General features: G+C 67.5%; 226 protein-coding genes, 4 tRNA genes and 1 pseudogene (1 of these 231 only partly in view). 99 read left to right on the forward strand and 132 right to left on the reverse strand.

The genetic code is table 11. The features are described 5' to 3' along the window. The first annotated feature begins 258 nt into the window (after nt 1-258). On the forward strand, nt 259-828 hold the full coding sequence (locus Q5H94_RS03005) for a methylated-DNA--[protein]-cysteine S-methyltransferase (RefSeq protein ID WP_304559752.1): 570 nt from the start codon (nt 259-261) through the stop codon (nt 826-828). On the opposite strand, the gene ppc is transcribed toward Q5H94_RS03005, so the two are convergent. From ppc to Q5H94_RS03025, 4 genes are read right to left on the reverse strand one after another with little or no spacing between them, the layout of a single operon-like run. Next, nucleotides 825-3491 carry a phosphoenolpyruvate carboxylase gene (ppc, locus tag Q5H94_RS03010; RefSeq protein WP_304559753.1) on the reverse strand — a complete coding sequence of 889 codons (2667 nt, stop codon included), beginning with the start codon at nt 3489-3491 and terminating at the stop codon, nt 825-827. The genes Q5H94_RS03005 and ppc overlap by 4 nt on opposite strands. 39 nt (nt 3492-3530) lie before the next feature. Continuing rightward, the gene (locus tag Q5H94_RS03015; RefSeq protein ID WP_304559754.1) at nt 3531-4028 is read right to left on the reverse strand and encodes an RES family NAD+ phosphorylase; all 498 of its coding nucleotides are present in this window, start codon (nt 4026-4028) and stop codon (nt 3531-3533) included. A 45-nt stretch (nt 4029-4073) separates the two neighbouring features. After that, entirely contained in the window at nt 4074-4427 is a 354-nt protein-coding gene (locus Q5H94_RS03020) for an antitoxin Xre/MbcA/ParS toxin-binding domain-containing protein (protein ID WP_304559755.1), read from the reverse strand. A gap of 58 nt (nt 4428-4485) precedes the next feature. After that, nucleotides 4486-5052, reverse strand: coding sequence for an HNH endonuclease (locus tag Q5H94_RS03025; RefSeq protein WP_304559756.1), 567 nt, complete (start codon nt 5050-5052; stop codon nt 4486-4488). An 81-nt stretch (nt 5053-5133) separates the two neighbouring features. Here Q5H94_RS03025 and gluQRS point away from each other — a divergent pair, with 81 nt between their 5' ends. The 5 genes from gluQRS to egtD are packed head-to-tail and all read left to right on the forward strand — an operon-like array spanning nt 5134 to nt 9128. Then, nucleotides 5134-5991 (forward strand): tRNA glutamyl-Q(34) synthetase GluQRS, encoded by an 858-nt coding sequence (gluQRS, locus tag Q5H94_RS03030; RefSeq protein WP_304559757.1) that lies wholly within the window; start codon nt 5134-5136, stop codon nt 5989-5991. 9 nt (nt 5992-6000) lie between these two features. After that, entirely contained in the window at nt 6001-6237 is a 237-nt protein-coding gene (locus Q5H94_RS03035) for a twin transmembrane helix small protein (RefSeq protein WP_304559758.1), read from the forward strand. Between the two features lie 24 nt (nt 6238-6261). Beyond that, complete coding sequence (locus Q5H94_RS03040) at nt 6262-6831, forward strand: cob(I)yrinic acid a,c-diamide adenosyltransferase (RefSeq protein ID WP_304559759.1); 570 nt, start codon at nt 6262-6264, stop codon at nt 6829-6831. Nucleotides 6832-6886: 55 nt separating this feature from the next. Then, nucleotides 6887-8146: an ergothioneine biosynthesis protein EgtB gene (gene egtB, locus Q5H94_RS03045; protein ID WP_304559760.1), complete on the forward strand. Its 1260-nt coding sequence runs from the start codon at nt 6887-6889 to the stop codon at nt 8144-8146. Nucleotides 8147-8150: 4 nt separating this feature from the next. Continuing rightward, a complete protein-coding gene (gene egtD / locus Q5H94_RS03050) occupies nt 8151-9128 on the forward strand; it encodes an L-histidine N(alpha)-methyltransferase (protein ID WP_304559761.1) in 978 nt (325 codons plus the stop codon). 98 nt (nt 9129-9226) lie between these two features. Here egtD and Q5H94_RS03055 read toward each other — a convergent pair whose 3' ends face one another. Beyond that, a complete protein-coding gene (locus Q5H94_RS03055; protein WP_304559762.1) occupies nt 9227-10222 on the reverse strand; it encodes a DUF1176 domain-containing protein in 996 nt (331 codons plus the stop codon). Between the two features lie 177 nt (nt 10223-10399). Between Q5H94_RS03055 and Q5H94_RS03060 the strand changes: the two genes are divergently transcribed. The 3 genes from Q5H94_RS03060 to Q5H94_RS03070 all read left to right on the forward strand — a co-directional run bounded on the left by Q5H94_RS03060 (nt 10400) and on the right by Q5H94_RS03070 (nt 14540). Beyond that, nucleotides 10400-12478, forward strand: a complete 2079-nt coding sequence (locus Q5H94_RS03060; RefSeq protein WP_304559763.1) for a transglycosylase domain-containing protein — start codon at nt 10400-10402, stop codon at nt 12476-12478. 72 nt (nt 12479-12550) lie between these two features. Then, nucleotides 12551-13555, forward strand: coding sequence for a threonine aldolase family protein (locus Q5H94_RS03065; protein WP_304559764.1), 1005 nt, complete (start codon nt 12551-12553; stop codon nt 13553-13555). A gap of 25 nt (nt 13556-13580) precedes the next feature. Then, nucleotides 13581-14540 (forward strand): DMT family transporter, encoded by a 960-nt coding sequence (locus Q5H94_RS03070; protein ID WP_304559765.1) that lies wholly within the window; start codon nt 13581-13583, stop codon nt 14538-14540. Here the strand turns inward: Q5H94_RS03070 and Q5H94_RS03075 are convergent. Together Q5H94_RS03075 and Q5H94_RS03080 are read right to left on the reverse strand one after the other, a co-directional pair. Beyond that, the gene (locus tag Q5H94_RS03075; RefSeq protein WP_304559766.1) at nt 14453-15268 is read right to left on the reverse strand and encodes a Rossmann-fold NAD(P)-binding domain-containing protein; all 816 of its coding nucleotides are present in this window, start codon (nt 15266-15268) and stop codon (nt 14453-14455) included. The two genes, Q5H94_RS03070 and Q5H94_RS03075, sit on opposite strands and share 88 nt — an antisense overlap. Beyond that, nucleotides 15269-16867, reverse strand: a complete 1599-nt coding sequence (locus tag Q5H94_RS03080) for a M28 family peptidase (RefSeq protein ID WP_341850078.1) — start codon at nt 16865-16867, stop codon at nt 15269-15271. It abuts the gene before it with no gap. A 193-nt stretch (nt 16868-17060) separates the two neighbouring features. Here Q5H94_RS03080 and pepN point away from each other — a divergent pair, with 193 nt between their 5' ends. Beyond that, on the forward strand, nt 17061-19661 hold the full coding sequence (gene pepN, locus Q5H94_RS03085; RefSeq protein ID WP_304559768.1) for an aminopeptidase N: 2601 nt from the start codon (nt 17061-17063) through the stop codon (nt 19659-19661). A 504-nt stretch (nt 19662-20165) separates the two neighbouring features. Here pepN and Q5H94_RS03090 read toward each other — a convergent pair. The 7 genes from Q5H94_RS03090 to Q5H94_RS03120 all read right to left on the reverse strand — a co-directional run bounded on the left by Q5H94_RS03090 (nt 20166) and on the right by Q5H94_RS03120 (nt 29917). After that, nucleotides 20166-20537, reverse strand: a complete 372-nt coding sequence (locus tag Q5H94_RS03090) for a tRNA-binding protein (RefSeq protein WP_304559769.1) — start codon at nt 20535-20537, stop codon at nt 20166-20168. Nucleotides 20538-20644: 107 nt separating this feature from the next. After that, nucleotides 20645-21319 (reverse strand): glutathione S-transferase family protein, encoded by a 675-nt coding sequence (locus Q5H94_RS03095; protein WP_304559770.1) that lies wholly within the window; start codon nt 21317-21319, stop codon nt 20645-20647. 40 nt (nt 21320-21359) lie between these two features. Continuing rightward, on the reverse strand, nt 21360-25877 hold the full coding sequence (gltB, locus tag Q5H94_RS03100) for a glutamate synthase large subunit (protein WP_304559771.1): 4518 nt from the start codon (nt 25875-25877) through the stop codon (nt 21360-21362). 41 nt (nt 25878-25918) lie between these two features. Continuing rightward, nucleotides 25919-26554 (reverse strand): DUF2059 domain-containing protein, encoded by a 636-nt coding sequence (locus Q5H94_RS03105; RefSeq protein ID WP_304559772.1) that lies wholly within the window; start codon nt 26552-26554, stop codon nt 25919-25921. Next, on the reverse strand, nt 26512-27954 hold the full coding sequence (locus Q5H94_RS03110) for an NAD(P)-dependent oxidoreductase (protein ID WP_304559773.1): 1443 nt from the start codon (nt 27952-27954) through the stop codon (nt 26512-26514). The genes Q5H94_RS03105 and Q5H94_RS03110 overlap by 43 nt, the downstream gene beginning before the upstream one ends. A gap of 160 nt (nt 27955-28114) precedes the next feature. Continuing rightward, complete coding sequence (locus Q5H94_RS03115) at nt 28115-28921, reverse strand: undecaprenyl-diphosphate phosphatase (RefSeq protein WP_304559774.1); 807 nt, start codon at nt 28919-28921, stop codon at nt 28115-28117. A gap of 60 nt (nt 28922-28981) precedes the next feature. Further along, nucleotides 28982-29917 carry a complex I NDUFA9 subunit family protein gene (locus tag Q5H94_RS03120; protein WP_304559775.1) on the reverse strand — a complete coding sequence of 312 codons (936 nt, stop codon included), beginning with the start codon at nt 29915-29917 and terminating at the stop codon, nt 28982-28984. A gap of 105 nt (nt 29918-30022) precedes the next feature. On the opposite strand from Q5H94_RS03120, the gene Q5H94_RS03125 reads away from it, so the two are divergent. Both Q5H94_RS03125 and Q5H94_RS03130 read left to right on the forward strand, forming a co-directional pair. Beyond that, nucleotides 30023-30109, forward strand: a tRNA-Leu gene (locus Q5H94_RS03125). 421 nt (nt 30110-30530) lie between these two features. Continuing rightward, entirely contained in the window at nt 30531-31343 is an 813-nt protein-coding gene (locus Q5H94_RS03130) for a hypothetical protein (protein ID WP_304559776.1), read from the forward strand. 4 nt (nt 31344-31347) lie between these two features. Here the strand turns inward: Q5H94_RS03130 and Q5H94_RS03135 are convergent, their stop codons facing one another. The 4 genes from Q5H94_RS03135 to Q5H94_RS03150 all read right to left on the reverse strand — a co-directional run bounded on the left by Q5H94_RS03135 (nt 31348) and on the right by Q5H94_RS03150 (nt 35171). Beyond that, a complete protein-coding gene (locus tag Q5H94_RS03135; RefSeq protein ID WP_304559777.1) occupies nt 31348-31536 on the reverse strand; it encodes a hypothetical protein in 189 nt (62 codons plus the stop codon). 114 nt (nt 31537-31650) lie between these two features. Next, a complete protein-coding gene (locus tag Q5H94_RS03140; protein ID WP_304559778.1) occupies nt 31651-32034 on the reverse strand; it encodes a response regulator in 384 nt (127 codons plus the stop codon). Between the two features lies 1 nt (nt 32035). Further along, the gene (locus Q5H94_RS03145) at nt 32036-34519 is read right to left on the reverse strand and encodes an ATP-binding protein (RefSeq protein ID WP_304559779.1); all 2484 of its coding nucleotides are present in this window, start codon (nt 34517-34519) and stop codon (nt 32036-32038) included. Nucleotides 34520-34526: 7 nt separating this feature from the next. Next, nucleotides 34527-35171, reverse strand: coding sequence for a LuxR C-terminal-related transcriptional regulator (locus tag Q5H94_RS03150; protein WP_304559780.1), 645 nt, complete (start codon nt 35169-35171; stop codon nt 34527-34529). 126 nt (nt 35172-35297) lie between these two features. Here Q5H94_RS03150 and Q5H94_RS03155 point away from each other — a divergent pair, with 126 nt between their 5' ends. The 7 genes from Q5H94_RS03155 (at nt 35298) to Q5H94_RS03185 (ending at nt 45004) form a co-directional block, all read left to right on the forward strand. Then, entirely contained in the window at nt 35298-35963 is a 666-nt protein-coding gene (locus Q5H94_RS03155) for a response regulator (RefSeq protein WP_304559781.1), read from the forward strand. Between the two features lie 239 nt (nt 35964-36202). After that, nucleotides 36203-37108, forward strand: a complete 906-nt coding sequence (locus Q5H94_RS03160; RefSeq protein WP_304559782.1) for a hypothetical protein — start codon at nt 36203-36205, stop codon at nt 37106-37108. Nucleotides 37109-37119: 11 nt separating this feature from the next. After that, on the forward strand, nt 37120-37599 hold the full coding sequence (locus Q5H94_RS03165) for a hypothetical protein (protein ID WP_304559783.1): 480 nt from the start codon (nt 37120-37122) through the stop codon (nt 37597-37599). Nucleotides 37600-37656: 57 nt separating this feature from the next. Next, the gene (locus Q5H94_RS03170) at nt 37657-38763 is read left to right on the forward strand and encodes a hypothetical protein (RefSeq protein WP_304559784.1); all 1107 of its coding nucleotides are present in this window, start codon (nt 37657-37659) and stop codon (nt 38761-38763) included. 82 nt (nt 38764-38845) lie between these two features. Further along, nucleotides 38846-43837 carry a DUF11 domain-containing protein gene (locus Q5H94_RS03175; protein WP_304559785.1) on the forward strand — a complete coding sequence of 1664 codons (4992 nt, stop codon included), beginning with the start codon at nt 38846-38848 and terminating at the stop codon, nt 43835-43837. Further along, nucleotides 43834-44385: a hypothetical protein gene (locus Q5H94_RS03180; RefSeq protein WP_304559786.1), complete on the forward strand. Its 552-nt coding sequence runs from the start codon at nt 43834-43836 to the stop codon at nt 44383-44385. The genes Q5H94_RS03175 and Q5H94_RS03180 overlap by 4 nt, the downstream gene beginning before the upstream one ends. 10 nt (nt 44386-44395) lie before the next feature. Next, complete coding sequence (locus tag Q5H94_RS03185; RefSeq protein ID WP_304559787.1) at nt 44396-45004, forward strand: PilZ domain-containing protein; 609 nt, start codon at nt 44396-44398, stop codon at nt 45002-45004. 30 nt (nt 45005-45034) lie between these two features. Here Q5H94_RS03185 and Q5H94_RS03190 read toward each other — a convergent pair whose 3' ends face one another. From Q5H94_RS03190 to Q5H94_RS03200, 3 genes are all read right to left on the reverse strand, one after another. Continuing rightward, nucleotides 45035-45436 (reverse strand): hypothetical protein, encoded by a 402-nt coding sequence (locus Q5H94_RS03190; RefSeq protein WP_304559788.1) that lies wholly within the window; start codon nt 45434-45436, stop codon nt 45035-45037. Nucleotides 45437-45569: 133 nt separating this feature from the next. After that, nucleotides 45570-46304 (reverse strand): isocitrate lyase/PEP mutase family protein, encoded by a 735-nt coding sequence (locus Q5H94_RS03195; protein ID WP_304559789.1) that lies wholly within the window; start codon nt 46302-46304, stop codon nt 45570-45572. A gap of 76 nt (nt 46305-46380) precedes the next feature. Then, nucleotides 46381-46695, reverse strand: coding sequence for a UrcA family protein (locus Q5H94_RS03200; RefSeq protein ID WP_304559790.1), 315 nt, complete (start codon nt 46693-46695; stop codon nt 46381-46383). A 126-nt stretch (nt 46696-46821) separates the two neighbouring features. Between Q5H94_RS03200 and Q5H94_RS03205 the strand changes: the two genes are divergently transcribed. Then, a complete protein-coding gene (locus tag Q5H94_RS03205) occupies nt 46822-47739 on the forward strand; it encodes a LysR substrate-binding domain-containing protein (RefSeq protein ID WP_304559791.1) in 918 nt (305 codons plus the stop codon). Nucleotides 47740-47746: 7 nt separating this feature from the next. On the opposite strand, the gene Q5H94_RS03210 is transcribed toward Q5H94_RS03205, so the two are convergent. After that, nucleotides 47747-48595, reverse strand: coding sequence for an alpha/beta fold hydrolase (locus Q5H94_RS03210; protein WP_304559792.1), 849 nt, complete (start codon nt 48593-48595; stop codon nt 47747-47749). A gap of 89 nt (nt 48596-48684) precedes the next feature. Next, nucleotides 48685-48758, reverse strand: a tRNA-Gln gene (locus tag Q5H94_RS03215). Nucleotides 48759-48917: 159 nt separating this feature from the next. On the opposite strand from Q5H94_RS03215, the gene Q5H94_RS03220 reads away from it, so the two are divergent. After that, nucleotides 48918-49952 (forward strand): Ppx/GppA phosphatase family protein, encoded by a 1035-nt coding sequence (locus Q5H94_RS03220; RefSeq protein ID WP_431312137.1) that lies wholly within the window; start codon nt 48918-48920, stop codon nt 49950-49952. Then, nucleotides 49949-50635, forward strand: a complete 687-nt coding sequence (locus Q5H94_RS03225; protein ID WP_304559793.1) for an RlmE family RNA methyltransferase — start codon at nt 49949-49951, stop codon at nt 50633-50635. Before Q5H94_RS03220 ends, Q5H94_RS03225 begins: the two co-directional genes overlap by 4 nt. 202 nt (nt 50636-50837) lie before the next feature. Here Q5H94_RS03225 and rpoZ read toward each other — a convergent pair whose 3' ends face one another. Next, on the reverse strand, nt 50838-51182 hold the full coding sequence (gene rpoZ / locus Q5H94_RS03230) for a DNA-directed RNA polymerase subunit omega (RefSeq protein ID WP_304559794.1): 345 nt from the start codon (nt 51180-51182) through the stop codon (nt 50838-50840). Between the two features lie 115 nt (nt 51183-51297). On the opposite strand from rpoZ, the gene Q5H94_RS03235 reads away from it, so the two are divergent. Further along, on the forward strand, nt 51298-52464 hold the full coding sequence (locus Q5H94_RS03235; RefSeq protein ID WP_304559795.1) for a phospholipase D-like domain-containing protein: 1167 nt from the start codon (nt 51298-51300) through the stop codon (nt 52462-52464). A 1-nt stretch (nt 52465) separates the two neighbouring features. Here Q5H94_RS03235 and Q5H94_RS03240 read toward each other — a convergent pair whose 3' ends face one another. Further along, complete coding sequence (locus Q5H94_RS03240) at nt 52466-53080, reverse strand: class I SAM-dependent methyltransferase (protein WP_304559796.1); 615 nt, start codon at nt 53078-53080, stop codon at nt 52466-52468. A 244-nt stretch (nt 53081-53324) separates the two neighbouring features. Further along, nucleotides 53325-55619 (reverse strand): CDC48 family AAA ATPase, encoded by a 2295-nt coding sequence (locus Q5H94_RS03245; protein ID WP_304559797.1) that lies wholly within the window; start codon nt 55617-55619, stop codon nt 53325-53327. Between the two features lie 311 nt (nt 55620-55930). Here Q5H94_RS03245 and Q5H94_RS03250 point away from each other — a divergent pair, with 311 nt between their 5' ends. Then, nucleotides 55931-56824, forward strand: coding sequence for a LysR substrate-binding domain-containing protein (locus Q5H94_RS03250; protein WP_304559798.1), 894 nt, complete (start codon nt 55931-55933; stop codon nt 56822-56824). Between the two features lie 133 nt (nt 56825-56957). On the opposite strand, the gene Q5H94_RS03255 is transcribed toward Q5H94_RS03250, so the two are convergent. Continuing rightward, nucleotides 56958-57416 carry a peptidylprolyl isomerase gene (locus Q5H94_RS03255; RefSeq protein ID WP_304559799.1) on the reverse strand — a complete coding sequence of 153 codons (459 nt, stop codon included), beginning with the start codon at nt 57414-57416 and terminating at the stop codon, nt 56958-56960. Nucleotides 57417-57557: 141 nt separating this feature from the next. Here Q5H94_RS03255 and mgtE point away from each other — a divergent pair, with 141 nt between their 5' ends. Then, complete coding sequence (mgtE, locus tag Q5H94_RS03260; RefSeq protein ID WP_304559800.1) at nt 57558-58958, forward strand: magnesium transporter; 1401 nt, start codon at nt 57558-57560, stop codon at nt 58956-58958. A 14-nt stretch (nt 58959-58972) separates the two neighbouring features. Continuing rightward, a complete protein-coding gene (locus Q5H94_RS03265; RefSeq protein WP_304559801.1) occupies nt 58973-59380 on the forward strand; it encodes a DUF1489 domain-containing protein in 408 nt (135 codons plus the stop codon). Between the two features lie 7 nt (nt 59381-59387). Here the strand turns inward: Q5H94_RS03265 and Q5H94_RS03270 are convergent, their stop codons facing one another. The 6 genes from Q5H94_RS03270 to Q5H94_RS03295 form a co-directional block, all read right to left on the reverse strand. After that, nucleotides 59388-60104, reverse strand: a complete 717-nt coding sequence (locus Q5H94_RS03270; protein WP_304559802.1) for a head GIN domain-containing protein — start codon at nt 60102-60104, stop codon at nt 59388-59390. A gap of 45 nt (nt 60105-60149) precedes the next feature. After that, a complete protein-coding gene (locus Q5H94_RS03275) occupies nt 60150-60881 on the reverse strand; it encodes a head GIN domain-containing protein (RefSeq protein WP_304559803.1) in 732 nt (243 codons plus the stop codon). A 109-nt stretch (nt 60882-60990) separates the two neighbouring features. Then, nucleotides 60991-61524 (reverse strand): CarD family transcriptional regulator, encoded by a 534-nt coding sequence (locus Q5H94_RS03280; protein WP_304559804.1) that lies wholly within the window; start codon nt 61522-61524, stop codon nt 60991-60993. Nucleotides 61525-61775: 251 nt separating this feature from the next. Beyond that, complete coding sequence (fdxA, locus tag Q5H94_RS03285; RefSeq protein ID WP_304559805.1) at nt 61776-62117, reverse strand: ferredoxin FdxA; 342 nt, start codon at nt 62115-62117, stop codon at nt 61776-61778. 55 nt (nt 62118-62172) lie between these two features. Then, on the reverse strand, nt 62173-62466 hold the full coding sequence (locus Q5H94_RS03290) for an RNA-binding S4 domain-containing protein (protein WP_304559806.1): 294 nt from the start codon (nt 62464-62466) through the stop codon (nt 62173-62175). Then, nucleotides 62459-64957, reverse strand: a complete 2499-nt coding sequence (locus Q5H94_RS03295; protein WP_304559807.1) for a helicase-related protein — start codon at nt 64955-64957, stop codon at nt 62459-62461. Before Q5H94_RS03295 ends, Q5H94_RS03290 begins: the two co-directional genes overlap by 8 nt. Nucleotides 64958-65214: 257 nt before the next feature. Between Q5H94_RS03295 and Q5H94_RS03300 the strand changes: the two genes are divergently transcribed. Then, a complete protein-coding gene (locus Q5H94_RS03300; RefSeq protein ID WP_341850079.1) occupies nt 65215-66687 on the forward strand; it encodes a M23 family metallopeptidase in 1473 nt (490 codons plus the stop codon). Between the two features lie 158 nt (nt 66688-66845). Here the strand turns inward: Q5H94_RS03300 and Q5H94_RS03305 are convergent, their stop codons facing one another. From Q5H94_RS03305 to Q5H94_RS03325, 5 genes are all read right to left on the reverse strand, one after another. Then, a complete protein-coding gene (locus tag Q5H94_RS03305) occupies nt 66846-68510 on the reverse strand; it encodes an ATP-binding protein (protein ID WP_304559809.1) in 1665 nt (554 codons plus the stop codon). 193 nt (nt 68511-68703) lie between these two features. After that, a complete protein-coding gene (locus Q5H94_RS03310; protein WP_304559810.1) occupies nt 68704-69471 on the reverse strand; it encodes a TIGR02186 family protein in 768 nt (255 codons plus the stop codon). Further along, complete coding sequence (locus Q5H94_RS03315; RefSeq protein ID WP_304559811.1) at nt 69468-70385, reverse strand: sulfite exporter TauE/SafE family protein; 918 nt, start codon at nt 70383-70385, stop codon at nt 69468-69470. The genes Q5H94_RS03310 and Q5H94_RS03315 overlap by 4 nt, the downstream gene beginning before the upstream one ends. 154 nt (nt 70386-70539) lie before the next feature. Further along, the gene (locus Q5H94_RS03320; RefSeq protein WP_304559812.1) at nt 70540-71577 is read right to left on the reverse strand and encodes a hypothetical protein; all 1038 of its coding nucleotides are present in this window, start codon (nt 71575-71577) and stop codon (nt 70540-70542) included. 32 nt (nt 71578-71609) lie between these two features. Next, nucleotides 71610-73025 (reverse strand): glycosyl transferase family protein, encoded by a 1416-nt coding sequence (locus Q5H94_RS03325; protein WP_304560147.1) that lies wholly within the window; start codon nt 73023-73025, stop codon nt 71610-71612. 153 nt (nt 73026-73178) lie between these two features. Here Q5H94_RS03325 and Q5H94_RS03330 point away from each other — a divergent pair, with 153 nt between their 5' ends. Together Q5H94_RS03330 and pbpC are read left to right on the forward strand one after the other, a co-directional pair. Beyond that, on the forward strand, nt 73179-78992 hold the full coding sequence (locus Q5H94_RS03330) for an alpha-2-macroglobulin family protein (protein ID WP_304559813.1): 5814 nt from the start codon (nt 73179-73181) through the stop codon (nt 78990-78992). Nucleotides 78993-79098: 106 nt separating this feature from the next. Beyond that, nucleotides 79099-81219 carry a penicillin-binding protein 1C gene (pbpC, locus tag Q5H94_RS03335; protein WP_431312138.1) on the forward strand — a complete coding sequence of 707 codons (2121 nt, stop codon included), beginning with the start codon at nt 79099-79101 and terminating at the stop codon, nt 81217-81219. A 181-nt stretch (nt 81220-81400) separates the two neighbouring features. Here pbpC and Q5H94_RS03340 read toward each other — a convergent pair whose 3' ends face one another. Both Q5H94_RS03340 and Q5H94_RS03345 read right to left on the reverse strand, forming a co-directional pair. Continuing rightward, entirely contained in the window at nt 81401-81907 is a 507-nt protein-coding gene (locus Q5H94_RS03340) for an RcnB family protein (protein WP_304559814.1), read from the reverse strand. Between the two features lie 273 nt (nt 81908-82180). After that, entirely contained in the window at nt 82181-82669 is a 489-nt protein-coding gene (locus Q5H94_RS03345; RefSeq protein WP_304559815.1) for an outer membrane protein assembly factor BamE, read from the reverse strand. A 110-nt stretch (nt 82670-82779) separates the two neighbouring features. Here Q5H94_RS03345 and Q5H94_RS03350 point away from each other — a divergent pair, with 110 nt between their 5' ends. Then, on the forward strand, nt 82780-83286 hold the full coding sequence (locus Q5H94_RS03350) for a ubiquinol-cytochrome C chaperone family protein (protein WP_431312132.1): 507 nt from the start codon (nt 82780-82782) through the stop codon (nt 83284-83286). Continuing rightward, nucleotides 83283-83810, forward strand: coding sequence for a YceD family protein (locus Q5H94_RS03355; protein ID WP_304559817.1), 528 nt, complete (start codon nt 83283-83285; stop codon nt 83808-83810). The genes Q5H94_RS03350 and Q5H94_RS03355 overlap by 4 nt, the downstream gene beginning before the upstream one ends. Here Q5H94_RS03355 and Q5H94_RS03360 read toward each other — a convergent pair. From Q5H94_RS03360 to Q5H94_RS03370, 3 genes are read right to left on the reverse strand one after another with little or no spacing between them, the layout of a single operon-like run. Then, nucleotides 83807-84349 carry a SixA phosphatase family protein gene (locus Q5H94_RS03360; RefSeq protein WP_304559818.1) on the reverse strand — a complete coding sequence of 181 codons (543 nt, stop codon included), beginning with the start codon at nt 84347-84349 and terminating at the stop codon, nt 83807-83809. The two genes, Q5H94_RS03355 and Q5H94_RS03360, sit on opposite strands and share 4 nt — an antisense overlap. A 12-nt stretch (nt 84350-84361) precedes the next feature. Continuing rightward, on the reverse strand, nt 84362-87076 hold the full coding sequence (locus tag Q5H94_RS03365) for an ATP-dependent DNA helicase (RefSeq protein WP_304559819.1): 2715 nt from the start codon (nt 87074-87076) through the stop codon (nt 84362-84364). Between the two features lie 21 nt (nt 87077-87097). Beyond that, on the reverse strand, nt 87098-88261 hold the full coding sequence (locus Q5H94_RS03370) for a glycosyltransferase family 4 protein (RefSeq protein WP_304559820.1): 1164 nt from the start codon (nt 88259-88261) through the stop codon (nt 87098-87100). A gap of 130 nt (nt 88262-88391) precedes the next feature. On the opposite strand from Q5H94_RS03370, the gene Q5H94_RS03375 reads away from it, so the two are divergent. Beyond that, complete coding sequence (locus Q5H94_RS03375) at nt 88392-89972, forward strand: lysine--tRNA ligase (RefSeq protein ID WP_304559821.1); 1581 nt, start codon at nt 88392-88394, stop codon at nt 89970-89972. A 138-nt stretch (nt 89973-90110) separates the two neighbouring features. Here Q5H94_RS03375 and Q5H94_RS03380 read toward each other — a convergent pair whose 3' ends face one another. The 7 genes from Q5H94_RS03380 to Q5H94_RS03410 form a co-directional block, all read right to left on the reverse strand. Further along, nucleotides 90111-91295: an MFS transporter gene (locus tag Q5H94_RS03380; RefSeq protein ID WP_304560149.1), complete on the reverse strand. Its 1185-nt coding sequence runs from the start codon at nt 91293-91295 to the stop codon at nt 90111-90113. A 130-nt stretch (nt 91296-91425) separates the two neighbouring features. Continuing rightward, entirely contained in the window at nt 91426-91704 is a 279-nt protein-coding gene (locus Q5H94_RS03385) for an acylphosphatase (protein ID WP_304559822.1), read from the reverse strand. 4 nt (nt 91705-91708) lie between these two features. Beyond that, entirely contained in the window at nt 91709-92386 is a 678-nt protein-coding gene (locus Q5H94_RS03390) for a phytanoyl-CoA dioxygenase family protein (protein WP_304559823.1), read from the reverse strand. Beyond that, entirely contained in the window at nt 92386-93315 is a 930-nt protein-coding gene (locus Q5H94_RS03395) for an electron transfer flavoprotein subunit alpha/FixB family protein (protein WP_304559824.1), read from the reverse strand. Before Q5H94_RS03395 ends, Q5H94_RS03390 begins: the two co-directional genes overlap by 1 nt. Continuing rightward, entirely contained in the window at nt 93312-94061 is a 750-nt protein-coding gene (locus Q5H94_RS03400; RefSeq protein WP_304559825.1) for an electron transfer flavoprotein subunit beta/FixA family protein, read from the reverse strand. Before Q5H94_RS03400 ends, Q5H94_RS03395 begins: the two co-directional genes overlap by 4 nt. 112 nt (nt 94062-94173) lie before the next feature. Next, complete coding sequence (gene sucC / locus Q5H94_RS03405) at nt 94174-95373, reverse strand: ADP-forming succinate--CoA ligase subunit beta (protein WP_304559826.1); 1200 nt, start codon at nt 95371-95373, stop codon at nt 94174-94176. 91 nt (nt 95374-95464) lie between these two features. Further along, nucleotides 95465-95776: a hypothetical protein gene (locus tag Q5H94_RS03410; RefSeq protein WP_304559827.1), complete on the reverse strand. Its 312-nt coding sequence runs from the start codon at nt 95774-95776 to the stop codon at nt 95465-95467. A 21-nt stretch (nt 95777-95797) separates the two neighbouring features. Here Q5H94_RS03410 and Q5H94_RS03415 point away from each other — a divergent pair, with 21 nt between their 5' ends. Beyond that, nucleotides 95798-96295 (forward strand): sterol desaturase family protein, encoded by a 498-nt coding sequence (locus Q5H94_RS03415; RefSeq protein ID WP_304559828.1) that lies wholly within the window; start codon nt 95798-95800, stop codon nt 96293-96295. Between the two features lie 146 nt (nt 96296-96441). Here Q5H94_RS03415 and Q5H94_RS03420 read toward each other — a convergent pair whose 3' ends face one another. Continuing rightward, complete coding sequence (locus Q5H94_RS03420; protein ID WP_304559829.1) at nt 96442-97377, reverse strand: ribose-phosphate pyrophosphokinase; 936 nt, start codon at nt 97375-97377, stop codon at nt 96442-96444. Between the two features lie 119 nt (nt 97378-97496). Between Q5H94_RS03420 and Q5H94_RS03425 the strand changes: the two genes are divergently transcribed. The 8 genes from Q5H94_RS03425 to ribH all read left to right on the forward strand — a co-directional run bounded on the left by Q5H94_RS03425 (nt 97497) and on the right by ribH (nt 103707). Further along, on the forward strand, nt 97497-97994 hold the full coding sequence (locus tag Q5H94_RS03425; RefSeq protein ID WP_304559830.1) for a YcxB family protein: 498 nt from the start codon (nt 97497-97499) through the stop codon (nt 97992-97994). Nucleotides 97995-98000: 6 nt separating this feature from the next. After that, nucleotides 98001-99335, forward strand: a complete 1335-nt coding sequence (gene gltX / locus Q5H94_RS03430) for a glutamate--tRNA ligase (RefSeq protein ID WP_304559831.1) — start codon at nt 98001-98003, stop codon at nt 99333-99335. A gap of 85 nt (nt 99336-99420) precedes the next feature. Further along, nucleotides 99421-100086: an energy transducer TonB gene (locus Q5H94_RS03435; protein ID WP_304559832.1), complete on the forward strand. Its 666-nt coding sequence runs from the start codon at nt 99421-99423 to the stop codon at nt 100084-100086. Continuing rightward, complete coding sequence (locus tag Q5H94_RS03440; protein ID WP_304559833.1) at nt 100083-100517, forward strand: hypothetical protein; 435 nt, start codon at nt 100083-100085, stop codon at nt 100515-100517. The genes Q5H94_RS03435 and Q5H94_RS03440 overlap by 4 nt, the downstream gene beginning before the upstream one ends. A 23-nt stretch (nt 100518-100540) precedes the next feature. Beyond that, nucleotides 100541-101536: a bifunctional diaminohydroxyphosphoribosylaminopyrimidine deaminase/5-amino-6-(5-phosphoribosylamino)uracil reductase RibD gene (gene ribD, locus Q5H94_RS03445; protein ID WP_431312133.1), complete on the forward strand. Its 996-nt coding sequence runs from the start codon at nt 100541-100543 to the stop codon at nt 101534-101536. Beyond that, the gene (locus Q5H94_RS03450; RefSeq protein ID WP_304559834.1) at nt 101536-102144 is read left to right on the forward strand and encodes a riboflavin synthase; all 609 of its coding nucleotides are present in this window, start codon (nt 101536-101538) and stop codon (nt 102142-102144) included. Before ribD ends, Q5H94_RS03450 begins: the two co-directional genes overlap by 1 nt. Further along, the gene (ribB, locus tag Q5H94_RS03455) at nt 102131-103285 is read left to right on the forward strand and encodes a 3,4-dihydroxy-2-butanone-4-phosphate synthase (RefSeq protein WP_304559835.1); all 1155 of its coding nucleotides are present in this window, start codon (nt 102131-102133) and stop codon (nt 103283-103285) included. The genes Q5H94_RS03450 and ribB overlap by 14 nt, the downstream gene beginning before the upstream one ends. Further along, nucleotides 103285-103707: a 6,7-dimethyl-8-ribityllumazine synthase gene (ribH, locus tag Q5H94_RS03460; protein ID WP_304559836.1), complete on the forward strand. Its 423-nt coding sequence runs from the start codon at nt 103285-103287 to the stop codon at nt 103705-103707. The genes ribB and ribH overlap by 1 nt, the downstream gene beginning before the upstream one ends. 32 nt (nt 103708-103739) lie before the next feature. Here the strand turns inward: ribH and Q5H94_RS03465 are convergent, their stop codons facing one another. Then, nucleotides 103740-104828: an alkene reductase gene (locus Q5H94_RS03465; protein ID WP_304559837.1), complete on the reverse strand. Its 1089-nt coding sequence runs from the start codon at nt 104826-104828 to the stop codon at nt 103740-103742. Nucleotides 104829-104878: 50 nt separating this feature from the next. Between Q5H94_RS03465 and Q5H94_RS03470 the strand changes: the two genes are divergently transcribed. The 5 genes from Q5H94_RS03470 to ssb are packed head-to-tail and all read left to right on the forward strand — an operon-like array spanning nt 104879 to nt 109240. After that, on the forward strand, nt 104879-105844 hold the full coding sequence (locus Q5H94_RS03470; RefSeq protein ID WP_304559838.1) for a DMT family transporter: 966 nt from the start codon (nt 104879-104881) through the stop codon (nt 105842-105844). Then, the gene (locus Q5H94_RS03475; protein WP_304559839.1) at nt 105828-106487 is read left to right on the forward strand and encodes a COQ9 family protein; all 660 of its coding nucleotides are present in this window, start codon (nt 105828-105830) and stop codon (nt 106485-106487) included. The genes Q5H94_RS03470 and Q5H94_RS03475 overlap by 17 nt, the downstream gene beginning before the upstream one ends. A gap of 59 nt (nt 106488-106546) precedes the next feature. Then, nucleotides 106547-106816, forward strand: coding sequence for a FeoA family protein (locus tag Q5H94_RS03480; RefSeq protein ID WP_304559840.1), 270 nt, complete (start codon nt 106547-106549; stop codon nt 106814-106816). Between the two features lie 4 nt (nt 106817-106820). Then, entirely contained in the window at nt 106821-108683 is a 1863-nt protein-coding gene (gene feoB, locus Q5H94_RS03485; RefSeq protein ID WP_304559841.1) for a ferrous iron transporter B, read from the forward strand. 11 nt (nt 108684-108694) lie between these two features. After that, nucleotides 108695-109240: a single-stranded DNA-binding protein gene (ssb, locus tag Q5H94_RS03490; protein WP_304559842.1), complete on the forward strand. Its 546-nt coding sequence runs from the start codon at nt 108695-108697 to the stop codon at nt 109238-109240. A 103-nt stretch (nt 109241-109343) separates the two neighbouring features. Here the strand turns inward: ssb and metW are convergent, their stop codons facing one another. The 4 genes from metW to Q5H94_RS03510 form a co-directional block, all read right to left on the reverse strand. Then, nucleotides 109344-109931, reverse strand: a complete 588-nt coding sequence (gene metW / locus Q5H94_RS03495) for a methionine biosynthesis protein MetW (protein ID WP_304559843.1) — start codon at nt 109929-109931, stop codon at nt 109344-109346. After that, nucleotides 109928-110359: a GNAT family N-acetyltransferase gene (locus tag Q5H94_RS03500; protein ID WP_304559844.1), complete on the reverse strand. Its 432-nt coding sequence runs from the start codon at nt 110357-110359 to the stop codon at nt 109928-109930. Before Q5H94_RS03500 ends, metW begins: the two co-directional genes overlap by 4 nt. Then, nucleotides 110356-111474, reverse strand: a complete 1119-nt coding sequence (gene metX / locus Q5H94_RS03505) for a homoserine O-acetyltransferase MetX (protein ID WP_304559845.1) — start codon at nt 111472-111474, stop codon at nt 110356-110358. The genes Q5H94_RS03500 and metX overlap by 4 nt, the downstream gene beginning before the upstream one ends. Nucleotides 111475-111645: 171 nt before the next feature. Continuing rightward, complete coding sequence (locus tag Q5H94_RS03510) at nt 111646-113211, reverse strand: flavin monoamine oxidase family protein (protein ID WP_304559846.1); 1566 nt, start codon at nt 113209-113211, stop codon at nt 111646-111648. Between the two features lie 97 nt (nt 113212-113308). On the opposite strand from Q5H94_RS03510, the gene Q5H94_RS03515 reads away from it, so the two are divergent. After that, complete coding sequence (locus Q5H94_RS03515) at nt 113309-114217, forward strand: prephenate/arogenate dehydrogenase family protein (RefSeq protein WP_304559847.1); 909 nt, start codon at nt 113309-113311, stop codon at nt 114215-114217. A gap of 3 nt (nt 114218-114220) precedes the next feature. On the opposite strand, the gene Q5H94_RS03520 is transcribed toward Q5H94_RS03515, so the two are convergent. The 4 genes from Q5H94_RS03520 to ftsE are packed head-to-tail and all read right to left on the reverse strand — an operon-like array spanning nt 114221 to nt 117034. Continuing rightward, nucleotides 114221-114907, reverse strand: a complete 687-nt coding sequence (locus Q5H94_RS03520; RefSeq protein ID WP_304559848.1) for a lysophospholipid acyltransferase family protein — start codon at nt 114905-114907, stop codon at nt 114221-114223. Next, complete coding sequence (locus Q5H94_RS03525) at nt 114904-115446, reverse strand: YdcF family protein (protein ID WP_304559849.1); 543 nt, start codon at nt 115444-115446, stop codon at nt 114904-114906. The genes Q5H94_RS03520 and Q5H94_RS03525 overlap by 4 nt, the downstream gene beginning before the upstream one ends. Then, on the reverse strand, nt 115443-116336 hold the full coding sequence (locus Q5H94_RS03530; RefSeq protein WP_304559850.1) for a cell division protein FtsX: 894 nt from the start codon (nt 116334-116336) through the stop codon (nt 115443-115445). Before Q5H94_RS03530 ends, Q5H94_RS03525 begins: the two co-directional genes overlap by 4 nt. Then, nucleotides 116333-117034 carry a cell division ATP-binding protein FtsE gene (ftsE, locus tag Q5H94_RS03535; RefSeq protein WP_304559851.1) on the reverse strand — a complete coding sequence of 234 codons (702 nt, stop codon included), beginning with the start codon at nt 117032-117034 and terminating at the stop codon, nt 116333-116335. Before ftsE ends, Q5H94_RS03530 begins: the two co-directional genes overlap by 4 nt. 192 nt (nt 117035-117226) lie before the next feature. Between ftsE and Q5H94_RS03540 the strand changes: the two genes are divergently transcribed. The 4 genes from Q5H94_RS03540 to Q5H94_RS03555 all read left to right on the forward strand — a co-directional run bounded on the left by Q5H94_RS03540 (nt 117227) and on the right by Q5H94_RS03555 (nt 120959). Beyond that, nucleotides 117227-117931, forward strand: coding sequence for an MJ0042-type zinc finger domain-containing protein (locus Q5H94_RS03540; protein ID WP_304560151.1), 705 nt, complete (start codon nt 117227-117229; stop codon nt 117929-117931). A gap of 97 nt (nt 117932-118028) precedes the next feature. Then, a tRNA-Leu gene (locus Q5H94_RS03545) sits at nt 118029-118115 on the forward strand. Nucleotides 118116-118297: 182 nt separating this feature from the next. After that, a complete protein-coding gene (msrB, locus tag Q5H94_RS03550) occupies nt 118298-118693 on the forward strand; it encodes a peptide-methionine (R)-S-oxide reductase MsrB (RefSeq protein ID WP_304559852.1) in 396 nt (131 codons plus the stop codon). A gap of 73 nt (nt 118694-118766) precedes the next feature. Continuing rightward, nucleotides 118767-120959, forward strand: a complete 2193-nt coding sequence (locus tag Q5H94_RS03555) for a transglycosylase domain-containing protein (RefSeq protein WP_304559853.1) — start codon at nt 118767-118769, stop codon at nt 120957-120959. A 208-nt stretch (nt 120960-121167) separates the two neighbouring features. Here Q5H94_RS03555 and Q5H94_RS03560 read toward each other — a convergent pair whose 3' ends face one another. From Q5H94_RS03560 to Q5H94_RS03570, 3 genes are read right to left on the reverse strand one after another with little or no spacing between them, the layout of a single operon-like run. Next, nucleotides 121168-121872, reverse strand: coding sequence for a M48 family metallopeptidase (locus tag Q5H94_RS03560; protein WP_304559854.1), 705 nt, complete (start codon nt 121870-121872; stop codon nt 121168-121170). Further along, nucleotides 121869-122303 carry a YcgN family cysteine cluster protein gene (locus Q5H94_RS03565; protein WP_304559855.1) on the reverse strand — a complete coding sequence of 145 codons (435 nt, stop codon included), beginning with the start codon at nt 122301-122303 and terminating at the stop codon, nt 121869-121871. Before Q5H94_RS03565 ends, Q5H94_RS03560 begins: the two co-directional genes overlap by 4 nt. After that, nucleotides 122300-122920: an SCO family protein gene (locus Q5H94_RS03570; protein WP_304559856.1), complete on the reverse strand. Its 621-nt coding sequence runs from the start codon at nt 122918-122920 to the stop codon at nt 122300-122302. The genes Q5H94_RS03565 and Q5H94_RS03570 overlap by 4 nt, the downstream gene beginning before the upstream one ends. Nucleotides 122921-122976: 56 nt before the next feature. On the opposite strand from Q5H94_RS03570, the gene Q5H94_RS03575 reads away from it, so the two are divergent. After that, nucleotides 122977-123582 carry an ankyrin repeat domain-containing protein gene (locus Q5H94_RS03575; protein WP_304559857.1) on the forward strand — a complete coding sequence of 202 codons (606 nt, stop codon included), beginning with the start codon at nt 122977-122979 and terminating at the stop codon, nt 123580-123582. Here the strand turns inward: Q5H94_RS03575 and Q5H94_RS03580 are convergent. The 11 genes from Q5H94_RS03580 to Q5H94_RS03630 all read right to left on the reverse strand — a co-directional run bounded on the left by Q5H94_RS03580 (nt 123579) and on the right by Q5H94_RS03630 (nt 130453). After that, nucleotides 123579-124073 carry an MmcB family DNA repair protein gene (locus Q5H94_RS03580; protein WP_304559858.1) on the reverse strand — a complete coding sequence of 165 codons (495 nt, stop codon included), beginning with the start codon at nt 124071-124073 and terminating at the stop codon, nt 123579-123581. The genes Q5H94_RS03575 and Q5H94_RS03580 overlap by 4 nt on opposite strands. A gap of 53 nt (nt 124074-124126) precedes the next feature. Then, the gene (locus tag Q5H94_RS20455) at nt 124127-124528 is read right to left on the reverse strand and encodes a cell wall hydrolase (protein WP_341850080.1); all 402 of its coding nucleotides are present in this window, start codon (nt 124526-124528) and stop codon (nt 124127-124129) included. Nucleotides 124529-124909: 381 nt separating this feature from the next. After that, nucleotides 124910-125251 (reverse strand): DUF1491 family protein, encoded by a 342-nt coding sequence (locus tag Q5H94_RS03590; RefSeq protein ID WP_304559860.1) that lies wholly within the window; start codon nt 125249-125251, stop codon nt 124910-124912. Next, the gene (locus tag Q5H94_RS03595; RefSeq protein ID WP_431312134.1) at nt 125248-125721 is read right to left on the reverse strand and encodes a PaaI family thioesterase; all 474 of its coding nucleotides are present in this window, start codon (nt 125719-125721) and stop codon (nt 125248-125250) included. Before Q5H94_RS03595 ends, Q5H94_RS03590 begins: the two co-directional genes overlap by 4 nt. After that, nucleotides 125708-126175, reverse strand: coding sequence for a PTS sugar transporter subunit IIA (locus tag Q5H94_RS03600; protein WP_304560153.1), 468 nt, complete (start codon nt 126173-126175; stop codon nt 125708-125710). The genes Q5H94_RS03595 and Q5H94_RS03600 overlap by 14 nt, the downstream gene beginning before the upstream one ends. An 81-nt stretch (nt 126176-126256) precedes the next feature. Beyond that, nucleotides 126257-126844, reverse strand: coding sequence for a ribosome hibernation-promoting factor, HPF/YfiA family (gene hpf, locus Q5H94_RS03605; protein WP_304559861.1), 588 nt, complete (start codon nt 126842-126844; stop codon nt 126257-126259). Between the two features lie 56 nt (nt 126845-126900). After that, nucleotides 126901-127593 (reverse strand): DNA polymerase III subunit epsilon, encoded by a 693-nt coding sequence (dnaQ, locus tag Q5H94_RS03610; RefSeq protein WP_304559862.1) that lies wholly within the window; start codon nt 127591-127593, stop codon nt 126901-126903. A gap of 7 nt (nt 127594-127600) precedes the next feature. Beyond that, nucleotides 127601-128194, reverse strand: coding sequence for a dephospho-CoA kinase (coaE, locus tag Q5H94_RS03615; protein WP_304559863.1), 594 nt, complete (start codon nt 128192-128194; stop codon nt 127601-127603). After that, nucleotides 128191-129000 carry a shikimate dehydrogenase gene (aroE, locus tag Q5H94_RS03620; RefSeq protein ID WP_304559864.1) on the reverse strand — a complete coding sequence of 270 codons (810 nt, stop codon included), beginning with the start codon at nt 128998-129000 and terminating at the stop codon, nt 128191-128193. Before aroE ends, coaE begins: the two co-directional genes overlap by 4 nt. A 50-nt stretch (nt 129001-129050) precedes the next feature. Next, complete coding sequence (locus Q5H94_RS03625) at nt 129051-129647, reverse strand: Maf family protein (protein WP_304559865.1); 597 nt, start codon at nt 129645-129647, stop codon at nt 129051-129053. Beyond that, complete coding sequence (locus Q5H94_RS03630) at nt 129644-130453, reverse strand: pyruvate, water dikinase regulatory protein (RefSeq protein ID WP_304559866.1); 810 nt, start codon at nt 130451-130453, stop codon at nt 129644-129646. The genes Q5H94_RS03625 and Q5H94_RS03630 overlap by 4 nt, the downstream gene beginning before the upstream one ends. Nucleotides 130454-130750: 297 nt before the next feature. On the opposite strand from Q5H94_RS03630, the gene hemE reads away from it, so the two are divergent. The 10 genes from hemE to Q5H94_RS03680 all read left to right on the forward strand — a co-directional run bounded on the left by hemE (nt 130751) and on the right by Q5H94_RS03680 (nt 140257). After that, nucleotides 130751-131788: a uroporphyrinogen decarboxylase gene (gene hemE / locus Q5H94_RS03635; RefSeq protein ID WP_304560154.1), complete on the forward strand. Its 1038-nt coding sequence runs from the start codon at nt 130751-130753 to the stop codon at nt 131786-131788. Beyond that, nucleotides 131788-132240, forward strand: a complete 453-nt coding sequence (locus tag Q5H94_RS03640) for a CopD family protein (protein ID WP_304559867.1) — start codon at nt 131788-131790, stop codon at nt 132238-132240. The genes hemE and Q5H94_RS03640 overlap by 1 nt, the downstream gene beginning before the upstream one ends. A gap of 165 nt (nt 132241-132405) precedes the next feature. Continuing rightward, nucleotides 132406-133662, forward strand: coding sequence for a transcription termination factor Rho (rho, locus tag Q5H94_RS03645; RefSeq protein WP_304559868.1), 1257 nt, complete (start codon nt 132406-132408; stop codon nt 133660-133662). A gap of 225 nt (nt 133663-133887) precedes the next feature. After that, on the forward strand, nt 133888-134517 hold the full coding sequence (locus tag Q5H94_RS03650; RefSeq protein ID WP_304559869.1) for a TerC family protein: 630 nt from the start codon (nt 133888-133890) through the stop codon (nt 134515-134517). Between the two features lie 53 nt (nt 134518-134570). After that, on the forward strand, nt 134571-134795 hold the full coding sequence (locus Q5H94_RS03655) for a DUF6489 family protein (RefSeq protein ID WP_304559870.1): 225 nt from the start codon (nt 134571-134573) through the stop codon (nt 134793-134795). After that, complete coding sequence (gene mnmE, locus Q5H94_RS03660; protein WP_304560155.1) at nt 134792-136072, forward strand: tRNA uridine-5-carboxymethylaminomethyl(34) synthesis GTPase MnmE; 1281 nt, start codon at nt 134792-134794, stop codon at nt 136070-136072. The genes Q5H94_RS03655 and mnmE overlap by 4 nt, the downstream gene beginning before the upstream one ends. A 54-nt stretch (nt 136073-136126) precedes the next feature. After that, on the forward strand, nt 136127-137962 hold the full coding sequence (gene mnmG, locus Q5H94_RS03665; RefSeq protein ID WP_304559871.1) for a tRNA uridine-5-carboxymethylaminomethyl(34) synthesis enzyme MnmG: 1836 nt from the start codon (nt 136127-136129) through the stop codon (nt 137960-137962). Continuing rightward, nucleotides 137959-138579 (forward strand): 16S rRNA (guanine(527)-N(7))-methyltransferase RsmG, encoded by a 621-nt coding sequence (gene rsmG, locus Q5H94_RS03670; RefSeq protein ID WP_304559872.1) that lies wholly within the window; start codon nt 137959-137961, stop codon nt 138577-138579. Before mnmG ends, rsmG begins: the two co-directional genes overlap by 4 nt. Further along, nucleotides 138570-139355: a ParA family protein gene (locus Q5H94_RS03675; protein WP_304559873.1), complete on the forward strand. Its 786-nt coding sequence runs from the start codon at nt 138570-138572 to the stop codon at nt 139353-139355. The genes rsmG and Q5H94_RS03675 overlap by 10 nt, the downstream gene beginning before the upstream one ends. Continuing rightward, nucleotides 139352-140257 carry a ParB/RepB/Spo0J family partition protein gene (locus tag Q5H94_RS03680; RefSeq protein ID WP_304559874.1) on the forward strand — a complete coding sequence of 302 codons (906 nt, stop codon included), beginning with the start codon at nt 139352-139354 and terminating at the stop codon, nt 140255-140257. Before Q5H94_RS03675 ends, Q5H94_RS03680 begins: the two co-directional genes overlap by 4 nt. Nucleotides 140258-140265: 8 nt before the next feature. Here the strand turns inward: Q5H94_RS03680 and Q5H94_RS03685 are convergent, their stop codons facing one another. Genes Q5H94_RS03685 through Q5H94_RS03700 form a run of 4 tightly spaced genes read right to left on the reverse strand, consistent with a single transcriptional unit; the run spans nt 140266 to nt 144820 of the window. Next, nucleotides 140266-141279, reverse strand: a complete 1014-nt coding sequence (locus tag Q5H94_RS03685) for a DNA polymerase III subunit delta (protein WP_304559875.1) — start codon at nt 141277-141279, stop codon at nt 140266-140268. A gap of 7 nt (nt 141280-141286) precedes the next feature. After that, entirely contained in the window at nt 141287-141793 is a 507-nt protein-coding gene (gene lptE / locus Q5H94_RS03690; RefSeq protein WP_304559876.1) for an LPS assembly lipoprotein LptE, read from the reverse strand. Then, the gene (gene leuS, locus Q5H94_RS03695; RefSeq protein ID WP_304559877.1) at nt 141790-144372 is read right to left on the reverse strand and encodes a leucine--tRNA ligase; all 2583 of its coding nucleotides are present in this window, start codon (nt 144370-144372) and stop codon (nt 141790-141792) included. The genes lptE and leuS overlap by 4 nt, the downstream gene beginning before the upstream one ends. Nucleotides 144373-144382: 10 nt before the next feature. Beyond that, on the reverse strand, nt 144383-144820 hold the full coding sequence (locus tag Q5H94_RS03700) for a DUF3576 domain-containing protein (protein ID WP_304559878.1): 438 nt from the start codon (nt 144818-144820) through the stop codon (nt 144383-144385). Nucleotides 144821-145062: 242 nt separating this feature from the next. Here Q5H94_RS03700 and Q5H94_RS03705 point away from each other — a divergent pair, with 242 nt between their 5' ends. Next, nucleotides 145063-145767 (forward strand): hypothetical protein, encoded by a 705-nt coding sequence (locus Q5H94_RS03705; RefSeq protein ID WP_304560156.1) that lies wholly within the window; start codon nt 145063-145065, stop codon nt 145765-145767. 12 nt (nt 145768-145779) lie between these two features. Here Q5H94_RS03705 and Q5H94_RS03710 read toward each other — a convergent pair whose 3' ends face one another. Further along, on the reverse strand, nt 145780-146301 hold the full coding sequence (locus tag Q5H94_RS03710; protein WP_304559879.1) for a thiamine phosphate synthase: 522 nt from the start codon (nt 146299-146301) through the stop codon (nt 145780-145782). A gap of 22 nt (nt 146302-146323) precedes the next feature. Here Q5H94_RS03710 and Q5H94_RS03715 point away from each other — a divergent pair, with 22 nt between their 5' ends. The 4 genes from Q5H94_RS03715 to Q5H94_RS03730 are packed head-to-tail and all read left to right on the forward strand — an operon-like array spanning nt 146324 to nt 151052. Next, nucleotides 146324-147001 (forward strand): YggS family pyridoxal phosphate-dependent enzyme, encoded by a 678-nt coding sequence (locus Q5H94_RS03715; protein WP_304559880.1) that lies wholly within the window; start codon nt 146324-146326, stop codon nt 146999-147001. Then, nucleotides 146998-147666: an HAD family hydrolase gene (locus tag Q5H94_RS03720; RefSeq protein WP_304559881.1), complete on the forward strand. Its 669-nt coding sequence runs from the start codon at nt 146998-147000 to the stop codon at nt 147664-147666. The genes Q5H94_RS03715 and Q5H94_RS03720 overlap by 4 nt, the downstream gene beginning before the upstream one ends. Nucleotides 147667-147713: 47 nt before the next feature. Then, entirely contained in the window at nt 147714-150251 is a 2538-nt protein-coding gene (gene gyrB / locus Q5H94_RS03725; protein ID WP_304559882.1) for a DNA topoisomerase (ATP-hydrolyzing) subunit B, read from the forward strand. Nucleotides 150252-150311: 60 nt separating this feature from the next. Further along, nucleotides 150312-151052, forward strand: a complete 741-nt coding sequence (locus Q5H94_RS03730; RefSeq protein ID WP_304559883.1) for a class I SAM-dependent methyltransferase — start codon at nt 150312-150314, stop codon at nt 151050-151052. 91 nt (nt 151053-151143) lie between these two features. Here Q5H94_RS03730 and Q5H94_RS03735 read toward each other — a convergent pair whose 3' ends face one another. The 7 genes from Q5H94_RS03735 to Q5H94_RS03765 form a co-directional block, all read right to left on the reverse strand. Then, on the reverse strand, nt 151144-152187 hold the full coding sequence (locus Q5H94_RS03735) for a sensor histidine kinase (protein WP_304559884.1): 1044 nt from the start codon (nt 152185-152187) through the stop codon (nt 151144-151146). Further along, the gene (locus Q5H94_RS03740) at nt 152187-152630 is read right to left on the reverse strand and encodes a response regulator (protein ID WP_304559885.1); all 444 of its coding nucleotides are present in this window, start codon (nt 152628-152630) and stop codon (nt 152187-152189) included. The genes Q5H94_RS03735 and Q5H94_RS03740 overlap by 1 nt, the downstream gene beginning before the upstream one ends. Then, nucleotides 152627-154165 (reverse strand): sensor histidine kinase, encoded by a 1539-nt coding sequence (locus tag Q5H94_RS03745; RefSeq protein ID WP_304559886.1) that lies wholly within the window; start codon nt 154163-154165, stop codon nt 152627-152629. Before Q5H94_RS03745 ends, Q5H94_RS03740 begins: the two co-directional genes overlap by 4 nt. A gap of 66 nt (nt 154166-154231) precedes the next feature. After that, nucleotides 154232-154993 carry a 3'-5' exonuclease gene (locus tag Q5H94_RS03750; protein WP_304559887.1) on the reverse strand — a complete coding sequence of 254 codons (762 nt, stop codon included), beginning with the start codon at nt 154991-154993 and terminating at the stop codon, nt 154232-154234. Nucleotides 154994-155177: 184 nt separating this feature from the next. Further along, nucleotides 155178-156560 (reverse strand): phosphoglucomutase/phosphomannomutase PgmG, encoded by a 1383-nt coding sequence (gene pgmG, locus Q5H94_RS03755; protein ID WP_304559888.1) that lies wholly within the window; start codon nt 156558-156560, stop codon nt 155178-155180. 49 nt (nt 156561-156609) lie between these two features. Continuing rightward, complete coding sequence (locus Q5H94_RS03760; protein WP_304559889.1) at nt 156610-156864, reverse strand: J domain-containing protein; 255 nt, start codon at nt 156862-156864, stop codon at nt 156610-156612. Nucleotides 156865-156868: 4 nt separating this feature from the next. Next, entirely contained in the window at nt 156869-157663 is a 795-nt protein-coding gene (locus tag Q5H94_RS03765; RefSeq protein ID WP_304559890.1) for a division plane positioning ATPase MipZ, read from the reverse strand. A gap of 78 nt (nt 157664-157741) precedes the next feature. Between Q5H94_RS03765 and panC the strand changes: the two genes are divergently transcribed. Together panC and Q5H94_RS03775 are read left to right on the forward strand one after the other, a co-directional pair. Beyond that, nucleotides 157742-158593 (forward strand): pantoate--beta-alanine ligase, encoded by an 852-nt coding sequence (panC, locus tag Q5H94_RS03770; protein WP_304559891.1) that lies wholly within the window; start codon nt 157742-157744, stop codon nt 158591-158593. Nucleotides 158594-158669: 76 nt separating this feature from the next. Continuing rightward, a complete protein-coding gene (locus Q5H94_RS03775) occupies nt 158670-158966 on the forward strand; it encodes an SEL1-like repeat protein (protein WP_304559892.1) in 297 nt (98 codons plus the stop codon). 15 nt (nt 158967-158981) lie between these two features. Here the strand turns inward: Q5H94_RS03775 and topA are convergent, their stop codons facing one another. Continuing rightward, nucleotides 158982-161540, reverse strand: coding sequence for a type I DNA topoisomerase (gene topA, locus Q5H94_RS03780; RefSeq protein ID WP_304559893.1), 2559 nt, complete (start codon nt 161538-161540; stop codon nt 158982-158984). Nucleotides 161541-161779: 239 nt separating this feature from the next. Between topA and rpsD the strand changes: the two genes are divergently transcribed. Next, nucleotides 161780-162394: a 30S ribosomal protein S4 gene (gene rpsD / locus Q5H94_RS03785; protein WP_304559894.1), complete on the forward strand. Its 615-nt coding sequence runs from the start codon at nt 161780-161782 to the stop codon at nt 162392-162394. Between the two features lie 56 nt (nt 162395-162450). On the opposite strand, the gene Q5H94_RS03790 is transcribed toward rpsD, so the two are convergent. Beyond that, nucleotides 162451-164436 (reverse strand): alpha/beta hydrolase family protein, encoded by a 1986-nt coding sequence (locus Q5H94_RS03790; protein ID WP_304559895.1) that lies wholly within the window; start codon nt 164434-164436, stop codon nt 162451-162453. 140 nt (nt 164437-164576) lie between these two features. Between Q5H94_RS03790 and Q5H94_RS03795 the strand changes: the two genes are divergently transcribed. After that, nucleotides 164577-166205, forward strand: coding sequence for a M28 family metallopeptidase (locus Q5H94_RS03795; protein WP_304559896.1), 1629 nt, complete (start codon nt 164577-164579; stop codon nt 166203-166205). Nucleotides 166206-166207: 2 nt separating this feature from the next. Beyond that, nucleotides 166208-167176 carry an agmatine deiminase family protein gene (locus Q5H94_RS03800; protein ID WP_304559897.1) on the forward strand — a complete coding sequence of 323 codons (969 nt, stop codon included), beginning with the start codon at nt 166208-166210 and terminating at the stop codon, nt 167174-167176. A 103-nt stretch (nt 167177-167279) separates the two neighbouring features. Here Q5H94_RS03800 and Q5H94_RS03805 read toward each other — a convergent pair whose 3' ends face one another. Beyond that, a complete protein-coding gene (locus Q5H94_RS03805) occupies nt 167280-167675 on the reverse strand; it encodes a low affinity iron permease family protein (RefSeq protein ID WP_304559898.1) in 396 nt (131 codons plus the stop codon). Nucleotides 167676-167731: 56 nt separating this feature from the next. Here Q5H94_RS03805 and aguB point away from each other — a divergent pair, with 56 nt between their 5' ends. Next, on the forward strand, nt 167732-168580 hold the full coding sequence (gene aguB / locus Q5H94_RS03810) for an N-carbamoylputrescine amidase (protein WP_304559899.1): 849 nt from the start codon (nt 167732-167734) through the stop codon (nt 168578-168580). Between the two features lie 359 nt (nt 168581-168939). Here aguB and Q5H94_RS03815 read toward each other — a convergent pair whose 3' ends face one another. Beyond that, the gene (locus tag Q5H94_RS03815; protein WP_304559900.1) at nt 168940-169611 is read right to left on the reverse strand and encodes a uracil-DNA glycosylase; all 672 of its coding nucleotides are present in this window, start codon (nt 169609-169611) and stop codon (nt 168940-168942) included. Nucleotides 169612-169633: 22 nt separating this feature from the next. On the opposite strand from Q5H94_RS03815, the gene folK reads away from it, so the two are divergent. Both folK and Q5H94_RS03825 read left to right on the forward strand, forming a co-directional pair. Beyond that, a complete protein-coding gene (folK, locus tag Q5H94_RS03820) occupies nt 169634-170140 on the forward strand; it encodes a 2-amino-4-hydroxy-6-hydroxymethyldihydropteridine diphosphokinase (protein WP_304559901.1) in 507 nt (168 codons plus the stop codon). Between the two features lie 16 nt (nt 170141-170156). Continuing rightward, nucleotides 170157-170232: transfer RNA gene (locus Q5H94_RS03825), tRNA-Lys, on the forward strand. A 108-nt stretch (nt 170233-170340) separates the two neighbouring features. Here Q5H94_RS03825 and Q5H94_RS03830 read toward each other — a convergent pair. After that, nucleotides 170341-171288 carry an aspartyl protease family protein gene (locus Q5H94_RS03830; protein ID WP_304559902.1) on the reverse strand — a complete coding sequence of 316 codons (948 nt, stop codon included), beginning with the start codon at nt 171286-171288 and terminating at the stop codon, nt 170341-170343. A gap of 158 nt (nt 171289-171446) precedes the next feature. Next, nucleotides 171447-173852, reverse strand: coding sequence for a ligase-associated DNA damage response DEXH box helicase (locus Q5H94_RS03835; RefSeq protein ID WP_304559903.1), 2406 nt, complete (start codon nt 173850-173852; stop codon nt 171447-171449). A 191-nt stretch (nt 173853-174043) separates the two neighbouring features. Between Q5H94_RS03835 and Q5H94_RS03840 the strand changes: the two genes are divergently transcribed. Both Q5H94_RS03840 and Q5H94_RS03845 read left to right on the forward strand, forming a co-directional pair. Beyond that, nucleotides 174044-175042 (forward strand): ligase-associated DNA damage response exonuclease, encoded by a 999-nt coding sequence (locus tag Q5H94_RS03840; RefSeq protein ID WP_304559904.1) that lies wholly within the window; start codon nt 174044-174046, stop codon nt 175040-175042. Between the two features lies 1 nt (nt 175043). Then, a complete protein-coding gene (locus Q5H94_RS03845) occupies nt 175044-175736 on the forward strand; it encodes a DUF899 family protein (protein WP_304559905.1) in 693 nt (230 codons plus the stop codon). Here Q5H94_RS03845 and Q5H94_RS03850 read toward each other — a convergent pair. The 7 genes from Q5H94_RS03850 to Q5H94_RS03880 all read right to left on the reverse strand — a co-directional run bounded on the left by Q5H94_RS03850 (nt 175733) and on the right by Q5H94_RS03880 (nt 181536). After that, the gene (locus tag Q5H94_RS03850; protein WP_304559906.1) at nt 175733-176392 is read right to left on the reverse strand and encodes a hypothetical protein; all 660 of its coding nucleotides are present in this window, start codon (nt 176390-176392) and stop codon (nt 175733-175735) included. The genes Q5H94_RS03845 and Q5H94_RS03850 overlap by 4 nt on opposite strands. Further along, nucleotides 176389-177891: an RNA polymerase factor sigma-54 gene (rpoN, locus tag Q5H94_RS03855; RefSeq protein ID WP_304559907.1), complete on the reverse strand. Its 1503-nt coding sequence runs from the start codon at nt 177889-177891 to the stop codon at nt 176389-176391. Before rpoN ends, Q5H94_RS03850 begins: the two co-directional genes overlap by 4 nt. 114 nt (nt 177892-178005) lie before the next feature. Beyond that, a complete protein-coding gene (lptB, locus tag Q5H94_RS03860; protein WP_304559908.1) occupies nt 178006-178782 on the reverse strand; it encodes an LPS export ABC transporter ATP-binding protein in 777 nt (258 codons plus the stop codon). 147 nt (nt 178783-178929) lie between these two features. Continuing rightward, on the reverse strand, nt 178930-179451 hold the full coding sequence (locus Q5H94_RS03865; protein WP_304559909.1) for an LptA/OstA family protein: 522 nt from the start codon (nt 179449-179451) through the stop codon (nt 178930-178932). Nucleotides 179452-179458: 7 nt separating this feature from the next. Further along, the gene (lptC, locus tag Q5H94_RS03870) at nt 179459-180097 is read right to left on the reverse strand and encodes an LPS export ABC transporter periplasmic protein LptC (RefSeq protein ID WP_304559910.1); all 639 of its coding nucleotides are present in this window, start codon (nt 180095-180097) and stop codon (nt 179459-179461) included. Beyond that, a complete protein-coding gene (locus Q5H94_RS03875) occupies nt 180090-180710 on the reverse strand; it encodes a ribonuclease D (protein ID WP_304559911.1) in 621 nt (206 codons plus the stop codon). Before Q5H94_RS03875 ends, lptC begins: the two co-directional genes overlap by 8 nt. A 31-nt stretch (nt 180711-180741) precedes the next feature. Beyond that, complete coding sequence (locus tag Q5H94_RS03880; RefSeq protein ID WP_304559912.1) at nt 180742-181536, reverse strand: TerC family protein; 795 nt, start codon at nt 181534-181536, stop codon at nt 180742-180744. Between the two features lie 207 nt (nt 181537-181743). On the opposite strand from Q5H94_RS03880, the gene Q5H94_RS03885 reads away from it, so the two are divergent. Further along, the gene (locus Q5H94_RS03885; RefSeq protein ID WP_304559913.1) at nt 181744-182541 is read left to right on the forward strand and encodes a cold-shock protein; all 798 of its coding nucleotides are present in this window, start codon (nt 181744-181746) and stop codon (nt 182539-182541) included. Between the two features lie 152 nt (nt 182542-182693). Beyond that, nucleotides 182694-183212 carry a thioredoxin family protein gene (locus Q5H94_RS03890; protein ID WP_304559914.1) on the forward strand — a complete coding sequence of 173 codons (519 nt, stop codon included), beginning with the start codon at nt 182694-182696 and terminating at the stop codon, nt 183210-183212. Between the two features lie 6 nt (nt 183213-183218). Here Q5H94_RS03890 and Q5H94_RS03895 read toward each other — a convergent pair whose 3' ends face one another. Next, nucleotides 183219-184805, reverse strand: coding sequence for a cisplatin damage response ATP-dependent DNA ligase (locus Q5H94_RS03895; protein ID WP_304559915.1), 1587 nt, complete (start codon nt 184803-184805; stop codon nt 183219-183221). A gap of 65 nt (nt 184806-184870) precedes the next feature. Here Q5H94_RS03895 and Q5H94_RS03900 point away from each other — a divergent pair, with 65 nt between their 5' ends. Beyond that, entirely contained in the window at nt 184871-185695 is an 825-nt protein-coding gene (locus Q5H94_RS03900; protein WP_304559916.1) for a metallophosphoesterase, read from the forward strand. 3 nt (nt 185696-185698) lie between these two features. On the opposite strand, the gene Q5H94_RS03905 is transcribed toward Q5H94_RS03900, so the two are convergent. The 3 genes from Q5H94_RS03905 to Q5H94_RS03915 all read right to left on the reverse strand — a co-directional run bounded on the left by Q5H94_RS03905 (nt 185699) and on the right by Q5H94_RS03915 (nt 187182). Continuing rightward, on the reverse strand, nt 185699-186190 hold the full coding sequence (locus Q5H94_RS03905) for a Dps family protein (RefSeq protein ID WP_304559917.1): 492 nt from the start codon (nt 186188-186190) through the stop codon (nt 185699-185701). Nucleotides 186191-186291: 101 nt separating this feature from the next. After that, nucleotides 186292-186858, reverse strand: coding sequence for a TMEM165/GDT1 family protein (locus Q5H94_RS03910; protein ID WP_304559918.1), 567 nt, complete (start codon nt 186856-186858; stop codon nt 186292-186294). A gap of 12 nt (nt 186859-186870) precedes the next feature. Beyond that, complete coding sequence (locus tag Q5H94_RS03915) at nt 186871-187182, reverse strand: hypothetical protein (RefSeq protein WP_304559919.1); 312 nt, start codon at nt 187180-187182, stop codon at nt 186871-186873. A gap of 177 nt (nt 187183-187359) precedes the next feature. On the opposite strand from Q5H94_RS03915, the gene rpmG reads away from it, so the two are divergent. Beyond that, nucleotides 187360-187527, forward strand: coding sequence for a 50S ribosomal protein L33 (rpmG, locus tag Q5H94_RS03920; protein WP_069203621.1), 168 nt, complete (start codon nt 187360-187362; stop codon nt 187525-187527). Nucleotides 187528-187892: 365 nt separating this feature from the next. Here the strand turns inward: rpmG and Q5H94_RS03925 are convergent. Then, nucleotides 187893-188252, reverse strand: a pseudogene (locus tag Q5H94_RS03925) (response regulator); the annotation flags it as partial. Nucleotides 188253-188294: 42 nt separating this feature from the next. On the opposite strand from Q5H94_RS03925, the gene Q5H94_RS03930 reads away from it, so the two are divergent. The 3 genes from Q5H94_RS03930 to Q5H94_RS03940 are packed head-to-tail and all read left to right on the forward strand — an operon-like array spanning nt 188295 to nt 189674. Continuing rightward, nucleotides 188295-188564 carry a DUF3572 family protein gene (locus tag Q5H94_RS03930; protein ID WP_304559920.1) on the forward strand — a complete coding sequence of 90 codons (270 nt, stop codon included), beginning with the start codon at nt 188295-188297 and terminating at the stop codon, nt 188562-188564. Continuing rightward, a complete protein-coding gene (locus tag Q5H94_RS03935; RefSeq protein WP_304559921.1) occupies nt 188561-189187 on the forward strand; it encodes an HAD family hydrolase in 627 nt (208 codons plus the stop codon). Before Q5H94_RS03930 ends, Q5H94_RS03935 begins: the two co-directional genes overlap by 4 nt. Before the next feature lie 22 nt (nt 189188-189209). Continuing rightward, complete coding sequence (locus Q5H94_RS03940) at nt 189210-189674, forward strand: RidA family protein (protein WP_304559922.1); 465 nt, start codon at nt 189210-189212, stop codon at nt 189672-189674. Nucleotides 189675-189822: 148 nt separating this feature from the next. Here the strand turns inward: Q5H94_RS03940 and Q5H94_RS03945 are convergent, their stop codons facing one another. Continuing rightward, nucleotides 189823-190314, reverse strand: a complete 492-nt coding sequence (locus Q5H94_RS03945; protein WP_341850081.1) for a TlpA family protein disulfide reductase — start codon at nt 190312-190314, stop codon at nt 189823-189825. Between the two features lie 124 nt (nt 190315-190438). Here Q5H94_RS03945 and argH point away from each other — a divergent pair, with 124 nt between their 5' ends. Genes argH through Q5H94_RS03965 form a run of 4 tightly spaced genes read left to right on the forward strand, consistent with a single transcriptional unit; the run spans nt 190439 to nt 194085 of the window. Further along, the gene (argH, locus tag Q5H94_RS03950) at nt 190439-191806 is read left to right on the forward strand and encodes an argininosuccinate lyase (RefSeq protein WP_304560157.1); all 1368 of its coding nucleotides are present in this window, start codon (nt 190439-190441) and stop codon (nt 191804-191806) included. After that, nucleotides 191803-192045 (forward strand): hypothetical protein, encoded by a 243-nt coding sequence (locus tag Q5H94_RS03955; protein ID WP_304559924.1) that lies wholly within the window; start codon nt 191803-191805, stop codon nt 192043-192045. Before argH ends, Q5H94_RS03955 begins: the two co-directional genes overlap by 4 nt. 13 nt (nt 192046-192058) lie before the next feature. Then, entirely contained in the window at nt 192059-193321 is a 1263-nt protein-coding gene (gene lysA / locus Q5H94_RS03960; RefSeq protein ID WP_304559925.1) for a diaminopimelate decarboxylase, read from the forward strand. Beyond that, nucleotides 193318-194085: a precorrin-2 dehydrogenase/sirohydrochlorin ferrochelatase family protein gene (locus Q5H94_RS03965; RefSeq protein WP_304559926.1), complete on the forward strand. Its 768-nt coding sequence runs from the start codon at nt 193318-193320 to the stop codon at nt 194083-194085. Before lysA ends, Q5H94_RS03965 begins: the two co-directional genes overlap by 4 nt. 142 nt (nt 194086-194227) lie before the next feature. Here the strand turns inward: Q5H94_RS03965 and Q5H94_RS03970 are convergent, their stop codons facing one another. The 19 genes from Q5H94_RS03970 to Q5H94_RS04060 form a co-directional block, all read right to left on the reverse strand. Beyond that, nucleotides 194228-194809 carry a response regulator gene (locus Q5H94_RS03970; protein ID WP_304559927.1) on the reverse strand — a complete coding sequence of 194 codons (582 nt, stop codon included), beginning with the start codon at nt 194807-194809 and terminating at the stop codon, nt 194228-194230. Nucleotides 194810-194895: 86 nt separating this feature from the next. Next, nucleotides 194896-195291 (reverse strand): flagellar export chaperone FliS, encoded by a 396-nt coding sequence (gene fliS / locus Q5H94_RS03975; RefSeq protein WP_341850082.1) that lies wholly within the window; start codon nt 195289-195291, stop codon nt 194896-194898. Between the two features lie 8 nt (nt 195292-195299). Beyond that, nucleotides 195300-196793 (reverse strand): flagellar filament capping protein FliD, encoded by a 1494-nt coding sequence (gene fliD, locus Q5H94_RS03980; protein ID WP_304559928.1) that lies wholly within the window; start codon nt 196791-196793, stop codon nt 195300-195302. Nucleotides 196794-196854: 61 nt separating this feature from the next. Next, nucleotides 196855-197982 carry a flagellar type III secretion system protein FlhB gene (gene flhB, locus Q5H94_RS03985; RefSeq protein WP_304559929.1) on the reverse strand — a complete coding sequence of 376 codons (1128 nt, stop codon included), beginning with the start codon at nt 197980-197982 and terminating at the stop codon, nt 196855-196857. Next, nucleotides 197982-198761: a flagellar biosynthetic protein FliR gene (gene fliR, locus Q5H94_RS03990; protein ID WP_304559930.1), complete on the reverse strand. Its 780-nt coding sequence runs from the start codon at nt 198759-198761 to the stop codon at nt 197982-197984. Before fliR ends, flhB begins: the two co-directional genes overlap by 1 nt. Further along, nucleotides 198758-199027, reverse strand: coding sequence for a flagellar biosynthetic protein FliQ (locus Q5H94_RS03995; RefSeq protein ID WP_304559931.1), 270 nt, complete (start codon nt 199025-199027; stop codon nt 198758-198760). The genes fliR and Q5H94_RS03995 overlap by 4 nt, the downstream gene beginning before the upstream one ends. A 4-nt stretch (nt 199028-199031) precedes the next feature. Further along, entirely contained in the window at nt 199032-199907 is an 876-nt protein-coding gene (gene fliP / locus Q5H94_RS04000) for a flagellar type III secretion system pore protein FliP (RefSeq protein ID WP_304559932.1), read from the reverse strand. Further along, nucleotides 199904-200176, reverse strand: a complete 273-nt coding sequence (locus Q5H94_RS04005) for a flagellar biosynthetic protein FliO (RefSeq protein ID WP_431312135.1) — start codon at nt 200174-200176, stop codon at nt 199904-199906. The genes fliP and Q5H94_RS04005 overlap by 4 nt, the downstream gene beginning before the upstream one ends. A 9-nt stretch (nt 200177-200185) precedes the next feature. Then, nucleotides 200186-200476: a flagellar motor switch protein FliN gene (gene fliN, locus Q5H94_RS04010; protein WP_304559934.1), complete on the reverse strand. Its 291-nt coding sequence runs from the start codon at nt 200474-200476 to the stop codon at nt 200186-200188. Beyond that, a complete protein-coding gene (locus Q5H94_RS04015) occupies nt 200473-201441 on the reverse strand; it encodes a FliM/FliN family flagellar motor switch protein (protein WP_304559935.1) in 969 nt (322 codons plus the stop codon). The genes fliN and Q5H94_RS04015 overlap by 4 nt, the downstream gene beginning before the upstream one ends. Nucleotides 201442-201447: 6 nt before the next feature. Next, nucleotides 201448-202068, reverse strand: a complete 621-nt coding sequence (locus Q5H94_RS04020; protein WP_304559936.1) for a flagellar basal body-associated FliL family protein — start codon at nt 202066-202068, stop codon at nt 201448-201450. A 17-nt stretch (nt 202069-202085) separates the two neighbouring features. Further along, nucleotides 202086-203153, reverse strand: coding sequence for a flagellar hook-length control protein FliK (locus tag Q5H94_RS04025; RefSeq protein WP_304559937.1), 1068 nt, complete (start codon nt 203151-203153; stop codon nt 202086-202088). A 42-nt stretch (nt 203154-203195) separates the two neighbouring features. Further along, entirely contained in the window at nt 203196-203612 is a 417-nt protein-coding gene (locus Q5H94_RS04030; protein WP_304559938.1) for a hypothetical protein, read from the reverse strand. Beyond that, nucleotides 203605-204933: a FliI/YscN family ATPase gene (locus Q5H94_RS04035; protein WP_304559939.1), complete on the reverse strand. Its 1329-nt coding sequence runs from the start codon at nt 204931-204933 to the stop codon at nt 203605-203607. Before Q5H94_RS04035 ends, Q5H94_RS04030 begins: the two co-directional genes overlap by 8 nt. Then, a complete protein-coding gene (locus Q5H94_RS04040; RefSeq protein WP_304559940.1) occupies nt 204933-205709 on the reverse strand; it encodes a FliH/SctL family protein in 777 nt (258 codons plus the stop codon). Before Q5H94_RS04040 ends, Q5H94_RS04035 begins: the two co-directional genes overlap by 1 nt. Continuing rightward, entirely contained in the window at nt 205702-206709 is a 1008-nt protein-coding gene (gene fliG / locus Q5H94_RS04045) for a flagellar motor switch protein FliG (protein WP_304559941.1), read from the reverse strand. Before fliG ends, Q5H94_RS04040 begins: the two co-directional genes overlap by 8 nt. After that, on the reverse strand, nt 206706-208493 hold the full coding sequence (gene fliF, locus Q5H94_RS04050; protein WP_304559942.1) for a flagellar basal-body MS-ring/collar protein FliF: 1788 nt from the start codon (nt 208491-208493) through the stop codon (nt 206706-206708). The genes fliG and fliF overlap by 4 nt, the downstream gene beginning before the upstream one ends. A gap of 5 nt (nt 208494-208498) precedes the next feature. Next, complete coding sequence (gene fliE, locus Q5H94_RS04055) at nt 208499-208852, reverse strand: flagellar hook-basal body complex protein FliE (protein WP_304559943.1); 354 nt, start codon at nt 208850-208852, stop codon at nt 208499-208501. Further along, nucleotides 208849-210171, reverse strand: a complete 1323-nt coding sequence (locus Q5H94_RS04060; protein ID WP_304559944.1) for a sigma-54 interaction domain-containing protein — start codon at nt 210169-210171, stop codon at nt 208849-208851. Before Q5H94_RS04060 ends, fliE begins: the two co-directional genes overlap by 4 nt. Here Q5H94_RS04060 and Q5H94_RS04065 point away from each other — a divergent pair. The 4 genes from Q5H94_RS04065 (at nt 210170) to Q5H94_RS04080 (ending at nt 213001) form a co-directional block, all read left to right on the forward strand. Beyond that, nucleotides 210170-210352 (forward strand): hypothetical protein, encoded by a 183-nt coding sequence (locus tag Q5H94_RS04065; RefSeq protein ID WP_304559945.1) that lies wholly within the window; start codon nt 210170-210172, stop codon nt 210350-210352. The genes Q5H94_RS04060 and Q5H94_RS04065 overlap by 2 nt on opposite strands. 91 nt (nt 210353-210443) lie before the next feature. After that, on the forward strand, nt 210444-211265 hold the full coding sequence (locus Q5H94_RS04070; RefSeq protein ID WP_304559946.1) for a flagellin N-terminal helical domain-containing protein: 822 nt from the start codon (nt 210444-210446) through the stop codon (nt 211263-211265). Nucleotides 211266-211513: 248 nt separating this feature from the next. Beyond that, nucleotides 211514-212344, forward strand: coding sequence for a flagellin N-terminal helical domain-containing protein (locus tag Q5H94_RS04075; protein ID WP_304559947.1), 831 nt, complete (start codon nt 211514-211516; stop codon nt 212342-212344). 336 nt (nt 212345-212680) lie between these two features. Next, a complete protein-coding gene (locus Q5H94_RS04080) occupies nt 212681-213001 on the forward strand; it encodes a UrcA family protein (RefSeq protein WP_304559948.1) in 321 nt (106 codons plus the stop codon). Nucleotides 213002-213165: 164 nt separating this feature from the next. On the opposite strand, the gene Q5H94_RS04085 is transcribed toward Q5H94_RS04080, so the two are convergent. From Q5H94_RS04085 to Q5H94_RS04120, 8 genes are all read right to left on the reverse strand, one after another. After that, nucleotides 213166-213909: a sigma-70 family RNA polymerase sigma factor gene (locus Q5H94_RS04085; protein ID WP_304560159.1), complete on the reverse strand. Its 744-nt coding sequence runs from the start codon at nt 213907-213909 to the stop codon at nt 213166-213168. A gap of 2 nt (nt 213910-213911) precedes the next feature. After that, nucleotides 213912-215900 (reverse strand): flagellar biosynthesis protein FlhA, encoded by a 1989-nt coding sequence (gene flhA / locus Q5H94_RS04090; RefSeq protein ID WP_431312139.1) that lies wholly within the window; start codon nt 215898-215900, stop codon nt 213912-213914. A 90-nt stretch (nt 215901-215990) separates the two neighbouring features. Continuing rightward, on the reverse strand, nt 215991-216881 hold the full coding sequence (locus tag Q5H94_RS04095; protein ID WP_304559949.1) for a lytic transglycosylase domain-containing protein: 891 nt from the start codon (nt 216879-216881) through the stop codon (nt 215991-215993). A gap of 189 nt (nt 216882-217070) precedes the next feature. Beyond that, nucleotides 217071-217388 (reverse strand): flagellar protein FlgN, encoded by a 318-nt coding sequence (locus Q5H94_RS04100; RefSeq protein WP_304559950.1) that lies wholly within the window; start codon nt 217386-217388, stop codon nt 217071-217073. After that, on the reverse strand, nt 217385-217666 hold the full coding sequence (flgM, locus tag Q5H94_RS04105; protein ID WP_304559951.1) for a flagellar biosynthesis anti-sigma factor FlgM: 282 nt from the start codon (nt 217664-217666) through the stop codon (nt 217385-217387). Before flgM ends, Q5H94_RS04100 begins: the two co-directional genes overlap by 4 nt. Nucleotides 217667-217727: 61 nt before the next feature. Then, a complete protein-coding gene (locus Q5H94_RS04110) occupies nt 217728-218258 on the reverse strand; it encodes a flagella basal body P-ring formation protein FlgA (RefSeq protein ID WP_304559952.1) in 531 nt (176 codons plus the stop codon). Beyond that, a complete protein-coding gene (locus Q5H94_RS04115; protein ID WP_304559953.1) occupies nt 218255-218848 on the reverse strand; it encodes a flagellar motor protein MotB in 594 nt (197 codons plus the stop codon). Before Q5H94_RS04115 ends, Q5H94_RS04110 begins: the two co-directional genes overlap by 4 nt. Continuing rightward, nucleotides 218845-219525 carry a motility protein A gene (locus Q5H94_RS04120; RefSeq protein ID WP_304559954.1) on the reverse strand — a complete coding sequence of 227 codons (681 nt, stop codon included), beginning with the start codon at nt 219523-219525 and terminating at the stop codon, nt 218845-218847. The genes Q5H94_RS04115 and Q5H94_RS04120 overlap by 4 nt, the downstream gene beginning before the upstream one ends. 206 nt (nt 219526-219731) lie before the next feature. On the opposite strand from Q5H94_RS04120, the gene flgB reads away from it, so the two are divergent. The 7 genes in view from flgB to Q5H94_RS04155 are tightly spaced (at most 37 nt apart) and all read left to right on the forward strand, a layout consistent with a single transcriptional unit that may run on beyond the window. Continuing rightward, nucleotides 219732-220082, forward strand: coding sequence for a flagellar basal body rod protein FlgB (gene flgB / locus Q5H94_RS04125; RefSeq protein ID WP_304559955.1), 351 nt, complete (start codon nt 219732-219734; stop codon nt 220080-220082). Nucleotides 220083-220084: 2 nt separating this feature from the next. Continuing rightward, the gene (gene flgC, locus Q5H94_RS04130) at nt 220085-220492 is read left to right on the forward strand and encodes a flagellar basal body rod protein FlgC (RefSeq protein WP_304559956.1); all 408 of its coding nucleotides are present in this window, start codon (nt 220085-220087) and stop codon (nt 220490-220492) included. 3 nt (nt 220493-220495) lie between these two features. Continuing rightward, on the forward strand, nt 220496-221176 hold the full coding sequence (locus Q5H94_RS04135; RefSeq protein ID WP_341850084.1) for a flagellar hook assembly protein FlgD: 681 nt from the start codon (nt 220496-220498) through the stop codon (nt 221174-221176). A gap of 37 nt (nt 221177-221213) precedes the next feature. Then, nucleotides 221214-222473, forward strand: coding sequence for a flagellar hook protein FlgE (locus Q5H94_RS04140; protein ID WP_304559957.1), 1260 nt, complete (start codon nt 221214-221216; stop codon nt 222471-222473). 26 nt (nt 222474-222499) lie between these two features. Beyond that, complete coding sequence (locus Q5H94_RS04145) at nt 222500-223246, forward strand: flagellar basal body rod protein FlgF (RefSeq protein ID WP_304559958.1); 747 nt, start codon at nt 222500-222502, stop codon at nt 223244-223246. Nucleotides 223247-223264: 18 nt separating this feature from the next. Next, a complete protein-coding gene (gene flgG / locus Q5H94_RS04150) occupies nt 223265-224053 on the forward strand; it encodes a flagellar basal-body rod protein FlgG (RefSeq protein WP_304559959.1) in 789 nt (262 codons plus the stop codon). Nucleotides 224054-224069: 16 nt separating this feature from the next. Then, nucleotides 224070-224553, forward strand: the 5' portion of a protein-coding gene (locus Q5H94_RS04155; protein WP_304560162.1) for a flagellar basal body L-ring protein FlgH. Its footprint extends 212 nt past the window's final position; 484 of the gene's 696 nt are visible here — the first part of the coding sequence; it begins with the start codon at nt 224070-224072; the stop codon falls past the right edge of the window.

Raw genomic sequence — 224553 nt, forward strand, 5'->3', positions numbered from 1 at the left:
GCGACGGACCGCGCGGCGGGGGCCGGCCGAGCCCCAAACCGCCGACCGTCGAGACGCGCCGGCGGCGCGGGCCTCCGCCCGGGGGTGGCGCTCCCAAGCCGCCCAAGCCGCGCAGCGGTTAAAATCCCGGTTCGTCCTGAGCGAAGTCGAAGGGCGTGTTGCGGGGCACGTGCTTCGACTTCGCTCAGCACGAACGGAAAAGGTGTTGAGCGCAAGCGACGGGATGCGCGCGCGGCGTGGCGAAGCTAAATCCAGACGATGACCATTCGCTTCAAGACCATGCCCTCGCCCGTCGGCACGCTCACGCTGGTCGCGCGCGGCGATGCGCTCGCCGCGATCCTGTGGGAAGGTGACGATCCCGCGCGTGTGCCTCTCGGCGCGATGACGGAGGTGCCCGACCATCCCGTGCTGGCCGAGACCGCGCGCCAGCTCCGCGCCTATTTCGACGGCACGCTGGAGGCGTTCGACGTGCCGCTCGATTTCGCCGGCACCGATTTCCAGAAGAGCGTGTGGGCGGCGCTGCTTGCCATCCCGTTCGGCGAGACGCGCAGCTACGGCGAGATCGCGCGCGCCATCGGCAGGCCCGCCGCCGTGCGCGCCGTGGGCGCCGCGAACGGGCGCAACCCGATCTCGATCATCGCGCCCTGCCACCGCGTGATCGGCAGCGACGGCAAGCTCACCGGCTTCGCGGGCGGGCTCGAGGCGAAGGCGTTTCTGCTGCGGCTCGAAGGCGTCGTCGCCCCGGCGCAGGCCGGGGCCGCTGGGTTTGGGGCACCCGATCTCTTCGACTACGCGGCGGCCCCGGCCTCCGCCGGGGCGACGAACTAACCGCTGTTTCTCAGCGCCGTCGCGATCGCGTTGATCGACAGCAGGATACCCTCGCCAACGCGCGCGTCTTCCTCGCCCGCTCGCCTGCGCTTGATGAGTTCGATCTGCAGCAGGTTGAGCGGCTCGATATAGGGCAGCCGCAACCGGATCGATGCGTCGAGCGCCGGGTGCTTCTCCAGCAGGTGCGCCTGCCCCGTCGCCGCCAGCAGCGCGTCGTGCGTCTTGTGCCAGCCGTCGCGGATGCGCGGGAAGATCGCGTCGGCTAGCGCGCGGTCCTCGACCAGCCCGGCATACCGCTCAGCGATGCCCATGTCGGACTTGGCGATCACCTGCTCCATGTTCGCCAGCATCGCCGCGAAGAACGGCCAGCCGCCGGCCATCTCCTTGAGCAGCCCCTTGTCGACGAAGGCATCGAGCGCATGGCCCACGCCGTACCAGCCCGGCAGCATCACGCGCGCCTGCGCCCAGGAGAACACCCAGGGGATGGCGCGCAGATCCTCGATCGCGTCCGATTTCTTGCGGCTGGCCGGACGCGAGCCGATCTTGAGGTTCGAGATTTCGGTGAGCGGCGTCATCTGCCGGAAGAAGGTGCGGAAGCCTTCGGTCCCGTAGACGAGATCGCGATAGGCCGTGAAGGCATGATCGGAAATCTCGTCCATCGCCGCGGCGAAGCGGGCGTGGTCCGCCGCCGGGATCGGATCGGGTTCGAGGCTGGCGAGCAGTGTCGCCGCCGTCATCGCCTCGAGGTTGATCGCGGCGCTTTCGCGCGTGCCGAATTTGCCGGCGATCACCTCGCCCTGTTCGGTGATGCGGATGCGGCCCTGCACCGTGCCCGCCGGCTGCGCGCGGATCGCCGCAAAGGCCGATCCGCCGCCGCGCCCGACGGCACCGCCGCGCCCGTGGAAGAGCTGGATGCCGATCCCGGCACCCTCGAACACCGATTTCAGCGCGGTCGACGCCTTGGACAGCGACCAGGTCGAGGTGAGATAGCCGCCGTCCTTGTTCGAATCCGAATAGCCGATCATCACTTCCTGATGGCCGCGCGCGCGGGTGATCGCCCCGGCTTCGGGCAGCGCGAACCATTCGGTCATGATCTCGGGCGCGGCCTCGAGATCGCCGATCGTCTCGAACAGCGGCACCGCCATGATCGCGGCGGTGGGCTCGGGGCCGGGGCGGTAGAGGCCGACCTCCTTCAGCAGCACGTTGATCTCGAGCAGGTCGGACACCGACTGCGCCATCGAGACGATATAGTTGGTGATGCAGCCGGGGCCGTATTTCGCGTGCGCCTCCGCCGCCGCCGCGACGATGGCGAGCTCGGATTTGGTCTCGTCCGAATAGTCGGCGAACGGGCTGGTCAGCGGCCGCGCGTTGGAGAGTTCGTGGCGCAGCAGCGAGACGCGCTGGCTTTCGCTGAGCGCGAGGTAGTCGCCCTCGACGCCCGCGACCTTGAGCAGTTCCGCCACGACGCGCTCATGCACCGCGCTGTTCTGCCGCATGTCGAGCGTGGCGAGGTGGAAGCCGAACGTCTCTACCGCGCGGATCAGCCGGCCGAGCTTGCCGCCCGTCGCCAGCGGCCCGGTGGCGAGCGCGCGCGCGATCGCGACGAGATCGGCGCGCAGGTCCTGCGGGCCCGCATACGGCGCGCCGTCGTGCAGCGCCGTGCGCGGCGCGGGCTGGCCGGTGAGCGCCAGGTGCGTCGCCGCGAGCCGCCCATAGACTCCGGTCAGCGCGCGGCGGTACGGCTCGTCGGCGCGGCTCGCGGCATCGTCGCCGCTCGCCTCGGCCAGCGCCAGCACGGCATCGTCCACAGTCGTCAGCCCGGTCGAGATCGACAGTTCCGCGCCCAGCGCCTGCACCGCATCGAGATAATAGACCAGCACCGCCGCGCACGACCGGCCGAGCGCGGTGCGCAAAGACTCGGCGGTGACGAAGGGATTGCCGTCGCGGTCGCCGCCGATCCAGCTTCCGGGACGCAGGAAACTCGGCACGCGCTCGCCCATCGCCCGGTCCCAGCGCTGGTAGAGCGCGGGGAGCGCGGGCAGGAACACGTCACGCAGATAGGACAGCGCGGTCTCGACCTCGTCCGTCACGAACAGCCGCTCGCGCCGCAGCACGCGCGTCTGCCACAGCAGCGCGATCTGGCGGAAGATCGCCTCCTCCACGTCGTCGCCATCGGGCGTTTCGGTGGCACCGGCATCCTTCAGCGCCATCAGCTCGGCGATGCGGTTGCGGTGGTCGATCATCGACTTGCGCCGCACCTCGGTCGGGTGCGCGGTCAGCACCGGCACGACCAGCGCATGCCCGAGCAGCGCCATCACCGCCTCGCGGCCGATCCCCTCGCCCTCCAGCCGCGCCAGCGCCGAGGCGACGTCCGCGCCCGCTTCCGCCGTCACGCCGTGGCGATCCTCGGCGAGGTTGGCGAGCATCGAGAACAGCATGAAGCCGCGCGTGAAATCGAGCGTCTCGTCGAGGCTGAGGCTGTCGAGCCCGAGATCGGTCTCCGCCCCCTCGCCGACGCCGCGATGCCGATCGACCGAGGCCGCGCGGATATATTCGGTACGCTTGTAGAGCGTCTCGCCCCCGTAGGCGCGGATCACGTCGCCGAGCAATTTGCCCAGGAAACGGACGTCGGGATTGTTCGCGATCGAGGGGAGGTCGGCCATGCCGCCTTGCTGCACTGCGGGAGGTGAGTCGGTCAAACGCTAAGGCGCGAGCGCCTGTTGCGGATCGAGCAGGGTCAGGGCGGCGCCGTCGCCGGGTTTGCGCGCATCGTGCCAGCGCCACAGGACGAGGTTGCGCCCACCGCGATATTGCGCAGACGGCACGATCGCCCCTTCCGCACCCCCGGCGATCAGATCCTGCGCGAGTTTCCAGCTTGGCGGCACCTCACCGTCGCGGCGCGCGATCTGATCCCAATCGCACGACAGCGCAGCTTCGATATGGGCGTCCGTGGCGGTCAGATCGGCCACGCTGGCGGCCGCCACCCGATACGGCACGAGCATGCCGGGTTGGATCATGCTTTGGTGATATTCGGCAATGGCGGTGCCGTGATCGGTCGACAGATAGAGGGCGGGCCAGCCTTTCATGTTCCACCGCCCGCCATACAGGCGCGCACCTTCGCCGGAGAACGGTTCGCGCTGATGTCGCGGGTGGATCATCCGCCAGAGCGGCGCGGTGCAGGGACCGATCGGATAGGGCATGGCTTACGCCTTAGTCGTCGCATCGCCCCGTGATTACGGCGGGTGTCACGAATACACGCCCGCCGCCATCCGCTCGAGTGCATCCATCACCGCATCCGGATAGCCCTCTTCCACCACGTCCTCGGGCGTCTTGTTGCCCCAGCCGGGCAGCGGCTGATATTTGAACCAGATGATCGCGCGGCCCTCGTCCTCGGCCAGTTCGGCCGCGCGCGCGATGATGCGCGCGATCTCGCCGAGCTTGGCCTGGATGGCGGGGCTCGCCGGTTTCGCCGTCATGGTGTTGCGATTGACGCGCGCGAGCTTGGCAAGCTGCGACATCGGCAGACGGAGCCGTTCGGCCATCAAACGCGGCGCGATGATGTCGTGATCGCGAATATCGTCGAGAAAAGCGGCAAGCATGAGAGCACTCCCTGCACTCTATATGCACTCATCCATGCCTATATTCAATGAACGCGCCTTACGCCTCCAGTTCCACGTCCCAGTAGAGCCAGTCGCGCCAGGTATCGTGCAGGAAATTGGGCGGGAAGCGGCGGCCGTGTTCCTGCAGCTGCCAGCTCGTCGGGCGGATCGCCTCGATGTGGAGCGGCATGTGCGCCTGCTTCGGCGTCCGGCCGCCCTTGCGGAGGTTGCACGGCGCGCAGGCCGTCGCGACATTCTCCCACGTCGTCCGGCCACCCTGCGCGCGCGGGATGATATGGTCGAAGGTCAGATCATGCCCCGATCCGCAATATTGGCATTCGAACTTGTCGCGCAGGAACAGGTTGAAGCGCGTGAAGGCGGGAAACGCGCTCGGTCGCACATATTGCTTCAGCGCGATGACCGAGGGCAGCTTCAGCTTGGCGGTCGGGCTGCGCACCTCGCGCTCATATTCGGCGACGATATCGACGCGGTCGAGGAACACCGCCTTGATCGCGGTCTGCCACGGCCAGATGCTCAGGGGATAATAGCTCAGCGGCGTATAGTCGGCGTTCAACACTAGCGCCGGGCAACTGTCCGGGTGCCGGATCAGATCGGGATGATACACTCACGCGCCCCCTTCGCTTCCTGGCGCGGCAATCGCCGACTAGGATGACGCCATGATGACATTACGCGCGACTCGCGGTCAATGCTTGCTTTTCCACAGGTGACCGTCACGCGGTTCGCCCCGAGCCCGACGGGCAAGCTGCACCTTGGCCATGCCTATTCGGCGATCCTGTCGCATGACCGGGCGCGCGCCGACGGCGGGCGCTTTCTGCTGCGCATCGAGGATATCGACGGCACGCGCAGCCGCGAAGAGCATGTCGCGGGCATCGCCGAGGATCTCGCCTGGCTCGGGCTGCGCTGGGACGGGGACGTGGTGCGGCAATCTTCGCGGCTGGATGCCTATGCCGGTGCGCTGGAGCGGCTGCGGGGGATGGGGCTGCTCTATCCCTGCTTCTGCACCCGCGCGGAAATCGCCGCGAGCCTGAGCGCGCCGCATGGCTCGGAGGGGCCGGTCTACCCGGGCACCTGCCGCCACGCGCCGCCGCGCGACCTCGACGCGCCGCATTGCTGGCGGATCGACATGGCGGCGGCGGTCGCGCGCACCGGGCCGCTCGTCTGGCATGACGAGATCGCGGGCGAGATCGCCGCCGATCCGCGCCAGCACGGCGACGTCGTGCTGGCGCGCAAGGATGCTCCGGCGAGCTATCACCTCGCAGTAACGCTCGACGATGCGTGGCAGGGCGTCACGCATGTCGTGCGCGGTAGCGATCTGTTCGCGGCGACGCACGTCCACCGCCTGCTGCAGGCGCTGCTCGATCTGACGGTGCCGAAATACCGCCACCATGCGCTGCTCACCGATGCGGACGGCAAACGCCTCGCCAAGCGCGACGGCGCACCGACGCTGGCGGGCTTGCGGGAGCGCGGCGAGGACGGCGCGGCTATCGCGGCGGCATTGCGCGCCGGGCGGCTGCCCATTGGCTTTGCCACCACGAGCGCCTAAATACCGGCCATGACAATCTTCCTCACCCTGCTCCTGATCGCGGCGTTGATCGCGGTGGTCGTGACCCTCGTGCGCGGGCTCGCGACCTTCCTGCTCAACGCGAGCGCGGACGCGCGCGAGGGCAGCGAGGGGCCGAGCCCGTCGGCGGTCAAATCGAACAAGATGATGCAATACCGCATCTTCTTTCAGGCGATCGCGATCTTCATCATCGTGCTGATCCTCTTCATCGGCGGCGCGCGCAGCTGATTTCACGGCTGGGGGGCCGCTCCGATGGTCAAGCTCAACAAGATCTACACGCGCACCGGTGACGCCGGCACGACCGGGCTGGTCGATGGCTCGCGCGTCGCCAAATACGATCCGCGCATGGCGGCGATGGGCGACGTCGACGAGGCGAACAGCGCGATCGGCCTCGCGGTCGTGGCGCTGGCGGGCGACCCGCTCGCGGCGCAGCTTGCGCGCATCCAGAACGACCTGTTCGATCTCGGCGCAGATTTCGCGACACCGGGCGAGAATTTCGCCCCCACCGAAATGGCGCTGCGCATCGTCCCCGCGCAGGTGACGCGGCTGGAGGCGGAGATCGACGCGATGAACGACACGCTGTCGCCGCTCACCAGCTTCATCCTGCCCGGCGGCACGCCCGCCGCCGCCGCCATCCACCTCGCCCGCGCCGTCACGCGCCGGGCCGAGCGCACCGCCGTCGCGGCGTCGCAATCGGTCGCTTTAAATCCGCAAGCGCTGGCCTATCTCAATCGCCTGTCGGATTTTTTGTTCGTCGCCAGTCGCTTCGTGAACAAATCCGCGGGTGGCGACGTTTTGTGGGTGCCTGGGGCGTCCCGCTAGCTTCGCAACGCTCGCGCGATTGACTCCTGACGGCCGCTGGCCGAGAAGGAACATTGTGAGAACACGCCTCGGCCTTTCCCCGTCTTCCGAAGCGCTGGCGCGGCGCTTCGCCGAGGTGCGCGCGTTGAGCGTCGCGCTGGCGGGGCCGCTCTCCGATGCCGACGCCACGGTGCAGTCGATGGAGGATGCCTCCCCCGCCAAATGGCACCTCGCACACATCACCTGGTTCTTCGAGACGTTCGTGCTGCGCGATTTCGTGCCCGGCTACCGGCTGTACGACGATCGCTTCCCGTTCCTGTTCAACAGCTATTACGAGGCGGAGGGGCGCCGCCATGCGCGCGGGCGGCGCGGCATGCTGACGCGGCCGACGCTCGACGAGGTGCTCGGCTACCGCGCCTATGTCGATGCCGCGGTCGAGGCGGCGCTGCCCGATCTGCCGCACGAAGCGCGCGAGCTGGTGCGGCTCGGCTGTCATCACGAGGAGCAGCATCAGGAATTGCTGCTCACCGACATCCTGCACCTGATGTCCGAAAACCCGATAGAGCCCGCCTTGTGGCCCGGCGCGCGGAAAGTGCCGGTCGAGATGCCGGGGCCGCTCGGCTGGATCGAGAGCGCGGGCGGCCTGTTCGAGATCGGCCATGACGACCCGCATTTCGCCTTCGATTGCGAAGGGCCGCGCCATCAGGCGCTGCTGACACCGCACGCGCTGGCCGACCGCACGATCACCAACGGCGAATGGGCGGCCTTCATCGCCGACGGCGGTTACAAGGATCCGCGCCACTGGCTGTCGGACGGCTGGGCGTGGGTGAAGGCGGAAGGCGTCGCCGCGCCGCTCTACTGGGAACAGCGCGAGGGCGTGTGGACGCGCTTCGGGCTCGACGGACGGCGGCCGATCGATCCCGCCGCCCCGGTCACGCACGTCAGCCTGTTCGAAGCCGACGCCTATGCGAGCTGGGCGGGGCTGCGCCTGCCGACCGAGATCGAATGGGAAGCCGCCGCCGCGCTGCACGACGACATGACCGGCAACCAGCTCGACGGCGCCGGCCCGGTCGAACCGCGCCCCTCCTCCGCCGGCCCCGCCTTCTACGGCGACGTATGGGAATGGACCGGCAGCGCCTATCGTCCCTACCCCGGCTTCCGTGCGGCGGACGGCGCCGTCGGAGAATATAACGGCAAGTTCATGAGCGGCCAGTTCGTGCTGCGCGGCGGATCGTGCGCCACGCCGCGCGGGCATGTCCGCGCCAGCTACCGCAATTTCTTCTATCCGCACCAGCGCTGGCAATTCACCGGCGTGCGCCTGGCGAAGGATCTGTAAGCCGATGCTGAAGCAAGAGATCGAGGACGGCCAGGCCAGCCTCGCCGACCCCGCCTTCCGCGCCGACGTGCTGCGCGGCTTCGAAAGCCGCCCGCGTGCGATCCCCGCGCGCTGGTTTTACGACCGGCGCGGCTCGGAGCTGTTCGAGGCGATCACCGACCTACCCGAATATTACCCCACCCGCACCGAGACCGCGATTCTCCGCGCCTGCGCGGGCGAGGTTGCGGATCTGGCGGGGCAGGGCCGCGCGGTGGTGGAGTTCGGCTCGGGCTCGTCGACCAAGACGCCGATCCTGCTCGGCGCGGTCTCGCCCAGCGCCTATGTGCCGATCGATATTTCGGGCGATTTCCTGCGCGAGAGTTCGGCTGACCTCGCGAGCGCCTTTCCCGGCCTGCCGGTGCTGCCGCTGGAGGGCGATTTCCTGAAACCGCTCGCGCTGCCGGTGCAGGTCGCGGGCCTGCCCAAGCTCGGCTTCTTCCCGGGCTCGACGATCGGCAACATGATCCCGCACAGCTCGGTCGATCTGCTGCGTGCGATGAAGGCGTCGCTCGGCGAAGGCGCGATGCTGCTGATCGGCATGGACCGGATCAAGGACAAGGCCGTGCTGGAGACCGCTTATGACGACGCGGCGGGCGTGACGGCGGCGTTCAACCTCAACCTGCTCGAACGCATCAACCGCGAACTGGGCGCGACGATCCCGGTCGAGGCCTTCCGCCACCGCGCGATCTGGAACGACGATCGCGCCCGGATCGAGATGCACCTCGAAGCAAGCGAGGACGTAGCGTTCGAGATCGAGGGCCGCCCGTTCAGCATGGCCGCCGGCGAAACGATCCACACCGAGAACAGCCACAAATACGGCCCCCGCGACGCCCGCACATTGCTGCTCGCGGGCGACTGGACGCCGGTCAAGGAATGGACCGACCCGGAAGGCCTGTTCGCGGTGATCCTGGCGGAGGCACAGCCGCCGCGCTCGGCGCCGTAGTACAAGTCCGTTCGGGCTGAGCCTGTCGAAGCCCTGCCCTTTCTTCGTGCCAGGAAAAGCAGCCCTTCGACAAGCTCAGGGCGAACGGATTAGAGTGTTTACGGAAACCGCAGCCGCACGCGCCACGTGCTGATGAAAGCGGTATTCCCCCGGCACACGTCCATCTGCGTCTGTTCGATCAGGCGGAACTTCGTGCCGTCCCACAGGAAATGCTGCGACAGGCCGCAATCGCCGTCCTCGCTGCCGCGCGCATAGCTGTAGAGCGAGCCGTTCGAATAGCTGCCGTTGGTGATGCGCGGCACGCGCGTCCAGCCGTCGAGGCCCGGCACCGCATCGAGCCGGCCGAGCTTCGCCACGCCCTTGTCAAGGATATAGACCGCCGAGGTCGGGTTGTTGCCCGTCGTCCGGCACGGCACCAGCGCCACGTTGCGGGTGTGATCGAGCGAATAGAGCCGCGCCTTCACGGTGCCGCGCCCGACCCGGCATTTCGCGCGGCGCTGCAACGCCTTGACCTTCGCCGACGAGAGGATGGGCGGGCTGCCGACCGGTTTCACGACCGACACGATCGGCAGCGTCGGCACGGCGGGCACCGCGCTTTCCGGGCGGCGGCCTGTGACGATCGCGGCGGTGACGGTGCCGACGCGCCCCTGCACCTCGTCGAGGCGGCGCAGCGCCGCGTCGAGCCCGGCGGTCGAGATTTTCGCCAGCGTTCGCCCGACGCCGTCGACGACCTCTATCCGCCGCGCCTTCGGCAGGGCGGCGGCAATGGCGCGTGCGGTCGCGCCCTCGATGGTCGCGCCGTCGGGCGTCGCGCGAAACGGGCCGCCGACCTGCTCGCCGTCGATCTCGACCGCGAAGGGATCCTCGTCGCTGCGCGCGGTCAGCCACATCTTCCAGCGGCCGGGCTGACCCGCCTCGCGCATGATCGTGAACACCTCGCTCGGTGCCGGGCCCTCTTCCGGGTCGAGCGTCGTCAGCGTGCAGCGATTGGCATTGTCGCAGCCGATCGCCCAGTCGTCGAACGTCGCGAACGGCCCCGGCTTGACCGGAGCGGCCGGCACGGCGGCCGCGAGGAGGAGGGCTGCACCAAGCATTTGACCACGATTCTCTAGGCAAACCGCCCGGCGATGGGAAGCCACGGCAAGCACTCGCTCCCCGCGCGGTGCGGTGATACATTGCGGCCATGACTGCCCCGGCGCCCCGATCTTGCTAATCGTGTTATATTGTAGTAATACACTTGCCGGCCGCATCGCGAGCCCGGTGGAGTGAGCATGCGGCCCTTCTTTCCCAAGCATGTCGAGCATGAAGAGGCACCTTTCGAGCTGACCGGCGGCCTGCCGCCGCCCCGTCGTGACGGCGGCGGAGAACCGCCCGATGATTTCGAGAGCGAGTTCGACGACGAGATGCCGGAGGAGCGCCGCCCGCGCACCAATCGCCTGCGCTGGGCGATGCGGGGCCTGGGCGTGGTGATCGTCCTGTTCGTGCTCGCGGTCGGCTGGCTGGCGGTGACGGCGCCGCTCTCCAAGTCGCTGCAGCCGCCGACGCCACCGAGCGTCACTCTGCTCGCCGAGGACGGCACGCCGATCGCGCGGCGCGGCGCGATCATCGACAAGCCGGTCGACGCGGCGAAGCTGCCCAAGCATGTCACCGACGCCTTCCTCGCGATCGAGGACCGCCGCTTCCGCTCGCATTGGGGCGTCGATCCGCGCGGCATCCTCCGCGCGATGGTCCACAATGTCGGGCGCGGCGGCGTGCGCGAGGGCGGCAGCACCATCACGCAGCAGCTCGCCAAGAATGCCTTCCTCGATTCGGATCGCACCGCGGCGCGGAAAATCCGCGAGGTAATGATCGCCTTCTGGCTGGAGGCGTGGCTGTCGAAGGACCAGATTCTCTCGCGCTACCTGTCGAACGTCTATTTCGGCGACAACGTCTACGGCCTGCGCGCCGCGTCGAAACATTATTTCAACCGCGAACCGGAGAACATGACGACCGGCCAGGCGGCGATGCTGGCGGGCCTCGTCAAGGCACCCTCGCGGCTCGCGCCGACCGGGAACCTGAAGGGCGCGCGCGACCGGCAGAAGCTGGTGGTGGCGGCGATGGCCGATGCCGGCTTCATCACCAAGGCCGAAGCCGCCGATGTCGCCCCCGCCAGGCTCGTCACCAACAGCATCAAGCCGCTGCCCGACGGCACCTATTTCGCCGATTGGGTGCTGCCCGACGCGCGCGATCGCGCCGGCGAGATCGTCACCGAGACGACGGTGCGCACCACGCTCGACCGCCGCCTGCAACGCGCCGCCGAAAAGGCCGTGAAGCGCGCCGGCCTAAGGACCGCGCAGGTTGCGATCGTCGCGATGCGACCGGACGGGCGCGTCGTCGCGATGGTCGGCGGCAAGGATTATGCCGCCAGCTCGTTCAACCGCGCGACGCAGGCCCGCCGCCAGCCCGGCTCCGCTTTCAAGCTGTTCGTCTATCTCGCCGCGCTCCGCAGCGGCATGACGCCCGATTCGACGATCGAGGACGAGCCCGCCACGATCGGCAACTGGAGCCCGAAGAACAGCGACGGCCGCTATGCCGGCACGATCACGCTGCGCCAGGCCTTCGCCAAATCGAGCAACGTCGCCGCCGCCCGGCTGATCTACAAGGTCGGCCCGGCCGCCGTGATCAAGGCTGCGCGCGACCTCGGCATCTCCACGCCTATTCCCAACGAGGCGACGATCGCGCTCGGCACATCGACCGTCTCGCTGCTCGAACTGACCGCGGCTTATGCGGCGATCGCGGGGGAACATTATCCGGTCCACCCGCACGGGCTGGAGGAGGAACCGGCAGAGCGCCACTGGTACGACGCGCTCGCCTCACGCGAGAAGTCGCTGTCCGACAGCGAGCGCGACCAGATGCGCGATCTGCTCGCCGCCTCGGCCGAAACCGGCACCGGGCGGAGCGCGGCCTTGTCGATCAAGACCTATGGCAAGACCGGCACCACGCAGGACAGTCGCGACGCGCTGTTCGTCGGCTTTGCGCAGGATCTCGTCGTCGGCGTGTGGATCGGCAACGACGACAACACGCCCAACCCCGGCCTGTCGGGCGGCGGCATCCCGGCGCGGGTGTGGCGCGATTTCATGATGCAGGCGCTGGGCGTCGGCGCGGCCGAAGTGCCCGAGGCCGAGCCCGAGGCGGTCGATCCCGACGCGATCGACACCGGCGACAACAGCGTCCTGCCGATCGGCGGCGACCTCGAAGGGCTCGGCATGCGCCTGCACATCGGCCGCGACGGCAGCATCTCGCTCGACGGCGAACCCCGCGAAGACCGCCGCCGCCCCCCGCCCGAGGATCCGCCGCCGGACGAGCAATAGGTATTATCCTCCCCCCGCCAGGGGGAGGATTCCGTGTTGACGCTGACAACGCCTCCATCGCAAGGCGCGAGGATGCGCTTCTTCTCAGACAATGCCGCCCCGGTTCACCCTGCCGTGTTCGCCGCGATGGCAGCGAGCAACACGCTCGACACCGCCTATGACGGCGACGCGCAGAGTCGCAGCCTCGACGCGCGCTTCTCGGACCTGTTCGAAACCGCGGTGAAGGCTTTCTGGCTGCCCTCGGGCACGTCGGCGAACAGCCTCGCGCTCGCGGCCTTGTGCCCGCCCTATGGCAGCATCGTCTGCCACCGCGACGCGCATATCCAGAACGACGAATGCGGCGCGCCCGAATTCTACACCCACGGCGCCAAGCTGCTGCTGGCCGACGGCGCGGGCGCGAAGCTGACGCCCGAAACGATCCGCGCCGTGACGGACGCGATCGCCGACGACGTCCACCGCGTCCAGCCGCACGCCGTCTCGATCACCAACGCCACCGAATACGGCCTCGTCTACACGCCGTCCGAAGTCGCCGCGATCGGCGATCTTGCCCGCACGAAGGGCTGGAGCCTGCATATGGACGGCGCGCGCTTCGCCAATGCCGTCGCGCACCTCGGCTGCACGCCTGCCGATCTCACCTGGCGCGCCGGCGTCGACGTGCTCAGCTTCGGTTTCATCAAGAACGGCGGGATGAGCGCGGAGGCGCTGATCTTCTTCCGGCCCGAGCTGGCGGCGGGTTTCCCCGAGCGCCGCAAGCGCGCCGGGCTGCTCGCCTCCAAGGGCCGCTACCTCGCCGCGCAGATCATCGCGCTGCTCGACGACGGACTGTGGATCGAGAACGGCCGCGCCGCCAACGCCGGCGCACGGATGCTGGCCGATGCCGCGGGCGACCGGCTCGTCCACCCGGTCGAGGCGAACGAGGTGTTCCTGCGCGTGACGCCCGACGAGGCCGCGAGCCTGCGCGCGCTCGGCTTCGATTTCTACGATTGGGCGCCCGGCGAGGTGCGGCTGGTCGTGGCGTGGGATCGCAGCGCGGCCGACATCCGCCCGCTGGCGGAGGCGATTGCCGCGCTTTCATAAGGCCCGCTTATCACGCGATAAGAAAATGGCCCTTGCCGCGCCGCAGCATCGCCTTACCAATCGTTACGTGTCCGATTCCCCCGCCCCGCCCGCGACACGCCTCGCCGTCCTGATCCCCTTCGCGATCGTCACGCTGATCTGGGGATCGACCTGGCTCGTCATCCGCGGCCAGCTGGGCGTGGTGCCGCCAAGCTGGTCGGTCTGCTATCGCTTCCTCGTCGCCGGCATTGCCATGCTCGCCTATGCGACCGCGCGCGGCGAGCGGATCAGGCTCGACCGGCAAGGCCTGGGCTTCGCGACGGTGCTAGGAGTGTGCCTGTTCTGCGGCAATTTCAACCTGATCTACCGCGCGGAGCAATATGTTACCTCGGGCCTGGTGGCGGTGGTGTTCGCGCTGCTGCTGCTGCCCAATGCGGTATTCGGCGCGATCTTCCTCAAGCAGCGGCTGGGAAAGCAATTGCTGCTCGGCTCGGCGGTGGCGCTGGCGGGGATCACGTTGCTGTTCATCCGCGAGGCGCGAATCGATCCGCATGGGCCGGTGCAGGCGATCACCGGCATCGCGATGACGCTGGCGGGTACGCTGGCGGCGTCGGTCGGCAACGTGATGCAGGGCACGGCGCGCGCGAAACGCTATCCGATGATCTCGACGATCGGCGTCGCGATGCTGATCGGCTCGGGCTTCGACGCGGTGCTCGCGTTCGCCATATCCGGCCCGCCGGTGATCGATACGTCGCCGGCCTATATCTTCGGCACGCTCTATCTCGGCCTCATCGCCTCCGCGCTCGCCTTCCCGCTCTATTTCGGCGTGATCCGCGCGATCGGGCCGGCCAAGGCGGCCTATTCGGGCGTGATCGTGCCGGTGATCGCGATGGCGCTATCGACGGTGTTCGAACACTATCACTGGTCGACACTGTCGGCCTTCGGCGCTCTCCTGGCGCTGATCGGGCTCGTCATCGCGCTGATGGAGCGCAAGCCCGCGCGGTAATCCGTGTAGCGCGGCGTCCAGCCGAGCATACGCTTGGCCTTCAGGTTCGAGACGCGGCGGTTCTCCGCATAGAAGCCGCGCCCCGCCGGGGACAGGTCGTCCAGCGTCACCAGCGGCGGCGGGTCCATCCCGATCAGCCGCGCGGCGAACGCGGCGACATCGTCCTGGCTGGCGGGCGCGTCGTCGGCGAGGTTGTAGGCGCCCGGCGGCCCGCCGAACCCCGCGATCACGCCCGATACGATATCATCGACATGCACCCGGCTGAACACCTGTCCCGCGATCCCGAGCCGGTGCGCCTTGCCCTCGCGAACGCGGTCGAGCGCCGAACGGCCGGGGCCGTATATGCCCGGCAGCCGGAACACCCGCGCCCCGCGCGCCAGCCACGCCGCATCCGCTTCGCTCCGCGCGCTACGCCGCCCGCCGCCGGTCGGCGCGCTCTCATCCACCCACGCCCCGCGCGCGTCGCCATAGACGCCGGTCGAGGAGAGATAGCCGAGCCACGCGCACGTCAGCGTGTCGCCGTAGCGTGCCAGCACCGGATCGCGCCCCTCGGCAGGCGGCACCGAAGACAGGATATGCGTCGCGCCCGCAATCGCATCCCGCACCGCCGCCTCGTCCTCGAACGCGATCTCCCCGCCGCCCGTCCCCGCCACGCGCCAGCCCTCGCTGCGCAGCCGCCGCGCCAGCCGTTGCGCGGTATAGCCGAGTCCGAAGACGAACAGCTTCACTTACTTCGCTCCGGGTCCGCCATAGAGCAGGCCGAAGAAATCGCCCTTGTTCCAGCGCGGCCGCTCGGGCGCGTCGGCGATCGCGCGGGTGATCGCGGTGTTGGCCGCCACGAAGCGCAGCCCCTGCGCCCAGTCGATCGGCTGCGTCAGGTCGTCGCTCGGCAGGTGGTAGCGTTCCTTCAGGAAGGTCTCGAACGCCGCCTTGCCCGGCCCCGCCTGCCCCGGCCACAGGAACACCGAGGGGATGCCCTGCTGCACGAAGCGGTAATGGTCGCTGCGCACGAAGAAGCCCTGCTCCGGGTTCGGGTCGGGCGAGGTCGTCACGCCGAGCGCCGCCACCGCCTGCGACACGATCGGCCCCAGCGTCGATCGATCCGCGCCGAACACCGTCATGTCGGTAAAGGCATAGGACAGCACCGGCATGTCGAAATTGACGTCCGCCACGATCCGCGCCGAGGGCAGCGGCGGGTGCGTCGCGAAATAGTCGGAGCCGATCAGCCCCTCCTCCTCCGCCGTCACCGCGAGGAACAGGATCGATCGCCGTGTCGGCATGTCGCTGGTGCGGAAGCGCCGCGCCGCCTCGATCAGCGCGGCGATGCCGACGGCATTGTCCTCCGCCCCGTTGTAGATCGCGTCGCCGTTCACCGGCGGCCCCACGCCGAGCCCGTCGAGGTGCGCCGACAGCACCACCACCTCGCGCCCCAGCGCCGGATCGGTGCCCGGCAGCAGCCCGGCGACATTGGCGCTGACGAGCTGTTCCGACTGCGTCTTCAGCGCGACCGTCATCATGCCCGGCAATTGCTCGGCCTTGAAGCTCGCCTCCGGGTCGTCGACGCGCGGCGCGATCTTCTCCCACGAGGTGCGTGCGCCGACGAACAGCTTGGTCGCGCCCGATCCGCTGATGACGGCGAGGATCGGCGTGGCGGTCATGCCGTCGGTGCCGTCGGCCTTGGCCCAGCTCATCTGCGGGCGGTCCCACCCCGCTTCGGTGATGCTGCCCGGCTCGATCGCGATCACGCCGACCGCCCCGCGGTCCCCCGCGATCGCCGCGCGCGTGGCGGGTGCCGCGAAGTGCGCGCGCTCCTCGCTCGGCAGCGTCACCGGCGTGCGCGCGATATACGCGACGATCTTGCCGCGCACGTCGACCCCGGCATAATCGTTGCGCTTGTATTTGGGCGCGACGATGCCCTGACCGACGAACACCACCGGCGCATCGAGCGCGAACTGCGCCTTGCCGGCGATCGCGCCGGGCACGAAATCACGCCCGAACACGAGCGGCAGCGGCGCGGCGCCCTTGCGCGTCAGCACCAGATCGCCCTGCGCCGCCGCGCGGAAGCGGACCAGCGGCACCCGCTGCAGATAGGTGCCGTCGTCGCCCGCCGGCTTCAGCCCCGCCGCGAAGAATCGCGACGCGACATATTCGGCGGCGATCATGTAATCGGGCGTCCCCGCCTCGCGCCCGCGCAGCGCATCGGCGGCGAGGAACATGACATGCGCCTTCAGCGCCGCCTGATCTGGGGTGAGCGCGGGCGCTTCGGCCGGCGCACGCGCGAACGCGGCGCCCGACAGCGCCAGCATCGCCGCGATCCCCCCTGCCAAGCCCCTGCGTATCCCCATGAATTCGTGGCTATCACAGGTGGCCACGCGCGCAAGGACTCCGTCGCCCCGGCGAAGGCCGGGGCCGCTGAATTATTGGTGGAAGCTTTGCCCCGAACGCGGCGGCCCCGGCCTCCGCCGGGGCGACGCATCTTGGGGGTGGCCCTCTCCGCCCCCCGAGCCTACATCCCGAGGGATGCTCGATATCCAGACCGCCGCCGCTCACCCGCACGTCACCCGCCGCGCGGACTATACCCCGCCCGACTGGCAGGTGCCCGACATCGCGCTCGATTTCGATCTCGCGCCCGAGCGGACGCGGGTGCGCGCGACGCTCAATGTCGTGCGCGGCGGCGCGCACGATCGCCCGCTCAGGCTCGACGGCGGCGGCCAGACCTTGCTGTCGGTGAGCGTCGACGGCGTGGCGGTCAACGACTGGACGCTCGAGGACGGCGCGCTCGTCCTGCCGCTTGCGGGCAGCGAGCATGTGATCGAGACCGAGGTCGAGATCGCACCCGACCGCAACACGCAATTGATGGGCCTCTACGCCTCGGGCGGGAACCTCTGCACCCAGTGCGAGGCGGAAGGCTTCCGCCGCATCACCTTCTTCCCCGACCGGCCCGACGTGCTCAGCCGCTACCGCGTGAAGATGACCGCCGACAAGGCGCGCTTTCCGGTGCTGCTCGCCAATGGCGATCCCATCGCGCAGGGCGATCTGGAGGGCGGCAAGCATTGGGCCGAGTGGCACGATCCCTTCCTCAAGCCCTGTTACCTGTTCGCGATGGTCGCGGGCGACCTGCACGCCAACAAAGGCCAGTTCGTCACCATGTCGGGCCGCACGGTCGATCTCGGCATCTGGGTCCGCGCCGCCGACGTGCCGCGCACGCAGCATGCGCTCGAAGCGCTCAAGACGTCGATGGCGTGGGACGAGAAGGTCTACGGCCGCGAGTACGATCTCGACGTGTTCAACATCGTCGCGGTCGACGATTTCAACTTCGGCGCGATGGAGAACAAGGGGCTCAACGTCTTCAACAGCCGTTACATCCTCGCCGATCCCGACACCGCGACCGATTACGATTACGACGCCATCGCCGCCGTCGTCGCGCATGAATATTTCCACAACTGGTCGGGCAACCGCGTCACCTGCCGCGACTGGTTCCAGCTCAGCCTCAAGGAGGGCTTCACCGTCTACCGCGACCAGAGCTTCTCCGCCGATCAGGGCTCGGCGGCGGTCAAGCGGATCGAGGACGTGCGCGGCCTGCGCGCCGCGCAGTTCCCGGAGGATGCCGGCCCGCTCGCGCACCCGATCCGGCCCGACGAATATCAGGAGATCAGCAACTTCTACACGGCGACGATCTACAACAAGGGTGCCGAGGTCATCCGCATGCTGGCGACGATGCTGGGAGCGGCGGATTTCCGCAAAGGCAGCGATCTCTATTTCGACCGCTTCGACGGCACCGCCGCCACCTGCGAGGATTTCGTCCATTCGATGGAGGAGGCGAGCGGCGCCGACCTCTCGCAATTCCGCCTCTGGTATTCGCAGGCCGGCACGCCGCGCGTGAAGGCGCAGATCGCGCATACGCCCGGCAGCGGCCGCGCCGTCCTCACGCTCGAACAGACCGTGCCGCCGACGCCGGGCCAGCCCGACAAGCAGCCGATGGTGCTGCCGATCAAGCTCAAGCTGTTCGGTGCCGAGACCGCGAAGCCGCTGTCGGAGGAAAAGCTCGCCATCCTCAGCGACGGCCGCGCCGAAATCGCGTTCGAGGAAGTGACCGAGCGCCCGGTCCTTTCGATCAACCGCGGCTTCTCCGCGCCCGTCGTCGTCGAGACCGACCGGACTCCCGAGGACCTCGCCTTCCTCTCGGCGCACGACGACGATCCCTTCGCCCGCTACGAGGCGATGCAGCAGCTCATGCTCGACACGCTCGTCGCCGACGCGAGTGGGATGCAGAGCGATCACGACGCCGTGATCGCGGCAGTCGCGCTCACGCTCGATGATCCCGCGCTCGACCGCGCCTTCGTGGCGGAGGCGGTGCTGCTGCCGTCGGAAAGCTTCATCGGCGATCAGATGGCGGTCGTCGATCCCGACGCGATCTACGCCGCACGCGAGGCGCTACGCCATGCGATCGGCAAGACGCTGGAGGCGAAATGGCGCGGCATCTATGCGCTCGCCGCGGCGCAGGGCCCCTATGCCTATTCGCCCGCGGCCAAGGGCCTCAGGCGGATGAAGACCGTCGCGCTCGGCTATATCGCGGCCAGCGGCGCGGCCGATGCGGCCACCCTCGCCTTCGCGCAGTTCGAGGCGGCCGACAACATGACCGACCGCCAGGGCGCGCTCACCAGCCTCGTCAACAGCGACGGGAAGGAGCGCGTCGCGGCGCTCGACATCTTCTACAATCGCTATTCGGACAATGCGCTGGTGCTCGACAAATGGTTCCAGACGCAGGCGCTGTCACAGCGCGACGATACGCTAGCGGCGGTGCAGGATCTGGTGCGCCACAGCGACTTCACGCTCGCCAACCCCAATCGCGCGCGTGCGCTGGTGGGGGCGTTCGCCGTCAACCAGCGCGCCTTCAACGCCGCCAGCGGCGCGGGCTACCGCTTCGTCGCCGACCAGCTCATCGCGCTCGACAAGCTCAACCCGCAGACGGCGGCCAAGCTGCTGCCGCCACTGGGGCGCTGGCGCCGGTTCGATGCGGGCCGCGCGGCGCTGATGAAGGCCGAACTCGAACGCATCGTGAGCACGCCCGGCCTGTCCAAGGATATGTTCGAACAGGCCTCGAAGAGTCTCGCAGGATAAGGTTCACGCGGAGGCGCGGAGGCGCGGAGATATTTCGCGCAGAGGACGCAGAGAGAAAAAATCGCGCGTCAGCGCGCTCCTTTCCATCTCTCGCGTCGAAATGTCTCCCGGCCGCGCCCGTAGCGCAACTCTCGGCGCCCTCTGCGCCCTCTGCGCGAACCCCTTTTTTAGCTCCGCGCCTCCGCGCCTCCGCGTGAAAATCTAAAACAACCGCCCCCGTTCGGCACCCCCGCATCCGGCGCGAACAGCACCACTTCCCCCAAGGATATGTTCGAGCAGGCTTCGAAGCGGGATAAGGTTCACGAGGAGGCGCGGAGGCGCGGAGATATTTCGCGCAGAGCGCGCAGAGGACGCAGAGAGAAATCGCGCGTCAGCGCGCTCCTTTCCATCTCTCGCGTCGAAATGTCTCCCGACCGCGCCCGTAGCGCAACTCTCAGCGTCCTCTGCGCCCTCTGCGCGAACCCCCTTTTCTCTCCGCGCCTCCGCGCCTCCGCGTGAAAAATTCTAAAACAACCGCCCCCCGTTCGGCACCCCCGCATCCGGCGCGAACAGCACCACTTTCCCGTCCGCATCGGGAAAACCGAGCGTCAGCACCTCGGACATGAACTTGCCGATCTGGCGCGGCGGGAAGTTGACCACCGCCGCCACCTGCCGCCCGGGCAGATCCTCGATGCGGTAATGTTCGGTGATCTGCGCCGACGATGTCTTCACGCCGATCGCCGAGCCGAAATCGATCACCAGCTTGAACGCGGGCTTGCGCGCCTCCGGGAAGGGCAGCGCCTCGATCACGGTGCCGACGCGAATATCGACCTTCAGGAAATCGTCGAAGCCGATCGCGGGCGCGGCGGCGGCCCCTGCTTCATGCGTGACGTGCATCTCCAACCTCCGTTCGCCCTGAGCGAAGTCGAAGGGCAAGTTGCAACCTCAGGGCTTGTGCTTCGACTTCGCTCAGCACGAACGGCTTTGGGGTCGTCGCGGCAACCTCAGAAATCCACGTCGTCATAATGTTTGGGCGGCGCGATGCCTTCCATCCGCTCGCTCAGCAGCGGGCGGAAGCTCGGGCGGCTCTTGAGGCCACGATACCATTTCGCGGTCTGCTCGTGGTTCTTCCAGTCGATCCCGCCGAGATAATCGGCGACCGAGATCTGCGCGGCGGCGGCCAGATCGGCCATGCTCATTGTCGATCCCGCCATCCAGTTGCTGTGATCGAGCAGATAATCGGTATAGTCGAGATGGCGTACTGCGGCCTTCATCGCCTCGCGCAAGGCCTTGGAATCGGGCGTTTCCTTGGTGAAGATGCGTTTGATCATGCGCTCGTGCAGCAGCGGCGCGGTGATATCGTGGAAGAAATGCGTATCGAACCACACGACCAGCCGCCGCGTCTCGGCGCGGTACGCGGCCGATCCGTTGAGCATCGCCGCCTTCTCGACCGTCTCCTCGAGATATTCGCAGATCGCGGTCGAATCCATCAGCGGCTTCAGGCCGCGCTCCGGGTCCGTCATCACCGGCGTCTGCCCGGCGGGGTTCATGTCGATGAACTCGTCGCGTCGCAGCCACGGCGATTCGCGCACGAGATCATAGCCCACGCCCTTCTCGCCGAGCAGGAGCCGGACTTTCCGCGAGAACGGGCAAAGCGGGAATTGGTAGAGCTGCCACATGCCGCCCATCTAGACGGGCGGCACGTGGCAAGGGAAGGCTCTATTCCGCCGCCTCGAGCGCCTCGCGGTCGTCGAGCGGGTGCGAGAGGCGGCTCAGCATCTCCTTGGGCACCACCTGCCAGAAATGGTCGATCACGCGGCCCCAGTCGTCGAGCAGCGCGCCCGACCATTTGCTGTCAGTCGCGGCATGATGCGCACGAACATGCGCGAGCAGCACCGATTCCCAGTGCGAGGACGACAGCCGGTTCCAGGTGATGTTTTCCGGGTTGGCGCGCCGCGCGAAAGTGCCGTCGGGATCGTAGACGAAGGCCATGCCGCCCGTCATGCCCGCGCCGAAATTCGCGCCGGTATTGCCGAGCACCACCGCCACGCCACCGGTCATATATTCGCAGCCGTTCGCGCCGCAGCCCTCGACCACCACGGTCGCGCCCGAATTGCGCACCGCGAACCGCTCGCCCGCCTGCCCCGCCGCGTACAGCCGGCCCGAAGTCGCACCGTAGAGCACGGTGTTGCCGATGATCGTGTTCTCGTTCGACTTGAGCGGCGACGAAACTACGGGCCGCACCGCGATGATGCCGCCCGACAGGCCCTTGCCGACATAGTCGTTGGCATCGCCGAACACTTCGAGCGTGATGCCCTTGCACAGGAACGCGCCGAGGCTCTGCCCCGCCGAGCCGCGCAGGCGGACATGCACATGCCCGTCCGCCAGCGTGTCCATGCCGTATTTCCGCGTCACCTCGCTCGACAGCCGCGTGCCGACCGCACGGTGCGTGTTGCGCACCGAATAGGTGAGCTGCATCTTCTCGCGCCGGCTGAACACCGCCGCCGCATCCTTGATGATCTGCGCATCGAGGCTGTCGGGCACCTCGTTGCGCCACGTATCGAGGCTGAAGCGGCGCTGGTCCTCGTCGGCATCGACCTTGGCGAGGATCGGGTTGAGATCGAGATCGTCGAGATGCTCGGCACCGCGGCTGACCTGGCGGAGCAGTTCGGTGCGGCCGATCACCTCGTCGAGGCTCTTCACGCCGAGCCTTGCCAGGATGTCGCGTACTTCCTCGGCGATGAAGGTCATCAGGTTGATGACCTTCTCCGGCGTACCGGTGAACTTGGCGCGCAGCCTTTCGTCCTGCACGCAGACGCCTACGGGGCAGGTGTTCGAATGGCATTGCCGCACCATGATGCAGCCCATCGCCACGAGGCTGAGCGTGCCGATGCCGAACTCCTCCGCGCCCAGGATCGCGGCGACGACGATGTCGCGCCCGGTCTTGAGCCCGCCGTCCGCGCGCAGCTTGATGCGGCCGCGCAGGCCGTTGAGGGTGAGCGTCTGGTTGACCTCCGATAGCCCCATTTCCCACGGCGTGCCGGCATATTTGATGCTGGTCTGCGGGCTCGCGCCGGTGCCGCCGACATGGCCGGAGACGAGGATGACGTCCGCGTGCGCCTTCGCCACGCCCGCCGCGACCGTGCCGATGCCCGCCGAGGAGACGAGCTTCACGCACACCCGCGCTACGGGATTGATCTGCTTGAGATCGTAGATGAGCTGCGCGAGATCCTCGATCGAATAGATGTCGTGGTGCGGCGGCGGCGAGATCAGCATCACGCCCGGCGTCGCATGGCGCAGCTTGGCGATGAACTCGGTCACCTTGAAGCCGGGCAGCTGCCCGCCCTCGCCGGGCTTGGCGCCCTGCGCGACCTTGATCTCGATCTCGTCGCAGGCGTTGAGATATTCCGCCGTCACGCCGAACCGCCCGGAGGCGATCTGCTTGACGCCCGAATTGGCGTTGTCGCCGTTCGCATAGGGTGAGTAGCGCGACTTGTCCTCGCCGCCCTCGCCCGACACCGCCTTCGCGCCGATGCGGTTCATCGCGATGGCGAGCGTCTCGTGCGCCTCGGGGCTGAGCGCGCCCAGCGACATGCCCGGCGTCACGAAGCGCTTGCGGATCTCGGTGATCGCCTCGACCTGGTCGATCGGCACGCCCTCGCCCGGATAATTGAACTGCAGCAGATCGCGCAGATAGACGGGCGGCAACGCCTCCACCCCGCGCGAGAATTGCAGGTAATGCGAATAGCTGTCAGTCGCGACCGCCGACTGCAGCAGGTGCATCAGCTGCGCCGAATAGGCGTGCGTCTCGCCGGTATGGCGCTGGCGGTAGAAGCCGCCGATCGGCAGCGTCACCACCGCCGCATCGAACGCCGCCTCGTGCCGCAGCATCGCGCTCAGGTGCAGCGAGTTATAGCCTTCGCCCGAGATCTTCGCCGGCATGCCCGGGAAGAAATCGTTGACGAGGCTGCGGCTCAGCCCGACCGCCTCGAAATTGTATCCGCCGCGGTAGCTGGAGATCACCGCGATCCCCATCTTCGACATGATCTTGAGAAGGCCCTCGTCGATCGCGTGGCGATGATTGGCGAGGCACGTCTCCAGCGTCATGTCGCCGAACAGGCCGCGCGCATGGCGATCGACGATCGACGCTTCGGCCAGATAGGCGTGAACCGTGGTGGCCCCCACACCGATCAGCACCGCATAATAATGCGTGTCGAGACATTCCGCCGTCTGGACGTTGATGCTGGCGTAGGACCGCAGCCCGCGCCGCACGAGATGCGTATGCACCGCCGCCGCCGCCAGCACGCCGGCGATGGCGATCCGCTCCGGCCCGATATTGACGTCCGTCAGGAACAGCTCGCTCTTGCCCTCGCGCACCGCCTGCTCGGCTTCGCTGCGGATGCGTGCGATCGCGGCGCGCAGCGTTTCCGGCCCGCCGCCCGTCTCGAACGTGCAGTCGATCTCGGCGGTCTGGCTGCCGAAATGCGCCTTCAGCCGTGCCCAGTCGTCGCCCGTCAGCACCGGCGATTCGAGCACCAGCACGCCGTCGCTGCGCCCCTCGGTGTCGAGGATGTTCGACAGGTTCGAGAAGCGCGTCTTGAGCGACATGACGTGCCGCTCGCGCAGCGAATCGATCGGCGGGTTCGTCACCTGGCTGAAATTCTGCCGGAAGAACTGGCTGATCAGGCGCGGCTTGTCGGAGATGACGGCGAGCGGCGTGTCGTCGCCCATCGATCCGATCGCCTCCTTGCCGCCCTCGACCATCGGCGACAGGATCAGCTCCATATCCTCCAGCGTCTGCCCGGCCGCAACCTGGCGGCGCGTCAGCTCGCCGCGCTCGAAGCGCGTCGTCGCGCCTTCCGGCGGCGGCGGCAGATCGCCGATCGCGATGAAATTGCCGATCATCGCGGCATAATCGGCCTCGCCGGCGATCTTGTCCTTGATCGCGCGGTCTGCGTAGAGCTTGCCCGCGTCGAGATCGACCGCGATCATCTGCCCCGGCCCCATCCGGCCCTTCTCGACGATGGTCGATTCCGGCACCACGACCATGCCGCTTTCGGAACCGACGATCAGCAGCCCGTCCGATGTCCGCGTATAGCGCAGCGGGCGCAGCGCGTTGCGATCGACACCCGCCACCGCCCAGCGCCCATCGGTCATCGCAAGGGCTGCGGGGCCGTCCCACGGCTCCATCACGGAGGCCAGATACTTGTACATATCGAGATGCGGCTTGGGCATCTCGCCCTTCGGGCCCCAGGCTTCGGGCACCAGCATCAGCTTGGCGGTGGGCGCGTCGCGGCCCGACCGGCAGATCGCCTCGAAGGTCGCATCGAGCGCGGCGGTGTCGGAAGCGCCCGCCGGGATCACCGGCTTGATATCCTCCGAATGTTCGCCGAACGCATTGGCGGCCATCTTGATCTCGTGGCTCTTCATCCAGTTCTTGTTGCCGCGGATCGTGTTGATCTCGCCGTTATGCGCGAGGCAGCGGAACGGCTGCGCCAGCCACCATTGCGGGAACGTGTTGGTCGAATAGCGCTGGTGGAAGATCGCGACGCGGCTTTCGAAGCGCTGGTCCTGCAGGTCGGGATAGAAGACCGACAGGCTCTCCGCGAGGAACAGCCCTTTGTAGATGATCGAGCGGCACGACAACGAGCAGATGTAGAAGCCCTGGATCTGCGCGGCGATCACCGCCTTCTCGATCCGCCGGCGCACGAGATAGAGGTTCTTCTCGAACTCCGCCGCGCTCTGTTCCTCGGGTTCGGGCCCGGCGATCATGATCTGCTCGATCTCCGGGCGGGTCTCCTGCGCCTTGCGGCCGATCACCGAGACATCGACCGGCACCTGCCGCCAGCCGTAGATCGTATAGCCTTCGGCGATGATCGCGCTCTCGACGATGCCGCGGCAATCCTCCTGCGCGCCGAGATCGGTGCGCGGCAGGAAGATCATGCCGACCGCCAGCCGGTTCGGGCGCATCTTGTGCCCCGACGCGGTGACGGCATCGTCGAAGAACTTGGCCGGCAGATCGACATGGATGCCGGCACCGTCGCCGGTCTTGCCATCGGCATCGACCGCGCCGCGGTGCCACACTGCCTTCAGCGCATCGATCGCCGACTGCACGACGCGGCGGCTGGGCGTGCCGTCGGTCGCGGCGACGAGGCCGACGCCGCAGGCATCGGATTCGAGATCCGGGCGGTACATGCCGTGCTCGGCGAGATAGGCGCGCTGGTCGGTCTGGGTCATCGGCGTGGTTCCGTCGAAGGAGCGTGTCGTGGTCATGCCCGTCAGGGCTTCGCGGCGGGTGCGGGAGCCGGGACAGCGGGCGCCGTCCCCATGATCCGCTTGATCGCGATCGGGATCGCCTCGCGACCAGCCTCGGCGCCGATCGCCCGGCCCTGCTCGCCCAGTTCCGCCTGCAGTGTGGATTGCGCTGCGATGAAGCGTTGGCCGACCGGGGTCTGATAGAAAGCGAGCGCCGCCTTCAGATCGGCCTCGCTGAACGTCGCAGCATAACGCTTGGCGGTCGCGTCGATGATCTGCGCATAGCGCGCGCGATAGGATTTCATGATTTCCTCGCCCAGGATCTTCTCGACCTGCTGCCGGCTCGCCGGATTCTCGATCTTCGCCTTGAGATCGGCCGGCGCATCGGATGCGCGCTGGATCGAGGCGATCACGCCGTTGCTGATGAGCGGCGTGAGCTGCTGGAACGTCCGGTCGAACGTCCCCCGCAACTGCAGCGCGGCGATCAGCTTGGTCGCGGTTTCGACCGACCCGCCTGCGGCCGCGGTGACGATCGGCACCGGATTGGCCGTCTGCGCCGCGACCGGGGTCACCGACAAGACGGCCATCGCCGCCGCCGCGATCGTCATCCGCCGCATCACGCCGCCACCTTCCCGGCCTTCGCCTTCGCCTTGAGCCACTGGTGCATCGTCGCGGCGACATCGCGGCCGTCACGGATCGCCCACACGACGAGGCTCGCGCCGCGCACGATGTCGCCGGCGGCGAACACACCGTCGAGGCTGGACATCAGCGTCTTGTTGTCGACCAGCACCGTGCCCCAGCGCGTCACGCCGAGCTCGGGCGCGCCGAACAGATGCGGCAAGTCCTCGGCGTCGAAACCCAACGCCTTGATGACGAGATCGGCGGGCACGTCGAAGCCGCCCTGCGGGTCGACCTCGGGCGCGCGGCGGCCGCTCGCGTCGGGCTGGCCGAGGCGCATGCGGCTCGCCTTCACGCCCGAAACCTTGTCGGCGGAGAGGAACGCTTCCGGCGCGGAGAGCCAGACGAACTCGACACCCTCTTCCTCGGCATTCGCCACTTCGCGCTGCGAGCCCGGCATGTTGGCACGGTCGCGGCGGTAGAGGCATTTCACCGAAGCAGCACCCTGGCGGACGGCGGTGCGCACGCAGTCCATCGCCGTGTCGCCGCCGCCGATCACGACGACGTGCTTCCCTTCCGCATCGAGGCTGCCGTCGTCGAACGCCGGCACGGCATCGCCGAAGCCCTTGCGGTTGGAGGCGGTGAGGTAGTCGAGCGCATCGACCACGCCCTGGCTGTCGACACCCGGCGCCTTGATCGCGCGCGGCTTGTAGACGCCCGTCGCGATCAGGATCGCATCGTGCTTCGCGCGTAGCTCGTCGAGGCTCGCATCGCGGCCGACATCGAAGCCGTTGTGAAAGACGATGCCGCCAGCCGCCAGCCGCTCGACGCGGCGCATGACGACATGCTTCTCCAGCTTGAAGCCGGGGATACCATAGGTCAGCAATCCGCCCGACCGGTCATAGCGATCGTAGACATGGACGTCATAGCCGAGCACGCGCAGATATTCCGCCGCGCTCAGCCCCGCCGGTCCCGCGCCGATCACCGCGACCGATTGCCCGCGCGGCGCACCCGGTACGATCGGTTCGACCCAGCCCTCATCCCACGCCTTGTCAGTGATGAACTTCTCGACGGAGCCGATCGTCACCGCGCCGTGGCCGGAGAATTCGACTACGCAATTGCCCTCGCACAGGCGGTCCTGCGGGCAGATGCGGCCGCAGATCTCGGGCATGGTCGAGGTACTGTTCGACAGCTCGTACGCCTCGCGCAGCCGCCCCTCGGCGGTCAGGCGCAGCCAGTCGGGAATGTGGTTGTGCAGCGGGCAATGCACCGAGCAATAGGGCACGCCGCACTGCGAGCAACGCCCCGCCTGCTCCTCGGCGGCGGGGACGTTGTACTTGTCCGAAATTTCGCGAAAGTCCTCGGCGCGCAGCTCGGGCTCGCGCTTCGAGGGGTAGTTTTGCGCGCGGTCGACGAACCGCAGGAGGAGATCGGATGCCATGTCGCTTAACCCTTGTTGCGGGCGCGACATAGCCGAGATGACTCAGTTTGTCATCTTGAATCAGCAATTTAGGACAGAACTGCTTACCTATATATCCACGAGTTGTGAATCAATCGTGACAGACCGCTATTTGCGAGCGATTATCATGGCCGGGTCGGACTTATTTGGTCAGCAGCCAGATCAGCGCCGCTGCTCCGGCGATGATCCGGTAATAGGCGAAAGGCGAGAAGCCATGCTTGGTGACGATCCCCACGAACCAGCGCACCACCAACAATGCGACGATGAAGGCGACGACGAAGCCGATCGCGATCGCGCCGAAACCGACGCCCCCGCCGTGCGCTATCGCATCCTTGTTTTTCAGCAATTCCAACGCGGTAGCCCCAAGCATCGTCGGGATCGCAAGGAAAAAGCTGAACTCTGCCGCCGTCCGCCGCTCGACCCCCAGCGCCAGCGCGCCGAGGATCGTCGCACCCGAACGGCTCACGCCCGGCACCATCGCCAGGCACTGGATGAAGCCGATGCCGACCACCTTCGCCAGCGGAATATCGGCGACGCCCTTGATGTCGCCTTCCTTCACCGTACGCTCGATAACGAGGATCGCGATGCCGCCGACGATCAGCGCGACCGCAACGGTGATGGGCGATCCGAGCAGCGCCTCGATATATTTATGCAGTGCAAGACCGATCACCGCCGCCGGAATGAACGCCACCAGCAGGTTGCGCACGAATCGGATCGACACCGGATCGAATCGCGCCAGACCCATCAGCACTGCCCAGAACGTCCGCCAATACAGCACCACGATCGCCAGGATCGCGCCGAGCTGGATGACGATGTTGAACACCGCCCAATATTCCGAATCATAGCCGAGCAATGCCGAGGCGAGGATCAGGTGCCCGGTCGAGGAGACGGGCAGGAATTCGGTCACGCCCTCGACGATCCCGAGCAGAATGATGGTCAGCAGATCCACGCAAGTCCCCTTTCGGCGGCGATGCCGCGCGTTACGCTCCCGGGTTTCTTATTTTCTCGCTCAGGCGGCGGCGCGTGCGCCGAACCGGCCATTGCGACGATAGCGCACCAGCCACGCCGGCGCGACCGCATCGAGCGGGGTTGGGGAAATTTCAAGATCGGCGAGGCCGTGCGCGCCGCCCGCGACGACATTGTCGTGACCGAGCATCTTCCACTGGTCGAGCGTGATCGGCGCACCGGGCAGCACGCCGCCCAGCGCGATCAGCCCGCCGATCGCGTCGGGCAGCTCCAGGATCGTCGGATCGCGGCCGATCGCTTCTGCGATCCAGCGGATCAACGCGCCCATCGTCAGAACATCGGGTCCGCCGAGTTCATAGGTCTTGCCAGCCGTCTCCGCACCGCCGCTCAGCGCCGCGACGATCGCCTCGGCAACGTCGCCGACGAACACCGGCTGGAACTTCGTCTGCGCGCGCAGCACGGGCACCACCGGTGCGCTCGTGATCATGCCGGCGAAGCGGTTGATGAAATTGTCCTCGCGCCCGAACACGATCGACGGCCGCAGGATCGTCGCGGCCGGGAACGCCGCGCGCACCGCCGCCTCGCCCTGCCCCTTGCTGCGCCCATAAGCCGAATCGCTCTCGGGATCCGCCCCGATCGCCGAGACATGCGCCAGCGCAGGCACCCCCGCCGCCGCTGCGGCCTCCGCCACCGCCTTGGCGCCGGCGACATGCACGCCCGCAAAATCGCCCGACAGCACGCCGACGAGGTTCACCACCGCATCCGCCCCCGCGACCGCCGCCGCCAGCGTTTCCGGCCGCCGCACGTCCGCGCCGATGAACTGCGTCTGCCCGAGCCCGCCGAGCGGCTTGATGAACCATGCCTGCCGCGGGTCGCGCTGCGCGATCCGCACCCGCGCGCCTTTCGCGAACAACGCCTGCGCGACATACCGCCCCAGGAAACCGCCGCCGCCGATCACCGTCACCAGCTTGTTGTTCATGGGTAAGCGCTCCTGCTGCCGGGACTCGTCGCATCCGCCCTTGCCCGGAGACCATCATGTTGACAAGACCGCAACACCTCCCCTAAGGCGCGCCCCCTACCCCGTGCCCAGATGGCGGAATTGGTAGACGCACCAGCTTCAGGTGCTGGCGCTCGCAAGGGCGTGGAGGTTCGAGTCCTCTTCTGGGCACCATTTTCCGGGCGACGGTATTCGCCGGGTCGGCTTTGTCGCAAAAAATCCCGCCCGGACCTTCATACGCGCGCAACATTATGCGTGTTGGGATTTGCGCTGGCACTTTTTCCGTTTCGCTTCGGCCCTCTGGCCGGTGGCGCGGAGCCGGGTTCGAGCTTCGTGATCTGTCGGAACTGGGGGGAAGCGCGTGAAATCGTCCGCTATGACGTCCGTCGCCGCCGTTGCGGCGATGCTGTTGGCCGCCGCGTGTTCGGAGGGTAGCGGCGTGCTGACGCCGCCTGCCGTAACGCCGTCACCCTCGCCTTCGCCCAGCCCCAGCCCCAGCCCCAGCCCGTCGCCATCCCCCTCGCCGGGCCCGAGTCCCAGCCCGTCCCCGTCGCCGTCCCCAAGCCCCACGCCCAGCCCGACGCCGGCCGGCTATATGCGGTTCACCGACGTCTACATCCTGCGGCTCGGCGCGGGCATCACCCTGCCGAGCGCCTGTGGCGGGTTCGCGCTGACGACCCAGCCGCCCGCCGTCCTTCCCGTCACCGCATTCGAACAAGGCCCGACGTTCCGCTTCGTGCTGACGCCGCAGGTCTGGGCGATCGGCGGCGAGATCGGCATCGGTTTCGACGGCCGCGACGGCGATCCCTCGGTCACGGGCGTGGAGGTGGCGCTGGCCAAGACCACCGGTGCCGGAGCCTATCGTTTCACGATCACGCAACCCAACGCGGCAGGCACAGGGCTTGACTATGCGCGGCTGGCCTCAGTCGCTGCGCCCGTCGGGGGCGTCAACCGCCAGTACGCCTGCCTGCTCGGCATTCCCACGACCGCGGCGGACCTCGCCGCCGCCCAGGCGGGGGCGTTCCCGCGCACCGTCCTGATGGCGACCGCATACCTTCGCGACGGTGCCACGTCGCGGACGTACACGCTGGAGCACAGCATCGTATCCGCCACGCTCGATCAGACGACGCGGCGGGTGGCGATCACGATCCGGCTTGTCGGCACGCCATCGGGCGGAGGCACCGACACGGATCTCGGCAGGCTCGCGGCGACCGCACCGCTCGATCCGGCAACCGGGAACTTCACCGCCGCTCTGGCCAGCAGCGACCGCGTCGTCACGGGCACGATCAGCGGCCGTTTCTTCGGGCCGGGCGCGGTCGAAATCGGCGCGGTGCTCGACGGCGCCGTCGCCGATGCGCCGGGTGTGGCGGGCTACAGCTTCGCGGGCGTGGCGTTCGGGATTCGCTAGCCGCTCAGTTGATGCGCGGCCGCACTGTCGCGAGCGCGGCCAGCAGCCCTTCGGGGTCCGCGCCGGTGCCGCTCAGGCAGATCAGCGCCGCATCGAGGCGCGCTGCAACGTCATACAGGCGCAGATCGTCGGCGAGTTTCAGCGCTGCGCGGATGCGCGCCTGCAGCAGGTCGATATCTGGTCCTTCGCGCATCGCTCTTTTCCGCTCTCGTGGCGGAAGCGAGGCTGCGGGAAACGGCTTAACGGATTCTTCGCAGGACCACGCCGCACGCGGCATTTGCTACCAATGTCTAAACATGCGCGCCGTTCACCGTGCCGCCAGCGTGCGAATCTCGGTAGCGAGCTGCAGCGGATCGAACGGCTTCAGGATCACGCCCGCAGCCCCCTCGGCATGATACCGGACGATGTCGTCCTGGCGGCCCTTGGCGGTCATGAAAATCGCAGGCGTAGCTTCGAAACCTGGCAGGGTGCGCAGCGCGCGCAGCGTCTCGATGCCGTCCATGCCGGGCATCATTACATCGAGCACCAGAATATCAGGGCGCCATTCCGGGTCGGCGGCCATCCGCAGCGCGTCGGCGCCCGACGGCGCCGTGCGCGCCGCGATCGTCGGATCGAGCGCCAGCGACATCTGCACGATCGTGCGGATGTCGGGATCGTCGTCGACATACAGCAAGTTGAGCGGCGCGTTCATGTCAGGGCCGCACGCGGTGCCGCAACAGCCGGCGCACCGTCGCCTTGAGGTCGGGCAGCGAGCCGCGAGACTTGACCAGCACCGCATCGACCTGGGCGGCATATTCGGGCCGCACGTCGTGCGCGGAGAAAATGATCGTCGGGATGGCAATGCCACGCGCGTCCCGCAACTCCGGGAGCAACTCGGTGCCGGAGCCTTGCGCCAGGTCGAGATCCAGAATCGCAACATCTGGCAACCCGGTCTCGAGGATCAGGCGCGCGTCGGTAAGATTTCGCGCGCGCAGCACGCGCGCTTCACTGCCCAGCACCGAAGCGACGATATCGAGCATATCGGGATCGTCGTCGAGGTGGATGACGGTCGGCAACGCCGTCTCCGACCGCGCGACCGCCGCTGCCACCGCCTTCGACAGTCGCGCAGGGTTCGCCGGCTTCTCGATCCAATCGATGATGTCGAACGGCACGTCCTCGCGCCGCATTGCCGATACGACAATGATCGGCAACGTGGCTTGGCCCTTCGAGGCGCGAACCCATTTGGCAATCTCGAACCCGCTCTCATCGGGCAGCCGAAGGTCGAGCAGCAGCGCCGAATAGATGCCACCCGACAGCGCTGCGCGCGCCGCCGCCGCGGTGCCGACGACGTGTGCGCGGTGTCCGGCCGCGACGACCTGCTTGCGCAGCGTTTCGGCCATGAGCGCGTCGTCCTCGCAGATCAGCACGCGCGGCGCGTCGGTATCGTCCTCGATCTCTTTGGCCCGCACGAGATCGAGGACAAACGCGAAACGCGACCCGCCGCCGGGCCGGTCCTCGAACCAGATAGTCCCGTCGTGCCGCTTGACGATCTCACGCGAGATGGCAAGGCCGAGGCCGGTCCCCTGGCTCTGATCGTCGCTCGCGCGTTCAAAACGGCCGAAGATGCGGCGGCGGAATTCCGCGGGGACGCCCGGACCGTCGTCATCGACCGTGACGATCACGCGCCCGTTAGTGCTCAGCGTGTCGAGCCCGATCGTCACCACGCCGTCCGGAGGCGACACGCGGATCGCGTTCGAGGCGAGGTTAGTGACGACCTGTAACAAGCGGTCAGCATCGCCCGCCACGATCACGGGCGCTTCGGGTGGCGCGCAGTCGATGCGCACCCCCGCCGCTCCGGCGAGGCCGTGGCTCCCCTCGCATGCCTTTTCGAGCACCTCGCGCAGGTCGATCGGCTCGCGTGCCAGATGCAGCGCGCCTGACTGGATACGATCGATGTCGAGCATGTCATTGATCAGGCGGATCAGTCGCCGGGAATTGTTCTCGGCGATCTCGATCAACCGCGCGGCAGCACCCGGCAGTTCACCGGCCGCGCCATTGCGCAACAGCCCCAGCGCCCCAACCACCGAGGTTAATGGTGTGCGCAACTCATGGCTGACGGTCGACATCAAATCGTCCTTGGCGCGCTCGACCCGCTTGCGTTCGGAAATGTCGCGCACGGAGGCGACGATATGGTCGCCGTCGGGCAGTCGCATCACGCCGAGCGCGATGTCGACGGGGATCTCATGCCCATCACGGTGCAGCACCGTGCGGTCGGACAGATAGGGATCGACCAGTGCGCCGTTGCGCAGGCCGATACGCTCATGGAAGGTGACGGGCCGGTCCTCGAGCTTGATCAGCGTCGAGACATAGCGCCGCTCGAGTTCCTCCGGCCGGTAGCCGAGCATCTTCTGCGCCGCGGCGTTTATCGTCTCGATCGTGCCGCTCGGGTTGAGGATGGCAATCGCGTCGATCGTACTGTCGAGGATCGCGCGGTTGCGTTCGGCAATGCTGTAGGCCGCTAGGCGGGCGCGGTAGCGCGCATTGCTCTGCCGCCACAGCATCAGCGCCGCGATCAGCAACAGTATCCCGCCGCCGGCAATCCCCATCCAGGTTCCGAACTGATCCTCGCCCACCCGATTGCGATAACTCTCGGCGCGCGCGTCGCGATCGGCGTCGGCCTTCTCGACAATCTGCGCCGAAAGGCCGCGAATCTCGTCCATAAGCTGGAAGCCGGAACCGGAGCGCATGGCGGCGGCGGCGGCATCGAGGCCCCGGTCCTGGCGGACCTCGATAATTCTGTCCATTTCGGTGAACTTTTTCAGCGTCTTGTCACGCATCTGCCCGAGCAGTTGCGCCTCATCGGGCACATCCGCGACTTCGCCGCCGAGCTGACCGAAGGTCGCGAATACGTCGGCACGCGCCGGGGCATATCCTGCTAGAAACTTCTCCTCCCCGGTAATGATGTAGCCCCGCTGGCTGCTTTCGGCGTCTGCGATCCGCGTGATCAGGCTGCTTGCCTCGACCCGGCGATCATAGGCCGCCCGCGCCCGCATCCGCAGCGCCTCGGTCTCTGCATTTTCTCGGCCGAGCCATGCGAACAAAATTGCCACCACCACCGGCACCGCCACTGCGATCAACACATAGAGCGGCATGCTCGGGCGTCGCGGGGCGATGGCGTGGAGGGCTGGGGTGGTCATGATCCAATCAGGAAGGCGCGGCAGCGTCGCCTAATAATGGCTGCATGGCAAGCAACGCCTGCGCACGGTTATTGACCCCGAGCTTGCGGAAAATCGCGGTGAGATGCGCTTTTACCGTGGCCTCGGTGATGTCGAGGTCGCCGGCGATCTGTTTGTTCATGCGCCCGTCGGCGAGCGCGAGCATCACCTTCAGTTGCGCCCCTGACAAAGTCGAGATCAGATCCCGCGCGCTCTGGGCATCGGCAGAGGAGGTGTCCGAAGGCGGAAAGATCGTCTCGCCTTCCGCGATGCGGCGCAGCGCCGCAGACATCTCGTCAAGCGGCAGACTCTTCGACAGGAACCCCGCCGCACCAAGCGCCTTTGCCGCCTCGATGATGACACGGTCGCGGTGGGCCGACACCATCACGATCGGCGTATTGCCGAGCACGTGCTGCAATTGCAGGAAGCCGGAAAAGCCGCGCGCATCGGGCAGGACGAAATCGAGAAGGACGAGTTTGTATCCGGTATTGCGCTGCGCGATCACGCGCTCGGCCTCCCCGATCGACGCGGCGCTATCGACCGCGATCCCCGGCAGGGCGGCCCGCGCCGCCAGCGCCAGGCCAACAAGAGTCAGCGGATGATCATCCGCAATCAATACATGCCGGCCAGTCACTGGCCTTCTCCCCCATAACAAAAGCGCGTGAACGCGACCGGTATCTCTGGTATTTCGACCGTGTCCGCTGTGCGGCTATTGTCCATGTAATCTAGCGCCAATTCGGTTGAGACGGGAAACCCTTTTTTGCAAAGACCTAGCGTCCTTGTCGTCGATGACGAACCGGCCAATCGAATGTTCGCCGCAAAGGTGCTTGCGGCGGCGGGCTGGAGCGTGGCCGAAGCGATGGACGGCACCGAAGCTATCACCGCAGCGGTTCGCAACATCCCCGATCTTGTGGTTATGGATCTCGACATGCCAGGCCTCGACGGGTGGCAGGCGACCGCCGCAATCCGCGCTGCGGAGCCGCCGCTGTCGAGCGTGCCGATCCTCGCCTACACCTCGTTGCGGGTGACGGATGCCGAACTGCTCGCGCGCGGACTCGATGGCCGCCTGCCGAAGCCGAGCAGCCCCGACGACTTTACTGAAGCCGCGGCGGGCTGGCGGATCGACGGCCAGGTCGATGTCGCCAGACGGCTCGTCGCGGTGTTCGGCGAAGACGAGATGACGCAGCTCGTCACCCGCTTTCGCGCGCAACTCGCCGAGGCGCTGGCGGGGCTCGCCGGCGGTGCGGACGATCTGCACGCGCACCGTATCGCCGGCGTGTCCGGCACATTGGGCTTCGCCGCGGTGAGCGAGGCATGGCTGCGTCTGTCGGAGGGCGATGCTTCCGCCACCGATGCCGCGCGGCGCTCTGCCCGGTTGGCGGTCGCGGCGATCGATCGCGACTGGCCTGTTCCTGCCGCATCCTGAGCACCGCCGACTCGCGCTCCGCAAGGTCGCCGGAAAGATCACCGTAAGATCAGCGCGCTTCTCCGATTAGACCCGATCATTAGACCTTGGTCGCAAACCGGGTTTCCCCAAGGCGTCCGGTAGTAACCGCTTAACCCAACTCGCGCTTCGCATCGTCGTACGCAATCCAGCGACGAGTGTAGGCAGTGACGGCAGCACGCAAAACGGCAGCAAAATGGGCACGGGGCGCAACGGCCCCGGTGGCCGCTTGCCTTTGCCTTTTCGCCGCTCCGGCCGTCGCCGCGACGCAGGCGGGCACGAGCATCGTCAACATCGCGACGCTGAACTGGAACCAGGACGGTCAGCCCAAGACCATCCCATCGAACACCGCCACGCTCGTCACCGCCGAGACGCTCGACGTGACGATCACCGCCGATCGCGCCGCCGCATCCGCGCCCACGGGTACGACGACGGCGGTCGGTTTCCTCGTTATCAACACCGGTAACGGCAGTGAGGATTTCAACTTCGGTGTCACTGCCGATCAGAGCGGCGTCGCGGTGAGTCGCCTCGCGATCGATAGCGACAATGACGGCGTCTACGATGCCGCGAAGGACCGCACGCTCGCCCCCGGCACCGCACTGTCGCTGACGGCGGGACAGCAGGTCCGCGTGTTCGTGCTGATCGACGGCACGCAGGTGACCGCGGGAACGACGATTTCGGCCACCGTCACCGCCAAGACCGGCAGCGGCGCGCCCGGCACCGTCTTTGCGGGCGCCGGCGACAACGGCAGCGACGCCGTCGTCGGCCAGACCCACGCCACCGCGACCGCCGCGACGATCCTGTCGCCCGCCGCGGCCCAGCCCAGCCTCGTCAAGTCGCAGAGCGTGTTCGCCCCCGACGGCAGCGCCAGGGCCATGCGCGGCGCGATCGTCACCTACACGCTCGCCGCCACTTTCCCCGGCGCGACCGCGAACGTCAGCATCGACGATCCGATCCCCGCCGGCACCGCCTACGTCCCCGGCAGCCTGACGCTCGACCAGCGCGCGCTGAGCGACGGTGCCGATACCGACGCCGGCGCGGCCGACACCAGCGGCATCCACGTCGCGCTCGGCAATGTCGCCGCCGCGGGCAGCCACACCATCCAGTTCAGCGTGAAGATCCAGTGAGGAACCAAGCCATGTTCAACCGTATCGCCCGCACCGCCGCCGCCGTTTCGGCCGTCGCGCTGTCCACCGCCGCCGTCGCCGGCGGTCCGCTCCAGATCACCTCGAAAGTGCTGTCCGAAACCAAGGTCCGCGCCGCCGACGGCAGCACCAGCCCCGTGCTCGGTCCCGTCAAGAAGGTCGGCCCCGGCGACGGCGTCGTCTTCGTGCTCGCCTATCAGAACACCGGCAAGCAGACGATCGGCAACATCGTCCTCGACAATCCCGTGCCGCAGGGGATCGCCTATCGCGGCCCGTCGGCCAACACGCCCGCGCCCGAGGTTTCGGTCGACGGCAAGACTTATGGGCCGCTCGCCAGCCTGAACGTCCGCACACCGACGGGTGCGCGGCGCGCGGCGGCGCCCGACGATGTCACCCACGTTCGGTGGCGCCTTGCGGCCCCTTTGACGGCCGGCGCGCAGGGGCAACTCGCCTTCAAGGCCGTCCTCAAATGACCGCGCGATCAACCGCACGGACCCCCCAGTAAGCGTTTAGTTCAGGAGTAAAAAGCAATGATCGGTAACAGGGTACGGTTGCTGCTGCTGTCGGGTACGGCGGCAATGGCAACTTTCAGCGGCGCCGCCCACGCGCAGACGGCTGCACAGTCGACTGTCGCGGGCACGCAGATCAACAACCAGGCCTCGGTGACCTACACGGTCAACGGCGGCTCCACGCAGAGTGCGACGTCGAACACGGCGAGCTTCGTCGTTGATCGCAAGGTCAACTTCACGGTCATCAACGACCAGGCGAACGCATCGACCAAGGTCAACCTCGGCCAGACCGGCGCGATCACCTCGTTCAAGGTGACGAACACCACCAACGGCATCCAGGACTTCCTGCTCAGCCCGACGCAGGGCACGATCCTGCCGCAGCTGCTCGGCCTCGTCACCGGCACCGACGATTTCGATCTCAGCAACCTGAAGGTCTATGTCGATAAGAACGGCAACGGCGTCTACGATCCGGGCACCGACGTCGCGACCTATATCGACGAGCTTGCGCCCGACCAGTCGGTCGAGGTGTTCATCGTCGGCGACGTGCCGACCACGGCCGGCATCAGCCTCGCCAACGTCGCGCTGCAGGTCACCGTCGCCGCCGGCGGCGCGACCGGCACGCAGGGTGCCGCGCTGGTCGATACCTCGCTCAGCCTCGGCAATGCCGACATGACGACCGACGTGATCTTCGTCGACAACGACAACGACGCTCTCGGCCCGGATATCGCCCGCAACGGCCAGGGCTGGGCCTATGCCAGCTACGAGATCGGCGCGCGCAACGTGGCGATGTCGGTCACCAAGACCGCGCTCGTGGTCTCGGACGGCTACAATCCGCTGACGCCGAAGGCGCTGCCGGGCGCGATCGTCCAATACTGCCTGCTCGCCAACAACGGCACGCTGACGGCGGCGGCGAACGGCGTCGTGCTGACCGACACGATCCCTGCCAACACCACCTATATCGCGGGTTCGGTGCTGGTCGGCCTGCCGGGCGGCACCTGCACGCTCGCCGGCGCGCCGCAGGACGATGCGACCGTCTACAACAGCACCACAAACAAGCTGACCGTGCCCGTCGGCACGCTCACCGGCGGTGCTTCGACTGCGGTCTCCTTCCGGGTGACGATCAAGTAACGATCGTCCTCCTCCCAAACCCGAAAGGAACCAAGCGCTCCGGCGCGCGCATCCCCCGCGCGCCGGAGACCGCTCCAGCCATATGATCCTGAAACGCGCCTTCCTCCCTCTTGCCGCCCTTGTCGGGCTGGCGACCGTCGTGCCCGCGACGGCGCAGGAGAGCACGCGCGTCGCGAACACGGCCACGCTGAGCTTCGACGGCTCGAACGGCCGCTCCACGATTTCCTCGAACACCGTCGCGCTCGATGTCGATCGCGCGAAACTGCCCACCCGGTTGAGCGCCCGCCTGCTCCCGGTGGGATACGAGCTGACCGGAATGAAGTGCGTGCCCAACGTATCCTTCACGCCGGCCCCGATCGACGCGGAAACGCTTGCCCAGGCGCCGATGGTCGATAGCGTGGATTCGCTGACACCCCTGATCTGGGTGCTCGAATCCGTCGGCAGCAACCGCGACCCCAACGTCCGCGAGACGGCGTCGATCGACGTCACGTCGAACCTCGGGGCCGTCGGCAAGCTGCTGCTCCTCGAAACCGGCCCGAACACCGGCGTCTTCGCCGGCGGCGTGCCGCAGTTGCAGGGCGGTTCCGACGATCCCGCGATCGCGGCCTGCAACCCGCTCAACGACCGCGAGATCACGTCGATCAAACTGAGCTTCACCGAAGACGATTACAGCTACGCCTCGGATTTCTCGCTGCTGATCGATCCGGCCGGCTATGTCTTCGATTCCTCCACCGGCGCGCTGGTCGACGGTGCCATCGTCACGCTGCTCGATGCCAACGATCAGCCCGCCGCCGTCTACGGCGACGACGGCGTAAGCCGCTATCCCTCGACGGTGGTGAGCGGCGCGGGCGTGACCGATGCCAGCGGCCGCGTCTACGACTTCCCGCAAGGAAACTTCCGCTTTCCGCTGGTCGCGCCCGGCAGCTATCACCTCAAGGTCGTGCCCCCCGGCAACTACACCGCGCCCAGCATCAAGACCCCCGACGAGCTCGCCAAGCTGCGCGATCCCAAGAATACGCCGTTCCTGATCAACGACGCCTCGTACGGCAGGCCCTTCACGCTCGCGACGGTCGATCCCTTCTACACCGACATTCCGCTCGACCGTCAGGGTTCGACGCAATTGTTGCTGACGAAGGTGGCATCGGTTCGCGAGGCTTCGCCGGGCGACTTCGTCCAGTACAAGGTGACGATCGCCAACCGCGGCACCGCGCCTGCGACCAACATCCACCTCACCGATATCTTGCCGACGGGCCTGCGCTACGAGATCGGATCGGCACGCGGCGCACCCGAGCCTGTCGTGTCGAAGGACGGCCGCACGCTCGACTTCGCGGCGCCTACGGTCGCGGCCGGTGCGGCGCAGGACGTAACCTATGTGGTTAGCATCACTCCCGGTGCGCCGGTCGGCGAGGCGCTGAACCGCGTGCTCGCCTCGGGCACCGGCGGCGCGACCTCGAACGAGGCCGCTGCCTCCGTCCGCATCACCTCGCTGCTGTTCACCGACGGCTTCACGCTGATCGGCCGCGTCACCGAGGGCGATTGCGGCGATCCGAACCGTGGCCGCAAGGGCATAGCCGGAATCCGTCTGCTGCTGGAGGACGGCACTTTCGTCGTCACCGACAAGGACGGTTACTATCACGTCGAGGGCGTGCGCCCCGGCCGCCATGTCGTCCAGATCGACACCGGCAGCATCTCCCCCGCGTTCGAGCCGGTCGCCTGCGACAGCGACACGCGCACCGCCGGCAGCAGCATCTCGCGCTTCGTCGAGGGCGTCGGCGGCATCCTGAAGCGCGTCGACTTCCAGCTCCGCCCGACCGGCCGCAAACTGGGCGCTGCCGACGCGCTGCCGATCGCCGTCGCCTCCGCCAAGGATGCCGCCGGCGACCGCGACTGGTTCGCGAACCAGGTGCCGGGCGCGGAGCTGCTGTTCCCGACCCCCGATTACAATCCGCGCGCGCCGGTCACTCGCGTCATCGTCAAGCATGCCGCCGGCCAGCATGTCGCGCTGTTCGTCAACGGCACCGCGGTCGATCCGATCAACTTCGACACGATCGAGATGAACGACGACAAGTCCATCGCGCTCTCGCGCTGGACGGGCATCGCGCTGAATGACGGCGACAACACGCTCGAGGCGCGCGTCATCAACGCGGACGGCAGCGTCGCCAAGGTGCTGACGCGCACGATCCATTCGTCGGGCGCGGGCGTCAACGCGGTGTTCGCGCCCGCCGCCAGCCGCCTGATCGCCGACGGCCTCACCCGCCCGCTGATCGCGGTGCGCGTCACCGATCGCACCGGCCGCCCGGTCCGCGACGGCACGCTCGTCCCCTTCAAGGTCGACCAGCCTTATGGTGCCGCGATCGACGCCGAGCTCGCGCAGGGCAACCAGATCGCGGGCCGCGACAAGGCGCAGACCATCGCGCGCGTCACCGGCGACGACGGCCTGGCGTTCATCGCGCTGCAGCCGACGACGCAGGCCGGCAACGTCCATGTCGTCGTCAGCCTCGCCGACGACAAGCAGGTCCGCACCAGCGACATCCGCGCCTGGCTGCAGGGCAGCGCCAAGGACTGGATCGTCGTCGGCTTCGGTGCCGGTACGATCGGCTACGACACGCTGACCAGCCGCACCAAGACGCTGCCGAACGACATGAAGGGCGGCGTGTTCACCGACGGCCAGATCGCCTTCTACGCCAAGGGCCGCATCAAGGGCTCGTGGCTGGCGACCATCGCCTATGACAGCGACCGCAAGATCGACCGGTCGCGCGGGCTGCTCGGCACGATCGATCCCGATCGCTATTACACCGTCTATGGCGACGGTTCGCGCCAGGGCTATGACGCGCCGACCTCGCAGAAGCTGTATCTCCGCCTCGAGCGCCGCAATTTCTACGCGCTGTTCGGCGATTTCGAGACCGGGCTGACCGAAGGCCAGCTCACCCGCTACAGCCGCACGCTGAACGGCGTGAAGACCGAGTTCGACAACGGCCGCGTCACCTTCACGGGCTTCGCCGCCAATACCGACCAGCTCTACGGCCGCGACGAGATCCAGGGCAACGGCCTTTCCGGCCCGTACCGCCTGTCGGGCCGCGACATCGTGCCGAACAGCGACAAGATCCGCCTCGAAACGCGCGACCGCCTGCGCCCCGAGCAGATCAAGGCGACGACGCTGCTGACGCGCCACCTCGACTATGACATCGATCCGGTCGCCGGCACGCTGCGCTTCCGCCAGCCGGTGCTCGGCCGCGACGCCGACCTCAACCCGGTCTTCATCGTCGCCGATTACGAGACTTACGGCAGCACCAAGCATCTCGTCACCGGCGGCCGGGCGACCGTCAAGCTGGCCAAGGGCAAGGTCCAGCTCGGCGCGTCGGTCCTCCATGACGAGAGCGCGGGCAACGCCACCGTCGCGGGCGCCGACATTCGCGCCAAGGTGACGCGCAACACCGAGGTCCGCGCCGAGTTCGCAACCGGCGGCCGCCTTGGCCTCAGCAGCGGCCAGGCATGGCTGGCCGAGGTCGAGCATCACGACAGGAAGCTCGATCTGCTCGCCTATGGCCGCAGCCAGGATACCGCCTTCGGTCTCGGTCAGCAGAACGTGGTGGAAGCCGGCACGCGCAAATTCGGCATCGACGGCCGCTATGCGATCACCGAAAAGCTGTCGGTCACGGCGACCGCCTGGCACTCGCAGCAGCTCGACGGGCCGGGGATGCGCGACGCCGCCGACGTGCGCCTCGAATATCGCCGCCCGACCGGCACCTTCTTCGTCGGCGGCCAGTTCGCCAACGATACCGGCGTCGATGGCGGTGGCCGCCAGTCGCGCCTGCTCACCGTCGGCGGCAGCCAGTATTTCTTCAAGGGCAAGCTCGAGATCTCCGGCCAGGCGCAGGTCGCGCCGGGCGGCGACAAGGCGAGCGTCGATTTCCCGACGCGCCAGCAGATCAACGCCGCGCTGAAGATCACCGACGGCATTCGCCTCCTCGGCGGCTACGAGATCGCCGGCGGCAAGGATTACACCGTCGGCACCGCGCGCGTCGGCTTCGATGTCTCGCCGTGGAAGGGCGCCAAGCTGATGTCGACGTTGAACCAGCAGGACATCGGCGAGAACGGCCAGCGCACCTATGCGCAATACGGGCTCAACCAGTCGTTCGCGATCAGCAAGGCATGGTCGGCCGACGTCACGCTCGACGCCAGCCAGACGCTGCGCGGGAGCATCCCGACCGGCGGCTTCGTGACGGCTTTCCAGAGCACGGCGCAGGGCAGCACGGCGGGCCAGTATCAGAATGATGGAGACTATGTCGCAGTGACCGGTGGGCTCGGTTACAGGGCGAACAAGTGGGCGTGGAACGGCCGCCTCGAATATCGCCGTTCGGATGCCAGCACGCGCTGGGGCATCACCACCGATGTGCTGCGGTCCCTTGGGCAGGGTCGCACGCTGGCGGGGAGCTTCAAATACTACGACCTCACCGACAAGAAGGGCGCGCGGGCGTCGACGATGAATGCCGACCTTGCGCTCGCATGGCGGCCTGCGGACAGCCGGTGGTCGGTTCTCGACCGGCTGCAGTTCCGCAACGACAGTGCGGATGCGGGCTTCACCGACACCAACGTGCTCGGCGTTCCCGCTTACGGCAACGGCTTCCAGGCGACCCTGCGTTTCATCAACAACCTGGCGGTCAACTACCGGACCGGCGACGAGGGCCGTGGGCACGGCTTCGAAGCGACGGTATATTATGGGTCGAAATGGGTGAAGGGCAGCTTCGGCAGCGACGATTACGAGGGCTATATCGACGCCACCGGGTTCGAGCTGCGCAAGGATATCGGCCCGAAGATCGACATCGGCATCCAGGGATCGGTGCAGCATGCTTGGGAACGTGGAATCTGGGCATTTTCCGGCGGTCCCAACATCGGCATCTCGCCGGCGAAGAACCTCTGGCTGTCGGCGGGCTACAATGTGTCGGGCTACCGCGATCGCGATTTCGAGGACGATCGCTACACCCGGCAGGGGCCGTACGTGACGCTGCGGATGAAGTTCGACCAGCTTTCGGTCAAGGGCTTCGGCCGCAACGTGCTGGGGATCGGGCGATGAAACGTCTCCCTCTCCTCCTCGGCATCCTGGCCGCACTGATCCCGACCGCGGCGCTCGCCGCGGGCGAGATCACGGCGACCAAGACGGCGACGGTGATCTCCGACACGCTCGGCCTGCTGCTGGTGCCGCCGAAGGCACTGACCGGGTCGGTGGTCGATTACAAGATCGTGTTCGCCAACACCGCCGGCACGTTCAGCGGCAAGCTGGTGCGCAACGTGGCGATGGAAGACCCGCTGCCGGCGAACGTCATCCTGCGCGTTGCCGATATCAACAGCAGCGGCACGACGGCGACGGCCAACAACGGGCCGATCGAGTTCAGTGACGGCGGCCTGCTCGGGCTCGGCGGCAGTGGAATGACGTGCAATTTCGTGTCCTGGGCAGACACGACCGATTGCATCGAATTCTACGACACCAACGGCAATTTGATCACGCCGGTCGCCGACGCCAACGGCTATGACGCGCGGGTGCGGAAGATCCGCATCAAGCCGGTCACCACCTTCAACAACGGCGGATCCTTCCAGATCCGATATCGGGTGAAGATCACATGAGGAGGGCATTATGGCGACGATGATGGATTCCGCCCTCGGTTACGCGGCGGATGGTTTCCCCCCCGAACGGCGCAGCGACGTCCGTCACAAGGCGGTGCTCGCAGTCGGCAAGCTGATCGTCGGCGGGCACGAACGCTTCTGCCTGGTGCGCGACATCTCGTCGGGCGGCATGAAGGTGGAGACGACGCACGCGCCCGAGCGCGGCACGCTCGTCACCGTCGAGATGCGCGGCCTGGCACCGTGCCGCGCGCGCGTCGCATGGCGCGACGGCGAGCTCGCCGGGCTGATGTTCGAGGAGCAGCAGGATGTCGAGGTGATCGGCAACCGCCGCGCCGATGCGTCCGGCTGGCACGCCCGCGCGCCGCGCTTCGAGGTAGACCGCGTCGCCGAGCTGCGCGTCGATTGCCGCCCGAAGATCGTCGAGGTCGTCAACGTGAGCGTCGGCGGTGCGCGACTGCGCGGCGTCAGCGGGTTCGACGTCAATACGGCGGGTCAGTTGCTGCTCGGCAACGGCCTCGCGCCGCTCGCCGGCTTCGTGCGCTGGAATGCCGAGGACGATATCGGCTTCAAGTTCGCAACGGCGATCGATCGCAAGTCGCTGATGGCGCTGATCGGATAAGGCCGGCCGCGCAGAGCGGCAGCGACGATATCAGGCGACGGCAGCGTCCGGCATGCGCGGCGCATAGGCGGTGAGCCAGGTCAGCGCCGCATTGTACGACAGGAACAGTTCGAAATCGCGCCGCGCGGCGCAGCGGCGCATGTGCATCTTGGCGAGGCTCGACGACACGACGAGGGCGACACGGTCACCCTCGCGATAGCTGCTGGCAGCATTGGCGGCGATCCGTTCGGAGGTGCCCTGCGGCTGGATGTCGGCATCGCGCAGATCGACCACGACCTGCACGGCGATGCCGAGCAGGCGTTGCGCCTCGATCTGGCGGCGCAGTTCCGCGAAATGCGCGTCGACATAGGCCGGCGTCCAGCTGCCGATGCCGGTGACCACGGTGATCCCGGAGGCCCGGTCGAAATCGATCGTCAGCAAATCTCGCGCCATTCCCGGTCTCCCTCGCGCGTACGTCGCGCTTGTGGTTTTGCGGATACCGGGGTCACAAATCCTGATGAACGAGGGGTAAATTCGCGGGGGCGGGGCCGCGAAGTCCGACCAACGTCTAAGCCCCACGCCTCATCTATGCGTAGCTTTTGAGCGAGGCCGCGGCCGTGTCGAATGCATTCCACACCGTCTTGGCGAGCGCGCCGCCGACGCTGCACCGGCGCGTACCGAGCGCTGCATAAGCCGGGATCGTATCGAAGCTCGCCACCAGCACGTTGACTGGCTTGGGCGCGACCGCCGCGATCAGTTCCGCGACCGCGCCCTCGTCGAGCATGAAGGGCACGAACAGCACGTCCGCCCCGGCCTCCGAATAGGCCACCGCGCGGGCGATGAAGGCGGCGGCACCGAGATCGGGCGCGCGGAAATATTCGGCGCGGCCGACCAGCAATACATCGGGATCGAGCGCTTCGCGCGCCGCCCGGATGCGCTCGGCCGCGAGGCTCGCATCGTAGAGCACGCTGCCCGACCAATCCTCGATCGACAGGCCGGCGATGCCCGTTTCGGCCGCCAGCACCGCATTGGCCGCGACGTCCGCAGGCGCATCGGCGAAACCGTTCTCGAAATCGGCGTTCACCGGCAGGTCGGTCGCGGCGACGAGCATTTTGAGATGCGCGAGGATCGCGTCGCGGCTCATCTCGCCATCGTCCTTGCCGGCCGCCCAGGCCGCGCCCGCGCTGGTCGAGGCGATCGCCCTGAAGCCCTGCGCCGCCAGCCGCGTCGCGCTGCCGCCGTCCCAGGCATTGGGAAGGATGAAGAAGCCGTCGGCATGGAGCGTACGGAAGGCCGCTCGCTTGTCCGCAATCGTCGCCATCGACCGTTCCCCCGATATCAGTGAGCCTTGTGCCGGCGGAGCGGACTCCGCCGGCCCTCGGTCGTCTTTACACATCTCAGCGCGCGGCCGCCACCGATGTGCCGCGCGTCGCCGCCGCAATCACCGCGTCGCGCTGCTGCGCGACTTCGGCGCGCTTGTTCGCGTGGCAGCGGCGGATCGCGCGCCGCTGGCTGAAATCGACCGTGGTATCGTCTCCGCACATCGTCGTGATGGCGTAGGACAGACGGCGATCGAGGATCTTCACCCCCTTTGCGCTGCGCAGATCGAGATCGTGCGTGGCGACGCGAACATCGGGGCGAACATCGGGATAGGTCTGCGCCTGGGCCGCGACAGGCAGCAGCAGGAGCGCGGGAAGCAGATATTTCAACATGGTGCGGGTTCCTTTGCGTAGCGTCGATCCCGTCATGATCGACGCCGCCGCATTTCGGCTTTCACGCATACGAACACCAACAAAGCGATGGACGGTAATAACAAGCTGGACTTATACTTGCGCGTCATGCCGCAACTGCCCCCGCTCACCGCGATTCGCGCTTTCGAGGCCGCTGCCCGGCACGAGAATTTCAGCCGCGCCGCCGAGGAACTGGGCATGACGCAGGCCGGCGTCAGCTATCAGATGAAGCTGCTCGAGGAACGACTCGGCGCCCCGCTGTTCGTGCGCAAGGGGCGGGGCATGGAGCTGACCGATCTCGGCCGCCGTATCGCCCCGCGCGTGAGCCAGGCCTTCGCCACGCTGGGTGAGGCGTTCGCGATCGCGCGGACCGAAAGCGATACGGTGCTGAGCATCACCGCGCCGCGCACCTTCGCGACCAACTGGCTCGCCGGGCGGCTCGGCGGCTTCCACGCGCTGCGGCCCGATCTCGCGGTGCGATTGGAAGTTTCCGACACTCTGGTCGATCTCAATGCGAGCGAATTCGACGTCGCCATTCGCGGCGCGGCCGCGCCGACACCGGGGCTGATCGGGCATTTCCTCATGCGCATGCCGGTGACGCCGCTCGCCAGCCCGGACTTCCTCAGACGCCACCCGCTAAACGATCCCGCCGACCTGCTCGAGGTGCCGCGGCTTTCGCCCGACGACGACTGGTGGGATCTGTGGTTCGGCTCGCTCGACCACAACAACCGCGCGCAGCCGGGGCTACGGCTCGAATCGCAGGTGCTGGAGGGCCATGCCGCCATCGCCGGGCACGGCGTCGCCATCCTCAGCCCGCCGATGTTCCAGTCCGCGCTCGACGCCGGGCTGCTGGTGCAGCCGTTCGCGCACATGGCGACCTACCGCCATGCCTTCTGGCTCGTCTATGCCGAGCACAAGCGCAACCTGCCCAAGGTCCGCGCCTTGCGCGACTGGTTGCTGGCCGAGGTGAAGCGTGCGGCGGGCGACGATCCGTTCGGCATCCTGAAGCCGCTGCCGCCGGCGTGACCCCGGTCTAGGTCTCACTGGGCGCGATGCGGTCCCGGATCGTCTCGTAGAGCTGGCGCGGCACCGTCAGGTGGGGCAGGTGGCCGTCCGCCTCGATCCAGACCAGATCGCTGTGCCGGATATGCGAGCGCAGATAGTCCGCGACCGCGCGCGGCACCGCCACGTCGCCCCGCGAATGAACGAGCAGCGTCGGCACCGTCAGCTGCGGCAACAGGTCGCGATAATCCGATTCGAAGATCGTGCGCGCGACGTGCAGCGTCACGTCGGGCCGCATCGCCAGCAGGCCCGCGGAGAACGTGTCGACCGCACGCGGCACGTCGGCACCCACGACCATCGGCGCGAAGCCCGCGACCCACGCCTCGTAATTCGTCGCCATCGCGCCGAACAGTCCGTTGAGGTCGTCGCGGTCGAAGCCGCCGTGATAGCCCTCGTCGTTGAGATAGCGCGGCGATCCATTGATGAGGACGAACTGCCGGAAGCGAGCGGGCGCGGCGACGCCGGCGATTACGCCGATCATCCCCGAGACCGAATGGCCAACATAGATGCACCGATCCACGCCGATCTCGTCGAGAAGGGCGAGCAGATCGTCCGCATAATCGTTCAACGCGGCATAGGCACCGGGATCGAAATGGTCGGGCAGCAGGGGCCCCGCGCCCGGCAGATCGTAGGAAATGGCGGTGAAACGCGCCGGCAACTGATCGATCAGCGCCCGCCAGGCGCTCTGGTCCGATCCGAAGCCGTGCGAGAACACGATCAGCTCCTCGCCGCTCCCCTGCAACCGCGCGCGGTGCCGCCGCGCCAGCGGGCCGTGCAGCTTCAACCGCCTGCTCGGCGAACCCGGTATATCTTGCCCCATATTGGGGAATCATATCCACGCCGCAAAGCGTCTGTCCAGACACGGACGACGAAAATTCAGCGCAATGGCAATGAGATGGAATGTGCGGCTGGATGCCCCGTGAGGATTCGAACCTCAATTAACGGAGTCAGAGTCCGTAGTCTTACCTTTAGACGACAGGGCAATGCCGGGCCGGTTCCTTAGGGGCGGGGGGCAAAGCTGTCAACCAAAGTGGCGCCACCTTGCGGTCGCCTGTGCAACGCGATAGCTTGAGCGCCAAGCAGCCGAGCGCCCGCCTTTCGCGGGGTCGCCGACGGCAGAACATAAGAGAGTGACGACGGCAATGGCGGACAAGGCGCCCATGCCGCACCGGCGGGACGCTATTCCCCCCCGGCCGGCTCAACCCCAGGCACGCGGCCAATGGCCGCAGGCGCGCCATTATGCCGCGCTCGATCTCGGTACCAACAATTGCCGCCTGCTGATCGTCCGGCCGCAGGGCGCCGGCTTCACCGTCGTCGATGCCTTTTCGCGCATCGTGCGGCTCGGCGAAGGGCTGGCGGCGAGCGGGCGGCTGAGCGACGCGGCGATCGAACGCACGGTCGCCGCGCTGAAGATCTGTTCGGAGAAGCTGCGCCGCCGCAATGTCGCGCTTTCGCGCGCGGTCGCGACCGAGGCCTGCCGCCGCGCCAGCAACGGTGCCGACTTCATCGCGCGCGCCTATGCCGAGACCGGCATCCATCTCGACATCATCAGTGCCGAGGAAGAGGCGCGGCTCGCCGTGCTCGGCTGCCACGCGCTGATCGAGCCGGGCGAGGGCCCGGCGCTGGTATTCGACATCGGCGGCGGATCGACCGAGCTCGTGCTGGTCGACACGCGCGGGCCCGCGCCGGTGGTGCTCGACTGGCACAGCGCGCCGTGGGGCGTCGTCTCGCTGACCGAGAGTACCGGCCACGGCGAGGGCCCCGACGGCCGCGCCGCCAGTTATGCGCGGATGCGCGAGGTCGTCGCCGAGAGTTTCGCCGCCTTCGCCCGCCGCCTGCCGCGCGGGATCGAACGGCCGCGCCTGCTCGGCACCAGCGGCACCGTCACCACGCTCGCCAGCGTCCACCTCGGCCTGTCGCATTACGACCGTGCCGCCGTCGACGGGCTGATCGTGCCGGCCGCATCGATGCGCCGGATCAGCAGCGATCTCGCCGCGATGGACCTCGCCGAGCGGTCCGCGCTGCCGTGCATCGGCACCGAACGCGCCGATCTCGTCGTCGCGGGCTGCGCGATCCTCGAGACCATCCTCGACCTGTGGCCCGCCGAACGGCTCGGCGTCGCCGATCGCGGCATCCGCGAAGGCATCCTGCGCCGATTGATCGAGAACGGCGCATGAGCAGGGATGGGGGCGGGCTTCGGACCCGCGTGAAGACGGCGCGCAAGCGCACGGCGCAATCGACGCGCTGGCTCGAACGCCAGCTCAACGATCCGTATGTCAAGCGCGCCAAGGCGGAGGGGTTTCGCAGCCGTGCTGCGTACAAACTGACCGAGCTCGACGAGCGTTTCGGCTTCCTGAAGGGCTCGCGCCGCGTGGTCGATCTCGGCGTCGCACCGGGGGGCTGGGCGCAGGTGCTGCGGCGTCAGGTGCCCAAGGCGGCGGTGGTCGGCATCGATCTGCTGCCGGTCGATCCGATCGACGGCGTCGTCCTGCTGCAGATGGATTTCATGGACGATGCAGCACCCGATCGCCTGATCGCCGAGCTCGGCGGTGCGCCCGATCTCGTCCTGTCGGACATGGCGGCCAACACCGTCGGCCACCCGCAGACCGACGCGCTGCGCACGATGGGGCTGGTCGAGGCGGCGGTCGCCTTCGCGGTCGATGTGCTGCAACCGGGCGGCGCGTTCGTCGGAAAGGTCTTTGCCGGCGGCGCGGATTCAACCCTGGTCGCCGAGTTGAAGCGGAATTTCACCAGTGTGAAGCACGCCAAGCCCGCTGCCAGCCGTAAGGCTTCGAGCGAATGGTATGTGGTGGCTCAGAATTTCAAAGGCCGGGCCCCGCGCGATTCCGGCGAGGATTGAAACCCGGCACCCGAACCGTTCGGGCTGAGCTTGTCGAAGCCCTGCCCTTTCTTCGTCGCCCAGAAAGGCAGCCCTTCGACAGGCTCAGGGCGAACGGTGGGGGGAGCGGCGCGGCAAAGCCGCGCCGTCGGCCGGTGCCGGGGCACCGCCGGCCGGGCTAACGCTTATCCGCGATTAGCGGCTTTGCCGCTAATCTTGGGCGTTAGCCGTCGTAGTCGGCGCCCAGATTCTGGTTGCGCGGAGGAGCCGCCGCCGTCAGGCGCAGCGCCTCGGCCGATGCGGCCAGCGAGCCGACCTCGTCCGGCGCGTCGTCGTCATCGACCTGGACCTTCTGCAGGCCCGAGACGACCGATTCCTCGAGATGATCGGGACGCACCGTCTCGTCGGCGATCTCGCGCAGCGCCACGACGGGGTTCTTGTCGCGATCGCGGTCGATCGTCAGTTCCGCGCCGCCCGAGATCTGCCGCGCGCGCTGCGCCGCGAACAGCACGAGGTCGAAACGGTTCGGAATCTTGTCGACGCAATCTTCGACGGTGACGCGCGCCATGAATGGCTTCCTTCGCACATAACGATTGGAGAGAAGCGCGCCATCTAGGCCGCACGGGGCCAAGAGTCAATAAAACGCGCTTGCGCCGCGCCGCCGCGCGCGCCACGTCCGCCCCATGCCCGCACCCGAAGCCGAACCGGATTTCACGATAGCGGGCAACCGCCTGCGGCTGCTGACATCGGGGCCGGAACGGCTCGACACGCTGATCGCGCTGATCGACGCGGCGCGGTCCACGCTGCGGGTGATCTACTACATCTATGTCGACGACCGCGCGGGAGCGGCGGTGCGCGCGGCGCTGACCCGCGCGGCGGCACGCGGCGTGCGCGTGTCGCTGATCGTCGACGGGCTCGGCAGCGAACATGCCGAGGCGCATCATTTCTTCGATCCGATGAAGGAAGCGGGCGTCGACGTCTGCCGCTTCGTGCCGCGCTGGGGCCGGCGTTACCTGCTGCGCAATCACCAGAAGCTGGCGCTGGCGGACGGCGAGAGCGCGGAGACCGCGCGCGCGATCATCGGCGGCTTCAATGTCGAGGATGCCTATTTCGGCACGCCGGCCGAGCAGGCGTGGCGCGACCTAGGCCTGTGCGTCGATGGGCCCGCTGCGCACCGCATCACCGGCTATTTCGATGCGCTCTCCGATTGGGCCAAGCATCCGCGCCCGCCCTTGCGCGCGCTGCGCAAGGCGCTGCGCCGGTTCAGCGAGCCCGACGGCCCGGTGCGGTGGGTGTTCGGTGGCCCGACGCGGCACCTGTCGCCCTGGGCCCGCGCGGTGAAGCAGGACATGGAGCGCGCGCAGGCGATCGACCTGATCGCCGCCTATTTCGCCCCCAGCCCCGGCATGCTCAAGCGGCTCGACAAGGTCGGGATGCGCGGGCGGGTGCGGATCGTGCTGGCATCGAAGAACGATCACGGCGCCGCCATCTGGGCCTCGCGCTTCACCTATGCGGGGCTGCTGCGCAAGCGCGTGCAGATCTACGAATACCAGCCGACCAAGCTCCACACGAAGCTCTTCGTCATCGACGACACCGTCTATATCGGGTCATCGAACTACGACGTGCGCAGCCTGTTCCTCAATCTCGAGATGATGCTGCGGATCGAGGATGCCGCCTTTACCGCCCACGTTCGCGCCTATGTCGACGGCGAGGTGGCCGACTCGGAGGCGATCACGCCGGAACTCTACGCATCGCGCACCGACTGGTGGATGCGCGTGAAGCAGGCGGCGGCGTTCTTCGTGATGACGGTGCTGGACTACAACGTGACGAAGCGGCTGAACTTCGAGTGAGTCAGTCCTTCCACGCCCAGTAGAGCTGCGCCGGCGGCACGTTCCACCATTCCATCGCATGGTCGATCCGCGTGAAGGCGCGCTTCATGCAATCGCCGACGCGCGTCGTGTAGTTATAGGCGAGGAAGCCGCCGCCCTTGCGCAGCACCGAATGCGTGGCGGCCGTGATCGTGTCGCCGACACCCGGCGGCAGCGTCGAGAAGGGCAGGCCCGACACGACGTAGTCGGCCTTCTCAAACCCCTGCCGCCCGATGATCGCGCGCACGTCGGCGGCCGATCCGCATACCGCGAGGAAACGGCGATCCTGGATCGTGCGGCGCAGATGGCGGACGAAATCGTAGTTGGTGTCGATCGCGATCAGCGTCGCGCCCTCTGGCAATTTGTCGAGGATGGTCTGCGTGAAGGTGCCGACGCCGGGGCCATATTCCACGATCAGCTTGGTCGCCGACCAGTCGATGGGCGCAAGCATCCTCGCCACCAGCCGCCGCGACGATTGCGTCACCGCGCCGACCATCACCGGATTGCGCAGGAACCCCTGCAGGAAGGCCCAGCCCTGCGACGGCTGGGCATAGGGTGTCTGGAAGGGGGCGCGAACGGCGGAGGTCGAAGACGGCATCGGCGGAACCCTTGTTTTGTGGTTACCGCCTTCAACGTGACTCTTTGATTTAGGTTGCGTTGCTGTTTCGTGTCCCGCCGGCGGCCGAGAGTTACACTCCGGTTGACAGATTGACACCTAAACGGAAAATGTCGCCCTTGATCGTTTCCAAAAATGACATGATCTCGCGCCGACGATGAGAAAGAACCGGCGTACAGCCTGACATCCGCCAAGCGTGTAGGACAGCGATTTCGGCGCGCGCGCCTCAGTCGCTGCCCTTCGGCCCATGCGGACGCAATTGCCCCGGCGCGATGAAGCCGATCGGCTGGATCGCCGAGGCGTCCTGCTTCAGCCGCGTCGCCATCTGCGCATAGTCGCGCTCCATGTCGGGCGTGACAGAGGCGCGCGATTCCTTGAGCGCCTCGTCGAAATCGTCCTGCGTCACCTGGCTGACCGACAGCGACTTGCGCAAGGCGATGAGGCCCGCACGCCGCACCAGATCGCCGAGATCGGCGCCGGTGAAGCGATCGGTGCGCGCCGCGAGATCGCCGAGATCGACGTCGCCGGCGAGCGGCATCTTGCCCGTCTGGATCTTGAGGATGCGCTCGCGGCCCGGCGTGTCGGGCACGCCGACGTAGATCAGTTCGTCGAACCGCCCCGGCCGCAGCAGCGCCGGGTCGATCAGGTTGGGCCGGTTGGTCGCGCCGATGACGACGACCGCCTGCAACTCTTCCAGCCCGTCCATCTCGGCGAGGATGGTGTTGACGACACGCTCGGTCACCTGCGGCTCGCCCATGCCGCCGCCGCGGGCGGGCACGAGGCTGTCGAGCTCGTCGATGAAGATCACGCAGGGCGCGACCTGGCGCGCGCGCGCGAACAGCTTGGCGATCTGCTGCTCGCTCTCGCCATACCATTTCGACAGGAGATCGCTCGACTTGGTAGCGATGAAATTCGCCTCCGCCTCGCGCGCGACCGCCTTCGCCAGCAAGGTCTTGCCGGTGCCGGGCGGCCCGTAGAGCAGGAAGCCCTTGGCCGGGCGGATGCCGATGCGGCGAAATGCGTCGGGATCCTTGAGCGGCAGTTCGACGCCTTCCTTCAGGCGCATCTGCGCGTCGTCGAGCCCGCCGACATCCTCCCAGCGCACGCGCGGCGCCTCGACCATCACCTCGCGCATCGCGCTCGGCTGGACGCGCTTGAGCGCATCGAGGAAATCCTCGCGCGTCACCGCCAAAGTATCGAGCACCTCGGGCGGGATCGTGCCTTCGGAGAGGTTGAGCTTCGGCATGATCTTGCGCACCGCCTCGATCGCCGCCTCGCGCGCCAAGGCGGCGAGATCGGCACCGACGAAGCCGTAGGTCGTGCGCGCCAGTTCGGCGAGATCGACACGATCGCCGAGCGGCATGCCGCGCGTGTGGATGCCGAGGATCTCGCGCCGCCCGCGCTCGTCCGGCACGCCGACGACGATCTCGCGGTCGAACCGGCCCGGCCGGCGCAGCGCCTCGTCGATCGCCTCGGGGCGATTCGTAGCGGCGATCACCACGACGTTGGCGCGCGCCTCCAGCCCGTCCATCAGCGTGAGGAGCTGCGCGACGAGGCGCTTCTCGGCCTCGCCCGATACTTGACCGCGCTTGGGCGCGATCGAATCGATCTCGTCGATGAACACGATCGAGGGCGCGTTCTGCGACGCTTCCTCGAACACGTCGCGCAGCTTCTTCTCCGATTCACCGTAGGCCGAGCCCATGATCTCGGGCCCGTTGATCAGGAAGAATTCGGCCGCGCTTTCATTGGCGACGGCGCGTGCGAGGCGCGTCTTGCCGGTGCCGGGCGGCCCGTGCAGCAGCACGCCCTTGGGCGGATCGACGCCGAGCCGCTGGAACAGCTCCGGGTAGCGCAGCGGCAGCTCGACCATTTCGCGGAGCTGGTCGATCGTCGGGCCCATGCCGCCGATATCGTCATAGGTGACGTCGGCGCGGCGCGCCTCCTTGGGCTCCTCATATTCGGGGCGCAGCTCGATCTCGGTATTTTCATCGACATGGACGACGCCCTTCGGCGTGGTCGAAATGACGGCGAGGCGGATTTCCTGCAGCGCATAGGCCGGTGCGCGCAGGATGTTCTGGACGCCCGGCGGCATGTTGTCGACGCGCTGCTGACCCGCCGTCGCGACGACATCGCCCTGGCAGACCGGACGCCCGAAAAAGGTGCGCTGGAGCGCCGCCGACGATCCTTGCAGGCGAAGATTCTGTTGTGCAGGTGCGAACACGATGCGAGTCGCCGGTTTCGACTCGACCTTGCGGATTTCGACGAAATCGCCCGATCCGACACCGGCGTTGGCGCGCTGCAGGCCGTCGAGACGGATGATCTCCAGCCCCTCGTCCTCCGGGTAGGGCGCGACGGCGCGCGCGGGCGTGATCTGCTTGCCGACGATCTCGATCACGTCGCCCTCGGCCAGCGCCAGCGCCGCCATCACCGCACGCGGCAGATGAGCAAGGCCGCGCCCGCTATCCTCCGGCCGCGCATTGGCGACCTGCAACTTCTTCACCGGCGTTTCGCTGTCGGCCATCATCCGCTCCGTTCGCTTTCAAGCGCGGGAGATAGGATACGGGTTCCATCAATACGAGGGCGTTCCGATCGGCTCCTGACAAGCCACGGAAAAAAGACAAAAAAAGGCCGATCCCGAAGGACCGGCCGTGAAAGTTTTAGGAGAGGATGCCTGAAAGGCACCCCCTATGTGCAGTGCAGCAGATTATTGTGCAAGTGCGAAAGGTTTCGGAATGGTTGCAAAAAATGCAATCGTAACCTCGATAGTCCATCAAAAAGGTGGTAGATTCGTTACGGACACAATATGTTGCGCTGCACAAGGATGATGTTCCGATGCGCAGACTGCCACCGCTGACCGCTATCGAGGCGTTCGTCCAGGTCGCCCGGCTCGGCTCGATCAAGGCCGCGTCGCAGGAGCTGGCGCTGTCCGCCCCCGCGCTCAGCCGCCGCGTCCAGGCGCTCGAACGCTTCATCGGCCGGCCATTGTTCGAACGGCGCCATCAGGCCGTGGTGCTGAACGCCGACGGCGAACGCCTGCTCCAGCAGATCGCGCCCGCGCTCGACAGCCTGTCCGACGCGGTCGAGGTGATGACGAGCGGCACCGACATGCTGCGGCTGCGGCTCGGGACGCTGCCGCTGTTCGCCTCGCAGCGGCTGTTCCCGCGCATGGGCGAGCTGCGCGCCAAGCACCCCGAGCTGCATCTCGACATCGATACCGCCGCGCACGGCCTCGCCCGGCTCGGCGAGGGGCTCGACGCGGTGATCGCGCTGACGCGGGAGATCGATCCGGCGCTCTATGCGAAGCGGCTCGACCGCAGCCAGGCCTATGTGATCGGCGCCAGGTCGCTGCTCGAAGGGCCGACGCCGGTCACGCGGCCGGAACAGCTCGCCGGGCTGACGGCACTCGTCCACCGCGACATGCCCGATATCCTCAGCGCCTTTCGCCACGCCGCGGGCATCGAGGATATCGAGCCGCTCGCGATCGACCATTTCGATTCGGGTGCGCTGATGCTGGAGGCGGCCGCGCAGGGGCTCGGCGTGGCCTTCATGCACGAGAGCCATTTCGCGGATGCGCGCGACCCGCGCCTCGTCCGCCTGTTCGACACGGTCGAGGTCGAGAGCCCCTACAGCTACTGGTTCGCCTGCCGCCCGCGCGCGATGCTGCAGCGGCCGGTCAAACTGTTCCACGACTGGCTGGTCGAAACGATCGCCGAGCCGGGGGTGTGAGGCAGAAGCCCTCTCCCCTTCCGGGGAGAGGGTTGGGAAAGGGGCAGTATCGAGCGACACCGTCGCCACACTGCCCCTCTCCCGACCTCGCTGCGCTCGGCCACCCTCTCCCCGCAAGCGGGGCGAGGGAGGTTTAGAACGCCTTTGCCTTCAGGATCTTGCCGGGCTCGCGCGGGGGTTCGCCCTTGGGGAGCGCGTCGACATGCTCCATGCCCTCGGTCACTTCGCCCCAAACGGTATACTGGCCGTCGAGGAAGCGGGCGTCGTCGAACACGATGAAGAACTGGCTGTTGGCGCTGTTCGGGTTCGACGAGCGCGCCATCGAGGCGACGCCGCGCACGTGCGGCTCCTTCGAGAATTCGGCGGGCAGGTTCCCCTTGTCCGGGTGGCCGTGCATGCCGGTACCGGTCGGATCGCCACCCTGGGCCATGAAGCCGGGGATCACGCGGTGGAACACGACGCCGTCGTAAAAGCCTTCGTTGGCATTCTCGGCGATGCGCGCGACGTGCTGGGGCGCGAGATCGGGACGCAGCTTGATCGTCACGTCGCCGCCGTCGAGCGTCAGCACCAGGGTTTCGAAGGTATCGGCCATAGGATCATCCTCGCTTTGAAATGTTGCCCGCGCCCTAGCCCTGACAATCGCGTCATGCAAACCGCCAAAGGGCGTCAAAGCGTTGGCTTTGCGGCATTGCAGCGCTAGGAGGCCGGTGAACCGACTGCGTGGGAGGTCGAAGTGAGCGAAACCGAACCTCCCGTGCCCGAAACCGACGTCGCCCAGCTCGACGAGGACGACCGGCTCAAGCCCGAATATGTCCGCGCCGTGCTCGACGCCGTCCATGACGGCGACGACGAGGAAGCGCGCGCGCTGGTCGAGCCGCTGCACCCCGCCGACATCGCCGATCTGTTCGAGCTGACCCCGCACGAGGACCGCGCCGATCTCGCCAACGCGCTGACCGACCTGCTCGACGCCGACGTGTTCGCGGAGATGAACGATTACGTCCGCGAGGATCTGATCGACGCGCTCGAGCCGCACCAGGTCGCCGACATCGCCGCCGAGCTCGATACCGACGACGCCGTCGCGATCATCGAGGACATGGAGCCCGAGGACCAGCGCGAGGTGCTCCGCGCGCTCGACCCCGACGACCGCGCCGCGATCGAGGAGGCGCTGTCCTACGGCGAGGAGACCGCCGGCCGCCTGATGCAGCGCGAGCTGATCGCGGTGCCCGAGCATTGGAGCGTCGGCAACGTCCTCGATTATCTGCGCGGCCATGAGGAGCTGACCACCGATTTCTGGGAAATCTTCGTGGTCGATCCCGCGCACAAGCCGGTCGGTACGTGCCAGCTTTCGTGGATCCTGCGCTGCCCGCGCAATATCGCCATCGCCGACGTGATGAAGCGCGAACAGACCCTGATCCCGATCGACATGGATCAGGAAGAGGTCGCGCTGCGCTTCCAGAAATACGCGCTGATCTCCGCCGCCGTGGTCGATCCCGCCGGGCGGCTGGTCGGCATGATCACCGTCGACGACATCGTCCACATCATCCAGCAGGAGGCAGGCGAGGACGTGCTGCGCCTGTCGGGCGCGGGCGACGGCGACATCAACGAGCCGATCCTGCTGACGGTGCGCACGCGCCTGACGTGGCTGGTGGTCAATCTCGGCACCGCGATCCTCGCGTCGTCGGTGGTCGGGCTGTTCCAGGGCGAGATCGCCAAGTTCGCGCTGCTCGCGGTGCTGATGCCGATCGTGTCGGGCATGGGCGGCAATGCCGGCACGCAGACGCTGGCGGTGGTGGTGCGCGCCATCGCCACCAACCAGCTGACCGATTCGAACACGGTGCGCATGATCGTGCGCGAGTTCCGCATCGCCGCCGCCAACGGGGCGTCGCTCGGCATCATCATCGGTGTCGGCACCTACGTGATCTTCGGCAACCCCAGCCTCGCGATCGTCATCGCGATGGCGATGGTCATCAACAACCTCATCGCGGGCCTGTCGGGCGTGCTGATCCCGGTGACGCTCGACCGGTTCGATATCGACCCCGCGGTCTCCTCTGCGGTGTTCGTGACGATGATGACCGACGTGATGGGCTTCTTCTCGTTTCTCGGCCTCGCGACCTTGTGGGGGTTGGGCGGCTAACCCAGATGTGAGGGATGGCCCTCCATCTCTCCAAAGTCGCGTTCGGCGTTGAATTCCTCGACGCTTTCGTCGCGCGCTGGAGCGCGCGCGAGGGCGATGCGGCGTATGAACTGACGACGCGCTATCTGCCCAAGCGGCATGAGGAGATCGCCGGGCAAGGCTCGCTATTCTGGATCCTCAAGCACCAGCTTATCGCGCGCTCGCCGATCCTGGGGTTCGGCGATGCCGAGGGCGGGCGTGTTGCGATCCGGCTCGATCCGAAACTGGTGCTGGTCCACGCCCGGCCCAAGCGCGCGCATCAGGGCTGGCGCTATCTCGAGGACACGGACGCGCCGGTCGATCTCGGCGCGGGCATCGTCAGCGGCGGCGATGCGATGCCCGCCGCGCTGATCGGCAAGCTGTCGGCGCTGGCGTTGATCTAGCCGCCGGTCATTCTCCCGGCGCCGCCAGCTTGCCGCAGCTCACCGGCCCCTGCGCGGTGCGGTTCACCGTGCAGGCGGGGGTGCCATAGACCGTCACCGATCCGAGCCCGCTCGCGGTGATCCCCGCCGTATAGCGGGCGCGCGCCGCGATCGCGCCCGATCCGTCGAGGCGCACGGTCAGGTCGCCCGCGTCGAGCGCGGAGGCCGTGATGCCTGCCGTGCCGCTCGTCGTCAGTTGCACCTTCGCAGCGCGCCCGCCGAGCGTCATGCTGCCCGATCCCAGCACGGAGGCGAAGAGCTGATCGGCATCGAGCGCCGGCGCGTCGAGCGTGCCGTTGCCGATCATCGCCAGATCGATGCGCTGGCCGCGGAACGGCCCGGCGATGCTGACCTGCCCAGCGCCCGTCATCGTCACAGCGCGAATCGCCTGCGTCGAGACGCGGATCACCGCCGCGCCGCTGCTGCCCGCCGCCGGCTGTTCGCCCCAGGCGCTGTTGCGGCCCTTCACGATCAGCGTCGTGCCCTCGACGCGGATATCGAGCAGATCGGTCACGCGCATGTCACCCTCGGCGACGCCGCTCGGCGATGCGCCGAGCGTCACGATCACGCGGTAGGGCCCGCTTACGCGCACCCGGTCGAAGCTGCCGATCGAATAGCTGCGCTGCTGCGCGGCGGCGGGTGTGGCTGCGATCAGCAGGGCGAGGATGGCGAACAGACGCTTCATCCCCCCGGCATCGCGCCGATCGCACGGCGAGGCAAGCCCGCCCTATTACCTACCGCACGTCACGTCGCCCGATCCGATCTTCGTCGTGGTGCAGCGCGCGCCCTTGCCGAGATCGACGTCGCCCGACCCGATCACCGACACCTCCGCCGATCCATCGACCTGCGCGGTGACGTTGCCCGATCCCGCGACCGACACCTTGGCGCTGGCGGCCTTGAGCCCGGCAGCCTCGACGTCGCCTGCGCCTGCGACCGATATCTTGAGCGCCTTCGCGCTGCCCTTGGCGCTGACATTGCCCGATCCGGCCAGCGACAGGTCGGCCGCCTGGACTGCCAGCGCGCCGATGCTGAGATCGCCCGATCCGGCGCTGTCGCCGGTGAACCGGTCGCCCTCGACGCGGTCGATCGCCATGTTGCCCGATCCGGCGATCGCGGCGGCGGCAATGCGCGGCATCGTCACGTACACCTTCACACCATGATGGTTGCCGCCCCACAGCATGTTCGAATCCTTGCGGCCGACGCGCAGCGCGTTGCCGACCTTCTCGATCTTCAGCGTGTCGAGTTCCGCCGACGGCCCTTCCGCGCGCACCGAAAAGCCCTTGCCGACGCGCACATCGACATCATCCGATCCGCGCAGCTCGACGCCGCTGAAGTCGGCGACCTGGAAGGTTCGCGCTGTGCCGGAACCGCTGGCGGGGACGCCTTCATGGCCGTCCGCACTGCCCGAGCACGCCGCAGCGGCGGCGAGCGGCACGGCAGCGATCAACAGGAAATACCGCATGACATCCTCCTTGTGTATTGGTTGAATAATACACATGCGGTCGAGACGGTGCAACGAAAAAGGGGCGGTCGTCGCCGGCCGCCCCTCCTATCGGTTCAAGGCAAGGCGTTTACGCAGGCACCTTGTCCTTGTTGTGAATGGCCGCGGCCTTGCGGAGGATCTCGAGGATCTTCTCCTGCGCGGTCGGCTCGTCGACCTGCTCCATCGCGGCGAGTTCGCGCGCCAGGCGGCTGGTCGCCGCTTCGAAGATCTGCCGCTCCGAATAGCTCTGCTCCGGCTGGTCGTTGGCGCGGAACAGGTCGCGGACCACTTCGGCGATCGACACGAGGTCGCCCGAGTTGATCTTGGCCTCATATTCCTGCGCACGGCGCGACCACATGGTGCGCTTGACGCGCGGCTTGCCGGTCAGCGTCTCCAGCGCCTCGCGCAGCGTCTTGTCGCTCGACAGCTTGCGCATGCCGACGCTTTCGGCCTTGTTGGTGGGCACGCGGAGCGTCATGCGCTCCTTTTCGAAACGGAGGACGTAGAGTTCGAGTTGCATGCCGGCGATTTCCTGCCGCTGCAGCTCGATGACACGGCCGACGCCGTGCTTGGGGTAAACGACATAATCGCCGACGTCGAAGGACAGCGCCTTGGCAGCCATTCCGTTAGCCTTTCTGTGGACCGGGTGACGTCCGCACATGAACGCTTGGTGCAGCGAGGGGCTGCGGCGTTTCTAGCGGATGTGATTGATGAACTCTTCTCCAGTCGGATGGCGCGGGACCCGCGTCTCCGTCCCGAGCGCATATAGCAGAGTTGCAATAATATTACCAGACCCGCGTACGGACGCGGCTGTCCCCTGTACCGAACGGCTGTACCGAAGCGGGAAGCGGCGGTGCCCCGTTTCGGGGGCCTTCAGTCGCCCGCGCCGGGCTCCGCCGAGAAGAACTTGTCGTACTTGCCGGTCTCGCCCTTGTGGGCGTCGGCGTCTTCGGGCGTCTGGTCGGCCTTGCGGGTGACGTTGGGCCACTGCGCCGAAAAGGTCGAGTTGAGCTCGAGCCACTGTTCCAGGCCGTTCTCGGTATCGGGCAGGATCGCCTCGGCCGGACATTCGGGCTCGCACACGCCGCAGTCGATACACTCGCTGGGGTTGATGACGAGCATGTTCTCGCCTTCGTAGAAACAATCGACCGGGCACACCTCGACGCAATCCATATACTTGCACTTGATGCAGGCATCGGTGACGACGTAGGTCATGGAAGCACTCCCGGGAACGTAATGGGACGCCTGCTATGCCCGCGACGCGGCGTCGTCAATTGTTCGGGCCTTGATGCGAGACGTTATCAATCAGGTCGGCATAGCAGGCGCGCGCTTCTTCTGCCGGGCCGCGCCGTTCGGGCAACGCCAGTACGCGGATCGCCCTGATTTTCCCGCCGTGCGTCGCGAAGGCGAGCACCTGGCCGGGATGGACCGGCGTGGCGGCCTTTTCGATCGGGCGGCCGTCGATGCGCAGATGCCCCGCCGTCGCCATCGCCTGCGCCCATTCGCGCTTCTTGACGATGCGCGCGAACCACAGGAAGCGATCGACCCGCATCGCCTCAGCCATGGCCAGACCCGAGTCCGGCGAGCGCGGCAAAGGCATTGTCGCGCTTCGGCGGCGGGGCTGCGGCCGCGCGCGCGAGCCCGCGCCACACCCAGCGCGGCCGCCCTTCCTGCGGCGGCAGACTGCGGAAGCCCAGCGCCGCCATCAACCGCGACAGCGTATCGGGCGCGATCCCCATCGACGTCGCCAGCGCGGGATCGGGCACGAACGGGCGGAAGCCGTCGCGCCCGTCATGCGCCGCGCGCGCGATCCGCTCGACCAGGTCGACGCGCACCGCCTGCCGCCCGAGCAGGCGGAAGCCGTGGCCGATCCCCGCCCCCGCCTCGCCGCGCGCCAGCACGGTCGCCCCGGCGGGCGGCGGTTCTTTCGTATCGACACCGCGCGCGGCGATCAGCGCCCGACGCCAGCGCGCCGGCTCGGGCTTGAGCAGCCGCGCGTCGAACAGGTCGAGCGCGCCGATAATCACGCCCGCGCCGCGCAGCCGTTTGCGCGCGCCCGCGTCGAGCCCGTCGACCGCCGCATCGATACCGAGCCGCGGCACGATCCCGCCCGCCTCGCCGAGCGCCGCCGCCACCGCGCGCAAGGGCGCGCTCGCCCCCGCATCACGCTGCGCCGCCTCGATCGCGAGCAGCCCCGGCAGATGCCGTGCGATCCGCGCCGCGAGCCACGCCTCCAGCCGCCCGCGCACCGCATCCTGCGTCTGCCGGTCCAGGCATTCGAGCGCGCGGTCGGGCACCACGCGCGGCCGCGTCAGCATTGGCCCCGCCGCCAGCCGCGCGACCTCATGCCCGCCCCAGACGATCGCGGTGCCGTCGAGCGTGAACGCATCGTCCTTCGCCTCCACCAGCGCCTGCGCCCGCCGCGCGCGCTCGGGCCCCAGCCGCCGCTCCGCCGCCGCCAGCAGCATGCGCTTGTCCGCCGCCTTGGCATCGGGCGCGACCGCGAAGCGGAAGCCCTGCAGCGTGCCGATCGTCTGATCCTCGACGCTCACCTCGCCCTGTTCGCCGATCACGACCGGCAGCGCGCCCTTGTCGGCGCCGATCTGCCGCATCAGCACCGTCGTGCGCTTGTCGACGAAGCGCTGCGTCAGGCTCGCGTGGAGCGCATCCGACAATCGCTCCTCGACCGCCCCCGCGCGGCTCGCCCAATGCGCCGGGTCGGCCAGCCAGTCGGCGCGGTTGGCGATATAGGCCCAGCTCCGCGCCGCCGCGATCCGCCCGGCGAGCGTCTCGACATCGCCCGCGACATTGTCGAGCCGTGCGATCTCCGCCGCGAACCATTCGTGCGGGACATGGCCGCCGCCCTCGCTGAGATGCCCGAACACGCGGCCGACGAAGCGCGCGTGCGGATCGACCCCGGTCTTGCGGAAATCGGGCAGTCCGCACGCCGCCCACAGCCGCGCGACCATCGCGGGGGATCGCACCCGGTCGCGCACCCAATCCTCGCTCGCCAGCCGTTTCAATACGGCGAGGTCGGTCGCCTCGGGCGCGGCGCGCAGCACGCGCGCCTCGGGCCGCATTTCCAGGCTGGCGATGAGATCGTCGATACTCGAAAGATCCGGCTCGCCCTCGCGCCAATAGAGGTGGTCGAGCGGCGGGAAGCGATGCTCCTCGATCGCCAGCACTTCCTCGGGCCCGAACGCGCCCGGTCCGTCCTCGCTCAGCGCCCCGAAAGTGCCGTCGCGCTGGTGCCGCCCCGCGCGTCCGGCGATCTGCGCCATCTCCGCGACCGTGAGCCGCCGCTGCCGCCGCCCGTCGAACTTGTGCAGCGAAGCGAAGGCGACATGGTTCACGTCCATGTTGAGCCCCATGCCGATCGCGTCGGTTGCGACGAGATAATCGACCTCGCCCGCCTGGAACATCGCGACCTGGGCGTTGCGCGTGCGCGGGCTAAGCGCGCCCATCACCACCGCCGCGCCGCCGCGCAGCCGCCGCAGCATCTCGGCGACGGCGTACACTTCCTCGGCCGAGAAGGCGACGATGGCGGAACGCTTGGGCAGCCGCGAGATCTTCCGCGCGCCCGCATAGCTGAGCGTCGAAAAGCGCGGCCGCGTGATGATCTCGGCATCCCTGACCAGCGCCTTCACCATCGGCCGCAGCGCCTCCGATCCGAGGATCATCGTCTCCTCGCGCCCGCGTGCGCGCAGCAGCCGGTCGGTAAAGACATGCCCGCGCTCGGGATCCGCGCCCAGTTGCGCCTCGTCCAGCGCCACGAAGGCGACGTCGCGCTCCAGCGGCATGCTCTCTGCGGTGCACAGGAACCAGCGCGCGTCCTTGGGGACGATCTTCTCCTCGCCGGTGATGAGCGCGACCTGCGACGCGCCCTTGATCCGCACTACCCGGTCGTAGACCTCCCGCGCCAGCAGCCGCAGCGGGAAGCCGATCATGCCCGACGAATGGCCGCACAGCCGCTCGACCGCGAGGTGTGTCTTGCCGGTGTTGGTCGGCCCGAGGACAGCGGTTACGCTGTCGTTTCCTGGGCGATCGGCGCGCATCATGGTGCCTGCAACATCGGATGCGCAGCCTCCGTACGCAACCGGATAAGTAGACTCCCCCGCTGCCGTTAACCAAAAAGCGGCGTATTATCAGCGCATAACCTCCCGTCCCGCCCAGCGAACGGTTCGTCGCAGCGATTCGAATCGGGCCGGTAGGTTAATTTGACTTTAAACCTTTGCCGCCACACAGCCTTGGACCTCGCGCCGGGGGGTCGATCTGTTGGCCGGCGTGATCTGGGGGCATAGCGGCCTTGTTCTTGCGTGACGAACTCGGGATTGAAGACGCTGGCGGCACCGCCACGCTGTCGTTCGGTCGCGCGCTCGTACCCGTCGCCAAGCCGACGGGTGCCGAAGCCTTCCGCGCCTATCTCGCCAAGACCGACTGGGTTCCCGATCTCGGCGCGCGCATCGGCACCGCCGAATGGTGGCGCGGTGCGCTGACCTGCACCGCGCTCGTCGCGGGTGCCTGCCTCCTGTCGCCCGGCCGCGGCCATCCCGTGATGGGCGACGTCGCGGCACCCCTTTCCGGCACCGAATGGGACGAGGCACGCGCGCAGTCGATCACGCCGCTCGCTTATGGTGCGAACAGCGGCCGCCGCATGGCCGCCAACGATCTCGTCGCACCCCTGCTCGAAACGCCCGAACGCCCCGCCATCGAACTGTCCGCCGCTTATGGCAGCGGCGACAGTTTCTCGGGCGTGCTGCAGCGCGCGGGCGTTTCCGAAAGCGACAGCGACGCCGCCGTCGCGCTCATTTCCAATGCGGTCTCGCTCGAAGAGATCAAACCCGGCACGCAGATCGACATCACGCTCGGCCGCCGCGAGAACAAGAAGGTCGCGCGCCCGCTCGACGCTTTGTCGTTCCGCGCGCGCTTCGATCTCAACCTCTCGCTCGCCCGCGCCGGCAAGGCGTTGGCACTCGCGCGTCAGGTGATCGCGATCGATCACACGCCGCTGCGTATCCAGGGCCTCGTCGGCTCCAGCCTGTACCGTTCCGCCCGCGCCGCCGGTGCGCCTGCCAAGGCGGTCGAGGATTATATCCGCGGCATCGCCAGCCGCACCGCGATCGGCGGCCTCGGTTCCGACGACAAGTTCGACATGACGATCGGGCAGGACCGCGCCGCGACTGGCGAGGTCCGGCTTGGAGCGCTGGAATATGCCGGTCTGTTCCGGTCGAGCGGCAAGACGCTGCGGCTGATGCGCTGGGAACGCGACGGGCGCGAGCAATGGTTCGACGCCTCGGGCCAGACCGAGCAGAGCGGCGCGATGGGCATGCCCGTCGCCGGCCATGTCACCTCTAATTTCGGCCTGCGCGTCCACCCGATCCTCGGCTACACCAAGATGCACAAGGGCATGGACATCGGCGCGCCCTGGGGCTCGCCGATCCACGCGGCGATGGACGGCGTCGTCCAGTTCGCCGGCCGCACCGGCGGCTACGGCAATTTCGTCAAGCTCGCGAGCGGCGGCAACATCGCCACCGGCTATGGCCACATGAGCCGCATCGCGGTGCGGAACGGCGAGCGCGTCGCGCGCGGCCAGGTGATCGGCTATGTCGGCTCGACCGGCCTGTCGACCGGCCCGCACCTCCACTGGGAGGTCTGGAAGAACGGCATCTCGGTCAACCCGCGCAGCGTCTCGATGGCGAGCGTCATCCAGCTTGGCGGCGAGGAACTCCGCGAATTCAAGGCGCGCCTCGCCGAACTGACCTCGGTCAAGCCGGGCGGGCGCTGAGCCGCAAAAACGAACTCAAGGCCGTTCGGCATTTCGTTCAGGCGGAGCCGAAAACGGTGATTGTCGAGCACCGAAGCGCAGCGTGCTCAAGGCACGTGAGCATCGGAGCGCAGAGAATCGCCGTTTGCAGGCCCGCCTGAGCGGAATGACGGGCGGCCTTACCGTCCCTGCGCGCGCCAGCGTTTGATCGTCCGCCCGATCATCTCGTCCTCGCCGCCGACCTCGGTCCACAATTCGGAGAAGAGCGGATCCTCCGATGCCGGGCGCTTGATCTCTTCGAGTCCGTCGAACGACACGCGGATCGGGATCGACACACCCTCGCCGCAGATGATGCACTCGCGGTTGCGCAAAGCCGGGATCGAATCGAGGAAGCCGCGCGCGCCCTCGGGCATCGCCGCGCGCACGAACGCCTGGTCGCGGTCGTTGTTGAGGCGCATCGAGATGATCGTGCCGCACTGCGACAGCACGCCCTCGGCGAGATCGGACGGCCGCTGCGTGATGAGGCCGAGCGACACGCCGTATTTGCGGCCTTCCTTGGCGATGCGGCCGAGGATCTTGCCGACCGAGGAATCGGAGTGGCGGTCGCTGGGGATGTAGCGGTGCGCCTCTTCGCAGACGAGCAGGATCGGGCGCTTCTTGTCCTCGCCGCGGCCCCAGATCGCGAAGTCGAACACCATGCGGCTGAGCATCGCCACCACCACCGAGGTGATTTCGCTCGGCACGCCCGACACGTCGATGATCGAGATGGGCTTGCCGCCGCCGGGCAGGCGGAAGATGCGCTCGATGAAATTCGCCATCGTATCGGCGACGAGCAGGCCGTTGAACATGAAGCTGTAGCGCGGATCGGCCTTGATCTCCTCGATCTTGGTCTTCAGCCGCATGTACGGCGCGGTATCGCCCGCGCGGTCGAGCTTGCCCATTTCCTGCGTGATGAAATTGAGCAGATCGCTGAGCAGATAGGGAATCGGCGCATCGACCGTCAGCTTGGCGATCTCCTGCCCAAGCCGGCTCTTCATGCGTGCGGCGAGCAGGCACTTGGCGAGGATGTCGGCATCCATCTGCCGCGACGATCCCTGCGTCGTCAGGAACACTTCGCAATGTTCCTCGAAATTCATCAGCCAGTAGGGCATCGACAGGTTCGACACGTCGAACAGTGCGCCGTTGGTCTTGAACGCCGCCGAATATTCGCCGTGCGGATCGATCATCACGATATGGCCCTGCGGCGCGCGCTCGCAGATCTTGTGCAGGATCAGCGCGGCGCTGGTCGACTTGCCGGTGCCGGTCGATCCCAGCAGCGCGAAATGCTTGCCGAGCATGGCGTCGATATAGAGCGCGGCGCGAATGTCCTTGGTCGGATAGACGGTGCCGACCTCGATATTGGCGCGGTCGTCGGCGGCGTAGATCTGCTTCAGGTCAGGCGTCGCGACCGGATAGACGACGCAGCCCGGCATCGGATAGCGCGTCACGCCGCGGCGGAAGCGGTTGAGCACGCCCGTCACCGGATCCTCGTCACCCTCGCCCAGGAAGTCGACCAGTGCCGAGATGCGCTCGCCATCGTCGGCGAGCTTGAGCGAGCGGACGTTCGCGATCAGCCAGAAGCCGCCGACGCGCATCTTGATCTGGCTGCCGACCGAACCGGCGCAGGCGGCGACGGGATCGGCATGGCCGGCGAGTGCATCGACGCGGACGGGATCGAAAACCACCTGGCTGCTCGATCCGGCGATCTCCAGCACCATGCCGATCGGCTCGGCGAGCGCGAGGTCGCGGACGGGTGCGAGTGGTACGGCGTTGTCGAAGGCGTGCATGCCCGGCATCTCTGTCATCAGGCTCTCCGCCCTTATTGGAAGCGCCCTGCCTAGGGCGGACAGGTAAATATTCGGTTCGCCAAAAGTCTAAGGGGCTGTTTGATCCGCTCACGCGGATGGCGGTGCCGGCCCGCTTCCCCACCCCGCCTCCCATTTCAGGATACGCTGTGGGAGGCGGGGTGGGGGAGCGGGCCGGCACCGCCTCACTGAATCAAAAACGCCGCGCGATGACTCCTGCGCTCCAGCCGAACAATACCGACAGCGCGACCGCGACCAGCCCGTAGGCGAGGCTCCACTTCTCGGCCGACCTTGCCACGAAACGCTCGAACCCGGCCTTGCGGATCTCGATATCGCGCGTCGCCGCCGCCAGCACATGGCCGTCGCGCACCAGGAACGTCTCCGCGGTAAAGCGCCCGACCGGCACGCGCGCCGGGATCGTCAGCTTCGCGCGGTACAGCACGTTGTCGGTGATCTCGACCGCGCCCGGCTGCTCTACGTACAGCCCAGAGCGTTTCTTGAGATCGACCAGCCCGCGCTCGAACCGGTCCTGCTGCTCGGCCGGTGCGCTCGACGCGGGCGAGAGCTGCAGACTGTCGAGCCCGAGTTCGTAGATCGCCTGCGCGCGATCATCGAGGATCTTCTCGATCGGCCGCGACGAGGCGACCGCGTAGAAGCTCGGCGCGGACCGATAGCGCAGCCGCGCGGCGTTGACCCAGATCAGCCCGCCGAGCTTTTCCTTCTCGCGCACCAGGATCGATTGTGTCGGGCCCTTTACCACCACGACGATATCGGTCGGCTTGTCGGCATCGGGCAGCTTGCCGCCGGGGTAGAGGATCGCGCCGAACAGCAGCAGGTCCGCGCCGGTGAAGGAATAGACGATGCGGATGTCGCGCTCCGACACGTCGGGCACCAGCACCGGCTTCGCCTCCGCGCCCGTAAGCAACGGGGCCGCGAGCAGCGCGAGGACCGCTTTTCTCACGACGACAGTTCGACCGAATAGATCTCGCTCGGCCGCCAGCCCAGGCCGATCGCGATCCATATCGCCAGCAGCAGCACGATCACCGCCAGCGCCAGACGCAGATATTCGGGCTTCACCTTCGCCGCGAAGCGCGCGCCGATCTGCGCCCCTGCCACCGATCCGAGCAGCAGCAGCGCGGCGAGCACGATATCGACCGCCTTGGTCGTCGTCGCATGCACCATCGTCGCCATCGCCGTCACGAACAAGGTCTGGAACAGCGAGGTGCCGACCACCACTTGCGTCGTCATGCCGAGCAGATAGAGCATCGCCGGCACGAGGATGAACCCGCCGCCGACCCCGAGCAGGATCGTCAATATGCCGACGAAGAAGCCCAGCAGCAGCGGTGCCAGCGGCGAGATATAGAGGCCCGAGCGGTAGAAGCGCGTCCGCAAGGGGAGTGCCGCGACCAGCGGATGATGCCGCCGTTTGCGCGCGCGCGGTGGCGTGCCGCCCCGGCTCGCGCGGATCGCGCCGATCGCTTCCTTCGCCATCATCGACCCGATCGAGCCGAGCAGCAGGACGTAGACGATCGCGATCACCGTATCGATCTGCCCGCTGGCCTGCAGCAGCCGGAAGATCTGCCCGCCCGCAAGGCTGCCGATCAGTCCGCCCGCGACCAGCACGCCGCCCATCTTCACGTCGACCCCGTCGCGCCGGAAATGCGCGAACACGCCCGAAACGCTTGCGCCCGTCACCTGGCTGGCGGCGGAGGCGGCGGCGACGGTCGGGGGGATGCCGTAGACGATCAGCAGCGGCGTCGTCAGGAACCCGCCGCCGACCCCGAACATCCCTGACAGCAGCCCGACCCCGCCGCCGAGCAGCACGATCACCAGCGCATTCACCGAGAGGTTCGCGATGGGCAGGTAGATGTCCATTGCCCGAAAGCGTTACCCTGTTGCAGCGCGAGCGGAAAGCCGCGCTTTCATAGTTTCGCGGTGCCGGCCCGCTCCCCCACCCGGCCGCCCATAGAATATCCTGAGTGGGCGGCCGGGTAGGGGAGCGGGCCGGCACCGCAACCAACAAAGACTCTCAGAAATCGGTCCCGAGCGTCAGCGCCACGCCGGAGTTCGGCGCGGCATTGCCCGCGACGCGCTGCCGCCAGTCGAGCGACAGCCGCGCCGTCCTGCCCACGATCGGGATCGCCGCGCTGACCGACGGCCCGATATCGAGCCGCTCGGCCCCGCGCTGCGCCCCGCCCCACAGCCCCGCGCCGAGCGCGACCGGCACCGGGCCCAGTTTCACGATCTCGCGCGACAGCCGCAGTGCGCCATCGACATAGCCCTGGGTATCGCCGCGGTGGATCGCGCCCGCCTGGCCGTATCCTTCGAGCCGGAAGCCCTGCGCCACCGGCAGCGGCCCGAAGCCGCCGACCACGCCGATCGCCGGGCCGCTCTTGCCGCCGTTGAGGGCGAAGCGCTGTTCCGCGACGATCCGCACCGGCAGCCGCGTCGGCTGCCATTCGACGCCGATCGCCGCTTCCTTCAGCCCCGGCCCGAGCGGGCTGGTGACGCGCCCCGCGATCGCGACGCGGCGATTGTCCGTCAACGCATAGGCCAGTCGCAGCCCCGCCTGCGACCCGCCGAGCTGCCCGCCGATCACGCCGTTGCTCGCCCCCGATCCGTCGCGCGCGACCAGCCAAAAGCTGCCCGACAGCCGCGACGGGTTGCGCGCCGCGCCGGGCGGCGCAGGCTGCGGCACGCCCGGCACCAGCGGCGGCGGTAGCGCAGCCTCGTCCTCAGGCGGGCCGAAGCGCACGAAGGCCAGCAAGGCGAGCGCGGTCCGCCCTGGATCGCCCGCCCTGATCGGGCCCGCGTGCTGCGGCGCATAGGGCAGGCGCGCCAGTGCCGGGGGCGGCGCATAGTCCGACTGCGGCCAGATCGAATAGCGCACGCGCGGCTGCAACGGCTCCGGCGGCAGGAACGTCTCCACCCGCGCGCCCGTATCGTCGCGCAAGGCCAGGATCGGCGCGGCCTCATGCACGATCCGCCGCACCGGCTCCGCGCCCGGCCACAGCATCAGGACGCGCAGGCTCACCCAGCCGATCGCCAGCCCGCCCAGAAACCGCAAGGGACGCCCCCGGCCCCTCCTTTCCGGCCTCGTCATCCGGCGAGACCCTCTTCGGCAAGCGTGCGGTCATCGGGGAAGGCGTGCGTCGTCTTGTCCCAGCGCAGCGGTGCCCCGCGCAGCATCGCGACATAGCGCCACACCGCCCGCCGCGCCGCCAGCAAGGCGATGAGATTGCCGGCAAGCGCGCGCGGCAGCGACAGCACCGCCTCGACCGGCCCATAGGCCATTCCCGTAAACAGCGCACGCGACGCGAGCCGCCAGAGCAGCAGCCCGAGATTGACCGTCAGCAGCAGGCTTACGCTCGCGGCCAGCCCGGGGGCGGGCGTTCCGCTCAATATGTGCGCCACTTCCGACAGGCCCCAGGCCACCAGCGCGACATAGGCGGCGGCGAGCACCAGCACCGCGGTCGGCGCGCGGCGGTCGCGCATCCGCATCCAATGCTCGCGCCAGTCGGCGATGTGGCTCCAGCCCACGCGGTCCCACCCCGCGAGCGCGATGCCCGTCATCCAGCGCGCCTTCTGCTTCACCGCCGCTTCGATCGTATCGGGGAAATAGGCATGGACCGCGATCAGCGGCCCGTCCTCGGACTCGCGCACCCGCGCGAACGTCCCCTGCCCGACCAGCAGGCCGAGCTCGTAATCCTCGGTCAGGCTGCCCGCGTCGAACGGCCGCCCGTTGCGCGCGCCCGACAACGCCTCGAGCGCATCGCGCGCGATCGCGCAACCGACGCCCGCCAGCGGCAGGCCCGCGCCGATCGCATGGCGCACGACCATCTGCTTGCCGTGGCTGTCGGCGAATTCATCGGCATAGTGGCCCGAGACCAGCGCCGCCTTGAGGTCTTTCTTGCGCTCGATCAGCGGCACCACCGGCAATTGCACGGTCGGGTGCGTGTCGATCAGCGCATCGAACACGCGCAATTCGTGACGGTGAACCACGTCCTCGGCATCGTGGATCACCACCGCGACCGCGCGGCCGCCGTGCGTCGCCTCGTCGCGGGCGAGCGCACCCCAGATCGCGTTGAGGCAATCCGCCTTGGTCGTCGGGCCCTTGTCGCTGCCGATCACGACACGCACCCGGTCGTCCTTTTCCGCGACCGCCGCCGCCGCCGCGATCGTCTCGCGGTCATTGGGATACGTGCCGACATAGATGCGGTAATCGTCATGTTCGAACCGCTCGAGCGTGGAGCGCAGCATCCGGCCGATCACCGCCGATTCGTCCCAGGCGGCGACGAACACCGCGATCCGCCGCGGCACGGCGCGCGCCGGATATCCGGCGATCGTCGCAGGCCTGCGCGCGCTGCCGAACCGCCGCCGCGCCGCGACCGCCAGATACACGGCATCGACCAGCAGATCGTCGAGCCCGCCGATCAGAAACCCGACGGCCGCGAACAGCATCGTCTCACGCGTGACCGCGTCGATCGCGGTAATGGCGATTTCCCCGACGTTCAGATGCTTGTCCCCCCGGCAATATCCTTCGCCTGCCTGCCTTCATTCCGCAACAGTGGAAGTCGATCAAGCGTCACGATTGCCGCGATTCGGCGCTGGACTTGTCCCGGTGCCGCGCCGTAGCGTCGCACGAAAGACGTACGGAGAGGACGTTCGATGAAGCTGATGGGCCGTATCGCGCTGCTGATGATGGCGATCGCCCCGGTCGCGGCGTTCGGCGATGCGTCCCCGCAGGTGGTTCTCGCCACCCCCGGCGTCGGCGACGGTGCGATCGAGCGCTTCACCACGCGCTTCAGCCAGCCGATGGTCGCGCTTGGCGATCCCCGCGCGACATCGCCCTACACCGTCGATTGCGCGATGGCGGGCACCGGCCGCTGGGTCGATCCGCAGACCTATGTTTATGAGTTCGAGAAGGGATTGCCCGGCGGCACCGTCTGCACCTTCACGCTTGCCGACAAGCTCAAGAGCGTCTCGGGCTATGAGGTCACCGGCCAGCGCGCGTTCAAGGTCGATGCCGGCGGGCCGGTCGCGCGCGCCGTGCTGCCCGCGCAATATGACGGCGCGATCGAGGAGGACCAGACCTTCCTCGTCGCCGCCAATTTGCCCGCGACCGCGGCCTCGATCAACGCCAACGCTTACTGCGCGGTCGATGGCATCGGCGAGAAGATCCCGGTCGATATCCTCCCGGTCGACCTCGCGAAGCTGATCTCGGACATGGGGACGAGCGACTGGAACGTCCGCAACTTCCTCGAAAATGCCGGCCTTCCCGCCAAGGTGCCCGACAGCGCCGCCGACCGGCAGAAGGCGTATGGCGCGGTCGTCGCGCTGAAATGCCGCCGCCCGCTACCGCCGGGCCGTGACGTCGCCTTGATGTGGGGCGCCAACATCGCCTCGGCTGCCGGCAAGATCGCCGGCGCGGACCAGAAGTTCGACTTCAAGGTGCGCGAGCCCTTCTCCGCGCGCTTCGAATGCAGCCGCGTCAACGCGCAGGCGGGCTGCTCGCCGGTCGAGAAGGCCTATGTCCGCTTCACCGCGCCGATCGCCATGTCGGATGCGAAGCAGATCGCCATCACCACGGCGGACGGCAAGACGATCGCGCCGAAGTTCGACAAGGACGACGAGAAGAAGGCGACGATCAGCGACATCACCTTCGCCAGTCCTCTCCCGCCCGCCACCAAGGCGACGGTGGCGATCCCGGCGGGGCTGAAGGACGAGAGCGGCCGAACCTTGCAGAACGCCAAGCGCTTCCCGCTCGAAGTGCGCTTCGACGAGGCGCCGCCGCTCATCAAGTTCGCCGCCAATTTCGGCATTCTCGAGGCGAAGCAGGGCGGCGTGCTGCCCGTCACCGTCCGCAACGTCGAGCCCGATCTGCAGGGCCATAATATCGCCATGCCCGGCCAGACCTTGCGCGTCGCGGGATCGGACGGGCAGGTCGCGCAGTGGCTGCGCACCGTCGGCAAGGCGGGCGATTACGCCAGCCACGAGATCAAGCAGGGCGACAAGGATGTAACGATCAACGACACCGGCGCGACCTCGATCATGCCGACCGGCGAGGGCTCGCCGATCAAGCTCGGCCTGCCCGGCAAGGGCAAGGATTTCGAGGTGATGGGCATCCCCCTCACCAAGCCCGGCTTCTACGTCGTCGAACTGGCCAGCCCCGTGCTCGGCCAGGCTTTGCTCGGCCGCAAGGAACCGCGCTTCGTCGCCTCGGCCGCGCTCGTCACCAACATGGCGGTGCATTTCAAATGGGGCCGCGAGCGCAGCCTCGCCTGGGTGACCTATCTCGACACCGGCAAGCCCGTCGCCAATGCCGAGGTGCGCATTTCCGACAGTTGCACCGGCCAGCAATATGTCCACGGCGCGACCGACCGCACCGGCGGCGTCATGGTGCCCGCGGGCCTGCCCGACCCCGAAACCTATGGCAGTTGCGAGGGCGACAGCCATCCGCTGATGGTCTCGGCCCGGCTCGGCGACGATTTCAGCTTCACGCTCACCGATTGGGGTGAGGGCATCAAGCCGTACGATTTCGACCTGCCCTACGGCTATTCCGCGCCCGGCCAGCTGCTCCACACCGTGTTCGACCGCGCACTCGTCCTTCAGGGCGAGACGATCAACATGAAGCATATCCTGCGGACGTCGGTCGGCACCGGCTTCGGCATGGCGCCGGCGGTAACGGGCACGCTGCACCTCTCGCACCGCGGCTCCGACACGAGCTTCGACCTGCCCGTCACGATCGACGCGAACGGCATCGGCGAATCCGCCTGGACCGCGCCGCAAGGCGCGCCGATGGGCGACTACGACGTCAGCATCGTCAAGGCGGACGGCACGACGGTCAGCTCGGGCCAGTCGTTCAAGCTCGACGAATACAAGCTCCCGACGATGCGCGCGACCGTCACCGGCCCGAAGGACGCCGCCGTCCGCCCGACGACGATGCCGCTCGATCTGTTCGTCGGCTATCTCTCCGGCGGGGGTGCCGCCAATCTGCCGGTCGATCTGCGCGTCGGCTATTTCGCGCGCTCGACCACGCCCGAGGGCTATGAGGGCTATACGTTCGGCGGCGCCAAGGTGGTCGAGGGCACCAAGCCCCTCAACGGCGACGGCGAGGAGGAGCAGACCCCGCTCCCGCCCACGCAGACCTTGCCCGCCACGTTGCGGGCCGACGGCACCGCCAAATCGACCATCGACGTGCCGCAGACATTGGACGGCGCGACCGACATGCTGGTCGAGATGGATTATCAGGACGCCAACGGCCAGGTGCTGACCGCCTCCAAGCGCATCCCCGTCTTCCCCAGCAACGTGCAGCTCGGCGTCAAGACCGACGGCTGGCTGATGAAGCAGGACGACCTGCGCCTGCGCTTCGTCGCGCTCGACACCTCGGGCAAGCCGATCGCCAACCAGTCGGTCGCGGTCGCCCTCTATTCGCGAAAGATCCTCACCGCGCGGCGGCGGCTGATCGGCGGCTTCTACGCCTACGACAACCAGATGACGACGGCGAAACTGTCGGCTTCCTGCAGCGCCACCACCGACGCGCAGGGCCTCGCCACCTGCAAGGTCGATCCCGGCCTGTCGGGCGAGGTCTATGCCGTCGCCACCACCAAGGACGCCAATGGCAACGAGGCGCGCGCCACCACCTCGGTCTGGCTGGCGGGCGACGACGATTGGTGGTTCGGCGGCGACAATGGCGACCGCATGGACGTCGTTCCCGAAAAGCCGAGCTACGCGGCGGGCGAGACCGGCCGCTTCCAGGTCCGCATGCCCTTCCGCCAGGCGACCGCGCTCGTCACGGTCGAGCGCGAGGGCGTGCTCTCCAGCTTCGTGACGCAGATTTCGGGCACCGATCCGGTGGTCGAGGTGCCGATGCCGGGCAGCTACGCGCCCGACGTGTTCGTATCGGTGATGGTCGTGCGCGGCCGCACCGAAAGCGGCTTCTGGAGCTGGGTCGACGGCATCGCCCGCTCGCTCGGCCTCTCCAGCGCGCCGCCCGAGGGGCAGGAGCCGACCGCATTGGTCGATCTCGCCAAGCCGAGCTACCGGCTCGGCATCGCCAAGGTTAAGGTCGGGTGGGAGGCGCACAAGCTCGCCGTCACCGTCACGCCCGACCGCGACACGAAGAAGGCCTATGCCGCGCGCGACGTGGCGCAGGTCGAGATCGCGGTGAAGACCCCCGACGGCAAGCCCGCGCGCGAGGCCGACGTCGCCTTCGCCGCCGTCGACCAGGCGTTGCTCCAGCTCGCGCCCAACGACAGCTGGGACGTGCTGACCGCGGTGATGGGCGAACGCCCGATCTCCGTCCTCACCTCGACCGCGCAGACGCAGGTCGTCGGCAAGCGCCACTACGGGAAGAAAGCGGTCGAGGCGGGCGGCGGCGGCGGCGCGGATTCCTCCGGCCTCAACCGCGAGAATTTCCAGCCGGTGCTGCTGTGGAAGGGCCATGTCCAGTTGGACGGCAGCGGCCGTGCGAAGGTCGCGGTGCCGCTGTCGGACGCGCTCTCCTCGTTCAAGCTCGTCGCCATCGCCACGCAGGGCGCGCAACTCTACGGCACCGGCATGGCCGACGTCCGCACTGCGCAGGATCTGTCGATCTACGCCGCGATGCCGCCGCTGGTCCGTTCGGGCGATTTCTACGCCGCGGCCTTCACGCTCCGCAACGGCTCCGACAAGCCGATGACGGTGACGGCGACCGTCGACGTCACGCCGCGCGTCGCCAAGGGCAATCCGCTCACGCTCACCATTCCGGCCGGCGGCGCGTCGCCGATCGCGTGGAATCTGACCGCGCCCGAAAACGTCGCCAACCTGCGCTGGCACGTCACCGTCAAGGCGGCGAACGCCAAGGCCGCCGACCAGATCAGCGTCGGGCAGGAGGTCATTCCCGCGCTGCCGGTCGAAGTCTGGGCGGCGACGCTCGCGCGCGTCGGCGACAATACCAGCATTCCGATCAACCGCCCGGCGGGGGCGCTCGCGGGTCGCGGCACGGTCGACATCCGCCTCGCCGATACGCTCGCGCCGCCGCTCGCCGGGGTGCGCAGCTTCATGGCGGCCTATCCCTACACCTGTTTCGAACAGCGCCTGTCGCGCGCGGTCGCGCTCGGCGACGGCGGGCAGTGGAGTTCGCTCGCGGGCGACATCCCGGCCTATCAGGCGCCCGACGGCCTGCTGCGCTACTGGCCGTCCGACTCGCTGAAAGGATCAGAGGCGCTCACCGCCTATGTCCTGTCGATGACGTCGGAGGCCGGCTTCCCGATCCCCGACGCCCCGCGCACGAAAATGATCGAGGCGATGAAGGCGGTGCTCGACGGGCGTCTCCGCAACGAGACCTATGGCGATCCGCGCCTCCAGAAGATCGCCGCCTTCGCCGCCCTCGCCCGCGCAGGCGCGGCGACCCCGGCGATGGTCGGCCAGTTGCAGATGACGCCGAAGGACATGCCCTCCGCCACGCTCGCCGATTACATGCTGGCGATCGACAAGGTGCCGGGCCTCGCCAACGCCGCCGCCTTGCGCACCAGTGCCGAGGGCGAGCTGCGCACGCGCCTCGTCTATGAAGGCACGCGGCTCGATCTGTCGGACAAGGCGAACAGCATCTGGTGGCTGATGTCCTCCACCGACGAGGCTTCGATCAAGGCGGTGATCGCCACGCTCGGCCGTCCCGGCTGGCAGGACGAGGCGGCGAAGATGATGGTCGGCGTCTCGCTGCGCCAGTTGAAGGGCCATTGGGACACGACCACCGCCAACGCCTGGGGCACGATCGCCGCGCGCAAGTTCGCGTCGATCTATCCGGCGACGGCGATCACCGGCGCGACAGACCTGACGCTCGCCGGCCGGACGATCACCAAGCCATGGCCGCTCAGCCCCGACCAGCGCGTCGCCAGCTTCGCGCTGCCGCCCGCGCAGACGCCGCTCGTCATGCGCCAGTCGGGCGGCGCGGGGCCGTGGGCGAACGTCTCGGTCTCGGCCGCCGTGCCGCTGCTGAAGCCGCTGTTCAACGGCTACCGCATGGTGCGCAAGGTCGATGTCGTGCAGGCGCGCGTGCCCGGCAGGCTGACGCGCGGCGACGTCCTCAAGATCACCATCGCGGTGGAGGCGAGCGCAGAACGCAACTGGGTGGTCATCAACGATCCGATCCCGGCAGGCGCGACGATCATCGGCAATCTCGGCGGCCAGTCCGAGATGCTGGCGAGCCAGGGCCAGGCGGGAGACGGCACGCGCTTCAACTTCCGCGATGCCGACGGCAAGCTGTGGGACGTGCAGGCGGGTGTCTCGGCCGCCTATGTCGAGCGCCGCAATGACAGCTGGCGCGCCTATTTCGACTGGGTGCCGCGCGGCACATTCGCCGCCTCGTACCTGATCCGCCTCAACGGCGCGGGCCATTTCTCGATGCCGCCAAGCCGCGTCGAGGCGATGTACTCGCCCGAGATCCGCGCGCAGGTGCCGATCGCCCCGGTGGACATCGCGCAGATCAGCACGAAGAAATGATGGCGCAGTGCCCCTTCCTCCGTTCGTCCTGAGCCTGTCGAAGGGCTGTTCTTTTCTTCTGCGGAAGGCAAGGACAGGGCTTCGACAGGCTCAGCCCGAACGTTGGATAAACACGCTCTTCACGCGCACCGGCCTCACGCTTGCCGCCTGCGTCGCCGTCATCCTCGCTTTCGCCGCGCTCGATTACGCGACGCTCCCGCCGCCGCTGCCGCCGTATGCGCAGGTCCGCGCCGACTGGCACCCGTCCGAGGCCTGGCTCTACGATCGCAACGGCATCCTCATCGATTCCGCCCGCGTCGATTTCGCCGCGCGCCGCCTCGCCTGGACACCGCTCGACAAGGTCTCGGGGCCCGCCCGCACTACGCTCGTCGCCGCCGAGGATCAGCGCTTCTACGCGCACGGCGGCGTCGACTGGCTCGCCCTGCTCGGCATCGCGCGCGACAAGGCGCGAGGGGGCCGCGCGCGCGGCGGCTCCACGCTCTCGATGCAGCTCGCCGGCTTCCTCGCGCCCGATCTCGCCGCGCCCGGCCGCCGCCATTTGTGGGACAAGCTCCGCCAGATGCGCGCGGCCTGGGCGATCGAGCGCGGCTGGAGCAAGGACCAGATCCTCGAGGCGTATCTGAACCTCGCCGGCTTCCGCGGCGAGGCGCAGGGCATCGGCGCCGCCGCGCTCGGCCTGTTCGGCAAGACACCCGACGCGCTCGCCCGCGACGACGCGCTGCTGCTCGCCGCCCTCCTGCCCGAGCCGCAGGCGGGCGCGACCGCCATCGCCCGCCGCGCCTGCGCGATTGCCCGCGAAAAGGATTGCGCACGCTTCGACGGCCTCGCCGCCGCCATGCTCGGCCCGGCGCGCAGCCTCGCGCTCGATCCCGGTCTCGCGCCGCACCTCGCCGGGCGGCTGCTCACCAAGCCCGGCCTGCGCATCACCACCACGCTTGATCGCCGCATCCAGATCGTCGCGATCCGCGCGCTCAAACGCCAGTTGCAGGGCCTCGGCGGCAGCCGCGCGCGCGACGGCGCGGTCGTGGTACTCGACAATGAAAGCGGCGACGTGCTCGCCTATGTCGGCGGCATCGGCGGTGCCTCGACCGCCCCTTCCGTCGATGGTGCCAATGCGTATCGTCAGGCCGGATCGACGCTGAAACCCTTCCTCTACGCGCAGGCGATCGAGCGCGGATACCTGACGCCCGCCTCGATCCTCGACGATTCGCCGGTGCAGCTCGACACCGCCTCGGGCCTCTACGTGCCGCAGAATTACGATCGCGGCTTCAAGGGCCCGGTGTCGGCGCGCTCCGCACTGGCGGGGTCGCTCAACGTGCCGGCGGTGCGCACCTTGCTGCTCGTCGGCACCGATCGTTTCCGCGACCGGTTGTGGGATTCGGGCTATCGCGGCCTTGTCGAGGACGGCGCATATTATGGCTTCTCGCTCGCGCTCGGTTCGGCCGAGGTCACTCTGGTCGAACAGGCCGATGCCTATCGCAGCCTCGCGCAGGGCGGCGCATGGTCGCCCGTCCGCCTCACCGACAAGGATCCGCACGAACCCGCCCGCCCCGTCACCACCCCGCAGGCGGCATGGCTCGTCGCCGACATGATCGCCGACGCCAACGCCCGCGCCGCCACTTTCGGGCTCGATTCGGCGCTGCGCCTGCCGTTCTGGGCGGCGGTCAAGACCGGCACGTCGAAGGCGATGCGCGACAATTGGTGCATCGGCTTCACCCGCCGCTACACCGTCGCCGTCTGGGTCGGGAACCTCGAGGGCGATGCGATGCGCGCCGTCTCGGGCACCAGCGGCGCGGCGCCGGTGTGGCGCGACGTCATGCTGGCGCTCGACGGCCAGGGGGACGGCCCGCCGCCGCGCCCTGACGGTATCGAATCCGCATCGATCCAGTTTGCGAAACACATCGAGCAGCCAAGGACGGAGTATTTCCTGAAAGGCACCGCGCAGCGCCAGATCGCCTTCGCTCCGCCCGAATCACGCCGCCCGCGCATCACCAATCCGGTCTCGGGCAGCGTCTATGCGATCGATCCCGACATCCCGCCCGACCGGCAGCGGCTCGCGGTCGGCGTCTCGGGCTCGGCGCTCGCGCACCGCCTCTTCCTCGACAAGACCGACATCGGCGCGGCCGATTCGCAGCCGCAGATCCTCGCCCCGCCCGGCCAGCACCGCCTGCGCCTCGTCGATCTTGGCGGACGTGTCGTCGATCAGGTGCTCTTCACGATTCGCTAAAATGGGGCCCGATCGAACCAAATCCCGCTAAGGGCGTTCAGCGCCACAGGTCCCTTCCCCCCTTTCGGGACCAGTGCCCAGTTGTACACCCGGCACCGGCCGCACGCATCCCTCCCCCCCAATGCGTGCGGCCGTTCCCGGGAGTACCGGAAACGGCCGCAGCACTCGGCTTCGTCAGACTTTAACGATAGAAACCGCGGATCACGTCGACCACCACGCCACGGCGCGTGTCGACCAGGATCACGTCGTTATAATGCCGCACCCAGCGCTGGCCCCAGCGCGCCGGCGGCAGGCGATAGCGCCACGGATCATTGATGACGTAGCGCGTGCCCCAATAGACCGGCGCGATGCGGATGCCGGTGCGGAACGCAGTGTAGCGGAACGGCGCGCGCCAGTTGCCCGCCGCATAAAGCGATCCGTCGCGGTCGCGATAGCGGCGCCAGTCGTCGCGCGCCCACTGGCGGTTGCGGTCGTTCACGTCCTCGCGATATTCCTGCCGCGCATCGCGCAGGTCGCCGCGCTCGTCGCGGATCCGGTCGCGGTCGCCGCTGCGATAGGCGCGGTCGAGATCGCGGCGCTCCTCGCGGATGTCCTGGCGGTCGCGGCGGAGTTCGCCCGGCGACTGCGCCTGCGCGGCGACGGGAAGGACGCTCGCGGCGAGCAGAGCGGTGACAATCAGTTTACGCATGATCTTGCTCCTTTTCTTCAAAGGACGGTCACGCAGGAAAACGCGACCGACGCCCCGTACTGGGCGTCGGCGCCTGAACCGATCGCGAATGGAGCCTTCATCGCGCAGCAAGCTACGCGGGTCGGCGAAACGTGCGGCCGATCGGCATTGTGTTCAGGTGGAGGCGAGAAGGGTGATTGTCGAGCATCGGAGCCAGCGTGCTTAAGGCACGTGAGCACCGAAGCACAGAGAATCGCGCTTCGCAGCCCCGCATGAGCGCAATGACGATTGGCCTTAAGGCTGGTCGCGGCCGCCGCCACCGCCACTCGGCGCACCGCCGATCGCGCCGACCTGGCCGATATTGCCGAACAGCTCCTGGAAGAAGCTGCGGTGGCGGCCGAGCGTGGGCGTCGTCTTCTTCATCATGCCGATCGAGGCGATCTGCTCGGTCCCGGTCTTGGTGACGGCAGTGACGACACCCTTCGCATCGAAGCTGATGCGCAGCGTCGTCTGGTCCTTGGCCTTGGGATTGTTGAACGCCAGGCTGCGCGAATCGCGCGAGAGGTAATACCAGTCGCCCTGGTTGAACTGGCTGGCGAAGCTCGGCTTGCCCAGCACCGACAGCACAGACTGGCGCGTATCGACGCCCGGCTGCACCGATGCGACCAGATCGTTGTCGATCACATAGCCCTGATGCGACTTGAGCGGAACGCATGCGCCGGCGGGCAGAACCGCGGCGGCCAGCGCGACGCTGGTCAACAGACGGGCGGAAATCGACTTCATCACCATACTCCTGGCCACACGGCCTCAGGGTCCGCATTGCATCGCGACCCGATCGCCTCAATATGCCGCAGAACACGGCCAAACAAGGGCCACCACTTGGGAGTGCCCGGTTGAGCTTGTTGAACAGGATTTTCGGGCGGCGGAACGACGAGGCCCTGCCGCTCTACACCGCGATCGTCGAGCGCGGACGCGCGCCGCACTGGTATCTCGACGGCGCTGTGCCCGATACGATCGACGGCCGCTTCGACATGATCGCCGCCGTCCTCTCGATCGTGCTGCTGCGGCTGGAGGGCGATCCCGCCAGCGCCGCGATCAGCGCGCGCGTGACCGAGCGGTTCGTCGACGACATGGACGGCCAGCTCCGCCAGATCGGCATCGGCGACGTCGTCGTCGGCAAGCATATCGGCAAGATGATGAGCATGCTGGGCGGCCGCATCGGCGCGTACCGTGACGGCATCGCGGCGGGCGATCTCGGCCCCGCGCTCACCCGCAACCTCTATCGCGGCGCGGCGCCCGCACCGGCGGCGCTGGCGCATGTCGGCACGTCGCTGTTCGCCTTGCGCGATGCGCTCGCCGCCACGCCCGCCCGCGCGCTGATCGCGGGGGATTTGCCGTGACCCCGCCCGAATTCTCCCGGCCGGAGCGTGTCGATACGATCGGCGCCGGAGAACGTGAGGTGACGATCGCCGCCGAACCGGCCGAACGCGCCGCACTGGCGCAGCGCTTCGCCCTGGTGTCGATCGACGCGCTCGAGGCGACGCTGGGCGTGCGGCGCGAAGCCGCCGGCATCGCCGTGCGCGGCCGCGTCACCGCATCGGTGGTGCAGGCCTGCACCGTCACCGCCGAGCCGATTGCCGTCACGGTCGACGAGGCTGTCGCGCTCCTGTTCGTCGACGGCACCGACGCCGATGCCGAGGAGATCGAACTCGACGAAGGCGCGCTCGACGTCATCCCCTACGAAGGCGGCGCGATCGATCTCGGCGAGGCGGCGGCGGAGACGATGGCGCTCGCGCTCGATCCCTTCCCGCGCGGCCCCGGTGCGGCGGCCGCGCTCAAGGCTGCCGGCGTCATCAGCGAAGGCGAGGAGGAAAAACCCGCCGGCGCGCTGGCGGGACTGAAGGATCTGCTGAAAAAGTCCTAATCCCCGTCCGGCCCCAGCGCCGCGTCCAGATCGCGCGGCCGCACGAACGCCGCCAGCGTCGCGCCGTTCGCCTTCACGCCCGTCCACGCCGCCACGTCGAAGGTCATCCGCGCGAGCGTCGCGGTCGGATATTTCACCTCGACCGCGTCGCGCAGGGCGTCCCCTTCCGCATCGGGCACCAGCAGCAGCACGAGATCCTCCAGCCCCGGATTGTGCCCGATCAGCAGCACGTCCGCCGCCGCATCCGGCAATTCCTGGATCGCATCGAGGATCGTCGCCGCCGACGCGAGATACAGCCGCCGGTCCCACGCGGGTGCCAGCGCCGATCCATAGCCGGCCTCGATCTCGGACAATGTCTCCACCACGCGCACGGCGGGCGAGGCGATGACATGGTCGAAGGCGAGACCCAGCCCGCGCATGTGCCGCCCCATCATCGCCGCCGCGCGCCGCCCCTTGCCGTTCAGCGGCCGGTCGAAATCGCGCGCCACGGGGTCGTCCCAGCCCGACTTGGCGTGACGGAGCAGCGTGAGCGTCTTCAATGGGCGTCTCCGTCAGGCGTCCTCGCCCGCCTCTTGCCCCACAACGGCGACGGATGGAAGGCGTCGCACGCGCGAGATCGCCTCGTCGAGCGTCACCCGCGCGACCGGCACGCCCGGCGGGAAGGCGGTCAACAACCGCGAGGGCATCGCCGCCGACAGCAGCACGAACACGCCGCGATCGTCCGCACGCCGGATCAGCCGCCCGAACGCCTGCGCCAGCCGCGCCCGCACGATGCGATCGTCATAGGCGCTGCCGCCGTTCGCCAGCCGCCGCGCGGCGTGCAGCACGCTCGGCTTGGGCCACGGCACCCCCTCCATCACCACCAGCCGCAGCGATTCGCCGGGCACGTCGACGCCGTCGCGCAGCGCGTCGGTCCCCAGCAGCGACGCATGGTGATCGTCGCGGAAGATATCGACGAGCGTGCCCGTATCGATCGGATCGACATGCTGCGCGTAGAGCGGCAGCCCCTCGCGCGCGAGCCGGTCGGCGATCCGCGTATGCACCGCGCGCAGCCGCCGGATCGCGGTGAACAACCCGAGCATCCCCCCGCCCGACGCCACCGCGAGCCGGGCATAGGCATTGGCCAGCCCGCCAAGATCACCGCGCTTCACGTCGGTGACGATCAGCACCTCGGCTTGGCTTGCATAATCGAACGGGCTCGCCGCCTCGAAGCGCGTGCCCGCGCGGATCAGATGCTGCGCGCCGGTCCGCGCCTCCGCGACTTCCCAATCGCCGCCGCCGCGCAACGTCGCCGAAGTAACGAGCGCGCCGTGGGCTGGCCGCAAGACGATCTCGGCAAACGGTTTCGAGGGATCGAGCCAGTGGCGCAGCAGGCCGACGTCGTAATCGCGCCCCTCGATGCGGTTGACGATCAGCCAGTCGACGAACTGCTCCGCCGCCGGCCCGCCGATGCGCGCGAGCAGCGCCAGCCACGACGCCACCGTCTCCGCGCGCCAGCCGAGCGAAGCGATCGCCCCCTCGATCCGCGCACGCGCCGGCGCGTCCATCCAGTCGGGCGCATCGGCCAGCACCGCCTCCAGCCGCCGCCCGAGCGCGACCAGCGGCCGCACCAACGCATCGAGCGCATGTGCCGCCGGCCCCGCCGCCTCGACCAGCGCTGGATCGGGCTCGGCCAGCTCGGTCTCGAGCCCGTAGCCCGCATCGCCATCCGATTCGGCGCGCGCGTAGGTCAACCCGCGCACCGCCGCGAGCAACGTCTCGACCGGTCCGAACGGCTGTCCGTCCGCCAGCCGCTGCAGCCAGCCATCGGCCGCCAGCGCCCCCGCCGCCTTGACGGCATCGGCGATCGCCTGCGCCCCCGCCTCGTCATAGCTCGCCACGTCGGAGAGCCGCGCCGCCAGCCCGCGCCGCCGCCCGCGCCCGCCGCTCTCTGGGCCGAGGATCCAGCGCCGCAGCTCGATCGTCTCCTGCCCGGTCAGCGCGGTCGAGAACATCATGTCGGCCGCGTCGAACAGGTGATGCCCCTCGTCGAACACGTAGCGCGTCGGCCGCGTCGACAATTCGCGCCCGCGCGCCGCATTGACCATCACCAGGGCATGATTGGCGATGACGATATCGGCCTCCACGCTCGCCCGCCCTGCGCGCTCGATGAAGCACTTCCGGTAATGCGGGCAGCCGGCATAGACGCACTCGCCGCGCCGGTCGGTCAGCGCAGTGCTGCCCGCGCGCCGGAACAGGGTCGTCAGCCACCCCGGCAGATCGCCGCCGACCATGTCGCCGTCCGCGCTATACGCCGCCCAACGCGCCACCAGTTGCGCCAGCACCGCCGCCCTTCCCGCGAACCCGCCCTGCAGCGCATCCTCCAGGTTGAGCAGGCACAAATAATTCTCCCGCCCCTTGCGCGTCACCACCTTCAGCCGCCGCAGCGCCGGATCGGGGAACAGCCGCGCGGTCTCGTGGCTCAACTGCCGCTGCAGCGCCTTGGTATAGGTCGACACCCACACCGCCCCGCCCGCCTTCTCCGCCCACAGCGAAGCGGGCGCGAGATAGCCGAGCGTCTTGCCGATCCCAGTCCCGGCCTCCGCCAGCACGAGATTGGGCGCGTCGCGCACCATGCGCGGGCCGAACGCCTCGATCGCCGCGCCCGCGAACGCGCGCTGCCCGGGCCGCTCCTCGGCTAGGCTGCCGGTGAGATGCGCCAGCCGCGCGCCCGTCTCCTCCGCGCCGAGCGTGATCGTGCGCGGCGCAGGGCGCGGCGCGCCTTCCGACCATTCGGGCAGTTTCGAGAACAGCCAGCGCTCCGCTGTCGCCGGCCGCGTCAGCCGCGTGCCGACGATCGGCGCCCACGGCCAGCGCAGTTTCGCGAGGTTCTGCGCCGCGCTCCACGCCCCCTCGCGCTCGGGCCAGTCGCCTTTGGTGACGTCGAGCAAGGCCGCCGCCGCCGCGCGCAGGAACCCCGCCACCTCGGCATCGCTCCCCGGCACGGCGATCCCGGCGACGCGCGCGAGCCCCTTGGGCGTCGGCACCATGAAGCGCGCCGGGAACAGGAAGGCGTAGAGCTCCAGCAGATCGAGCCCCGAAAGCTCGGCGAACCCCAGCCGCTGCGCCACCAAAGGTGCATTGAGCAGAATGACCGGCGTATCCGCCGCGATCCGTATCGCCTCACCCCGCCCGATCGGCCGTGTGCCGCTGTCGTCGGCGATCCATATGCCGCCGTGGCTGGCGTGAAGGGCAGGATAGGGCAGCACCCGACGGGGATAGCGCACCGGAACAGAATGGCAACCTGTTCAGCCGCCCATCTGCGCATACACGTCGCACAACTGGGCGGCATAGGTTTCCCAGTTCAGCCAGCGGCGCGTCACCGCCGCCGCCGCCGCGCCGATCACCGGAAGCGTCTCGCGCTCGCGGGCAAGCCGGCCGAGCAGCGCGGCCAGCGCATCGGCGGAACCCGCCTCGACCAGAAAGCCGGTCTCGCCGTCCACGACCATTTCCTCCGCCCCCGATTCGCGCGTCGCCACTACCGGCAGCCCGCACGCCAGCGCCTCGCAGATCGACACCGCCAGCCCTTCCTCCAGCGACGGCAGCACGAACAGGTCATGTTCGAGCAGCAGCGTGCGCATCTCAACGTTGGGCACGCGCTGGAGGTGGCGGAACTGCCCGGCGTAGCTGCCCAGCCGCGCCGCGACCGCCGTGTCGACCGTCCCCACCAGGGTAAGATCGACAACGTCGGGCCCGAGCCTGCGGCAGGCTTCGAGCAGGTGAAACTGGCCTTTGCGCAACCCGATCGTCCCGACGCAGACAATCTTCAGCGGCCGGCGCTCGTCCCCGTTGGGGATAGGATGCTCGGCCGGAAAGAAACGCGACAGATTGGCGGCATATGGCAGTTTCACCACTCGTTCCGCATCGATGCCGCGTTCCACGAACGAGCGCGCGACCGTCGCAGAGGGCACCAGCACGCGGTCCGCGCTCGCGATTTCGTCGATCAGCCGCGCGTCGCGGGTCGAGCGGTGCAGCGAGACGCCCTTCACGCCCCAGCGCTCGGCCTCGCGGTGCAAGATCTCGCGCTGATTGTCGGGATGCGTGTTGACCGCCTCGGCCAGCACCCGAGCGCCGTCGCGCCCCGCGCGCCTTACCACTGCGGTCTCATGGCCGTGCGCCATCACATGCCACAGATCGGCGGGCCGCCAGGCGGACAGCACCGCCCGGCTCCACACGGCCCCGTAGAGGATATGCGCCGGCCCCGTGCCGACTGTTCCGAACAGTCGCCCGTGCCCCTGCACGAGATATTCCTTGAACGGGAAGTTGAAGATCTGCTCCGCGGGCAGGCCCAGCGTCGCATCGGTGGCGCGCTTGTGCGCGTAGTAGAACTTCTGGAGGTATCCCTGTGCAGACACGTATTTCACGTAATTCGCGAAATGGAACTTGCCGCAGACGGCGATATTGACGGTCATGCGGCGCTCCCGGCACGCGGGTCGAGCGCGCCCATCACCTGCGCGCATAGGCGATCACGCCCGTGCGGTGAAGTCCAAGGCGACCAACCGGGGTGACGCGCGCGCCACATGCCGCTAACCAGCCGCCATCATGACCGAAGACCGCAGCACCGCCCTCGATTCCAAGGCCTGGCCCTATGAGGAGGCGCGCAAGCTCCTGAAACGCTATCCCGACGGCAAGCCCCCCAAGAACGGACAAGCTGCGCCGATCCTCTTCGAAACGGGCTACGGCCCCTCGGGCCTCCCGCACATCGGCACTTTCAACGAAGTGCTGCGCACGACGATGGTGCGCAATGCCTTCCACGCGCTGTCCGACCAGCCCACCCGCCTGATCGCCTTCAGCGACGACATGGACGGCCTGCGCAAGGTTCCCGACAATGTGCCCAACAAGGCGATGCTCACCGAACATCTCGGCAAGCCCTTGTCGCGCATCCCCGATCCGTTCGGCACGCACGAGAGCTTTGCGGCACACAACAACGCGCGCCTGCGCAGCTTCCTCGACGATTACGGCTTCGAGTACGAATTCGCCTCCTCGACCGACTATTATGCCGACGGACGCTTCGACGATGCGCTCAAGTCGGTGCTGCGCCATTATCAGGCGATCCTCGACGTCATGCTGCCCACGCTCGGTGCCGATCGCCGTGCGACCTATTCGCCCGTCCTGCCGGTCAGCCCCACGTCGGGCATCGTCCTGCAGGTGCCGGTCGAGGTGGTCGACGCCGACGCCGGCCTCATCGCCTTCACCGACGACGACGGCGAGCGCATCACCCAGACCGTGCTCGGCGGCCATGCCAAGCTGCAGTGGAAGGTCGACTGGGCAATGCGCTGGGTCGCGCTCGGCGTCGATTACGAGATGGCGGGCAAGGATCTGATCGATTCGGTCGTGCAGAGCTCGAAGATCTGCCGCGTCCTCGGCGGCCGCCCGCCCGAGGGCTTCAATTACGAGATGTTCCTCGACGAAAAGGGCGAGAAGATCTCCAAATCGAAGGGCAACGGCCTCTCGATCGAACAATGGCTAACCTATGGCAGCCCCGAGAGCCTCGCCTTCTTCGCGTACCGCGAGCCGAAGAAGGCCAAGTCGCTGCACATGGGCGTCATCCCGCGCGCGGTGGACGAATATTGGCAGTTCCGCGGCAATTACGCGGGCCAGGCGCTGAAGGAACAGCTCGGCAACCCCGTCCATCACATTCACGACGGCAAGCTGCCGACCGGCGAGTTGCCGGTCACCTTCGGCCTGCTCCTCAACCTCGTCGGCGTGATGGGCGATGCGACGCGCGAACAGGTCTGGGGCTATCTCGCCAACTACGTGCCCGATGCGACGCCAGAGGCGTACCCGGAACTCGACCGGCTGATCGGCTATGCCATCGCCTACGGCCGCGATTTCGTCGCGCCGACGCTGGTCAAGCGCCCGCCCGACGCCGTCGAGCGCGCCGCGCTGGAACGCCTCGACACCGATCTCGCCGCGCTTGCGGCAGATGCCGATGCCGAGACGATCCAGAACATCGTCTATGAAATCGGCAAGACAGCGGGCTTCGAGACGCTCCGCGACTGGTTCAAGGCGCTTTACGAGACGCTGCTCGGCTCCTCGCAAGGGCCGCGCATGGGCAGTTTCATCGCGCTCTACGGCGTGGAGAACTCGCGCAGACTGATCGCCGAGGCGCTGGCGCGATAAAGCGCTGTCCTACAGGCCGGGCGCGCGTTTATGGTCGCGCCCGGCTCTTTGACATCGTCGTGCCCGGAAAAAGGACCGTCCGAACGCCAATGGGCACTCGGTTCGTCGCAGTTTCACCCCCGTTTTGCGGAACCTTCGTTACCTTCGCCCCGCCTGCACCCGGTCGAACAGCACCGCCAGCCCGAGAATCGCGAGGCCGCCCAACGCCAGCAGCGCGCCGACCCAGCCGGTCGAGGTCCAGCCCAGCCCCGCCGCGATCGCCGCCCCGCCGAGCAGCGGCCCGAGCGCGTTGGCGGTGTTGAACGCCGAATGGTTGAGCGCCGCCGCCAGCCCCTGCGCCTTGCCCGCCACATCCATCAGCCGCGTCTGCAGGACGATGCCCAACGCCCCCGAAAAGCCGATCGCGAACACGTCCAGGCAGATCGACCAGAACGCCCGCGCCGCCAGCGGGTAGAACAGCAGCGAAACCGCACTCCACACCAGCAGCCCCGCCGCCGTCGGCATCAGCGCGCGGTCGGCGAAGCGCGGCGCGACGATACTGCCCACCGTCATACCGACGCCGAACACCGCCAACACCACCGGGATCATCGTCGCGGGGCTGCCCGTCACCGCCAGCAGCGTCGAGGCGAGATAGGTGTAGACGCAGAACAGCCCGCCGAAGCCGATCGCGCCGATCGCCAGCGTCAGCCACACCCGCGCATTGGCAAGCGCGCCGAGTTCGGTCAGCGGGCTCGTCTCGGGGTGCGGCCGGTCGCGCGGCGCGAACAGCCCCACCAGGATCACCGTCAGCAACGACAGCAGTGCCACCACGCCGAACCCCCAGCGCCAGCCCACCACCTGCCCCAGCCAGTTCGCCATCGGCACGCCGATGATCGTCGCCGTCGTCAGCCCCAGCATCACCCGCCCCACCGCCTGCGTGCGCTGGTTATCGGGCACCAGCGACGCCGCGACGAGCATCGCGACGCCGAAGTATGCGCCGTGCGGCAGCCCGCTCAGGAAGCGGAACAACAGCATCCAGTGATAGGTCGGTGCCACCGCGCTCAGCCCGTTGAACAGCGCGAACATCGTCATCAGCAGCAGCAATTGCGTCCGCCGCGCCAGCTTCGCCGCCGACACCGCCAGCAGCGGCGCGCCGACCACGACGCCGAGCGCGTAGGCGCTGATGACATGCCCCGCCGTCGGCGCATCGATGCGCAGGTCGGCCGCGAAATAGGGCAGCAGGCTCATCGTCGCGAACTCGGTCGTGCCGATCGCGAACCCGCCCATCGCCAGCGCCGCGTGGATCAGGGCGACAGGCGCGGACGGCTTGGCGGGAGCATGCATCCCCGCCAAGTGGCCATGCTGCGCTGCAGCGTCAATGGCGCGTAGTGCAACTGCCGCGCCATCACGGACAATCGCCAACCAACCCCGTTCGTCCTGAGCGAAGTCGAAGGACGCGCCACGGGCACGAACCTCAAATGGTCGCCCGCTTTTCGAAGCGCTCGTACACCGCGCCGCTCTCGTCCGGCGTAACGATCACCTCCGCCACCCGCGACGCCGGCGATCCCTCCCGGCACCGCACGATCAGCGTCTCGACCAGCTCGGAAGCCCCCGCCACGACAGCCTCGACCGACCCATCCGCCCGGTTCCGCACCCACCCGTCGATGCCGAGCGCGGCGGCCTGCTCGACCATCCAGTCGCGGTAGAACACGTTCTGCACACGCCCGGTGATGAGGAGGTGGCGGCGGATCATGGCGTCATATCCCAAGCCAATACAGGCCGCCGGGCAGTTCCGTGGCGGCAAAGTCGACTTGCAGAACGCGCCGCCGCGCCGGCGGGTCCGCGCGGTCGGAGGCGTGCAGGATCGGCGTGACGTAGGCCCAGATGTCTCCCGCCTCGGCCGTACACGCCACCACGCCGCACCGCGCCACCACCGCATCCACCGCGCTTTCCGCGATCCGCCCGAGCCGGTGCGATCCCGGCGCCACGAGCAGCGGCGCGTTCGTCGCCGGCACGTCGTCGATATGCACCCGCAATGTCGCCATCCCCACCTGCACTTCCGGCGGCGGCGCGACGTGCGGCATCCCGGCCTTCACCGTCCACGGCCCGAAGCCCGCCACGTCGATACGCTCGCGCACCGCGATCGTGCGGTCCTGATGCCACGCCAGCGCCCAGTTCGCGGATGGCGTCTTGTCGAACAGGACCGCCCGCACCGGACGCGCACCGCCGCCAATCAACGCCGCCGCGACCGCCCCGATCGGGCCATCGGGCATCAGCAAAGTCGCGAGCGCCGGATCGCCATGCAACCGCGTGCCCGCCCGATCCACCGGCTGCGCATCGGCGAACGCCCGCAGCGTCGCCAGAATCAAAAGGGCGGCGCGATCGTATCGCACCGCCCCATGATGTTCGAACGTCAGGTCGCTCGCCGCGACCATCAGAGCTTTTCGGTGAGCTCCGGCACGATCTTGAACAGATCGCCGACCAGGCCGATGTCCGCGACCTGGAAGATCGGGGCGTCCTCGTCCTTGTTGATGGCGATGATGGTCTTGCTGTCCTTCATGCCCGCCAGATGCTGGATCGCGCCCGAGATGCCGACGGCGATATAGACTTCGGGTGCCACGATCTTGCCGGTCTGGCCGACCTGATAGTCGTTGGGCACATAGCCCGCATCGACCGCCGCGCGGCTCGCGCCGACGCCCGCGCCGAGCTTGTCGGCGAGCGGCTCGATGATCGAATGGAAGTTCTCGCTGTTCTGGAGAGCCCGGCCACCCGACACGATCACCTTGGCCGACGTCAGCTCCGGCCGCTCCGACTTGGCGATCTCGCTGCCGACATAGGTCGATACGCCCGCGTCCGCCGCGCCCGACACGGCCTCGACCGTGCCCGAACCGCCTTCTGCAGCCGCCTTCTCGAACGCGGTGCCGCGCACCGAGATGACCTTCTTGGCGTCCGACGACTGCACCGTGGCGATCGCGTTGCCGGCATAGATCGGCCGCGTGAACGTGTCCGCGCTCTCGACACTGAGGATGTCGGAAATCTGCATCACGTCGAGCAAAGCCGCCACGCGCGGTGCGATGTTCTTGCCGTTGGTGGTGGACGGCACCAGGAATGCGTCATAGCCGTCCATCAGCGTCGCGACGAGCGGCGCGACGTTCTCGGCCAGCGCATGCGCCAGGCTGGCGTCGTCGGCGACCAGCACCTTCGACACGCCCGCGATCTTCGCCGCCGCCTCGCCGACGCCGCCGACGCCCGAACCCGCCACAAGCAGCGCGACGTCGCCGAGCTTCGCCGCCGCCGTCACCACCGAAAGCGTGGCATCCTTGACGGCCGCACCGTCATGTTCGACCCAAACGAGAACGGTCACTTCGCAACTCCCATCGCCTTCAGCTTGCCGACCAGCTCGTCGACATCCGCAACCTTGATGCCTGCCGAGCGCTTGGCCGGCTCGACCACCTTGAGCGTGGTCAGGCGCGGCGTCACGTCGACGCCATAATCGGCCGGCGTCTTGGTCGCGAGCGGCTTCGACTTCGCCTTCATGATGTTGGGCAGCGAGGCGTAGCGCGGCTCATTGAGGCGCAGGTCGGTCGTCACGATTGCGGGAAGCGTCAGCTTCTCGGTCTCGGAGCCGCCATCGACTTCGCGCGTCACGGTGACGCTGTCACCCTCGACCACCACGGCCGAGGCGAACGTGCCCTGGCCCCAGCCGGTCAGCGCGGCGAGCATCTGGCCGGTCTGGTTGTTGTCGTCGTCGATCGCCTGCTTGCCGAGGATGACGAGCGAGGGCTGCTCCTCGTCCGCCACCGCCTTCAGCAGCTTGGCGACGCCGAGCGGCTCGACCTTGGTCTCGGACGTGATCAGGATCGCGCGGTCCGCACCCATCGCCAGCGCCGTACGCAGCGTCTCCTGCGCCTTCGCCTCGCCGATGGAAACGACGACGATCTCGGTCGCCACGCCCTTTTCCTTCAGGCGGATCGCCTCTTCGACGGCGATCTCGTCGAACGGGTTCATGCTCATCTTGACGTTCGCCAGATCGACGCCCGTCCCGTCCGCCTTCACGCGGGGCTTCACATTGTAATCAAGCACGCGCTTGACCGGCACCAGGATCTTCATTCCACTCTCCGTCCGTCACCCCAGCGAAAGCTGGGGTCTCGGGTTAGGTCGCGCTCCGTCTCCACGAGATGCCAGCTTGCGCTGGCATGACGGGGGGAGGCGACGGTTGGCGTTACGCCGCCTTCTTCACCTCGGCGACGATCTTCTGCGCGGCGTCGCCCAGGTCGTTCGCGGGAACGATGGCGAGGCCCGAATTGGCGAGGATGTCCTTGCCCTGCTGCACGTTCGTGCCCTCGAGGCGGACGACCAGCGGCACCGACAGGTTCACTTCCTTCGCTGCGGCAACGATGCCCTCGGCAATGATGTCGCACTTCATGATGCCGCCGAAGATGTTGACGAGGATGCCCTTCACGTTCGGATCGGCGAGGATGATCTTGAACGCCGCCGTCACCTTCTCCTTGTTGGCGCCGCCGCCGACGTCGAGGAAGTTCGCCGGGAACATGCCGTTGAGCTTGATGATGTCCATCGTCGCCATCGCCAGGCCCGCGCCGTTGACCATGCAGCCGATATCGCCGTCGAGCTTGATATAGGCGAGGTCGTACTTGGATGCTTCCAGCTCGGCCGGATCCTCCTCGGTCGTGTCGCGCAGCTCCATCAGATCCTTGTGGCGGAACATCGAATTGCCGTCGAAGGCGACCTTCGCGTCGAGCACGAGCAACTGCCCCTGCTTGGTGACGGCGAGCGGGTTGATCTCGATCTGCTCGGCATCGGTGCCGAGGAAGGCGTCGTACAGCTTCGATGCGGTCGACGACGCCTGCTTGGCGAGGTCGCCGCTCAGGCCGAGTGCTGCGGCCACGGCGCGGCCGTGATGCGGCATGAAGCCGGTCGCGGGATCGATGTCGACCGTCTGGATCTTCTCGGGCGTGTCGTGCGCCACGGTCTCGATGTCCATGCCGCCCTCGGTCGAGACGACCATCGAGATGCGGCCGGTCGCGCGGTTGACGAGCAGCGCGAGGTAGAATTCCTTGTCGATGTCGGCACCGTCGGTGACGTACAGGCGGTTGACCTGCTTGCCATGCTCGCCGGTCTGGATCGTCACCAGCGTGTTGCCGAGCATGTCGGTCGCCGCGGCGCGGACCTCTTCCTCGTTCCAGGCAAGGCGGACACCGCCCTTGGCGTCGGGGCCCAGTTCCTTGAACTTGCCCTTGCCGCGGCCGCCGGCGTGGATCTGCGACTTCACGACATAGAGTGGCCCGGGCAGCTTCTTCGAGGCTTCTACCGCCTCCTCCACGCTCATCGCCGCGAAGCCCGCCGGCACCGGCACGCCGAATTTCGCGAGCAGTTCCTTGGCCTGATATTCGTGGATGTTCATGGGAAGAGCCCTTTCGAGAAGATCGGATGGGGTGCCTTAAGCACAGCCTCCGGCGCGAATCCACCCCCGGGTTACTCTCCGGTATAGAGTTTTAGCGTGCAATCCCCGCGGCGCACAGCGCCGCCGACTTTCCCGTCACCGTCACGATGCGCTCGTCGTCAAGCGCGCGCAGGCGATAGAGGAACTGATCGAGATCGCGCGAATCCCCGGCCTTGGCGATTCCGGCCAGCCGCCGCAACTGCAGGATCGAAAGCTGCCGCGTCATCCGCCCCGCCATGCATTCGGCAAGCGGCGGCTTGATTCCGGCGTGGATCAGCCCGTCGCGCAGCGGCACCCGCGGCGAGGCGCAGGCCGCGAGCGCGGCAAGCAGCAGCCCCGAGATCAAACGTCGCGCATTGGCCATTGCGTCGCTATATCGCGGCCGATGCCGTGGACCAATGCTCTTGCGATATTCGTGCTGACCGTCGCCGGGATGGAGCTGTTCGCCTATGTCGCACACCGCTGGGTGATGCACGGCCCCGGCTGGTTCCTCCACGCGAGCCATCACCGTCCGCGTACCGGAAACTGGGAGCTCAACGATCTCTATGCGGTGATCTTCGCGATTCCCTCGTTCGTGCTCATCCTCGGCGGGGTGCAGCTCGGCTGGTGGCCCGGCTTTGCGTGGATCGGGGCGGGCATCGCGGGCTACGGCGCGATCTATTTCGGCTTCCATGACGTCATCGTCCATCGCCGCATCGGCCACCGCTATGTGCCGCGCTCGGCCTACATGAAGCGCATCGTCCAGGCGCACCGCCTCCACCACGCGGTCGAGACCAGGACGGGCACTGTCAGCTTCGGCTTCCTCTATGCGCCGAAGCCCGAGACATTGAAGGCTGAGCTGAAGCGCCGCGAACTGGCCGGCGTGCGGAGCCCGCGCGGCTGATCTGTCCTACAAGGCGGAAATCTGAGACACCGGCGTCCGATGACAGCCGCTGCTCCCTCGATCCGGCACCCGAATATCCGCGCTCCCCTGCAGGGGAGCGCAATACGAGGGGGACGTAGCGTAAACTTTGTAAACTTTCGACGGGTTCAGTCGAACAGCGACGACACGCTCGACTCGTCGGCGATGCGCTTGATCGCCTCGCCCAGCAGCGGCGCGATCGTCAGGTGGCGGATGCGCTTGGCCGCCGTGATGACGTCATGCGCGCCGATCGAATCGGTGATCACCAGTTCCTCGAGCGCCGATCCCTCGACCCGCGCGACCGCCCCGCCCGACAGCACGCCGTGCGTGATATAGGCGACAACGCCCGCCGCACCGGCCTCTTTCAGCGCAGACGCCGCATTGCACAGCGTCCCGCCCGAATCGACGATATCGTCGATCAGCACGCAAAAGCGGCCCTCGACGTCGCCGATGATGTTCATCACCTCCGATTCGCCGGCGCGCTCACGCCTTTTGTCGACGATGGCGAGCGGGGCGTTGTCGAGCCGCTTGGCCAGAGCGCGCGCGCGCACCACGCCACCGACGTCGGGCGAAACGACCATCAGGTTGCGCCCGCCGTACCGCGTCAGGATATCGGCCGACATCACAGGCGCCGCGAACAGATTGTCGGTCGGAATGTCGAAGAAGCCCTGGATCTGCCCGGCGTGGAGATCGACCGACAGCACGCGGTCCGCGCCCGCGACGGTGATGAGATTGGCGACCAGCTTGGCCGAGATCGGCGTGCGCGGACCGGGCTTCCGATCCTGCCGGGCATAGCCGAAATACGGGACGACGGCGGTGATGCGCTTGGCCGACGCGCGCTTGAGCGCATCGATGCAGATCAGCAATTCCATGAGGTTGTCGTTGGCCGGATAGCCGGTCGACTGCAGCACGAACACGTCCTCGCCGCGCACGTTCTCATGGATTTCGACGAACACTTCCTCATCGGCGAAACGCCGCACGCTCGCCTGCGTCAGCGGCATCTCGAGATAGGCCGCGATATCGCGCGCCAGCGGCAGATTGGAATTGCCGGTCAGAAGTTTCATCGGATGCCGCCCCTTGCGCCCTTGCTCGCGGCATCCCTTAGAAGCGTGCGGCGAATCGCGAAAGGGTGCGCGGAGGAATTATGACGGGCAGCGTAACATTCACGCCGAGCGAGGCGGATGTGGTCGCGGCAACGCGGGCGAATTATCTCTGGTTGATACGGCGGAAGCCCGCCCTACGCGCTGGCGTCATCATCGCCGTCTGTGCCGGCATCGGTAGCGCGCTGGAACCGTTGTTGGACAAGAACGGTCAGCCACCCCTCACGATGCCGCTCTTCTTCATTGCGGGGTTCATGGTCGGAGCTTCCCTCTGGGGACTTCTCTGCCTGCTCGCACTTGCGCAACAGCCGGCGCGCGCGCGACGGGTGTTTCGGCAGCAGCGCAGCATTCACAAGCCATTCGTCTATAGCTGGTCCGACGACGGACTCGAATGGACGTCGGCAAGCGGGGGCGCTCGCTTCGCGTGGAACGAACTGCATGGCTGGCGCGAGAGCCCCGCGACCTTCGTGATCTACAGCAGCGAAAGCCTGTTCCAGTTCCTCCCGCGTCACGCCTTCGCGCCCGGGATGGAGGATGACCTGCGCGCGACGCTGGTCCGCTCCGGCCTGCCGGTCTACTGACCGCCGATGACCGTCCGTACCCGCTTCGCCCCCTCGCCGACCGGCCTGCTGCACGTCGGCAACATCCGCGCCGCGCTCCACAATTGGCTGTGGGCGCGGAAAGAAGGCGGCGAATTTTGTCTGCGCATCGACGATACCGATGCCGAACGCAGCGAGGAACGGTTCGTGGAGGCGATCCGCGCCGATCTCGGCTGGCTCGGCCTCGCGCCGGATGCCGAGACGCGACAGTCCGCGCGGTTCGCTCTTTACGAAGCGCGCTTCGAGGCATTGCGCGCAGTAGGCCGGGTCTATCCGGCCTATGAGACGCAGGCCGAGCTCGACCTCAAGCGCAAGATCGCCGCCGGGCGCGGCCTGCCGCCGCTCTACGACCGTGCCGCGCTGACGCTCACCGATGCCGATCGCGAAAAGTTGGAGGCGGAGGGCATCGCCCCGCATTGGCGCTTCAAGCTCGATCACGACGTAGCCATCGTCTGGGACGACCTCATCCGCGGCCCCCAGCGTTTCGACGCGAGGACGATGAGCGACCCGGTCATCCGCCGCGCCGACGGATCGTGGCTCTACATGCTGCCCTCGGCGATCGACGATGCCGAGATGGGCATAACCCATGTCGTGCGCGGCGAGGATCACGTCTCCAACACCGCGCTGCAGTTACAGATGTTCGCGGCGATGGGTGCCGAACCGCCCGCCTTCGCCCATGAGGCGCTGCTGACCGGCAGCGAAGGCAAGCTCTCCAAGCGACTCGGCAGCCTCGGCGTCGAACATTTCCGCGAAGCCGGCATCGAGCCCGAGGCCGTGCGCGCGCTCCTCGCCCGCATCGGCACCAGCGATCCTGTCGAGCCGATCGCCGACGCCGCGACTTTGATCGAGACCTTCGACTTCGCGCGCTTCGGCCGCGCGCCCGCGCGCTTCGACGAGGCCGAGCTCACCGCGCTCAACACGCGCATCGTCCACGGCCTGGATTTCGAGCGCGTGGCGGCGCGCCTGCCCGCCGGCATGGGCTGCGCCGAATGGGAGGCGGTGCGCCCCAATCTCGCGCACGTGGGCGAGGCGAGCGAATGGTGGCGCGTCATCGAAGGCCCGATCACCGCGCAGACCGACCCCGCCGACGCAGCCTTCCTCGCCGAAGCCGCGACGCTCGCCCCCGCGCTCGATTGGAAGGCCGAACCCTGGGGCCAGCTCACCGCCGCGCTGAAAGCCGCGACCGGGCGCAGCGGCAAGGCGCTGTTCCTGCCGCTCCGCCGCGCGCTGACCGGGCTCGATCACGGCCCCGACATGAAGGCGCTGCTGCCGCTGATCGGCAAGGATCGCACCGTCGCACGTCTCAAACAGGATATAACATAACACTTGCGACTCGCGATGTGACATAATAACATCCTCGCTAGGCGGCACTCTAAGAGGCCGCGCTCCAAGGAGAAGGAGACGAGGCATGTATGCAGACCGTTATGCGCGCCGGCGTATCGAACCCGGCAGTTTCGCAATGGCCCTCGCGGTCAACGGCGCGATCCTGACCGGACTGGTGTTTTTCGTGAACCCGAACGTCTCGCGCCATATCGAGACGATCCTGACGGCGACCGCGATCCCGGTCGAACCGCCGAAATCCGATCCCGTCCCGCCCAAGCCCATCCCGCAACCCCGCGCCGACGATCCGCTCCCGCGACAGGCGCCCGAGGTCAGCAGGACGCCGATCGATCTCCAGCCGATCGACTTCGGCCACAGCGAACCGCCGCCCTTCACCCCGGTCGATCTCGGCAACGGCGGCGGGGGCGGCACCATCCCCATCGAACCCATCAAGCCCTTGCCCCCCGTCATCGTCCAGCCCGCCATCAAGGACATGGCGAACTTTCAGCCGGTCTATCCCGCCGATGAGCGCCGTGCCGGCAATGGCGGCCGCGTCGAGGTGCGGGTGCTGGTCGGCGTCGATGGCCGCGTAAAGGATATCGAGCGCATCAGCGCCACCAGCGACTCGTTCTTCGAGGTCACGCGCCGCCGCGCGCTCGAGAAATGGCGCTTCACCCCTGCCACACGCGACGGTATCCCGTTCGAAACCTGGCGCAGGATCGGCGTGAGCTTCGTCCTGAACGAGGACCAGTGACGAAAGCGGCGGGGCTGGCGCGCAAGCCGCCCCGCCCCTATCTGGGGACGATGCGCTTTCGCCTGCCCTGGATGCCCAAAGACCTCGATGCGCCGATCTCGCCCGTCGGCGCCATCGCCGATCTGCGCGCTTTTCTCGGCCGCAAGCGCAAGCACGACATCGTCTTTCTGACGGCGGCGATCGGGCTGACCTTTCTTATCATGTACGGCTTCGTCATCGAGATGAAGGGCAAGCCGCAGCCCTATGAGCGCAAGATCATCTACTTCAAACAGTGGGATCTCACCCGCTCCGACGATCAGATCAAGGCGCAGCAGGCGATCGACAAGCCCGCACAGGACGCCCGCGAAAAGCAGGAGCGCGAGGACGAGGCTCGCCAGCGCGCGATCTACAAGAAGCTCGGCGATCAGATGAATGCGATCGGGCTATACTGAGCGGCGCTGACGACGCGCGCTGGATGGCGGCGGCGCTCGCGCTGGCGGAGCGCGGGCGCGGGCGGACCGCGCCCAACCCCAATGTCGGCTGCGTCATCGTCAAGAGCGGGCGAGTCGTCGGTCGCGGCTGGACGCAGCCCGGAGGGCGCCCCCATGCCGAGGCGATGGCGCTGGCACAGGCCGGCGCGGAGTCGCGCGGCGCAACTTGTTACACCACCCTCGAACCGTGCGCGCACCGCTCGGAGCGCGGCCCCGCCTGCACCGACCTGCTGATCGAGGCTGGAGTGGCGCGCGTCGTCGTCGCGCTCGGCGATCCCGATCCGCGCACCGACGGCGAAGGGATGGCGCGGCTCCGCGCCGCCGGAATCGAGGTCGCGAGCGGCTTCGGTGCCGATCAGGCGCGACGATCGATGGCGGGCTTCCTCACCCGCCGCGCGCTCGGCCGGCCGCATGTCACGCTGAAACTCGCGCTCTCGCTCGACGGTGCGCTGGCGATGGCCGACGGCCGCAGCCGCTGGATCACCGGCGATGAAGCGCGCGCTCACACTCACCTCGAACGCGCGCGCCACGACGCGATCCTGGTCGGACGCGGCACATTCGAGGCCGACACGCCACGACTCGACGTACGCCTGCCCGGCCTCGAAGACCGCAGCCCGCACCGCCTGCTACTCTCCTCGCATCAACCGAAGGGCATGCACGATGCCAACAGTTGGTGCGGCTCTGACCTAGACCTCTATTCCGGCTGGGCTTGGGTCGGCCAGCGGGCTCTTTCCGCGGTGAGCGTCAGCGATTATCTCATGGTCGAAGGCGGCGCACACACCGCCGCGAGCTTCCTCGCCGCCGATCTCGTCGATCGCCTTCTCCTCTATCGCGCGCCGATCCTCGTCGGCGACGGGCGCACGCTTCCCGATATCGGCCTCGCCGATCTCGCCGATGCGCACCGCCGCTGGACACTGATCGACTCGCGCCAGCTTGGCAGCGACCGGCTGGAGGTCTACGAGCGCGCCAGGAAAGACTGATGTTCACCGGAATCATCACAGACGTCGGCACGATCGATGCCGTGGAAGCGCTCGCCGATACGCGCGTGCGCATCCTGACGTCGTACGACACCGCCACCATCGACATGGGCGCGTCGATCGCCTGTTCGGGCGTCTGCCTTACCGTCATCGCCAAGGGGCCGGGCTGGTTCGCGGTCGACGTCTCGGGCGAGACGATCTCGCGCAGCGCGGCCGGCATGTGGACGGCCGGCCGCCGCCTCAACCTCGAACGCGCGCTGAAGGTCGGCGACGAGCTCGGCGGGCATATCGTCACCGGCCATGTCGATGGCACCGGCGAGATCGTCGAGCTTTACGGCGAGGGCGGCTCGACCCGCCTCACCGTCCTCGCCGGCCCCGCCATCGCGCCGTATATGGCCGCCAAGGGCTCGATCACGCTCGACGGCGTCTCGCTCACCGTCAACTCGGTCGACGATGTGCCGGAAGGCGTCCGCATCGGCGTCAACATCATCCCGCACACGGCGTCCGTCACCGCGATCGGCTCGGCCGCCATCGGCAATATCATGAACATCGAGATCGACGTGCTCGCGCGCTATCTCCAACGCATGGAACATTATCGTGCCAACCACTGACACCAAGGTCGCGCACCTGCGCCACGGCTTCCTCTCCAACCCCGAGGAAATCGTCAACGAAGCGCGCAACGGCCGCATGTTCATCCTCGTCGACGACGAGGACCGCGAGAATGAGGGCGATCTCGTCATCCCCGCGCAGATGGCGACGCCCGATGCGATCAACTTCATGGCGACACACGGCAAGGGCCTGATCTGCCTCGCGCTCACCAAGGAGCGTGTCGATCTACTCGGGCTCGATCTGATGAGCCGCAACAACGGCACCCGTCACGAAACCGCCTTCACCGTCTCGATCGAAGCGCGCGAGGGCGTGACGACCGGCATCTCCGCCGCCGACCGCGCGCGCACCGTCGCCGTCGCGATCGACGGCAGCCGCACCAAGGCCGATATCGTCACCCCCGGCCACGTCTTCCCGCTCGTCGCCCGCCCCGGCGGCGTGCTGGTCCGCGCAGGCCATACCGAGGCCGCGGTCGACGTCTCGCGGCTCGCGGGACTCAACCCCTCCGGCGTGATCTGCGAGATCATGAAGGAGGATGGCACGATGGCGCGGCTCGACGATCTCGTCGCCTTCGCACAGCGCCACAACCTCAAGATCGGCACGATTCGCGATCTGATCGCCTACCGCCGCCGCCACGATCACCTGCTAGAACGCCGCGCCGAAACCAAGTTCGACAGCCGCTGGGGCGGTGAATGGAGCGCGATCACCTTCTACAACAAGGCGGTCGGCACCGAGACGATCGCCCTGGTCAAGGGCAAGATCGACGCGGAAAAGCCCACCCTGGTGCGCATGCACACGCTGTCGATGTTCGCCGACACGTTCGGCGAAACCACGGATCGTGCCGGAATGCTCGCCGGCGCGATGAAGATGATCGGCGAGGAAGGGGCCGGCGTCGTCGTCGTCATCAACCGTGCGATGGCCAATTCGCTGAGCCGCCATATGGAAGTGCGCGCCAAGCGCGCTGCCGGCATCGCCAGCGATTTGGACGTCGAGGAACTGCGCGATTACGGCATCGGCGCGCAGGTGCTGGCGGAACTCGGCGTTCACGACATGGTCCTGCTCACCAACACGCATCACACGCTGGTCGCGCTCGAGGGCTACGGCCTGTCGATCGTCGGTGAGCGCGCGGTCGAGAGGGCCGACTGATGGCGCATGTCCTGATCGTCGAGGCGCGCTTCTACGACCATCTCAACGACCTGCTGCTGGAAGGCGCCCGCGCCGCGATCGAGGATGCGGGGCACAGCCATGAGACCATCACCGTGCCCGGTGCGCTCGAAGTGCCCGGCGCGATCGCGCTGGCCGCGGATGCGAACCGCTACGATGCCTTCGTCGGCCTCGGCGTCGTCATTCGCGGCGAAACCTATCATTTCGAGATCGTCGCGGGCGAAAGCGCGCGCGGGCTGATGGCGCTGTCGATGGACGGCCTCGCCATCGGCAACGGCATCCTCACCACCGAAAACGAGGCGCAGGCGCTCACCCGCGCCCGCAAGTCCGAGAAGGACAAGGGCGGCGAGGCGGCCAAGGCCGCGCTCGCCATGCTTGCGCTGAAGGACAAGTTCGCGCACTAGCCGCCGCCCCGGCCTCCGCCGGGGCGACGGTTTCAGGCCTCGACCGTTTCCAGAGCCGGATAGTCGGTATATCCCTCCGGCCCCTGCGAATACCACGTCGCCGGATCGGACGGGTTGAGCGCCGCGCCGCTCCGCAACCGCTCGGGCAGGTCGGGATTGGCGAGGAAGGTCCGCCCGAAGGCGATCGCATCCGCCACGCCAGAATCGAGCGCCGCCTGCGCCTTCTCCACGCTGTCGTAATCCGAGTTGAGCACCAGCGGGCCGGCAAACACCTTGCGGATCGCCGGTGACAGCTTCGGCACGTCGGTCTTGCCGAACGTGCCGTCGGGGCCGGGCTCGCGCAGTTCGAGGAAGGCGATGCCGAGATCGGAGAGCAGTTTCGCCGCGGGCACGAACAGGCCTTCCGGGTTGCTGTCATCGACGCCCTGCGAATCACCGTTGGGCGACAGCCGCACGGCCGTCCGCCCCGCGCCCGCCACCGAGATCACACGCTCGGTCACCTCGCGCAGCAACCGCGTGCGGTTCTCGACCGATCCGCCGTAGATATCGTCGCGGAAATTGGCGTTGTCGCGCAGGAACTGGTCGATCAGATAGCCGTTCGCGGCATGGATCTGCACCCCGTCGAACCCGGCCGCCAGCGCATTGCGCGTCGCCGTCTCGTAGTCGTCGAGCAGGCCCGGAATCTCGTCGAGCCGCAGCGGCCGCGCCGTCTCGAACGGCTTCTTGCCCTCATAGGTATGCGCATCGCCCGGCGTCGCGGTGGCGGACGACGATACCGGCTGCTCGGCCGTAACCGATGAATGCACCTGCCGCCCCATATGCCACAGCTGGGCGAAGATCCGCCCGCCCGCCGCATGCACGGCATCGGTCACCGGCTGCCACGCCGTGACCTGCTCGTCGCTCCACAGGCCCGGCGCATAGGGCCAGCCCAGTCCTTGCTGCGAGATGCCCGTCGCCTCGGTGATGATCAGCCCCGCACTCGCGCGCTGCCGGTAATAGTCCACCATCAGCGGCGTCGGCACATGCTCGCGCGTCGCCCGCCCGCGCGTCAGTGGCGCCATGAGGATGCGGTTGGGCGCGGATACGTCGCCGAGCGTGATGGAATCGAACAGCGTGGGCATGAAGGAAACTCCCTTTTGGACGAGCGGCAGATAGGAAGCTAAGGGGCGGCATGCACGGTGACGCCTCCCCAACAAAATCTGTTGCACCGCAAACCAACGCTCGCTCGCCGCTTCCGTTCGCCGCGCTGGTCGCCGGCAACGTCGCGCTCGCCTTCGGGCCGTGGTTCGTGCGCCTCGCCGATACCGGCCCGGTCGCCTCGGGCTTCTGGCGGCTGCTGCTGGCGGCACCCGTGCTGCTGATCGCCGGCTTCGGCACCGGCTGGCGGCCGCGCGGCTGGACGTGGCAGCTCTGGGCGATGCTCGCGCTCGCCGCAGTGTGCTTCGCCGCCGATCTGGGGAGCTGGCATCTCGGCATCGTGCGCACGACGCTCGCCAACGCGACGCTGTTCGGCAATTCGACGATCCTGATCTTCCCGATCTACGGCTTCCTCGTCGCGCGAGCTCTGCCGACGCGGATGCAGGGCATCGCGCTGCTGCTCGCCTTCGCCGGCGGCGCGCTGCTGATGGGCCGCTCCTATCAGGCCGATCCGCGCCATCTCGGCGGCGATCTGCTCTGCGTGCTCGCCGGGCTGCTCTATACCGGCTATTTCATCTTCCTCGGCCGCGTGCGCGAGACGACGCCGCCGCTGCCTGCGCTCGCGCTGTCGACGACGGTCAGCATCGTCCCCGCGCTCGCCTTCGCGCTGATCCTGCAGGAACGGATCATCCCGCATAACTGGCTTCCGCTAATCGGCCTTGCGCTGGTCAGCCAGATCACCGGCCAGTTCCTGATGGTCTATGCGCTGGGGCGGATATCGCCGCTCGTCGTCGGGCTGACGCTGCTTGTGCAGCCGATCGTCTCCGCCACGATCGGCTGGATCGTCTACGGCGAACAGCTCGGCGCGCTCGATTTCGTCGGTGCGCTGCTGGTCGCGATCGCGCTGGTACTGGTGCGCGAGAAGCCCGCCACGGTTGCGGAAATTCCGTTGGCGGACCAAATGGAGCCGGTGGGAGACACGCATGACGATCGCACCTGACGCCACGCTCGACGAGATCGCCGCCGGGCTCGCCCCGCTGATCGCCGACAACGCCGCCTTCGACGGCTGGAGCGCGACCGCGCGCGACATGGCCGCCGATGCCGCGGGCGTCGACCGCGACGTCGCCCTGCTCGCCTTTCCCGGCGGCGCGACCGACATGATCGCCGCCTGGATCCGCTCGGTCGATGCGAAGATGATCGCGCGCGTCGGCGCGGAGACGATCACCACGCTCAAGATTCGCCAGCGCATCACCGCTTTGGTCGAGGCCCGCCTCGCCGAGACCGCGTCCAATCGCGAGGCGCTGCGCCGTGCGCTCGCCATCCTCGCCATGCCGCAGAACCTCGCCCTCGCCGCGAAGCTCGGCTGGGGCACCGCCGACGCCATCTGGCGCGCGGCCGGCGACACCGCGACAGACTACAACCACTATACCAAGCGCATGACGCTCGGCGCGGTCTATACCGCCACCGTGACCGTCTTTCTCGACGACGAGAGCGAGGGCTGGGCCGACACCCGCGCCTTCCTCGCGCGCCGGATCGAGGACATCATGCGCTTCGAGAAAGCCAAGGCCGGGGCCGTCGCCCGCGCCGCCTTCCGCCCCAGCCTGTCGCGCTTCATCGGCCGCCTGCGCTACCCTGCGGTGTAACGGTCCGGCAAAGCGATAACGCTGGCGTTCGCCCGCGCCTATTGATAATCAGTCGCAGCATGAACGTCCACGCGCCCGTCGATACCAGCCTCAGCCTCGCAGCGCTTCCCAACGGCCGGCAGGCGACCGTCGCCGGGATCGAGTGGGACCGGCTCAGCATTCCCGAAGGCCGCCGCCTGCGCGAACTCGGCTTCGACGAGGGTGTCGGCGTCGAGGTGCTGCACCGCGCGTCAATCGGCAAGGGGCCGATCGCGGTACGGATTGGCCGCATGATCGTCGCGCTCCGCCGCAACGTCGCCGCCACGATCCACGTCTCGCTCGCCGCCTGACGCGATGAACGCAGCCCCTCTGGTGGCGCTGGTCGGCAATCCCAATGCCGGTAAAAGCGCGCTGTTCAACGCCCTCACCGGCGCGCGGCAGAAGGTCGGCAATTATCCCGGCGTCACCGTGGAGCGCAAATCGGGCCGCCTCGTCCTCGACGACGGCCGCCCGGTCGAACTGGTCGATCTGCCCGGCACCTACAGCCTCGAACCCTCCAGCCCCGACGAGCGCGTCACGCGCGATTTCGTCACCGGGCGTCAGGCCGGCGAGCGCCTGCCCGACGCGATCGTCATCGTCCTCGATGCGTCAAACCTCGACAATCACCTGCGCTTCGCCCTGCAGCTCATTGCGCTCGGCCTGCCTGTCGTCATCGCGCTCAATATGTTCGACCTTGCCGAACGCGACGGGCTGAAGCTCGACCCGCAAGTGCTGACGCGCGAACTCGGCGTCCCCGTCGTGCCCACCGTGGCGGTGCGCCGCCGCGGGCTGGAGGATCTCAAGCAGCAGCTCTCCGGCATCCTCGAACACGGCGCCGCCATTCCCCTGCGCGCGAGCGACGGCGTGCCCGAGGATATCGTCACGCTGCAACGCCGTGCCCGCCAGCTCGCCCAGCGCGCCACCGTCTCGGAAGCGCCGACGCGCCGCTGGGGCCATGCGCTCGATTCGATTGCGCTGCATCCCGTGTTCGGCGTCATCCTGCTGTTCGCGATCCTGTTCGTGATGTTCCAGGCGGTGTTCACCTGGGCGACCGTCCCCGCCGATGCGATCGATACCGGCTTCCTCGCGCTCGAACAGTGGATCAAGGGCCTGATGCCCGATTCGATCCTGCGCTCGCTGCTCACCGACGGCGTCATCGCCGGCGTCGGCGCGGTGGTCGTTTTCCTGCCGCAGATCCTGATCCTGTTCGCCTTCATCCTCGTGCTGGAGGCGAGCGGATACATGGTCCGCGCCGCCTTCCTGATGGACCGGATGATGGCGAGCGTCGGCCTGTCGGGCCGCGCCTTCATTCCGCTGCTCTCCAGCTTCGCCTGCGCCGTGCCCGGCATCATGTCGACGCGCACGATCGAGGATGAGAAGGACCGGCTCACCACCATCCTGATCGCGCCGCTGATGACCTGTTCGGCGCGGCTGCCGGTCTACACGCTCGTCATCGGTGCCTTCATCCCCAACCGCGCGGTGCTGCCCTTCGTCGGTTTGCAGGGCCTCGTCATGTTCGGCCTCTACGTGATGGGCGTGGTCGGCGCGTTCTTCGTCGCGCTCGTCCTGCGCAACACCGTCACCAAAGGCGCGTCGTCGGGCTTTATGATGGAGATGCCGAAATATCAGCTCCCCAACGTGCGCGACGTCGCACTCGGGCTGCTCGGCCGTACCGAGATTTTCCTGCGCCGCGCCGGCACAATCATCGCCACCACCACGATCATCCTCTGGGCGTTGCTCACTTTCCCGCAGGTGCCGGCGGGGTCGAAGGTCAGCCAGGTCAATTATTCGATCGCCGGGCGCATCGCCAACACGATCGAGCCTGTCTTTCGCCCGATCGGCTTCAACCGCGACATCGCGCTCGCGCTGATCCCGGCAATGGCCGCGCGCGAGATCGCGGTGGCGGCGATCGGCACGGTCTATGCCATCGACGATCCCGAAAGCGACCAGGGCGGCAAGAAAATGGTCGAGAACCTGCGCGGCCGCTGGAGCCTGCCGACCGCGCTCGCCTTCCTGATGTGGTTCGTGTTCGCGCCGCAATGCATCTCGACCATCGCCGTCACCCGACGCGAAACGAATGGATGGAAATGGCCCGCCTTCATGGTCGGCTACCTGTTCGCACTGGCATATGTCAGCGCGGGAGCTACATGCTGGGCGGCAACGGCACTCGGTTTGTAGAAAGCGAAAATATGGCGGGCAGCGTCAACAAGGTCATCATCGTCGGCAATCTCGGCCGCGACCCGGAGAGCAAATCCTTCCAGAACGGCGGCAAGGTCGTGAACCTGCGCATCGCCACGTCGGAAAACTGGAAGGACAAGAACACCGGCGAGCGCAAGGAAAAGACCGAATGGCATTCGGTCGCGATCTTCAACGAAGGGATCGCCAACGTCGCCGAACGCTATCTGAAGAAGGGCAGCAAGGTCTATATCGAGGGCGCGCTGCAGACCCGTAAGTGGCAGGATGCCCAAGGGCAGGATCGCTATTCGACCGAGATCGTGCTGCAGGGCTTCAACAGCGTCCTGACGATGCTCGATGGCGCGCCCGGCGGCGGTGGCGGCGGCGGCGCGGTACGCGACGATTTCGGCGGGAACGAGGATTTCTCCGGCGGCAGCTTCGGCGGCGGTGGCCGCAGCAGCGGTGGCGGCTACGGCGGCGGCCGCCCGAGCGCCCCTGCCGGCGGCGGCGGCCAGCGCGGCGGCTTCTCGGACGATCTGGATGACGACGTGCCGTTCTGATCGCGGATGAGGCGGCCTTGGCCGCCGGTTCGCGTGAGCGGACATCCGCGCTCGGCCGGCGGACGGGCGTCAGCCCGATCCGGCCGACGGCTTCGCCGTCGGCCTAACGCCTGAGAAGAAACACCGCGTGCTCGGCGAACAGATTCGCCATCGCCGACTTTGCGCGCTGGTCCCCGGCGAGGAACCACGCCCCCTCCACGGTAATCCCCCGCCCCGCCACGAACGCGCGGAAATCGTCGATCGTCACGTGGTGGATATTGGGCGTGTCGAACCATTGTTCGGGCAGCAGCCGCGTCACCGGCATCCGCCCCCGGCTCAGCAGCGACGCCCGCACCCGCCAATGCGCGAAGTTGGGAAACGACACGAACGCGCGCTTGCCGATCCGCAGCAGGTGATCGAGCGCCACGTCCGGCCGCCGCGTCGTCTGCAGCGTCTGGCTGAGGATCGCATAGTCGAAGCTCGCGTCGGGATATTCCGCCAGGTCCGAATCGGCATCGCCCTGGATCACCGACAGCCCGCGCGACACCGCCGCCGCGACGTTGCCCGCGTCGATCTCCAGCCCGCGCGCATCCACGCCGCTACGATCGCGCAACGCCGCCATCAGGCTCCCGTCGCCACAGCCGACATCGAGCACGCGCGTGCCCGCCGCCACACTGTCGGCGATGATCGCGAGATCGGGGCGCAGGCTCACGACTGCCCCCGCAACCGCGCGGCCGCAGCCGGGTCGATCCGCTCCATGTAATTCTCCGGCCGGATCGGCGCGTGAAAGCCCAGCGCCTCATACACACCGTGGGCATCGGCGGTGGTCAACGCGATCCGCCGCAGCCCCTGATAGTCGGGATGATCGAGAAACCACTGCACCATCCGCCGCCCGAGCCCCTGCCCGCGACCCGCCGCATCGACCCACACGTCGGCGAGCCACCCGAAAGTCGCCTTGTCGCTGATCATCCGCGCATAGCCGACCTGCTCGCCGCCCTCATACGCCCCAAGGCAATGCGACCCCGCCGCCGCCTTCTCGACCAGGTCACGCGCGATCCCCGGCGACCAGTAGCTCGATGCCAGCCAGCCATGCACGCGCGCGAAGTCGATCCGGCCAAAATCGTCGGACAGCTCGATCATGCCCCCGCCCTCAAAAAACCGTCGACCACGCGGTTCATCTCCGGCGCGTCGAGCAGGAAGGCGTCGTGCCCGAACGGACTGTGCAGCTCGACGAAGCTCACCGGCGCGCCCGCCGCGTTGAGCGCATGCACGATCGCGCGCGATTCGGGCGTCGGATACAGCCAGTCGGTGTCGAAGCTGACGAGGCAGAAACGCGCCTTGGTCGCGCGAAACGCATTCGCCAGATGCCCGCCATGTTCCTCGGCGAGATCGAAATAATCCATCGCGCGCGTGATATAGAGGTACGAATTGGCGTCGAACCGATCGACGAAGCTCAAGCCCTGATAGCGCAGATAGCTCTCGATCTGGAAATCGGCGTCGAAGCCGAAGCTCTTCTGCTCGCGCTTCTGCAGGCGGCGGCCGAACTTCTCGGTCAGCCCCGCCTCGGACATATAGGTGATGTGCGCCGCCATCCGCGCCACCGCGAGCCCGGCGGAAGGCGCATCGCCCTCCTCGTAATAGTCGCCGCCGCGCCACTTGGGATCGGCCATCACCGCCTGCCGCCCGACCTCGTGAAAGGCGATGTTCTGCGCGGTATGCCGCGCGGTCGAAGCGATGATCACTGCCGCCCGCACGCGCTCGGGGAAGGTCGCGGGCCAGCTCAGTGCCTGCATCCCCCCCATCGACCCGCCGACCACCGCCTGCAGCGTGTCGATACCGAGATGGTCGAGCAGCATCGCCTGCGCGCGCACCATGTCGCGGATGGTGAGAACCGGAAAGCTCATCCCCCACGGCTGGCCCGTCGCCGGATTGACCGTCGCCGGCCCCGACGATCCCATGCAGCTGCCGATCACGTTCGAACAGACGATGAAGTGCCGTGCCGGATCGACCGGTTTCCCCTCCCCCACCATCCGCGTCCACCAGCCGGGCTTGCCCGTCACCGGATGCGGGCTGGCGACATGGTGATCCCCCGTCAGCGCATGGCAGATCAGCACCGCATTGCTGGCATCGGCATTGAGCGTGCCATAGGTTTCATAAGCGATATCGACCGGCGACAGGAGCACCCCGCCGTCGAGCCTGAGCGGCCCCGGCAGAGTGACATGGCGGGCAAGCCCGAAGCGCGCATCGTCGGTCATGGCCGGCCGCGTTAGGATGGCGACGGTTTCAACTCAAGGATTTCGGAACAACAGCATCAGCCGAGGCCGTTTCGCCGTGCGCCCGCCTGCGGCGCGAAGCCTCTCTGCGCCTCTGCACCCTCTGCGCGAACCCCCTCTTCTCCGCGCCTTCGCGCCTCCGCGTGAACCCTTCTATCCAAATCTGCGCGCCGGCACGCGCGCAGCGATCACCGTCTGCGCCGCCAACCGCCCGGTCTGCGCGCCGCCGTTCATATAGCCCGGATAGGCATCCGACAGATGCTCGCCCGCGAAATGCACCGGCCCCGCGCCGAGCGGCGACGAGGCGACGCCGTCGCTCTCGCTCCAGATCAGCCCGCCGAAAGTGGTGAGCTGCCCCGGCCGGAAATTGACATACGCACCCATCGTCATCGGGTCTCCGCACCAGTTGGTGCGCCGGCCCTCGCGCGTCGCTGCCGCCATGCCGGGTATCGCCCGCTCGACCTGCGCGGCAAAGCGCCTGGCGAGCATATGTCCCGTCTGCCCCGCCGCATCATTGACCTGCTGCCCGCCCAGGAACCAGGTCCATATGCTCCCCGGCCCCGTGCCGGGCCGGATGCCCGCATCCCAGCCCAGCGCCATCGGCGCCGCGCGCGTCTCCCACAATTCGCCGCCGCGCCCGACCGACGCCTCCCACGGCCGCGCCGCCATCACCGCCTGCACCTTCTCGCACTTGCCGAGCCCGACCTCGGCGATGAAGCGCGTCCACAACGGCGGCAGCGCGACGCGGAAATCGATCGCGCGCGTGATCCCCGCAGGCGTCGCCACGATCACGTCCGATGCATCCGTCGTCCGCCCGTCCGCGAACACCAGCCGCACGCCGCCGCCGAAAGGGTCGATCCGCGCGACCTTGGCGCCAGTCGTGATGCGGTTCCGCAACCTCTCCGCCATCGCGTCGATCAGCGCGCCGCTGCCGCCCGCGATCAGATAGCGTTCGTCGCTGTTGCTCAGCACCTCGACGCGGCGCCCGTCGACCGAGGGCAGATTGAACACCAGTTCGATCGCAGAGGCCTCGTCCGGCTCGCAGCCATATTCGGTGCGCGCGGTCTGCTCCATCAGCGCGCGCACCCACGGCGCGGGCATCAGCCGCGCATGCTTGTCGAGATAGCCGGTGAACGACATCGCATCCAGTTCCGCCGCGATGGCCGCATAATCCTTGTCCAGCCGCTGCGAATCCGCATCGATCTGCGCGGCGATTCCGCGCAGCCCGGCCACCAGCCGCGCATCCGGCAACGCCTTGCCCCCGGCCAGGATCATGGTGCGATGCGCGCCCGCCTTGCGATCGATCAGCGCGATGCCGAACGCCTTGGTCAGCGCGTGCATGTCGGCATGGTCGTCGTTGACGAGCTGCCCGCCCATCTCGATCGCCGGTGCCTTCGCCGGCCGCGCGGTCCATATCCGCCCGCCCATCCGCGGCCGCGCTTCGTAGAGCCGCGCGTCGATCCCCGCCTGCGTCAACGTCCAGAGTGCCGAGAGGCCCGCGATCCCGCCGCCGACGATCGCCACCGGACCCGGCGCGATCCCCTGCCCGCGCGCTTTGCGTGGCAGCGCCGCAGCGACGCCCGCCGCGCCCAGCGCCGTCAGCACCGCGCGCCGCGTCGCCCCCGGTGCCCCCACGACCGGCATGGCGTCACCGTTCGCTGCGAGGTTGAGCCGCCGCGCCGCCGCCAGCGCATCCCAGATGATCCCGCCGCCCCGCATCGATACCGCCCCTCGATGGCCCCCGATCAGCTAGTGTAGCATCCACGCAACGCCGCGCCAGCTTGCGTTGCGCGGGCGCTTGGGGCACCGCGCGCCGATGCTTCCCTTCGCGCGCGTCACCATCATCGGCATCGGCCTGATCGGCTCCTCGATCGCGCGCGCGGTGCGTGCGTCGATGCCAGGCGCGCGGCTGACCGGATACGACGCTGATGCCGACGTCCGCGAAACCGCGACGCGCATCCAATTGTTCGACGACGTCACCGACACGCCGGGCGCGAGCGTGATCGACGCCGATCTCGTCATATTCTGCGTGCCGGTGGGCGCGATGGGCGACGCGGCGGCGGCGATCGCAGAGGATCTGCCCGCCGACGCGATCGTCAGCGACGTGGGCTCGTGCAAGGCCGATGTCGTCCGCGCGCTGACCGAGGCGCTGCCCGGCGCGACGATCATCCCCGCTCACCCCGTCGCCGGCACCGAGAACAGCGGCCCGGAAAGCGGCTTCGCGAGCCTGTTCCATGGCCGCTGGTGCATCGTCACCCCGCCCGAGGGCGCCCCCGATTTTGCGGTGGCGCGCGTCAGCGAATTCTGGCGGCGGCTGGGTGCCGAGGTCGAGACGATGGCGCCCGATCATCACGACCGCGTCCTTGCCATCACCAGCCACCTGCCGCACCTCATCGCCTACACCATCGTGGGCACCGCGTCGGACATGGAGGAAGTCACTCAGTCCGAGGTCATCAAATTCTCGGCAGGCGGCTTCCGCGACTTCACCCGCATCGCCGCTTCCGATCCCACGATGTGGCGCGACGTGTTCCTCGCCAATCGCGAGGCGGTGCTCGACATGCTGCAACGCTTCTCGGAGGATCTCTCGGCGCTGCAGCGCGCGATCCGATGGGGCAAGGGCGACGAATTGTTCGACCTCTTCACCCGCACCCGCGCCGTCCGCCGCTCGATCATCGACCAGGGCCAGGACGATCCCGCCCCGGACTTCGGCCGCACGCACGAATAGGTATCAGCTTTCGAGCGCGTTTATCGCCGCATGCACCTTCGCCTCGGCCTCCTTGCGCGGCAGGCCCGGCGGAATCGTCTCGCCGAAGCGGAACGTCACCACGCCCGGCCGCTTCAGCCCCTTGCGCGGCCACACCACACCGCTGTCGAGCGCGACCGGCACGACCGGCACTTTCAGCAACTGATAGAGCCCCGCGAAGCCGGACTTGAGCGGCGGCTGCTCGCCCGGGGCGACGCGCGTTCCTTCCGGGAAGAACAGGATCGAGCGACCTTCGCCCAGCTCGTCTTGCGCATCGCGCAGCATCTGCCGCAGCGCCCCCGCCGAAGCCCCGCGATCGATCACGATCACGCCGTAGCGCCGCGCCGCCCATCCCCAGACCGGGATCGCGGCGAGTTCCTGCTTCATCACCACCGCCGGCCGGCCGAGCAGCCGCGCCAGCTCCATCGTCTCGAACATCGCCTGGTGCTTGGCGGCATAGAGCACCGGCGCACCCTGCGGCACATGCCCCTCGACGCGGACATGGATGCCCAGGATCGCCCGCGTCGCCCAGCCATGCAGCCACACCCACGCGCCGGCATAAGCGATCATCGCGCGCTTGCCGAACAGCGCCGCCAGCGGCGACACCAGCACCATCGGCACCGATCCGCCGTAGAATACGATCCAGAACAGCAGGTTGCGCAGGAAGATCACCACAGTCCGCCCGACAGGATCGCCACGCGCCGCACGATCAGCTTGTTGTATTCGCTCAGCAGGGTCAGGAACTTGGGCCGGGTCGCAACGCCGTCGCCCACCACCGTAACATCGCTGCCGAGCGCATTGACCAGCTCCAGCCGCGCGCGCGCCAGATGCCAGTCGGATGTCACCAGCCGCACCGACTTATAACCATGTTCCTTCAGCCACGCCGCCGTCTCGTCGGCGTTGGAGCGCGTATCGACCGCGTCGTGGCCGAGATCGACGCAGCACGCGAACACCTTGGAATAACCGCGATATTGCGCGGCAAGCTCGGCGGGCCGCACCGCCGGGGCCACGCCCGTCACCAGCATGCGCTTGGCGGCGTGCTGCGCGATCAGCTTCAGCCCGCGGTCGATCCGCCCCGCGCCGCCGGTCGGCACGACGATCGCGTCGGTCTCGGCCCCTTCGAGCGGCCCCGGCATCGTCGCCACGAAAATGCCGAATCCCCCCGCCCACAGCACCACGAGCAGGATCACGAGGCGAAGGATGAACCTCACAGGATGCGCCTGAGCGCGCCGAGCACCGCGAACCGCGCCGCCAGGGTCGCCAGCAGCGCAAAGGCGATCGGCAGCATCGCCAGCACCGCCCAGTCGCGCACCCCCAGCGCCAGCCCGCCGATCAGGTCCGAACCGAGCGCGGCGAGCTGATAGCCCATCGTCACCACCACGATCGCCGCCAGCACCGCGCCGATCGCCCCGCCGAAGATCGTGTCGAGCGCGATCCGCCGCTGGAACAGCCGCGCGAGCTGCATGTCGGTCGATCCCAGCATGTGCAGCACCTCGATCGTCTCGCGGTGCGTTTCAAGGCTGGCGCGCGCGGCGAGGATCACCACCGCCGCGGTCGCCGCCGCCATCAGCGCGACGAGCGCCGCCGCCAGCCAGGTGACGAGCCCCATGAAGCTGCTCACCGGCGACATCCAGCTTTCGTGCCGGTCGATCCGTGCCGAGGGTGCCGCCGCGCGCGCGATCGCCGCCACCTTCGCCACCACCGCATCGCTGCCATTGTTGAGGTCGACGTCGACCATCGCCGGGATCGGCAATTCGGGATCGGCGCCGTCCGCGCCCAGCCACGGGCGCAACAGCGCGCTCAGCTCGGCGCGGTCGACCGCGTTGATCTGGCGCACATCCGGCGATGCGCGCAGCGCCGCCAGCACCTTCTCGGTCTGCACGGCGCGCGCGTCCGCCGCGGGCTCGACGATCTGCACGGTCAGCCGCCCGGCAAGCTGGCGGTTGAGCACGCTCGTCGCCGCCAGCGTCGCCAGCCCCAGCGCCGCCGCCAGCACGGTCAGGAACAGCATGATCGCCATGATCCAGGTCATGGCGCGCGCGCCGCCCTTCTCGTCGAGCAGACGGCGATCGGCCGCCGCCGTTACCAGCCGCACGCTCATCGGCCGCTCGCGGGATGCCGCAGCGATCCGGTCGGATCGTGCAGCCGCCCCTTGTCGAGCCGCATCATGTGCGCATCCGGGATTCGCCCGAGCAGGTGAAAATCGTGCGTCGCGACGACAACGGTCGTCCCCAGCCGGTTGAGCGATTCGAACAGATGCAGCAGCCGCTCGGCCATGTCGGGGTCGACGTTGCCGGTCGGCTCGTCCGCGACGAGAATCTCGGGCCGGCCGATCACCGCCCGCGCGATCGCGACGCGCTGCTGCTCGCCGCCCGACAGCGTCGGTGGGCGCGCATCCGCCTTGCCCTCCAGCCCGACCCAGGCCAGCATCTCGCGCACCGGCGCCTCGATATCGCCCTCGGGCACGCCGGATACGCGCAAGGGCAGCGCGATATTGTCGAACGAGGAGAGGTGGGGCACCAGCCGGAAATCCTGGAACACCACGCCGATCCGCCGGCGGAACCCCGGCAGGCGTCCGCGCGGCAGCGTCACCGCATCCTCGCCGAACAGCCGGATCGCCCCGCGCGTCGGCCGCTGCGCCAGATACAGCAGCTTGAGCAGCGATGTCTTGCCCGCCCCGCTCGCGCCGGTGAGGAAATAGAATGCGCCGCCCGCCAGCGTGAAGCTGACGTCGGACAAGGTTTCCTCGCCATGACCATAGCGCAGGCCGACATTCTCGAACTGGACGATATTCGCCATGATCCGGCGTGTGCCGCTCGCCTCGCTTGTCTTGCCCCGGGTGCCGCCATCGCACGATCCGCCGTGTTGCTTCAAGCATCGCCCGGCCCACGCGGGGTTTCAGCGCGAAACACTTGCCAGTTCGGCGAGGCGGTGCTTAGATTCTCCGGCGAGATTGCGACGATCCGCATCCTCGGAAAACCGCGTGACGTCATGATCCTCGAATGCCCCGAATGCCGGACACGCTATTTGGTCCCCGACACGGCGATCGGTGTGGACGGCCGCACCGTGCGCTGCGCCAGTTGCAAGCATAGCTGGTTCCAGGAAGGACCGGAGGTGCTCGATCTCGTCGCGCGCGCCGCCGAACCGGCCCCGGCCCCGCCTCCCTCCGCCGCACCCGAACCGGCCTATGCGGAAAGCCCGCGCGAGCCTGACGGCGTGGCCGACGATTTCGACGCCTTCGCCCACCAGCCGCCGTTCCGCCCGCGCCGCAACCCTGCGCGCCGCTGGACGATCGCGGCGATCGCGGCCGGCCTCGTCATGCTGATCGCGGCGGCGGGCGTGCTCTATTCGGGCGCGCCGGGCCTCGCCTTCCAGCTCGGCCTGCCGATGGGCACGCCGGAAACCCCGCTCAAGATCGTCAGCAAGCCGATCGATCACCACGATCTCGACAACGGCAGCGAGATTTTCGCGATCAGCGGCAACGTCGTCAATCCGACCGACACCCGTCAGCAGGTGCCCGACATCCGCGCCGAGCTGCGCGACGAACAGGGCCGCCTCGTCTACAGCTGGATGATCCGCCCCGACGCGATGGTCCTGCCGCCGCGCGGCCAGGTCGCCTTCAACAGCGCCAAGCTCGACGTGCCCGTCAACGCCAAGCGGCTGGTGCTGAGCTTTTCCGGCGAAGCGAAGAACTGATCGCGCCGCTTGCGGAAGCGGTTGCAAGCCGCGATCCGCTTTGCTAGGGGCGCTCCCCTACCAGCTGCCGGGCCCAAGTACCGGCGGTGTTTCATGTGCGGCCGTGGCGGAACTGGTAGACGCGCAACGTTGAGGTCGTTGTGGGCGAAAGCCCGTGGAAGTTCGAGTCTTCTCGGCCGCACCAGAAAGAAGAGCACGCGGCGCCGGTCGGCGCCGCGATGCCCTCCAAAAATCATATCGCCCCCAGAACCATATCGCCCGATGCGCGTTCGGCTTGATCGAGATCACGACGTGCGGCGCATCGCGTGCTAGCGTCTTGACGGACTCGGGCCCCGGACTCGGGGCCCCCAGGGGAAGCGCACGCATATGGAACATCTCACCCTCTCCGAAGCCGAATGGCGCAAGCGGCTGAGCCCGGAGGCGTATCACGTCCTGCGTGAGGCGGGGACGGAACGCGCCTTTACCGGCCGCTACAACGACAACAAGGCCGACGGCATCTATCGCTGCGGCGGTTGCGCGACGCCCTTGTTCGACAGTGCCGACAAATATGATTCGGGCTCGGGCTGGCCCAGCTTCACCCAGCCGATCAGCGCGGAGGTGGTGGTCGAACACAGCGACACCAGCCACGGCATGACCCGCACCGAGGCGCGCTGCGCGGTGTGCGACGGCCATCTCGGCCACGTCTTCCCGGATGGCCCGCCGCCGACGGGCCTGCGCTATTGCATGAATTCGCTCAGCCTCGATTTCAAACCGCGCAGCTGAATCTCCTTGGTTTCTCGACATGCTGAACGCTTGTTCGGGCGCGGTTAACCGCGTATCCGCAAACGCCTAGCGCATGGCCCGATCCTCCAAGCCCTCTTCCCGGTCGTCCCGGTCTGCATCGACGGCGTCGTCCAAGCCGCGCTGGCGCAGGCGGCTCGTCCTCGCGCTGCAGATCTGCCTCGGCCTCGGCGCGGTCGCCTTCATCGCGCTCGCCACCACCGTCTATCTGACGATGGCGCAACTGCCGAGCTACGATCAGCTAAAATCCTCGCCCAACGGCCAGATGATCCGCGTCCACGCCGCCGATGGCACCGTCATCGTCTCGCTGGGCCCAAGCTACGGCGACTGGCTGTCCTACGATCGCATCCCGCAGGTGATGCGCGACGCGATGGTCTCGGTCGAGGATCGCCGCTTCCGCTCGCATCCCGGCATCGATCCGATCGGTCTCGCGCGCGCGGTCGAGCTCGGCATCGTCAACCGCGGCAAGGGCAAGCGCCAGCAGGGCGCGTCCACGATCACGCAGCAGGTCGCCCGCACGATCTTCCTGTCGAACCGCGTCAACTGGGGCCGCAAGGCGCGCGAGGCGATCATCGCGCTCGCGCTCGAACGCAAGTTCAGCAAGGATCAGATCCTCGAACTGTACCTCAACAAGGTCTATTTCGGCGGCGGCGCCTACGGCGTCGATGCCGCGAGCCGCAAATTCTTCGGCCACGGCGCCGATCACCTCTCGCTGGCCGAGGCCGCCGTCATCGCCGGCCTCGTCAAGGCGCCCTCGGTCTACTCGCCCACTGCCGATGCAGAGGCGGCGATCGGTCGCGCCGGCGTGGTCATCGGGCTGATGCGCGAAACCGGCGCGATCACGCCGGAGGAAGCCGCCAGCGCCAATCCCAAGGCGGTGACGCTCGCGCCCGAACCCAAGCAGAACAGCGTGCGCTATTTCACCGACTGGGCACTGCCCCAGCTCGAAATGCTGATCGACGAACCCAACCGCCCGCTCGAAGTGTGGACGACGCTCGATCTCGGCATGCAGCGCGCCGCCGATACCGCCGTGCGCGCCAACGCCCCCAACGGCGCACAGGGCGCGCTCGTCGCCATCGACCGCGACGGCGCGGTGCGCGCGATGGTGGGCGGGACGGACTATGTTTCATCCAACTACAACCGCGCGACGACCGCCGTCCGCCAGCCGGGCTCCTCGTTCAAGCTGTTCGTCTATCTCGCCGCGCTCGAAGCCGGTCACAAGCCCGACGATTCGATCGTCGACGAGCCGGTGACGATCGACGGCTGGAGCCCGCGCAACGATTCGCGGCGCAATTCCGGCGCGGTCTCCTTGCGCACCGCCTTCGCCTTCTCGCTCAACACCGTCGCGGCGAAGCTGGGGCAGGAGGTCGGCTTCGCGACCGTTGCGGACATGGCGAAGCGCTTCGGCATCACCACGCCCGTCAACACGCATCCGTCGATGGTGCTCGGCACCTCCGACGTGCGGCTGATCGACATGACGCGCGCCTTTGCCAGCGTCGGCAACAAGGGCGTCGCCGTCACCCCCTACGGCATCACCAAGGTGACGGCCGGCGGCGAGACGATCTATTCGCAGACGGTCGATACCAGCCACGTCCTCGTCGCGCCCTATGTCGCCGCGCAGATGACCGATCTGTTGCAGACCGCGGTCGCGACCGGCACCGGCAAGGCCGCGCAGATCGGCCGTCCCGTCGCGGGCAAGACCGGCACGACCACCTCGACCAAGGACGGCTGGTTCCTGGGCTTCTCCAGCGGGCTGACCACCGGCGTGTGGATGGGCCGCGACGACGCCAAGCCGATCCCCGGCCTGCACGGCGGCACCGCCCCGGCGCGCGCCTTCCATGATTTCATGGCAGTAGCCGTCGCCAAGCGCCCGGTCGAACAGTTCGACACCAAGGTGACGCTACCAGACTGGCAGGTCGAACCGGATGAGGAATCCTATTTCGGCGGGCCCGACAACGGCGTGTTCGTCGATCCCGACGGCAACCCCGCCGGCGATGGCGGCGTGCCGCAGGCGAGCGACCGCGGCCAGCGCGTCGATCCCGACGGCAATCCGATCGGCGACGGCACCGTCGCGCCCGACGAAACGCCACGGCCCAAGCCGGAAAAGCTCGACCAGAGCTGGATCGACCGCATGACCGGCCGCGATAGCAACCCGCCATCGGCGGGGCGGCCGGTCACGCCGCGCGACCGTCCCGGCGCAGCGCCGACGCCGTTGCCCGATCGCAATCAGCCGCGCGCGAATCCTTAAAGCGCGTCCCCGGAAAATCGCGCTGTCCTACAGCCGGTGCTAAGCGTATTCTCGCGGTCGCTCTTTCCCATCGTCGGTGCCCGACACCCGCTCGTCGATCCCGCGCCGGCTGGCCACAGGTGCGGATCAGTGTGACTTTAATGTGACCTTTCGCACCCGATCGGTACAAATTTGGAAACGATCGACCCTTACAGTTTCGATTCAGGTGTCAATCTGTCAACCCAGGTCTAACTCTCGCGTGCTCTGTCCGCCCGATCCAGTGCAGAGCCGCGCCGTTGCGGCGCAGCCACGCGCGCGATGCCGCCGGATCATTCTCGTCCAACTCCGCCGCCAGCGCATGAAAGGCGGGGCCGTGGTTCATATGCACACGATGCGCGACCTCGTGCGCGACCGTCGATCGCCGCACGAAAACCGGTGCCAGCAGCAACCGCCAGCTATACCGGATCGCCCCGCTCGACGCGCAGCTCCCCCAGCGGCCCTTGGGATCGCCGACCGATACGCCCGCGACCGTAACCCCGGCGCGGTCTGCGCAGGCGATGGTTTCCTCGCTCAGCAAATCCAGTGCCGCGCGCCGCAGCCAGAGTTCGATCCGCCGCGACAGGCCCTCGGCCGGTCCGCCACACACGAGCCGGTCGCCCATCAGCGCCACCTTGCGCGGCCGCGCGGCGTCCCAGTCGATCGTGACCTGCGCATCGCCGATCGGGATCACCGCCCCCGGCGCGAACGGCTTAGGCTGCGGCAGGCGCGCCCGCTGCGCCTCGATCCAGGGCTGATGCTCCGCCGCCCAGAGCAGCGCCTTCTTCAACGCCGCGCGCGGCGGCAGCGTGAGCCGCACCCGCCCGCTCACCGGATCGACCGACAGCCGCGCCTTGCGCGCGCGGGCATTGCGGACGACCTCGATGTCTTCGCTCACAACTCCCGCTCGACGATGTGATGCTCCAGCTCGCCGGCATCATCCTCCGATATCGTCCAGCCGCGCACCGATTGCCCCGCGCGGTGTACCGCCTCGCGGTCGCCGCACACCAGATAATGCCATTCGGGCAATTGCCGGTCCTCGGCGCGCAGGCGGTACGCGCAGGTCGAGGGTAGCCACTCGATCCCGTGGACATTGTTGCGGTCGAGCCGCACGCAGTCGCTGACGAAGGCATGGCGGTGCTTGTAGTCGGAACAGAGCGCCGTCGCCCGGTCGAGCAGGCGGCACGACACGTTGGTCGGGAACAACTCGCCGGTTTCCTCATCCTCCAGCTTGTGGATGCAGCATTTGCCGCAACCGTCGCACAGCGCCTCCCACTGCGCACGGTCGAGCTTCTCGATCGGCGTATCTTCCCAGAAGCGCGCGCTCATCGCGTCCAGCGCGCCAGTTCGCGCGCGACGGCATCGGGATTCTCGTCGACCGGCAACAGCGCCAGCGGCTTGCCCGCCGGGTCCATCAGATAGGCGATGCGACTATGCTCGACGAGGTAGCCGCCACCGGGCGTGGTTTCCCCCTTCCTGTAGATCACCTTGTACGCGCTCGCGGCCTTGTCGACCGCCGCCGCCGAGCCGGTCAGGCCGACCATGCGCGGATGAAACGCCTTCACATACTCCTTGAGGACCGCCGGCGTGTCCCGCGCGGGATCGACCGTTATGAACACCGGCACCACCTTGGCGCCGCGCGCAGGATCCTTCGCCTCGAACTGGCGCAGGCCCGCGCCCAGCACCTGCATATCGATCGGGCAGACATCGGGGCAGAAGGTGTAGCCGAAATACATGACACGGTATTTGCCGGCGAAACTCGCATCGGTCACGGCGCGGCCGTTCTGGTCGGTCAGCGCGAACGGCCCGCCGATCGTCGCCCCTTCCAGCGGCGGCCGCTCGGGCGGAGCGCCGGGCGAACAGGCGAGCGGAAGCAGGGCGATCAGTAAAGCGGCAAGCGGCGCAAATCGGGCGCGCGAAATCTCGTTCATGGTGTTGCCAGCCATGATCTGATAGCGCCACACAAGCAAGCCAGACCAAGGCAAAGGGGCGCTACTTCCAGATGATTGCTCGTACCTTTCCCATCACCATCGCCCTCCTCCTCGCACTCGGCGCGGCTCCGGCCACCGCACAGCTCGGCCAGTCGGAGGGCTACAAATTCCTGCAGGCGATCCGCGACTCGAAGAACGACGAGGTGATCGCCACGCTGTCGAAACCCGGCTCGCAGATCGTCAATACGCGCGATCGCGGCAACGGGGAGGGCGCGATTCATATCGTCACCCGGCGCAACGACGTCGCCTATCTCAATTATCTGATCGCGAACGGCGCCGACACCAATCTGCGCGACGGCAAGGGCGACACGGCGATGCTGATCGCGGCGGGCAATGGCCGCGGCGACATCATCGAGATCCTTCAGAAGGGCGGGGCGAACGTCAATCTCGCCAATTCAAGCGGCGAGACCCCGCTGATCCGCGCCGTGCAGAAACGCGATCTGTCGATGGTGCGCATCCTGCTGTCGCTCGGTGCCGATCCCGATCAGGCCGACATGCTCGCGGGCATGTCGGCGCGCGACTATGCCAAGCAGGACGTGCGCTCACCCGCGATCGCCAAGCTGATAGAGGAGACGCCCAAGAAGCCGCGCCGCGCGGTCTCCGGGCCCAAGCTCTAACTCAGCGCTTCGGCCTCGGGGTCGATCAGCGCCGTCAGCCTTCGCGCCGCGCGTCGGCCGAAGCCCAAGGTCACGCGCTTGCGCACCGCCGCCGAAAGCGGCTCGGTATGCGCCTCGCGCACGATCGCGGCGTCATAGCGATCGGCGACGATGATGCCGGTCCGCGCCGGCAGAAACGCCTCCCCGTGCAACGGCGAGAAATCGAACCCGGCCGGCACCGCCCAATAGAAGCGATCGCAACAGGCGAGATAATCGGTCCATTTCGCATCGCCGAGCATATCGGCGCGCGACACCTTGATCTCGACGATGACGACATTTCCGCGCGAATCGAGCGCCATGAGATCGGCGCGGCGGCCGCCATCGAGCGGCACTTCGCCGATCGCGACAAGATCGTGGCGCAGCAACATCCGCATCGTGCCGCGCGCGACCTCGGCCGCGCACAGCGGCGCTAACGCCGGATCGGCACAGGAAACGGGGGACGACAGGCTCATCCCCCGAATAATAGAACATTATGCGAACAGGTCAAACCCGTTCCCGGCAATGCTCAACGATAGAAAACGTGATTGCCGATCGCGGCGACGGTAGCGCGGCCCCATTTCGGCGCGACGCGACGCGCATGGAAATAGAGCGCGTCGGGCGCCGGGCTGTCCCACGCATCGGCCAGCGCGACGCGGGCGACCGCCAGGGCGGTGCGATACTGGCTGTTCGGTGCGATCGCGGGCACCTGGCCGCCGCGCACGAAGGCGAACTGGCCGGGCTGCGTCACCACCGAGCAGACCGAGCGCGGGAAGCGACCGGACTTCGTGCGGTTGAGGATCACTTCGCCGACCGCGAGCTGCCCGCTCAGCGGTTCGCCCTTGGCTTCGAAGTAGATCGCTCCGGCAAGGCAGGTGAGTTCGTCGCTCTGTCCGGTACGATCCTGATGCGCGGCGATTGCCTGCTGCAAGGAATCATAATCTTCGGTGTCATCGCCATCACCGGTCGCAATCTCGGCGACGGCAGGCTTTTCGGCGGGAACGGAAGGAATTTCAGTGGCCTGGGGAACGATCTGAACAGTTGCTGCGTTTGCAGTCCGATCCAGTTCCTTGGCGAAGCCCGGCGTGCTCGCGCCGGCAGAGGCCAGAAGGCCGAGAGTAATCGTCGCAACCGTTGCGACACGTTCGAAAAACGACATTCAACCGACTAAAATGCGGTGGTGCGCGAGACGACAGGCTACCTCAGCAGCATGTAGAACGGACAACCCCCGACTGCGTAACCAACGAGATCGCACCTCGACTGGCACAACGCGATAAAGACCGCGCGCGTCTGCTGGTATGGCCGGTTCGGGTCAACCACCAAATATTGTTTCTGCGGCGAATCGTTCTGCAGACGGGATGTCGAGTTCGATCACCCACAGATCAGGGTCGCGCGCGCGGCGGCGTTTCCAATAGTCGTCGATCGTCGGCGCATCAGCCGATTCGTCCGGCCCAACGCGCGTAAGGATCGCCGCTCCGTCGAGATTGCGACCCGGCTCCGCCATGCCCACGAATGCCCATTTCTCGCGCAGGATCAGCAACATCGATCCCGCTTGGTCGTCACCCCGGGCAAGCACCATCGCCATGCCACCGGCATCGTTCGCGCGCCGCAGCAACGCGCCAACCAGAACGCCCGTCGGCAGCCGGTCGCTCATGCCTGTGGCGCGTAACCGGGCAATCCCGCCAATGCGATGCGCGAGCGCATGAACGTTCCCGTTCCGCGCGCTGCCTCCTCGCCCTCCGCGTCGATCAGTCGCGCCTCGGCGACGAACACGCGCCGCTGTCCACTCACCCAGCGCCCCTCGGCGGTGACTGGCCCGGCACGCAACGGCTTCGTCAGCAGCAGGTTGAACGCGGTCGTCAGCAGAAAGCGATCGGTGACGAGGCTGTTGGCGGCATAAAAGGCCGCATCGTCGAGCATCTTGAAATAGCTCGTGCCATGCGCCGCGCCGCCGGCGTGAAAATAGCGTTCGTCGATCCTGAAGCGAATCCGCGCAAAGCCGGCTTCGGGGATTTCCAGCGCCGAATCGAACAGGCGGTTGATCGGCGCAGCCGCATAGAGATGCTCCAGCGCACGGAAGTGCGCAGCTTCCCCCTGCGCCGCGGGCTGTTCAGGCAGCGTCACGATTCTCGTCTGCGGAAAACAGGGCGAAAAGGGCGTCGGGCGAGCCCGTACCCCGCAGCTTTGCGAGGAAATTGCGATCCCGCAGAGCGCGCGAAACCTGCGCAAGTGCCTTCAGATGCGCGGACCCCGCCTCCACCGGCGAGAGCAGTGCGAAGACCAGGTCGACGGGAAGATCATCGACCGCGTCGAACTCGATCGGTTGCGCCAGCGTCGCGAACACGCCCATCACGCGCGGCAATCCAGCGATCTTGCCGTGCGGCGTGGCGACACCGCCGCCAAAGCCGGTTGAGCCGAGCTTCTCGCGCGCGGCGAGCGCCTCGCTCACCACCGCCGCGTCGAGTCCGTAGACGTTCGCGGCCGTCGCGCCGATCTGCTGGAAAAGCGGCTTCTTGGCGGAGGCGGCGACGCGGGACAGGACGGCATCTGGAAGCAGCAGATCGCTGAGGTCGGACATTTTGATCCCTGAGTCGCCGCGTGGAGTCGCGGCGACGCGCATAATCCTGAATGAAGCCGAGCGATAGCTCGCGCTGGGCTATTAGGCGCGGTGGGGCTCCACCCATCCGATCGTACCGTCTCCCCGCCGATAGACCATATTATACGCGCCCGATCCGGCATTGCGGAAGAGAAGGGCGGTGGTGTTGCGCAGATCCAGCATCATCACCGCGTCCGACACCGAAGCGTCCGGCACATCGACTCGCGTTTCGGCGATGATGAGCGGGAAGTCGCTTTCGACCTCCTCCTCGTGATCCTGGAAAACGGTATAGCCCGCGTTGTCGATCACGCCTGCATCGCCCTCTGCCGCGGCGCCGTTGCCGTTGGCCGAATGGCGGTCCTTGAGGCGGCTCATATAGCGCCGCAGCTGCTTCTCGATCTTGTCGGCGACGCCGTCGAAGGCACCGTTGGCGTCCATGCCGGTGTTAGTGCCCTTCAGCACCAGCCCCTGCATGACATGCGCGACGATATCGCAGGTGAACCCATTGTCGTGCGGGCCTTTGCCGAACGTAACCTGCGCCGATATCGCGCGGGCAAAATATTTGGTGGCGATGCCTTGCAAGCGTTCATCGACACGGAGCTTGAGAGCGTCGCCGGTGGCGACCTGATGGCCCGAAACCCGGATATCCATAGCGCAGTCTCCTTTAGAGAGCGGCCCTTGAGGCTAGGCCCCTCGCTATGGGGAGGTCAAGCGGAGGCTTCGGCCCAGAGAGGATTCGTTACAGTCTTGAGGAACGCGGCGTGGCGCTCGCGCTCTTCCTCGCTGGGGGCGAAACTGCGCGCGGGGCGCACCACGATCGGCGCCGACACCCGTTCGACCGTCGTCACCACCGTTTCAACGCGTTCGGCGACCAGGCCGAGTCCGATCTGCCGCCCGCCGGTCAGCTCGACATAGACCTGCGACAGCAACTGCGCATCGAGGAGCGCGCCGTGAAACGTGCGTGCGCTGCGATCGATGCCGTAGCGCGAACACAGCGCATCGAGGCTGTGCTTGGCACCAGGATGCTTCGCGCGCGCCAGCACGATCGTGTCGACCATACGGTGCATCCCGACCGGAAGATGGCCGCAGCGGCCGAGCTCGCCGTTGAGGAAACCGAAGTCGAAGCCGGCATTGTGCGCGACCAGCGGCGCATCGCCGAGGAAGTCGAGCAGGTCTTGCGCCGACGCGCCGAAAAGCGGCTTGTCGGAGAGGAAGGCGTCGCTGAGGCCGTGAACGCGCTGCGCCTCGGGCGGCATCGTCCGCTCGGGATGGAAATAGGCGTGGAAGGTGCGCCCGGTCTCGACCTTGTTGACCAGTTCGACGCAGCCGATCTCGACCATGCGGTCGCCGTCCTTGAAGCTGAAGCCGGTGGTTTCGGTATCGAAGATGATCTCGCGCATCGTGCGATTATCGGGCTTCCGGAGTCGTGAGGCAAGCGATCACCGCAGCGACCGCGGCCTCGGTTTCGGCAATCGAACCGCCGGTCGGGATCACGAAATCAGCGCGCGCCGCCTTGGCGTCATTGGGCATCTGCCGGGCGAGGATGGCGTCGAATTTCTCCGCGCTCATGCCCGGCCGGGTGAGGACGCGCGCGCGCTGCACCTCGGGCGGGGCGGAGACGACGACGATCTTGTCCACCCCGCGCTCGCCGCCGGTTTCGAACAGCAGCGGCACGTCGAAGACGATGACCGGCGCATCGGCATGGCGTTCGAGAAAGGCACGACGCTCCGCGCCGACCGCCGGATGCACGATCGCCTCCAGCCGCTTCATCGCGGCATCGTCTCCCAGCACCGCCTTGCCCAGCGCCTGCCGGTCGACGCCGCCCGGACCCGTCGTGCCAGGAAATGCCGCCTCGATCGCCGCGACGAGTCTGCCGTCGGGGCCCTGCAAAAGATGCACCGCCGCGTCGGCATCGAACACCGGCACGCCTGCCGCCGCGAACATCGCCGCGACGGTCGACTTGCCCATGCCGATCGATCCGGTCAGCCCGATCTTGATCATGCGATCAACAGATCGCGCAATGCGTCGTCGCGGTCGCGCGGCGGGGCGACGCCGAAGAACAGTTCGAACGCCAGCGCCGCCTGGCCGACCAGCATCTCCAGCCCGTCGACCGTCTCTAGCCCGCGCGCATCGGCCTGCGCGAGTAGCGGCGTCTCCAGCGGCGCGTAGACGATATCGTAGACGATGGCGTTCTCGGGCAACGGCGACAGGTCGATCTCCAGCGGCGGCTGGCCGGTCATGCCGAGCGCGCTGGTGTTGACGACGAGCGCGGCGGCGGGGAGGGTGCTCGCCAGCGGCAACGCCTTGCCCTTGAGCCCGAACGACGAAAGCAACGCCGCCGCCTTCAGCACGTTGCGGTTGAGGATCGTCACCGGCCCGACACCCGCCCGCGCCAGCGCGAACAGCACCGCGCGCGCCGCGCCGCCCGCGCCGATCACCACCACCGGCTTGCCCGCCAGATCGGCGTCGGCGATCGGCGACCAGAAGCCGGCAGCATCGGTGTTGGTGCCGATCACCGTGTCGCCCTGACGCAGGATCGTGTTCATCGCGCCGATGGACCCGCGCACGCCGCCGGGATCGTCGACGAGATCGAGCACCGCGACCTTGTGCGGGATCGTAATGTTGCACCCGCGCCAGTCGGGATCGGCCCGCGCCTGCGCCAGATACTCCGTCAGTTGCTCGGGCTTCACATGCGCGCGGCGATAGTCCGCCTCAAGTCCGAGCGCGTCGATCCAGAAATTGTGAATCAGCGGCGATTTGGAATGTGCGATCGGATCGCCGATCACTTCGGCAAAGGGCTTGCTCATGAATTCGATATCCGGAAAGTCACACTAAGGTCACACTGATCGGCACCATCTCAGCCTTCAAGCACACCGCGAACGCGCAGATAGTCGAGCACCGGGAGCAGCGGCAGGCCGAGCACGGTGAAGTGGCTCCCCTCGATCTTCGCGAACAATTGCACGCCCGGCCCCTCGATCCTGAAACACCCCACGCAGCCGGCGATCGCGGGCCACTCGGCATCAAGATAGCGATCGATGAAGCTGTAGGACAGCGGGCGTACATGCAGCCGCGCGCGTTCGACATGACGCCAGACCGGCGCGCCGCCATGCGCGATCACCGCCGCGCTCCAGATGTCATGGACGCCGCCCGACATCGCTTTCAGATGCGCCGCCGCATCCTCGCGAGAGACCGGCTTGTCGAGGACGGTGCCGTCAGCGAGCGCGACGAGCGAGTCGCTGCCCAGCACCAGCGCCTCCGGGTCGCGCGACGAACCGCGCACCGCCTTCAGTTCGGCGAGAGCATCGGCAAGATCGCGCGGAGCGACACCCTGCGCGCGGAAACCCTCCTTGGCCGATTCCTCGTCGACATTCGCCGCAACCGCCTCGAACGGCACCCCGGCGTCGGTCAGCATCGCCCGGCGCGACGCGCTCTTCGAGGCCAGCACGAACCTCATGCCTCCAGCCTTTCCGTCACCAGCGCGATGATCGCCGCCGCCGTCTCCTCGATCGAGCGCCGCGTCACGTCGATCACCGGCCAGCCGTTGTCGGCGAACATCCGGCGCGCGAACGCGACCTCGCGCGTCACCGATTCCTGATCGACATAGGCGGTCTCCGGCGCCTGGTTGAGCGAGAGCAGGCGGTTGCGGCGCACTTGGATCAGCCGGTCCGCACTGGTCGTGAGGCCGACGACGAGCGGATGCTTGAGCGAAAACAGCACCGGCGGCGGCGGACTCTCGACCACGATCGGGATGTTGGCGGTCTTGAAGCCGCGATTGGCGAGATAGATCGAGGTCGGCGTCTTGGACGAGCGCGACACGCCCGCCAGTACGATATCGGCCTCCTCCCAATCCTCGGAGCCGAGCCCGTCGTCATGCGCGATGGTGAACTGGATCGCCTCGACGCGCGCGAAATAGGCGGCGTCGAGAACATGCTGCCGCCCGGGCCGCGCCTTCGCCTGCTGCCCGAGCAGCCCCGACAGCGCTCCCGTCACCGCATCGAGCGGCGCGATCGCGGGCAGGCCGAGCGCACGGCACCGCGTCTCCAGGTTGCGCCGCGTCTCGCTGTTGACCAGCGTGAACAGCACGAGCCCCGGATTCTGCGCGATTTCCTGCAGGATGCGCTCGAGATGCCCCTCGGTGCGGATCATCGGCCAGAAGTGGCGGATCGTCTCGACGTCGTCATATTGCGCCAGCGCCGCCTTGGCGATGTTCTCCAGCGTCTCGCCCGTCGAATCCGACAGCAGATGGAGGTGCAGCCGCATTATCGGCACGGGTCTGTGGAAAACATGGGGGCAAGCGCTAGCGCAACTCGCACCCCCTCGCAAAGCCGGATGCGCGTGTCGATAACGTCGGACTTGCCCACAATTCCGCGCACATTGCCCGGTTCCGTCAACATCCTGTGGATACCGGGGACGACGCACCCGACTCCGGGGAATCCCTTAAGGACCGCACGTCAAGCTGTTGGCATTTCCGGGACGGACGCATAAGCCCCGCGATCAACGCGCCAACCACTACAACATCCTTTTTAGATTCTTCTTATTAGTAGAAGGGCAGTTCCGATTCCGAGCGAAACCCCCGTTCCTAAGCCGCTCCTGCAGACCCTGCGCGGCGAGAAGCAGACGACCCCGCCGGTGTGGCTGATGCGTCAGGCCGGGCGCTATCTGCCGGAGTATCGCGCGCTGCGGGCAGAGAAGGGCGGTTTCCTGGCGCTGGCGACCGATCCCGAAACGGCGGCGGAGGTAACTTTGCAGCCGATACGTCGTTTCGGCTTCGACGGGGCGATCCTGTTCTCCGACATTCTGATGGTGCCCTGGGCGATGGGGCAGGATCTCAGCTTCGGGGTGGGCGAGGGGCCGCGCCTGGCGCCGGCGCTGGTCGACCATGCCCTGTCCGCGCTGCAGCCCGATCGCGCGCGTCTGGAGCCGGTCTACCGCACCGTGGAGCGAGTGAAGGCGGCATTGCCCTCAGAGACTACCTTCCTCGGCTTTGCCGGCTCTCCCTGGACGGTAGCGACCTACATGATCGCCGGGCAAGGCAGCCGCGAGCAGGCCGAGGCCCGCCGCTACGCTTATGCGGACACGCAGGCGATGCAGGCGCTGATCGACGCGATCATCGCGTGGACCGTCGACTATCTCGCCGCGCAGGCCGCCGCGGGAGTCGAGGCGGTGCAATTGTTCGACAGCTGGGCCGGTAGTCTTTCCCCGGCGCAATTCGAACGCTGGGTGATCGCGCCCAATGCCGCGATCGTCTCCGCCTTGCGTGACCGCTGGCCCGGCCTGCCGGTCATCGGCTTCCCCAAGGGCGCGGGCGGCAAACTGCCCGCTTACGCCCGCGAGACCGGTGTCGATGCGGTCGGCGTGGACGAGACGGTCGATCCCGTCTGGGCGGCGGCGAGCCTGCCGGAGGGGTTGCCGGTGCAGGGCAATCTCGATCCGCTCGCGCTGATCGCCGGCGGCGCGGAGCTCGAAGGCGCGGTGTCGCGCATCCTTGCCGCCTTCGCGGATCGCCCCCATGTCTTCAACCTTGGCCACGGCATTCAGCAGGACACGCCGATCGCGCATGTCGAGCAATTGCTGGCCTTGGTACGGAGCGCCTGATGAATTTCCTCGGCAATGCCTATCTCTGGGCGAAGGCGGCGCACGTCATCTTCGTGATCTTCTGGATGGCGGGACTGTTCCTGCTGCCGCGCTACCTCGTCTATCATCAGGAGGCGCTCGGCAATTCGGCCGAGGAAGCGAAGTGGGTCGAGCGTGAGACCAAGCTGCGCAAGATCATCCTAAATCCCTCGATGGCGATCGTCTGGATTCTGGGGCTCATGCTGGCGGCGAACGCCGGTCTGTTCTCAGGCGTGGAAGGGCTCGGCTGGCTGCATGCCAAGCTGGCGCTGGTCGTGATCCTCAGCGGCTATCACGGCTGGGCCGTCGGTTATGCGAAGAAACTTGCAGCCGGGAAACCGCGCTTGTCCGGCAAGGCGTTGAGGATGATCAACGAAGTCCCCGCGATCCTCGTGACGCTGATCGTCATCCTGGTGATCGTCCGCCCCTTCTGACTTGACTTGACGCTAAGCCGGACTTAGCTCCCGAGATAATGTTAGCACGCGCGACGCCTCGTCGGCGATCGTGTGGCGGCATCCTCCCTCCAGCATCGTGGCGCGTTTTCAGCGCCGGCCGACGCCAGACCTTTTCCATACAAAATCCTGCACCGGACGCCCGAAATGCATCTCAAAGACCTCAAGAACAAGAAACCGGCCGAACTGGTCGAAATGGCCGAAGGGCTCGGCATCGAAAGCGCTTCGACGCTGCGCAAGCAGGATCTGATGTTCGCGATCCTCAAGGTTCAGGCCGAGAATGGTGAGCAGATCATGGGCCTCGGCACGATCGAGGTGCTGCCCGACGGCTTCGGCTTCCTGCGCAGCCCCGAGGCGAATTATCTCGCCGGCCCCGACGACATCTACATCTCGCCCAACCAGGTTCGTAAGTTCGGCCTGCGCACCGGCGACACGGTCGAAGGCGAAATCCGCGGTCCCAAGGACGGCGAGCGCTATTTCGCGCTGGTGAAGCTCACCGCCGTCAATTTCGACGATCCTGATGCGGTGCGCCACCGCGTCAACTTCGACAACCTCACGCCGCTCTATCCCGAGCAGAAGCTCACGCTCGATCCGCTCGACCCGACCGTCAAGGACAAGTCGGCGCGCGTCATCGATATCGTTTCGCCGCAGGGCAAGGGCCAGCGCACGCTGATCGTCGCGCCGCCGCGCGTCGGCAAGACGGTCATGCTGCAGAACATCGCCAAGGCGATCACCGACAATCATCCCGAGGTCTTCCTGATCGTGCTGCTCATCGACGAGCGCCCCGAGGAAGTCACCGACATGCAGCGCTCGGTAAAGGGCGAGGTTGTCTCCTCGACCTTCGACGAGCCTGCCACGCGCCACGTGCAGGTCGCCGAGATGGTGATCGAAAAGGCCAAGCGCCTGGTTGAGCACAAGAAGGATGTCGTGATCCTGCTCGATTCGATCACCCGCCTTGGCCGCGCTTACAACACCGTCGTGCCGTCGTCGGGCAAGGTGCTGACCGGCGGCGTCGATGCCAACGCGCTGCAGCGGCCGAAGCGCTTCTTCGGTGCCGCCCGCAACATCGAGGAGGGCGGCTCGCTCTCGATCATCGCGACCGCGCTGATCGACACCGGCAGCCGCATGGACGAGGTCATCTTCGAAGAGTTCAAGGGCACCGGTAACTCGGAAATCGTTCTCGACCGCAAGGTCGCCGACAAGCGCATCTTCCCGGCACTCGACGTCGGCAAGTCCGGCACGCGCAAGGAAGAGTTGCTGGTCGATCAGGGCAAGCTCTCCAAGATGTGGGTGCTGCGCCGCATCCTCATGCAGATGGGCACGATCGACTCGATGGAGTTCCTGCTCGACAAGATGAAGAACTCGAAGACCAACGAGGACTTCTTCGACAGTATGAATCAGTAGTCGAGAGCGGCTTGCCGCATGTGCGGCAAGGCTCGCTCCGGCTCGGCCGGCGGGCGAAAGCCCGGCCGACGATTTGCAGGTACGCAATGCCCCGCATTGCGTAGATCATGCCGGGGAATGACCGACCTGCAACTGGCTTTGCCCGTGACCGCTCGGAACTCTAAGAACCATGCCGATGCGCGCTTCAGCCTCGCTTTAGCTGCACTAAAGCGTTAGGCCGCGCGTATGCTCAACCTCGCCGACGTTCTCACTCCCGCCGGTCTCGCGACGCTTGGCCAGGTCATCATGATCGACCTGATGCTCGCGGGCGACAATGCCGTCGTGCTCGGCACGCTCGCGGCCGGGCTCCCGCCGAAGCAACGCAAGCAGGTGCTCGCCATCGGCATCGGTGTCGCGATGGTGCTGCGCGTCGCCTTCGCGGTGGTCGCGACGCAGCTTCTCCAGATCACCGGCCTGCTGTTCGCCGGCGGGCTCCTGCTGCTGTGGGTGGCGTGGAAGCTCTATCGCGAGCTGCGTGCGTCCGACGCGGCGCATGACGAAACGGGCGTCGGTGGAAAACCACCGCGCACGCTGCTGCAGGCCGCGATCCAGGTCGCCATCGCCGATCTTTCGATGAGCCTCGACAATGTCCTCGCCGTCGCGGGCGCGGCGCGAGATCACCCCACGGTGCTCCTGTTCGGCCTGATCCTGTCGGTCGCGCTGATGGCCGTTGCGGCAAACTTCATCGCCAAGCTGATCGAGCGCTATCGCTGGATCGCGTATCTCGGACTGCTGGTGATCCTCTACGTCGCCGGATCGATGATTTATCACGGTATTGTCGATCACGAAGCGGGTCTCCTGCTCTTCTTCCGCTAGTTGCGGTCAGGGCCCGGTCGCGCGCATAGAGGTGCGAACGAGCGGAGACGGCCATGAAGATCAATGTCGATATCGAGTGTACGCCCGATGAGGCGCGCCGCGTGATGGGCCTTCCCGATTTCACGCCGCTTCATGACAAGTATATAGAAACGTTGAAGGATTCCATGAACGGTAATGTCTCTTCCGAGGTGATGGAAAACCTCATGAAGAGTTGGGCGCCGATGGGCGACGCCGGCATGACCTTCTGGCGGAAACTGTTCGAGTCCGCGGGCAAATAGTGGACACGATTTTTGCGGTGTCGAGCGGCACCGCGCCTGCCGCGATCGCGATTGTGCGGATCAGTGGATTGATGGCGCTGGCGGCGGCCAAGCGCCTCTGTGGCGAAATACCGCCGCCGCGCCGCGCCGCGCTGCGGGCGCTCCGCGGCGCGGACGGCCTGCTGCTTGATCGCGCAATTGTACTGGTCTTTCCGGGGCCGGCGACGGCGACGGGCGAGGATCTTGTCGAATTGCATATCCACGGCGGACGGGCGACGATCCGCGCCGTCGAGTCGGCGTTGGCGGAGTTTCCAGGCTTACGCCAGGCCGAGCCGGGCGAGTTTACCCGTCGCGCGTTGTTCCATGGCAGGATCGATTTGACCGGAGCGGAAGGGCTGGGCGAGTTGCTCATCGCCGAGACCGAGACCCAGCGCCGCGCGGCTGTGTCGATTTCGGAGGGTGGATTGCGCCGACGTATCGAGCGTTGGAACGACCAGCTCGTGCAGGCGGCGGCGCAGGTCGAAGCCGCACTCGATTTCTCGGACGAGGACGATGTTCCCGAAGATGTTGCTGCGCATCTCTCGGCTGCCATCGCACGCATGTGCGATGAGCTTGCCGTCGTATCGAGCGCCCCCGCGATCGAGCGATTGCGTGACGGGGTTCGGGTGGTGATCGCCGGTCCGCCGAACAGCGGGAAGTCGAGCTTGATAAACCGCCTCGCGGATCGCGATGTCGCGATCGTTTCGCCGCAAGCAGGTACAACCCGTGACCGGGTCGAGGCGCCGATCATGCGGGCGGGGGTCGCCTATGTGTTGACCGATACCGCCGGGCTTCACGATGCGACCGACGCGGTTGAGCGGATCGGTATCGATCGTGCCCGCGAAGCAATCATGGCGAGCGATATCCTCCTGTGGCTCGACGACGCGACACCGCCGGTGGACAATGCGGTCTGGCTGCACGCGCGCTGCGACGAGCTTTCGCGCCGTGCGCTGCCGGTTGGGCCGACGTTGGCGATATCCTCCATCAGCGGTGAAGGTATTCCAGCGCTTTGGGAAATCCTCGCCGAACGCGCCGGCGAGATCGGCGCGCTACCTAATGGTATTGCCGTCAACGCTCGCCAACGTGCCCTTATCTCAGATGCAGAGATTGCGTTGAGAGACGGTGCTAGCCAAAATGACATGGTGTTGCTGGCGGAAGCGATACGAGTGGCACGCCACGCTTTTGACGCCCTGACTGGACGGGCTGATGTGGAATCGGTTCTCGACGCATTGTTCGGACAATTCTGTATCGGCAAGTGATGTTCCACGTGGAACGTTTTGACTTAAAGCAGCGGCGGGCATAGCGGATCGGCGATGACCTTCGATGTGATCGTGATTGGCGGCGGCCACGCTGGCACCGAGGCGGCTGCTGCTGCAGCGCGTCGCGGCGCGCGCACCGCATTGGTAAGCTTCGATCCGGAAAAGATCGGCGCCATGTCGTGCAATCCCGCGATCGGTGGGCTCGGCAAGGGGCATCTCGTTCGCGAAGTCGATGCATTCGACGGACTGGTCGCCCGCGCCGCCGATGCGGCTGGCATTCACTATCGTATGCTCAATCGTAGCAAAGGGCTCGCCGTCCAGGGGCCGCGCGTCCAGGCCGACCGAAAACGCTATGCAGCGGCTATCCGCGAGATGCTGGCGGAACAAGAGGATCTGGAGATCGTGGCGGGGGAGGCGATCGCCCTGATTCATGACGACCATGGTGCGATAGCGGGTGTCTCGCTCGCTGACGGCAGAGTGTTGGCGGCATCGGCGGTTGTGCTGGCGACGGGTACGTTTCTTGGCGCGCGCATGTTTCGTGGGGAGGATCGCGAGGTCGGAGGCCGCGTAGGCGAGTCGGCGGCGACAGAATTGGGCCGTCAGCTCCGGGCGGCCGGTCTGCCGATGGCGCGGCTGAAAACTGGCACGCCGCCACGCCTCGACGGGCGCACCATTGATTGGGCCATCCTCGAGGAGCAGCCCAGCGACGACGAGCTCTGGACGATGTCGCCACTCACACTCGGGCGGCATCTTCCACAACTGCACTGCGCCATCACCCGCACAACGCCGGAAACACACGCGATCATTCGCGCCGGGCTCGATCGCTCGCCGCTGTTTGGCGGCGCGATCGCCGGGCAGGGACCGCGCTATTGTCCCTCCATCGAGGACAAGATCCACCGGTTCGGCGATCGCGACGGGCATCAGATATTCCTCGAGCCCGAGGGTCTGGACGATCATGTCATTTATCCAAACGGCATCTCCACGTCGCTGCCGGTCGATGTGCAGGCGGGGATGATCGCATCGATCCCGGGGCTCGAACGCGCGCGGATCATTACCCCCGGCTATGCGGTCGAGTATGACTATGTCGATCCACGCGCCCTTGATGCGACACTCGAGCTGCGCGCGATAAGCGGTTTGTTTTGCGCTGGACAGATCAACGGCACGACTGGCTATGAGGAAGCCGCGGGGCAGGGGCTGGTCGCGGGCCTCAACGCGGCTGGAAGGGCGCTTGGCCTCCCGCCGGTCGTGCTCGATCGTGCCAGCAGCTATCTTGGCGTCATGATCGACGACCTCGTCCTTCAGGGTGTGACCGAACCCTATCGGATGCTCACTGCCCGTGCGGAATACCGTCTGAGATTGCGCGCTGACAACGCGGAAACGCGCCTGACCCCGATCGCCGATGCCGTGGGGTGCCTGGGTCCGCTACGTCGACAGCGATTTCATGAGCGGACTCGGTTTCGCAACGAGATTGCGCAACGTTTGGCAGAGCCGGTCGCGCCCGCGACTTTGCGAGAACGCGGCGCGACCATCACCTCACCGCATGCGCGCCCCGGCACGGAATGGCTCCTCCAGTCTGATATCGGGCTGGAGCAGGTGGCGCCCCATCTGATGGCAGAATTCGATCTCGGCCTATTGGCGGAAGCCGTCGAAGACGCGCGCTACGCCCCCTACATCCTGCGTCAGGAGAGCGAGGTCGCGACACTCCGCGCGAATGACGGGACCGCGCTTTCACCATCGCTCGACTTCGCGACGATACCTGGCCTGTCGAGCGAAATGGTCGAACGTCTGAGTGCTGCGAGACCGCTGACGTTGGGACAGGCGGGTCGCGTGCGAGGAGTTACACCGGTGGCGCTCGCTGCCATTCTGCTTCACGCAAAGCGCGCAGCATGATCGAGGACGAGGCACGGGCCTGGGTTCACGGCCAATTCGGTGACGCAGGCGTCGCCAAACTTCAGCAAATCGCGCAAATCGTCATTGCGGAATCCGCTCGCCAAAATCTCATCGCCGCCTCGACGATACCGGAAATCTGGTCGCGCCATCTCGTCGATTCTGCACAACTCATATTGCTCGCTCGAGATGCGCCGGGCATGTGGTTGGATATCGGCAGCGGTGCCGGCTTTCCCGGTTTGGTGGTCGCGGCCCTGACCGAACGCAGCGTCCATTTGGTCGAGCCGCGAGCGAAACGCGCCGCCTTTCTTGTCGATGCCGCCGCGGCGCTTGGCATCGGCAGCCGTGTCGTCGTTCATGCATGCCGTATCGAATCCGTTCGTAATGCGGCTCAGGTCATTTCGGCCCGGGCCGTCGCCGCCTTGCCGACGCTCCTCGACGCGGCCTTACCCTGTTCCACATCGAACACGCTCTGGCTTCTTCCCAAGGGACAGTCGGCGCATGAAGAGGTGGCAAACGCCGAGCGCGCATGGCATGGTGTGTTTCACGTGGAACAGAGCATCACCAATCCAGCTTCGCAGATCGTGGTGGCCCGGGGAGTCGCGCGCAGATGCAAGTAATTGCGGTCGCCAATCAGAAGGGCGGAGTCGGTAAGACGACGACCGCGATTAACCTCGGCACGGCGCTCGCCGCGACCGGCCTGCGCGTCCTGCTGCTCGATATCGATCCGCAAGGAAACGCATCGACCGGCCTGGGGATCGCCCGCAGTGATCGCCGCACCTCGATCTATGATGTTCTCTTGGGCGAGACGCCGCTCACGAGTGCTGCGATGCCGACAGCCGTGCCGAAGCTCGATATCGTGCCCGCTACGGTCGATCTGTCGGGTGCCGAAATCGAACTCGTCGAATTCGAGGAGCGAACACACCGTCTCAGCCGCGCCATCGCCAAGAGCGAAGCGCGCTGGGACGTTATCCTGATCGATTGTCCGCCGTCGCTTGGCCTGCTGACTCTCAACGCGATGGTGTCGGCGAATTCGCTGCTGGTGCCGCTGCAATGCGAATTTTTCGCGCTCGAAGGGCTTAGCCAGCTTCTCAACACCGTTGAACGCATCCGCGAACGATTCAATCCCGGCCTGTCGATTATCGGCGTTGCATTGACGATGTACGACCGTCGCAATCGCCTGACCGAGCAGGTGTCGGCCGACGTGCGGGCCGTGCTTGGCCGAGTGGTGTTCGACACCGTCATCCCGCGCAACGTGCGGCTGTCCGAAGCGCCCAGTCATGGCCTGCCGGCGTTGATCTACGATTATCGCTGTCCCGGCTCGGAGGCGTATATCGCGCTCGCCCGTGAACTCATCAATCGATTGCCGGAACGGCCGGCGAGGGTAGCGGCATGACCGACAACATCACTCCACTCTCTCGCCCCAAACCGCGCGCGGGGCTGGGGCGGGGGCTCGGCGCACTGATGGGCGACATGGCGCGTGAGCAGCCGGTCGATGCGACAGGGGAAGCGGTCGCTCAGGGCGTGCGCATGCTGCCGGTCGGATCGATCACGCCGCATCCCGGCCAGCCGCGCCGTCATTTCGATGAAGCCGCGCTGGAAGAATTGGCCGAATCGATCGCGATGCGCGGCCTCATCCAGCCGATCGTCGTGCGCCCGCACGGCACGGGCTATCAGATCGTGGCGGGCGAACGCCGCTGGCGCGCGGCGCAGCGTGCAAGATTGCACGAAGTCCCTGTTATCGTTAAGGATTTTAGCGATACGGAGACGCTCGAAGTCGCGCTGATCGAGAATATCCAGCGGCAGGATCTCAACGCGATCGAAGAAGCGCAGGCCTATCACCGGCTTATCGGCGACTTCGGCCATACCCAGGAAGTGCTGGCAAAGCTCGTCCACAAGTCGCGCAGCCATATCGCCAACCTGCTGCGATTGCTGGATCTGCCCGAAATCGTTCAGGAGCGTGTCGTCGATGGGTCGCTCAGCATGGGGCACGCCCGCGCGCTGATCGGCGTCGCGGATATCGAAGGGCTGGCCGACCAGATCGTTGCGAAGGGCCTGTCGGTGCGCGACACGGAACGACTCGCGCGTGCCGCCAAACCCGATACGACGCGGGCCCGCGGGCATGGCGACGGCAGCCGCGATGCCGATCTGACCGCACTCGAACATCATCTCGGCGATCTGCTCGGCCTGTCGGTGCGGATTTCCTACGGGCCGAAGGGCGGGGCGCTCAACCTGGGCTTCTCGACGCTCGATCAGCTCGACATGCTTTGCCAGCGGCTGACCGGAGAGCGGATCTAGCCGAAAATCTAGCGGCGCCGCGCGGCCGTCCGTGCGACGGTCGTGATCGCCGCATCGGTCAACACGTTGCCGGGATTGTTCGGTGCCATTACGGCGCGTTCGGCGCGGCGGATGCGCTCTACCGCCTCGCTGAGCCGCACCGGATCCCAGGTTCTGAGTGCCCGCGATGCCGTCGCCCGCTCGCGGAAGAAAACGCGGTCCATCAACGCCTTTGGGTCGGCACCGGCGGCGATCTCACCCTGCATCTCGGCTGTCGCCATCAGTCGCCGGACGAGCTGCCGCAGCACCGGAATCGGCGAGACCCCGGCCTCGCCGAGCTGTGCGAGTTCGTGCGCGAGCACGTCGGGCGCGCCGTCGATTGCGGCATCGATCGCGCGCGACATTTCCGAATCGCCGAGATTCGCGCCAACCGCGTCGAGCGCGGCATCGTCCAGCTCGCGCGGCCGCTCCGGCGCCGCATCGAGATAAAGCGCGAGCTTCTCGATCTCGCGCGTCATCACCGCGCGGTCGCCGCCCGTCGCCGCCGCCAGCCGCGTCGCGGTCGCGCCGGTGGTGCGCAGCCCGTATTCGCGCGCGATCGATGTCGCCAGCCGGTCAGCGTCGGCACCCTCTGGCATGAAGCACGCCAGCGCCATCGCGCGCGGATGGCCGAGCGCGAGCTTGGCGACCTTCGACGTGGCCTTCAGCGACGGCGCGATTACCGCGACCGGATTGCCGACGGTCCCGATCTCCAGCAGCAACGTCAGCGCGTCCAGGCACTCCTCGCCCGCACCCATTACCCGGATGTGCCGTGCGCCGCCGAACAGAGAGATCGCTGCCGCCTCGTCGGCGAGCAGCCCAGGATTGCCCTTGAGCTTCGCCGGTTCGAGGTCGATCCGCTCCGCCTCCGGCCCCAACGCCCGCCCGAGCCGCGTCGCCAGCTCCTGCGCACCCGATTCGTCGGGGCCGAACAGCAGGTAGAGGCGGATATCGGGGCTCGCCGCGTCGATCGCGGTGCGGATCTGGTTGAGGTTCGCTTTCACGCCGCGCTCATTTCGCGTCGGGCGCGGTCCGCTCCGAATAGAGCGCGATGCGCGACACGATCTGTTCGGCGACGATGTCGGACAGGCGTTCGAGCGCGCTGTTCTCCGCCGCGATCGTCGCATATTCGGAGCCGACCACGTCGATGCCGGCGTCCGACCCCGCCGCCGCGTCGAGCAGCACGGTGCCCTTCGACAGATCGATGAGCTGGTAGCGCGCGCGCAGCGTCCGGCGCTCGCGCGATACGCTGTCGTCGGCGCGCACGCCGAGGCCGATGATCTTGTCGTCGAGCTTCACTTCGAGCCGGTATTGCGCCGTCCCGCTCGAATGAAGGCGATCGCGCAGGGCATTGGCCATCAGCCAGCCCGACTTGCCCTCGATCGGCGCGACATCGACCTGCGTGAGCATGGAGCCCACAGCGCCGCTGCTGCCGCCCGAATAGAGCGGATGCAGCCCACAGCCGGAGGTCAACGCCACTGGGGCGCAGGCGAGCAGGAGGACGGCGAGCCGCTTCATGCGACAATATTCACGAGACGGTCAGGCACGACGATCACCTTTCGCGGGGCGGCACCGTCCAGAATGCGCTGCACGTTGGCGTTGGCAAGCGCGATCGTCTCTAGCGCCTCGCGCGCGGTGCCCTTGGCGACGGTCTGCGTGTCGCGCAGCTTGCCGTTGACCTGGATCGCGATCGTCACCTCGTCGTCGACGAGCAGCGCCGGATCGACCTCGGGCCAGGCGGCGTCGGCGATCAGGCCTGCGTTGCCGGCGATGGCCCAAGCCTCTTCGGCGAGATGCGGCGCCATCGGCGCGACCAGCAGCATCAGCGTGCGGATCGCGGCGTTGCGCGAGGCGGACGGCGCGGCGCGTTCGAGCGCATTGACCAGTTCGTAGAGCTTGGCGACGGCCTTGTTGAAGGCCAGCCCCTCGATATCGGCGGCGATGCCGGCGATCGTCTGATGGAGCTTGCGGTCCAGCGCCTTGTCGCCGCCCTCCGCACCGGCGGTTTCGGTGAGCCCGTCGAACAACCGCCACACGCGCTGCACGAAGCGCCACGATCCTTCGATGCCGCTCTCGCTCCATTCCAGATCGCGCTCGGGCGGCGAATCGGAAAGGACGAACCACCGCACGGCATCCGCGCCGTATTGGTCGACAATATGGGTGGGATCGACGGTATTCTTCTTCGACTTCGACATCTTCTCGATGCGGCCGACTTTAACCTCGTCATCAGTGCCGATCAGGAAGGCCTTGCCATCTCGCCTTTCAATCTCAGTCGGGGAGAACCAAGTTTGAATAGAAGACGATTCCGTCACGATTGTCTCGGGATCGGCCGTGCTAGGACGCTCAGTCCGAATGACCTTAGCTCGGTAGTAGGTCTCGTGCGTCACCATGCCCTGCGTGAACAGGCCGGCGAACGGTTCGGCGATGTCGAGCATGCCGATATGTTTCAGCGCGCGCGTCCAGAAGCGGGCGTAGAGCAGGTGGAGGATCGCATGCTCCACGCCGCCGATATATTGCGCGACCGGCAGCCACTTTTCCGCCACCGCGCGGTCGAACGCTTTGTCGCTGGGCTGGCTGGCGAAGCGGATGAAATACCAGGACGAATCGACGAACGTGTCGAGCGTGTCGGTCTCGCGCCGTGCGTTGCCGGCGCAGGTCGGGCAGGGAACGTGCTTCCACGTCGGATGCCGGTCGAGCGGGTTGCCGGGCACGTCGAAGCTGACGTCCTCGGGCAATACCACGGGGAGCTGGTCGGCCGGCACCGGCACCGCGCCGCACGCGTCGCAGTGGATGATCGGGATCGGCGTGCCCCAGTAACGCTGACGGCTGACGCCCCAGTCGCGCAGGCGGAACACCGTCGATCCCTTGCCCCAGCCGCCGTCCTCGGCGCGCTGGATGACGGCGCGCTTGGCGTCCTCGATGTCCATGCCATCGAGGAAGTGCGAATTGCAGATCGTGCCGGGCCCCGAATAGGCTTCCCCGGCCGTGAAATCCGGGTCGGTATCGTCGCCTTCGGAGACGACGCGGCGGATCGGCAGCCTGTATTTGCTCGCGAATTCGAAATCGCGCTGGTCGTGCGCGGGCACGCCGAACACCGCGCCGGTGCCATATTCCATCAGCACGAAATTGGCGATGTAGACCGGGATTTGCCACGCTGGATCAAAGGGATGCGTCGCAGTGATGCCGGTGTCGAAGCCGAGCTTCTCCTGCGTTTCCAGCTCGGCCGCGGTCGTGCCGCCCTGCTTGCAGAGCGCGATGAAATCGGCGACCGCCGGATCGCTTTCGGCCAACTTCGCGGCGATCGGGTGATCCGCCGCCACCGCGACGAAGCTCGCGCCGAAGATCGTGTCGGGCCGCGTCGTGAACACCTCCACGTTCCCGCCGTCGCTCAGCGACCAGCCGAACTGCAGCCCCTGGCTCTTGCCGATCCAGTTCTCCTGCATCAGCTTGACCTTGTCGGGCCAATGTTCGAGCGCATCGAGCCCGCTGAGCAGTTCGTCGGCGAAGTCGGTGATCTTCAGGAACCACTGGCTCAGCTTGCGCCGCTCGACCAGCGCGCCCGATCGCCAGCCGCGCCCGTCGATCACCTGCTCGTTGGCGAGCACGGTCATGTCGACCGGATCCCAGTTGACCGAGGATTCCTTGCGATAGACCAGGCCGTGCCGGAACAGCTCCAGAAACAGCGCCTGCTCGTGGCCGTAGTAATCGGGCTCGCACGTCGCCAGCTCGCGCGTCCAGTCGAGCGCGAAGCCGAGCCGCTTGAGCTGTGCCTTCATCGTCGCGATGTTGTCGCGCGTCCAGCCGCCGGGATGGACGCCTTTCTCCATCGCGGCATTTTCGGCGGGCATGCCGAAGGCGTCCCAGCCCATCGGATGCAGCACCTCGTGCCCCGTCATCCGCCGATAGCGCGCGAGCACGTCGCCCATCGTATAATTGCGCACGTGCCCCATGTGAATCCGCCCCGAAGGATACGGAAACATTTCAAGCACATAGGTGCGCGGTTTGTCGGAATCGTCGCGCGCGGCGAAGGTGCGGCGCTCGTCCCACACCTGCTGCCATGCCGCGTCCGACTTCAGGGCGTTGAAACGCGACGCCATTTAAGAAACCTTAGTTGGTGATCGCGGCGCGGCGCAGATCGCGGGCTTGCGTCAGGATGATATCTTCCAGCTTCTGCACGGTCGCGGCCTGAACAGGGGCCGCCACCCACTGGCCGTTCTGGTTGACCTCGCGCAGCGCGGCCACGCGCAGGCCGTCGGCGCGCAGGTCCTGGTCGAGGATCGTCACCGTCACCTTCATCCGCTCGGTCGGCGCGGCCGGGTTCACGTACCAGTCGGTAACGATCACGCCGCCGTTCGAATCGGTCTGCAGCAGCGGCATGAAGCTCAACGTCTGCAGCGCCGCGCGCCACAGATAGGAGTTCACGCCGATCGTCGTCACCTTCGACGGCGCAAGCGCGGCATCCTTGGGCCGGCCGCCCTTGTGGCCGCACGCGGCGGTCGCCATCAGCAAAGAGACCACGATCGCGGTGCGGAAGCGGCGGGACATGGGCAATTTCCTGGACGATTTCATGGGAACGACTTCCGCTTCTATAGAATGTCTCAAGCCCGCCGCAAGCCGCGGTACAATAGGCCTGAGCCGAGGCGCTGTGTCCCGAACACCACATGGCCGATAAAATGAGTCAAGATAGTGGCACGGCCGGATCGAATCGTGATACTCGGCCTTTCAAAGCATAAGAGCGCGACATATCTGCGCGTTAGAGTCGGGATACGGGGACGATTGTGATTGCGATGCGGTGGCTTGGCGGAATTGGTTTGGGGGCGCTCGTCGCCGCCGGCCTCGCCGTGGCTCCCGCGATCGGCGCTGCCGACGATTCGGTGAAGCACGTCGTGCGTCAGCCGATCTCGATGCTGCGCGGCCCCGGATCGTTCACCCCCGCGTCCGCCGATCCGCGCCTCGCCGCGATCTTCGCGCGCGGCGGCTTCGATCCGTCCAGCTTCCGCTTCACCCCGTCGGAACCGCGCCGCGGCAGCCGCGCCGTGTCGGTCGCCGTTCAGGCGCGCACCGTGCGCAACACCGTGATGGCGGATCGCTCGGTCACGCCGTCGACCGTCGCGCTCGCGCCGATCTCGTACAATCTCGGCGTGGCCGTCGGCTGGCGCCGCTTCGCTTTGTCGGGCGACGTCAGCAAGGTCGATCTCGCCGGCATGCCGGGCAGCCGCGAAGCCGCCGATGTCGCCGTCAGCTACGCCGGCAAGCGCTTCACCGGCCAGGTCAGGGCCGGTGCCGACCGCCCCGTCGCGGGCGGACCGCGCCTGATCGAGGAGGCACCTGCCTATTCGGTCGATGTCGGCGGATCGTACCGCCTGACGCGCAACCTCGATCTCTCCGCGGGCGTGCGCTACAAGGCCGAGCGTAGCGATCGTCTCGCCGAACTCGACGCCAGCCGCCGCGACAGCCAGGCGGTGTACGTGGGCACCGCGTTTCGTTTTTGAGTTGGGCCGCTTTTAACGCAGCCAGGCGTCGATCGCCGCCCAGCCGTCGAAACCCAGGCCCCGCAAACGCCTGAACCTGCGCGCATCCATGCCGCCCAGCGCAATCCGTGCCATGCCCAGCCCCCGCCCGATCGCCGCCGCCCGGAGCGGACCCAGTGCCCGCGCCCCCGCATGCGATCGCGTGGCGAACACCGGCGAAACGAAGATCATTTGAGCCCCCGCCCGTTTCGCATTCATTGCCTCCCGCGAATCGTGCGCGGGGGCTGTGCGCAAACCCCGCCCGCGCGTCCCGTGAACGCCGTCCTCCTGCCGGCCCAGCCGCGCGTCGCCCGCGCGTACCAAGACGAGCCCGCGCCGCCGCGCGATCCGTGCCAGCCGCGCGAACATCGCCCGCCGCGTCGCAAGGTCGGTGGCGTAGTGGCGAAAGACGACGCCCGATCCGCGTGGCAGCCGCCTCACCGCATCCCACAGCCCATCGCCCATCCGCTCGTCGGTCATCAGCCAGCGGGTCGGGATGGGGTGGCGGGCGCGCATCCCTGACCGTATAGCGCCCGCGATGCCTTCCGACGATCCTGCTCAATCGCTCGCCGCCGTGCGCGACGCCATCACCCGCGCGGCCAAGCTCGCCGGGCGCAAGGACACCGCGACGTTGATCGCGATCTCCAAGACCAAGTCCGCAGACGAAATCGCGCCGCTGCTCGATATCGGCCAGCGCGTGTTCGGCGAGAACCGGGTGCAGGAGGCCGAGGCGAAATGGCCCGCCCTGCGCGCGCGCTATCCCGACATCCAACTCCACCTCGTCGGCCAGCTTCAATCGAGGAAGGCCGAGGATGCGGTCGCGCTGTTCGACGCGATCCATTCGGTCGATCGCCCGTCGCTGGTCGCCGCGCTCGCCAAGGCGATGGAAAAGCTCGGCAAACGCCCCGCCTGCTTCCTCCAGGTCAATATCGGCGACGAGCCGCAGAAGGGCGGCTGCGCGGTCGCCGATCTGCCCGCTTTGCTCGCCGAAGCGCAGGGTGCGGGGCTTCCCGTCGCCGGACTGATGGCGGTGCCCCCCGCCGATGTCGAGGCCGCACCCTATTTCGCGCTGCTCGCCAAACTGGCGCGCGACCACGGCGTCGCAGGGCTGAGCATGGGCATGTCCGCCGACTATGAAACCGCCGTCACGCTCGGTGCGACGCATGTCCGCGTCGGCAGCGCCCTGTTCGGACCAAGGCTCGGGGCGCGGGCATGAAATTCGAAGGGATCATCTTCGACTTCGACGGCGTGCTGATCGAGAGCGAGGCGCTCGGCAACGCGCATCTCGCCTCCTACCTCACCGGCATCGGCCATCCGATCTCACAGGAGGAGGCGGTGACGCGCTTCACCGGCCTCGCCGGCGCGGACTTCATCGGTGCGGTCGAGCGCTGGATCGGCAAGGCGCTCGGCGAGGACTTCTATGCCTCGCGAAAAATCGAGGACGAGCGCGTGATGCGCGACGGCATCGATGAAGTCACCGGCGCGATCGCCTTCATCCGCGCGCTGCCGCCCGAATTGCCCCGCGCCATCGCCTCGTCGAGCTCGACCGCGTGGATCGCGCGCCACCTCGATCATATCGGTCTGCGCGATGCGTTCGGCGAGCATCTCTATTCTGGCAAGGAGCATGTCGCACGCGGTTGCGGCAAGCCCGCGCCCGATCTCTACCTCCACGCCGCCGCCGCGATCGGTGTCGATATCACGCGCGCCGCCATCCTCGAGGATTCCATCGTCGGCGCGACCGGTGCCGTGGCGTCAGGTGCTTATGTCATCGGCTTCTGTGGCGGCAGCCACTGCGCGACCGGCCATGCCGACCGTCTCCGCGCGCTCGGCGTCCACGCCATCGCGCAGGATTTCGACGAGGTCGCCGCACTTCTGGCGTAACGCCCATTTCGCTTCCGTTTAGGGCCGCGAATCCCTATATCCTCGCTATGACGACCCCCAACGATACGCCCGATCAGACGCCCGATAAGTCCTTGGGCCAGAACCAGCCGAATACCAACGATTACGGCGCCGACTCGATCAAGGTGCTGAAGGGCCTCGACGCGGTCCGCAAACGCCCCGGCATGTACATCGGCGACACCGACGACGGCTCGGGCCTGCATCACATGGTGTTCGAGGTTTCGGACAACGCCATCGACGAGGCGCTCGCCGGGCATTGCGACCGGATCGACATCACGCTCAACGCCGATGGCTCGGTTTCGGTGACAGACAACGGCCGCGGCATCCCGACCGGCATCCATTCCGAAGAGGGCGTGTCGGCGGCCGAGGTCATCATGACCCAGCTCCACGCCGGCGGTAAGTTCGAGAACACGTCGGACGACAATGCCTACAAGGTTTCCGGCGGCCTTCACGGCGTCGGCGTGTCGGTGGTCAACGCGCTCAGCGAGTGGCTCGACCTGACGATCTGGCGCGACGACCAGGAACATTACATGCGCTTCGCCTTTGGCGATGCGGTCGCACCACTCAAGGTCGTCGGGCCGGCGCAGGGCAAGAAGGGCACGCGCGTCACCTTCTTCCCGTCGCCCGCCACCTTCAAGATCACCGAGTTCGATTTCGACAAGCTCGAACATCGCTACCGCGAGCTCGCCTTCCTCAACTCGGGTGTGCGGTTGTTCCTCAACGATGCGCGGCATGAGGAATTGAAGACCGTCGAGCTCTATTACGAGGGCGGCATCGCCGCGTTCGTGAAATATCTCGATCGTACCAAGGCACCGCTGATGCCCGATCCGGTCGCGATCGCCGGCACGCGCGACGACGTGACGATCGACGTCGCGCTGGAGTGGAACGACTCCTATTACGAAAACGTCCTCTGCTTCACCAACAACATCCCGCAGCGCGACGGCGGTACGCACCTCGCGGCGTTCCGCGCCGCGCTGACGCGCACGCTCAACAATTATGCCGACAAGTCGGGCCTCCTCAAGAAGGAGAAGGTCACGCTGACCGGCGACGACATGCGCGAGGGGCTGACCGCGATCGTCTCGGTCAAGCTGCCAGACCCGAAGTTCAGCAGCCAGACCAAGGACAAGCTCGTCTCGTCCGAAGTGCGCCAGCCACTCGAATCGCTGATGGCCGACAAGCTCGCCGAGTGGCTCGAGGAGAACCCCGCGCACGGCAAGGCGATCGTCGCCAAGATCATCGACGCCGCCGCCGCCCGCGAGGCCGCCAAGAAGGCGCGCGAGCTGACGCGGCGCAAGGGCGTGATGGACATCGCCTCGCTCCCCGGCAAGCTCGCCGACTGCCAGGAGCGCGATCCCGCCAAGTCCGAACTCTTCCTGGTCGAGGGCGATTCCGCCGGCGGCTCCGCCAAGCAGGGCCGCGATCGCCATTTCCAGGCGATCCTCCCGCTGCGCGGCAAGATCCTCAACGTCGAGCGCGCGCGTTTCGACCGGATGCTGTCGAGCCGCGAGATCGGCACGCTTATCCAGGCGATGGGCACCGGCATCGGCCGCGACGACTTCAACGTCGAGAAGCTGCGCTACCACAAGGTCGTCATCATGACCGACGCAGACGTGGACGGCGCGCATATCCGCACATTGCTGCTGACCTTCTTCTACCGCCAGATGCCCGAGATCATCGAGAAGGGGCATCTCTTCATCGCCCAGCCGCCGCTCTACAAGGCGACGCGCGGGCGCAGCGAAGTGTATCTCAAGGACGACAATGCGCTCGACGATTATCTGATCGAGAACGGCGTCGCGGCGAGCGTGCTGGAGGGCGCGGGCGGCGCACGCACCGGCGCCGATCTGCGCAGCCTCGTCGATCATGCGCGGCGGATGCGCACACTGATGAAATACGTGCCGCGCCGTTATGATCCGATGATGGTCGAGGCGCTGGCGATGGGCGGCGCGCTCGATCCGGCACTCGACGCGGGCGGCCTGCAGGCGATCGTCGCGACGGTCGTGCGCGGGCTCGATGCGTCGGACCCGGAGGCACGCTGGTCCGCGGACGTCACGGGCGAGGGCAGCATCCACTTCAAGCGCGTCTGGCGCGGCGTCACCGATCATCACATCATCGAGGCCGCGTTCCTCGCCTCGGCCGAGGCGCGCAAGCTCCATGCGCTCGCGGTCGAGCAGGGCGAGAGCTTCGCGCAGACCGCGCGGCTCGTCTCGTCCAAGTCGGCGGCGGCGCAGGCCGAGGCCGATGCGGCGACCGAAACCGAGGAAGAGGCCCCCGTCACGATCGGCAAGGGCGAGACGATGGTCGCGCGCCCCAGCCAGTTGATGGACGCGATCCTGCTGGCGGGCCGCAAGGGCCTCGCGATCTCGCGCTACAAGGGCCTCGGCGAGATGAACGCGGAGCAACTCTGGGAGACCACGCTCGATCCGCAGAACCGCTCGCTGCTGCGCGTCGAGATCGACCAGGCCGACGTCGCCGACGAGATCTTCACGCGCCTGATGGGCGACGTGGTCGAGCCGCGCCGCGACTTCATTCAGGAAAATGCGCTCAGCGTCGCCAATCTCGACGTGTGACGTCATGATATCGTCGCGCCGCGAAAGTAGCGTGACGCAACTTTAACGGGAGACGGATCGATGCGCTTTGGTGTGACTCTGGCGGCGATCGCCGCGCTTTCGGCTCCCGTTGCGTCGCCCGCGAAGGACAGCGCTTCGCCCGTGATCGCCAAGGCGCTGGCCGATCCCGCGCGCGCCGATGCGCAGGCCGACGATGCGCGGCGGCAGGCTGCCGCGCTCGTCGCCTTCTCGGGCCTCAAGCCCGGCCAGAGCGTCGTCGATTTCTTTCCGGGCGGCGGATACTGGACACGGATCTTCACCGGCGTCGTCGGGCCCAAGGGTCATGTCTACGCGATCTTCCCGGCGGCGGCGGCGCAATATGCCACCAAGTCGCTGCCCGCGCTGCAGGCGCGCGGTCTCGCCAACGTGGCCGCCTCGGTCGATCCCGCGATCATCACCGTGCCGGCGCCCGTCGATCTCGTCTGGACGGTCGAGAATTACCACGACATCCCCAACAAGGGTGCCGGCGAGGCGGCGATCACGGCTGTCAACGCGGCGGCTTTCGCAGCACTCAAGCCCGGCGGCCTCTACGTCGTGGTCGATCACGCCGCCCCGGCGGGCAGCGGCCTCGCCGACACCGAGACGACACACCGCATCGATCCCGCCATCGTCAAGAAGCAGGTGCTCGCCGCCGGTTTCCAGTGGGTCGGCGAGTCGAAAGCGCTCGCCAATCCGGCCGACGATCACACGCTGAAGGTGTTCGACCCGGCGATCCGCGGCCACACCGATCAGTTCATCTACAAGTTCCGCAAGCCGAAGTGACGGCCGTCACCCCAGCGAAAGCTGGGGTCTCGCCGTAACGAAGCGCGCCCTCGCGGCACGAGATCCCAGCTTTCGCCGGGATGACGACGTGTCAGCTCAGCGCCGCCCGCAAGGTCGCGCGGACGCCGGTGCCCGACACGTCGTATTCCACCACGCTGCGCAGGCTCTGCGCCATCGCGCGGACGAGCTTGGTGCCCACGCCCGTGCCGCGCGCGGGCGCGGCCGGGTCCATGCCGATGCCGTCATCCTCGACCGCAAGGCGGAAATGCCCCTCGCCGTCCTGCGACAGCGCGATCCGCACTTCGCCGGGCGCCAGCGGATAAGCATATTTGCAAGCGTTGCTGACCAGTTCCGTCACGATCACGCCGAGCGACACGGCGCGATCGGTTGCCAGCCGGATCGGGTCCGCCGCCAGCGAGAGCGTGCGCGGCTCGGCCTCGCTCGACCAGGTTTCGCCCAGTTCCTCGACCAGCGCGCCGAGATATTCGCGCATGTCGACCTGCTCGACGTCGTTGCTGGTGTAGAGCCGCCGGTGGACCTGCGCGATCGCCGCGATCCGGCGCTGCGTATCCTCCAGCGCGTCGCGCGCCGTCCCGTCGCTCAGCGCGTTCGATTGCAGTCGCACCATCGCCGACACGATCTGCAGGCTGTTGGCAACGCGGTGATTGACCTCGCTCAGCAACGCCTCCAGCCGCGCGTTGGTCGTGCGCAGCTCCTGTTCGGCGGCCAGCTTGCCGCGCTCCAGCGCCGCACGCTTCAGTACCTGGCCGAAAGCGGTGCCGAGCAGATCGAAGAAGTCGGCACCGACCGACTTGACGACATAGTCCGCTGCGCCGGCCTTCAGCGCGGCGACTGCGATGCGGCCCTCTTCCGACCCCGTCACATAGACGATCGGCGGCTGGTTGGGCAGCGTGCGCAACTGAGCGAGCGTCTCCAGCCCGTCCATGCCGGGCATGTAGTGATCGACCGCGATCAGATCGAAAGCCTGGTCGCGCGCCAGTGCCACGCCCTCGGCGCCGCCCTCCGCCACCGTCACGACATACCCTTGCCGCGCGAGCGAACGCGACGCCAGCCGCCGGAGGCCGGCATCGTCGTCGATGTACAGGACGTTGGCGGGGCGCGTTTCTCCGGGCATCAGTCGGATTCGATATCCGGCACCTGGATCACCGACAGGAACAGCCCGAGCTGGCGGATCGCCTGCGCGAAGCTCTCGTAGTTGACCGGCTTGGTGATGTAGACGTTGCAGCCGAGATCGTAGCAGCGCTGGATCTCGACCTTGTCGTCGGTGGTCGTCAGCACGACGACCGGCGTGCGCTTCAGCGCGCCCTCGGCCTTGATCTTGGCGAGGATGTCGGTGCCGCTCATGTCGGGCAGGTTGAGATCGAGCAGCACCAGCGCGGGGCCGTTCAGCGCGGGCCCGTCCTTGTGGTTGAACAGATAGTCGAGCGCGGTCGTGCCGTCGGTGAAGTGCATGATATCGTTGAGAATGCCCGCGCGGCGGATATTCTTTTCGATGAGGCGCGCATGGCCCTCGTCGTCCTCGATCATGACGATGCTGACGGAGCGATGGTCGTTCATGGCTTTTCGTTCTCTTTGTTGGCCGGCTGGCCGGATTGCGGATCGACGTAGGTAAGGGGCAGGGTGATACGAAAGGTGGAGCCCGTGCCGAGTTCGGATTCCACATCGATAGTCCCGCCGAGGCGATAGGCCAAGGCGCGGACATGCGCGAGCCCGATGCCTTCGCCCGGCTGGTCCTGCTGGCCAGAGCGGCGGAACAGGTCGAAGATGCGGGTATGGTCGCTCGGCGCGATGCCGCGCCCATTGTCCTCTATGTCGAAGATGGCGCGCGATCCCTCGACATGGCCGCGCAGCACGATGCGGCCGGGCCGGTCCGGGCTCAGATATTTGATCGCATTCTCGATGACGTTCGACAGGATCTGCTCCACTGCCAGCCGGTCGTTGACGATGGCGGGCACCGGATCCTCGACGATCATCTCGGCACCGCGTTCGTCGAGCAGATGCTGCACCGACGCCCGGATCGTCCGCCCCATCGCGGCGATATCGAGCCGGTCGGGCATGATCGTGCGGCGGCCCTCGCGCGACAGCTTGAGGATGGCGTTGATCAGCCGGTCCATCTTCTGCGTCGAGGTGCGGATGAAGCCGATCGCCTCGGGCAGATCCTCGCGCGCGGCGAGCCGGTCGTCCTCGGTGGCGACGCCCGGTGCCGCCGCATCGACCCGGTCGATCAGGTCGCGGATCGTCGCGGTCGCCGATTCGAGCTCGGCGGTGAAGCCCATGACGTTGACCAGCGGCGAGCGCAGATCGTGGCTGACGATATAGGCGAAGCGCTGCACCTCCTCGTTGGCGCGGGTCAGCTCGGCGGTGCGCTCGGCGACCTGCTCCTCCAGCGAGTCGGCGAAGTCGCGCAAGCGCTCCTGCGATGCATTGAGGTCGCGGGTATATTGCAGCACCGTCGCAAGGCTGAAGGTCGCGACGACCAGCAACAGCAGCGCAGCCACAGACAGCGTCACATAGAACGCATTGATCCCGGCGCGCTGCTCGCCGTTGCGGATCGTCAGCAGGCGGGATTCCTCCGCGCTCATCCGCGACAGGATCTCGCGGATGCGAAACATGCGGCGGGCATTCTTTTCCGCCGTGAAGGTGGCGATCGCGGCGTCGCGGCGGCCCGCGTCGGTGTCGGCGATGGTTCGCTCGCGCTGCTCGATCAGGTCGCTTACCAACATGCGCAGGTTGCCGATGTTGCGGACCTGATTGGGATTGTCGGCGGTAAGGTCGTTGATCCGGTCGATCTCGCGGGGCGTGACGCGCGCGGCGATGACGTAATTGTCGCGGTACGCCTTGTCGCCGGTCAGCAAATAGCCCCGTCGCGCCGTTTCGCCCTGTTCCACCAAAGTGCGCGCACGATCGATCGCCAGCTTCACGACATAGGTGTGGTTGACCATCTCGGTATGGCGTTCGGTGCGCACCACCGTCAGCACCGCCGCGACGCCCGCCGCCAGCAACGCGAGGAAGCCGACGACCATGCAGACGATCAGAAAGCGTCCGATCGCGTGCCGCGTACCGCCGAAGCGTCTCAGGACAGTCTCGAACATTACCCACTCCCGTAATGTTACGGAGCCGAAAACGCCAGCCGACAACGCTTTACCTGAATCAATTCGTCAGAGCAGCGACCCTTGCCGCGTCTCGCGCCCGACCGGGCCACCGCCGCGCCGCCGCGCGAGCTCGGTTTCGGCGGTGTAGCGGATATCGATGTCGCGGTCGCCCAGGAAGCCGATCAGCACCTCTTCCTCGATCTCGCGCCAGTCCTTGCCGCGATCGGGGCCGTAACGGACGCGCGGAATCAGGCCCGGCACGCGAGACCAGTCGAGCAATTGCTCGAATCCCACGTCGTTCAGCATGTCGCGCAACGTGAAGGCGGTGACGTAGGCGTCGGGGAAGGCGCGGTGCGCGGGCAGGCCGCGCTCATGCTCGATGCCCTCGGGCTTGCGCCAGTAGCGCAACACCTGGTTGGAAAAGCTCGGCGCGTCGGGCCACAGCCGCATCGCGCATTTCCAGGTGCAGATCCATTCGGCGCTGCGGGTCAGGGCGGGGGTGCAGAACACCTGCTCGAAATCAGCGCGGTGCGCGGCGAGCGCGATGCGGCGCGGATAGGGATCGAGCGCGGCGCGCGCGACATCGTGCCACAAAGGCGCGTCGGCGACCTGCTCGTCGAGGATATGGTGGATAGCCTGCGTGATCGGCGGCATCGCCCGGCCGGGATTGACCAGCCGCGCGCCGCCCTCGCCGTGGAGTTCCCAGCGCCCGTCCGCCCCCAGCGCCACGTCCTGCCAGCCGATCTCGCACACGCCGTGCGCGGGCGGGGCGGGGCCGGTGGTCTCGAGATCGACGACGCGGATGATCTTGGGCGGGGGCGGGGGCATTGTGCCGCCTAGGTGGCGGTTATCGCCGCGAATTGCGAGTCCCGCTGTCCTACAGGCTCGATGTCAGGTATCTTCGTGACGCTCTTTGACATCGCCGCGACACCATCTGGATCATGACAGTTTCGGAAACGATCGAGCCGGATATTTTCGATTCAGGCGTCAATCTGTCAAGCGAGCTATCACTTTAATGCGGCACCTGCGCCCCGCGCGCCAGACCGCTCGCCGCGAGCTGCGCGTCGATCTGCGCGAGCAGCCGGTCGAGCCCGGCCTGATCCTTCGCCTCGGCGCGCGCGGTCAGCACGTCCTGCGTGTTGGAGGCGCGCAGCAGCCACCAGCCATCGGGCGTATCCACCCGCGCGCCGTCGGTGCGATTGACCGTCGCGCCCTCCGCCGCAAGCCGGTCGAGCACCTCGTCCACCACCGCGAATTTGCGCGTCTCGTCGATCTGAAAGCGCATCTCGGGCGTGTTGATCATTTGCGGCATCGCCCCGCGCAACTCTGTGATCGACCGGCCCGCCATGTGCGCGGCGCGGATCAGCCGCACGGCGGCGTAATGTGCATCGTCGAAGCCGTAGAAATCCTGCCCGAAGAAGATGTGTCCGCTCATCTCCCCGGCGAGCGGGGCGCCCGTCTCCTTCATCTTGGTCTTCATCAGACTGTGCCCGGTCTTCCACATCACCGGCTTGCCGCCGAGCTCGGCGATGCGGTCGAACAGCGCCTGGCTCGCCTTCACGTCGGCGACGATGGTCGCGCCGGGCACTTCCTTCAGCACGGGTTCCGCCAGAATGGAGAGGATCTGGTCGCCCCAGATCACGCGGCCCAGCCCGTCGATCGCGCCGATCCGGTCGCCGTCGCCGTCGAAAGCCACTCCGAAATCGAGCTGCTTCTCCGCGACGAGGCGCTTCAGGTCCGTCAGATTCGCCTCGACCGTGGGATCGGGATGATGGTTGGGGAAATTGCCGTCGATATCGGTGAACAGCAGGTGATGCTCACCCGGCAGCAGCTCGACGAGCTTCTCGACGACGCGACCCGACGCACCGTTGCCGCAATCCCACCCGATCCGGTAGGCACCGCCGCCGTAGCCAGCGAACAGCCGCGCGACATAGGCGTCCTCGATGTCGAAATCGGTGACGGTGCCGGCCCCCTCCTCCCAGTCGCCCGCCGCGGCGAGACGGGCGAGGTTCTGGATGTCCTCCCCGAAAAACGGCGCGCGCTGCAGCACCATCTTGAAGCCGTTATACTCGGCGGGATTATGGCTGCCGGTTATCTGTATGCCGCCGTCCAACTCTAAAGTCGCCTCGGCATAATAGAGCATCGGCGTCGGCCCGAGCCCGGTGCGCACGACATCGACCCCGCTCGCGACGAGCCCCGCGATCAGCGCCTCCTCCAGCGCGGGCGAGGACAGCCGCCCGTCGTAACCGACCGCGACGCGGGTGCCGCCCGCGCGCCGCACCCGCGTCGCGAAGCCGCGCCCGATGGCGGTGGCGTCGGCCGGGCCCAAAGTCTTCCCGACCACGCCGCGAATGTCATATTCGCGCAGAGCGCTGGGGTTGAAACGGTGCGTCATCGCAGGTCTCCTCGGGAACGCGGAGCAAACGGCGCGGGCTGCGCGAAGTTCAATCGCGCGGTTTGAGCAGGACGTCGCGCGCGCGGTTGATCCGCTGCGTCAGTTCGGCCGATCCGCCGCGATCGGGATGGACGGCGGCCACCAACCGGCGGTGCGCGGCGCGGATCGTGTCCGGGTCCGCACTGGTGCTCACGCCCAGGATCGCGCGCGCCTCGCTCTCATCGAGACGCGGCTTCGGCGCGGTGCGGCGGAACATCAGCCAGAGCCCCGCCAGAATCGCCGCGACGAGGAGGAATTTCACCATCGGCTCAGGCGAACAGCGGCAGCGCGGGTTCCGGCAACGACAGCGCGCCCATCATCTCGCGCAGTTCCTGGCGCGCGGCGACATGGCTCAGCCCCATCTCGCCGAATTCGCCCGAATCGAGCATCGTCAGCCCGGCGGGGAACAGCTCGCGGTAGATGACGCGCTCGCCGAGACCCGGCACGAGCCGGAAGCCGACGCGCTTGGCGAGTTGGTTGAGCGCCTCAGACACGCGGCGCATGTTGCGCGCCTCGATATGTTGGACGCGGTTGCGCAGCACCACCCAGTCGATCGTCGCGCCATCGACCTTGGCGCGCGCTTTCCGCGCTTCCCAGATCAGCTCCGAATAGAAGCTCGGCCGCGTCACCTTGTACGTGTCGGGATCGACCTGGCCGATCAGGTCGAAATCGACGAAACTGTCGTTCATCGGCGTGACGAGCGTATCGGCACGCTGCGCCGCCAGCCGCGCGAAACGATCGTCGCGGCCGGGGGTGTCGATCACCAGGAAATCGACGCCCGCGGCGAGATCGTCGAACACTTCGGTGAAGCGCGCCAGATTCTCGCCGTCATGCGTGGCATGGCGGGGAATGACGAGATCGCGGCCGGTGCGCTTGATCGTCGCGGCGCGATTGTCGAGGTAGCGCCCCATCGTGCGCTGGCGGTGATCAAGGTCGAACGCGGCGACCTTGCTGCCGCGCATGGCGAGCGCGATGGCGACGTGGACGGCGGTGGTCGACTTGCCCGTCCCGCCCTTTTCGTTCGCGAAGACGATGATGTGCGGTTTTGTGTCGGCGCCCGGCAACGTTCGATATTCCCCATATTGCCCGTCCGGGCCGTCGCCAATAGAAGGCCCGCTTCCTTTACCGAAGGCCACACCCGCGTGCAAACCATCCGTCAGATCGTGCTGCTCAGAAGTGCCATTGCCGCCTTTCGCGCGGAAGGCGCGAGCGTCGCGCTGGTGCCGACGATGGGGGCGCTGCACGATGGCCATATGGCGCTTATCGAGGCCGCGAAGCGAGACGGGCGCAAGGTTGTGGCGTCGATCTTCGTCAATCCCAGGCAGTTCGGCCCGAACGAGGATCTCGCGCGCTATCCGCGGCGCGAGGGCACCGATTCGCAGATGCTGACCAAGGCGGGCTGCGATCTGCTCTGGGCGCCGGGCGTCGAGGAGATGTACCCCGATGGCTTCGCGACCAACATCTCGGTGACGGGGGTGAGCGACGGGCTCGACGGCGCGGCGCGTCCGGGGCATTTCGACGGGGTCGCGACCGTCGTCGCCAAGCTGTTCAATCAGGTGCGGCCCGATGTCGCGCTGTTCGGCGAGAAGGATTTTCAGCAGCTCGCGGTCATCCGGCGGATGGTTCTGGATCTCGATTTCGGGATCGAGATCATCGGCGTGCCCACCCAGCGCGAGGATGACGGCCTCGCACGCTCCTCACGCAATATCTATCTCGACGAGAGCGAGCGGGCACGTGCGGTCGCGTTGCCGCGCGCGCTCGGCGTCGCGGCGCGCGAGATCGAGCGTGGCGGCGAGGTCGCGACCGCATTGGCGAGCGCGCACGACATGCTCGCCGCCGCCGGGTTCGAGGTCGACTATGTCAGCCTGGTCGATGCCGAAACGCTCGACGAAAATCCCGCGCCCGACCGGCCGCTGCGCCTGCTCGCCGCCGCCCGGATCGGCACGACGCGGCTGATCGACAATATCGCCGTGGACCTCCGCAATCATCCCTAGCCGCCATTAACGCTTTGTTGACCACGTTCGCGCGAGAACGAGCCTCGCAAGGAACGGGTCAACAGGGGTTTAGGTCATGGGCAACAGCCTGAAGAGTGCGCAATTCTTAATGGACAGTCGGCTTGCCGACGCGGCGAACGGCGATGCCGATGCCTGCTACGATCTCGGCATGATCTATTCGAGCGGTGCCGCCGGCGTCGACGTGGATCTGGTCGAAGCGCACAAATGGTTCAACATCGCCGCCATGTCGGGCAGCGAAGCGGCGATGGCCTGTCGCAGCGAAATCGCCGAGGACATGACCGCGCGCGAAATCTCGAATGCGCAGAAGGCCGCGCGCGCCTGGCTGCAAATGACGAGCCGCCGCGCCGCGTAACGCCTTCGCGACGGACTATTCCGCCGCCGCTGCCTTCTTTGCCTTCGCGGGCGCCTTTTTTGGTGCCGCCTTCTTCGCCGCCGGTTTCTTGGCCGGAGCTTTCTTCTTGCCCTTCTTCGCCGGCGCAGCCGCCGCGCGTGCGTCGATCAGTTGCGCCGCTTCCTCGAGCGTGAGCGCATCCTTCTCGATCGACTTCGGCAGCGTCGCATTGGTCTCGCCATCGGTGACGTACGCGCCGTAACGCCCCTCCATCAGCTTGATCTCCGCCTCGGTGCGCGGATGCTTGCCCAGCACCTTGAGCGGCGCCTGCGCCCCCCGCTGCGGACGTCCGCCGCCCGCCGCCGCCTCGGCGAGCTTCACCACCGCCGCATTCATGCCCGTCTCGAACACGTCCGCCGTCAAGGACAGGCGCGCGTACTTGCCGTCGTGGAGCAGATACGGCCCGTAGCGCCCGATCGCCGCCGTGATCGGATTGCCGCTCTCGGGATGCGTACCGATCGTGCGTGGCAGGCTCAGCAGCTTGATCGCCCATTCCAGATCGAGCTCGGGAATGTCCTTCGGGATCGAGGCGCGCTTGGCCTCCTTGCCCTCGCCGAGTTGGATATAGGGGCCGAACCGCCCCGACTTGCGCTCGATCGGCAGTCCGGTGTCGGGATCGTTGCCGAGCGTTTCGTTGTCGTTCGCCCCGGCCTCAGCCTCCGCGCCGCCCTGGCCGAAGCGGCGGGTATATTTGCAGTCGGGGTAATTGGAGCAGGCGATGAACGCGCCGAACTTGCCCCCGCGCAACGAAAGCTGCCCCACGCCGCAGGTCGGGCACAGCCGCGCGTCGCCGCCGTCCGCCTTGGGGGGAAAGAGATAGGGTTCGAGGAACTTGTCGAGCGCTGCCGTCACCTCGGAGGGCTTCTGCTCCATCACCTCGGTGGTGCGCGGCTTGAAGTCCTTCCAGAAGTCCTCAAGCACCTTCTGCCACTCGGCGCGGCCGCCGGAAACCTCGTCGAGCTCGTCCTCGAGGCCGGCGGTGAAATCATAGCCGACATAGCGTTCGAAGAAACGTTCGAGGAAGGCCGTCACCAACCGCCCGCTTTCCTCCGCGAAGAAGCGGTTCTTCTCGGTGCGGACGTAGTTGCGGTCCTTCAGCGTCTTGATGATCGACGCATAGGTCGACGGACGCCCGATCCCCAGTTCCTCGAGCCGCTTGACGAGGCTGGCTTCGGAGAAGCGCGGCGGCGGCTGGGTGAAATGCTGCTCGGCATCGACCGACTTCTTGGCGGGCGCATCGCCCTCACGCATGCGTGGCAGGCGGCGGGCGTCCTCGTCCTGGCTGTCGTCGGTGCCCTCTTCGTAGAGCGCGAGATAGCCGGGGAAGAGCACGACCTGCCCGGTCGCGCGCAACGCGGTGCGACCGGTGCCCTCGGCCAGTTCGACCGTGGTGCGCTCCATCCGCGCCGACGCCATCTGGCTGGCGAGCGCGCGCTTCCAGATCAGCTCGTAGAGGCGGCCGTGGTCGCCGGAGCCAGCCTTGTCCTTGGCGAAATCGGTCGGGCGGATCGCCTCGTGCGCTTCCTGCGCGTTCTTCGCCTTGCTTGTATAGACGCGCGGCTTGTCGGGCACATAGCTGGCGTCATAGCGGTTCGCGACTGCGAGGCGCGCGGCCGAGATGGCGCTGCCGTCCATCTGCACGCCGTCGGTCCGCATATAGGTGATCGCGCCATCCTCGTAGAGGCCTTGCGCGATCCGCATCGTGTGATCGGCCGAGAAGCCGAGTTTCCGCGCCGCCTCCTGCTGCAGGGTCGAGGTGGTGAAGGGCGGTGGCGGGTTGCGCGTGGCGGGCTTGGTCTCGACCGACTGGACGGTGAAATGCCCGGCCTCGACGTCGGCCTTGGCCTTCAACGCAGCGCCCTCCGCGCCGATCGACAGGCGGTCGAGTTTCTCGCCATTCCATTTGGTCAGGCGCGCGGTGAAGGGCGTGCCGTCCTGCTCCATCTGCGCCGTAATCGACCAATATTCCTGAGAGCGGAACGCCTCGATCTCGCGCTCACGCTCGACGATCAGCCGCAGCGCGACCGACTGTACGCGCCCCGCCGACTTTGCGCCGGGCAGCTTGCGCCACAGCACTGGCGAAAGCGTGAAGCCGACGAGGTAATCGAGCGCCCGCCGCGCCCGATAGGCATCGATCAGATCGGTATCGAGCTCGCGCGGGTGCTTCATCGCCTCCGTCACCGTCGCCTTGGTGATGGCGTTGAAGGTGACGCGCTGCACGTCCTTGGGAAGCGCGCGGCGGTTGCGGAGTACCTCCTGCACATGCCACGAAATCGCCTCGCCCTCGCGGTCGGGATCGGTCGCGAGGATCAGACGGTCGGCGGTCTTGGCGAGGTCGGTGATCGCCTTGAGCTGCTTCTGCTTGTCGGCGTAATTCTCCCATTCCATCGCGAAACCCTCGTCGGGGTTCACCGAGCCGTCCTTGGCGGGCAGATCGCGGACATGGCCGTAGCTTGCCAGTACGCGGTAATCGGAACCCAGATATTTCTCGATGGTCTTCGCCTTGGCGGGCGATTCGACGATGACAAGCTGCATGGCGGTGTTTGTGCATCCTTACGTGTACGCGCGAGGGTGAGAGGGTTAGCGGGGCCCCGTCAATAGCTTGACTCTCGGCTGGCCCCCCGCTAACCGCCCGCCTTCGCAAATGGCCCCGCACCCCGGTGAAGCGGTGGCCCTGTCCTCGAAATGAGACAGCGCGATGACCGGGTATCGATCGGAATGGTCTCTTTGGGCTGCTCTGGTCTTGTTGTTGGCATTTGAACGAAGGAAATATCATGTCGAAGCGCTCCAGCGCCAAGTACAAGCTCGATCGCCGCATGGGCGAGAATATCTGGGGTCGCCCCAAGAGCCCCGTCAACAAGCGCGAATACGGCCCCGGCCAGCACGGCCAGCGCCGCAAGGGCAAGGTCTCCGACTTCGGCCTGCAGCTGCGCGCCAAGCAGAAGCTCAAGGGCTATTACGGCGACGTCACCGAGAAGCAGTTCCGCGCTTGCTATCATGAAGCTGCGCGCATGAAGGGCGATACCAGCCAGAACCTGATCGGCCTGCTCGAGCAGCGTCTGGACATGATCGTGTACCGCGCCAAGTTCGCGCCGACCGTGTTCGCCGCGCGTCAGCTCGTTTCGCACGGCCACATCAAGGTCAACGGCGTGAAGTGCAACATCGCGTCGCGCCGCTGCTTCGTCGGCGACGAGATCACGCTGGGTTCGAAGGCGCAGGAAATGGCGCTGGTGATGGAAGCGCAGGCCTTGGCCGAGCGCGAGATCCCCGATTACGTCGCGCCCGACGGCACCGCCAAGATCACCTTCACCCGCGTGCCGACGCTCGACGAGGTTCCCTATCCGGTGAAGATGGAACCGAACCTGGTCGTGGAATTCTATTCGCGCTGATCCGCGACACTTCCGAAACAGAAAAGGGCGGTCCTCACGGGCCGCCCTTTTTCGTCTCATGGCGCCGGCGGCATCCCCATCGTGGTGCGCAGGAACCCGTCCATCCTGTCGAGCATGGCGGCGCGAACGTCGCTGTCGTCGAGCTGGTGGTCGAGATTATGATACTCGATCAGTTCGACCTTCTTGTTCGCCGCCCGCAGGCGCGACGCCATCAGCCGGGATTCGTTGACGCTGACGTTGCGGTCGCCATCGCCGTGGAACAACAGGACGGGGGCGGTGATGCGTTGCGCACGTTGCGCCGGGGATCCTGCCACGACATGGGGGCCGCGCCCGATCTGGGCGTCGACTTGCGGGAAACTCGTGAAATCGGTGAATTCGCCGCGTAGGCTTTCGAGATCGGTGACGGGGGCCACCGCGACGATCGCCTTGAACAGCGCGGGATCGACCACGCCCGACTGGAGCGCCGCATAGCCACCATAGGACCAGCCGACGATCGCGAGCTTGTCGGAGCTTGCGATGCCCTGTTTGATCAGCCAGCGCCCGCTGTCGTTTACGTCGCCGATCGCGGTCGGCCATGATTTGAAGCCATTGTCCTTGAAAAAGGCCGAGCCATAACCCGTCGATCCGCGGAAATTGGGCTGCAACACGGCATAGCCGCGGTTGGCGAAGAATTGCGCCAGCCAATCGAAACCCCATTCGTCGCGCGCGTCGGGCCCGCCATGCGGCATGACGATCGCGGGCAGCCCCTTGCCGTCGCTGCCCGGAGGCAGCGTGAGATACGCGGGGATCGCGGTGCCGTCGGCGCCGGGGATACTGACCGGCTTGACGGTCGCGAGCTTGATCTCCGCGAGTTGTGGTCGCTGCGGCAGCACCTCGCCGAGATGGCGTGTCGCCTTGTCGAACAGATAATAGCGGCCGGGATCGATATCGCTGCCCGCGAACAGCAGCAGCTTGCTCTCGTCGGCGCTCGCATCGACGATATTGACCAGCGGCAAGCCGGGAATCGCCTTGGCGAGCGCAGTGGCGAGAGCCTTGAACTGGGGATCGAAATAGTGCGTTTCGCGGCGATCGGTCGCGAAGCCCGCGCCGACGACGCGGTTCTGCCGGCCGACCTGTACCAAGGTATCGACATCGGCGCCCGGCTTTGCCAGCACCGTCTCGCGCTTCATCGATCCGTCGAGCGACATGGCCACCAGCGTCTGAAATCCGCCAACGGAATCGAAGCCGTAGACGACGTCGCGGTCGGAATCGATGGCAACCGGCTCAAACCCCGTCGAGACGCTGCCCGAGATCGTGATGGTGTTGAGCAGGCGCCAATCGCGGTTGCCTTTGGTCCGATAGAGCACGCGGATCGTGTTTCCACGATATCCGTCATTGTCGGTGCCGCGCGTTTCCATGATGCGGACATTGCCACGGCCGTCGGTGATATAGGCGATCGCGCCGTCGCGTGGCGGCTCCACGGTGGTGCGCTTCAACGTCACGGTGTCGACCCGGTCGACCCCGTAGCCCTGTCGCGTCGAAGCGGCGAGGCTGCCGGTGTTCGTTTCAGCTACATAAGCGCGTGCCATCAGCACGCTGCCGTTCGCCGAATCGGCCTGCCAGTCGATGATATCGCCACCGCCAAGTGCAAAACCGAGCGCCCGATCGGTCTTTCGAAGGCTGAGCTGTTGCTGGTTCTTGCCATCGGCATCGACCGCGACCAGCCGCGTGTAACCCAGCAGCCCGACAACGCTGGTATTGTTGATCGTGTAGGCGCGGCACACGAGCCGCGTGTTGGTCGTCCAGTGGCAATCGGTCAGGCGTTGCAGCGCGGCATCCACCGTCAGCACCGGCTTGAGGTCGCCGGTCTCCAGCGAGGCGACGAAAACCGCGCTACCGGCCCCCTTGGTCGGGCCGATCACGGCAACATGCTTGCCGTCGGGCGAGAGACTGATCTGCCCGACATTCTCGCGCGCGCCGAATCGCGTCGCCGCGTCGCTCGCCGCATGGAGCGGCGCGGCCGGCGCGCACGCCAGCAGCACCGCGATCATTCGCTTCGACATTTTCCCCCCGTTCTTGTTCAGGCTTCACGATAGGCGCGGTTTCGCCAAAGGGAAGCCGGAGGCATGGATGTGCCGCAGTCCGGTTGCGACTTCCCGCGCCTACTGTCAGAACGGCGCCGATTTCGACCGATAGGACTGCCATGCGCCATTTCCTGCTCCTCGCCTCGCTCCTTTCGGCCAGCGCGGCCGCCGCGAAGGACGCGCCCGCCGTCCCGGTCCAGACGCTGAAGGATGTGACGCAGACGCTGTCTTCGGACGCTTACGAGGGCCGCAAGCCCACGACACCCGCCGAGGACAAGACGGTCGCGTACATCGTCGAGCGCTTCAAGGCGGCCGGACTGAAGCCGGGCAAGGACGGTTGGTTCCAGCCCGTGCCGCTGGTCGAGATCACCGCGCAGAACGTCTCGCCGCTCAGCTTCACGGGCGGCAAGGCGCCGGTCAGCATGGCCTATCGCAGCGACATGGTGGTGTGGACCTTCCGCGTAACGCCGAAGATCGCGGTGAAGGACAGCGATGTCGTCTTCGTCGGCTACGGCATCAACGCGCCCGAGCGAGGGTGGAACGACTATGCCGGGCTCGACGTGAAGGGGAAGACCGTCGTCATCCTCGTGAACGATCCCGACTGGCAGAGCCCGGAGCGCACCGGCCTCTTCGAAGGCAAGGCGATGACCTATTACGGCCGCTGGACCTACAAATACGAGGAGGCCGCGCGGCAGGGCGCGGCGGCGGCGATCATCGTCCACGATACCGAGCCTGCCGCCTACGGCTGGGGCGTCGTCCAGTCGAGCAATGCGGGGCCGAAGCTCGAGCTCGACGAAAAGGGCGACCATGCCGACCAGAGTGCTGCGGCCGGCTGGATGCAGCTCGCCAAGGCCAAGGAACTGTTCGCCAGTGCCGGCCAGGATTTCGATGCGCTGAGCGCCGCCGCGAAGCAAAAGGGCTTCAAGGCCGTGCCGCTTGGCGTCAAGGCGTCGGTCTCGTTCGACAACACGATCAAGCGCCAGGCGTCGAAGAATGTCATAGGCATCCTGCCGGGCAGCGCCGCGCCGAACGACTATGTTCTCTACACCGCGCATTGGGATCATCTTGGCCACTGCGACGCGGTGAAGGGCGACGGCATCTGCAACGGCGCGCGCGACAACGCGACCGGCGTCGCGGGCCTCGTCGCGCTCGCGGAGATGTACGGCAAGGCCGGGCCGGCGAAGCGGACGACGGTGTTCATGGCGGTGACGGCGGAGGAATCGGGCTTGCTCGGCTCGCGCTATTACGCCGAACATCCGGTCTATCCGCTCGGGCAGACGGTCGGCGGGGTCAACATGGATGTGCTCGACGTGTCGGGAAAGACGAAGGATTTCGTCGTGACCGGCGCGGGCAAGTCCGAACTCGAAGACCTCATCAAGCCGCTCGCTGCTGCGCAGGGCCGCGTGATCGAGCCGGAGCCCAACCCGGAGCGCGGCAGCTATTATCGCTCGGATCATTTCAGCTTCGCCAAACTCGGTGTGCCGATGCTCGACGGTGGCGCGGGCGAGGATCTGGTCATAGGTGGCGAGGCTGCTGGCCATGCCGCAACGCTCGATTACATCGCCAATCGCTATCACAAGCCGCAGGACGAATATGATCCCAAGTGGAACTGGGACGGTGCCGTGCAGGATCTGAGCCTCTACTATCAGCTCGGACGGCAGCTCGGCGACAGCGGGGCATGGCCGAACTGGTACAAGACCGCCGAATTCCGCGCCGTGCGTGACGCCAGCCGGGCGGAGGCCAAATAACGATGCCGGCTCTCCCTCCCGCCGAATGGGCGCCGCACAAGGCGGTGTGGATCGGCTTTCCGAGCCATGCCGACCTGTGGGTCGAGGATCTCGAGCCCGCCCGTGCCGAGGTCGCCGCTTTCGCACGCGCGGTCCATGCCGGCGGCAAGGGCGAGCAGGTGGTGCTCGTCGCCGCTGATGACGAGGCGGCGCGCGCGGCGATGACGCGCGTGGGAGACGCTGCCCGCGTGGTGGTCGAGTCGTTCGGCGACATCTGGCTGCGCGACACCGGGCCGATCGTGATGAACGACGGGACGGCGCGCGACTTCGGCTTCAACGGCTGGGGTGGCAAATACGATCTCGAAGGCGACGACGATATCGGCGTGCGGCTGGCGCGGCGGAAGAAGCTGCCGGTCGAAACGTGCGATTGGATCCTCGAAGGCGGTGCGATCGACGGCGATGGGACGGGCCGCGTCGTCACGACCGAGCAATGCCTGCTCAACCCCAACCGCAACCCGCACCTGTCGCGCGCCGATATCGAGGCGCGGTTGCGGGCCGATCTGGGCTTCCATGAGATTCTCTGGCTCGGTGACGGGCTGTTGCACGATCATACCGACGGGCATGTCGACAACCTCGCGCGCTTCGTCGCGCCGGGCGTGCTGGCGATCCCGGAAGCGGCCGACAACGATCCCAACTGGCTGGTGTATCAGCGCGCGGCGATCGCGGCGGAAGCGGCAGGTCTCCAGCTCGTCCGCATCCCCTCCCCCGGCCGCGTGATGCGTGATGAGGAGATCGTGCCGGCGAGCTACATGAACTTCTACATCGGCAATGCCGCAGTCGTCGTGCCGCTTTACGGCGCACCCAATGACGATGCGGCGGTGGCGGCGGTGCAGGCGCTGTTTCTGGGGCGTGAGGCGGTGGGCCTGCGGGCGGATGCGATCCTGACGGGGGGCGGCAGCTTCCACTGTATCTCGCAGCAAGTCCCGGCGTGAGCGCGACGCGGCAAAGCCGCGTCGTCGGTCGTTGCTTCGCAACGCCGGCCGGGCTCAGCCGTGCGCTGCGCGCAACGCCGCGGAAGTGCCTTCCGCGCCTCGACTAGAGCCGTTCAATCAGCCGCTCGATCGATTCGTGGTCGTTGCCGCCGCCGCACGAATCCTCGATCTTCTTCTTGATTCGTTCGAGTTCGTTCTGGGTCAGATGTTCGATGCCGACGAAATCGTCGCGCGGGCCGTCGAGCGCGCGGATCAGCTCGTCGAGCTTGGCCTGCATCGCCGATGCGTCGCGATTCTGCGCATTCTGAATCAGGAACACCATCAGGAAGGTGACGATTGTCGTGCCGGTGTTGATGACGAGCTGCCAGGTGTCCGAATATTTGAAGATCGGCCCGGTCACGCCCCAGACGATCACGGTCGCCAGCGCTAGGACGAACGCGGGCGGGCGCCCCGCCCAGCTCGCGACCTTCTGCGCGACCGCCTCGAACAATCTTTCCATGCATGTGCCTCTTTTGTGCGTTTGAAACGCTCCCGGAAAACACGATATGGGGCGGCATGACCGAAATCACCGTCGCCGCCCTGCAACTCGCGTTCAGCAACGATATGGACGCCAATATCGCCCATGTCTCCGATCTCGTGCGCGAGGCGGCAGGCAAGGGCGCGCAGGTGATCCTGCCGCCCGAATTGTTCGAGGGCGAATATTTCTGCCGTGTCGAGGATGAGGGCCTTTTCGCCACTGCGAAGCCGACAGCGGAGCACAAGGCGGTGCTGGCGATGCAGAAGCTCGCGGCGGAGCTGAAAGTCTACATCCCGACCAGCTTCTTCGAGGCGGACGGCCCGCACCATTATAATTCGCTGGCGATGATCGGCCCCGACGGCGGCGTGATGGGCGTCTACCGCAAGAGCCACATTCCCGACGGGCCGGGCTATGAGGAGAAATTCTATTTCCGCCCCGGCAATACCGGTTTCAGGGTCTGGCCAGGGCCGCAGGCTACGCTCGGCGTCGGCGTCTGCTGGGACCAATGGTATCCTGAAACCGCGCGCGCGATGATGCTGATGGGCGCGGAGGTGCTGTTCTACCCCACCGCGATCGGCAGCGAGCCGCACGACGCCGATCTCGATACGTCGCGGCTATGGCGGCGGGCGATGGTGGGGCACGCGGTGTCCAATGTCGTGCCGGTAATAGCCGCAAACCGCATCGGCACCGAGCATGGCCAGACCTTCTACGGCCACAGCTTCATCTGCGACGAGCGCGGCGACATGCTGGCGGAATTCGGCGCGCAGGAAACCGGCGTGCTGACCGCGCGACTCGATCTCGACCTTGTGAAGCGCCACCGCGCGGCATTCGGTTTTTTCCGCGATCGTCGGCCAGAACTGTACGGCCGTCTGGTCCAGGATATCTGATCGGTGGCGTCGCGCAGAAATCGAACAGGTTTCTGTTTGCGTAACAATGGATGCAATTTTTGCACTTGCGAGCATTCGTGTTGCGATGCACAACGACTGTGCCTTTCAGGCATCCTCTCCTAAAACTTTCACGGCCGGTCTCTGACCGGCCTTTTTTTTGTTTGCGGTTCGGCGTAGATACGGCCGCATCGTGGCGCCGTTCTAAAACAAAACGTCCAGGAGTGGAAAGCCGCCGGTAAAACCGGCACCGGCGAAACGATAGCGCGGGGGATCGAGCGTGGCGCTCTCCCCCGCGTTTTCTCTTTCAACCTATCGGTGCGGCTGGTCGACTTCGGGTTGGATGACGACGATCGGCGGCATCAGGGCGTTCCTTCCAGTTCGCGCTGCACTTCCACCGCCCGCGCGAACACCGCTTCGAACATTTCCGCGGTCAGGCGGCCGGTATTCTGATTGTACCGCGAGCAGTGATAGCTGTCGATCAGCACCTGCCCGCGCGGTACGCGGTGCTCGGCGAGATGCGCGAAGCGTGCCTTGGGCAACCGCCCGCCGAGGATCTTCACCGCCGACTGATGCGCGATCTGGCCGAGCGCGACATAGACGCGCGCGTTGGGTAGCGCCGCCGCCTGCGCGGCGAGGAACGGGCGGCAGGCGTGGATCTCCGCCGGGCTCGGCTTGTTGTCGGGCGGCAGGCATTTCACCGCATTGATGATGATCGCGCCCTCCAGCCGCAGCGTATCGTCGGCGCGGCCCTCGTAAGTGCCCGTCGCCAGCCCGAACTTCGCGAGCGTATCGAACAGCAGGCCGCCGGCATGATCGCCGGTGAAGGGCCGGCCGGTGCGGTTCGCGCCGTGCTTGCCCGGCGCGAGGCCGACGATGGCGAGCCACGCCTGCGGGTCACCGAAGGCGTTGACGGGCGCGTTCCACCAATCGGGCTGCTCGACGCGCAGTGTCTCGCGCAGATCGACCAGGTGGGGGCAGCGCGGGCAATCGTGCGGCGGCTCGGTATCGGGAAGGGGGCTTGGGACAAACACGCCAGCGGGGTAGGCGGGGGGCGTGCCGAGAACAAGCTACGCCATCGCGATCGGGTCGAACCGCTGGGGCCGCTACGGCCCGCCCGTGACTCAGGTGCAGGATGCGCGAATTTTCCTGAGCGAAGTAGGGCGCGTGACCGCGTCGTCGCCGGTCATCGCCTCGCCCCCGCTGGGGCCGTCGCGGCGGCGCTTCGCGAACGCGGTGATCCTGTTCGAGACAATGCTCGATCCGCCTGCGCTGCTGCGCGCGCTGAAGGCGATCGAGCGCGATTTCGGGCGGCGGCCCGGCGTGCGCTGGGGCGCGCGCGTGCTCGATCTCGATATCGTGCTGTGGAGCGCGGGGCCGTATTGGGACCGCACGCTGACGATCCCGCATCCGCAGTTCCGAAAGCGGCGCTTCGTGCTCGATCCGCTGCTCAGGATCGCCCCGGACTGGCGCGATCCGCTCTCCGGGCTGAGCGTTCGCCAACTCGCCGCGCGGGCACGCAAGGTTGGGCACAAGGTTGACCGGGCGCGCCTGCGCTCCTAACGCCGCTGCCTTGCGTGGGCTCGTAGCTCAGTCGGTAGAGCAACGGACTTTTAATCTGTAGGTCCCGGGTTCGAATCCCGGCGAGCCCACCAATGCGCAGTTGGCGAGATGCGCCGTGTCGGCGCACACGCCAACAAGCACGGCCAGCGCAGCAAAGCCGCGCCACAAGGCGCAGCTTTGCTGCGACTGACGGCGTGGCGTTATTTGGAAGCCAACACCAAAGCCCCCGCCCGCATCGCCTCCCGCGGCAACAGCAACCGCAACTCGCGGTTGGCGAAATCGATCTTCACCCGCCGAAACAGCCGCAACGCGTCCATGCCCAGCATCAACGCGGGCCGGTCCGACAGGCCGAAACGCGCGAACGGCGGTGCCTCGGCGAAAGCGACCGGCAGGTTCTGGATCGTCGCCTCGCCGATCTTGACCTGCTCGATCTGGGTATAGTCCGCCGCCAGCTCCGATCCCGTCACCGACGTGAGCGAGATCGCCTGCAGCCCGCGCGGCCGCCCCGCGACGAGGCGGCGCAGCGCGGCATTGCCCATCGTCACGGCCGATCCGGTGTCGATCACCACGCGCACGCGGCGCTCGCGGTAACTGGCGTCGGTGACGACGAGTTGGCCGAACACGTCGCGCGCGCGCACGACGATCTCGCCCGGTGCGGCGATCGGCGTGTGCTTGCGCTTGACCGACGGCAGGACGGTCATCTCCTGCCGATCGAAATCGATGGTGACCACATGGCCCTGCAGCGCGTCGATGCCGAGCATCCCGGGCGCGCCAAGGTTGCGGAAACCAAGCGCAGGCGCTTCGATCCGCTCGCCGCCGAGTGGCCCGACGCCGATGCGCGGGATGACGACAGTCTCGACGCGCCGCACGTCGGCCATGCTCGTCATGCGGATCGTCGCCCCGGCCGACAGCCGCAGCAGCGACGCCAATTCGCGCGCGATGACGGTACGCTCTGCCCCCGTATCGACGATGAAGCGGTAGGGGCCGGCATCGGCGATCTGCACCGGCACGGTCATCCGCCCAGCCTCATTGCCGAACGCGATCAGCTCCGCGGCGGTGACGGGCGCTTCAGGAGCGAGCGGTTCTTGCGCAGGTACGGGCGCGGCGAGCGCGAGCAACGGCGCGGCACAGGCAAGCATCCACTCCATCACCGCAGGCTACGCCCGTTCCGGCCCCTTCACAAGCACTACGAAAGTCGCGCGGCGCGACTCTAAACCTCCGTTCGCCCTGAGCGAAGTCGAAGGGCTGTCCTTCTTGGCACAAAGAAAGGGCAGGGCTTAAACAGGCTAAGCCCGAACGGTTTGCTTCAGTCCAGCCGCATCGCGTCCGCCGCCAGCGCCTCCGCCTCGATCAGCAGCGCGTCGTCAACCAGCCCCTGCGCCACGCGCTCGCGCCCGATCAGCGTCAGCACCGGTACGGCGAGCGGCGAGACGCGCGGCAGGTCGATGTGCAGCATCGTCCCCGCCGCCCGGTCGAGCAGATCGGCGAGGCGGCCGACATCGGTCATCCGCGCGCGCGCATCGGCCCAGGCGGCCTGCAGCAGCAGATGGCCGGGCTCGTACTTGCGAAGCACGTCGTAGATCAGGTCGGTCGAGAAGGTCACTTGCCGGCCGGTCTTGCGCTTGCCCGGAATCTGGCGCTCGACGAGGCCGCCGATCACCGCGACCTCGCGAAAGGCGCGCTTAAGCAGCGACGAATTTTCCACCCACTCGACGAATTCGTCCTCCAGGATATCGGGCGAGAACAGCGCGGCGGGATCGGTGACGGGCTCCAGCGAATAGGCGGCGAAGGCATAGTCGTTCGACACGAAACCGAGCGGCTTCAGCCCGCGCGTCTCCATCCGCCGCGTGATCAGCATGCCGAGCGATTGGTGCGCATTCCACCCCTCGAAACTGTAGGCGACCATATAGTGCCGGTTCTCGTGCGGAAACGTCTCGACCAGCAACTGACCGGGGGCAGGCAGGACCGAGCGCTTGGCCTGCACCTCCAGCCATTCGCGCACGTCGTCGGGGAAGCGATGCCACTGGCCGGGATCGGCGAGGAAGCCGCGCACGCGGTCGGCAAGATTGGTCGACAGCGGCATGCGCGCGCCGCCATAGGTCGGGATGCGCGCGGGCCGCGACGTGGCGCGGACCAGCAGATCCTCGGTGTCCATCGCGATCACCTCCAGGCTGAGGCCCGCGAAGAAGAAGGTGTCGCCGGGCGACAGCGTCGCGGCGAACCCCTCCTCGACCTTGCCGAGCGAACGGCCGTTCTTGAAGCGCACCGTCAGCATCGTCGCCTCGACGATGATGCCGGCATTGAGCCGGTGCTGCGCCACGAACTTCGGGTGGCTGACGCGCCACGTGCCGTCCTCCTCGGTCAGCCGCCGGAACTTGTCGTAGGCGCGCAAGGCATAGCCGCCGTCGCGGATGAAGCCGAGCACCGCGTCGAAGGTGGCGTCGGGCAGCGCCGAATAGGGGAGCGCGGAGCGCACCTCGTCGAGCATGGCGTCACGGTGGAAGGGAGCCGCGCACGCACAGGCCATCAGATGCTGCGCCAGCACGTCGAGAGAGCCCATGCGGAACAGGTCCGGGTCCAACTCACCACGCTCGACCGCGTCGAGCGCGGCGCGCGCCTCGAGATATTCGAAGCGGTTGCCCGGCACGATCAGCGCCTCGGATGGTTCGTCGAGCCGGTGATTCGATCGCCCGATCCGCTGCAGCAGCCGCGACGATCCCTTGGGCGCCCCCATCTGGATGACGCAATCGACGTCACCCCAGTCGACGCCGAGGTCTAGACTGGCAGTGGCGACCAGAGCGCGGAGCTGCCCCGCCGCCATCGCCCCTTCCACCTTCTGCCGCGCCTCCAGGCTGAGCGAGCCGTGGTGGACGCCGATCGGCAGGTTTCCCGCATTCGCCTTCCACAGATCCTGAAAGATCAGCTCGGCCAGGCTGCGCGTGTTGCAGAAGACGATGGTGGTGCGATGCGCGGCGATCTCCGCCATCACCTGTTCGGCGGCGTAGCGCCCCGAATGGCCCGCCCAGGGCACGCGCCCCTGGGGCAGGACGATGGCGACGTTGGGCGGCGCACCGGGCTCGCCCTGTACCAGCGCGACCTCCTCGATATCGCCATCGGGCGCGAGCCAGGCGCGATAGGCATCGGGGTCCGCGACGGTGGCGGACAGCGCGACTCGCCGCAGCCTCGGCGCGATCCGCTGCAGCCGCGCCATGCACAACGACAGCAGGTCGCCACGCTTGCCGGTGGCGAAAGCGTGAACCTCGTCGACCACGATTGTCCGCAACCCCTCGAACATCGTGAAACTGTCGGGATAGGACAGCAAAAGGCTGAGCGATTCTGGCGTCGTCAGCAGGATCTGCGGCGGCTTGATGCGCTGCCGCGCCTTCTTGTCGGAGGAGGTGTCACCGGTGCGCGTCTCGATGCGGATATCCAGGCCCATCTCCTCGACCGGGGTGAGCAGGTTGCGCCGTACATCGACCGCCAAAGCCTTTAGCGGCGAGACGTAGAGCGTGTGCAGGCCCTCGCTCGGCTGCTCGATCAGCTCGGCGAGGGAGGGCAGGAACCCCGCCAGCGTCTTGCCCGCGCCCGTCGTCGCGACGAGCAGCCCGTGCCGCCCGGCGCGCGCGACTTCCAGCATATCGAGCTGGTGGCGGCGGGGAGACCAGCCCTTGGTGGCGAACCAGTCGCTGAGGGGTTGGGGGAGTGGCGTCAAACAATCCTCCCCCGCCAGGGGGAGGTGGCGCCGAAGGCGACGGAGGGGGCGGTCAGCGAAACTCTTGAGAGGGCACCGCCGTCCGCCCCCTCCATCACGCTACGCGGGCCACCTCCTCCTTGCGGGGGAGGATTGAAAGATCGTAGCCGCTTATTCTGGGAACCGCCGGTCATCCCAACCATATAAGCACGATGGTGAAGCTCGGCGACTGGATCGATCCGCAACCCGGCGGCATCTACGTGAAGCCGGGGGACGTGTGGATCGATCCCTCGTCGCCGCAGCCGCGTGCGCTGGTCACGCACGGCCATGCCGATCACGCGCGCGGCGGGCACGGCGCGGTGTGGGCGACGCCCGAGACGCTGGCGATCATGGGCGTCCGCTACGGCCCGCAGAGCGGCACGCCGGTCGCCTACGGTGAGGCGCTGGCCTTCGGAGACGTATACGCGCGCTTCGTGCCCGCCGGCCACGTGCTCGGCTCGGCGCAGATCGTGCTCGAACATCGCGGCGAGACCATCATCGTCTCGGGCGATTACAAGCGCCGGCCCGACCCGACCTGCGCACCGTTCGAGCCGACGCCGTGCGACGTGTTCGTCACAGAGGCGACCTTCGGCCTGCCCGTCTTCCGCCACCCGGAGACCGGCGACGAGATCGACAAGCTCACCGCCGCCTTGCGCGCCAACCCGACGCGCTGCGTGCTGGTCGGCGCCTATGCGCTCGGCAAGGCGCAGCGTGTGATCGCCGAATTGCGCGCACGCGGGTTCGACGATCCGATCTACATCCACGGCGCGCTGCAGCGGCTGTGCGATCTCTACGCCGATCATGGCGTCATGCTGGGCGAGCTCCGCCCCGCCACCGAGGCCAGCAAGGCCGAGCTGGCCGGACGTATCGTCATCGCGCCGCCCTCTGCGCTGCAGGATCGCTGGTCGCGGCGGCTGCCCGATCCGATCACGGCGATGGCGAGCGGGTGGATGCGGGTGCGTCAGCGCGCGGTGCAGCGCGGCGTCGAGCTGCCGCTGATCCTCTCCGATCACGCCGACTGGGACGAACTGACGTCAACGCTGCTCGAAATCGCCCCGAAGGAGGTCTGGGTCACGCACGGCCGCGAGGAGGCGCTCGTCCACTGGTGCCAGATGCACCAGATCAAGGCTCGTGCGTTGATGCTGCATGGATATGAGGACGAGGACGACTGAGATGGCCGATCTGGAGCCGGAACCCGCCGCCGATCTTGCCGCGCGACGCACGCCCTTCGCCGGTGAAAGCCCCGAATACAGCGCCGCGCGCCGCGATCTGCTCACCGAGGAGATCGAGCTGCGCCGCCATATCGAGCGTGTCGCCGCGCAGCGCCGCGCGCTGCCGCCGGGCCCGGTCATCCGCAACGATTACGACTTCATCGGCGAGAACGGCCCGGTCGGCTTCGAGGAGCTGTTCGGCGATCACGATTCGCTCGTCGTCTACACCTTCATGTTCGGGCCCGAGCGCGTGCGGCCGTGCCCGATGTGTACCGCCTTCCTCGGCCCGCTGGACGGCAATGCCGCCGACATCCTGCAGCGCACCGGCCTCGCCGTGGTGGCGCGCGCGCCGATCGAGCGGCTGATCGCCTTCAAGCTGGAGCGTGGCTGGCGCAATCTGAAGCTCTATACCGACACGACCGGCGCGTTCGGCCGCGATATGGGAAGCTGGACGGAAAGCGGCGACAATCCCGGCTACAACGTCTTCACCCGCGACGAGGGCGTCATCCGCCGCTTCTGGGGCGGCGAACTCGGCGGCACGCAGGATCCGGGCGAGGATCCGCGCGGCGCGCCCGACATGACGGTATTGTGGAACGTGCTCGACACCATCCCCGCCGGGCGCGGGACAGACTGGTATCCGAGCCTCGCCTATTAGCGTTTCTTCGCCGGGGCTCCCGCGCGACGGTAGAAGCCGTTGAAGCGCACGTTCATGCCGCCGCACATGCCGTTGTCGGCGGCGATCAGGTACGGCCCGGCGAGCTTGAGCGACCAGGCGCATTCATAGTCCGCCTTCTCGTCGCCGCCGCGCAGCAGGCCGTTCGCGGGCACGCCCTCGCCGTCGATATTGCCGATGTTGACGCCGCCGCGCTTCACCCGGTCGGGATCGTGCATCCCGTAGGTCGCCTCGCCGTCGACCGCGTAGGTGCCCGTGCGCTTGCCGGGGCGGATATCGATCTCGCCCTCGTCGCGGACCCAGTGGCCGGTCCAGACAGCAGGCGCGGTCCAAGGTTTGATCGCCGCTACGGGCACGAAACCTTCGCTCAGCGTGCCCTTCGGCCCGGTGAACGACACCTCGCGATAGCCCCCTTGCGTCTTGCCGAGCAGCACCGGATCACCGCTGAGCAGATAGCCCTTCCGCACGCATTTCGGCGCGGCCGACGGGCAACCCGCGATATCGCCGCGCAGGAAATTGGTACGCGCCACAACGGTCGCGACCGGGCGCTGCTGGTCGCGCGCATCCTCGGGGTCGATCGGCGTGGCCTGCGCGGTGCCCGCGATCAGCAGGCCGAGGCTAAGCGCTATTCGTTTCATGCACCCTCCAGCGCCCGCGCCCTCCGGCGTTGCACCGAGGATCCGATTCCGAGCGCTTCCCGGTACTTGGCGACGGTGCGGCGGGCAATGTCGAAGCCCTTGGCATTGAGCAGTTCGACCAACGTGTCGTCGGACAGGATCTTGTCGCCCTCCACCGCGATCAGCGCCTTCAACGCCGCCTTTACCGCGTTGGCCGACACCGCATCCCCGCCATCGGCCGACTGGATCGCGCTCGTGAAGAAATATTTGAGCTCGTACAGCCCGCGCGCGCAGCTCAGATATTTGTTGCTCGTCACGCGGCTGACGGTCGATTCGTGCATCTCGATCGCATCGGCCACCTGCCGCAGCGTCATCGGCTTGAGATGCGCGACGCCGTGGAGGAAAAACGCCTCCTGCTGCTTCACGATCTCGGTCGCGACCTTGATGATCGTGCGCTGGCGCTGATCGAGCGCCTTCACCAGCCAGTTGGCGGAGGCGAGCATGTCCGACAGCCACGCCTTCGACGCGCGGTCGCCCCCCGCCGCGTTCAGCTCGACATAGTAATTGCGGTTGACCAGCACGCGCGGCAGCGTCGCCGCGTTGATCTCGATGCCCCAGCCATCCTTGCGCCGGGCGATGAACAGGTCCGGCACGACCGATTGCGCCGCTTCGCCGCCGTAGCGGCAACCGGGCTTGGGATCGTATGCGCGCAGCTCGCGGATCATGTCGGCCAGGTCTTCGTCATCGACATGGCACAGCCGCCGCAGCCGGCCGAGGTCGCCGCGCGCGAGCAGGTCGAGATTGTCGATCAGCCGCGCCATGCACGGATCGTAGCGATCGGCGTCTTTCGCCTGTATCGCCAGGCACTCGGCCAGATCACGCGCGCCGACGCCGGTCGGGTCGAAGGTCTGGATGATGCCCAACACGCCCTCGATCCGCGCGAGCGGCACGCCGAGCCGGTTGGCGATCTCGAGCAGCGGCACCGTGAGATATCCGCACTCGTCGATCTGGTCGATCAGATGCGCGGCGATGAAGTGATCCGCCCCGTCGACTGCGGTGCCGGCCTGCGCGAGCAGGTGATCGGCAAGGCTGATGTCGGCGCTGGCGAAGCTATCGAGATCGGGCGCGTCCTCGCCGCCTGCGCCGCCGCTCGACGCGCCGTTCAGGCCGAGGGCGCCGTCCATTCCCGCTCCGCCCGAATCGGCGGCGCTGTCGTGGTGGAAGGTCTCGGACGTGAAATCGACGTCGAGCGACGCCTCGCCCGAGTCCGCGCCGCCCATCAGCAATTCGTCGGCGGAGGCCGGCTCGTCGCGGGCGGGTTCGGGGGCGTCGCGCTCGACGACCGGGCCGTCATCTTCCGCGGCGCTCGATTCGAGCAGGGGGTTCTTCTCGATCTCCTCGGCGATGAAGCCCTCGACTTCGAGGTTCGACAGCGCGAGCAGGCGGATCGCCTGCTGCAGCTGCGGCGTCATCACCAGCGATTGCGACTGCCGCAGATCGAGGCGGGGAGCGAGACTCATGATCCCGCATCACCCCAGCGAAAGCTGGGGTCTCGTGCGGCAAGCGGGCGCTTCGTTACCGGAAGATCCCAGCTTTCGCTGGGATGACGGAAGGGAAGGGCGGTACGCATGGGCTCAGAGCGAGAAGCCCTCGCCCAGGTACAGGCGGCGCACGTTGGCGTCGGCGACGAGTTCGGACGGGCTGCCGGTGAACAGCACGCGGCCGTCGTAGATGATGTACGCGCGGTCGACGATCTCGAGCGTCTCGCGCACGTTATGGTCGGTGATGAGCACGCCGATGCCGCGCTTCTTGAGCTCGCCGACCAGATCGCGGATGTCGGCGATCGAGATCGGGTCGATGCCCGCGAACGGCTCGTCGAGCAGCATGATCGACGGATCGGCCGCGAGCGCGCGCGCGATCTCGGCGCGGCGGCGCTCGCCGCCTGACAGAGCCATCGCAGGGGCATCGCGCAGCCGCGTCAGGCCGAATTCGTCGAGCAATTGATTGAGCCGCGCCTGCCGCTGGTCGGCGTCGGGAACGGCCAGTTCGAGCACGGTCAGAATGTTCTTCTCGACCGTCAGCCCGCGGAAGATCGACGTTTCCTGCGGCAGATAGCCGAGGCCAAGGATCGCGCGGCGATACATCGGCAGGCCGGTGATATCGTCGCCGTCGAGCATGATGCGGCCCGAATCGGGCTTCACCAGCCCCATCACCGAATAGAAGCACGTAGTCTTGCCGGCACCGTTGGGGCCGAGCAGGCCGATCACCTCACCGCGCCCGACGCTGACCGAAACGTCGGTCAGCACGACTCGCTTGTCGTAAGATTTCGCGATCGACACGACCGACAGCCCGCGATTGACGGGCTGTTCGGCGATGGCCGGGGCGGTTTGAAGGTCGATCGTGTCGCTCATCTCGGGTCCCGATTTCGCAGTTTAGGGTTACCGAAAGGTTACCGGACCCCGAATTGGCAGGCTTCGTGCATGGCTATGCCCGATCGCGGCGTTTCTGTGAAGCCGCGCGCGGTGGAACGCGCGGAAAACTCGCCGGAAACGGGGGTGCTAGTTGCGCTTGGGGACCGAGAAGGTGCCCGTCACGCGGCCGCTCCTGCTGGTGACGCCAGTGCTGCCGCCACCGCCGACCGCAGCGCCGTCGATCACCGCGCGGCCGGTATCGAGGTTGATCGTCAGCCGTCCGCCGTTGACGGTGTTGCCGCTCTGCGTGAGCGTCACCGCGCCGAGCATGGTGATAAGCCGCTTGTTGAGATCATAGACGGCATACTGGCTGCGCGCGGTCTTGTCCGGCTGCGTCACCGTCACGCCGCCCGCCGCGTCGAGCCGGCTGACCTGCGGTGCGCCGTTCACGACCTGGCCGGTATAGGCCACCGTCATGCGCGCGGCGTTGAGCGTCATCTCCGCCTGGCGGACCGAGACGCTGCCCGTCAGGATCGCGCGATTGGCCTTGTCCTGCAGCTCGATATGATCGGCGCCGAAGTCGATCGGCGCGGCCGAATTGTGCGCCGTCTGCGCGGCCGCAGGGACGGCGCTCAGCAGAAGCAGGACGGGAAGGGCGATCTGGCGCATAGCGGCCCTATCTCGTCTTTCGCGGGACGATCCGCAAGCGGGCACGGCCATCCAGCCGGACGATATGCGATTCGAGATCGGCGCTGAGCTGATTCGCGCTGAAATTGCCCTGCGGCACCGTGCCGGTGACGGCACCGCCGCTCTGCAGCTTGCGCGTCTTGAGGTCGATCGTCGAATTTTCGGTATCGAGCCGGTATCCGCCCGCCGCATCGACGCGCACCGGGCCGACGACCGCGACCTGCTGCGTCTTCATGTCGTAGCGGCCCTGGGGGGCGACGATCTTTGCCGGGCCATCGGTCAGCTGGATGTTGGCGGCAAGCTGGCTGATCTGCACGATCGGCACCGCCGCGCTTTTCTGCACCGCCGACCCGGCCGTCAGCGTGAAGGGCTGGCCCTTGCCGTCCGCGCCGCGATAGGTCGCGCTCTGCAGGCGCAGGCGTTCCTTCGCGACCTCGACCTTGTTCTTGTCGAGCAGGAAGCTCATTTCGGTGCCGCTGACGAGCGGCATGACGACGAGGAACGCGCCGAGCACGCCGACGCCGATCGGCAACACGATTCGGGCGAAGGCCACGAGTCGATCGTGGCTGCTCCCCGGCGCGGCCCAGATCTGCCGCGCCGACCGTGCCGGAAGCGTTCCTTCAAACATGCGCGAAGATATCGATCTCGGGCCAGCCGGCGATGTCGAGTTCGGCGCGTGTCGGCAGGAAGTCGAAACACGCCTGCGCCAGCGCGGTGCGGCCCTCGCGCGCCAGCCGGCGGTCGAGCTCCTCGCGCATCGCATGGAGGTAACGCACGTCGGACGCGGCATAATCCTTCTGCGCCTCGGACAGCACCGGCCCGCCCCAGTCGGACGATTGCTGCGCCTTGGAAATGTCCTGGCCGAGCAGTTCGCGCACCAGCTCCTTCAGGCCGTGGCGGTCGGTATAGGTCCGCACCAGCCGCGAGGCGATCTTGGTGCAATAGACCGGCGCGGCGGTCACGCGGAGGTAATGGCTGATCGCCGCGAGATCGAAGCGGGCGAAATGATAGAGCTTCACGCGGGCCGGATCGGTTAGCAGGGCACGCAGGTTCGGCGCGGCATAATCGCTGTCGGGGCCGAAGCGGACGAGATGCTCGTCGGGCCCGCCATCGGAAAGCTGGACGAGGCACAGCCGGTCGCGCGGCGTGATCAGCCCCATCGTCTCGGTATCGACGGCGATATCGGCGCCGGGGGCGAACACGCCTTCCGGCAGGTCTTCTTCGTGAAGGTGAACGGTCATCGCACGGCCCTAGCGGGGATGGTGCGAAGGCTCAATGCCCGCTGCCTCCGCGCTTTTCCTTCGCACGCCGCGACCACAGGTTGAGCGCCTCGATTCCTGCGGAGAACGCCATTGCCGTGTAGATATAGCCCTTGGGCACGTGTGCGCCGAAGCCTTCGGCGATCAGCACCATGCCGATCATCAGCAGGAATCCGAGTGCCAGCATCACGACGCTGGGGTTCTTGTTGATGAAGTTGGAGAGCGGATCGGCGGCAAGCAGCATGACCGCGACCGCGACGACGACGGCCACGTACATCACCTCGACATGCTCGGTCATGCCCACTGCCGTCAGGATCGAATCGATCGAAAAGACGATATCGAGCGCGATGATCTGCACGATCGCCGCCGTGAACGTCAGTTCCGCGGCTTTCTTGACCGGCGCTGCCCCGGCCTTTTCCGCTTCCGGCAGATCAACGCTGTGATGGATTTCCTTGGTGGCCTTGTAGACGAGGAACAGCCCGCCCGCGATGAGGATCAAGTCCTTCCACGAAAACTGCGTCTCGAAGCTCGGTACGCCGTGGTCGCCGAGCGGGCCGGTGATGCCTAGGTCGAGGATCGTCGACTGCAGGCTGATGATCCAGGCGATCGCCGTCAGCAGGCCGAGCCGCATCACCAGCGCGAGGACGATGCCGGTGCGCCGCGCGGTCTGGCGGATGTTTTCGGGCAGCTTGTTGGACAGGATCGCGATGAAGATCAGGTTGTCGATGCCGAGCACGACCTCCATCACGATGAGCGTGGCGAGCGCCGCCCAGACGGCGGGATCCGAGAGCAGAGCGGTAATGGCCATGGGCCGCGATGTGCCCGAGTCGCGACGGGTTGCGCAAGCGCCGACGTAAGTGTGCCGCAATTTGGACGAATTTGTTCGCAGGGCAGCATTATTTAGGGTAGGAAGATAGTGTGGCGCGATTGGTTTGGTGCCCGAAGACCTGCGTTTTTCGTCCAGCGCAGATAGTCTTGGATGGTGATTTGGACGAGCCGGGAAGACGAACAGGGCATGAGTTTCGATAAAGGACGCCGCGGGGATCGCGGTGGGCGTGGCCGCGACAAGCGCGACGGTTTCGGCGGCGATGATTTCGGCGGCGGCAGCAGCTTTGGCGGCGGTGACCGTTTCGGCGGTGGCGGCGATCGTTTCGGCGGCGGCGGTGATCGCTTTGGCGGCGGCGGTGGTTTCCGCAGCGGCGGTGGCGGCGGCTTCGGTGGCGGCGGCGGTGGTTTTGGCGGCGGTGGCGGCGGCGGTGGCCGCGGCATGCCCCCCCAGGTCGTCGGCGAGGGCACGGGCGTCGTAAAATTCTTCAACGGACAGAAGGGCTTCGGCTTCGTCGTTCGCGATGACGGCGGCGAGGACGTGTTCGTACACATCTCCGCGGTTGAGCAGGCGGGCCTGACGGGCCTGGCCGAGGGGCAGCCGCTCGGCTTCACCCTCGTCGATCGCGGCGGCCGCATCTCCGCGACCGACCTCAAGATCGACGGCGAACCGCTCCCCGTCACCGATCGCGGCCCGCCGCGTGACCGTGATGCTGGTCCGGGTGCGCCGCGCGGCGGTGCGCCTGCAGGCGGCCCGCAGCGTCAGCTGACCGGCGAGAAGGCGACCGGCACGGTCAAGTTCTTCAACGCGATGAAGGGCTTCGGCTTCATTCAGCGCGACGACGGCCAGCCCGATGCGTTCGTGCATATCTCGGCGGTAGAGCGTGGCGGCATGACCTCGCTCAACGAGGGCGACCGGCTCGAATTCGAGCTCGAGGTCGATCGCCGCGGCAAATATGCGGCGGTGAACCTCACCTCGATCGCCTGATTTCGCGATCGCGTAGATCAGGCTCGCCTGATTCGCTTCGACTCGGGAAAAGACGGACCCGGCGGCCTTTATGGTCGCCGGGTTTTTCTTTGTTGGCGCAAGGAGCGCCAATTCCCATAACCCGACTCGGAATTTTGACAGGAGCCGAATCGATGACCCGCCTGCTCGCTCTCTCGCTCGCGGCCTTCGCCGCACTGGCGACGACCGCTCCCGCGCAGGCCGCGCAGGCGCCGAAGCTCGCCATCACCAGCTTCGATCAACTCGCCCAGCCCCTCCCGCTTCCGTATGACGAGAAGGCCGACGCCAAGGCCGCCGTTGCCGCCGCCAAGGCGCGCGCCAGGGCGAATCGCAAGCTGCTGCTGATCGATCTCGGCGGCAACTGGTGCCTCGATTGCCGCATCCTCGCCGGCACGATCGAACAGCCCGCGCTCAAAACCTGGCTGGCGAAGAAGTACGAAATCGTGACGGTCGATGTCGGCCGCTTCGACAAGAACCTCGACGTGCCTGCGCACTACGGCATCACCGAGCGGCTGAAGGGCGTGCCGAGCGTGCTCGTCGTCAACCCCAAGACCGACAAATTGATCAACCCCGGCAAGACCGCCGCGCTGTCCGACGCGCGCCACATGAACCCGCAGGGCCTCGCCGACTGGTTGGCCCAATGGACCAGGTAGCGCGGACTAGGTAACCAGCTTCCCCAGCCCCGCCAGCGTATCGGCTTCGCTGGCGGGCTTGTCGGTGCGGATGCGCGCGATGCGGGGGAAACGCATCGCGACCCCCGATTTGTGCCGCTTCGACGCGTGAATCGAATCGAACGCGATCTCCAGCACCAAAGTCTTGTCGACCTCGCGCACCGGCCCGAATCGCCCGGTCGTGTGCGCACGTACGAAGCGGTCGAGCTGCTTCAATTCCTCGTCGGTGATCCCGGAATAGGCCTTGCCGACCGGTAGTAATTCCCCCGAATCGGTCCAGCAGCCGAATGTATAATCGGAGTAGAATGAGGATCGCCGCCCGTTGCCGCGTTGCGCATACATCAGTACGCAATCGGCGGTCAGCGGATCGCGCTTCCATTTGTACCAGAGGCCAACGCGCCGCCCGGTGACGTAAGCGCTGTCGCGGCGCTTGAGCATCACGCCTTCGATCGCGGCGTCGCGCGCACCCGCGCGAATCCCTTCCAGCGCGGTGAAATCCTCGGCCTCGATGATGGTGCTGACGTCGAACCGCTCGGGATCGAGCCGCGCCGCGAACGCTTCCAGCCGCGCGCGCCGCTGCGTCCAGCCGAGGTCGCGCAGATCCTCGGCGCCCTCGAACAGGATATCGTAGAGCCGCACGAAGGCGGGAGCCTCCGCCAGCATCTTGGCCGAAACCACCTTCCGCCCGAGTCGCTGCTGGAGCGCATTGAAGCTCGCCGCGCCGCCTTCCGAGCCGCCTTGTGCTTCGCCCTTGACCATCAGCTCACCGTCAAGGACGCCGGGCGTCGTGAAGTCGCGTGCCACTTCCGGGAAACTCCTGGTGATGTCGTCGCCCGCCCGGCTGTACAGCCGCGTCTCGCCGCCGACATGGACGAGCTGGACGCGGATGCCGTCCCATTTCCACTCCGCCGCATAGTCGGTGAGATCGACGCGCCCGTCGCCGAGCGGATGCGCGAGCATGAACGGGCGGAACACCGGCACGTCGCGCGCCACCGGCTGCGCCCCGCTGCCCGTCGCCCAGGCGAAAAGCAAATCGTAGGGCGGGTCGATGCCGTGCCACACCTCCTCGATCGCCTCGACGTCGAGATCGAACGCCTGCGCCAGCGCGGTCTTGGCCAGCCGCGCCGACACGCCGATCCGCAAGGCCCCCGTCGCCATCTTCAGCAGCGCGAATCGCTCGTTCGCGCCGAGCCGGTCCATCATCGCCGCCAGCCCGCCCGGCGCATCGGCACGCGACAGCCCTCCGAGTCGCGTGATCGCCTCGGAAATGCTCAGCGGCGCGGGGTCGCGCGCGCCGCCCACCGGCTCCGGCCATAGCAGGGCGACAGTTTCGGCGGTGTCGCCGACATAGTCGCGGCTCATGCGGAACAGCACCGGATCGACGCGCTCCTCGATCAGCGTGCGGATCAGCGCGGGCTTGATCGCCGGCAGGTCGAGATCGCCGGTCAGCGCCGCCATCGCCCAGCCGCGATCGGGATCGGGCGTGGCGATCAGATAATCGGCGATCAGCTTGAGCTTGGCGTTGCGCGAGCGCGTGTAGATCAACGAATCGAGGAGCTGCGCGAAGGCCTGCATGGCGTCTCGAACATGCGGTCCCGCGGCGGGTTCCGCCAGCCGCGCCGATTCTCTACGGGGAGGGGATGCTCCGCCGTCTGCTTTTCGTCGCGCTCGTCGCCGGTACGATCGTGCTCGCATATGCTTTCGCGGAGGCGCGGCGCGATCCGGCCGTGCGCCGCGCCAGAATCGCGATGGCGGACTGGCCCGCTGGCGCGAAGCCGGTGCGCGCGGTGCTGATCAGCGACATCCATATCGGGTCGCCCGCAATGGACGAACGCCGGCTCGACCGGATCGTCACGCAGATCGACGCGCTACGGCCCGACATCGTCCTGATCGCGGGCGATTTCATCAACGGGCACGAACCGGGCAGCGCGGCACGCTTCGCGCCGGGGCTGCTCGCGCCCTTGTCGCGGCTGCATCCGCCGCTCGGCGTCATCGCCGTTGCCGGCAATCACGACTACTGGACGGGCCGCGACGCATTGCGCTCACAGCTAGCGGCCGCGCGTGTAATGATGCTCGACAATCGCGCGATCCTGCGCGGCCCGCTCGTCATCGGCGGCGTATCGGACGACTATACCGACCACGCCAAGCTCGGCGTCACCGAGCGAGAGATGCGGAGCCTGCGCGGTGCCCCAGTCACCCTCACGCATTCGCCCGATCTCGCGCCGTCGCTGACCGGGGAAGCACCACTGGTCCTCGCGGGTCACACGCATTGCGGGCAGATCGTGCTGCCGTTCTACGGCCCGCTCGCCGAAGTATCGCGCTTCCGCTCGCGCTATCGTTGCGGACTGGTGCGGGAGGGCACCCGAACCGTTATCGTCACCGCGGGCCTGGGAACGAGCAACGTGCCGCTCCGGCTCGGGGCGCCGCCCGATCTCTGGCTGCTGACCCTCGGCCCGAAGCGCTAGCGGTCAGCCGTTGCGGCTGGCCTCGAACAGGAACCAGGCGCGTTCCTCGGCCTGATCGGTCCAGTCGTCGATGATCGCGGACGTGGCATTGTCCTTGGCATCGTCGGCAAGATCCTTCGCCGCGCGCAGTGATTCGACCAGCTTCAGATTGTCCTCGCGCAGCTCGACCAGCATGTCGCCCGGCGCGACGAAGCCCTCGTCATTGTCCTCGATCGTCTGATGACGCGAGATGTCGCTGATCGAGCGCAGCGTGGTGTTGCCGGTCTTGCGCACGCGCTCGGCGATGGCATCGGTGGTCGCGAAGATCTGCGCCGCCTGATCGTCGAACAGCAGGTGATAGTCGCGGAAATGCGGGCCCGAGACGTGCCAGTGGAAATTCTTGGTCTTCAGATACAGCGCGAACGAATCGGCGAGGATGCCGTTCAGCGCCTCCGCCACGGTCTTGGCGGCATTGCTCTTGATGTCGGTCGGGGTTTTCAGCGCTTCGTCGGTCACGTGCTGCAGCTCCTGCGATATGAGGTCGTTGCGATAACGGATCGATAGCGGAATCGCTCCACGCTGTATGCGCGGAATTATCGGCGGCTGTGATCGCTCCGTTAGATCAGCCCGAACGCCGACAGCGCGGCGATCGCTCCCGCGATCAGGAACAGGACGCCGGTCGCTATGCGGATCGCGCGGATCGGCACTTTCCGGCGCGCTTTCTCCCCGGCGACGATCGCCGCGGCGGTGACGACACTGGCGCCGAGCGTCGCGCCGATCGCGGCCAGCACCGGCGCGTCGCTGCGGATCGAAAAGACGAAGGTCAGGAACTGCACGCTGTCGCCCGCCGCCAGGATGCCGATCCCGAACAGGCTGGTCGCGAACGCGCCGATCCGCCATTTCGCAAGGGGATCGGGCGGCTTCAGCCGCTCGACGCAGCCGATCCCGGCGAACGCCAGCGCCAGCGCCAGCAGCAGCGCACGCGCGTTGGGGGTGAGGATGTGCGCGACCCACAGGCCGCCGAAGCCCGCCACCGCATTGCCGATGGCGATGGCGATCACCGCGCCGATGATGACCTGCCCCGGCCGCGCGAATCGATCGGCGAGGATCGCGGCGAGCCAGGTCGAGCGGCTGCCGGGCTGGATCAGGAGCGCCGCGACGAACGCGGCCATCAATGCGTCCATGCGTGTCTGGCGTCAGCTCGCGAAGCGGACGCCGCAGGCCGAGGCGAACAGCTCGCCCAGCGCCTTGTCCTGCCGGTCGCTGCGCACCGCATCGTTAAGCACGGTCAGCCAGCCCTGCACCAGCGGGCCCCGCTCGCCGCGCGCGACCGCACTTTCCAGCGCATGTGCGACGGCGACGACGGCGAGCAGCCCGTTGGCGGCGGCGATGTGGCGGATCGAATCGAGCTCGACGGCAAGGTCGGAGGGGCGGCGGCGCATCGCCAGCGCGGCGATGCGCGCGCCGAGATCGCTGCGAACGTCGTGATCGGCCGTGTTGCCCTGCATGTCCCCGGACTCCCGCTCTCTGGGAAGGGAGGCTGCGCCTGATATGGTGAAGATGGCGTTAACGGGCCGGTTTAGGGTGCGCGAGCTTGACATTCGGGCGACTCTCCGCCATCGGCCCCGGTCTGAACGGCGGTCCGTGGGGCCGCCTTTGCTTTTTTATCTGCAAGGACTGGGCTCATGGCGAAGCCGACTACCGTCAAGATCAAGCTGATCAGCTCGGCTGACACCGGTTTCTTCTACGTCACGAAGAAGAACCCGCGCACCAAGACCGAGAAGCTGAGCTTCAAGAAGTACGATCCCGTCGTGCGCAAGCATGTCGAGTTCAAGGAAGCCAAGATCAAGTGATCGAACGGGCGGCCTGAGCCGCCGTTCGATCATCCCCGCGCAGGCGGGGATCCAGAGCCGCGGGGGACGCCCTCCGCGGCTTTTGTCATGTCTGATCCCCAGCGCAGGCTGGGGCCCAGCTACGGAACACTCGAAAGCGAGCCGCGACATTTCCTCCCCGGCTGCATCGCAACTGGACCCCGGCCTTCGCCGGGGATCAGCTAAGGCGTTGCATCGCCGTCCGTTTCGCTGACATCGGCCGTCGCTTCGGGCTCGGCTGCGACCGCAGTCTCTTCGGCGGTCGATTGAGCCTCCGATTCGCCAGCCTCCGCTTCGACCTCGGCCTCCGCGACAACCTCCGCCACCGGCGCGCCGATCGCGCCCTCCAGCAGCGTGCTGACGGTATCGACGAAGCGGCTCAGCGAGATCGGCTTCGACACATAGGCATCCGCCCCCGCCGCGCGGATACGGTCCTCGTCCTCGCGGCCGGCATAGGCCGTCACCGCCATGATCGGGATCGCCTTCAGCCCGTCGTCGGCCTTGATCTGCGTGATCAGTTCGAACCCCGTGACGTGCGGCAACTGGATGTCCATCACGATCATGTCGGGCATGAAGGCGCGCGCGCGCTCCACGGCGTCGCGGCCGTCGCGCACGCCCTCGGTCACATAATCGTGGGCACGCAGCAGATCGCAGAAAAGTTTGAGGTTGAGTTCGTTGTCCTCGACAACGAGCACCCTTTTTGCCACGTCCCCCGCCATCCTTTCCTTTGCGAGACCGGTGGTTACGAGATGCGCGCGCCGGAGACAAATGTTGATGCGGGGGCGCTGGCGCTGCAGGCGCTGGTATGGACGCTGGGCGACCCGGATCGGGCACAAAGGCTGATCGACACGACCGGCCTGTTCCCCGCCGATCTTCGCGCGCGCGCCGGCGAGGCGTCCGTGCTGGCGGCGGTGCTGGGTTTCCTCGAGGCCTATGAACCCGATCTGATCGCCTGCGCCGCCGATCTCGAGGTGAAGCCCGAGGCGATCGTCCATGCGCGCGAGGCGCTGGAGGCATGACGCGCGGCCTGCTGATCTGCGATTGCGACGAGGTGCTGCTGCACATGGTGCGCCATTTCGGCGTGTGGCTGCGCGAGCATCACGATGTCGATTTCGATCATACCGCCGCCGATATGTTCAGCAGCATGACGCGCCGGAGCGGCGGGCCGCGCCCCACTACCGAGGAGATGTGGGGCCTGCTCGACGGCTTCTTCCCGCAGGAGATGGACCGCCAGACGCTCGTGCCGCATGCCGGCGAGGCGCTGGCGGCGCTGAGCGAGACCGCCGATATCGTCATCCTCACCAACCTCAAGGATGCCGTCCGCCAGCCGCGCATCGATCAGCTCGCGAAGTTCGGCATCGCCCACCGTGTCGAGACCAACCAGGGCGGCAAGGGCGATCCCGTCTCGCGGTTGGTCGCGGAATTCGGCAACCCGGTGACGGTGTTCGTCGATGATCTCTCGGTCCATCACGCTTCGGTCGCGAAGCACGCGCCGGGCGTCCACCGCCTGCACATGGTCTCCGAACCCGCGCTCGCGCCCAACGTGCCGCCCGCCGAACACGCGCACGTCCGCATCGACGACTGGCGCGCGGCGCAGGCGTGGATCGCGGAGCGCTTCGCCGCCGGCGCCCCCGCCTCCTGAACCCCAGCCAGAAAGCCCCGCCATGACCGACCGCGTCGACCGCAAGCTCTCCGAACTCGGCCTCGCGCTGCCCGCGCCCGCCGCCCCCGTCGCGACCTATGTCCCCGCGGTCGAGGCGAACGGCCTGCTCCACATCTCCGGCCAGCTTCCCTTCAAGGACGGCGCGGTGATGACCGGCCGCCTCGGCGAGGACCGCGATCTCGCCTATGGGGCGGAGGCCGCGCAGGCCTGCGCGCTGATGCTGGTGGCACAGATGAAGGCGGCGCTCGGCGGGCTCCACCGCGTCGAGCAGATCGTCAAGCTCGGCGTGTTCATCAATTCGGCCGGCGATTTCACCGATCAGCCCAAGGTCGCCAACGGCGCGTCGGATCTGATGGCCGCGCTGTTCGGCGACGCCGGCAAGCACGCCCGCAGCGCGGTCGGCGTCCCCGTCCTCCCGCTCGGCGCGGTGGTGGAGATCGATGCGATCGTGAAGGTCACGGCGTAAGCAAATCTGCCGCGTAGCGGCCCTCAAGAATCTCCGCGTCTCTGCGCCTCCGCGTGAACAGTTTTTGCACGCGGAGGCGCAGAGGCGCGAAGAGGCAGGGAGAAAAGCGCTACGCGCGGCTTGATTCTAACGCTCAAGTCGCGCTGCGCTACTTCGCTTCCGCCAGCAATGCTTTTGCGGTCGGCGTGGTCCAGTCCATGCCGCCTGCCATCCGCCACACCTCATGGCCGGTCGAATCGTAGAGGATGCTGGTCGGCAGGCTGGCGTTGAACCCGACGCTGAAGCCGAGCTTGCTGTCGAGATACGGCTTCAGATTCCTGAATCCCTTCGCCTTGAAATAGGCGTCGACGGTCGGCCGGTCCTTGTCCTGGCTGATCGTCGCGACCGTCATCGTCCCCGCCAGCGCGTCGAGCGTCGGCATCTCCGCCACGCACGGCCCGCACCACGTCGCCCACAGGTTCACGAGCACCGGCTTGCCCTTGAACGCGGCCAGCGTCATCGCCTTGCCGTCGGGCCCCTCGAACGACAGCGCGGGCGCGGCCTCGCCCTTGTGCCCGCGATCGAGCGCGCCGAGCGAATCGACCGCGACCTTCTCGCCCTCCTTGTGTGTGGGCTCCGCGGCGGGCGCGGGCGCCGTCACGTTGGCTTGCTCCCGCGCTTGCCCCTGCGCGGAGTCTTGCCTATCGCAGCCCCCTGCCAACGCGGTGAGCATCAGGAGCGGCACGATCGTCGAGCGGAAGGACATGGAAGGCGCATCCAATGCGATGTGGGGCGGCCGTTTCGCGGAAGGGCCCGCTGCCGTCATGCGCGAGATAAACGCCTCGATTCCCTTCGACAAGCGCCTCTGGAAACAGGATGTCGCCGGATCGAAGGCGCATGTCGCGATGCTGGGGGCGACCGGCATCGTCGCGCCCGAGGATGCCGCCGCGATCTCCGCCGGCCTCGATACCGTCGCGCAGGGCTATGCGGCGAACGGCGTCGCCGAGGATCTCGTCCTCGAGGACATCCACATGCAGAGCGAGGCGCGGCTCGCCGAGGCGATCGGGCCGGTCGCGGGCCGCCTCCACACCGCGCGCAGCCGCAACGATCAGGTCGCGACCGACTTCCGCCTGTGGGTGCGCGATGCGATCGATCAGGTCGAGACCGCGCTGACCGCCTTCCAGCACGCCCTCCTCACCCGCGCCGAGGAACATGCCGACAGCGTCATGCCGGGCTTCACCCACCTGCAGAGCGCGCAGCCCGTCACGCTCGGCCATCACCTGATGGCGTATTTCGAGATGATCGCGCGCGACCGCAGCCGCTTTGCCGACGCGCGCGTGCGCCTCAACCGCTGCCCGCTCGGCTCGGCGGCGCTGGCCGGCACCGGCTTCCCGATCGACCGCGAGATGACGGCGGCCGCGCTCGGCTTCGACGGCCCGACGCGCAACTCGCTCGACGCCGTGTCCGACCGTGACTTCGCGATCGAATATCTCACCGCCGCCGCCCAGACCGCGCTCCACCTCTCGCGCCTGGCGGAGGAGTTCATCCTCTGGGCGTCGCAGCCGTTCGGCTTCGTCAGCCTGTCGGATCAATGGTCGACCGGCTCGTCGATCATGCCGCAGAAGCGCAATCCCGACGCCGCCGAGCTGGTGCGCGGGCACAGCGGGCGCATCATCGGCTGCCTCACCGCGCTGATGATCACGATGAAGGGGCTTCCGCTCGCCTATTCGAAGGACATGCAGGACGACAAGCCGCCGGTGTTCGAGGCGCACGACCTGCTCGGCCTGTCGATCGCCGCGATGACCGGCATGGTCGAGAGCGCGACCTTCCGCACGCCCCGGATGCGCGCCGCCGCCGAGGCCGGTTTCTCGACCGCGACCGATCTCGCCGACTGGCTGGTCCGCGAAGGCGGTATCCCGTTCCGCGAGGCGCATCACATCACCGGTCGCGCGGTGAAGCGTGCCGAGGAGCTCGGCATCGCGCTCGACGCGCTGCCGCTCGAGGATCTCACCGCGATCGACTCGCGCATCACCGCCGGCGTCTATGATGTGCTATCGGTCGACGCATCGGTCGCGAGCCGCACCAGCTTCGGCGGCACCGCGCCCGCCAACGTGCGCGCGGCGATCGCCACAGCGCGGGAGGAAATGGCGTGAAGAAACATCTCGCGGCGCTCGCCGCCGTCTTGGCGCTCAACGCCTGCGGCTCGGTGACCAGCCTCAAGCCCGCGCAGGGCCAGTCGCTGCCCGTCGCCCCTTATGGCGCGACCGCCACGCCGACGCCAACCGAACTGCTCACGCCCGACAATCAGGCGCGGCCACAGCGCAGCGAAGATCTCCTCCGCAAGTCGGAAAGCCGCCGCGGCGACGATTTCGATCTGCCCCCTCCCAATTGATGGCTCGCTAAAGATGGATCATTTCGCGCTGGTCGACGGCGCCATGCAGTGCGAGGGCGTCCCCCTCCAGCGTATCGCGAACGAGGTCGGCACCCCCGTCTACGTCTATTCGGCGGCGACGTTCGAGCGCCACGCCCAGGTGTTCCGCGACGGTCTCGCGGGCGTGAAGCGCAAGCATCTCGCCTATGCGATCAAGGCCAATCCCAATCTCGCCGTTCTGCGCCTGCTGGCGAAGCAGGGCTACGGCGCCGATGTCGTCTCGCTCGGCGAGATGCAGCGCGCACTGGCGGCGGGGATGCCCGCGTCGGACATCGTCTTTTCGGGCGTCGGCAAGACGGTGGGGGAGCTCAGCGCCGCGCTCCACGCCGGGCTCGGCCAGTTCAACCTCGAGCTCGAGGAGGAGGGCAGCGTCCTCGCCGCCATCGCCGCCGATCGCGGGCTGGTGGCCGATGCCGTGCTGCGCGTGAACCCGGACGTGGACGCCGGCACGCACGCCAAGATCTCGACCGGCAAGGCGGAGAACAAGTTCGGCGTCCCGATCAGCGACGCGCGCGGCATCTTCGATCGCCTCGCACCGCTGGCAGGCCTCAACCTGCGCGGCGTCGCCATCCATATCGGCAGCCAGTTGTCGGAACTCGCCCCGCTGGAGGCCGCCTATCGCCGCATCGGCGCGCTGGTGCAGGAATTGCGCGCGGCCGGCCATGCGATCACCCATGTCGATCTCGGCGGCGGCCTCGGTGTGCCTTACAAGGAGGGTGACGTCTTCCCGAGTCCGGCCGAATACGGCGCGATGGTCGCGCGCGTCACCGATGGCTGGGACGTCGAATTGATGTTCGAGCCCGGCCGCGTCATCGCCGGCAATGCGGGCGTGCTGCTGACGCGGGTGATCTGGGTGAAGCCCGGCGCGGGCAATCCCTATGTCATCGTCGATGCCGCGATGAACGATCTCGCGCGCCCCGCCATGTACGATGCCTGGCACGATTTCGCCGCCGTCCGCCCGACGGGCGAGAAGATGATCGCCAACATCGCCGGCCCGGTCTGCGAAAGCGGCGACACCTTCGCGATGGGGCGCGAGATCGACGTCGTGAAATCGGGCGATCTCGCCGTGTTCCGCACCGCCGGCGCGTACGGCGCGACGATGGCGAGCACCTACAACAGCCGCGCGCTCGTGCCCGAAGTGCTGGTCAGCGGCGACAAATTCGCCGTGGTCGCCGATCGTATCCAGCCTGAAACCATCCTCGCGGCGGAGCGCGTGCCGGAGTGGCTGCAGGCGTGAGCCTCCCCGCGCTCCCGATCTTCGTATCGGTGGCGGGAAAGCCGGTGATCCTCGTCGGCGAAGGCGAAGCGGCTGACGCCAAGCGGCGGTTGCTCGAAAGGGCAGGGGCGCTCGTCGTCGGCGAGGAGGCAGACGCCCGCCTCGCCATCGTCGCGATGGAGAAGCCCGAGGCAACGGTCGCGCGGCTGAAGGCGCGGGGGCTTCTCGTCAACGCGACCGACCGCCCCGATCTCTGCGACTTCACGCTCCCCGCCATCGTCGATCGCGCGCCGGTGCTGGTGGCGATCGGCACCGGCGGCGCGTCGGCGGGGCTGGCGGCGGCGCTCAGGCAACGGCTGGAGGCGATGCTGCCCGCCAACCTCGGCGGGCTCGCCAGTGCCTTGTTCAAGGCCCGCACGGCGATGCGGGCCCGCTGGCCCGACGCGGGCGACCGCCGCCGCGCGCTCGGCGTGGCGCTGGCGCACGGCGGCGCGCTCGATCCGCTGCGCGAGTCGCACGACGTCGCGTCGTGGCTGGAGAGCGAGGGCGAGCCGGGGCCGGAATTTCACCACATCATCCTGCGCTCGGCGCATCCCGATACGATGATGGTGGGGCAGGCGCGCGCGCTGGCACTCGCCGACCGTGTCTATCACGCGGCCGACGTACCGTGCGTCATCCTCGATCGCGCGCGCGCGGATGCGCCGCGCATCATTTGCGACGCGCCGCCGGTCGAACCGGGGGCGGGCCTGTCGGTCTATCTCACGATGCGCGATCGCCGCGTCTAGGCGGCTGTCCTACACGCCGCCGATGTGCGACGGTCGAGGCTGGTCTTTGAAATCGTCGCGATCAGATCAATTTTGGAAACGATCGGCCCAGACATTTTCGATTCAGGCGTCAATCTGTCAAGCGGACTATAACTCAAGCGCGTTACGCGCCCAGCCGCTCGACCTGATCGTTGAGCGCCGCGATCGAGGCGATCAGGCGTGTGCGATCGACGCGGGCGGCGGCGAGCTCGGCGCGCGCCTCGCCCAGTTCCATCGCCCGCTCGGCGATGCGCGCGTCGAGCGCGGCGTTGCTCTTCTTGAGGTCGGCGATGCGCCGCATCCGCGCCAGCGTGCGCTCGATCCGGGCGGAGAGGATGTCGAAATCGACCGGCTTGGCGACATGGTCGTCGGCGCCGGCGGCCAGCGCCTCGACGGCGGCGGCGGGGTCGCTGCGCCCGGTCAGCATGATGACCGGCAGGTCCATCGTCTCGGCGCCGCTGCGGATCGCGCGCAGCACCTGCATCCCCGACATGCGCGGCATCACCATGTCCAGCAGCACGAGGTCGAAACCGCGCGCCGCGATCAGGTCCATCGCCTCCGCCCCGCTGTCGCACAGGACGGTCAGATAGCCGAGATGACTGAGCCTGCGCCCGACCACGCCGAGCGCCGTTCGGCTGTCGTCCACCGCCAGGATCGTGCGCACCGCGCGGCGCGGGGCGGGGGAGGCGGTTTCGGGAAAATCCATAGCGGCGCACTCGGCTGTTGTTACGCCGCGAAGCGTAGCGCGCCGGAGGTCACGATTTGGTTAATGTGCCGGAAACCACGATATGGCTATCCGCCGCGCACCGTGCGCCACGCCTCGGCGATCTCTTCGAGCGTATCGGCGACCTCGCGGAACGGGGCGGGATCGAAACCGATGCTCGCCTCGATGATCTGCCGCCGCGATCCCGCATAGAGCCGCGACAGAGTGTTGGCGACGTCGCCGCCCGCCTCGAAATCGAGCCCGGCCTCGAGCGCGAACAGGATCGCCGTCGCGCGCGTCACCTTCTCGCTGCGCATCGCCAGCTTGCGGTTCTCGACCGCCCAGGCGGCGCTGCGCAGAGCACGGATGCCCTCCTCGTACAGCATCTGCACGAGCGCGGGGCCGTCGGACGCGCCGGTGCGGCTCGATACGTCGATCTGGCGATAAGTGGCCTCGGGATTGCGGCCGAGCGGTGTGGCGTACATCGGCCCGATCAGCTCGTCTTGTTCCAGGCGGCGATCTGCGCCGTCAGGAACGTCTGCGTGGATTTGTACGCGGCGACCTTGGAATCCATCGCCGCGAACTGCTGCGTCAGGCGCGTCTTCATCGTCGTCGCGTCGTCGGCGGCCTTGGCCTCGGCATCGGTGACGGTCGTCTTGGCCTTGGTATAGGTCGCCTTGCTCGCGGCGAGGCCGTAGAGCGAACTGGTCGCGGCCTTGGAGATCGAGGCGAAGGCGGCGTTGAGACCGTTGCTGGTCGGGTTCGTGCTGGTGCTGGCGGCGAACATCGCCTCCACCGCGTCGGGATATTTGGCGAGTGCGGCGGCGAGCTGCGCCGCGTTGACGCTCAGCGATCCGTCGCGCGCCGTCGCCACACCGATGTCGGCCAGCGTCGTCGGCGCACCGGTGCCAGAGCTCGCGACCAGCGGCGTCGTCGTCAGGTTGCGCAGCGATCGCGACAGCGTGGCCGCCGCCACGTCGTTCTTGAGCGGGCCGTTGATGGGATCGAGATTGGTCTTCAGCGTCGACTGCGTCTCATTGAAGGTCGCGACGAAATTGTTGACCGCCGCCGACAATGCCGCCGTCGGCGTGCTGCCGCCGAGCGTGACGGGATTGCCGATCGAGGCCGAGTTGAGCTGCAGCTTCACGCCGTCGATCAGGTCGCTGACGGTGTTGCTGGCGCGCTCCACCGCGACGCCGTCGAGCTTGAGCTTGGCGTTGCCGGCGGCGCTGCCGATCGACGTCGCGGCGCCCTGGCCGGGGCCGACGTTGAGCTGCTGCAGTTCGGGGCTGTCGCCGGAGACGGTGAAGGCGGATGCCGTGCCGGTCGCGCCCTTCAGGCTGAGGCGCGCAGTGCCGTCGACATCGGTCACGACGGTGGCGGTGACGCCGGTCTTGGCGGCGTTGATCGCCTTGGCGATGCCGTCGAGCGTGTTGTTGGTGCTGTCGATCGTGACGTTGATCGCCTGCGCCGTGCCGGCGGTGAACGCCGTCATCGTGCCGCTGTTCGCATCGACCGTCGCGGTGCCGAGCGTGAAGGTCAGCGTGCCGGTGCCGACGACGGTGCTGCGGCTGGCGAAGCTGGTTTTGGTGGTGGCCGACTGCGCCGTGGCGATCTGCGTGACCTCGACCGTGGCGGAGAGGTTGGCGAGCTTCGCCCCGCTCAGCGCGGTCGCGCTCAGCACCGCGCTGTTCGAGCTGGTCGGCGAGCTGGCGAGCGATCCGCCCTTCACCAGCGCGTCGAGTGCGGAGGCGAAATCGGTGATGTTGCTCTGTACCGTCGCGACGGCGGAGATCTGCGCGGTGAGCGCGTCTTCCTTGGCCTTGAGCTGCTGGTTCTTGAGCGCGAACTGCGCCTGGACGAGGCCGGCGACGAGCGCGGTGGTATCGACGCCCGAACCGGTGCCGATCGTCTTGACGATGTCCGCGCCGCTGACCGTGGGCGTCGGTGTGGCGGTGCTCGTCGTGCTGCTCGTTGCATCGACCATCGAACGTGGATCCCTTCGGCGAAAGCCTTCGAAGAAGTAAACGACCCTTCGGCCGAAAAACTTAGCCCTGCTTCACACCATTTTCGTCGAATTTCGCGCTGTCCGGCACGATCACCGGCGGCGGGCTGCCGCCGGCCTGCTGGTTGAGGCCGAACACGAAGGCGAGGATCGTTGCGAGCGCCACGTACAGGTCGTCGCGGACCTCCTGGCCCTCGCGGCTGGTGTAGTAGACGGCGCGGGCGATGGCCGGATATTCGAGGATCGGCACGCGCGCCTCGGCCGCCAGCTCGCGGATGGCAAGGGCGGTGACGCCGCGGCCCTTGGCGACCACCACCGGTACCTGATCCTTGTCGCGGTCGTAGCGCAGCGCGACCGAGAAGTGCGTCGGGTTGGTGAGAATGACGTGCGCCTCGGCGACGGCGGTGCGCATGTTGCGCTTCGCCATCTGGTGCTGGCGCTGGCGGATCGCCTGCTTCGCCTCGGGCGAGCCCTCGGTCTCCTTGTTCTCGTCCTTGATCTCCTGCTTCGACATGCGCAGCTTGGCGAGCAGCTGGAACAGCGCGATCGGAACGTCCATGCCCGCGATCAGCGCCATCCCGCCCGCCATCGCGAACAGCACGCTGAGGAAGGTGCCGCCGAGCGAACTCACCGCCGTCTCGACGTCGGAGGAGACGAGCGCGATCGTCATGCTGCGGATCGACCACAGCATGTAGACGCCGATCGAGCCGAGCAGGATCACCTTGAGCAGCGATTTGCCGAGCTCGATCCAGCCCTTGGGTCCGAAGATGCGGCCGAGGCCTGACGCCGGGTTGATGCGCGATCCCTTGGGCGCGAACAGCGAGGCGTTGAAGGTCAGCGAGCCGAGGCCCGCCTGTCCGGCGATCGCGGCGACGATGGTCAGCGCGAACAGCGAGAGGATGGCGGGCGCGATCTGCCACCCGCTCGACGCGAGCGGCCGCCACGGCGAGAAATCCTCGATATCGGCGCGGCCGAATTCGAAGCTCGACATCATAAGCGCCTTGCACGCCGCGACCAGCGACGGCCCGAACATCGCGAGCCAGCCGCAACCGGCGAGAATGACGAGCGCGGTCGCGAAATCGCGCGAGCGAAGGACGTCGCCCTTTTCGGTGGCGTCGCGCTTGCGCTTCGCGGTTGGTGCTTCTGTCCGTTCGCCAAACTCGTCCGCCATCAGCCGAGCACCAGGTTGGACGTCGCGCGGAGCGATTCATCGATGATCACGAGCAGGTAATCGCCCATCGCCGGGAAGGCGATGGCGAGGCTGACGACGCCGACCGCGAGGCTGGCGGGCAGGCCGACCGCGAACAGGTTCAGCGCCGGCGCCGAGCGCGACAGCATGCCGACGATGAGGTTGAGGCACAGCAGCAGGAAGCCGACCGGCAGCGCGAGCAGCAGTCCGGCGGCAAAGGTGTAGCTGCCGAAAAAAGCGATGTTCTTGAGCTGGGCGAGGCTCAGCCAGGCGTGGCCGGGCGGCAGCGCGTCATAGCTCTTCACGATCATCTCGACGAGCAGCAGATGGCCGTTCATCGCCAGGAACAGGAGCGTCAGCATCATCGTGAAGAACTGGCCGAGCGCGGGCGTCGAGCGGCCGTTCTGCGGGTCGATCGCGGAGGCGAAGCCGATCCCCATCGACGTGCCGATCACTTCGCTGGCGATCAGCGGCGCGGCAAAGGCGATCTGCAGGACGAAGCCGATCGCGAAACCGACCAGCGCCTCGGCCGCGACGGCGAGGATCGTCGTCAGCGAGAAGATCTGCCCCGGCGGCACGATCGGATGCGCGGCGAGCACCAGCACGCCGATCGCGCCCGACAGCGACACGCGCACCACCACGGGAATGGAGACCGCGCTGAACACGGGTGCTGCGATGAAGGCCGCGCCGACGCGCACCATCACGAACAGCAGAGCCCAGAGTTGCGGCTCGATCGAGAGGCCGAAGCCGAGCGGGCTCATCGTACCAAGTCTGGAATCCGCTCGAAGATGCCGAGCGTGAAGTCGCTCAGCAGGCCGAGGATCATGCCGCCGAACACCATGATCGACACCGCGACCACCAGCAGCTTGGGGACGAACGACAAGGTCGCCTCGTTGATCGACGTCGCCGCCTGGATCATCCCGGTGAGGAGGCCGGCGAGCAGCGCGGGGATGACGATCGGGGCGGTGACGAGCGCCAGCACCCACATCGTCTGGTTCGCGACCGTCAGGAAATAATCTGCATCCATTACGCTAACTCACGAAACTGTTGGCAAGGCTACCCATCGTCAGCGCCCAGCCGTCGACCAGGACGAACAGCAGCAGCTTGAAGGGCAGGGATATGATCGTCGGCGACAGCATCATCATGCCGAGCGCCATCAGGACGGTCGCCACCACCAGATCGATGACGATGAAAGGCAGGAAGACGAGGAAGCCGATCTGGAACGCGGTCTTCAGCTCGGACGTGATGAACGAGGGCAGCAGCACCGAGAAGGGGATGTCGTTGGCGTTCTGGTACGGCCCGCTTTTGGCGATGCCGGCGAACATCGTGATGTCCTTCTTGCGGGTCTGCTTCGCCATGAAGCCGTGTAGCGGCAGCGCCGCCTTCTTGATCATCTCGGTCGCGCCGATCTTGCTCTCGGCATAGGGCTGGATCGCGGTCGTGTTCATCTCGTTGATGACGGGCGCCATCACGAAGAACGACAGGAACAGCGCGAGGCCGACGAGCACCTGGTTCGGCGGCGTCTGTTGCAGGCCGAGCGCCTGGCGCAGGATCGACAGCACGATGAGGATGCGCGTGAAGCTCGTCATCATCAGCAGGATGCCGGGCAGGATCGTCAGCAGCCCCATGATGATGAGGATCTGCAAGGAGAGCGACAGCGGCGCGTTGCCGCCGCCGAGATCCTTCAGCGCGCGGTCGACCGCGTCGCCCGCGCCCGGCGTGGCGGGCGGCGTCACGGCCGGAACCGCCGGCGCGGCTTGCGCGAACGCCGGATGCGCGACGATCAGTGCGAACACGATGCCGAGCAGGACGAGGACCACCTTGCCCCAGCCGAGCGGCTTGCGCTGCGCACCCGCGGCCCTGAACAGCGCCGGGCCGCTACCCGATCGCGTGACCTTCACGCTCATTTCGTGACCTCGGCATTAACCATATTTCCGCGATCGACGAGCGTCACGCCCTGGCGGCTGACGGAGACGAGCAGCTTGCGGCCCTCGAACTCCAGCACGGCGAGGCGCACTGTCGGCGAGATCATCATCGTCTCGGTGACCTTGAGCTGACGGTTGGCGGGCTGGCCGGGCATCCGCGCCTCGAGCCGGCGCCAAAGGTAGAGCGCGCCGATCATCAGGCCGCAGACCAGCGGCAGCAGAACGACCAGCTTGAGGATATACGACCACATCATACAGGATCAGGCTCGCTTCTCGGGGGAGACCAGCTCGGTCATGCGCACGCCGAAACGGTCGCCGACCATCACTACCTCGCCGCGGCCGATCAGCGTGCCGTTGACCAGCACGTCGAGCAGCTCGTTGGCGTGGCGATCCAGCTCTATCACGCTCGCCTCGCCAAGCGCGAGCAGTTCGCGCAGCGTCAGGCTGGTCGAGCCGATTTCCACCGTCAGCTTGACGTCGACGTCCTGCAGCAGCCGGAAATTGGCCGCTACCGCGCCGTCGGACGGAAATCCGCCGGTCATATCGTTCATTGCATTTCCCCGAATTCGTTTTGGCGGTGTTCGATGTTGCGGATGGCATTGAGGCGGATCGCCGCCTTGCCGTTGGAGGTGCCGACGGTGCCGCTGCCGAGCCGGTCCTTGCCGACCATCACCGGCACTTCGGTGCCGACCGTGATCGGAATGACGTCACCGGGCTTGAGGTCCATCAGCACCGAAAGCGAGATCATCGGCTCGGCCAGCACCGAGCGGATCGGGAAGCTGACCTCCATCGCAGCGCGGGTGAGGCCGGCGCGCCAGGCGGGATCGGGCTCGGCGGCCTTGTGGACCTTGCCGGTCAGCGAGGGCGCGAAGGGCTTCAGCGCCGACACCGGATAGATGATGTCGATGAACACCGGCTTGTGATGATCCGACGCGATGCCGAAGCGGGTGATGACGACGGCATCCTCGCTGTCGAAATCGGCCAGCATCGCGGGGTTCGCCTCGGCATGGCCGGGCGTGAAATCGATCCGGGCGAGCGGTTCCCAGGCGGCGCGCAGCGGCTCGGCCAGCATCGCGCCGATGCGCGCGGTCAGCGCTTCGGTGGCGGGGGTGAATTCGGTCGGCATCTCGTGCGGGGCGGCGCCCGACCCGCCGAAGAACAGGTCGAGCAGCTCCAGCAGGAACTTGCCGTCGATCACCGCGACCGCCTGTCCGGCCGCGCCCGTGCGATTGGCCGTGCCCATCGCCAGCGGCAGCCACGCCGTCAGCCCCTCGGGCCGCTCGGCGCGGTAATCAGTGAAGCGCTGCACCACCAGCGGCTCTGCCCAGCTGCGCAGTTCGCGGCGGAGCAGCGGCTCGAACACGCCGCGCATCCCCCGCGCGAGACGCGCCGAGAGATGCTGCAGCGTGTGCAGATCGCCGAACGGATTGAGGTTCGCCGATCCCAGCGTGCCGTGGTCGGCAGGCCGGGACCGGTCGCGCCGATCCGTTGCGGGTGATGAAGCGTCGTTAACCATGCCTCATCACTGAACAACAAAATTGGTAAAGTAGACGTTACCAATGCCGCCGAATCCTTCTTTTTGCTTCAGCGTGTCGTTGATGGATTTGACCAATCGCTTCTGGAGAATCTGCTTTCCTTGGTTCGTGAAGACCTGATCCTCCGTAGTGTCACTGAGGGTCATCAGGATGGCCGAACGGACCGCGATCTCGTTGGTTTTCAGGTTGGTGATGACGGTGTCGTCATACGGAGTCGAAATCGCGATGCCGACCTGGATGAAGTGGACGCTGTCCTGCAGGTTCGACGTGAACTCCTTGTCCATCGTATAGTAGTTGGAGGCGTACTGATCGCCACCCTGGCCGGGAGGGGGGGCTTCGCCGCCACCGCCGCTGCCGTGGCCCTCGCCGCCTTCGCCCGCTGCCGCCGAGATGCGCTTCTGCTCGCTCTTGGGGACGAGCTTGTAGCCGTTCTCGGCCTCTGCGCCGTGCTTGCCGCCGCCGAGCATGCCCGATGTCGCCGCATAGACGCCCGCGCCCACGCCGCCGCCGACGATCACGAGACCGCCGACGATGATGATGATCAGCTTCATCATGCCGCCCTTCTTCTTCGCGGGGGCGGCTTCCTTGTCGTCCTTCTTGTCACTCATCACTCAAACTCCTTGGATCATGCGAGGCGAGCGTCGTCGCCGGTCGTTTCGGTTGGGGTGGAAAGGCTGGCCGAGGCTGGCCGAAGGGCCTGTTGCGGCTGTTGCTGGAATTGCTGCCGGGCCGACTGGTCGTTGCCGGTGCCGGTCTGCACGCTGGAATCGGCGATCCGCACGCCGCGCGCATCGGCGAGCTCGACGAGCCGAGGCTGCGCCTCGGCGATCAGCGCGCGCGCATGTTCGGTATCGGTGGTGAAGTGGACGTGCAGCGCATCGCCCGCCCGCTTCACGGCGACGTCGACCCCGCCGAGTGCGTCGGGAATGAGGCGGATGTGCGTGTCGTTGGCATTGGCATCATCGCGCAGCGATTCGATGCGGTCGATCATGTGCTGCAGGCCCTGATCGCCCCGCAGGTCGAGCGGGACGTTCTTCGCGTCGCCGGTCGCCTGCACGGCGTGGCGAAGCACCGATTCCGTGGTGAGCGAGGTGGTCGCGGCGAGCGGTTCGAACACCGGCTTCTTGCGATCGTCGGTCGGCGGCTGGAGGAAGGTATCGATCGCGTCCTTGAGCGATGGCGTGGCCGCGACCGCTTCCGCGACCACGGGTGCCGGCGCGGCGAGCTTCGCGGCCTTGTCGGCCTGCGCGGCGGCTATCTTCTCGGCGGCGTTGAACATCGCGATGAGGCGGTTCGACGCGGCGGTGTCGCCGGCGATCTGTTCGAGCGTGTCGGGCTGGGCGGCGGCATCGGTCGCCTGCGTCGTGGCGGCGGCGATCTGCGGCTGCGCGGTGGCGGCCTGGGCGGACGCGGCGTCCGGCACCGGCGGCAGCGCGAAGGGCAGCCACATCAGGCGCGGGTCTGGCGCGTTGGGATCGGCGGCCTCGCCTTCGCCCGGCAAGCTCTTGCCGTCGTCGGCCTCGCCTTGCCGGTCCTCCGGCAAACCGTTCGCCGGCGTGGCGGCTTCCTGGCAGGCGTCGCCGAGCAGCGCGGCGAAAGCGGCGGGCGCACCGCTGCTGGTCGCCGACGCGGGCGCGGCGGACGTGGATGCTGGCTTGGATGCAGCGGTCGTGACGGGCGAAATGTCGGTCATCTGTTCCCCCGGGGCGGGTCGGTTGGGCGCCCCGCAGGGCATTCAGCAAGGATCGTGCCGAATCTTCCGGGAGGGCGGCGCATTCTCCAGCGCGCGGATTTCCCGGATCACCGCCTGGGCATCGGCGCGGTCGATCAGTTTCTCGATCGCGCTTTGGTCGCGCTTGGCCTCGCGGGTCTTTTCGGCGGCATGCGTGGCGACCGCCTGGGCGGCGCGCACGCGCCCCTCGGCCGCTTCCGCCGATTGATGCAGCCGGTCGCGGAAGCGCGCGGCGGCGACCAGGGAGAAGCCCTGCGTCGAGACTTCCGACGGCGCGATCGCGTTGGCGAGCTGGGCGATGCGCGCGCGTAGCTGCGATTCGCTCTGCGCGCGGTCGTTGGCGCGCACTTCCTCCGCGCGCACCAGCCCCAGTTGCAGCGTACGGACCTTGTGGATCCGCTCGAGCTTCTTCTTATCCATCGCCGAACACGCCGGTGAGCTCCATCACGGCGTCTTCGAGCGGGATGATCTCGTCCGGGTCCTGCTTCACATATTCCATGATCGCGGGATGGCAGGCGATGGCGGTGTCGATCGCGGGGTCGGCGCCGCCGCGATACGCGCCCATCAGCACGAGATCGCGGTTTTCCTCATAGGTCGCGAGGTGTCGCCTGAGCGTGCGCGCCGCCTTCTGGTGCGGCTTGGGCGTGATGTCGGTCATCACGCGGCTGACCGAGGGGCCGATGTCGATCGCGGGATAGACGCCGCGCTCGGCGAGCGCGCGCGACAGCACGATATGGCCGTCGAGGATCGAGCGCGCCGAGTCGACGACCGGATCGTTGCCGTCGTCACCGTCGGCGAGCACCGTGTAGATCGCGGTGATCGACCCGCCGCTGTGCACGTCGGTGCCGGCGCGTTCGATGAGATTGGGCAGCATCGCGATGGCCGACGGCGGATAGCCGCGCGCCGACGCCGGCTCGCCCAGCGCCAGGCCGATCTCGCGGCCGGCATGGGCGACGCGGGTGAGCGAATCCATGATGAGCAGCACCTGCTTGCCCTCGGCGCGGAAGGCTTCGGCGATGGCTGTGGCGCGGAGGGCACCGCGGATACGCAGCACCGGCGAGTGATTGGCGGGCACCGCGACCACGACCGAGCGACCGCGCGCCTCGCCCGCGACCTTGGTTTCGAGGAAGTCGGCGACCTCGCGGCTGCGTTCGCCGATCAGGCCGATGACGACGACGTCGGCCTTGGCGGCGCGCACGATCATGCCGAGCAGCACCGACTTGCCGACGCCCGAACCGGCCATAATGCCGATGCGCTGGCCCTGGCCGACCGTGAGCAGGCCGTTGATCGCACGCACGCCGACGTCGAGCGGCTTCAGCACGCGGCCACGATCGAGCGGGCTCTGGATCTTGCCGGCGAGCGGCCAGCGGCCAGCACCGCGAATGGGGCCGAGGCCGTCGATCGGCTTGCCTGCGCCGTCTAGCACGCGCCCGAGCAGCGCCGCGCCGACTTCCGCTTCGCCTGCGGCGCCGAGCGGGCGCACCGGCATCTGCGGGACGAGGGCGGCGGGGCCGCCGAGGTTCATCAGGAGCGTGCGTCCGTTGCGGAAACCGATCACCTCGGCCTCGACGCCCGCGCCTTTCGCGCCGACCTGGCAGACGGTGCCGACCGGCAACGACAGGCCGATCGCCTCCATCAGGAGGCCGTCGAACGAGGCGAGCCGCCCCGACACCTTGGGTGCGGGCGCGAAACCGGGCACGCTGAGCGCGCCGAGATAATCGTCAGTGAAACGGTTGAGCATCAGGCGTCCGAATGGGGCATGGCGACACGCTCGATCGCCTGCGAAAGCTGTTCGAGCCACAGGTCTGGCCCGTCCTCGACGATGGTCGAGGCGGATTCGAGCAGGAAACTGCCGCGCGCGATGGTGGCGTCGCCGACCGCGAAGATCGTCTTGGGCAATTTGCCTTCGAGCAGCGCGACATCGTCGGGATGGACGTGGAGCATCGCGCTTTCGGACGCATCGCTCAGCATATCGGTGGCGGTCGCGATGCGCTTGGCGAGGCGGTCGGGCGCGACGCCCACTTCGCCGACCAGTTGCGCGACGAGATAGAGGACGGTCTGGCGCAGCCGCTGCGCGATCTGCTCGCGGTTCAGCCGGCCCTCGGAGCCGAGAGCGGCGACGATGCCCTCGATCAGCGCACGGTCACGGTCCGCACCGGCGCGCGCCTCGGCGAGCCCGGCGGCATAGCCTTCGTCGAAGCCCGCGGTGTGCGCCGCCTCGACGGGATCGATGAAATCGCTCGCCGCCGCCGCTGCCGCATTGGCCGCCGCGTCGAGCTCGAACGGATCCCAGCCCTCGGTCGGGTTCGCACCCGGATCGGCGGGGGAAAAGTGCTTCGGCCCTTCGCTTTTCGCGAAACCGGTCGGGCCGGTGCCCGTCATGGCCCCATGAACGAAGGAATCGCGGATATCGGTGGGCGCGAAGCCCTGCGGCACGCTGAACGCGCGCTGCAATGCCTGCGCCAGAGCATCGTGACGGGCGGCGAGGCCGCTGGTGAAGCCGGACATATCAGACATAATCGTCGTCGCCGCCGCCCATCTGGATGGTGCCGTCCTTGGCAAGGTTGCGGGCGATCTGGATGATCACCTTCTGCGCCTCGAGGACTTCGGAGAGCTTCATCGGGCCGCGTGCCTCCATCTCGTCGCGGATGCCATCGGCCGCGCGGGCGGACATGCAGCCGAGGAAGCGGTTGCGGCCCGTCTCGTCCACGCCTTTCAGCGCGCGGCTCAAGGTATCGCCGTCGATGTTGCGGATCAGGGCGCCCAGGTTCTTGTCGTCGAGATCGAGCAGATTGTCGAAGACGAACATCGCCTCCTCGATCTGCTTGGCGACCTCGCGGTCGATCTTGAACAGCTTCGGCATGACGCGCTGCTCGGTGGATTTGCGCGCGCTCGACATGATCTTCGCCGCCTCGCGCGTACCGCCGAGCATGACGCCAGCACCCGCCTTGGGCGCGGCGGAGCGCTTGCCGAGTACGGTCTTGAGCGTCTCGATCGCCTCGGGCGTGACGGGGCCCAGCCGCGCGACGCGGTGGAGGATGTCGGGCTGCATGCCGTCGGGCAGCGATTCGAGCACCTGCGCCGCGACGGCGGGATCGAGATTGGCGATCAGCACGGCGGCGATCTGCGGATGCTCCTTTTCGATCATGGAGGCGATCTCGCTCGCGTCGAGCCAGTCGAGCAGTTCGATCTGGCAGGATTCCTCCGGCGGCACGATGCGGGCGATCACGCTGTCGGCCTTCTCGCGGCCGAGCGCGCGCGTCATCACCGCCTCGATCTTCGGGCGCGGATCGAACGAAACGCCGCTGCGGTCGCGCGCCTTTTCGACGAAATCGTCGAGCACGCCCTGCATCTCGCTCTCGCTGACGTCGGCGACGGCGAACATCGCCTTGCCGAGCTGGCGGACCTCTTCGGGATCGAGCTTCTGCAGGATCGCGGCGGCCTCTTCCTCGTCGACGAGCATCATCAGGACGGCGGCGCGTTCGACGCCGGTATAGATACGGGCAGGAGCGTTCATGACTTTGCGTCCGCCTTGATCATGTCGCGGACCGCGAGGGCGGCGCGCGCGGGGTTATCGCGGGTGAAGCCGCGGACCATGTCGATCCGGTCCTCGAAATCGCGGGCGTCCTCGATCTCGGCGATCGTGACGGGGGGGGCGGGCGGACGGACGCTGCGGACCTGGCCACCTTCGCCGTCGTCCTCGACCATCTCGTCGCCTTCGGTCGCCTGGCGGCGCGTGCTGCGGCGGGCGGCGATGCGCTGTTCGACCTGCGTGTCGGACGATTTCTTGAGGATCGCCTTGGCGAGCGGACGGACACCGAGGAACAGCACGAGAAGGGCAATGACGATGGCGGTCGCGTTGCGCGCCACGACGGGCACCCAGCCGGATTCATACCAGGGCGGTCCCTTGTTCTCCAGTGCGGTGGCACCGGCGAACTTGCGGCTGACCACGACGATCTGGTCGTTGCGGGCTGCATCCGCGCCGACGGCGGTGCGGACGAGCTGCGTGATCTGCTGGATCTCGACCGGCGAGCGCGGCTTGCCGGTATCGGGATCGCGCAGCAGGACGGCGACCGAGAGGCGCTTGATCGCGCCGGGCGCGGCCCGCGTGACGGACACTTCCTTGCCGAGATCATAGGCGCGGGCATATTGGTCGGTCGATTTCATCGCGTCCGACACGGCGGCACCGGCGGCCTGCACGACACCGGCGGTCGAGCCGGGTGCGGGCGTGGTACCGGCGGCAGGCGTAGCACCCGGCGTCGGGGTCGGAGTCGGCTTGGGAACGCTCAGCGTCGAGGCCGGCGGCGGCGTGTTCGACAGCGCGCCGGGGATGCCGCCGGGTGCCGCTTCGTCGGCGCCCGCCTTGGCCCACTGGCCCTGCTCGGCGCGCAGCGCGCCCTGCTTGTCGTAGCTTTCGCGCGTCGCCTGCGTCTCGTCGAGGTCGACGTCGGCCTGGATCTCGGTGGTGAAATTGCCCGCGCCGACCAGCGGCGTGAGGAGCTGCATCACCTGCGCGCGGTACTTCTCCTCGACGGTGCGCTGGAAGCGGATGCGCTCGTCGCCGGCGGCACCCTGCGCGCTCTGGTCGCTGCCCTTGGTGAGCAGGCCGCCCATCTGGTCGACGATCGTGACGGCGTCGGGCTTCATGCCGGGTACGGATGACGCGACGAGATTGATGATCGAGGACACCTGCGCATCGCCGAGCGAACGGCCGGGCTGCAGCTTGACGATCACCGATGCGGACGGCGCGGCATTGTCGCGAACAAACACCGAAGCCTCGGGCGTGGCGAGATGGACGCGCGCCTCGGCGACGGCGTCGATCTCCTGAATCGAGCGGGCGAGCTCGGTCTCGCGCGCCTGGCGGAGGCGTTCGCCTTCCACCGCGCGGCTGACGCCCATCGGCAACTGATCGAGGATCGCATAGCCGCCGGGTGCCGCTTTCGGCAGGCCTTGCCCGGCGAGCAGGATGCGGGCGCGGGAATAATCGTCCTCGCCCACGGTCAGCGCGCCGGTGCCCTCGTCGATGCGGGACTTGATGTTGGCGGCGGTGAGCGCGGTGGTGACGGCCGACTTGTCCGCATCCGGGAGCCCGGAGAACAACGTCTTCTGCGTCGGCGTGGCGAGCATCATCCAGGCGCCGGCGGCGGCCGCGACGAGGCCGATCAGCAGGATCATCGGCAGGCTGCGGCGCACCGCAGGCTGCGCGAGCATATCCTGGATCTGCCGCAGCGGGTTGGCGAAGCGTTCGGGCACCAGACTGGAGCCGGAGACGACGGTGGAGGGGGTGAGGGCGTTGCTCATCTACATTACACCGGCATGCTCATGATGTCCTTGTAGGCGGACAGGATCTTGTTGCGGACTTGCAGCGTCGCCTCGAAGCCGACCGAAGCCTGCTGACGGGCGAGCATCACCTTGGCGATGTCGATATTTTCGCCGCGCTCATAGGCTTCGGAGAGCTTGCTGGCCTGCTCCTGACCCTGATTGACTGCCTTCAGCGCGTCTTCCATCGACGCGGCGAAGCTGGCGGGCTTGGACGCGGCGGCGGGCGCATCAGCACCGGCGGCGGCATTGGCCTTGGACAGCGCCTGATTGCGTTCCAGGATCTGCGCACGCAGCGCCATCACCCGGTCGACCCCCATCGGGCCCGAGATCGTGCTCATGCCGACATGACCTTATACTGACCGTGGCGTGCGCCGCGGGTGATGTCCTCACCCTGCTCGCGCGCCTTGGCGAGACGGTAGCGCAGGGTGCGCTCCGAAATGCCGAGGCGGCGGGCGGTTTCGATCCGGCTGCCGCCGCACGCGGCGAGCGTGTCGCGGATCGCCTGGAATTCATGCATCTGGACGATGTTGCCGAGCGTGGCGGGCGCTTCCGTCGGCGCTGCGGCCTGCGGGAAGGCGAGCACCGGCGCGACGCTGACCGGGGCGGGCTGCGGCACCGAAGGCGCGCGGTCGAAGACGATATGCTCGGCCGCGATCGTGTCGCCACCGGCAAAGAGCAGGGCGCGCTGGATCACGTTTTCCAGCTCGCGGACGTTGCCGGGCCAGACATGCTCCATCAGCGCATCGATCGCCGATCCGTCGAGCCACGGCGTCGTCACGCGGTTGCCGGCGTGGCGCAGCACCATCGTCGCGGCGAGCGCGGGGATATCCTGCGGGCGCTCGCACAGCGGCTTGGTGGTGAGCGGGAAGACCGACAGGCGGTAGTAAAGATCGGCGCGGAAATTGCCGGCGGCGACCTCGTCCTGCAGGTCGCGGTTGGCGCAGGCGATGACGCGCACGTCGATCGGGATCGGCTGCGATGCGCCGATCGGCACGACCTCACGCTCCTGCAGCACGCGCAGCAGCTTGGCCTGGAGCTGGACCGGCATCTCGGCGATCTCGTCGAGCAGCAGCGTGCCGCCGTGCGCGGCGCGGAAGAAGCCCTCGCCGGCGTTGGCGGCGCCGGTGAAGGCGCCCTTCTGGTGGCCGAACAGCAGCGCCTCGAGCATCGATTCCGGCAGGGCGGCGCAGTTGATCGCGATGAACGGGCCGTCGCGGCGATCCGAACCAAGATGAATCGCGCGCGCGAGGACTTCCTTGCCGGTGCCGGTCGGACCGTTGATCAGGACGGTGATGTCGGCGGAGGCGACGCGCTCGGCGAGGGCATAGAGCGCGAGGCTCTCGGGATCGGCGGCGGTCGGCAGCTCGGGGCCGGCGACCAGCGCGCGGACGAAGGCGTTGCCGACGGCGGCGTCTTCATGATCGAAGGCGACGCGCGCGGGCGAGCCGTCGCGCGATGGGACGATGTAGCGCCCTTCGTTGCCGAGGATGACGGTGCGCGCCGGAGCCGGCGGCACTTCGCCTTCCGCGACCAGATAGATGTCGCCCGGCTGAAGCTTGCCGCTGGCATTGGCAATCTGGAACCCCTGCGCGCGCAGCGAGGACACCAGAGTGAACTTCTGCTGGAGTACGGCAGCCGATGGAACGATCGAACGCATGAATCTTCTTCCCTCTTGTCGCGAGAAGGAATGCGGCCGGGATGGTAAACGCGGGGTTAAGCACGTTGCCGGGGCGGCAAGTTATTTCCGCCTGCAATCCCGTAAGGCAAAATACCTAGGTTTCCCGGTGGTTTGCGCCGACCGGCAAGGCCTTTCCGGCAAGCGGCAACTTTTTGCCTAAAGCCCGGCAACGCTCTGCCGTTTCTCATTTTGGCAGCTTGGCCCTCCGCATTCGGGTGGGGGCGGTGAAGTGGCCAAGAAGGAGATTTGAAATGACTGTTATCGGTACGAACATTTCGGCGCTCCGCGCCGCCAACGCCACGACCTCGGCCAGCTCGATGCTGCAGGTCGCCCAGAACCGCCTGTCGACCGGCAAGCGCATCAACTCGGCAGCAGACGACGCCGCCGGCCTCGCGATCTCGGCAACCATGACCGCCCAGATCCGCGGCATGAACCAGGGCATCCGCAACGCCAACGACGGCGTTTCGATGGCGCAGACGGCAGAAGGCGCGCTCGACGAAGTCACCAACATGCTGCAGCGTATGCGTGAGCTGACCGTGCAGGGCCTGAACGGCACCTACTCGACCACCGACGCGACGAACCTGCAGGCCGAAAAGGACGCCCTCGCTACGCAGATCAGCAGCGTTCTCGCCAATACCAAGTTCAACGGCCAGGCTTTGTTCGACGGCACCGCCGGCACCAGCGGCTCGGTGAAGATCCAGTCCGGCGCCAACACGGCGGACACGGTCACGCTGACCTTCGGCAACCTGAAGGCTGACACGGCGATCACCAACGTCGCCGGCGCCAGCGCTGAAGCGGCGAGCACGACGCTCGACAAGTACGACACGGCGATCGCCAAGGTTGCCTCGACCCGCGCCAAGCTCGGCGCGTCCGAGAACCAGCTGGCGTCTTCGGTCAACACGATGACCGCGAACTCGACCAACCTCAGCGACGCACGCAGCCGCATCGAGGACGCCGACTTCTCGGCCGAGACGACGAACCTCGCCAAGGCGCAGATCCTGAGCCAGGCATCGACCGCGATGCTCGCCCAGGCGAACCAGACGGCACAGAGCGTTCTGAAGCTGCTCCAGTAAGCACTTCTGGCTCCGGCACGCTTCCCCCCGGGCTAACCGGGGCCAGCAGATGACCCTTTTTCCAGAGTACGGAAAGACGGGGCGTCGCGAGAGACCCCGGCGGCACCAGCCGCCGGGGTCTTCAGCGGGCACGCAAAAAATAATTTCGTGTTATCCTAAATGACCGGTGAACGCGGTCGTTTGTTGCCATTGACGGCTCCACCTTCGCCAGGGGGCGCGGGGGATCGTCGGGTACATGGAGACACGTAATGACCGTTATCGGTAGCAACATCGCCGCTTTGCGCGCGTCGAACGCCTCGACGATGGCGAATTCCCAGTTGTCGACCTCGATGGAGCGTCTGTCGACCGGCAAGCGGATCAATTCGGCGAAGGACGACGCCGCCGGCCTCGCGATCGCCGCGACCATGACCGCGCAGGTGCGCGGCATGAACCAGGGCATCCGCAACGCCAACGACGGCATCTCGATGGCGCAGACCGCGGAAGGCGCGCTCAACGAAGTCACCAACATGCTGCAGCGTATGCGTGAACTCGCGGTGCAGAGCGCCAACGGCATCTATTCCACCAGCGATCTGTCGAACATCAAGGCGGAGCAGGACGCATTGTCGGCGGAAATCGCCAATGTCGTCACCAATTCGCAGTTCAACGGCAAGAACCTGTTCAACGGCACCGGCGGTTCGTCGGGCACGATCACGATCCAGGCCGGCGCCAATGCCGTCGACGCGATCACGATGACGCTGCCGAAGCTCACCACCGACACCGATCTCGCCAAGGTCGTCACCGTCTCGAGCGGCACCTCGGTCGCATCGGCGTCGCTTGCCGACTACGACTCGGCGATCGCGAAGGTCGCGAATACCCGCGCCGGCCTCGGCGCGACGCAGAACCAGCTGACCTCGGCCGTCAACAACCTGACCTCGAACTCGACCAACGTGCAGGACGCGCGCAGCCGCATCGAGGATGCCGACTTCTCCGCGGAGACGACGGCGCTCGCCAAGGCGCAGATCCTGAGCCAGGCATCGACCGCGATGCTCGCGCAGGCGAACCAGAGCCAGCAGGGCGTGCTCAAGCTGCTCGGCGGCTGATAATCCGCTTCGAGGCCCCGGCACCGCCCCCAATCGGGTGTCGGTGCCTTGAGCGGGCCTCCGAACGGAAACGCGCGGGGGCATGGAAACCCCGGTGGCCACGCGCCGCCGGGGTTTTTCCGCGTGCCGCGCGGGCGTGAAAAGTCACATTGGGCCACCGACTCGTCATGGCGCAGCCAGATGCGGATGGCGGCGGGTTGGACCACGGAAATCGGCCATACATCGGGCGATCATCGGTCAATCATCAGCTCCTCATCCTCTCTCGTCGGCGCGGCATGCGCGAAAAGACGGGGGTCGGCACGATCGTCGGGCCGCACCCGGATCAGGAGATATGCCATGACCCTTCGCACGCTCGCCACGCTCGCTCTCGCCGCCGCCACGCTCACCGCCGCTCCGGCTTTCGCCGCCCCGCAGGAGGGTGCCGCCACCGTTCGCTATGCCGATCTCGATCTATCGACCGCGGCGGGCGTGGCGACGCTGCACCGCCGCGTCGGCGCAGCACTCGAGACGGTCTGCGGTTCCTATGCCGGTGCGACCTCGTCGGCCTGGTCGGCAGAAGCCGACGCGATCAAGCAGTGCCGCGCCGATGCGCGCAGCAAGGCCGACCAGCAGGTTGCGGCGATCGTCGCTGCGAAGGTGCAGGTGGCTGCGCGGTGAGCCGCAGGATCTTGTGAAAGCAAAAGGGGCGGCCTCGGCCGCCCCTTTTTCGTTTACGCGCCGACGGCAAAGCCGTCGGCCGGGTTCGGAGGCTTCGCACCGATCCGCCGGCCGTCCAGGGCGATGCGCTTTGCGCACCGGCCCGCGGCCCGCGGGCCTTCGCCCTAGACCTGACTCGCCAGCGCCTTTTTCAGCCGGTCGTGCGCCGACTTCTTGATCTGGCAGACCCGCGCCGAGCCGACGCCGAGCACCTGGCCGATCTCCTCGAGGTTCAGTTCCTCGACATAATAGAGCTGGATCACCTGCTGCTCGCGGGTGGGCAGGCCCGAGATCGCGGCGACGAGCGCCTCGCGCATGTCGGCGTCGGCGAGCTGGTCGAAGGCATTGGGCTCGTCGCTGGCGAACCACGGGCCTTCATCGGTGTAGGTCTCGTCGATCGATTCGAAGCGCACCGCTTCCGCCGAGGCATATTCCGCGCGCAGTTTTTCCACCGTTACCTCCAGCCGGGCGGCGATGGCGACCTCGGTCGGGGCCTTGCCGGTTTCGTTGGTGAGCGCGGCGATGGCGTTCTGGTAGGCGCGACGGCGCTGCATCGCGCCGCGCGTCAGCGTCGCCTGCCGGCGCAGCGTATCGATCATCGACCCGCGCACGCGCGTGACGAGATATTGCTCGAACGAGACGAGCCCGCGCTCCTCGAAATTGCTCGCCGCCTCGACCAGCGCGACGAGGCCGATCTGGACGAGATCCTCGACCTCGACGACGCTGCTCATGCTGCCGTGGACGTGCCAGGCGAGGCGGCGCACCAGCGGCAGATGCTTCTTGGCGAGCGCCGCGACGTTCGGGCCCTTGCCCGCGCGGGCATAGGTCAGCGGCGTCGCATCGGCGAAGGCGGCGGGGGTTTGCATCATGCTCATGCTGCCAGCGCTCCGGGAGCACCGATCACGGCGACGACTTCGACGGCTTTTTCTTCTGGCACTTCAAAGAAACTCATCACTGGAGTGTCGGGGAGGCAGGTCTTGACCAGCTTGCGGATGGCGAGCCGGATCGAAGGCTGGACGACGAGCGCGAAGGGCTTGGCCTCGGCGATCAGGGGTTGGGCGGCGCGTTGCAGCGCCTCGACGATGCGGCGGCCGAGATCGGGCTCGATCGTGTGGTGGCGCGACGGGTCCGAACGGACGGCCTGTCCGAGCAGCCCTTCGAGCTGACCTTCGAGCGTCATCACGCGCAGCGGCTCGCGCACGCCGCAGAGCTTGCCGATGATGAGGCCGCCGAGTTCGGGGCGGATCAGTTCGACGATCTCCTCGGCGTCGAGCGACTTCTGCGCGGCGACGGCGATGGCGGCGGCGATGCGGCGGAATTCCTTGAGCGGGATGTTCTCCGCCAGCAGGCCGCGCAGCACCTGGGTGAGCGTGGTGAGCGGCAGCGTGGAGAGCGCGGCAACGAGGCTGGACGCGCGTTCCTTGAGACCGTCGAGCAGCGCCTGCACGTCGTCGGGGCCGAGCAGCTCCGACGCATTGGCGCCGAGCATGTGATTGAGGTGCGTCGCGACGACGGTGCCGGGATCGACGACGAGATAGCCGGCGCCGGTGGCGGCATCCGAATCGCCGGCGTTGATCCACACCGCGTCGAGGCCGAACGTGGGATCCTTGGCCTTCTTGCCGCGCAGCTCGCCATACGCCTGGCCGGTATCGAGCGCGAGCATCTCGTCGGGCGAGACGCTGTCCTCGCCGACGACGACGCCGCCGACGATGATGCGGTAGCTGAACGGCGGCACGTTGATGTCGTCGCGCACGCGCACCTGCGGCACGACGAAGCCGAGTTCCTTCGAAAGCTGACGGCGGACGCCGGTGATGCGGCCCATGAGGGGGGCACCGCGACGCTCGTCGACCAGCGGCACGAGGCCGTAGCCGATGTCGAGATTGACCTGCATGCCGTCGGTGACTTCGTCCCAGCTGATCTTGGACAGGTCGGTGGGTTCGGCGACGACCTCCTCGATGGGGGCGGGGCGGCGGGCGGCCTGGCGCATCTTCCACGCGGCGAAACCGGCGGCGGCGGCGGCGGGCAGGATGACGAGATGCGGCATGCCGGGCATCACGCCGAGCAGCGCGAGGATGACGGCGACCGGAGTCCAGGTGCGCGCCGAGCCGAACTGGCTGCCGATCTGGCCGGCGAGGTCGAGGCTCGACTTGACGCGGGTGACGATGGCGGCGGCGGCGATCGACAGCATCAGCGACGGGATCTGCGCGACGAGCGCGTCGCCGACCGCGAGCAGCACGTAATTGTGCGCGGCGGCACCGATGGTCATGCCGTGGCTGACCGGGCCGAGGATGAGGCCGCCGACGATGTTGGCGGCGAGTATCAGCAGGCCGGCGACGGCGTCGCCCTTCACGAACTTCGACGAACCGTCCATCGAACCGTAGAAATCGGCCTCGGTCGCGACTTCGATGCGGCGGGCCTTGGCTTCCTCGGGCGTGATGAGGCCGGCGTTGAGATCGGCGTCGATCGCCATCTGCTTGCCGGGCAGGGCATCGAGGGTGAAGCGCGCGCTGACTTCGGAGACGCGGCCCGCGCCCTTCGTCACCACGATCATGTTGATGATGACGAGGATGCCGAACACGAACAGGCCGACGACATAGTCGCCGCCGATCAGGAAGGTGCCGAACGCCTCGATGACGCGGCCCGCGGCGCTCTCGCCCTCATGGCCGTGGACCAGCACGACGCGCGTCGAGGCGACGTTCAGTGACAGGCGGAACAGGGTCGCGAACAGCAGCACGGTAGGGAAGGCGGAGAAATCGAGCGGCTTCTGGGCGTTGAGCGCGACCATCAGCACCGCGAGGCTGATGGTGATGTTCATGATGAAGAACAGGTCGAGCATCGCCGACGGGATCGGCACGACCATCAGCACGACGAGCAGCAGGATCGCGACCGGCAGCGACGCCTGGCGCAGGAGCGGCAGGATGCCGCCGGATTTCACAGCAACGGCCACCGCTTAACCCCCCATGCTCGCGAGCATCATGTAGGCGAGCCGCGCATTGTTCGGGCTCGGGCGGAGCAGCAGGTTCGAGGTCTCGGTACGCGTGCTTCCGGTCATCTTGTCCATCATCGATTGCGCCCAGCTCGCGGCGTCGCCGGTGCTGGTCTCGGAATTGCCGGGGATCACTTCCGCGCCGCTCGACCCGAGCGTGGTCGACGCGAGCTGGAGGCGGGAAAAGATCGAGGGGCCGACCGTGGACGCGCCCGAGGCGGCGGCGCCCTTGTCGAGCTTCTGGGTGAAGCGGTCGTAGATCTGCGCGAGCGTGCGCGGCTGGCCGTTCGAGGCGTAGAAGATCGAGCGGTTGGCGCGCGCGGCGGCGGGGAACATCGCAGCACCACTGCGGTTGGGCGCGACCGCCATCGTCTTGAGGAACGAGCGCGCGCCGCCGAGGCCGAGGAAGTGCGCCATATAGAGGTCGGTGCCGTTGGCGTCGCGGCCGAGCGCGCCTTCCAGCGCGTCCTTGTTGTCGCTCGCGTGTTCGGCGGCCATCAGCGAGGCGGTCTGCGGATCGTTGCGCAGATCGAGGATCGCCTTCTTCAGCGAGGGATCGCTGACGGTGAGGCGGCCGGCGCTGTTGGTGGTGATGGAATTGGCGGCCCAGTCGAGCCCGTGCTCGGCACCGTGCTGCTTGACGACCTTGAGCCAGCTCTGCTCGATGAACTGATAGAGGCCCGAGGCGGAGGAGGTGCCGGCCTTGGCATCGGCGCGCATCCCGCTTTCGAGCTGGGCCTGGCCCATCAGATAGCTGAAGTCGACGCCGGTCTTCTGGCTCGCGAACGCGATCGCCGACTGGATCGATCCTGTCGTCGTCGTGGTGTTCGTGGTCGTGAGCGGATTGAAAGGCATTGGTCCCCGGCTGTCAGCCCTTGTTCAAGGGACATCACAGCAAGAGGTGTGCCAGTTTGAATGTTTTGCCGGTTTAAAAGTCCGTTCGGGCTGAGCTTGTCGAAGCCCTACCCTTTCTTTTCGACGGCAGAAGAAGTGCAGCCCTTCGACAAGCTCAGGGCGAACGGGGAGAGGGAAGCGTTTTGCGCCTCAGGCGTAAGCCGCCACGGCATTGCCGCGGTTGTAGCCGCCACCGGCAGCGCCGGTCAGGTTTTGCAGGCGGCGGCGAACATTTGCCGCCATCAGGTTGACGTAGATGCGGCAGGTCTCGTTGAGACGGTTCGCTTCTTCCGCCAGATCGCGCAGTTCCGCGCCGGCCGGGCCGTTGCCGAGCTGGGCGAGGCGGTCGATGCCCGCGAGCTTCTCCGTCGTCGCGCGCTCGAGCGCGGCCACGTCGTTCGCCTTCAGAGCGGCGATCTCGGCATGGAGCGATTCGATGACGGAGATGAGGGCATCGCGGCGGGTCATTTCGACTTCCACTCCTGCTGCATGTTGAGCATTCTCAACGCGGTCAGCTCAGGGTTCAACTTGTAGGTTCCTTCCTTCACCGCCTTGCGCAGCTCGGCGACGCGGGCCGCATCCACCGGCGGGCGCGTTTCGACGCCGCGATCCAGGCTGGACAATTGCAGCGCCGCACCTGCCGTGTCGCCACTGGCGACGGCGGCTTCCGCGCGGGCCAGACGCGTCGCTGTCGCGACCTGCTGGACACTGGCTGACGGCGATTTGGAACCGATCGACTCTACCACGACGCACACCTTGGGTTAGACCACGAAGGGTATAACGGCAGATGCGCGCCGACCTTAAACGTTATTCCGTCCAGCCCGGCAAAGTCGCGCGGCCCTGTTCGACGGCGATCGCCTGCACGCCGTTGCGGCTGTCGTCGACCTTCACCAGGAAGCGGTTGCCCTGCGCGGCGTCGCCCATCGCGATCCCCTCGCGCATGATCTGGAAGCCGGGCAGGCCGGCGGAGATCATCACCGGGTCGCCGCGCTTGATGACGATGACGGGTTTCGGCGGTGCGACCGCGACCGCTGCCATCGCGCGCGGGGCGGCCGGGGCGGGCGTCGGTGCGAGCACCGGCACGAACAGCCGCCAGTCGGGGCCGGTGCAGGTGACGACGACGGTATCGTGCCGGTCGGAACGCCATGCCATCGATACCATCGGGCAAGCGGCAAGTTTCAGCCGGTCGTCGACGCGCGATTGCGCGCCGCCCTCCGCGCCGATCGCCGCGCCGGTGAAGGCGGCGACGCCGCGATCGATCGCGGCGGTATCCTGGAAGGGGGCGGCGAACGCGGGGCTCGCGGCGAGCAGGAGGGGAAGGATCAGGAGGCGCATCATGGTTTTCCTGCGGTAAGCGGATCGGGCTGGGCGGCATCGATTTGCCGGGTGCCGGCAAAGCCGAGCGTGACGGTGACGTTGCGGTGGCCGGCGGTGGGCCTGGGCGCGCCGACGATGGTCATGCGGCCGGCGGGCACGGCGTGGGCGGCGGCGATGGCGGCGGCGACGGCGCGGGCGCGGTCGGTCGCGAGGATCGCGCCGCTGCCGGTGAGCGGATCGACGTCGCCCGGCGATCCGTCGACCGCGCCGGTGATCTTCAGGCTGACGCGCGGATCACGCGCGGCTTCGCGCGCCCAAGCGACGATGCTGGCGGGATCGGCCGGCAGATTTGCCCCGCCGGGTGCGAAATCGAGCACGGCGGCGGCGGCGAGCGGCATCGGCTCGGGCGCATCGGCCTTCGCATCGACGGGCGGCACGGTTTCGGCGCCGAAGCCCGAGCGGATGCCGTTCGCCAGCGCCTTCTTGTCGAGATGCTGGCTCGCCTGCAGGAACACGAAGAAGCCGACCAGCAGGAGCGCGAGGTCGGCGAGCGTCATCAGCCAGGCCGGGCGGCCCTGCGACGTTTCGGGGAAATCGTCGTCGAGCGTCACGCGGCGTCGACCTTGTCGGCCGGCACGAAGCTGACCGGGCGCGGCTGCTCGCGGATGGCGAGCGCGATGAGTGGGGCTTCGAGGCGGAGGCGCTCCATCGCCTCGCCGCGCGCCTGACGGCGCAGGCGGGCGGCGACGGGCGCGGCGATGAGATTGGCGATGAGCGCGCCGTAGAGCGTGGCGAGGAGTGCGACCGCCATCGACGCGCCGATCGCGGCCGGATCCTGCATCTTCACGAACATGCCGACGAGGCCGATCAGCGTGCCGACCATGCCCATCGCCGGCGCGACATCGGCCGCGCCCGCCCAGACGTCGGCGGCGGCGACATGCCGGTCGATCCGCGCACGGCGCGCGTGGCGCAGCAGCTCCTCGATATCCTGCGGGGCACGGCCATCGACGATGGCGGCGACGGCGGCGCGCACGTCCTTGTCCTGGATGACGGTGCGATCGAGCGCGATCACGCCGTGGCGGCGCGCGATGCGCGAAAGATTGCCGACCTGCTCGACCAGCCCGTCCGCGTCGAAGCGCCCGCGCACCAGCGTCGGCAAGGCGGCGATCGCGCGGCCGAGATCGGCGAACGGCGTGCGGAACATGACGGCGAGCGCGGTGCCGCCGCCGACCAGCGCGATCGCGGTCGGGTCCAGGAACGGGGCGAGGGTGGTGGCGATATCAGTCATCGCGAGACTTATAAGCAAAGAGCGGGCCAGTTTTCCTTGTTGCCGCCCCGGCGCGGGAAAGCGGCGGCATACCGGCAAGCCTTGCCGCCCGACCGGCAACGCTTTGCCGGTCCCTCGGCAAAATCCTTGCCGCAACGGCTCCTGCGCAAATTGGCACGGCCTTTGCTGAGTACCGTTCGCGCAATCAGGCGCAGGAGTTCAGGCCGATGGCCGACAACACACTCTTCGGGGTTCATGGTGCCGCACTCGAGGTGCGTTCGCAGCGCATGGGCGTGCTGGCGTCGAACATCGCCAACGCATCCACGCCGGGCTTCAAGGCCAAGGACATCGACTTCAAGGCGGCGCTCGCCAACCTCGAAGGCGGCAGCAGCATCGACCAGGGCATCAACGGCGCGATCAAATACCGCATGCCGAGCCAGCCCAGCCTCGACGGCAACACCGTCGAGCTGTCGTCGGAACAGACCGCCTTCGCCGAGAACGCCGTCCAGTATCAGACGACCCTGTCGTTCCTGAACGGCCGCATCAACCAGATCACGCGCGCGCTGAAGGGAGATTGAGCATGGCCGATCCGCTCAGCATCTTCCAGGTCGCCGGCCGCGCGATGTCCGCACAGCTCGTGCGGATGAACACGACCGCGTCGAACCTCGCCAATGCCGGTGCCGTCGCGAAGTCGGAAGACACCGCCTATCGCACGATGAAGCCGGTGTTCCGCACGCAGTTCGACAAGGCGACCGGCCTCGCCACCGTCGACGTGGAAAGCATCGTCACCGCCGGCGAAGCCCCCACCAAGCGCTACGACCCGTCGCACCCGATGGCCGACAAGGACGGCAACGTCTGGGAAAGCGCCGTCGATGAAACGCGCGAGCTGGTCGACATGATGGAGACCTCGCGCAGCTACCAGAACAACGTCGAGGTCATGAACACGGCCAAGTCGCTGATCCTCGATACCCTCAAATTGGGACGCTAAATCATGAGCACGTTCGACAACACCCTCGCCAGCCTCGGCATCAAGACCACCGCGAGCACCGCCGCCGCCAAGGCGTCGACCGGCTCGCAGACGCTCGGCCAGAGCGACTTCCTGAAACTGATGACCGCGCAGCTCAACAACCAGGATCCGTTCAACCCGGTCGACAACCAGGCGATGGTCGCGCAGATGGCGCAGATCTCGGCGACCTCGGGCATTTCCGAGATGAGCACCACGCTCAAGTCGATCGCCGACAAGCTGAACGGCACCTCGACCGCCGACGCGCTGTCCTATGTCGGCAAGACGGTGCTGACCGAGGGATCGACCGCTTACGGCCGTACCGCGGGCGGGCTTGCCGGCGCGGTCGAGCTGGACGGCGACGCGAGCGACGTCAACGTCACGATCAGCGACGCCAACGGCAACGTCCTCAAGAACCTGTCGCTCGGCAAGCAGAGCAAGGGCACGATCAGCTACGACTGGGACGGCAAGACCGAGGCCGGCGCCGACGCCGGTGCGGGTCCGTTCAAGGTCAAGGTCAGCGCGCAGAACGCAGGCTCGACCGTTACGTCGCGCGGTCTCGTCTGGGCGCCGGTCGAAGCCGTCTCGATGCCCGCCTCGGGCAGCCCCGTCCTCAGCGTGACGGGCATCGGCTCCGTCGCGATCAGCGCCGTCCGCAAGGCCGGCTGAGCCAAACCCCCGCACCCCAGTTCCTCAGGAGTAAACCATGTCCTTCTACACCTCGCTCAGCGGTCTCCAGGTTGCCCAGGCCGACATGAACGTCACGTCGCACAACCTCGCGAACGTCGGCACCAACGGCTTCAAGAAGAGCCGCAGCGACTTCGCCGACGTCATCGCGTCGAACTTCACGACCGATCCGCGCCGCCAGGTCGGCATGGGCGCGACGCTGAAGCAGAACGTGCAGCAGTTCGGTGAGGGCAACCTCAAGACGACGACCTCGGGCCTCGATCTCGCGATCTCGGGCGACGGCTTCTTCGCGGTGCGCACCAACGGCCTCAACGGCACGCTGGCCTATACCCGCAACGGCGGCTTCACGGTCGACAGCAACCGCGACATCGTCGATGCGCAGGGTTCCGCGCTGCTCGGTTATCCGGTCGACGCCAACGGCACGCCGACCGCGACCGACATGGGCAGCCTGACCAAGCTCACCATCCCGGAGATTTCGGGCACGCCCAAGCCGACCGCGAACGTCGCGCTCGACGTCAATCTGCAGTCGGGCGCGACCACGCCCGCCAACGCCTTCGCGCCGAGCGATCCGTCGAGCTACAACGGCTCGGCCGCGACGACCGTGTACGACGCCGCCGGCAACGCGATGACGATGACCACCTATTTCGTCCGCGACAGCGCCAACGACACCGCCACCTCGACCGCGTGGAACGCCTACAGCTACGTCAACGGCCAGCAGATGACCACGGGCGGCGTCGCCGCGACCCCGGTGTCGTTCGACACCACCGGCACGATGCTGACGCCGACCGCCGCGGTCGCCTATGACAGCTTCACCCCCGCCTCGAGCGGCGTCGCGCAGAGCTTCTCGCTCAATCTCGCCGGCTCCGCGCAGACGGCGGGCGGCTTCTCGGTCAATACGCGCAGCCAGGACGGTGCGGCCGTCGGCCAGTTCTCGGGCATCAGCGTCGATTCGACCGGTCTCGTCACGGCGAGCTATTCGAACGGCGACAACAAGCTGCTCGGCAAGGTCGCGCTGGCGAACTTCACCACGCCCACGGGCCTGCGCCAGGTCGGCAACAGCTATTGGCAGCAGACCGGCGTGTCCGGCTCGCCGCAGCTCGGCCAGGCTGGCGACAGCGGCTACGGCGGCCTGATGTCGTCGACGATCGAGGGATCGAACGTCGATATCACCGAGGAACTGGTCAATCTGATCTCGGCGCAGCGCAACTTCCAGGCGAACTCGAAGGCGCTCGATATCCAGAGCTCGCTGATCCAGACCATCTTCCAGATCCAGAGCTGATCCTAGGAAGCGCACGGAGCCCCTGAATGGACAAGCTGATCTATACCGCGGCATCGGGCCTGAAGGCGCATCTCGCGTCGCAGGCCGCGATCGCGAACAACATGGCGAACGCCTCGACGATCGGCTTCCGGTCCGATCGCGTGGTGTTCGACCGGCTGAACCTGACGGGTTCCGGCTTCGACACGCGCAGCCCGGCCTCGGCCGAGGTGATGGACGCCGATCGCAAGCCCGGCGCGATCATGCAGACGGGGCGCCCGCTCGACGTCGCCATCACCGGCGAAAGCTGGATGGCGGTGCAGGCGACCGACGGGACCGAGGCCTATACGCGCCGCGGCGACCTGCAGGTCACGCTGTCGGGCGTTTTGCAGACTGGCGACGGCTTTCCGGTGATGAACAGCTCGGGCGCGCCGATCACGGTGCCACCGGCCGATAGCGTCAAGATCGGCGGCGACGGCTCCGTCATCATCGTGCCGCAGGGCGGCGATGCCACGAACCCGCAGATCATCGACAAGATCAAGATCGCCAGCCCCAAGGGCACCGAGACGGTCAAGGGGCTCGACAACCTCCTCCACGTCAAGGGCGGCGGCGTGCTGCCCGAGGATCTCGAGGCGAAGGTCGAGGGCGGGGCGCTCGAAGGATCGAACGTCAACATGACTCAGGCGCTGGTCGACATGATCGAGAACCAGCGCAGCTACGAGGTCCAGGCGAACCTGATGAAGGACGCCAAGACCATGGACGAGAACGCCGCATCCGTGATGCGCATCCAGAGCTGATAGAAGGAACGTAAGGATATGGGCAGCGCAGCAATGCACATCGCGCGGACCGGGCTCGACGCCCAGGACATGCGCATGCGGGTCATCTCGAACAACCTCGCGAACGTCAACACGACGGGCTACAAGCGCGACCGCGCGGCCTTCGAGACGCTCGCCTATCAGACCGTGACGGCGCCCGGCGCGCCGAGCACGTCCGAGACGAAATACGCGACCGGTCTCAACCTCGGCACCGGCGTGCGCATCCAGGGCACGGCGCGCATCGATACGCAGGGCTCGATGCAGACGACCGGCAACAGCCTCGACATGGCGCTCGATGGTGACGGCTATTTCCAGGTGCAGATGCCGGGCGGCACGCTCGGCTATACCCGCGCCGGCAACTTCTCGCGCAGCCCCGAGGGTCTGCTGATCACGTCTGAAGGCTATCAGGTGATGCCCGGCGTCACGATCCCCGAAGGCGCGTCGGCGATCACCGTCGGCACCGATGGCACCGTCTCGGCGACCGTGCCGGGCCAGGCCGAGGCGCAGAACCTCGGCCAGTTGCAGATCGCGAGCTTCCCCAACCCGGAAGGCCTGCTGGCAAAGGGCGACAACTATCTGGCCGAAACCGCAGCTTCGGGCGCCGCCAACCTCGGCATCGCCGGGCAGGACGGGCGCGGCAGCATCCGCCAGGGGATGCTCGAAGCATCGAACGTCAACGTCGTCGAGGAGCTGGTCGACATGATCGAGACCCAGCGCGCGTACGAGGTAAATTCGAAAATGATCTCCGCGACCGACGACATGTTGAAATATGTTAACCAAAATCTGTGAGGGTGTGTTCACCATGATGACCACACGACTCAAATACCTCATCGGCGGCGCGCTCGGCGCGCTGTTCGTCACCGCGCTCACGCCCGGTGCGGCGCATGCCGGCCTGCTCGGCAAGAAGAAGCCGCCCGTGGATTTCACCGCGGTGATGCCGACGGCCCCCGTCGCGGCGCCGGTCGCCGACGGCTCGATCTTCCACGCCGAGGGTGGCTATGCCGCGCTTTACGAAGGCGCACGCGCACGCCGCGTCGGCGATCCGCTGACGATCGTGCTGGTGGAAAGCACCGCCGCGTCAAAGTCGGCGGGCTCGAAGCTCGATTCGGGCGGCGGCGCGAGCCTGACCCCGCCCAAGACCGGCAGCCTCGCGCTGTTCCAGGCGAGCGACGCCTCGATCAGCGGCGCGCGCAACTTCAACGGCAGCGGCACCGCCGCGCAGTCGAACACGCTGTCGGGCGAAGTCAGCGTCACCGTCAGCCAGGTTTTCCCGAACGGCACGATGCTGG

Source organism: Sphingomonas immobilis, assembly GCF_030580995.1.
Taxonomy (GTDB): domain Bacteria; phylum Pseudomonadota; class Alphaproteobacteria; order Sphingomonadales; family Sphingomonadaceae; genus Sphingomonas; species Sphingomonas immobilis.

Coding starts and splice junctions, on each gene's coding strand:
- mnmG (WP_304559871.1), top strand. CDS start 136,127: ATGACCTTCGATGTGATCGTGATTGGCGGCGGCCACGCTGGCACCGAG.
- Q5H94_RS03040 (WP_304559759.1), top strand. CDS start 6,262: ATGGTCAAGCTCAACAAGATCTACACGCGCACCGGTGACGCCGGCACG.
- Q5H94_RS03420 (WP_304559829.1), bottom strand. CDS start 97,377: ATGAAACTTCTGACCGGCAATTCCAATCTGCCGCTGGCGCGCGATATC.
- fdxA (WP_304559805.1), bottom strand. CDS start 62,117: ATGACCTACGTCGTCACCGATGCCTGCATCAAGTGCAAGTATATGGAT.
- ssb (WP_304559842.1), top strand. CDS start 108,695: ATGGCGGGCAGCGTCAACAAGGTCATCATCGTCGGCAATCTCGGCCGC.
- fliE (WP_304559943.1), bottom strand. CDS start 208,852: ATGAGCACGATCTCGGGCCCGATGGGGGTCGACCGGGTGATGGCGCTG.
- Q5H94_RS03885 (WP_304559913.1), top strand. CDS start 181,744: ATGAGTTTCGATAAAGGACGCCGCGGGGATCGCGGTGGGCGTGGCCGC.
- Q5H94_RS03200 (WP_304559790.1), bottom strand. CDS start 46,695: ATGTTGAAATATCTGCTTCCCGCGCTCCTGCTGCTGCCTGTCGCGGCC.
- gyrB (WP_304559882.1), top strand. CDS start 147,714: ATGACGACCCCCAACGATACGCCCGATCAGACGCCCGATAAGTCCTTG.
- rpoN (WP_304559907.1), bottom strand. CDS start 177,891: ATGAGTCTCGCTCCCCGCCTCGATCTGCGGCAGTCGCAATCGCTGGTG.
- fliG (WP_304559941.1), bottom strand. CDS start 206,709: ATGAACGCTCCTGCCCGTATCTATACCGGCGTCGAACGCGCCGCCGTC.
- ribD (WP_431312133.1), top strand. CDS start 100,541: ATGGCGGCGGCGCTCGCGCTGGCGGAGCGCGGGCGCGGGCGGACCGCG.
- Q5H94_RS03190 (WP_304559788.1), bottom strand. CDS start 45,436: ATGGCGCGAGATTTGCTGACGATCGATTTCGACCGGGCCTCCGGGATC.
- Q5H94_RS03185 (WP_304559787.1), top strand. CDS start 44,396: ATGGCGACGATGATGGATTCCGCCCTCGGTTACGCGGCGGATGGTTTC.
- flgC (WP_304559956.1), top strand. CDS start 220,085: ATGGCCGATCCGCTCAGCATCTTCCAGGTCGCCGGCCGCGCGATGTCC.
- fliN (WP_304559934.1), bottom strand. CDS start 200,476: ATGAACGATATGACCGGCGGATTTCCGTCCGACGGCGCGGTAGCGGCC.
- Q5H94_RS03465 (WP_304559837.1), bottom strand. CDS start 104,828: ATGCCCACGCTGTTCGATTCCATCACGCTCGGCGACGTATCCGCGCCC.
- Q5H94_RS03250 (WP_304559798.1), top strand. CDS start 55,931: ATGCGCAGACTGCCACCGCTGACCGCTATCGAGGCGTTCGTCCAGGTC.
- Q5H94_RS03375 (WP_304559821.1), top strand. CDS start 88,392: ATGACCGAAGACCGCAGCACCGCCCTCGATTCCAAGGCCTGGCCCTAT.
- Q5H94_RS03865 (WP_304559909.1), bottom strand. CDS start 179,451: ATGCGCCAGATCGCCCTTCCCGTCCTGCTTCTGCTGAGCGCCGTCCCT.
- Q5H94_RS03345 (WP_304559815.1), bottom strand. CDS start 82,669: ATGAAGTCGATTTCCGCCCGTCTGTTGACCAGCGTCGCGCTGGCCGCC.
- Q5H94_RS03475 (WP_304559839.1), top strand. CDS start 105,828: ATGACGATCGCACCTGACGCCACGCTCGACGAGATCGCCGCCGGGCTC.
- Q5H94_RS03600 (WP_304560153.1), bottom strand. CDS start 126,175: ATGTCCGACCTCAGCGATCTGCTGCTTCCAGATGCCGTCCTGTCCCGC.
- Q5H94_RS03315 (WP_304559811.1), bottom strand. CDS start 70,385: ATGGACATCTACCTGCCCATCGCGAACCTCTCGGTGAATGCGCTGGTG.
- Q5H94_RS03575 (WP_304559857.1), top strand. CDS start 122,977: ATGATTGCTCGTACCTTTCCCATCACCATCGCCCTCCTCCTCGCACTC.
- Q5H94_RS03110 (WP_304559773.1), bottom strand. CDS start 27,954: ATGGCATCCGATCTCCTCCTGCGGTTCGTCGACCGCGCGCAAAACTAC.
- Q5H94_RS03710 (WP_304559879.1), bottom strand. CDS start 146,301: ATGCGCGCCCGCCACCCCATCCCGACCCGCTGGCTGATGACCGACGAG.
- Q5H94_RS04080 (WP_304559948.1), top strand. CDS start 212,681: ATGACCCTTCGCACGCTCGCCACGCTCGCTCTCGCCGCCGCCACGCTC.
- Q5H94_RS03295 (WP_304559807.1), bottom strand. CDS start 64,957: ATGCGCGCCGATCGCCCAGGAAACGACAGCGTAACCGCTGTCCTCGGG.
- Q5H94_RS03735 (WP_304559884.1), bottom strand. CDS start 152,187: ATGCCCGGAGAAACGCGCCCCGCCAACGTCCTGTACATCGACGACGAT.
- Q5H94_RS03210 (WP_304559792.1), bottom strand. CDS start 48,595: ATGGGGCAAGATATACCGGGTTCGCCGAGCAGGCGGTTGAAGCTGCAC.
- Q5H94_RS03760 (WP_304559889.1), bottom strand. CDS start 156,864: ATGGTGAAATTCCTCCTCGTCGCGGCGATTCTGGCGGGGCTCTGGCTG.
- Q5H94_RS03840 (WP_304559904.1), top strand. CDS start 174,044: ATGGTGAAGCTCGGCGACTGGATCGATCCGCAACCCGGCGGCATCTAC.
- Q5H94_RS03775 (WP_304559892.1), top strand. CDS start 158,670: ATGGGCAACAGCCTGAAGAGTGCGCAATTCTTAATGGACAGTCGGCTT.
- rpoZ (WP_304559794.1), bottom strand. CDS start 51,182: ATGGCGCGCGTCACCGTCGAAGATTGCGTCGACAAGATTCCGAACCGT.
- fliS (WP_341850082.1), bottom strand. CDS start 195,291: ATGTACGCCACACCGCTCGGCCGCAATCCCGAGGCCACTTATCGCCAG.
- Q5H94_RS03270 (WP_304559802.1), bottom strand. CDS start 60,104: ATGAAGCGTCTGTTCGCCATCCTCGCCCTGCTGATCGCAGCCACACCC.
- msrB (WP_304559852.1), top strand. CDS start 118,298: ATGGAACATCTCACCCTCTCCGAAGCCGAATGGCGCAAGCGGCTGAGC.
- Q5H94_RS04070 (WP_304559946.1), top strand. CDS start 210,444: ATGACTGTTATCGGTACGAACATTTCGGCGCTCCGCGCCGCCAACGCC.
- Q5H94_RS03235 (WP_304559795.1), top strand. CDS start 51,298: ATGCCCGCACCCGAAGCCGAACCGGATTTCACGATAGCGGGCAACCGC.
- Q5H94_RS04030 (WP_304559938.1), bottom strand. CDS start 203,612: ATGGATAAGAAGAAGCTCGAGCGGATCCACAAGGTCCGTACGCTGCAA.
- Q5H94_RS03655 (WP_304559870.1), top strand. CDS start 134,571: ATGAAGATCAATGTCGATATCGAGTGTACGCCCGATGAGGCGCGCCGC.
- pgmG (WP_304559888.1), bottom strand. CDS start 156,560: ATGACGCACCGTTTCAACCCCAGCGCTCTGCGCGAATATGACATTCGC.
- Q5H94_RS03095 (WP_304559770.1), bottom strand. CDS start 21,319: ATGTGGCAGCTCTACCAATTCCCGCTTTGCCCGTTCTCGCGGAAAGTC.
- Q5H94_RS03970 (WP_304559927.1), bottom strand. CDS start 194,809: ATGGATTTTCCCGAAACCGCCTCCCCCGCCCCGCGCCGCGCGGTGCGC.
- Q5H94_RS03305 (WP_304559809.1), bottom strand. CDS start 68,510: ATGACAGAGATGCCGGGCATGCACGCCTTCGACAACGCCGTACCACTC.
- Q5H94_RS04085 (WP_304560159.1), bottom strand. CDS start 213,909: ATGATGCAAACCCCCGCCGCCTTCGCCGATGCGACGCCGCTGACCTAT.
- Q5H94_RS03195 (WP_304559789.1), bottom strand. CDS start 46,304: ATGGCGACGATTGCGGACAAGCGAGCGGCCTTCCGTACGCTCCATGCC.
- lptB (WP_304559908.1), bottom strand. CDS start 178,782: ATGAGCGACACGATCGACCTTCAAACCGCCCCGGCCATCGCCGAACAG.
- rpmG (WP_069203621.1), top strand. CDS start 187,360: ATGGCGAAGCCGACTACCGTCAAGATCAAGCTGATCAGCTCGGCTGAC.
- Q5H94_RS03410 (WP_304559827.1), bottom strand. CDS start 95,776: ATGGCCAATGCGCGACGTTTGATCTCGGGGCTGCTGCTTGCCGCGCTC.
- Q5H94_RS03065 (WP_304559764.1), top strand. CDS start 12,551: ATGCGCTTCTTCTCAGACAATGCCGCCCCGGTTCACCCTGCCGTGTTC.
- lptE (WP_304559876.1), bottom strand. CDS start 141,793: ATGAAGCGGCTCGCCGTCCTCCTGCTCGCCTGCGCCCCAGTGGCGTTG.
- Q5H94_RS03895 (WP_304559915.1), bottom strand. CDS start 184,805: ATGCAGGCCTTCGCGCAGCTCCTCGATTCGTTGATCTACACGCGCTCG.
- Q5H94_RS03060 (WP_304559763.1), top strand. CDS start 10,400: ATGCGGCCCTTCTTTCCCAAGCATGTCGAGCATGAAGAGGCACCTTTC.
- lptC (WP_304559910.1), bottom strand. CDS start 180,097: ATGTTTGAAGGAACGCTTCCGGCACGGTCGGCGCGGCAGATCTGGGCC.
- Q5H94_RS03915 (WP_304559919.1), bottom strand. CDS start 187,182: ATGCAGGGCAACACGGCCGATCACGACGTTCGCAGCGATCTCGGCGCG.
- Q5H94_RS03120 (WP_304559775.1), bottom strand. CDS start 29,917: ATGAACAACAAGCTGGTGACGGTGATCGGCGGCGGCGGTTTCCTGGGG.
- Q5H94_RS03390 (WP_304559823.1), bottom strand. CDS start 92,386: ATGGTCGCGGCGAGCGACCTGACGTTCGAACATCATGGGGCGGTGCGA.
- coaE (WP_304559863.1), bottom strand. CDS start 128,194: ATGATCAAGATCGGGCTGACCGGATCGATCGGCATGGGCAAGTCGACC.
- Q5H94_RS04075 (WP_304559947.1), top strand. CDS start 211,514: ATGACCGTTATCGGTAGCAACATCGCCGCTTTGCGCGCGTCGAACGCC.
- Q5H94_RS03995 (WP_304559931.1), bottom strand. CDS start 199,027: ATGGATGCAGATTATTTCCTGACGGTCGCGAACCAGACGATGTGGGTG.
- Q5H94_RS03225 (WP_304559793.1), top strand. CDS start 49,949: ATGAGCAGGGATGGGGGCGGGCTTCGGACCCGCGTGAAGACGGCGCGC.
- hpf (WP_304559861.1), bottom strand. CDS start 126,844: ATGGATATCCGGGTTTCGGGCCATCAGGTCGCCACCGGCGACGCTCTC.
- Q5H94_RS03930 (WP_304559920.1), top strand. CDS start 188,295: ATGCGCGCGCCGGAGACAAATGTTGATGCGGGGGCGCTGGCGCTGCAG.
- Q5H94_RS04095 (WP_304559949.1), bottom strand. CDS start 216,881: ATGCCTTTCAATCCGCTCACGACCACGAACACCACGACGACGACAGGA.
- gluQRS (WP_304559757.1), top strand. CDS start 5,134: ATGCTTGCTTTTCCACAGGTGACCGTCACGCGGTTCGCCCCGAGCCCG.
- Q5H94_RS03850 (WP_304559906.1), bottom strand. CDS start 176,392: ATGAAACGAATAGCGCTTAGCCTCGGCCTGCTGATCGCGGGCACCGCG.
- metX (WP_304559845.1), bottom strand. CDS start 111,474: ATGACCGACGATGCGCGCTTCGGGCTTGCCCGCCATGTCACTCTGCCG.
- Q5H94_RS03565 (WP_304559855.1), bottom strand. CDS start 122,303: ATGAGCGCGCGCTTCTGGGAAGATACGCCGATCGAGAAGCTCGACCGT.
- flhB (WP_304559929.1), bottom strand. CDS start 197,982: ATGGCGGACGAGTTTGGCGAACGGACAGAAGCACCAACCGCGAAGCGC.
- Q5H94_RS03480 (WP_304559840.1), top strand. CDS start 106,547: ATGAACGTCCACGCGCCCGTCGATACCAGCCTCAGCCTCGCAGCGCTT.
- dnaQ (WP_304559862.1), bottom strand. CDS start 127,593: ATGCGCGAGATCATCTTCGATACCGAAACCACCGGCTTCAGCTTCAAG.
- Q5H94_RS03890 (WP_304559914.1), top strand. CDS start 182,694: ATGACCCGCCTGCTCGCTCTCTCGCTCGCGGCCTTCGCCGCACTGGCG.
- Q5H94_RS04035 (WP_304559939.1), bottom strand. CDS start 204,933: ATGCTCAACCGTTTCACTGACGATTATCTCGGCGCGCTCAGCGTGCCC.
- Q5H94_RS03790 (WP_304559895.1), bottom strand. CDS start 164,436: ATGTCGAAGCGAATGATCGCGGTGCTGCTGGCGTGCGCGCCGGCCGCG.
- fliR (WP_304559930.1), bottom strand. CDS start 198,761: ATGAGCCCGCTCGGCTTCGGCCTCTCGATCGAGCCGCAACTCTGGGCT.
- Q5H94_RS04140 (WP_304559957.1), top strand. CDS start 221,214: ATGTCCTTCTACACCTCGCTCAGCGGTCTCCAGGTTGCCCAGGCCGAC.
- fliD (WP_304559928.1), bottom strand. CDS start 196,793: ATGGTCGATGCAACGAGCAGCACGACGAGCACCGCCACACCGACGCCC.
- Q5H94_RS03255 (WP_304559799.1), bottom strand. CDS start 57,416: ATGGCCGATACCTTCGAAACCCTGGTGCTGACGCTCGACGGCGGCGAC.
- Q5H94_RS03640 (WP_304559867.1), top strand. CDS start 131,788: ATGAATTTCCTCGGCAATGCCTATCTCTGGGCGAAGGCGGCGCACGTC.
- Q5H94_RS03290 (WP_304559806.1), bottom strand. CDS start 62,466: ATGGCTGAGGCGATGCGGGTCGATCGCTTCCTGTGGTTCGCGCGCATC.
- Q5H94_RS03510 (WP_304559846.1), bottom strand. CDS start 113,211: ATGCGGGGCGGCGGGATCATCTGGGATGCGCTGGCGGCGGCGCGGCGG.
- Q5H94_RS03135 (WP_304559777.1), bottom strand. CDS start 31,536: ATGCGCGAAGGACCAGATATCGACCTGCTGCAGGCGCGCATCCGCGCA.
- Q5H94_RS03205 (WP_304559791.1), top strand. CDS start 46,822: ATGCCGCAACTGCCCCCGCTCACCGCGATTCGCGCTTTCGAGGCCGCT.
- Q5H94_RS03145 (WP_304559779.1), bottom strand. CDS start 34,519: ATGACCACCCCAGCCCTCCACGCCATCGCCCCGCGACGCCCGAGCATG.
- rsmG (WP_304559872.1), top strand. CDS start 137,959: ATGATCGAGGACGAGGCACGGGCCTGGGTTCACGGCCAATTCGGTGAC.
- Q5H94_RS03165 (WP_304559783.1), top strand. CDS start 37,120: ATGTTCAACCGTATCGCCCGCACCGCCGCCGCCGTTTCGGCCGTCGCG.
- ftsE (WP_304559851.1), bottom strand. CDS start 117,034: ATGGCGAATATCGTCCAGTTCGAGAATGTCGGCCTGCGCTATGGTCAT.
- argH (WP_304560157.1), top strand. CDS start 190,439: ATGTGGGGCGGCCGTTTCGCGGAAGGGCCCGCTGCCGTCATGCGCGAG.
- Q5H94_RS04025 (WP_304559937.1), bottom strand. CDS start 203,153: ATGACCGACATTTCGCCCGTCACGACCGCTGCATCCAAGCCAGCATCC.
- Q5H94_RS03700 (WP_304559878.1), bottom strand. CDS start 144,820: ATGTCCCGCCGCTTCCGCACCGCGATCGTGGTCTCTTTGCTGATGGCG.
- Q5H94_RS03515 (WP_304559847.1), top strand. CDS start 113,309: ATGCTTCCCTTCGCGCGCGTCACCATCATCGGCATCGGCCTGATCGGC.
- Q5H94_RS03015 (WP_304559754.1), bottom strand. CDS start 4,028: ATGCCCTATCCGATCGGTCCCTGCACCGCGCCGCTCTGGCGGATGATC.
- Q5H94_RS04120 (WP_304559954.1), bottom strand. CDS start 219,525: ATGACTGATATCGCCACCACCCTCGCCCCGTTCCTGGACCCGACCGCG.
- Q5H94_RS03435 (WP_304559832.1), top strand. CDS start 99,421: ATGTATGCAGACCGTTATGCGCGCCGGCGTATCGAACCCGGCAGTTTC.
- Q5H94_RS03830 (WP_304559902.1), bottom strand. CDS start 171,288: ATGGAGTGGATGCTTGCCTGTGCCGCGCCGTTGCTCGCGCTCGCCGCG.
- gltX (WP_304559831.1), top strand. CDS start 98,001: ATGACCGTCCGTACCCGCTTCGCCCCCTCGCCGACCGGCCTGCTGCAC.
- Q5H94_RS03940 (WP_304559922.1), top strand. CDS start 189,210: ATGACCGACCGCGTCGACCGCAAGCTCTCCGAACTCGGCCTCGCGCTG.
- Q5H94_RS03415 (WP_304559828.1), top strand. CDS start 95,798: ATGCCGTGGACCAATGCTCTTGCGATATTCGTGCTGACCGTCGCCGGG.
- fliP (WP_304559932.1), bottom strand. CDS start 199,907: ATGAGCGTGAAGGTCACGCGATCGGGTAGCGGCCCGGCGCTGTTCAGG.
- aguB (WP_304559899.1), top strand. CDS start 167,732: ATGACCGAAATCACCGTCGCCGCCCTGCAACTCGCGTTCAGCAACGAT.
- Q5H94_RS03385 (WP_304559822.1), bottom strand. CDS start 91,704: ATGATCCGCCGCCACCTCCTCATCACCGGGCGTGTGCAGAACGTGTTC.
- pepN (WP_304559768.1), top strand. CDS start 17,061: ATGCTCGATATCCAGACCGCCGCCGCTCACCCGCACGTCACCCGCCGC.
- Q5H94_RS03745 (WP_304559886.1), bottom strand. CDS start 154,165: ATGTTCGAGACTGTCCTGAGACGCTTCGGCGGTACGCGGCACGCGATC.
- lysA (WP_304559925.1), top strand. CDS start 192,059: ATGGATCATTTCGCGCTGGTCGACGGCGCCATGCAGTGCGAGGGCGTC.
- Q5H94_RS03470 (WP_304559838.1), top strand. CDS start 104,879: ATGCACGGTGACGCCTCCCCAACAAAATCTGTTGCACCGCAAACCAAC.
- Q5H94_RS04135 (WP_341850084.1), top strand. CDS start 220,496: ATGAGCACGTTCGACAACACCCTCGCCAGCCTCGGCATCAAGACCACC.
- Q5H94_RS03740 (WP_304559885.1), bottom strand. CDS start 152,630: ATGAACGACCATCGCTCCGTCAGCATCGTCATGATCGAGGACGACGAG.
- Q5H94_RS04060 (WP_304559944.1), bottom strand. CDS start 210,171: ATGCGTTCGATCGTTCCATCGGCTGCCGTACTCCAGCAGAAGTTCACT.
- topA (WP_304559893.1), bottom strand. CDS start 161,540: ATGCAGCTTGTCATCGTCGAATCGCCCGCCAAGGCGAAGACCATCGAG.
- Q5H94_RS03715 (WP_304559880.1), top strand. CDS start 146,324: ATGCCTTCCGACGATCCTGCTCAATCGCTCGCCGCCGTGCGCGACGCC.
- Q5H94_RS03340 (WP_304559814.1), bottom strand. CDS start 81,907: ATGCGTAAACTGATTGTCACCGCTCTGCTCGCCGCGAGCGTCCTTCCC.
- Q5H94_RS03630 (WP_304559866.1), bottom strand. CDS start 130,453: ATGCGGCTGCACCTCCATCTGCTGTCGGATTCGACGGGCGAGACGCTG.
- Q5H94_RS03675 (WP_304559873.1), top strand. CDS start 138,570: ATGCAAGTAATTGCGGTCGCCAATCAGAAGGGCGGAGTCGGTAAGACG.
- Q5H94_RS03280 (WP_304559804.1), bottom strand. CDS start 61,524: ATGGCTGCCAAGGCGCTGTCCTTCGACGTCGGCGATTATGTCGTTTAC.
- Q5H94_RS04005 (WP_431312135.1), bottom strand. CDS start 200,176: ATGTGGTCGTATATCCTCAAGCTGGTCGTTCTGCTGCCGCTGGTCTGC.
- Q5H94_RS03880 (WP_304559912.1), bottom strand. CDS start 181,536: ATGGCCATTACCGCTCTGCTCTCGGATCCCGCCGTCTGGGCGGCGCTC.
- Q5H94_RS03540 (WP_304560151.1), top strand. CDS start 117,227: ATGATCCTCGAATGCCCCGAATGCCGGACACGCTATTTGGTCCCCGAC.
- fliF (WP_304559942.1), bottom strand. CDS start 208,493: ATGAGCAACGCCCTCACCCCCTCCACCGTCGTCTCCGGCTCCAGTCTG.
- rho (WP_304559868.1), top strand. CDS start 132,406: ATGCATCTCAAAGACCTCAAGAACAAGAAACCGGCCGAACTGGTCGAA.
- Q5H94_RS04015 (WP_304559935.1), bottom strand. CDS start 201,441: ATGGTTAACGACGCTTCATCACCCGCAACGGATCGGCGCGACCGGTCC.
- Q5H94_RS03875 (WP_304559911.1), bottom strand. CDS start 180,710: ATGACCGTTCACCTTCACGAAGAAGACCTGCCGGAAGGCGTGTTCGCC.
- rpsD (WP_304559894.1), top strand. CDS start 161,780: ATGTCGAAGCGCTCCAGCGCCAAGTACAAGCTCGATCGCCGCATGGGC.
- Q5H94_RS03175 (WP_304559785.1), top strand. CDS start 38,846: ATGATCCTGAAACGCGCCTTCCTCCCTCTTGCCGCCCTTGTCGGGCTG.
- sucC (WP_304559826.1), bottom strand. CDS start 95,373: ATGAACATCCACGAATATCAGGCCAAGGAACTGCTCGCGAAATTCGGC.
- Q5H94_RS03400 (WP_304559825.1), bottom strand. CDS start 94,061: ATGAAGATCCTGGTGCCGGTCAAGCGCGTGCTTGATTACAATGTGAAG.
- Q5H94_RS03720 (WP_304559881.1), top strand. CDS start 146,998: ATGAAATTCGAAGGGATCATCTTCGACTTCGACGGCGTGCTGATCGAG.
- Q5H94_RS03035 (WP_304559758.1), top strand. CDS start 6,001: ATGACAATCTTCCTCACCCTGCTCCTGATCGCGGCGTTGATCGCGGTG.
- Q5H94_RS03130 (WP_304559776.1), top strand. CDS start 30,531: ATGCGGTTCACCGACGTCTACATCCTGCGGCTCGGCGCGGGCATCACC.
- ppc (WP_304559753.1), bottom strand. CDS start 3,491: ATGGCCGACCTCCCCTCGATCGCGAACAATCCCGACGTCCGTTTCCTG.
- Q5H94_RS03910 (WP_304559918.1), bottom strand. CDS start 186,858: ATGGACGCATTGATGGCCGCGTTCGTCGCGGCGCTCCTGATCCAGCCC.
- egtD (WP_304559761.1), top strand. CDS start 8,151: ATGCTGAAGCAAGAGATCGAGGACGGCCAGGCCAGCCTCGCCGACCCC.
- Q5H94_RS03805 (WP_304559898.1), bottom strand. CDS start 167,675: ATGGAAAGATTGTTCGAGGCGGTCGCGCAGAAGGTCGCGAGCTGGGCG.
- Q5H94_RS03570 (WP_304559856.1), bottom strand. CDS start 122,920: ATGGCTGGCAACACCATGAACGAGATTTCGCGCGCCCGATTTGCGCCG.
- Q5H94_RS03530 (WP_304559850.1), bottom strand. CDS start 116,336: ATGAGCGTGCGGCTGGTAACGGCGGCGGCCGATCGCCGTCTGCTCGAC.
- Q5H94_RS03730 (WP_304559883.1), top strand. CDS start 150,312: ATGCGCTTTGGTGTGACTCTGGCGGCGATCGCCGCGCTTTCGGCTCCC.
- ribH (WP_304559836.1), top strand. CDS start 103,285: ATGGCGCATGTCCTGATCGTCGAGGCGCGCTTCTACGACCATCTCAAC.
- Q5H94_RS03245 (WP_304559797.1), bottom strand. CDS start 55,619: ATGGCCGACAGCGAAACGCCGGTGAAGAAGTTGCAGGTCGCCAATGCG.
- Q5H94_RS03650 (WP_304559869.1), top strand. CDS start 133,888: ATGCTCAACCTCGCCGACGTTCTCACTCCCGCCGGTCTCGCGACGCTT.
- Q5H94_RS03275 (WP_304559803.1), bottom strand. CDS start 60,881: ATGCGGTATTTCCTGTTGATCGCTGCCGTGCCGCTCGCCGCCGCTGCG.
- Q5H94_RS03555 (WP_304559853.1), top strand. CDS start 118,767: ATGGCCCGATCCTCCAAGCCCTCTTCCCGGTCGTCCCGGTCTGCATCG.
- Q5H94_RS03900 (WP_304559916.1), top strand. CDS start 184,871: ATGCTCCGCCGTCTGCTTTTCGTCGCGCTCGTCGCCGGTACGATCGTG.
- Q5H94_RS03220 (WP_431312137.1), top strand. CDS start 48,918: ATGGCGGACAAGGCGCCCATGCCGCACCGGCGGGACGCTATTCCCCCC.
- Q5H94_RS03005 (WP_304559752.1), top strand. CDS start 259: ATGACCATTCGCTTCAAGACCATGCCCTCGCCCGTCGGCACGCTCACG.
- Q5H94_RS04020 (WP_304559936.1), bottom strand. CDS start 202,068: ATGAGTGACAAGAAGGACGACAAGGAAGCCGCCCCCGCGAAGAAGAAG.
- feoB (WP_304559841.1), top strand. CDS start 106,821: ATGAACGCAGCCCCTCTGGTGGCGCTGGTCGGCAATCCCAATGCCGGT.
- Q5H94_RS03380 (WP_304560149.1), bottom strand. CDS start 91,295: ATGCATGCTCCCGCCAAGCCGTCCGCGCCTGTCGCCCTGATCCACGCG.
- flgG (WP_304559959.1), top strand. CDS start 223,265: ATGGGCAGCGCAGCAATGCACATCGCGCGGACCGGGCTCGACGCCCAG.
- Q5H94_RS03450 (WP_304559834.1), top strand. CDS start 101,536: ATGTTCACCGGAATCATCACAGACGTCGGCACGATCGATGCCGTGGAA.
- Q5H94_RS03140 (WP_304559778.1), bottom strand. CDS start 32,034: ATGAACGCGCCGCTCAACTTGCTGTATGTCGACGACGATCCCGACATC.
- Q5H94_RS03330 (WP_304559813.1), top strand. CDS start 73,179: ATGAAGCTGATGGGCCGTATCGCGCTGCTGATGATGGCGATCGCCCCG.
- Q5H94_RS03370 (WP_304559820.1), bottom strand. CDS start 88,261: ATGACCGTCAATATCGCCGTCTGCGGCAAGTTCCATTTCGCGAATTAC.
- Q5H94_RS04100 (WP_304559950.1), bottom strand. CDS start 217,388: ATGACCCGCCGCGATGCCCTCATCTCCGTCATCGAATCGCTCCATGCC.
- Q5H94_RS04145 (WP_304559958.1), top strand. CDS start 222,500: ATGGACAAGCTGATCTATACCGCGGCATCGGGCCTGAAGGCGCATCTC.
- Q5H94_RS03795 (WP_304559896.1), top strand. CDS start 164,577: ATGCGCCATTTCCTGCTCCTCGCCTCGCTCCTTTCGGCCAGCGCGGCC.
- Q5H94_RS03580 (WP_304559858.1), bottom strand. CDS start 124,073: ATGAGCCTGTCGTCCCCCGTTTCCTGTGCCGATCCGGCGTTAGCGCCG.
- Q5H94_RS04040 (WP_304559940.1), bottom strand. CDS start 205,709: ATGTCTGATATGTCCGGCTTCACCAGCGGCCTCGCCGCCCGTCACGAT.
- Q5H94_RS03800 (WP_304559897.1), top strand. CDS start 166,208: ATGCCGGCTCTCCCTCCCGCCGAATGGGCGCCGCACAAGGCGGTGTGG.
- Q5H94_RS03680 (WP_304559874.1), top strand. CDS start 139,352: ATGACCGACAACATCACTCCACTCTCTCGCCCCAAACCGCGCGCGGGG.
- Q5H94_RS03845 (WP_304559905.1), top strand. CDS start 175,044: ATGGCCGATCTGGAGCCGGAACCCGCCGCCGATCTTGCCGCGCGACGC.
- aroE (WP_304559864.1), bottom strand. CDS start 129,000: ATGAGCAAGCCCTTTGCCGAAGTGATCGGCGATCCGATCGCACATTCC.
- Q5H94_RS03625 (WP_304559865.1), bottom strand. CDS start 129,647: ATGAGGTTCGTGCTGGCCTCGAAGAGCGCGTCGCGCCGGGCGATGCTG.
- Q5H94_RS03170 (WP_304559784.1), top strand. CDS start 37,657: ATGATCGGTAACAGGGTACGGTTGCTGCTGCTGTCGGGTACGGCGGCA.
- Q5H94_RS03590 (WP_304559860.1), bottom strand. CDS start 125,251: ATGAGCGACCGGCTGCCGACGGGCGTTCTGGTTGGCGCGTTGCTGCGG.
- Q5H94_RS03935 (WP_304559921.1), top strand. CDS start 188,561: ATGACGCGCGGCCTGCTGATCTGCGATTGCGACGAGGTGCTGCTGCAC.
- gltB (WP_304559771.1), bottom strand. CDS start 25,877: ATGACCCAGACCGACCAGCGCGCCTATCTCGCCGAGCACGGCATGTAC.
- Q5H94_RS03265 (WP_304559801.1), top strand. CDS start 58,973: ATGGCCCTCCATCTCTCCAAAGTCGCGTTCGGCGTTGAATTCCTCGAC.
- Q5H94_RS03500 (WP_304559844.1), bottom strand. CDS start 110,359: ATGATCGAGCTGTCCGACGATTTTGGCCGGATCGACTTCGCGCGCGTG.
- Q5H94_RS03090 (WP_304559769.1), bottom strand. CDS start 20,537: ATGCACGTCACGCATGAAGCAGGGGCCGCCGCCGCGCCCGCGATCGGC.
- Q5H94_RS04065 (WP_304559945.1), top strand. CDS start 210,170: ATGAATCTTCTTCCCTCTTGTCGCGAGAAGGAATGCGGCCGGGATGGT.
- Q5H94_RS03180 (WP_304559786.1), top strand. CDS start 43,834: ATGAAACGTCTCCCTCTCCTCCTCGGCATCCTGGCCGCACTGATCCCG.
- Q5H94_RS04110 (WP_304559952.1), bottom strand. CDS start 218,258: ATGATGCGCCTCCTGATCCTTCCCCTCCTGCTCGCCGCGAGCCCCGCG.
- Q5H94_RS03240 (WP_304559796.1), bottom strand. CDS start 53,080: ATGCCGTCTTCGACCTCCGCCGTTCGCGCCCCCTTCCAGACACCCTAT.
- flgB (WP_304559955.1), top strand. CDS start 219,732: ATGGCCGACAACACACTCTTCGGGGTTCATGGTGCCGCACTCGAGGTG.
- Q5H94_RS03070 (WP_304559765.1), top strand. CDS start 13,581: ATGGCCCTTGCCGCGCCGCAGCATCGCCTTACCAATCGTTACGTGTCC.
- Q5H94_RS03705 (WP_304560156.1), top strand. CDS start 145,063: ATGCGGTGGCTTGGCGGAATTGGTTTGGGGGCGCTCGTCGCCGCCGGC.
- Q5H94_RS03750 (WP_304559887.1), bottom strand. CDS start 154,993: ATGCCCCCGCCCCCGCCCAAGATCATCCGCGTCGTCGATCTCGAGACC.
- leuS (WP_304559877.1), bottom strand. CDS start 144,372: ATGGCGTCGCGTTTCAACGCCCTGAAGTCGGACGCGGCATGGCAGCAG.
- Q5H94_RS03055 (WP_304559762.1), bottom strand. CDS start 10,222: ATGCTTGGTGCAGCCCTCCTCCTCGCGGCCGCCGTGCCGGCCGCTCCG.
- Q5H94_RS03020 (WP_304559755.1), bottom strand. CDS start 4,427: ATGCTTGCCGCTTTTCTCGACGATATTCGCGATCACGACATCATCGCG.
- flhA (WP_431312139.1), bottom strand. CDS start 215,900: ATGGTCGTGCCGATCCCGTCGGCGATGCTCGACCTGTTCTTCATCATG.